Genomic DNA, 223,587 nt, shown 5'->3' with positions numbered 1-223,587 from the left:
GAATGCTATGCATTTTCGCATGATCTTTAAATAATCTGCTCGGAAAACACCGCTAAAACTAAAAAAAACGCCCAACCGCGGGGAGTGCGTTTGGGCGTTTTTAGTAAACTCAGTTAATTACTAATTAGTATTTTAAGCTAATACCAGCGAATAAACGTGGGCCATAATCATTGATTTCGCCAAGGTTGTCTTGAACGAAGAAATCTTGAGATTTAGGTGCGCTGAAAATGTTTAGCGCTTCTACTTTGACTCGGATATTGCTGTTTACTTTATAAGATGCACGAACTTCCCAAACACCTACCTCGTCAACATAGCGCAAACGAGTACCATTGCTGGTATAAGGTTGGAAGTACTCACTGCGATATTTGTAAATGACCGCTGTGTCTAAGTCACCAATTTGATAATACAATTGTCCGCTTAATACGTGTTCAGAAAAACCAGGCACTGAAGCTGGAGGGACAATGCCATCAGTTAATTGAGTGGTATTGCCATTTACGTCAGTGATAAAAGTATCGCCATATAAACTATCTTCAAATTCAAAGTCTGTATCAGCATAGTTGTAACCAATCTTCATACCAATACCATTGTCCCAACGGTATGAAAAAGAGGCTTCTAGACCATAGATATCACTTTCATTGTCCGTTGTTACCGAGTTGGTTACTGGTAATGTGACTGTATCATCGCCAATAACATAATCTTCAAGTGTTGTTTGTTGCTGAAAACCACCTTGGAACTGCTTGTAGTATAAACTAAAGGCCAAGATTGAATCTTCGTTTGGATACCATTCTAATGCTAAATCATAGTTCCAAGACATCAGTGGCTGAGTGTCTGGGTTACCAGAACCATTAACCGACAATAGCTCGTCTAATGAGGTTGCAATAGAATCATCGTCAGTTTCAAACTCTCGGCTGTACCCCATATCCCCCGGTTCAGCTCTAGACATACCGCGATAGACACCGGCACGCAATAAAATATCATCGCTGTAGTCAACAACTAAGTTAAAGCTAGGTAATACTTCAGTGTAACCACCGCCACTTTGAATGCGTTCTAGGCTACCTTCAATTTCGTTTAACTTGTATTGACCTGTTACATCGTCAATTTCTACTTCGTATGCTGATCTAAAACCAACCGAGGTGACCTCTGTATCAACAACACGCACGCCGAAGTTACCGCGAATAAATTTACCAAACATTTCAGTATCATAGTTTGCCATCACATAAGCGGCATTGGTTCGTTCTGTTACATCTATGGTGCCAGCATCTTCATATTCGACGTCTGGGTAGGCATAATCTTCACCTAAAACGTTAGCAACTGACTGAGAAAAACAGTTATTGTCATAAGTCGCCCAAGAAGAGCCCGTACCGCTTTCGATAACGTTGCCATTGCTGTCGATATGAGTAATTAGATTGCCATCAGCAACACTGCTTAAAAAATCAGTTTCCGGGAAATCGATCTGGCAATTTTGCAAAATGCCTAAAGCATCTGCTGAAGAGCTTGGCAGAGCATATTCAGTTCGAGAGCCATTACCTTGGTTACCGCCATACTGGACAAATGTCATTTCTGAAGCACGTAACCCACCTTGAATGCTAGTGATCACATCACCAGGCAAAATGTAGTCAAAATCTAACCGAGCGCCGACCACTTCATTAACACGTGAGTTTTCTCTATCCAGACGAGATCGTAAGCTATCTGTAAAATTAGAGATATCCGTTAGGTCAATATCTGTTACCGTAAAATGCGGTATGGTTTCACCCATATCCCAGCTAAAGAATGGACGGTCAGAAGTGCGGCCTCGGTTTGAGATTTGTAATTCTTCACGTTTAGTCTGCGAAAATGCTAAATCTGCGCTGATGGTTAAATCACGAGAGTATTTATGTTCAACATTGATGCCATAGCCTTTGTAATTTTCTTCTCGGCTAAACTGTTCACCAGCAGACTCTATTCTTTCGTTGCCTTCCCAATGTAAGATACCGCCAACGCTATTGGTGACTAGGGTTGGTCCAGTGATACCTGGTGTTACGCGTTTTTGTAAAAATACTAAGTCGTGCCGCGCTTCTTTCTGCACACGGTCTGAGATCTGCATATCAAGATTGATATCCCAGTCTAATGCTGGTTGATATTGAACTGCAAAAAATAAAGCATCACGCTCGTCTGATGTTTCGTTTTGACGGAAACTACGGCTGCTGCCGGTCCAAGCATATGGCGTACCAGCACTTTCGGCTTTACCCGTTGCCGGATCTATAGTTGGTTGATAGCCTTGGTTACTATCGCCACTTACTTGGTCTTCACAATCACCCGCTGAGCTACGGTAAAAACCTTCGTTCGTATTAGTGGGATCATTTAAACATGCCCATAATGACGAACCAGATGGGCTAGAGCTACGATATTCTGCTTCTGGCTGGCTGATGTCTTGGCGCTGAACACCGACTGATATACCAACAGCTTGGCCATTATCAAACTCGAACTGGTCAACATAACTGACAGTACCACGGTAACCTAAGTCACTGGATAGAGAGTTTTCAACATTACCAGCATCAGGGTTGTAGTTTAATTTTAGTTCACCTTGAACTCGCTGTTTACCAAAATCAAGCGGGCGAACAGTCTCTAGAGTGATCACACCGGCAACGCCCCCCTCAATCATTGAGGCATCTTGAGTTTTATAAATTGCGACTTTTTTAACTAATTCAGACGGGAACTGAGAAAAATTTACCGAGCGGTCACCGCTACCATTGGTCGCTTCCCGACCATTGATGTGTGTTGCGCTTAAAAAAGGACCTAGACCACGAATAGTGATTTCTGTCGCGCCACCGTTTTCACGGTGTGATGCCGCACCCGTAATAGATTCTAGCGCTTCACCAATAGATAGTGCAGGTAATTCACCAATATCATCAGAAGAAAGACCATCTACGACAGTTGTTGCTTCACGTTTAATGGCAATCTGATCTTGAATGGTTTTACGTGTACCTACAACACCGATAACTTCAACATCTTCTTGTGCTTCGGCACCTGCGTCTTGTGCTTGGGCGACAAATGAAAACGAACTAGCCATACTTGCCAATAAAGCCGTTTTAACCCATTTAGACACAGGTTTTAAAGATCTTTGATTGGTTGCCGACACAGTTGAGTCGGTGTCTTGTATTTCTCTATATCTCAATGACATATCGAGGTCCCCGTTAGTTGTTTATCTATACTTAGATTTGTGTGTGACATGTTGTTGTTATGTTACACATATATTTATCATTTAATATACTTGTATATAACCAATGGGTCAACCAGATTGTAAGTTAAATTTTTGGTTTTTTTATGTGTTTTTGTCTTATTGTTTTGTGTGGTTTTGTAAGTCGAATTGTTTTCGGGCGGGAATGATTGATTTTATGATATTTTTTGATGATTCTAGGGCTTTTATACTCCTTTTTTTGTCAGACAGGTTATGGGGCCTTTCGATAAGGCCCCAATAACATGTTTAGAAGTTTATTTAGTTGTTAGACATAGTCCAAGTTGAACCAGCACCTACATCGGATTCGTTGATGTAGTACAAACCTTTAGCGCCTGCGGCAGCCTGAGCGCCATTCGCATCGGTTTCAACTAAACCATTGTTTGCGGTTACAAGTTCTGGAACTTCTTTCCCATTATCAGCTGGATTCTGATCGATGGCACCATCGGTATCGAATGCTCCATTTCCATTTGCATTTGTTTCCAATACTTCGTTTGTATCCCAAGCGGCTTTAGCATCACCATGGTAATAACTGTCGGTAAACCCGAAGTTATTGGTAAAGCTAGAGTTGCCACGATCGACAAGATCACAATCATATTCGAACGCATGATCACTGCTGATATCTTCTGAATCAAATGCTAAACCTTGAGTGGCTGAATTTTCATTTAAGCCGTTGGCAATTAGGTTTGCGTCAAAATTGATTTTGAAAAAGTTCCAGCTAATCGCAAACAGTTCTGGTGCGAGTGCCGCGGTTAGCTCATCACAGTCGCCCACCGGCGCTTTAGAACCGATTTCAGTGCTAAATACAATTGGTTGCACAGAGTTCAGTATAGTGTTGTTAGTCACTGTTAAAGTGAAGTCACCGGCACTATCTAAAACGGCCTGGTTACCTGAGTTTGGAACACCGCCATCAGCCTGAGATAGTGGGTTTGCAGTAAATACAATACCACCCGCTTCTTTATTGCTAGAACGAATACCAGCAATGTAGTTATTACTAATAGTATGTCCAAACGGGGTTGCCAAAATACCCGCTGGTCTGTCATCAGTGTCAGCAATGTTTGTTGTGCGTATAATGATGTTGTCACTGACATTGTTAAAGCCACCATCTTCTAGTGAAATACCGCCATTAGTATCAATGATTGTATTCCCATAGATTTGTGCATTTGAAGTCTGAACACGCATCATACGACGGCCCGTGACTACTCCTTCAACTCTGTTATAGCGAATAGTAAAGTTGGCGTTATTTGCTGCATCTGTACCTGTTGTACTACCTACATTAAATAAGTGTAAACTAGAGTTACTATAGTTGGGGTTCGCATCGGTGCCTTTAAACAAATTATATTGAATAACATGATCCGAACTTGAAGAAGACATCTTAATGATAGAGCCAGCAGTTGCATGGTCTCGATCAGTAAAGGTGTTGCGTTCAACCAATGCAGCAGACCCTTTCAACATCACCCATTGAGGGTCGCTTGTATTCAAATCACTTTGATCCCCACCCATGGTGTTGTGAGAGAATACAAAGTTCGCACCTTCAGAATATATAATTGCAGACTCTTCGGTCGCACAAGTTGAACCGGCTTTAGTATCTATGTTAGCAAAAGTGATACCTTGAATTTTAGCCCCATCTGTTTCACTTGTTACATGAATACAAAGATCGCCAGTGATGGTTGGAGATTCACCTTCTAGTGCTCTTAGTGTTGCAGATTTATCTATTGTGATAGCATCTAAATCAGCATATACATTGGTATTAAGACCAACAACCTGGCCGTTAAACAAGCCATTGCTTAACGTTGTGTTTAACTCATTAACATCATTGACTATGGTGGTATAAACAACAGAGGCAAGTTCATCTGTTACAGTCGCAGTAAATCCGTCGTCGTCTGTGTAATTCACGCTTACTGAGATGATTGCGCCAGCATGGTTGGTTGGGGTAAAGGTTTTGCTGGTTTCACCCGCGATAACTTGGCCATCGGCTGACCAAGTGTAACTAACATTGGCCTCTGTTACGCCATTATCGTCTGACAGTTCAGCGGTCAGTGGAGCATCCACTAGGTAAGGTGCTGTGCCCATAATGGTCACAGTGCCAGCCGCATCCACAAGTTTGTCAGTGACCGCCACAGTTGGCGCAGAAGTGTTATCTTCATCAAAGCCGTTTTCATCTGTGTAAATCACTTGAACGCTAATGGTTTCGCCTAAATAGGTATCTTCAACGACATAGTTAGCAGATGTTTCTCCGCTAATTGCTTGATCTCCTGCAAACCACTGGTAGCTTACACTAGTTGGCACGCCATCAGCGTCAGTAATTTCAGCCGTTAGGGTATTACCTACCGTTGGTGTGCCAGTAATATCTACAGTACCTTCAGTATTTTCTCGGGTAACGGCCGCAGTGGGCGCTGATGTTGGCGACTCATCAAAACCTCTAATGTCTTGATAAGTTGCTTGCACTGTAATCACCTCGCCAAAGTGCTCTTCGGTCAATGTTAGTTCTGAAGTCACTTCACCATCAATGCTGTTACTGCCGGCAAACCATTCATAACTAATTACTGTGGTATCATCAATACCGTTGTCGTCAGCCACATTCGCAGTTAACGTATTACCAATTACCGCTTCTCCACTGATGGTGACTGTCCCATCGAAAGGCACAGCCGCAACAGCTGTGGTTGGATCACTAATATGAGATTCGTTAGTGCCACCTTCATCGGTATACATAGCCTGCGCTGTGATCTCTTTACCAATGTGATCTTCGGTTAGGGTCAATGTATTAGAGTTCGCCCCTTCAATTACTGCACCATCTGCATACCAATAATAACTTACGCTCCCTGAGATACCATCTGGGTCTTCAACTGAAACCGTTAAGGTATCTCCATCTTTCGCGGTCCCTGTTAACGCGATAGAACCTAAGGTGTTTTGATTATTATCAGTGCTAGTATCTGTATCTATTGTACAGCCAGCCATTGCAGCGGCAATCGCACATAGGGCAAATGATTTAAGTTTCATAATGATGCCTATCTCCTAGTTGAAGAACATGTTTAGTTTAAATACCTTGTTGTTACCAATTTTCCTGAATTTAATTAACATCTACTAGGTGTTTTTTAAAACAGGTTTTCTTGTAATTGTTAACCTGATTGTTATATAAGCATATAAAGAGGTCATTTTCCACCTTTATTTAGCTAAAGTTATTAAATAATGTTAATTATATGTGCTTTTTAATGGCTATTTATGTGAGGTGTTACAGAGAAAACAGCTATGATAGGATCTTCGCAAGGGAATAGGTCAGGGGATTTTTTGTTATTTTTCAACTTTATGTCAGTGACTCTGTAAGCACAGGTTGTACTGTGCTTACAGACTATAACGATTAGGATTTTGGCTTAACCGGCTCTACTTTAGGGCATAAGAACCATATACTCGCCATCACAATAAAGGCAAGACATGCACCTATTACAAATACCACTGTATAATTGCCGTCGGCTGTTAATTGAGGAACCAAATAGATTAACAAACCTGCTGCAAGCTTGGCGGCCATGCCGGCAAAACCAGATAAAGTGCCAACCGTTTTACCGCTGAAAAGATCGCTCGGCAAGGTTTGTACATTACCGATTGAAGTCTGAAAGCCGAATAAAATGGTGGCCATAATTAATACTGCCGCCACTTCGTTCGCTGGATCTGCTAATAGAAGTAAAGCGGGTAGCATAATAAGGCAGCCCAATGAAATCACAAGTTTCCGTGTTTTATTAACAGACCAACCGGCTTTTAAACGATTCTGGGCTAATAAACCTCCAAACCAAGCACCCAGCATCGCACCAACATAAGGTACCCAACCGTAAATGGCTAAACCTTTAACGTCCATTTGGTACACTTCAACTAAATAGGTGGGGATCCAAACAATAAATAGCCACCAAATAGGATCTATTGCTGCAGTCGCAATGATAACGCCCCAGCTTTGTTTGTGTGATAATAATTGTTTTGTTGTTGGCAAATATTCAGCTTGGATAGAACCGTCGGCATTTTTTACTTCGTTCTTTTGCCCAGTTAAGATGTATTGACGTTCTTCTTCAGTGATCCATGGGTGCGAACCCGGTGGTGATTTAACTACAATCAACCAAGGAATTAACCATAACAACCCGGTACAGCCAACAATGACAAAAATTGCTTGCCAACTAAAAAATAAAGCTAAATAGGCAATTAAAGGAATAGAGATGATGCCACCAATCGCTGCACCTGAGTTAAAGATACCCTGAGCCAAAGCACGTTCTCGTGTTGGGAACCACTCAGCATTTGACTTTGCTGCACCTGGCCAGTTGCCAGCTTCAGAGACCCCTAAAATCGCACGAAAAATACTAAAAGTTAAAATACCTTGTGCAAACGCATGTAGAATAGTTGCTAATGACCAAATACCAATAGATAAAACAAAACCGATCCGGGTTCCAACCCAGTCAAATATTTTACCGAATAACGCCTGACCAAATGCATAGGCAAACAAGAAGACAATACTGATAATACCGTATACTTCTTTTAATTCTGCGTCCGTTTTTTCAGGATATATTTCCTTCCCCATAAAGGGCCATAGCACGCTTAACGATTGTCTATCGATATAGTTGATCACAGTTGCGAGTGCAACAAGTGTGATAACCCACCATCTCAAATTTTTCATATTTTTTTACCTTTAGCTGATGCAATTAAATTTGGTTTAACGCGTAAATTACGGATACATCCTAACTAATCCTAAGTGTTAAGCTTAGGTTATAAACCGCTTTGTTAGAGCTTTTTAGCTATTTAGTTATATTGCTATAGAGTAAACTTTTATAGCAAAACGAGCTTCATTAAAGAATGTAACCAATAAACCCTGCATTTGTCAACTCAGTGTTTAATTTTTGTATTACATGTTTGTGGTTTTTTGGTCTGACGATTGGTTGGTCTTGATATTTAGACACCTACGGGCTAAATGTTCTTAGGAGTGGCTTGGGCCTGTCCATCAAAAATTAAGTACAGGCCCTACTAAAAACTGATTTACTTAGCCATGGGGGCTTCAGAATCTGATAACTTCAATTTAGTAAAGGTTACTTGCACATAGTCACCATTCTTTTTATCAGTTTCCCAGTCTCCAGTACCTTTACAGGCTGCGTACCATCCACCAGGGGCATCTTTAGTGCTGCATTGGTTATAGGCGCCCGCTTTGAAATAATGCCAATCACCAGTATAACCAAGTTTATGGTCAAGTGGGTCTACTTGGCCATTTGCGTCAACATTATTGGCTAAATTTATAGAGTAATTCACGGTTGGTTTACCGTCAGCTGTAAAAGTTAAATGCATGATATCTTCATGTACATTAACAGTGTAGCTAAAAGTTTCGTCTAACTTTATACCTTCAGAACCAGGATCTGCCGAGTTTTCCCAAGTGTTTCCCCACACCGGGTAGGCAATATCGGTTCGGTTTTTGTCTTCTTTAGCGAGGTTGCGTTCGTACGTCCAAAATACTGAACCTGTGTCATGGTTAGGCCATTTTTTATAGTATATTTTTAATGGTTCGTTGCCATATCCAAATCCTAATCGAGTCGCAATCAAAGCAGGATCTTTACCAGCGTGAATTTGTCCAACAACAACTGAATAAGCAGGTGGTTTGTCTGGGTGTCCAGCTCGAGTCGCGACATGGTTAACCTTTAATGTCGCTTCAAGCTTGCCACCGACAGAGCCAAATCTTCGCGCCCATGGATGTGACGCCAAAGCAAAGTTATTTTGGGGCGCTTTAGTTTTTATTCTCAAGTTGCCGCCACGTATCATTTGACGTAATTCACTGCGAGTATTAGACGAGTTTGCCGATGTTGAAGCTTTGTTTGGGGCGGCAAAAACCATATGGCCATCTTCATTTAGATAAAAATAGTTAGGGTGGGCATACTCTTGGATTTCTTTTACATCAACCTCATCAACTTTACCATCGCCGTTGTCATCTAAGGGTAAGGTAATTTTCCAGTGGCTAAGATCAAATTGAGTGCCGGGAGCAGTCGCATTTTGACTACTCATTGAATTTTCAGGTTGGGTGCTACTGCAACTCGTTAAGAATAATGCACTAACACCGATAATACCGCTTAGGGTATTTAAAGAAAATTTAATCATAGCTGATCCTGTCTATTAAATTGTTTTACATTTGTTGTACTTTTTTAAAGTATTATTGTTAATTTGTCAAATCGGTTTTTTATTTATTGTCTGTTTGGTTTTTGTCTAATTGACAGATTTTTGTATATATTTAGGCTGTTTTTAAGTTCCTCGCACATCAGCATGATCGAGGTTAACTGCTGATAAATAGAAAAATTAATGAATTTCTAAAAAAAACTCTGTAATTTTTACCATTTTTTTACCAATTAAAAACTAATTTTTGTTATTTTTTACTTTTTGTTGGCTTGTCTCTTGTATTTATTTGTGTATGACACTAAATTTAATTTGTGTCATACATTTATGATTTGTTTAACCTTATTAATTGGAGATTTACAATGCAAGATATGCAAGGTAAAACCGCTATTGTGGCGGGTGGTGGACGGGATATTGGCAAAGCGTGTGCAGTAGAATTAGCTAAACGCGGTGCGAATATAGTGCTTACATACCATTCAAGTTCAGCATCTGCTGAGCAGGCCGTCAATGAAATAGAAAACTTAGGGGTACAAGCCTTAGCTCTGCAAGCTGATTTAACACAAGCTGATCAAGTTGATGCAGTGGTTAAAAAAGCGCTAGCGACTTTTGAAAAAATTGATTGTTTAATTCACGTTTCAGGTGGTTTAATTGATAGGGTAAAAATCTCTGAAATGTCTGATGAACATTGGCATAAAGTGATGGATGTCAATTTAACCTCGTTATTTATGATGACCCGTGCTTGTATTCCCCATATGCCAAAAGGGAGTAGTATAGTGACTTTTTCATCTCTTGCTGCCCGCGATGGCGGTGGTGGTGGGGCGGTTGCTTATGCAACTTCTAAAGGGGCTATTATGACTTTTACAAGAGGTTTAGCGAAAGAGTTAGGGCCAGATATTCGTGTCAACAGTTTATGTCCTGGGATTATCAGTACTGGGTTTCACGATACTTTCACCCCAGATGATATCCGCGAAAAAGTGGCGGGCATGACGGCTTTGAAGCGGGAAGGGTCTGCAGAGGAAGTCGCCAAAGCTGCGGCATTTTTAGCCTCTGATGAATCTTCTTACATTACCGGTGCCAATATAGATATTAATGCTGGATTATATTTTTCTTAAGTTGGTAAAACGGATTAAAATGTTAACTAAAAAAGGGGAACCCTTTTTTAGTTAACGCGACCAGTAACCACATGATCAAGCGAATATAAACCGCGGGTTTTTGTTGTTTGCTTTTTAATTTGCTCCAATGCTTTTGCTTCACTGGCTTCAAACAAAGCGTTAATTAAACGCTGAAAATGTTTATGCATTGCCGTGCGTGCGGCCCCTGCATCCCGCTCTTTTAACGCATTTAAAATTTCTCTATGCTCTTCTAATCGTTTTTGATTACTTTGGCTACAGATGTCTTTATAAGCTTCGGCTACTTCAGAGTTTGTTGTGCGGATTTTCCATAAGTTTTGAATCGAGTTGAGAATCGCATTGTTTTTTGTTGCTTTAGAGATAATTAAATGAAAATCTCTATCTGCTTGTTCAACATCTTGACCCAACTCCATCTGAATCATTGTTTGATCTAATGCCGTTAATTGTTCATCGGTAATATTAAATGCTGCTAGTGCCGCAGCTTCCCCTTCAAATAAAGCTCGAGCTTGCGTTAATTCAAACGCACTAATTACAACATTGGCTTCTTTGTCTTCGGCGTTTTCTAAAACATAAACCCCTGAACCCGACTTAACTTCGACTCGACCTCTGACTTCAAGTGCAATAATTGCTTCTCGAATTGTTGGTCGGCTAACATTATATGTTTCAACAAACTCCCGCTCAGGAGGGAGTCTAGAACCAGGCGTAAATTCGCCTGAGTCGATCCTTGATTCGATTTTATCGACGATGCTCCAAAACATTCTTTTGCTTTTCATTGTGAATACTCTTTTTTGCTGATTTAACCGCTAACTGTTAATTCTACCCTGAATTATGTATTTAACAAAGTCTGTTGTAAGACAATTTAAACAGAATTTAACTGAATTTTAATTCTAGCCTAAAAAAAATAAATTGTAAGTCAGTTTTTGTATTTTGTGTTTGACATCATCTTGAGTGTTTGGTTAGACTTGAATCTAATAATGTTACAAAACATAGTGCCAAACTCGTTTTAATTAGTTTTATAAGTCTATTTGTTAACATTTATTTTATAGCAAATATACATAATGAGTGGAAAATTAATTGTTTGTCATTATTTTTTTTTGCGTATCGTCAGAGTGATTTTTTAAATCCATCCGACAATGATGTGGAGCGCTAACAAATCGAAAGTAACTAAGTTTTAGTTATTTTTAATATTTTCATTAGGGGGAAAAATGAAAATTGCAAGTTCAGTTTATCTTAAAGGTGTTTTTGCAGGGGCATGTTTGTTGGGGTGGGGACCAACAGCCTATGCTGAAATTTACCAAGTGGCCGATCAAGCTCAATACAAAAAAATAAGTGAAAATTTACAACCCGGAGATGAAGTTGTTTTAAAAAATGGTGTTTGGAAAGATTTTGAAATCGTCTTCCGTGGCCAAGGGACCAAAGATGAACCAATTGTTTTAAGACCAGAGAATAACGGCGATGTTATTTTAACCGGCCAATCTAATTTACGCTTAGCTGGTGAACATTTGTTGGTCAAAGGGTTAGTTTTTAAAGAGGGATACACGCCAACCAGCGAAGTCATTTCGTTTCGGTATAATAATAAAGAGTTAGCTTATCATAGCCGAGTCACTGAAGTTGTGATCGATAACTACTCTAACCCTGATAAGTTTGAAACGGATTATTGGGTCGCTTTGTATGGCCAACATAACCGTTTCGATCATTCTTTTTTACGTGGTAAACGTAACAGAGGAGTAACCTTGGCCGTAAGGTTAAACTCAAGTGAAAGCCAGCAAAATCATCATCAAATTGACCATAACTATTTTGGCCCACGTCCGACTTTAGGTTCTAACGGTGGTGAAACGCTTAGGGTAGGCACAAGCCATTATTCGTTAACAGATTCTTATACCCGAATTGAAAATAACTATTTTGACCGCTGTAATGGTGAAGTCGAAATTATTAGCATTAAGTCAGGTAAAAATATTATAAAAAATAACCTGTTTTTTGAGTCAACGGGCACTTTAACCCTGCGTCACGGAAACCAAAATACGGTCGAATCAAATATCTTTTTTGGTAACGGGAAAGCTCATACAGGTGGTATCCGAGTGATTAATCAAGGCCAAAAAGTTGTTAATAATTACTTAGAAGGTTTAACCGGTTTTCGGTTTGGAAGTGGTTTAACTGTGATGAATGGTGTACCTAATTCACCAATTAATAGATACCATCAAGTTAAAGATGCTCTGATCCAAAACAATACATTAATCAATGTTGAAAATATTCATTTAGCTGCAGGCGCGGATAGCGAGCGAAGTGCCGCGCCAGTTGATTCGAACTTCAGTAAAAACCTAATTGTTAATCAATCCCAAACCTCTCCGTTCGAGATTTTTGATGATATTAGTGGAATCGAGTTTGCTGATAATTTAGTGAACTTCGATACTCAAGCATTTGGTCAAGGTTTTTCGCAAACCCAATACGCCCAGCTAAAAAGGGATAATAATGGGTTGTATTATTTGCCAGGTATTGAGCAAGGTGCTCGTATTGAACGTGTATTGCAGAAATCTGAAACCGGGCCTGCTTGGTATTCTAAAAAAGATCTCTTAAAGCCGTTAAACAGTGGCAAAAGTATTTCAGTAGCATCCGGCTCTAGCTTGGCCGACGTTATTGCGAGTGCCGATTCAGGGGATACTTTAGTGTTAGCTGCTGGCGATTACACAGTGAGCCGTATTTTACAATTAGATAAAGCCATTAGCATACGCGGCGAAAAAGGTGCTGAGGTTACCTTGTACCCGCAACGCGGTACTTTGTTTGAGATCCAAAACAAAGGGTCGTTGGCTTTATACAATTTAACGATCAATGGTGCTAAAAGCCCCGATTCTACAGGCAATGTGTTAATTCGCACCAAAAAATGGGGTATGTACTACAATTATAAATTATTGATGGATCAGGTGGATGTAAGGGATCTGGACGTGAATAAAGCCTTTGATTTTTTTGCTGCTGGGGCTCGCAGCCTAGCGGATGAAATTCGCATTACCAACAGTCGATTTAGCAATATTAGTGGCGGGGTTTTATTGCTTAATAAAGAGACAGATGATTTAGGTATATATAATGCTGAATACGTCACTTTAGAGAATAACCAGTTCAGCAAAGTACAAGATGTATTATTGGATTTATACCGAGGTGGCCGTGACGAAAGTACGTTTGGACCGCACCTTAGTTTTCAACACAATAAAGTTTTTCAAGTTGCAAACGGCAAACGTAACAAAACGAATGCGAGCTTGCGTTTACATGGTGTACAGCAAAGCTTGGTTGCTGAAAACCAGTTTGTCGACAGCGCAAAAATTGTTGTTGAACACACGGTTGGTGATCCTAACACTGTCATAAAAAACAATTTGTTCAAAAATACTGCAAAACCTGAAGTCAAAGAGTTGGTTTTTGAGCAAGCACCAACTGCAATACTTAATAATAATAGGGTTGAATAGAGGGTGACTGATCACTGGCTGTGGCGCTGCCACGGCCAGCAAAATTTGAAGGCAATGAAATGAAAAAACAAATCGCCTTGATGGGCGAATGTATGCTGGAGCTGAGTCGTTTAGATGCTGACACCCTAAAGCAAAATTTTGGCGGGGATGTATTTAATACAGCCGTTTATCTGAAACGAATTTTTGCAAACACAGAAACCAGTTTATTAACTTGTGTTGGGCAGGACGCATTAAGCGAGCAGATGTTGCAAGCGTTTGCAAACGAAGGACTCAATAATAAATTAGTCAGCCGAGATCAAAAGTTAATTCCCGGCGCTTATTTAATTAATACAGACGAAGCGGGTGAGCGAACTTTTGTTTATTGGCGCTCAGCGTCTGCAGCTCGTCAAGTCATACGTTATTTAGACGAAGCAGAGCTAAAACAACTTGATGAACTGGATATGTTCTTTTTTTCAGGCATTTCTTTGGCGATTTTACCGCACAGTGATAGGTATGAGTTTTTTCATATTTTAGCTCGGCTGAAAAAAGCCGGCGTTAAAATTGTATTTGATCCAAATTATCGTGCGCGTATGTGGCGCTCGGTTGATGATGCTAAAAATGCCTTTGAACAGGCTTTTTCAGTGGCTGACATCTTATTACCAGGCATTGACGATTTTAATCAACTATATCAGCTTAATAATGCCTCTGAAATTATGGCATTTTGCAAATATTATGAGTTTTCAGAATTAATAATTAAAGATGGTGCGCGTTCTGTCACTTGCGTCAGTGGTCGTGATATCCGTGAAGTTGACGTAACGCCAGCGGACACTGTTGTTGACTCGACGGCAGCCGGTGATTCTTTTAACGGTATTTATTTAGGTGCCCGTTTAAATGGCTTAGCTATCGAGCAAGCGGTTCAGTTAGCTAGTCAGGTTGCATCTTTAGTAGTGCAATATAAAGGTGCCATAGTGCCGAAACAAATATTTAATCAAGTCAGTTCTAAATTAACTGACATAAACTAGCTCCCCATAGGACCGGTTTTCCGGTCGTGCCTAAAGCCGACAAGGATGTTGCTTTATTTATAACTGTAAATTGAATAAAGGTATAAACAGATGCATACAAGAAGACCTATTATTATCGCAAACTGGAAGCTCAATGGCGGTTTAGATTTATTATGTACGTCGGTGGCTTCTTTTATAGGTAAACACCATGAGGCTGAAATTGTCGTCTGTCCTCCGTATATCTATATTCGAGAGATGCTTAATTTTTTACGTCATTCTGAAGTTTTTATTGGTAGTCAGAATGTCAGTAAGTTTGAATCAGGGGCTTATACAGGCGAAACATCAGCACAAATGTTAAAAGAGGCAGGATGCGAGTTTTGTTTAATTGGACATTCAGAGCGACGTTCAATGTTTCGCGAAAATAACGCCAGTTGTCAAATTAAAGTGGCTCGAGCCTTAGCAAACAAATTAACGCCAGTATTATGCATTGGTGAAAATGAAGAGCAAAGAGATAATCAGGTCACCAAAGATGTATTGACTCGTCAGTTGGAAGAGTCACTTGAAGGCATAGAGTTAACTGGGGATGATATATGTATCGCTTACGAACCGGTTTGGGCAATTGGCACAGGTAATGCGGCGTCGCCAGAAATAGCACAGGAAGTTCATCAATTTATTCGACAAGAGTTGACTTGTTTGTATGGCGCAGAAACGGCACAAAAAATTCGTTTGTTATACGGTGGCAGTGTAAATAAAAATAACGCAAAAGACTTACTTAGTCAGCAAGACATTGATGGACTATTAGTTGGCGGCGCCAGTTTAGACCCAGATCACTTTTTAGCGATTTGCCAGCAAGCCACTATTCAAGCAGAAGCTCAATTAGTTTAACAACAGGTTGCAAGGAGACAGACAATGACAGAACACACAAACAAATTTCCAGCAGGTGTTTTAACTGGTGATCAAGTAAGCGAATTATTTGGTTATGCTAAACAAGAAGGCTTTGCTTTACCCGCCGTAAATGTGGTGGGGACCAACTCAGTGAACGCGACGTTAGAAGCGGCTAAAAAAGCTAATTCTCCAGTGATTATCCAGTTTTCAAATGGTGGAGCTGGCTTTTTTATTGGCAAAGGTAGCCAACTTTCTTCGATTGATGCTGCGGTTGCCGGGGCCGTTGCCGGTGCACACTATGTGCATCAGGCGGCTAAGCTGTATGGCGTGCCGGTGATCTTGCATACGGACCATGCAGCAAAAAAATTGTTGCCTTGGATCGATGGTTTGTTAGATGCGGGTGAAGCTTATTTTGAGCAAACGGGTAAACCTTTATTTAGCTCTCATATGATTGATTTATCGGAAGAGTCATTAGAAGAAAATATTGAGATATGTGCTAATTATTTAGAACGTATGAGCCGCATTGGTATGACGTTAGAAATTGAATTAGGTTGTACTGGTGGTGAAGAAGATGGGGTTGATAATACAGGTATCGATAGTGCTTCTTTATATACCCAACCTGAAGATGTTGCGTATGCCTACGAAACCTTAAATCAAATTAGTGATAAATTCACCATTGCAGCTTCGTTTGGTAATGTACATGGAGTTTATAAGCCAGGTAATGTAAAACTAACGCCTGAAATACTTAAAAACTCACAAACCTATGTTAGCCAGAAATATGATTTACCACATAATAGTCTAAACTTTGTATTTCATGGCGGATCTGGCTCGTCATTATCAGATATCCGTGATGCGATAAATTACGGTGTCATAAAAATGAATATTGATACCGACACCCAATGGGCGACTTGGGCTGGTGTGAAAGATTATTACCAAGCTAACGAAGGGTACCTGCAAGGTCAGATAGGTAACCCTGATGGCGCCGATAAGCCAAACAAAAAGTACTATGATCCAAGAGTTTGGTTGCGAAAAGCAGAAGAAAGCATGGCCGCACGTTTAGCGACCACATTTGCTGATCTCAACTGCAATAATCGTCTGGAGGGACTTGAATGAAACGCTTAATACCCACGCTAAAAGGCGATAAGGTTGAGCTCGAACTATTAATGTTAGTTCGCACTATTTTAGCTGGCTGCAAAGAGATTGCTTTTCGAGTGAGCCAAGGCGCATTAGGGGATGTTTTAGGCTCAACGTTAGATGAAAACATACAGGGTGAACAACAAAAAAAATTGGATGTAATAGCCAATCAATTATTAAAAAGTATGTTGTTATCTGACGAAAATGTTCGTTCAATTGCATCAGAAGAAGAAGACTCAGTGGTGCCAGGTGCGGCTGATGGGCGTTTTATTGTTGCATTTGATCCCCTTGATGGTTCATCCAATATTGATATTAATGGTCAAATTGGCACTATTTTTACTGTATTTGCTGCACGCCCTGAATTAGCGGCAGATGATCCTGAGCAATTTAAACAAACAGGACGCAAACAGTTAGCGGCTGGGTATGTTCTGTATGGGCCATCGACTATGTTGATGTTAAACACGGGGGGCGCCACCCGCTGTTTCACTTTAGACCGAACTCATGGTGGTTTTCTGTTGACAAATGAAGCGGTTAGTATACCAAAACAAACAGCCGAGTTTTCAATCAACATGGCCAACTCAAGGTTCTGGTTCGAACCAACCACTAAATATATTGCTGAGTTACTGCAGGGAGAGGTGGGTCCTAGAAATAAACGCTTTAATATGCGTTGGAATGCGGCCATGGTCGGTGATATTCATCGTGTTTTATCGCGTGGTGGGATCTTTTTGTATCCAAAAGATAATCGTGATGCAGATAAACCAGCCAAATTGAGACTACTTTACGAAGCAATGCCAATGGCGATGTTGATTGAGGGGGCTGGTGGCAGTGCGTATGCCGAGTCTTCCGCTATTTTAGATATAGAACCAGATTCACTTCATCAGCGGGTGCCTGTTATTATGGGGTCTGCCGACGAAGTGGCCCACGCAGTAAGCTTTTATTAATAAATTCCAACTTAGATTCGCTCAAGGATGAGTGAACTGAGTATTTTTAATTGTATTGGTTATTTATTGAGTGTCGCTCACTTAATGTGAGCGACCTTTTAGCAACCGGGTCAATGGTGGCCTGTTGGAGTTAGATATGCGGTTATTTTACTGGCTAGTAAATATTATCTTAACATACACATTTTTTTGTCAAATAGCGTTGGCTGAAACAGTCATCCATCATAATAAAATAACTTCGGCGAAAGAGTCATACCAGCTTTCATTATTGAAGTTGGCGCTTTCTTATAGTGAGACAAACTATACTTTTAGTGAATCAAAACACTTTTTAAGCCAGAACAAACTATTAAACGATTTGGCGCAGGATAAAGTGAATGTTGCTTGGGTGGGGACTTCAAGTGAATACGAACAAGAATTTTCAGCTATCCGCATACCACTATTTAAAGGTTTATTGGGTTATCGGATCTTTTTAATTAGAGAAGATAAACAAGATGAATTTGATCAGGTAAAAACACTTAACCAACTTGCTCAATTACAAGCAGGTCAGGTGACCAGTTGGACTGACGCTAAAATCCTCAGTCAAGCAGGGTTGGATGTGGTTACGACCAATAAATATCCTAATTTGTTTTATATGCTAGAGGGAGGGCGCTTTGATTATCTTCCACGGAGCGTGTATTCGCCATGGGCCGAAATGGCTTCACACCCTGAGCTACCGCTGGCAGTCGAAAAAAATCTGATGATAGTGTATACCTTACCAGCTTACTTTTTTGTAAATAAAAACAACCATAAACTAAAAGATGATATCTATTCGGGTTTATTAAATGCCATTGAAGACGGTAGTTTTGATCGCTTCTTTTATAGTCATCCGCTTATTAAAGAGGGCTTAGAACAAAGTAAAATTAGCAACCGCAAGATATTTTTTATCGAAAATCCGTTTTTACCACCATTAACACCAACCGAGGATAAACGTTTATGGTTTGATGTTGGCGCTTATGCGCAATAGCTTCATAAAATAAGTCCCCACCTAAATCACTTAGTCAGTGGCACGAACTGGTATTTGAGTAGAGTTCAGCTAAAATGAATATTGTCTTAAGTCACTTGGAGAATTTATGTCGCTGTCTCGCAGCCAAATGTTAGCCATTTTAGTTGGGCTCTTTTTTATTTATTCGTTAATTTATCCTTTTGTAAAAAAAACACCTGAGGTTAGTTTTCCTCCCCCGCCTGATTTTAAATCTTTTGCCGCTGGTAGTGAGCGTAAAAACGCTTTTTTTGATTATTTCACACCGATTGTTGCACACCTCAATTCACAACTAATGCAAAAAAAAACAATTTTGATGGACTGGTCCTCGCGTAAAACGAATTTGTCATCCACTGAGATTGAGCAGTTAAATGCTTTAGCACATGAGTTCGATATTGAAGATTTTGATCGGAAGAATCCGATGCATTGGAAGATACTTGAGCGGCGTGTTGATATAGTCCCTTTATCTTTAACCCTGGCACAGGCAGCGAACGAAAGTGCTTGGGGCACCTCACGCTTTGCTCAGAAAGCCAATAACTATTTTGGTCAATGGTGTTTCAGTAAAGGTTGTGGATTAGTGCCCAGCGCCCGCGCGCAAGGTAAGTCTCATGAAGTTGCTGCTTTTAATAGCCCTCTTGAATCAGTGTATAGCTATATGATGAATATAAATACGCACAGAGCTTATACTGACCTACGCGTATTGAGAGAAAAATTAAGAGCGCGTCAGCAGCCAGTGACAGGTGTGAGTTTAGCCGCGGGTTTGAGTCGTTATTCCGAACGGGGTGAGGCATACATCAAAGAAATTAGAGCCATGATCCGGCATAACAAACTTGAATGAAAAGGCCAGTACCGTAATACACTTTAAATTTGTTAAACTGGTTTAAGTATCATTTTATTTCGGTCGTACAATTTGTTCCGTATTTTACTTGTTTTTGTTTGGAGTTTTATTAATCTGCTGCCCGCCGCTGCTCAAGCGGCTGGTACTTTGTCTATAATTATAGATGATGTTGGCTACCGAGCAACGGATACCCGCTTGTTACGGTTACCACATCAAATTACTTTAGCCTTGTTGCCTGCAACGCCCTATGCAAAAGAAATCGCCCAGTTAGCTAAAAAACAATCGCGTGCTGTCATGTTACACCTGCCAATGCAATCTAAGTCAGGTTATAAACCAGAACCCAATACGTTAACCTTGCAAATGACTCCTTTGCAACTGCAGCAAAATGTTCGAAAAGCCTTGGCTGATATTCCCGATTCAATCGGGATTAATAATCATATGGGAAGTCTCTTAACAGAAAATAGTTTGGCTATGTTGGCGGTGATGCAAGTACTAAAAGAGAAACAACTATTATTTGTTGATAGCAAAACCAGTCATAAATCAGTTGCATATCAAATTGCTAAAGATATTGGTGTGGAGGCCTATCAAAGGCACGTATTTTTAGACAATCTAAAACAAATAGATAAAATCAGACTGCAATTAGATAAAGCCATTCAACAAGCTAAAACGGGTAAGCAGGTTATCGCAATAGGTCACCCGTATCCGCAAACACTGACCGTACTTAACCATTATTTAACTCACCCTGATAAATTGCAAGGGGTGGTATTGCGCTCTATGGCTGAACTAAAACAGCCTCTTGTTAGTCGTAATACCATCTTAGAACAAGCCTCAAAATAAGGATAATAAAATGAAACCAATACATTCCGCTTGCTTGGCTGCATTGTCGCTGGCTGGCGTTTTATTGGCTTGCGCGCCTCAGCCTAAGTTGGCGGATGAGACGCAGCCGGCGGTCACTGAGCAGAAAAATATAATTATCACAAAAAGCCCAAAAGATACTCGAGAATATAGATACCTTGAATTAGACAACAAGATGCAGGTGGTTTTAATTTCAGATACTAATAGTCAACAGTCTGTTGCCTCTTTGTCTGTCGGGGTTGGCAGTTATCAAGATCCAGAAGAACTGCCTGGCTTAGCTCATTTTTTAGAGCATATGCTTTTTTTAGGCACAGAAAAATATCCGCAGCCTTCAGGTTTTTTTAAGTTTGTTGAGGGGCATGGCGGTTTCTCGAATGCATACACAGCCAAAGACCATACTAACTATTATTTTTCTATCCAAAGTACCGAGTTTGACGCCGCGCTCGATAGGTTTAGCGATTATTTTAAAGCACCCAACTTCAACCCCGAATACCTTGAAAAAGAACGCACAGCAGTCGATAACGAGTGGACTAAAGGCCGTCAGCAAGATGGTCGGATTATGCAGCGGGTCAGAGGGTTAACGGGTAACCCAGCTCACCCACTGAGTCGTATGAGTGTCGGCAATAAACAGACATTAACTGATCTGCCATCGGGCCGCTTATTAGACCATGTAAAAAGTTTTTACGAGCAAAATTATTCAGCCAATATTATGAAGTTAGTGGTCGCCGGAAATCAATCGCTTGATGAGTTAGAAGCTTTGGCTAAAAAACACTTTTCTGCGATTAAAAATCACCAAATTGAGCGCCCACACGTAGCTGAATCAGGTTATTCATCTGAGCAGCCAGCAAGTAAAATATTTTACCAACCACAGCAGCAGATGAGACTTTTATTGTTAGAGTTTCCAATCCCAGATAATCATGCTAACTGGCAACATAAAAGTAATTCATATATCCGCAACCTGTTAACCTCCGAAGATCCGGGTACTTTGGGTGATTATTTACGGAAACAAAATTTAGCTGTCTCTAGTACGGCTTATCTAGCACCAGGTTATTATGGTCCAGACGGCTTTGCACAAATCCAAATAGAATTAACTGAACAAGGTTTAGCGCAGCAAGATAAGATCATCGCTGCGGTGTTTGCTTATATTGAGTTAATCAAAAATCATGGTATTAGTGAAAGTGCTTATCAAGAGCTTGCGGCTATTGCTCAAGATGAGTTTGCCAACCGAGATAATGCTGGGCTGATGCAGACCGCTACCCATTTTTCTTCTGCGATGTTTGATTACCCAGCGGAACACTTAAATGATGCTGGCAAGCTGTTTGCAGGTTTAGATAAACAAGAAGTTAAAAAACTATTGGCGCATATGACTATTGACAATCTAAGGCTTTGGATTGTTGATGAAAATGCAAAAGTTGAGCATGAAATTCCATATTATAAAGGACGTTATGACAAACAAGTGATTAGCGAATCCGAAAAATTACAGTGGCAGAGAATGGCACAATCAATAAAACTCCAACTACCGAGTGAAAACCCATATTTTAGCCAACAAAAAAACCTGAACATTAAAGCCGAATATTTAGTCCCAACTCAGCTTTACCACCAAAACAACATCGATGCCTGGATCACTCATAGTAAAGGATTTCAGGACAATCAAGGATGGTTTGAACTTATTTTAAATACTGGTATCGGTGACCAAGATGCTCATCTAAAAGTCCTTAGTCGCGTATTTTTAAATATGTTTAATGATCACCTGATCGCGTTAAGAGATAAAGCGGGTCGCGCTGGCATTCAAATTAATATACTGCCTTACTGGGGAGGAAGCCTGAGAATTCAGCTGCAGGGGAAAAGTGATAAACATCCTCAACTGATGCAGCGTATCTTGCAAGAACTGGCTAGTTTTGAGCCGACATCAGAGCGCTTTTTGCAAACCTTGTCAGATTATAAAGACGAGCTAAATAACTATGCTTTAAAAACACCAGCTGAGCAAGCTGGGATTTTATTAACCCAGCTTAGCTATCAGGCTTTTACTTATCCGCAACTGTTGCAGGCGAGTGACTATGTTAAACTTAATATGATCCCCGCGTTTAAACAAACACTGCTTGAGCAAAGTCACAAGATGATATTTGCCTATGGGGCTTATAATCGTGAGCATATCTTAACCATTGTTGAACAAGTAAAACAGATACAAGGTACCCAAACTAAGGCTATCGCTCGTTATAAAAACCAGCTAATGCCCATTTATGCCGATAATCTGCTTAACTTTAAAGAGAAGATCAGTCATACAGACACTGCAGTACTGGAGGCTTATATCTCGCCTACCGCTTCATTAAAAGAGGCTTTATTACTGCAAGTTCTGAATAGCCGCTTTAAAAGTGCTTTTTTTAAGCAACTAAGAACAGAGGAGCAATTGGGCTATCAAGTGGCTAGCATGGCGTTTGATTATGATGACCATCCAGTGTTTGCAATGTTAGTACAAAGCAATCATGCTACTGACAGTCAACTAGTGCAGCGCTATCAGGCGTTTGTCGCCGACTTTCAAAAACAGTTAGCAGACATGACAGAGGCTGAGTTTAATCAACTTAAACAAGGGGTACTGAGTCGTTATTTGCAGCCACCGAATAGTCTTTATCAAGAGGCGTCGCCGATCGTAAACGATTATATTGAATCAAAACTCAGTTTTGACACTCGTGAGCGAAGTATAAAACTGTTGCAAGAGATGAAACTGTCTGAGTTAAAAGTATTATATCAAGATTTAATTGTAGGGGATCAGCGCACGCGTTTATTGATCCAATTACGTGGGCAAGGGCAGTCTCAAAAATAAAGTGGCTCTACTAAATTAAAAAAACCAGCCATTTGGCTGGTTTTTTCTGAGTGTTAAATGCAATTAATTATACTTGCAAATAATCCATAATGCCTTCAGCAGCCTTACGGCCTTCATCAATCGCGGTAACCACTAAATCGGCACCACGAACCATATCACCACCGGCAAAGATTTTTTCATTGCTGGTTTGATACTTGTATTCGCTTTCAGGCGAAGCAACAACACGGTCCCATTTATCTAAGTTAACCCCATAATCGGCTAACCAAGGGGCAGGGTTTGGTTGGAAACCAAATGCAATAACCACAGCGTCACAATCAATCACATGCTCAGATCCTGGCACCTGCTCTGCACGGCGACGACCATTTGCATCCGGTTCACCCATTTGTGTTTTTACAAACTTAACGCCGGTGGCTTTGCCATTTACATCTACTTCAATGCCGATAGGCTGGCGATTGAAGATAAATTCAACACCTTCTTCACGCGCGTTCTGAACTTCACGGCGTGAGCCAGGCATATTCGCTTCGTCACGACGGTATGCACAAGTGACTTCGCTCGCACCTTGACGGATAGAAGTACGCACACAGTCCATTGCAGTATCACCACCACCTAAAACGATGACACGCTTGCCATTCATGTCAATATATTCGTCAGCAGACTTTTCCAGACCGATTAAGCGATTTGTATTGGCGATTAAAAAAGGCAGCGCATCAAACACGCCGTTGGCATCTTCATTTTCAAAACCGCCTTTCATGTACTTGTATGTACCCATGCCTAAAAATACCGCATCGTACTCATCAACCAAAGTTTGAAACTGAATGTCTTTACCCACTTCGGTATTTAAAACAAACTCAACACCCATTTCTTCAAAGATTTGACGGCGAAGTTTGATGACGTCTTTTTCTAATTTAAACGCTGGGATACCAAAGGTTAATAAACCACCGATTTCTTCGTATTTATCGAATACAACAGGCGTTACCCCATTTCTAACCAATACGTCAGCGGCAGCTAAACCGGCAGGACCAGCGCCAACAATGGCCACACGTTTGTCGGTTTTAGTGACTTTAGACATATCCGGACGCCAGCCTTGTTTAAACGCTGTGTCAGTAATATATTTTTCTACCTGACCGATAGTTACCGCACCAAACTCATCGTTTAAGGTACAAGACCCTTCACATAAACGATCTTGAGGGCATACACGGCCACACACTTCAGGCAAGCTGTTGGTTTTATGTGACAGTTCCGCAGCTTCCCAAATACGTCCTTGGTTGGCTAGCTCTAGCCATTGTGGAATATAGTTGTGGACTGGGCATTTCCATTCACAATATGGGTTACCACAGTCCAAACAACGATCTGCTTGACCTTCAACTTGCTGGTCACTCATAGGTTCGTATATTTCAACAAACTCAATTTTACGCGTATCGATCGGCTTCTTTGGCGGGTCGATACGCTCTACATCCATAAATTGATATACGTTTTTGCTCATACTTGTCTCCTTACTTAGTCTCAACTCTCAGCTCATCAGACGAACGGCTGATGTGACCAAGTAAGTTATTTACGTCATTCGCTTTTGGCTTAACCAGCTTAAACTTAGCTAAATATGCGTTGAAGTTGCTCAGGATATCCTGCGCGCGTTCACTGCCGGTTTCTTCAAAGTGTTGGTTAACTAAGCCACGTAAGTGCTCAACTAAGATTGATTTTTCTGCAAAATCAACACATTCAACCAGCTCTTTGTTTAACTTACCTTGCAAGCTATCATCTTCATCTAACAAGTAAGCAAAACCACCTGTCATACCCGCACCAAAGTTAACCCCGACAGAGCCTAAAATTACCATGATGCCGCCTGTCATATATTCACAGCCGTTATCCCCTGTGCCTTCAACAACGGCGGTGACACCTGAGTTACGAACGCCAAAACGTTCACCTGCTCGGCCCGCGGCAAATAATTTACCGCCTGTTGCACCGTATAAACAAGTATTTCCTATAATAGAGCTCTCGTGTGATTTATAGCTAACGCCTTTAGGTGGACGGACAACAACTTTACCGCCAGCCATACCTTTACCGACATAGTCGTTGGCGTCGCCAGTTAATATCAGGTTTAAACCACCTGCATTAAAGACACCAAAACTTTGGCCAATGGTACCTGTTAAGTTCACAGTGATAGGCTGCGCATGCATGCCATTGTTACCATGATTTTTAGCAATTTCACCACTTAATAAAGCACCAACAGACCGATCAGTGTTGCGTACTGAATATCGGTAAACGCCACCAGTTTTGTTAATAACGGCTTGTTTTGCGTCCTGTAACATTTGTTTATTCAGGTCGCCGTTATCAAATGGCGGGTTACGTGATTCGGTACAATAACGGGCTGTTTTTTCACCTGGCTCATTGTTGTATAAAACACCTGATAAGTCTAATTTCTGTTGCTTAACAGTTTCGCCTTCAATTAACTCTAATAAGTCAGTGCGACCCACTAAATCATTGAATTTTTTAATACCTAACGAAGCCATGATTTGACGAACTTCTTCTGCAACAAAACGGAAGTAGTTCTCGGCCATTTCAGGTAAGCCGTTAAAGTGCTCAGCACGGAGCTTTTCGTCCTGTGTTGCAACCCCAGTGGCACAGTTATTCAGGTGGCAAATACGTAAATATTTACAGCCTAATACAACCATAGGGCCAGTACCAAAACCAAAACTCTCAGCACCCAAAATAGCGGCTTTAACCACGTCTAAACCTGTTTTTAAACCACCGTCTGTTTGCAGCCTTACTTTATGTCGTAAGTTGTTTTCAATCAGAGCTTGCTGAGTTTCGGCAACCCCTAATTCCCACGGAGAACCCGCATACTTAACCGAAGTTAATGGGCTGGCTGCAGTACCACCGTCATAACCAGATACAGTAATTAAATCAGCATAGGCTTTAGCAACACCTGTTGCTATGGTCCCTACGCCAGGTTCAGATACTAATTTAACAGAGATAAGCGCGTCTGGATTGACCTGCTTTAAATCAAAAATTAGCTGCGCTAAATCTTCAATTGAATAAATATCATGATGCGGAGGTGGTGAAATCAAAGTCACCCCGGGCACAGAGAAACGCAAAGTTGCAATATACGGGTTAACTTTATCGCCGGGTAGCTGACCACCTTCACCCGGCTTAGCACCTTGAGCAACTTTGATCTGAATGATTTTAGCGTTAACTAAATAGTGAGGTGTTACCCCAAAGCGGCCAGAAGCCACCTGTTTAATATTTGAGTTACGCTCGGTGCCAAATCGTTTTGGATCTTCACCACCTTCACCAGAGTTAGAGTTACCCCCTAAGCGGTTCATCGCAATGGCTAAGGCTTCGTGAGCTTCTGGGCTTAGAGCACCAATAGACATAGCTGCTGTATCAAAACGAGGGAACAGATTTTCGGCTGCTTCTACTTCGCTGATATCAATGGCATCACCCGCTTTAATTTTAAATAAGTCACGGATACAGGCCACTGGGCGTTTATTGACTAAGTCTGCAAACACCTGATAATCTTTGTAATCGCCAGATTTCACCGCTTTTTGTAACGTGGTAACTACGTCTGGGTTATACGTATGGTATTCTTCCCCGTGAACATACTTTAACAAACCACCATGGGTGAGCTTTTTACGCGGTAACCAAGCAATGCGTTCTAAGTTTATGATGTCTTGCTGGAAGTCTTCAAAACCCGAACCTTGCAAACGACTGCTGATACCACGGAAACACATCTGCATCACTTCATCGTTGATACCAATGGCTTCAAATAATTGAGACCAACGGTAACTGGCAATAGTAGAGATACCCATTTTTGACATAATTTTAAACAGCCCTTTGCCAATCCCTTTACGATAGTTAGCTACCGCAGTTAAAGGATCTTTTTTCAGGCTGTTGTTATCAACCAGTTGCTCAATCGTTTCATATGCTAGGTATGGATATACAGCCGTTGCACCTAAACCAATTAACACGGCAAAGTGGTGTGGATCTCGTGCTGAAGCTGTTTCAATCACTAGGTTAGAGTCACAACGTAGTTCATTGTCTAATAAGGCTTGTTGTACTGCACCAACCGCCATAGCAGCTGGAATTGGTAGCTTGCCTTTTTCGATATTACGATCAGATAAAATAGTGATCACACAGTTACGTTCTTTAACCGCAGTCACCACATCTGCACATAAACTAAGCAGGGCCTCTTTTAAGCTTTTTTGCTGAGGGTCATAGTTAATATCAAACGTTTCAGATGCATAATGTTTGTTATCTAGCGCTTTTAACTGCACTAAATCTGTATACATAAGCACAGGCGAGTCAAACAATACGCGGTTAGCGTGACCTGTTGTTTCACAGAAAATATTTTGCTCACGGCCAATACAGGTTTGTAAACTCATTACATGATTTTCACGCAATGGATCGATTGGCGGGTTAGTGACCTGCGCAAACATCTGGCGGAAATAATCATACAGCGTACGGTTTTTTCGTGACAGCACAGCCATTGGGGTATCATCACCCATAGACCCGACTGCTTCTTGGCCGTTTAATGACAATACTTTAATCACTTGGTCGATTTCTTCATAGCTATAATTAAATAACTTATGATAAACGGCCAACTTGTCGTCATCCATTTCACGTTTACCAGTTAAACCTGGGTCGCATTGATCAAATGGCGTTAAATGGCGAATATGCTCATCCAACCACTTGCGATAAGGATGGCGATCTTTCAAATCTTGGTCGATTTCACTACTGCGCCACAATTGACCTGTTTTAGTATCAACTGCCAACATTTGGCCAGGACCTACACGGCCTTTTTCAATCACTTCATCCGGTGAATATTCCCAGATACCGACTTCTGAAGCCAATGTGATAAAGCGGTTGGTTGTGATCACGTAACGCGCAGGACGTAAACCGTTTCTGTCGAGATTACAAGCAACATGGCGGCCGTTGGTTAACACGATACCTGCAGGACCATCCCAAGGCTCCATGTGCATCGAGTTAAACTCGTAAAAAGCTTTCAACTCTTCAGACATGCTTGGGTCGTTTTGCCAAGCGGGTGGCACTAACACACGCATTGCACGGAATAGGTCCTGACCACCAGCTAATAAAACTTCCAACATATTATCTAATGAAGAAGAATCAGAACCTTCAGTGTTTACAAACGGAGCAGCATCTTTCATGTCTGGCAAAATCGGCGACGCAAATTTGTTTTTACGAGCCGCGGCCCATAAACGGTTTGCTTTAATGGTGTTGATTTCACCATTGTGCGCTAAAAAGCGGAACGGTTGTGCCAGTTTCCAACGAGGTAAGGTATTAGTTGAAAATCTTTGGTGGAATACACAAATAGCAGATTGCATTCGCAGATCTGCAAGATCTTCATAAAACGCAGGCAAGTCAGCCGGCATAACCAAACCTTTATAAACTGTTACTAAACCCGATAAGGTTGCAACATAAAAGTCGTCATCGTCTTTGATACGTTTTTCGATACGGCGACGGGCAATGTACAGACGGCGTTCTAAATCGACGTCTTTCCAGCCGCTTGGCGCATTACAAAATACTTGTTCGAATTGAGGTAATTGAGATGCCGCAATTTCACCTAGAGTTTCATTGTTTGTTGGCATCACACGCCAGCCTACAATGGTTAAGGTTTCACGTTCTAGCTCTTCTTCGATTACCTGACGGGCATGTGCGGCTTTTTCAGCATCTTGGCTCAAAAAGATAGTACCAACACCATAGTTGGCAGCCAGCTTCCAGTTATTTTCTTCGGCGATCGCCCTAAAGAAAGTATCTGGTTTTTGCATTAATAAACCGCAACCATCACCTGTTTTACCGTCGGCAGCAATACCACCACGGTGTTTCATTCGATCTAACGCACCAATCGCTGTGCGAACCAATTTGTGGCTCGCTTCACCATCCATATGCGCGATAAGGCCAAATCCACAGTTATCTTTTGCTTGGCTAGCGTCATATAGTTTCATTAAAACCTCCGAGGCCCACGGTCTTTCCGCTGACTATACTCAGTGCAAATAGCACTGAAAGTTTTGCGCTTAACCATGTATTTTCATTCAGTTATATATTCGACAGAACCTAATACAATAACTATTTATTGTAAAAAGATCAATCTGAGAGCGGCATGCTCTCGCCTAGGCAGCACAGCGAGTGTGCTGCGTATGTTCGCTAATTTGCAGTAAATTCCTGCTAAATGTTGCTATCTTCAGTTAAATGTACGCTTGAATGTGCGCCTTCTTATTTTAAAATTAAAACAATATTTATTGAACTTGAGTGAATAAACATTCACTCAAAGTGTATATTTATCTTACCAAGATTGATAGCCGTTCGCGATGCCTTTGCTGGCAACACTGACGGCATCATGTGCATGGAGAGATTCATAGTGGTTCACTCTAAGCCAAAAGTCGGTAAAATCTGGCACTGCATCTAACGCGTGTTTTAAACGACGTCCTGCATCTTCGCAGAACATTAGGTTTTGCCCGTTTAAGCGGGCAAATTCTTGCTCGTCTTCTCGTTTAACCGCAGCTTGGACCGGGGTTTGCAAAGCGTTTTCAATCAGGTCCACTAAATCAGCAATTGGAAACTCGGTTAATTGCCGAGCAAGTTTAACTTTTATTTGTGCTGAACTACGTTGGCTGTGAGGCGTCGCTACTATACCTTCAGTGGTTCCCAACCACTGATGCACGGCGGTCGCATCAACTTGGTCTGCTTGCATAAACTTGCTTTCAAACGCTTGTTGGATGAGTTGCCTAGCAAGTGCTGCTGAACAAGGACAAGTTGAAGAATAGGGGATTTCTAACTTCATTTCTACATCTAATGATCCGTCTTTGTAAATAGCAGCTAAAGAGACAGGGTAAGCTTTCCACCCTTGCTTGCCGCTAATTAAAGACTTTCGTCGCATGTGGTAATCAAAATCGAATTTTACAAATGCCTGATCACTTAAATCTTCATGGCTAGCCAAAAAATCAGTCAGCAATTGCTCTAAGCTGACTTTAGATAAACTGCCTTCAGTCGACAACTTGTCTAATAACAAGTACAAGCGTGACATATGAATACCTTTTGCTTCCGGCTTAATCAGGTTCACAAAAGCTTCAACCCGTGCACTGACAACACGCTCAGGTTGACCCTTGCTTTCGACTAAAACAGGGACCTCAATTTCACTCATGCCAACCCAATCTAATACACCCTCATGCTGGGCAGCGGATTGGTTGGCGACATCTGGCATAGAAGCTGGCATTCATACTCCAAGTTGATAATTGTAAAGGCTGATTAAAAAAAGGGCGCACTTTATACCACAAAAATGACTTTTTGGCTGCGGAAATTTTTGTTGTAGAGCGTGCTAAAGGCCGTGGTTGACCTATAACGCTATTTTATCACTGATTTACGACAGCAAAAACTTGTCGCTTGTATGGATATTCAATTAGAACAAAATAATTTAAAAATCCTTTCATTCTTTGTCTAATTAGTTTTAACTGCAAAGCGTGCATTTTAGCTCTGTTCGTCTGATGACGTGATCTGTTGCAACTGCGCAAAATCAGTGTCGCCTTTTAATACCTTCAATACACCATCTTGCGATAAGGTGCGCATACCATCTGTCAGACATTGTAGTTTTAACTCGGCAATAGGTGCATTTTTATAAATCAAGCTGCGCAGTGTGGGGGTCATTTTCAGCAGTTCATGAATACCTGTACGACCTTTATAGCCAGTGTGAGAGCAAACATCACAGCCAACGGCTTTGTATAAAGTGGTAGTGTCATCTAAATTGAGTTCCGCCAGATAGCGCTCACCATATTGTCGTTTAATGAAGTCGACCTCAATAGAAGAAGCTTGATAGGGCTGTTTGCATTTTTTGCACAAAGTTCGAATAAGTCGCTGAGCAAGAATGCCCAAGCAGGCATCTGAAAAATTTACTGGGTCCAAACCTAAATCTAATAATCGAGTAATGGTTTCGGGGGCAGAGTTAGTATGCAGTGTTGATAATACTAAATGACCAGTTAATGAGGCTTCAACCCCTGCATGAGCGGTTTCACGATCACGCATCTCACCAATTAAAATAATGTCGGGATCGGCGCGTAAAAAAGCGCGTAATGCCGTTTTAAAATCAAAACCGATTTTGTTATTCATTTGGACTTGTTGCAGACCTGGTTGCGTGATTTCAACAGGGTCTTCAGCCGTCCAAATTTTTTTATCGGGCGTATTTAGTTGCCCTAGTACTGCATGTAAAGTGGTTGTTTTTCCGGAACCCGTTGGTCCAACTACTAATAAGATGCCATGTGGTTTTTCAATAAGTTTGAGTAGAGTCGTGTGGTTGTTTGGAGATAAATTCAAGGCATCAAACGGCATAGCGCCACCTGAAGCTAAAATACGCATCACGACACCTTCTCCAAACACGGTTGGGATCGTTGCTACCCTGACTTCAACAATATTGCGTCCTAAACGGGTCGCAAATTTGCCATCTTGTGGGAGGCGTTTTTCGGCGATATCTAATTTAGCGATAATTTTTATCCGTGCGATAGTAGCATTATGATGCGAGGCGGGAATTTCAATAATATCTTGGCAGACACCGTCGATGCGCATTCTAACTTTTGTAGGTGCTGAGCCTTTCCCAGGATCAATATGAATATCAGAAGCATCCAATGCTTTGCCGTCAGCTAAAATTCGATTCACTAAACGTACGACAGTGGGTGCATCTTCGGTAAGGTGTTCTTCCTCGTCACGTTCAAATTCAAGTGAATCTTCGCTAATCTCGTTAACGATTTCTCCAAGTTGACCACCACTATCTGAGTTTTCGGGGCTTTCTCCTAATAAAGTTAAAATATCGTCGGGCAATGCGACACATAACTCATAGGTTGATAATCCAGTTGCGTTTTCTATCTCTAACAATAAGGTTGCGTTGGCTGGTTCGGCCATCACAACTATCGGACTCATCTCAGGGTTAGCTAAGATAATGATATGGTGCTTTTTTTTGTAAGAGTCATTCAATTGCTGATTAAGCGGATGAGGTTTTAGCGGCGTATTTGCCGTAATATGGCGTACTTGGTAATAGAGTTCAAGCGACTTACCTATGTCTTCTGGTGCTAGGTGAGCATCTTCGATTAGACGCCTAATGAGATCGACATAACTTTTGCATTGCTCTTCGTATTTATCAAGTTGAGGCTCGGTAATTAAGCGCCGGTGAACGAGATATTCAAAAGGTGTATTAGTGCCACCTAAATCGTAGCGGAATTTATGGGCAAGAAAGGTGGCAAGTTCAACCGCTTTTGCTTCATCTTCGTCGGTAAAACTCGGCGCATTTTGGCGGTTAATTAGTTGAATAACCCCTAATATTAGGTCATTGAATATAATAGGGACGACCAACATGTTGTTGGTGATAAAGTTGCTCTGACGGTCAAAACGAGCTGCAAATTTTAGTTTTGGATGGATAGCGCTTAATGCTTCAGCATCGTAAGGATCTTCGATACGTACGCTGTTCTGACTGAAAGCCACGTAACCCGCGACCGACTGCGGTCCTATTGGAACACGGATTTCTTTTATTTCTTGACCTGATTTATAGCGAGAAATGATTTCATGGCTATTTTTTTGTCGTTGATAAATGGTCAGCCGTTCACAATCAAATAATTCGAGGATCTCGGGTTCTAACTTAGGGAGTAGTTCACTAAAATGAGTCGACTGATGGATTTGATGAGCGAGCTTAGTTAGGGTTTCGTAAAAGTCTGAACTCATATTTAGTACACTCTATGTTAACTAACTGAAAATAATAATTGCTCACCTCCCTTGAAACGTTATTGGCAAAATATGCCCCTGACACACCATCTTAAAATTAAACTTAGGTGAAAAACCAGTACTTAGCGACAGATTGAATAAAATTCGATCGTTTTTGGCAATTAAACTTGCATCTGAGCTTTAACTGCGTATAATTCGCGCTCACCGTTATAAGGTAAGGCTAAACGCCTGCACTTATTAAAACAACGGGCACCCTGGTCATCCAATTTAGCAACTTGTTAGATGGATATGTCAGAGTGTAGAAACAACGAACCCGATAGGGGTTCAATATGACATCGAACTCTCCCTCACCCCGGAATAGGTGTGTGCTGGGCGGAGTTTATTTATTTTCGTTCTTTATATACTGGAGCTTGGTCAATGCCAAATCAAAGAATACGCATTCGATTAAAAGCATTTGATCATCGTCTGATTGACCAATCAACGATGGAAATTGTTGAAACAGCAAAACGAACCGGTGCTCAGGTACGTGGTCCGATCCCTTTGCCAACTCGCAAAGAGAAATTCACTGTTTTGATCTCACCTCACGTTAACAAAGATGCTCGTGATCAGTACGAGTTACGTACTCACAAGCGTATGCTTGACATTGTAGAGCCAACTGACAAAACAGTTGACGCATTGATGAGATTAGATTTGGCTGCAGGCGTTGATGTTCAAATCAGCCTTGGCTAATAAGCAATTTGAAAGTTAAGAGGTTTTAAACATGGCTATTGGTTTAGTCGGACGTAAAGTAGGTATGACCCGTATCTTCACTGAAGACGGTGCTTCATTACCTGTTACTGTCATCGAAGTTGAAGCCAACCGTGTCACTCAGGTTAAAACTGTCGATACAGACGGTTACCGTGCACTTCAGGTTACTACAGGCGCGAAGAAAGCAAGTCGCGTAAACAAACCACAAGCAGGTCACTTTGCAAAAGCAAATGTTGAAGCTGGTCGTGGCCTGTGGGAATTCCGTTTAACAGACGGCGAAGGCGAGGGCATCGAAGTTGGTTCAGAGATCAAAGTAGATATTTTCTCTGAAGTTAAAAAAGTAGACGTTACCGGTACTTCTAAAGGTAAAGGTTACGCAGGTACTATTAAGCGTTGGAATTTCAGCCGTCAGGGTGAAACTCACGGTAACTCTATCTCGCACCGTGCGCCGGGTTCTATTGGTCAAAACCAATCACCTGGTAAAGTCTTCAAAGGTAAAAAAATGAGCGGCCATATGGGTGCTGAGCGTGTTACCACGCAAAACCTTGAAGTAGTACGTGTAGACGTAGAGCGCAACTTATTATTGGTTAAAGGTGCTGTCCCAGGCGCAACCAATGGTAATGTTATCGTTAAACCAGCGGTTAAGGCTTAAGTCTAGAGGAGACAGATGATGGAATTAACATTGAAAGACGCATCTGGCGCGCTTGAAGTTTCTGAAGCGACCTTTGGACGTGAGTTTAACGAAGCTTTGGTACACCAAGTTGTTGTTGCATATGCAGCGGCAGCGCGTCAAGGTTCGCGTAAGCAAAAAACTCGTGCGGAAGTTAAAGGCAGCACTAAAAAGCCTTTCCGTCAAAAGGGTACTGGCCGTGCACGTGCAGGTACAGTAAAAAGCCCAATCTGGCGTTCTGGTGGCGTGACATTTGCTGCTCGTCCACAGGATCACAGCCAGAAAGTTAACAAAAAAATGTATCGCGGTGCAATCCGTAGCATTTTATCTGAATTAGTTCGTCAAGAGCGTTTAATCGTTGTTGAGCAATTTGCTGTTGAGTCGCCTAAGACTAAAGAGTTAGTTGCAAAATTAAATGAATTAGAGCTGAAAGACGTGTTAATCGTCGCAGACGAAGTTGATGAGAACCTGTTCTTAGCAGCTCGCAACCTGGTTAAAGTAGATGTCCGTGACACCAACGGTATCGACCCAGTTAGCTTGATTGCTTTTGAAAAAGTATTAATCACAGCTGCCGCGGTTAAGAAGCTTGAGGAGGCGTTAGCATGATCAGTCAAGAACGTTGTCTAAAAGTTATTTTAGGTCCGCATATTTCTGAAAAAGCGACTGTAACTGCTGAAACTCAAAATACTATCGTATTTAAAGTAGTTAAAGACGCAACTAAAGCAGAAGTAAAAGCTGCGGTTGAAGCTTTATTTGATGATGTCAAAGTAGAAAGCGTCCGCACTGTCAACGTTAAAGGTAAAACTAAGCGTTTTGGCGCGCGTTTCGGTCGTCGTAGCGACTGGAAAAAAGCGTATGTCACATTGGCCGAAGGCAGTGAATTAGACTTCATTGGCGGCGCTGAGTAACAGGAGGATATGATAAATGGCTATAGTTAAGTGTAAGCCTACATCTCCGGGTCGTCGCCATGTAGTTAAAGTGGTTAACCCAGAGCTGCACAAAGGTGCACCATACGCTCCTTTGCTAGAAAAAAATTCAAAGTCAGGTGGTCGTAACAACCAAGGTCGAATTACGATTCGTCATGTTGGTGGTGGTCACAAGAGTCATTACCGTGTAATTGACTTTAAACGTAACAAAGATGGTATCCCAGCTAAAGTAGAGCGTTTGGAATATGATCCAAACCGTAGTGCTAACATTGCATTAGTACTTTATGCAGACGGTGAGCGTCGTTACATTCTGGCTCCAAAAGGTATTAGCGCAGGCGCAGAAATCGCTTCAGGTGTAGATGCACCTATCAAAGCGGGTAATACATTGCCAATGCGTAATATCCCAGTAGGTACTACAGTACACGCAGTTGAACTTAAGCCGGGCAAAGGTGCACAAATTGCACGCTCTGCGGGTGCTTATGCTCAAATCGTTGCACGTGAAGGTACTTATGTAACCATTCGTTTACGTTCAGGTGAAATGCGTAAAGTATTAGCTGACTGCCGTGCAACTATCGGCGAAGTAGGTAATGCTGAACATATGTTACGTCAATTGGGTAAAGCTGGTGCTACGCGCTGGCGTGGTGTGCGACCTACCGTTCGTGGTGTTGCAATGAACCCAGTTGATCACCCACACGGTGGTGGTGAAGGTCGTACTTCGGGCGGTCGTCATCCAGTATCACCTTGGGGTACACCTACTAAAGGTTACAAAACTCGTAAAAACAAGCGTACTGATAAATACATCGTACGTCGTCGTACTAAATAATTTGTGAGGAAACACCATGCCACGTTCTCTCAAGAAAGGTCCATTTATTGACCTACACTTGTTGAAGAAGGTTGAAACAGCGGTGGAAAGCGGGAATAAAAAGCCGATTAAAACCTGGTCTCGTCGTTCAATGATCATCCCTGATATGATTGGATTGACCATCGCTGTCCATAATGGCCGTCAACACGTTCCAGTATTTGTTACTGATGAAATGATCGGTCACAAATTGGGTGAATTTGCACCAACTCGTACTTATCGCGGCCATGCTGCCGATAAAAAAGCGAAGAAGAAGTAAGGGGTAAGTTATGCAAGTTTTAGCTAAACACAAATTTGCCCGCCTTTCTCCACAGAAAGGTCGTTTGGTAGCAGACCAAGTGCGCGGATTACCAGTTGATAAAGCATTAGACATTTTATCTTTCAGCTCTAAAAAAGGTGCTGACTTGGTGAAAAAAGTTCTGATGTCTGCAATTGCAAACGCGGAACACAATGAAGGTGCAGATATCGATGAATTATCGGTAGCAAAAATCTTTGTTGATGAAGGTCCGGTCATGAAACGCATTCGACCTCGCGCGAAAGGGCGTGCAGATCGCATCATTAAGCGTACCAGCCATATCACTGTGGTGGTATCAGATAGCCAGGAGAATAAGTAATGGGTCAGAAAGTAAATCCTACCGGTATTCGCCTTGGTATCACTAAGCCATGGAGTGCTACTTGGTACGCCGGTTCTCAAGATTTTGCAGACACCTTAAAAAGCGATTTTCAGGTACGTAAATACCTGACCGAAGAACTGAAAAAAGCTTCAGTTTCTCGCATCGTGATCGAGCGTCCTGCAAAAAGTATCCGTGTGACTATTCACACTGCCCGTCCGGGTATTGTGATTGGTAAAAAAGGTGAAGATGTTGAAAAGCTGCGTTTAAAAATCGCACAAATGGCAGGCGTTCCTGCGCAAATCAACATCAGCGAAGTTCGCAAGCCTGAGTTGGATGCACAATTAGTTGCTGAAGGCATTGCCAGTCAGTTAGAGCGTCGTGTTATGTTCCGTCGTGCGATGAAGCGCGCTGTACAAAACGCAATGCGTCTAGGTGCTAAAGGTATCAAAGTTGAAGTCAGTGGCCGTTTAGGCGGTGCAGAGATCGCTCGTGCAGAGTGGTATCGTGAAGGTCGTGTACCTCTGCATACTTTACGTGCAGACATCGACTACTCTACTGCGGAAGCTGCAACAACTTACGGTATCATAGGTGTTAAAGTTTGGATCTTTAAAGGTGAAGTATTAGGTGGTTTACCACTGACTAACCAAGTTGAAGAACCAAAGAAAAACGACCGTAAGCCAAAAGGTAAAAGTCGTAAGCCGCAAGGAGATCGTTAATGTTACAGCCAAAAAGAACCAAGTTTCGCAAGCAGTTTAAGTTGCGTAACCGCGGTGTTGCTAACAGCGGTAATAAAGTAAGCTTCGGTAGCTTTGGCTTAAAAGCAACTGAGCGTGGTCGTATGACTGCGCGTCAGATTGAAGCTGCACGTCGTGCCATGACTCGTCACGTTAAGCGTCAAGGTAAAATTTGGATCCGTGTTTTCCCGGATAAACCAATTACCAAAAAGCCGCTTGAAGTTCGTATGGGTAAAGGTAAAGGTAGCGTTGAATACTGGGTTTGCCAAATCCAGCCAGGTCGTGTTTTATACGAAATGGACGGTGTACCAGAGCCATTAGCGCGAGAAGCTTTTGCATTGGCAGCTGCAAAGTTACCATTTAAAACAACCTTTGTAACTCGGACGGTGATGTAATGAACGCGAACGAATTAAAAGACAAATCAGTTGAAGAATTGAAAGCTGAGTTGCTTGAACTTTTACGTGAGCAATTTAATTTGCGCATGCAAAAAAATACAGGCCAACTTTCGCAAACTCATTTGCTGAAGCAAGTTCGTCGTAATATTGCACGTGTAAAAACTGTGTTAAATAGCAAGGCAGGTGCGTAATGAGCGAAACTAAAGTACGTACGCTTCAAGGGCGTGTTATCAGCGACAAAATGGATAAGTCTATTGTTGTAGCGATTGAGCGTTTTGTAAAACACCCAATCTACGGTAAATTTATCCGTCGCACCACTAAGATCCACGCGCACGATGAGTCAAATTCTTGCAGCATGGGTGATTTAGTGACTATTCGCGAATGTCGACCTTTGTCTAAGAAAAAATCTTGGACTTTGGTTGAAGTTGTCGAAAAAGCTTAATTCATTCAATAAGCTGTAAAATAAATTGAAATGATCGAGCCTTTTTTGGGTTCGATCATTTTTTTATCTATGAAAATAGATTAGTTGTGGTATAATGCCGCGCCCTTAAGGGCAGCCAGACCTTTATTAGGTATTTATTAGTAAAGCGGAGCACGAAATGATCCAAATGCAAACAATGCTAGACGTCGCTGATAACAGCGGGGCTCGTAGCGTTCAATGTATCAAGGTTCTGGGTGGTTCGCACCGCCGTTATGCAGGTATAGGCGACATCATTAAAATTACTGTTAAGGAAGCAAATCCTCGCGGTAAGGTTAAAAAAGGTGACGTTTACAATGCGGTGGTCGTTCGCACCAGAAAAGGCGTTCGTCGCCAAGACGGTTCTTTGATCCGTTTCGACGGCAATGCTGCCGTTCTATTGAACACTCAGCATGCGCCAATCGGTACTCGTATCTTTGGTCCAGTAACGCGTGAACTTAGAACAGAAAAGTTCATGAAAATCGTTTCTCTGGCGCCAGAAGTTTTATAAGGAGCTTATGATGGCAGCAAAGATCCGTAGTAATGATGAAGTGATCGTCATTGCAGGTAAAGACAAAGGCAAAACTGGTAAAGTTGTGCGTGTTTTAACCGGTGACGATAAAGTTGTAGTGGAAGGCATTAACATGGTTAAGAAAGCCGTTCGCCCTAATCCTCAAACTGGGGAGCAAGGTGGCTTACAAGACCAAGAAGCACCACTGCATGTATCTAACGTAGCGATTGTTAACCCGGCAACGGGCAAAGCTGATCGCGTTGGTTTTCGTGTAGAAGACGGTAAGAAAGTTCGTTTCTTTAAGTCTAACAACGAAACAATCTAAATTTTGTTTGGAGTGTAACGATGGCGAAACTGCATGATTTATACAAAGATACAGTTGTTGCTGAATTGACCAAACAGTTCGGTTACAAAAGTATCATGCAAGTCCCTCGGATAGAAAAGATTACCCTGAATATGGGTGTCGGCGAAGCGATTGCAGATAAAAAAGCTATTGAGTTCGCAGTAGGCGACTTAACTGCTATTGCTGGTCAAAAACCAGTAGTTTGTAAAGCTCGTAAGTCTGTAGCAGGCTTTAAAATCCGTGAAGGTTATCCAATTGGTTGTAAAGTAACTCTACGTGGCGAGCGTATGTGGGAATTCTTAGAACGTTTAATTTCCATTGCAATTCCACGTATCCGTGACTTCCGTGGTTTACCATCTAAATTAGATGGTCGCGGTAATTACAGCATGGGTGTACGCGAGCAAATTATCTTCCCAGAAATCGACTACGATAAAGTCGATAAAGTACGCGGTATGGATATTACTATCACTACCACTGCTGCTTCTGACGAGGAAGGTCGTGCATTGCTGGCTGCTTTTAACTTCCCGTTCAAGAAATAGGTGTAGAGTTATGGCTAAACAATCAATGAAAGCGCGTGAAGCAAAACGTGCAAAATTAGTCGACAAATACGCAGACAAACGTGCTGCGTTGAAAGCGACTATAAACGACGTAAATACTTCAGAAGAAGAGCGCTGGGAAGCTGTACTGCAGCTGCAAACCCTACCACGTGATTCAAGTCGTTCACGTCAGCGTAACCGCTGTAACGTAACTGGTCGTCCGCATGGCTACCTTCGCAAATTCGGCTTAAGCCGTATTAAATTGCGTGAAGCGTGCATGCGTGGTGAAATCCCTGGACTAAGAAAAGCAAGCTGGTAAGCGGCTACAGACTGGAGTATCGAATTATGAGCATGCAAGATCCAATCGCGGATATGTTCACCCGCATTCGTAATGGTCAGTCTGCACGTAAAGTGTCGGTGACCATGCCTTCATCAAAACTGAAAGCATCTATTGCTGAAGTTTTAAAAGCTGAAGGTTATATTGAAAATTATGCTGTGACTGGTGATGTCAAAAAAGAACTTGAAGTTACTTTAAAGTACTTCAATGGCAAAGAAGTTATAGAGTCAATTTCTCGAGTAAGCCGTCCTGGCCTGCGCATTTACAAAAAGGCAGGTGACTTGCCTAAAGTAATGGGTGGCTTGGGTGTTGCTATTGTCTCTACTTCTAAAGGCATTATGTCAGATCGTGCTGCGCGTAAAGCAGGCATGGGTGGCGAAGTCATCGGTTACGTAGCGTAAGGAGAATAAAAATGTCTCGAGTAGGTAAGTCTCCTATCGCAATTCCTGCAGGCGTTGAAGTAAAGATTGCAGGTCAGGAAGTAACAGTTAAAGGTGGTAACGGTCAACTGAGCGTTGCAATTAACCCAGCTGTTGAACTGGTACAAGAAGATAACACTTTGCGCACATTACCACGTGATGGTTTTGACGACGCTGGTGCTCAAACGGGTACTGCTCGTGCGATTATTAACAACTTAGTTGTTGGTGTTAGCAAAGGTTTTGAGCGCAAATTGCAATTAATCGGTGTTGGTTATCGTGCCGCTGCAAAAGGCAAAGTGTTAAATCTGACTTTAGGTTTTTCTCACCCAGTGAATTTTGAAGTGCCAGAAGGCATTACAATTGAAACGCCTAGCCAGACTGAAATCCTGGTAAAAGGTGCTGACAAACAACTGGTTGGTCAAGTAGCTGCGAAAATCCGCGCTTACCGTCCGCCTGAGCCTTATAAAGGTAAAGGTGTTCGTTACGCTGATGAACGCGTTCTACGTAAAGAAGCTAAGAAGAAGTAAGGTAATACGATGGATAAAAAAGCATCTCGTCTGCGTCGCGCTACGCGTGCACGCGCAAAAATCAGAGAGTTGGGTGCAAACAGATTGGTCGTTCACCGTACTCCACGCCACATCTATGCGCAATTAATTGCGTCTAATGGTGGTGAGGTACTGGCTTCTGCTTCTACAGTAGAAAAGACCATCCGTGAAAGCATCAAATACACTGGCAACGTTGAAGCTGCTAAGTTAATCGGTAAAACAATTGCAGAACGTGCAATTGAAAAAGGCATCAATAAAGTTGCTTTTGACCGTAGCGGTTTTCAATATCATGGCCGCGTTCAGGCACTTGCCGACGCTGCTCGTGAAGCTGGACTTCAATTCTAAGGGTAGTAAACAATGGCTAATAATGCAGAAGTTAAAAACAACCCAGAGTTGTCTGAAAAGTTAATCGCAGTTAACCGCGTTTCTAAAGTGGTTAAAGGTGGTCGTATCTTCAGCTTCACAGCTTTGACTGTAGTTGGTGATGGTAACGGTCGCGTTGGCTTCGGTTACGGTAAAGCACGTGAAGTTCCTGCTGCTATTCAAAAAGCAATGGAACAAGCACGTCGTAGCCTGGTGACTGTTGATCTTAAAGGTCACACTTTACAGCACCCTATTAAAGGGCGTCACTCTGGTTCTAAAGTATATATGCAGCCAGCATCTGAAGGTACAGGTATCATTGCCGGTGGTGCAATGCGTGCAGTACTGGAAGTGGCAGGCGTACAAAACGTTCTGTCAAAGTGCTACGGCTCAACTAATCCAATCAACGTAGTTCGTGCAACTATCAACGCGTTGGCTAACATGAAGTCGCCTGCAAAGGTTGCTGAAAAGCGTGGCCTGAGCGTTGAAGAAATTCTGGGGTAAACAATATGGCTGGTAAAACTGTTAAAGTGACTCAAGTCAAAAGTTCTATCGGACGTTTACCTAAGCATAAAGCAACACTGCGTGGTTTAGGTTTGCGTAAAATCAATCATACAGTTGAACTAGAAGATACCCCTTCGGTTCGCGGTATGATTAATCAAGTTTATTACATGGTTAAGGTGGAGGGTTAAAATATGTATTTAAATACACTTAGTCCTGCCCCTGGTTCAAAACCAAGCAAAAAACGTGTCGGTCGTGGTATCGGTTCTGGTTTAGGCAAAACTGGTGGCCGCGGCCACAAAGGTCAGAAATCACGTTCAGGTGGTTCTGTTAAGCCAGGGTTCGAAGGCGGTCAAATGCCAATTCAGCGTCGTCTGCCTAAGTTTGGCTTTACTTCGCGCAAGTCTCTGGTTTCAGATCAAGTTACTTTATCTGAAATTGCTAAAGTAGACGGCGACGTAGTAAGCTTGCTTTCTTTAAAAGCAGCTGGCTTGGTGAAGAAGCATATTGAAGCAGTTAAAATTGTTAAATCAGGTGCTATCAGCCGCGCTGTAACCGTTCAAGGTATCGGTGCAACTAAAGGCGCACGTGAAGCAATCGAAGCTGCCGGCGGTAAAATCGAGGAATAATTGATCCATGGCTAAACCAGGACTGGAATTTAACAGCACGCAAGGCGGTTTATCGGAACTTAAACGCAGACTCCTATTTTTATTAGGTGCTCTGGTTATTTTCCGCGCCGGTTCATATGTCCCAATTCCGGGCATTGACCCTGCTGTCCTTGCGCAGTTGTTCGAACAACAAAAAGACACTGTGCTGGCAATGTTTAACATGTTTTCAGGTGGTGCGCTTGAGCGTGCGTCTGTGCTAGCACTTGGTATTATGCCGTACATTACTGCGTCTATTATTATGCAGCTGATGACGCATATTCACCCGACTTTTCAAGAATTGAAAAAAGAAGGGGAGAGTGGGCGCAAAAAAATCAGTCAGTACACAAGGTATGGTACCCTGTTGTTAGCCATTGCCCAGTCCACGACTATAGCCAATAGCCTGCCCAATATGGTGCCAGGCTTGGTCATTAATCCAGGCTTTACTTTTTATTTCACAGCTGTTGTGAGCTTGGTTACCGGGACTATGTTCCTCATGTGGCTGGGTGAGCAGATCACTGAGCGTGGTATCGGGAACGGTATTTCAATGATTATCTTTGCGGGTATCGTTGCCGGTTTGCCAACTGCCATTGGTCAAACAGCTGAACAAGCCCGACAGGGTGAATTACCGCTTATTTTATTATTAATTATCGGTATTATTGTTTGTGCAGTGACTTATTTTGTAGTGTTTGTGGAGCGTGGCCAACGACGTATCGTTGTTAACTACGCTAAGCGCCAGCAGGGCCGTAAGGTGTTTGCTGCGCAAAGCACACATTTACCATTAAAAGTTAATATGGCGGGTGTTATTCCCCCTATATTTGCATCAAGTATCATGTTGTTTCCAAGTACCATCGCAACTTGGTTTGGCCAAAGTGACAGTGCATTTGCCGACGCAATTGCTCAAATAGCCGTTGTGCTATCACCCGGACAACCCTTGTATATGATGTTATACGCAGCAGCGATTATTTTCTTCTGCTTCTTCTATACAGCATTAGTATTTAATCCACGCGAAACAGCTGATAACCTGAAAAAATCTGGTGCGTTTATCCCAGGCATACGCCCTGGTGAACAAACCTCTAGATACATAGACAAAGTAATGACTCGCTTAACTTTGGCTGGTGCACTTTATATTACTTTTGTGTGCTTGGTTCCTGAGTTTATGATGGTATTTTGGAATGTTCAGTTCTATTTTGGCGGAACCTCTCTACTTATCATAGTTGTAGTTATTATGGACTTTATGGCACAAGTACAAACACACCTGATGTCCAGCCAGTATGAATCTGTGCTGAAGAAGGCTAACTTAAAGGGCTATGGTCGATAAACCATAGCCATTAACGGAGTCGGAAAATGAAAGTTCGTGCATCTGTTAAAACCATTTGCCGTAATTGCAAAGTTATTAAGCGAAACGGTGTTGTGCGAGTGATTTGTTCTACAGATCCTAAGCATAAACAGCGTCAAGGTTAATTATTTAGGCGAATCTCGTCTTTTTTATTGAAATCTAGTCTCGGCTTGAGTATCCTTACGGGCTTTTCGGCTGAGGCTAACTAAATTTAGGAGTGCGTATAATGGCCCGTATAGCTGGCATTAACATTCCTCTACACAAGCACACTGTGATTGGTTTAACATCAATCTACGGTGTAGGCAAAACCAGAGCAAAAGCTATTTGTGCTGCATCTGGTATTGCTGAGACAACTAAGATTAAAGACTTAGATGAATCTCAGCTGGACCTGCTTCGTGAAGAGGTTGCAAAGTTCACCGTTGAGGGTGACTTACGTCGTGAAGTATCTATGAATATCAAGCGCTTGATGGATCTCGGTTGTTTCCGAGGCTTTCGCCATCGTCGTAGCTTGCCTGTTCGCGGTCAAAGAACGAAGACTAACGCGCGTACGCGTAAAGGTCCTCGTAAACCTATTAAGAAATAAGTAGGAGAGTGAATAATGGCTAAAGCTCCAGCACGTAGCACGCGTAAGCGCGCAAAACGTCAAGTCGCAGATGGTATGGCTCATATCCATGCTTCTTTTAATAACACAATTGTAACGATTACTGACCGTCAGGGAAATGCACTTTCTTGGGCAACTTCTGGTGGTTCGGGTTTCCGCGGTTCTCGTAAGTCTACTCCATTTGCAGCCCAGGTTGCAGCTGAGCGCGCAGGCGTTGCAGCGCAAGAGTATGGTTTAAAGAATCTGGAAGTGTTTGTAAATGGTCCAGGTCCAGGCCGTGAGTCTGCGATCCGTGCATTAAATGCAACAGGATTTAAAATTACAAACATTACTGACGTCACGCCGATTCCACATAATGGCTGTCGTCCACCGAAAAAACGTCGCGTTTAATTTGTTCCTCTGATACTGGAGAAAGAAGATGGCAAGATACATGGGGCCAAAACTCAAGCTCAGTCGTCGTGAAGGAACAGATCTGTTTCTAAAAAGCGGCGTAAGAGCTATTGATTCAAAATGTAATATCGAAACTGCACCAGGTCAACACGGTGCACGTCGTGGTCGTTTATCTGACTACGGTTTACAGTTACGTGAAAAGCAAAAAGTACGTCGTATTTACGGTGTATTAGAAAAGCAATTCCGTAACTATTATAAAGAAGCTGCGCGTTTAAAAGGTAATACCGGTGAAAACTTGTTAAACCTTTTAGAAAAACGCCTAGATAACGTAGTTTACCGCATGGGTTATGCTTCAACTCGTGCAGAAGCTCGACAGTTAGTGAGCCACAAGGCTATCACTGTTAACGGTCAAGTTGTTAATATCCCTTCATTTTCTGTTAAACCAGAAGATGTTGTTGCGGTTCGCGAAAAAGCCAAAAAGCAAGCACGTATTGCAAGTGCCCTTGACTTGGCTGGTCAGCGTGAAAAGCCGACTTGGGTCGAAGTAGATGCAGAGAAAAAAGAAGGCGTATTCAAGCGTTTGCCTGAGCGTACTGATTTATCTGCAGATATTAACGAACAGCTAATTGTAGAGCTTTACTCTAAGTAAAGTTAATAAAATAGAGAGGAAACGATGCAGGGTTCTGTTACTGAGTTCCTTAAGCCGAGATTGGTCGATATCGAAAGTCTTGGTCCTTTTCGTGCAAAAGTGACCCTTGAGCCGATGGAACGCGGTTTTGGTCATACTTTAGGAAATGCGTTACGACGTATTTTATTGTCTTCTATGCCTGGTGCTGCTGTCACTGAAGTCGAAATCGACGGCGTGTTGCACGAATACAGCACCAAAGAAGGGGTACGAGAGGACGTCATTGAGATTTTATTAAATCTCAAAGGGTTAGCTGTTCGCCTCGAAGAAAAAAGCGAAGCGACATTAACCTTAACAAAAAAAGGTGCAGGCCCTGTCACTGCAGCTGATATCACTCACGATGGTGATGTTGAAATCACGAATCCGGATCACGTTATTTGCAACTTAACTGGTGATGCAGAATTAAACATGCGCATCAAAGTTGAAAAAGGACGTGGTTATATTCCGGCTTCAGCGCGTCGTTCCTCTGAAGAAGATGATCGTCCAATTGGTCGTTTATTGGTTGATGCGTCATACAGCCCAGTAGAGCGTATTGCTTATGCAGTCGAATCTGCTCGAGTTGAACAGCGTACTGACCTTGATAAATTGGTCATAGACATGGAAACAAATGGTACCCTTGAGCCAGAAGAAGCAATTCGTCGGGCGGCTACGATTTTGGCAGAACAGTTGGATGCATTCGTTGAATTACGTGATGTTTCTGAGCCAGAACGTAAAGAGGAAAAACCAGAATTTGATCCTATACTGTTAAGACCAGTTGACGATCTTGAATTAACTGTACGTTCTGCTAACTGCTTAAAAGCAGAGCAGATCCAATACATTGGTGATCTTGTTCAGCGTACTGAGGTTGAGTTGCTTAAAACACCTAACCTTGGTAAAAAATCTCTTACTGAGATTAAAGACGTATTGGCCTCACGTGGCCTGTCTTTAGGTATGAGATTAGAAAACTGGCCACCGGCCAGCATCGCTGAAAAAGACTAAACCGTTTCTACATAGATATTGGTAGAAGGAAAGCATTATGCGTCATCGTAAAAGTGGACGTCAGCTTAATCGAAACAGCAGTCATCGCAGTGCAATGTTCAGCAACATGGCCGGATCTTTAGTTCGCCATGAAGTGATTAAAACAACTTTGCCTAAAGCGAAAGAATTGCGTCGTGTTATCGAGCCGCTGATCACTTTAGCTAAAAAAGATAGCGTAGCGAACCGTCGTTTGGCGTTTGCACGTACCCGTGATAAAGAAGTTGTTGGTAAACTATTCAGCGAAATTGGTCCTCGTTACCAAGAACGCCCAGGTGGTTATACTCGTATTCTTAAATGTGGTTTCCGTGCAGGCGACAACGCGCCTATGGCTTACATCGAGCTGGTTGATCGACCAGAGGTTGAAGTCGAAGAAGAAGCTACAGAAGCAGCAGAATAAATTTTTGCTGAATAAAAAAGCGCCCCAGGGCGCTTTTTTTTTACCTGAAATACTCCCCCTCATTGTATTGCATCTTTATCCTGCTTTTTTTAATATAGCTAGCACATATAACTTATATAAAAAATCTATAACCCAACAGGCAATCTTGAGGAATGTTTTTATGCCATTCACTGCAGCTCAACTGGTCGCTGACGTTCGACTCCAAATACCCTCTATAACTTGTGCCGAGCTGGCAGAGAATAAAGCCGATTTTCTTTTAATAGACATACGTTCAGCGACCGAACTCAAGGCGGGTTATATAGAAGGTGCGCATTTCATTGACCGCGGTTTGTTAGAATTTAAAATTGCCCAGCTTGGGCAAGGTCAAACACTAACGGATAAGCTAAATTCTTTATACGAGCAACAAATTTGTTTATATTGTAAGTCAGATGGTCGTTCAGTGTTAGCCACGGAGCAAATGCAACGAATGGGTTTTAGCCGGGTATTCAGCTTAGCCGGGGGATTTGATTGTTGGCAAAAAAACAAATATCCGGTGGTTAAACATGACTGATTTTACCCCCTATAGTGCCATCTTAGGTGGATCACTAATTGGTTTGTCGGCATTACTCTTATTAATCGGTATTGGGCGTATTGCTGGTATTTCAGGTATCGTAAGTCGGCTATGGCAAAATCCAGGCCCTGATTTAAGCTGGCGTTTATACTTTATCGTCGGTTTGATTATTGGGCCCATTATCGCAGCTTTGTTCGGTGTTAAAACACCACAAATACCGCCAGGCTCGCCTTATATGCTGATCATAGCGGGCTTTTTAGTTGGTTTTGGTACAGTTTATGGGAGCGGTTGCACAAGTGGCCATGGGGTTTGTGGTTTATCTCGCCTTTCGCGTCGATCAATTGTTGCAACCCTAGTGTTTATTTTAACTGCAATGATAACGGTAGCGCTTTTTAGAGGGTAAAGATGTTTTCTAAAAAAAGCTTTTTAGCGTTATTTGCTGGCATTATCTTTGGTATAGGTTTGTCCATTTCGCAGATGACAAACCCGCAAAAAGTGAAAAACTTTTTAGATATTGGTGGGCAGTGGGATGCTAGTTTAATATTTGTGATGGGAGGCGCTCTGATAGTTAGTGGGTTTGCTTGGTATTTGGCCAAAAAAAGAGACAAACCGATTTTAACAAAACAGTTTTATTTACCGGACAATCAATCAATCGATCGTAAACTTATCATTGGCGCTATAGCTTTTGGTATTGGTTGGGGGGTGTCAGGTTTATGTCCAGGCCCTGCAATAGCATCGATTGGATTTTTATCTAGTGAACTTGCTTATTTTTTGGTTGCTATGTTGATTGGCATGGCCGTTGGCAAAAAAATTAAAGGTTAAAAAATTAAAATGAAACTATTTGTATTTGAACACTGCCCATTTTGTATTCGCGCTATGATGGTTGCAGGGTACAAAAATTTGCCCATTGATGTTGAGTTTTTACAAAATCAAGATGTAGAAGCTCGGATCAGTAAAGTTGGTGCTAATATGGTACCTATTTTGCAAAAACTTGACGGCGGTTACATGGCTGAAAGCCTAGATGTGGTTGATTATCTCGACCTAAGTGATGGTAATATAAAATTGAAACCTGGTAACCATCAAGAGGCCATTAATGATTGGCTACTACGTGTCACTAACACTAATAATTTATTAGTTATGCCGCGCTGGCTTAAAATTAAATTACCTGAATTTCCTCATCAAGCCGCAAAAGATTATTTTGAAAATAAAAAAAGCAAAATGCTTGGTGTTAGTTTTGATGAAGCATTAGCACAGAGTGAAACTCGAATTGAAGCAATGCAAAGCTATTTAGCTCAGTTAGACTTTGTTGAGCCACCAAGTAAAAGAGCCGATCAGCTAAATTATGATGATATCTTATTATTTCCTATTTTACGTAACCTAACAGTGGTAAAAGGACTCGAGTTTCCAGCACATTTAACAAACTATACAGAGCAAGTGGCAAAGCTTTGTAAAATAAAATTATTTCATTCAGTGGCTGTGTAAATGTTAGCTGCGTTTAGCCGGGGGGCATTGATTTTGCTGTTTTTAGCGCCTGTACTCTCGGCGAAGCCGTTGCCGAAAATCACACCAGAGCAAAAAGTATTGTTTATTGGCGATAGTATTACCTATGCAGGTCAATTTTTAACTTATTTTGAAACATTATTGACTTTAAAAAACAAGCAGCAATATCAGTTTTATAACTTGGCTTTACCCAGTGAAACTGCGTCTGGTTTATCTGAGGTGGGTCATGCCAATGGACGTTTTGCACGCCCAGATGTTAAAACCCGCTATCAGAAAATTTTACAACAGTTAAAACCAGACCTAGTTGTGATTTGTTACGGGATTAATGACGGCATATACCAAGCGTTTGATGAAACACGTTTCAGCGCGTACAAAAGGGGCATGCAGTGGTTAGCAGAACAAACAGAACAACATAGTATCCCTTTTATATTCATCACAGCGCCAGTCTATGACGTTAGGAAAAATGCTGCATATGCCAATGTACAGGATATTTACGCAGCTTGGTTAATGAGCAAATACTATACAGACGACTGGCCTGTTATTGATGTTTATCAAACAAGTAAACACCATTTATGGCAAAAACGACAGCAAGATGTTTCTTTTTATTTAGCAGCTGACGGCGTACATCCAACTGACTATGGCCATTGGGTGATTGCAAAAGCCTTATTTGACGCATGGCAAATAAACGAGTGGCAAAATGACGAGCGTTTTGATAAAGCGCTGGAAAACTATGCAAACGGTGAAAAAATCGCAGCGCTGATTAATAAAAAACAACACTTAATTAAAGCGACTTGGCTCACTCATATTGGTCACACGAGACCGGGAATTAAAGACGGTTTACCCCTTATCAAACTTAATCCAGCAATAAAAAAAATGACTCAACGGATAAGTCGCTTATTGGCAAACTAAAACTTAACAGCTGTAGGAATTTGTTATTTGAAAATAAAATTGTAAACAAAAAACAAATAATAGTTTAAAGATTTAGGTTGTTTTGTCATAATTATCATTGATTGTTTTATAACTGCAAAAGGTAAACTATCAGTGAATGATGCCAATCCTGTGTTATCTGTTGATAAACTGCACAAAGCCTTTAACGGCAAAACGGTTGTTAGCGGCTTAACTTTTGACCTTTATCCCGGTGAAATTCTGGCGCTCGTTGGCGAAAATGGCGCTGGCAAATCAACGAGTAAAAATATGCTGTGTGGTTTGTTGGCACCGACTGGTGGCGAGATACTTATCGAGCAGCAAAAGGTAGCTGAGGTCGATGGCGCCCTACATGGCATCTCTGCAGTGCATCAAGAGCTGAGTTTATTTAAAAGTTTAACGGTTGCACAAAACCTTTGCATTAATGATTTACCTGGCAGCAATCTAAATATAGATTGGTCAAAAGCTGAAAAAATAGCCCGAAAAGAATTAGATTTTTTAGGCGTTGCAATCGATCCACAAGCTCTAGTGGGCGATTTAGGCGCTGGTAAACAACAAATTGTCGAAATAGCCAAAGCTCTGTTGCATGCCAATAAAGTGCTGATTTTAGACGAACCCACAACCTCATTAACCAAACCCGAACGGGAAAAATTGTTTGCAGTGATGCAAAAATTAAAAGCTCGGGGCGTCGCTATGATATTCATTTCACACTTTATGGATGAAGTTTATCAAATGGCTGATAAATACTTAGTGCTTAGAGATGGTCAACAGGTGGCTGCAGGGGAACTTGCAAAAACACCAAGATCTGAATTAGAAGCGTTAATGGTTGGACGTGAAATGACACAAAGCCAGATTGAGCTGGCGCCACCACAAAACCAAGTGAGTTTAGCGGTGAGGCAGCTTACGTCATGTCACTTTAATCAAATCTCTTTAAATTTAAAAAAAGGCGAAATTATCGGCATAGGGGGGTTGATGGGCGCCGGACGCACTGAACTAGCTGAAGCCATTAGTGGTTTAAGACCTGCACAAGGAGAAATTTATATAGGTGGCAAATTTATCAAACGACCCAGTTTGGCGACTATGCTAAAACATAAACTTTGTTATGTTACAGAAGACAGACGGGGTTTAGGTTTGTTTCCTCAGCGCAGCGTTAAAGAAAACATGACCGCTGCTAACCTGAGTAACTTCGTGCAACCTTTGTTTCGCGGGATAGGTTTTAAGAATGAGCAAGCGGCTGCGCAGCAAGTGGTTGATAAAATGAATGTGGTTCTACCTGATATTAACAGCGCAGTCAGCCATTTAAGTGGCGGAAACCAACAAAAAGTTTTATTAGGGCGCTGGTTGGCTTGTCAGCCTGAGATACTGATTCTGGATGAACCGACGAAAGGCGTTGATATCGGCGCTAAGTTGGATATCCACAAAAAAATAGCCGCATTGGCTGCCTCTGGTGTTGCTGTACTTCTTGTCTCTTCAGATTTACAAGAGTTATTGGACCTAAGTCACCGCATTATCGTCATGCGTACTGGTGAACAAGTTGCTGAATTTAACCGAGATGCGTTTGACCCAACTAAAATTATCGCTGCGGCGGCCAGCTCGGCTTATGCCAAGGAGACAAGTTAAATGTCATTTAAGTTACTGTTTAAGCAAAAATGGCTGCCGATCGCGGTCGCAGCTTTATTGATGTCTATTTTTTTGAGTTTTGTGTCACCGGCTTTTTTAACCTTAACAAATTTTGAATCAGTTTTGGTGCAAGCCAGCGTAACGGCAATAATGGCAGTGGGTATGACGTTTATCATAATACTTGCAGGCATTGATATCTCAGTTGGCGCTATTTTGTTTTTTGTTTCTTCTTTATTTGCGCAGACACTAAATACGACGGGTTCTGTTGCATTGGCCTTTTCCGCCGCTGTGATATCAGGGTGTTTATTGGGTACAGTGAACGGCTTATTAATTGTGCGCTTTAAAGTAACCCCATTAATTACCACGCTAGCCACATATACCATTTATCGGGGAATGGCTTTGCATTTAACCAGCGCGCAAAATATTCCTGTGCCGCGGGAGATTGGCTGGATGGGCAATGGTAGTTTTTTATCTATTCCGGTACCTGTCTGGTGGATGCTCGTATTTACCGTTATTGGCATCTATCTACTATCTCAAACCCGTTTTGGTATTTATTGTAAAGCGATTGGCTGCTCTGCTCAGTCGGCAAAAGAATCGGCTTTGCCTATTAATCGAGTCAATATATTGGCGTATGCCATTGGTGGTTTGTGTGCTGCGGTTGCCGCACTGATCCTGATTGCCCGGGTGGGAGGCTTACAATCAGGTATCGGCATAGGATTAGAATTTACTGTGATAGCCGCAGTCATTTTAGGCGGTACAAAATTGTCAGGTGGTTCAGGGTCGGTCGCGGGTAGTGTAATAGGCGCAATCTTTTTAGTACTTATAGACAACGGTTTAAACTTGTTCAATGCCTCACCTTATATCTACGATATCGTACGTGGTTTTGTCCTGATAGTGGCCGTTTTGGTTGATCGAGTTTCGGTTATAAAAAATCAGCCAAATGCCCTTAAATTTAAAACTTCTAGTGAAGGAAACTAATATGAAAGCTTTTAAAAAACTAGTTATTTTAGCGCTATTGAGTGCATCGCTTTTAGGCCAATGGGTGATGGCCAAAGAGATACGGATTGGCTTAGCTGTTGATCAATTGTTTGAAAGTCGAGTTGCAGAAAATAATGCAATTAAAGCGGCTGCTAAAAAGCGCGGCTTTCAGATCATTGAAGTAGTTGCTGACGGTGACGCACAAACTCAAAATGCTCAGATTCAATCGTTAATCAGTCAAAGAGTTGATGCCATTTTGGTGTGTGCAGTTGATCAAAATACCATTAATGGTGCTTTAATGCGTGCGCAGCGAGCACGTATCCCTGTTATCGCTTATGATAGAAAATTACCCAATGAGAGAGTGTACCAAGCGTATGTCGGCCCAGATTCAGTGCAAGATGGTTTTTTAGCGGGCCAACATATGGTTAAACAGTTAAAAGACCATTCAGGTGAGATCCTTGTATTAGAACTGCTCGGTGCGCTAAATGATCAAAATGGCATTGACCGTAGTAAAGGTTTTCAGCAAGCTTTACAAGCGCTGCCAAACGCTAAAATAATCTCGGTGCCAACCGACTGGGATTCAGCGAAGGCATTAGCCGCGACCCAAAACGCATTTCAAGCGAACCCGTCAATCAAAGCGGTATTTGCTGCTACAGATACCCAAATCCCAAGCATAGAAACGGTTTTAATTGGTTTAGGTAAAGCGCATCCAGTTGGTCACCCTAAACATATTGTAGTCACAGGTGTTAACGGCAGTAATGATGGTTATCAGGCGACTAAAAAAGGGTTTGCAGATGGCATAGTCGTCATGAATCTCGATCAAATCGGTGAAAAAAGTATAGCCCTAGCAGAAAAGCTGATCAAAAAACAAAAAGTTGAGAAAAATCATGTGGTTGCCGGATATTTTTATCATTCAGGCAATATAGTTAAAAACAAAGATAAAATCTGGGGCGCTGGCCAGTAAGGATCATCCATTGAAAGAGGCTCTGAGTAATCAACTAAAACAAAATCCGGCCATGCCTATGCTGGCAGTATTGATGATTTTATTTTCAACACTGTCCCCCTATTTTTTTGATGCGATTAACATGGAGTCGATTGCAGCAAATAACGCGGTTATTCTGATCGCGGCTGTTGGCATGACACTGGTCTTTTTAACCGGTGGCATCGATCTTTCTATCGCCACCGTTATTAGCGTTAGTGCAGTTATGGCTGGGGTTATTATGGGGCACACAGACAATGTTTTATTGGGGGTACTGACGGCCGTTTCGGTGGGTGCTGCTTTTGGTCTGTTAAATGGCTTTTTAATTGGCTTTTTAGGCCTGAGTCCTTTCATTACCACCATGGGCACCCAACTGATTGCCCGTGGTATCGCTTTTAGCGTATCAGAGGGCATTGCAGTGCAAGGCACGCCTGAGCCAGTAATAGATTTTGGTTTTGCGTTGGTGATGGGGATCCCTAAAATTACTTTAGTGAGTTTTGCCGTATTGTTAATTGTTGGATTTTTAGTGGCATTAACCAGTTGGGGGCGATACATCATTTTATTAGGCAGCAATCCCCTAGCAGCTCGTTATTGTGGTTTAAACACCCGCTGGTTAGAGCTTAGTGTGTATTTAGCTTCGGGGATTCTTGGCGGTATTGCCGGGTTTATTAGCATAGCTAACTTAGGCAATGCGCTACCAGGAGTAGGGGATACGTTATTACTTATTATTATTGGTGCTGTGGTGTTAGGCGGTACCAGCATGAATGGCGGCGAAGGGTCGCTGACAAAAACCTTATTCGGGGTGGCAGTGTTAGCTGTTTTGACCAACGGACTGAACTTACTTGGGATCCCGTTTTACGATCAATTGATGATTCAAGGGGCGTTGATTTTTATTGGCTATAGTATTGCGATGCGCCTTAACCAGGCGAAACGTTAAATACCATCAAGGAGATGAAAAATGAAACCTTTTTTAATGATTAAGGTAAGCTTGCTGATGAGCGCCTTGTATACGGTGGCGGTGCAGGCTGAAATGAGCATCAAAAGAACTCAATTCGGTCAATATCAGGGACAGCAAGTATATCAATACCATTTGCAAAACAGCCACGGAATGCAGCTAAAAATAAGCAACTACGGGGCAACTTTGACCTCGTTAAAAGTACCGGATAAAGACGGAAAGATCGCTGAAATTACCGCTGGTTTTGATCAATTTGATAGTTATTTTAGCGATGAGTACAACAAAAATAACCCCTATTTTGGCGGCGTGGTTGGCCGCTATGCGTCATTTTTACGCGATGGACGCTACCAACAGGGCGGGCACACTTATCAACTGTCTAAAAATGCCGGTGAGCACCATTTGCATGGTGGTACTAAAGGGTTAGATAAGCGTATGTGGCAACTAAAGCGCTTTTATCAAAGCCAAGATGCGGCTGTGTTGCAGCTTGTTATTCAAAGTCCAAGCGGGCAGGAAGGTTACCCAGGAAATTTAGCGGTTGTTGTTGAATATCAGCTAACCGAACAAAATGAAATCCGTATTCGTTATTTGGCAACGACTGATAAAACGACGCCGCTATCATTAACTCATCATGCTTATTTTAATTTAAATGGCTTTGAAAACACAGTTTTAGACCATAAGGTTCAAATCGATAGTAATGCCTATTTAAAACCGGGCGCAGATAATATTTTAGATGGCACTTTAGCGAAAGTGAGCGGAACAGCAGCTGATTTTGGGCAAGCAAAATATTTAAAAGATGCTTTTAAAACATTAAAGTCAGGATTTGAGCATTATTATGTATTTGATAACCCAGAGGCTAAACTAAAAAAAGTTGCCACTATCAGCCATGCTATAAGCGGCCGTTCAATGCAGGTATATACAACAGAACCAGGCGCTTTGTTGTATACAGGGCGTTATACTTCAGATAAGTTGGCGCGTGAAGATGGTACCCAATATGGTCAATACAAAGCGATTTGTTTTGAAACCTCTAAATACCCTAATGGCCCAAATATTAAAAATTCACCACGGACTTTTTTACAACCTGGAGAAATTTATGACGAAACCACTGTGTTTGCGTTTGCTTGGTAGCGCTCGGTTAAGTCGGTAAAACAATACCGGCTAACCGTTTTGAGACGCTATGATACCAGTTATTGAAAACCAGCTGTATATCATTTAAAACGATAGTGCCAAAATGATGGTCGCGATATTTTTTACACAAAGCATAGATGTGTTGCGGATCATTCACAGGCACTCGGAAGCGGATCAGCGATGTGTGCGCCGTACCTGGCCAATAGCGCTGACTGACTGGCACCGTTAACTTAGCGCGTGAAAACTGGAAGCGCAGTGCTTGCCTTAGTTCGTCTAATGCATCATCCATGGGGAACCCTTGCAATATTATACACTGGCTTGATGCCGAAACGCCTTGAAACTGTATTTTTATTGCCGAGGATTGTGCGAGTGCGGCATAGAAGGCTTCACACAAAGTCGTAATATCAAGGTCTTCTAAACGAAAATTTTCTCGACAGGATAACAGGGTAAAAATAGTTAAATGTAGATCTTCAAGTGGCTGATAGTATTGTTTGGGCTCTAGCGCCTGGATTTCGTTTTGAAATCGGCTAATTTCGGTTAGTAAAGATGGGTTTATTTGCTGCAGATAAGCTAATGCCGTGATGCCTCTTCTAGTGTCACGCTTTTCATGCAATAAATAAGGATCTAACTCAATTTGATTGTTTTGCGAAGCCAACTTAAAAGATTGCCACATTTTATCGTATATTGTTTTTTCGGGTCTATTAGCAAGCGTTTTTTTGCTTAGGGAGTCGGCCATGTTGGGCATTTTTTAGCATTTGCAATTATGGTGTAGTGGCAAGATTAGCACAGCTCGTGCATTAACTGTAGGCTGTTGTATTTTTCTGGTTTAGTAGATTTAAACGGGTATTCTATCGAGCGGCTAGCCTTTAAAATTTGCTTTTAAGTTAACAATTATTTATAAGTATGTTTTTGTTATCGGATAAGGAAAACAAGTTGAGCAAGTTAAACTGCAAAGGGATCAGCGCAGCGCTGCTGGCCAGTGTTTTAATGATAGGCTGTTCTATATTGCCGGACGGTGCTTATATTGGGGCCAATAATGCCTATCAAGAAGGCGATTATAAATTAGCGATAAAAAAAGTGAATTCGGCATTACACAGATATAAAGGCGAATATACCAATGAAAGCCGAGCCAGTTTGTATTTGATAAAAGCGCAAAGTTTAGCGGCTCTGGGTGAAAAGCAACAAGCGCAAGCCCTTTATTATCTGATAAGCAAGGCGTATGCCCAGACAGAAGCCGGTTTTTTAGCCAGCCGACTCGTGGTGGAAAAACAGCAAAATGAATACATAGCTCAACATCAAGTTTCGTCTGCATCAGGGGATCTCGCCATGGCCATCAATGATTGTCGTTCAGGCGCTACCCAAAAAGCGCTGGAGTATTATGGCGTCACCGTTGCCAGCGTCAGCCAATCTCAACAAGATTATCAAAGCAAAATGATCGACAAAAATGAGCAATCCAGCAAGCTGCGTGTGCATGAGCAGCAATGGACAGAACAGATCGTCTCTGCCAGTGGGCATAAAATACGTTTAGAAACGCTAAAAGAACAGGTCACTGAGCAAGCCGATCAGATTAAAGTGAACTGTCAGTTAAAAGCCAAATTAATTTAACATGGTGCCTAGATGTCACAAACATGGAATGCTAAAAAGTATAGCCAAGATGCCACATTTGTTTCTCAATTAGCTTCGCCTTTATTAGCTTTGTTGGCTGCAAAAGCCAACGAACGAATTTTAGACCTAGGTTGCGGCGATGGCACGCTTGCAGTTAAATTGCAAAACCTTGGTTGTCAGTTGGTGGCTGTCGACTCGAGCCAGTCTATGGTTGAGCAAGCTTTAAATAAAGGCATTACTGCTTATTGTCAAAGCGGTGAAGCATTAAACTATCAAGCTGAATTTGACGCTGTGTTTAGTAATGCAGCGCTACACTGGATGTTGAAACCTGCGGCGGTGGTTCAAGGCGTCTATCTTGCATTAAAGCCCGGAGGGCGTTTTGTTGCTGAAATGGGTGGCAAAGGGAATATTCTGACAATTCGTCATGCAATTAATGCAGTTTTTCAACAACATCCAGAGTTTGGCGAATATCATTCACCTTGGTATTTTCCGTCTGCCGAAGAGTATAAAGAATTACTTGTGACTGCCGGATTTAAAGTGCAAAGTATTGAGTTGTTAAAGCGTCCAACGAAAATTTCGGCAGGCATTGAGCAGTGGTTAACAATTTTTGCTGCGCATGCGACCGAAGGATTAGATAATATGCAAAAGCGCCAATTCATAGAAGCAGTTGCTGCCTACTTAAAACCCTCGTTATACAGCACCCAAAACGGCTGGATAGCCGACTATGTCCGTTTGCGATTTATCGCCTACAAACCTGAGTAACTAAGGCGGTATTTAATAATCTCGCCTACACTCAAAGTGTTGCAGATAGCGAGGTGATTAAATGGGCAAACAAGAATGCCGATTCGTTTTGTGTTGTTTAGCTTTATTCAATTTTTCATGTTTGGCGAGCTCTGTATCGGCTAAACAAAATATGCCAGTAGAGTTAAGCTTTAGCAATTTGTACTTAAGTGAGGGGCGAGATAACCTTGCCGGTGATAATTTATTTAGTTTCCAGAGCGAGTGGCGCATTAATGAATTGGCGGTGCAGCCTTGGTTTGCTTGGTCGGGTCAACGCGATTATCAAGAATTTAACTTAAATCTGGTTTATCCATTGGCTAAACTGGCAGATGTTTCTGTGCAGCTAGCTTATGCATTTTTAGTTAATAAAGAAGTGAAACACGGCCATTATCAGGATCACGAAGTAAGCCTTATTTTTAGCTGGGCCGATCAAAAAGCGCTGAGTTTGCAATCAAACTGGGTATATTCAGTCGATACTCAAGGGCTATTTATTGATCTATCTAGTCAATTAGCTCTGTACGAAAACGCAAATTTTGCTTGGTCAGCTGGATTTTTAGTGGCTTTGAATGCGGATTATATTGCCGATGCTCACAATGGTTTAAACCATTGGCAGCTGTCTAACCAGTTACAATTACAATTGAGCCAAGCGCTGAGTGGTGGCTTGCAGCTGGCTTATTCTCATGCCATTGATAAAGATGCCAATCGTTATCCGGGTGATGAGACATTGGCCAACGTTAAATACGTTGGCCTAATATTAAACTACCACTTTAATTAACTGCGGGTAGCTTATTGGCTAATTCAAGCAAATCATTCACTTGATAATCGGGCGTTTGTGCCAGTGGGTAGAGCACCTTGCCTGGACGTTTAATAAACGCTGTTTGCATGCCCGCAGCTTTGGCCCCAGCAACATCCCAACCGTGTGCTGCGACCATTAAAGCCCGCTCAGGTTGAATCGATAATTGTTTAAATAACCACTGGTATGCGCGTAAGTCTGGTTTATATACTTTGGCATCTTCAACACTGTATCTGGCATCAAAATAATCTATTAAACCTGCATTTTTAAACTGGGTTTTGACGCCGTTATTTGATGAGTTAGTAAAACTGACCAACTTATATCCTTTATCGCGTAGCACCTGTAAACCAGCTTTGACATCTTGATGAGCGGGTAAATTAAGTAAGTTATTCATTATGGCGGCTTTCGCTTGTGCTTGCGCTAATGGAATTTTGTTTATTTCAGCAACCATTAACAGTGCTGCCACCCCGATTTCACCAAAATCCCGATAATCGCCAGTCGCCGTGGTCACTAGTGAGTGATGTAGCATGGTTGAAAACCATAAGGGCAATAAGTCTTCACGACCACCTAGTGCTTCCCCAATACCAGCGCGCATACTTTCTAAGTCGAGTAGGGTTTCATTCACGTCAAATACTATCACCTCAGGGGGAGTGGCGGCGATTGACATACGGATACCTCCAAGCAGGAATAATGTAACTAGAGCAGCATATAGTAGAGTTTTGAGTTTAGACATAAGCTTAAATTTAGTTGAGAGAATTTAAGCTTATGCTAAAAGCTCAGACGTATAGAGTCAAAATAAATTTGAATGATTATTCAAATTTATTTCTCTAAGTTGACGACAACACGGCCACGGATATGCCCTTTCAAAAGTGATTCAGCGGTTGCAATACAGTCGCTTAAACTTATCTCACGGCTAATACTGGTTAATTTAGCAGCATCAAAGAGTTCTGCTAATTGTTGCCAGGCTTGTTTACGTTTTGCCAGTGGCTGCATAACACTGTCTATACCGTATAAAGTAACGCCACGTAAAATAAATGGAGCGACAGAGGCTGGTAGGTCCATTCCTTGTGCCAAACCACATGCGGTAACTGCACCGCCGTAGCGTGTGGCCGCTAGCGCATTAGCCAATGTATGACTTCCCACACAATCAACCACGCCAGCCCATTGTTCTTTTTGCAAGGGTTTTGCCGCTTGTGAAAGTTCACAACGATCAATGATACGGCAGGCACCAAGGGACTGTAAATAATCACTTTCTTCTGGTCGGCCTGTAGATGCAGCGACAGAATAGCCTAACTGAGACAACAAGCTGATAGCAAAACTGCCAACACCACCATTGGCTCCGGTGACCAAAATTTCGCCATCTTGTTTTTGAATACCATGCTGTTGTAATGCCATAACAGATAACATTGCTGTATAGCCGGCGGTGCCAATAGCCATTGCTTGATGGGCGGAAAAGGGTTTTGGTAGAGGGATCACCCAAGCTGAAGACAGACTCGCTTTTTCAGCCAAGCCGCCCCAATATTTTTCTCCGATACCAAAGCCGTTTACTAATACCAAATCGCCAACTTGATAGTTAGCGTCTGAACTTTTGCTCACTCGACCGACCAAGTCGATACCCGGAACCATAGGAAAGCTTTTTACCACCGGAGCTTTGCCCGTGATGGCCAGCGCATCTTTATAATTTAACGTGCTCGCCACAACATCTACTAATAAATCGCCTTGCGCGAGTTCAGATTCGTTCAGTGCTTTGAGTTTGGCTTGCGTGCCACTAACGGCTTTTTCGATCACAATTGCGTTAAACATCGTTTTCTCCATGGCTTTAAAAGGCCAACGTTAGAGGAATTGATCGCGAATTGCAAAGACCTTATTTGTTAAATACAGGGGCTAATCGCTGTAATAAAACATTTATGCCCATAATATCAAAAGCATCTATTTTGTCATTTAACTGGTGCCCTAAATGGTCTAAATGGGAAGTGTTTTCGTTAGTTGATTGCAGTAGTATCTCACTCAGTTGTTTAATATCATTCAGGTTATTACTTCGCACCGCTTTATGATACTGGTTTTTAAGTTGTTGATAAGTTTCTAATGATAAGTGCTCAAATGCCAGTTCAGTTGCTTCTGAATCCATTTGGTTTGTTCCAATGCTATCGTTCGTCTTTTCAAACGTTAAGTACTGGCATAAAGTCGCAAACAGCTCGGCGCGTAAAATTGGTTTACGTAAAAAATGATCAAATTGGTATTTTTGAGTTTGTTCACAATCTGACTGCATCGCAGAGGCGGTTAGCGCGATGACAGGAAGATCCGGACATTCCTGTTTGATCAATTCAACAGCCTCTAAACCATCCATTACCGGCATTCTTATATCCATAATAACTAAGTCGATAGCTTGCTGTTGACAAATTTTTACCGCTTCAGCACCGTTTTCTGCTTCAACTATGGTCACGTCGCTTTTACTAAAATTATTTCTAATCAAAGCTCGATTATTGGCGATATCATCAACCGTTAAAATGGTGCAAGGAGCAAATCGTATCGTATCGGGGTCAACAGTAGCAGGATTTGTCTCTGCTTCCACTTGCACCGCAGCTATGTCTTGGTGTTTTAGCAGCACGTTAAAGCAGCTACCTTGGCCTAACTCACTGTTTAACGTAATTTCACCACCCATAGCTTCCACCAAACGTTTGGTGATAGATAAGCCTAAGCCAGTGCCGCCGAAGCGTTTGATATCCTGGCCTTCTTGCTGTTCAAAAACATTAAATATTTTTTCTTGCTGGTTTTTTGCAATCCCTATACCGGTATCTTCAACCGAAATCAATAAATCAACTTTACTCAAGTGTTCATCAATATTCAGTGCTCTGATGGAGAGGTTTATTTCGCCTTGCTCGGTAAACTTAACCGCATTGCCTATCAGGTTAAACAGAACCTGACGTAAACGCACTGCGTCTAATAAGATGGCGGTAGGGATTTGACCATCAACCGATAAATTAAAAGCAATTTTTTTCTGTTGAACCTTAAGTTGGAAGATATTTTTTATTTCTTCGAATAATTGATAGAGGTTACAAGCCTGTTTGTTAATCTCTAATTTGCCAGATTCTATTTTAGACAGGTCTAAAATGTCGTTAATTAGCGTTAACAGAGTATTTCCTGCATTTTGTATGGTGCGGATAAAGGTTTTATTTTTTGCATCGTCTATGTTGGCATCTAATAGCTCAGTAAAGCCAATAATAGCGTTCATTGGGGTGCGTATTTCATGGCTCATATTGGCCAAGAACTCAGACTTTGAACGGTTTGCTGATTCCGCCATCTCTTTGGCGGCTTTTAGTTGCTCTTCCATTGCGACCCGCTGGCTTAAATCTATTGCAATTGAGAGCAAGCAGTTTTGTTCACGGTAGTTGATGGGAAGTACAGACACCAGCATTGATTTAAGCTCACCACTGGGGGCTCTGATTTGAATGATTTCTTGATCGACACTTTGCCCACTTTTAATTTTTTTTATGATTTTGTCTCGATCGGCCGGATTGTGATAAAACTGCAAAATATTTTTTTGTTTAATTTCGACCGACGTCAATTGATATTCTGTTAATGCGGTTTGGTTTGCCATTATGATGGCACCGGAAAGATCCGTAATCAATAAACTCAATGGCACCTTATGAATTAATGCTTCTAGTTGTTCGTGGCTTTTTTTCAGTCGCTGCTCAAGCCGGAACTCTTCAGTTTGATCCCTTAAGGTTAAATTAAAGCAGGGTTTGTTATCGTATTGGATGGGGATCAAGGTAATAGAAAAACAAGCCATTTGACCCGTTAAGGTTTGCATTAACCAATCAAATCGATAACCTTGTTGCCGGTTCGCTTTTACAAAATGTTGTTTAAAACCTTCAACACCCGCTGTCGCTGCAAACAGTTGATGGATATTTTGCTGCACGATCTGACTTGAATGACGTGCCCCTAACAGCTTAATCGAAGCCTGGTTGCACGCTAATATTTGATCTTGATGAATGATCATATGGCCATCTAAAGCGCCATCAAAAAGGTTTTTAAAATTGTCTTTTTCGTTTTTTAACAGCTTTTGCGCATGCTTTTTTTGCTCAATTTCATTTTTCAACCGCATGTTCCAACTAATGATAAAACCAACAATGATCAAACAGATTAAAATGACTTGTATTGTTAATTGGTAATCATGCTTTTGAGCAAATTCTACTTGAGTCCATTTTCGAATAATATCGGACTCATGATGTTGAGACAGTGCAGGCAACAACAAGTTTAAAACGGCAAATAACTCATCAAGGTTTTTATTTACATGCCAGGTGAGTTTCATATCCAGGTCTGTTTTACCCACCACTTTGATATTGTAATAACCACCGGATGTAATCAAATAACCAGCCTTTGCAAGCGACATCACTGCCGCGTCTAGTTCGCCAGATTTGACCTTATCTAGAGCTGCTTGCGCCGATGGAGTATCTATAAAGTTTAGCTTTGGATAGTTTTTACGCAGCGCGTGGGTATAACCGTAACCTTCTATCACAGCGATGCGTTGGTTTTTTAATTCAGTTATTTTGTTTACAAACGAATGATCGTTTTGCATCAAAATGACAATCGGGTTTAGCAGGTAGGGTTTAATGGCGCGATAGTGGCGCTTTAGTCTTGCATCATCAGCATCACTAGAGATCATATCGGGTTTTTGTTGATCTGCATACGCTAAGGTTTGTAGCCAACTATCACTGGCCAAAAGTTCAAACTTTAAACCGGTTAAGTTGGCTAATATAGCTAAATAATCTGCAACTATGCCTTCAAATTCACCTGCTTCATTTATTTGCTCAAACGGAAGCCAATCTGGGTCGCCACTATAACGTATCGTATGATTTTGACTGAGCCATGTCTGTTGACTGGGGGTGAGCTGATTGATCTGGGGCTGCAGTGGATGGAGTGTGTCGCCAAGTATACGCTTTTGTATGTGCTGCTTTTCAGTTTGACTAATGGCTTCGATTGCTTCGTTTAATAATGGCCGCAGCGGTTCTTTTGAGGTACGAATAAACAAATAAAAATGCCTCAGCGGTTTATCTGCACCCTCGTCTAGCAGAGTTAAAAAAGGTAAGCTGTAGGCACCGTGAGCGTTATTTTTTGAAATTTTTTGCTCGCTTACGAACAGCTCGATCTGAGGATTATCCAATAGCCATTGCTGCGTATTTTGTTCGTTCGCTTGCAGTGTTAACTCAACCCCAGCCTTTTGTGAAATCAAATCTAGATAGGCTTTTTGCAAAGCATATAATTTTTCGGCCGGAATATTCGTAGCTATAGATGCTGCAGCTGGCAAAATCACAGCCTTCATAGATTTAGGCGCCATCGATTTATTCGCAGCAAGTGTTGCTGGGCTAACGATGAATAAGAGTAGGATGGTAAACTTAAACACCAGTTTGGGCAATCTTGATAAACTCATCTAAATGCTCATTAAAAATTTTAACTAACTGAGGATCAAAATGTTTACCAGATTGCTCATTGACAAAATCGACGGCTTCGCTGATAGGCCACGCTTTTTTATAACGCCTTTTATGGGTTAGCGCGTCAAATACATCGGCGATCGCCACAATACGGGCGTAAATGTGAATATCTTCACCGGCTAAACCCTGCGGATAACCACTGCCATCCCACTTTTCATGGTGCTGCGAGGCAATGATATTCGCTGCCGTAATATATTTGCGATCAGACATGCGCAATATTTCGCTGGCTTTAGTGGTATGGGTTTTCATTATTTCAAATTCGGCAGGGGTCAATTTACCAGGTTTATGTAATATTTCATGGGGGACCGCAATCTTACCTATATCGTGCATAGGTGCTGCATGATAAATGGTATTGGCATCATCATCCGACAAACTAGGGTGATACAGAGCCAAGAGTCGAGAATAATCAGACACTCGTTTAATGTGGCTTCCAGTTTCATCCGAGGTGGCTTCCATCAATTCCATCAGCACATAGATCATCTCTTTCTGACTTTCTTCTAACTCAGTTTCGAATCGTTTTTCTTTATGGATGAGGGCGCTTTGCAAATTGAGGTTTAAATCTTTTAATACTTTTTTAGCAGAGGAAAGTTCTAGGTGATTATTGACACGAGCGATAAGTTCTTCAGAGTGGAAAGGTTTGCTTAAATAGTCGACTGCACCTATTTTAAATGCCTTAGCGATAGAATCTATATCAACTTTAGCTGTTAAAAAAACTATTGGGATTTCTGCATATTCAGGTCTAGCTTTGAGATGCTCGCAAACCTGATAGCCATTCATTCCAGGCATCATGATATCTAATAAAATCAGGTCAAAATCGTAATCTTGACATAACAAGAGCGCTTGTTCGCCATTTAATGCATACGAAAATTGATACCCTTGCTCTTTCAACATATTCATTGCAACTTGAATGTTTTCTGCAATGTCATCCACTATCAAAATGTGGTACTGCGCCATATGTTCATTCCCTCGTTTTTTTAATTATTTATCCGCTAAAAAGCGGTAAAAACATATTTCTCCAATTGGGCATCTGCAACTTCGCTGCCATCTCTTAGTTGCCGAATACGCACCAACAAATAACCTAAATCTGGTGCTAACCAAAACTCAGTGACTCTATCACTGCCGTCATCTCGGATCCTTTGTAATTTAACCGTATTTATTTTTCCTGCAGGTACAGTGAGCTCTTCTTCTCCAACCACTTTAAACTTATAGAGTTTGTCTCGTTTTTTGTGGTCGATCAAATAATAACTCATCTCAGTTTTACCGGCAGCTAAATCCAGCTTCATTTGCAGCTGGTAGCTCACCTCATCGTACCATTGAATGTTGTTATCGACCGGCAAAAACTTTTGTTTTTCGAGATCCTTTACGCCTTCGTACATAAAAGCTAAGGTTGTACTTTTATCTGTTCCAGTGCCTTCTCGTTTAAATAAGTAACGAGCCGGCGTCACTTGATCTTTAAGCACAGTTAACTCAGATGTCTCGCGTCTGTGATCACTTAAAATTAATAATGAAAGATCAGAAAAATAGGAAAAAGTATAGCGGTTTTCACCGATTTGAGAAAGCTGACGCTTCGCCGTACCTAAGTTAAGTCGCCCTTTAGCGACTTTATATTTCGCGTTGAATGGCGTAAGCACATTATTTATTTTGACATCTGTCTGCTGCGCGATGGCAGGAGCGACTGAAAGTAACGATAAAACGACAGATGATAAAACAATTAATTTATTCAGCATATCTTATCCCGGTTGTGGGCAACTCATTATTGTCTAACCAAACTCGACCACTTTCCATTTTAAGTCGATCTTGGCAAAACCATTCTATTGCCTTAGGGTAAATGAAATGTTCCTGTTTGTGAATCCGTTGTGCTAATGTTTCTGCAGTATCTTTTTCATCAATCAGGATACTTACTTGACAGATAACTGGGCCGCCATCTAATTCTTCGGTCACAAAGTGAACACTAGCACCATGTTCTCTGTCGTTAGCGTCTAACGCTCTTTGATGAGTATTTAGACCCTGGTACTTAGGCAACAAAGATGGATGAATGTTCAATAGTTTACCTTTGTAACGGGCAACAAATTGAGCGGTTAAAATTCGCATAAAACCAGCAAGAACGATTAAATCCGGTTGATACCGATCAATCACTTCGGCGAGCGCTTGATCATATAACTGACGGTCTGGATAATCACTATGAGGGAGTGAAATCGCTGGAATCTGATGCTTTTGAGCTCGCTGTAAACCGAATGCAGTGCTTTTATTAGAAATAACTGCACAAATCCGGCCATTAATTTGGCCGGATTCAGTTGCATCAATCACTGCTTGTAAGTTGGAGCCGTTTCCAGAAATTAATACAAGAATGGATTTCTGCACGACTTAAACCATTTCTACCTGAGCTTCGTTTTCATTAGCTTCGCTTATATGACCAATCAACCAAGCTTTTTCACCACTTTGACGTAAAGACACCAAAGCTTCTTCAACATCGTCTTCATGCACAGCTAAGATCATGCCTACACCACAGTTAAAGGTGCGTAACATTTCGTGCGTTTCGACATTACCAGCGGTTTGCAGCCAATTAAATACTTCTGGCCACTGCCAGCTTTTTTGTTCGATAACAGCTTTGCTATTTGCTGGTAATACGCGTGGAATATTTTCCCAAAAACCGCCACCGGTAATATGCGTAATCGCATTTACATTAACGCTTTCTAATAACTTGAGTATTGATTGTACATAGATTCGAGTTGGCGCCATAAGGTGGGATTTAAGCGGTTGACCATCTAATGGTTGTTCTAAATCTGCATTTGAAACTTCTAAAATTTTACGAATTAACGAATAGCCGTTTGAATGTGGGCCTGATGACGCCAGGGCAATTAACCTATTACCAGGTTGTACTCGGCTACCATCAATGACTTGTGATTCTTCGACTACCCCGACACAGAAACCCGCCATGTCATAGTCTGCGCCTTCGTACATGCCCGGCATTTCTGCTGTTTCACCACCAATTAATGCACAATTAGATTGCTGGCATCCTTCACCAATGCCGCTGACAACTGAAGCAGCTACATCCACGTCTAACTTGCCGGTGGCATAATAGTCAAGGAAAAACAGAGGTTCAGCCCCCTGAACTATTAGATCATTGACACACATAGCCACCAAATCTATACCTACGGTATCGTGACAATTTAAATCAATAGCCAATCTTAATTTAGTCCCGACACCGTCTGTGCCCGAAACCAGCAGTGGTTTTTTGTATTTTTCAGGTAGTCGGCAAAGCGCACCGAAACCACCTATGTTGCCCATTACCTCTGGACGTCGGGTTTTTTTAGTGACGTCTTTAATACGTTCAACTAGTTGATTACCTGCGTCAATGTCGACACCTGCGTCTTTATAACTTAATGATTGTTTTTGCTCAGCCACTTGCTTTCCTAAATTCAAAACCTAAAGAATATCGGCATATTGTATCAAGTAAGGATCATGAATAAAAAGAATTTTACGTACAAACTTAAAAACCCTAAGTACAGGGGAGGTGAAAACGTATTACCTCAACTTGTGAAGACTAGCCTGAGCCGTTAAAATAACGCTTTTGATGAGGTCATTAATAAGTGGTATCAATATGTGTGTGCAAGAATTAGTAAAAAAGTTTAGTTGTATTTCAGTGACGGATGCAAAAAGTTTATATGGCGAAACACAGGACGCTCTGCCCTTATTAAAGATCAATCACGAATTATTCGATGCTGTTATTGCTATCCAAGGGGCTCATTTAGTCGAATTCAGCGCCAAAGGCAAAGATCCTTTATTATGGCTCAGCCCACAGGCTATTTTTAAACAAGGGAAAGCAATTCGTGGCGGCATCCCAGTTTGTTTTCCTTGGTTTGGTGATAACCAATTAAGTGAAAATACGCCAAGTCATGGTTTTGTGCGTAATCGAGACTGGCAGTTGGCAGACATTGACGTCACTGCAGAGCAAGTGAGTATAACCTTTAAGTTTACCAGTAATGAAGAAACTCAAACTTTGTACCCTTATTCTTTTGAGGCTGAGTACAAGATTCAACTAAACCATCAGATAGAGCTTGCGCTAACAGCAATCAATCTCAGTGACACTTTGATGCCAGTTAGTTTTGCTTTGCATAGTTATCACCCTGTGGCAGATATTGAAACCGTTTATATTGATGGTTTACACTACACCACCTATTTAGATAATACAGCGCAGTTAGCTGCTAAAATACAGCAAGGCCCAGTGCATTTTAGCGGTGAATTAGATCGAATTTATCTAAATGTTGCCGAGCAGCAAAGGATTCAAAGCAAAACACCTATAGTGTTACGTAGCAAGAATTGCCACTCTGCGATAGTCTGGAACCCTGGCCCAGAAAAAGCAGCTCAATTAATTGACTTAGGCGAGCAAAACTATCCTTCGTTTGTGTGTGTTGAACGTGGAAATGCATTTTCGGATAGCTGGTATTTAGCGCCAAAAGAAAAACGCCAAGCGGAGCTGTTAATAGGATATGCTGATGGTATTTAGCACATTATTTATTGATCATGATGGAACTTTGGTAGACTCTGAACCAGCGCAGCATAAAATTTGGCAACAAGTGTTAGCACCATTTTCAATTTCACTTAGTTTTGCTGATTTTAAACCTCGCATCGGTTTATCAGGTGAGTCGACGGCTACTTTTTTTGTAAATAAGTTTAACTTACCTATTAGTTCAGCCGAGCTTAGCCAACTAAAAGTGGATGCCACCTTAACTTATATTCATACTGTTGGGTTTACCTTGATGCCAGCGGTTGAGCAGTTTTTAACGAGGTTTAAAAAGTTTCAGCCAGAAGCTAAAATAGCTTTGGTATCAGGGTCAGACAGGTCCCATGTGATTGCCAGCTTGGCGCATCATCCTCAGTTACCCATTGATTTGGTTGTCGCAGGCGGGGATACCAAAAATACCAAACCTAACCCAGAACCTTACCTCAAGGCCATTTCAGATTTACAGGTTTTGGCTGAGCATGTTTTGGTGTTAGAGGATTCTGAATCTGGTATTCAGGCAGCAACTGCTGCTGGTCTTACAACTTACGCGCTTGCCCATGCATACTCGGATAAATCCTCGTTGCAAAAAGCGGATAAAATTTTTCATCATTTTGACGAATTAAATGCGCATTTTTTTGGTTAATTATACTGAACTTGATTTGTTTTTTGTCCGTAATAAAAATAACAGTTTAAAACACATTTAAGATTTATGAAAACACTGGTAATCGGCGCAAGTATCGCAGGGATCGCTGTTGCTTACAGACTATCTCAAGCGGGACATAAGGTCGTACTACTAGATAGTAAAAATTCACTTTTCACTGCCGACTCAGACGCCCATACAGCGGTGCTGGCAGCGGATGACCCAACTATGCTTGAATTGTTTCATCAATGGACAGAAAACGGATGGTCGTTCCCAGTCGAGCGGCAGCTGGTTGATAGTCAGGATGCCAAACTAGCCGAAATAGCAAAACGTCCGGTGCAGTTTGATTGGTTACAGGCAGAGCCTTGTTTTTATCACTTGTTGAAAGATGTCCGTATTTTTACTAGGCAAACGATCGAAAGCATAACAAAGCGCCGTAGTGGTCTATTTGCAAATACTGCGAGGCATACCCAGTTGGGTCCGTTTAATCGTGTGATTGATGCTCGACATGGTGGTGAAGCAACCCGTGAGATGTGGTGCCAGTTACAGTTAAATAAAAAGCCTAATATAGATATGCTCAAATCTATGGCTAAACAGATGCGGGCGAATGTGTTGATCAGCTCACCTAGCCGTCATGCTAAATATGCGTTAACAGCGCGTAAGCAAGTGCCTTTGTCGCAAAAACGTCGGCTGCAACAAGCCATCGCTTATTGGCAGTCTACGGTTGCTGGATTTTCGCAAGCGTTCGAATCTAACCGAGAATTACAACATACCCACTTTAATTGTGAAAGATTTGATCCGGATTTAGTGGAGATATGTCATAATAAAGCCGCCCACCGGCTTGACTTTCAAAACCAGTTTTTAAGTGGCCATGAGTTTGCTGAAAGTCTTTTATTAGCAAGACATTAAAGAATTTAGACGTGATATAGATTTTTTTAATAAATTTGTGTTTTGGTTACAAAGTTATCGTGATTTGGGCTTGAAACTTGATTAAACTCTACAGATAATTGATGGGGTGTTAGGCAGTTCAGCGAATTCTGGTTTGGTGTTTAAAACAGGAAGCTGTAAAAACACGTTTTATTTCGCATTTATGAGTTTTAATATGCTTTTGTTGTTCAGTAGTGCGAAAAAAATCACAAGTTTACAGGTATATTGCTACTATAAACACTGAATCGGGTAATATATACATTATTAGTAGCTAACAAGGAGCTTGCTTCACACTTGGCTACCGAGAAAGTAACAAAAGCATTTTGATCTCTGTTCAAGAAATTTGAGTACAACAGGATTAGGGCTCTTGCTTAAAAAATGACTCAATAAATATTAAGGATGTTCTCATGACTAAAATGTTCAAACTAGCAAGTCTGACAACTGCACTGATTTGTTCTACATATGCGAATGCGGAAGCACCTGTTTATGTAACAGGCGGTGCAAGTGCATTTTTCTTTGATACCGATGTGCACAATGTGGACAATGGTGCTGTTGGACCTTGGGTTGGCTTAGGCTATCAGATTGATAAAAACTGGGCTGTAGAATTAGACTATAACTGGTCTGAAACTGAAACAGATACCCCATCTCAATTTGATACAGATGTAAGTTTGTTATCATTAAACGGTTTATACCGATATGCTCCAGTTGGTCAAAACAGCTGGATCGCCAAGGCTGGCTTGGGTCAGTACACTCTTGACGCCGATACGCTGGGTGAAGAAGAAAAATTTGCATTAAAAGCTGGTGCAGGTTACGAGCATTATTTTACTTCTAATTTATCTGCTACTTTTTTCTACGAACTTGTTGCATCTTTTGATTCAACAGTTATCGAAAGTTTACCAAGCATCGGTTTAAAATATCAATTTGGCCAAACAACTTCTAAGTCAGATGACATGACTAAAGTTGATAACTCAAATGCAATGGCTGACGCTGACAAAGATGGTGTAGCTGATAGCAAAGATATGTGTAGCAACACACCAACAGGTGTTCGAGTAAATAGCCAGGGTTGTCCTTTTGACCGTGATTCTGATGGCGTTTATGATTATAAAGACGAATGCCCGATGACACCAAACGGTGTCGCTGTTGATAGCAAAGGTTGCCGTAAAGAAGAGCCAAAAACAGTTTCTGTAGAGCTTTATGTTCAGTTCGAATTAGAAAGTGCGGTTGTTAAACAAAGATTCCACGGCGACATTAAACAATTAGCTGACTTTATGAAAAAGTATCCAAACAGCAAAGTTGTTTTAGTTGGTCATGCCGATTCAACAGGTCCTGCGGACTTCAACCAACGTTTATCTGAGCAGCGTGCACAAAGTGTTGCCGATTATATGGTTAAAGAGTTCAATGTTTCTTCTTCTCGAATCACTACTCGTGGTGAAGGTGAAAGAAACCCAATTGCTGACAACTCTACTCGCGAAGGTCGTGCTAAGAACCGTCGTGTAACTACTACGTTAGAAGCACAAAGCAAATAAGCTGAGTTCAACTAAGCAGTTTTTAAAAAACCCACCTTATGGTGGGTTTTTTTTGAATCAGCCGATTTTTAAGCAATGTTTTTTACAGCTCAGCGTAATTTTTTTTCTGAATAAGCTCGATTGCATATCCATCCGGATCTTTTACAAAAGCAATCTCAGTAGTGCCACCTTTTACCGGACCTGGCTCACGGCTGATAATGCCGCCAGCACTTCGGATCTGTTCACATTGAGCATAAATATCATCAACTTCTATCGCAATATGACCGTATGCATTGCCAAGATCATATTCATTGGTATCCCAATTATAGGTCAACTCAATAACCGCTTCGTCAGCCTCTGAGCCATACCCTACAAACGCTAACGTATATTTGTATTCTGGATTGTCGTTTTGCCTTAATAGCTGCATGCCCATGACTTGAGTGTAAAACTCAATTGATTTTTCTAAATTTCCCACTCGTAACATAGTATGTAATAAACGCATTTTTTAACTCCGTATTCGTTTGTGGTTTTATTTTTTGCTTTGCATTGCTCTGAATGATTTAGGCTACATTTTGCCTGTTGCCGAGCGCGTTAACAAGGGGATGAGCGTGAGTGCTTATTCCAAGTTGAAAGCAATGTTTAAAAATATTTGTGATTATTTTAGAGGGGCAGCGAATAATTAGATAATCAAGTCGTTTGGTTATATTGTGGGAATAAACAAGTGGATAAAAAATGTATCAAGACCAATAGCTTTCATACAAGGTTTTTAATGATAATTAAGTGGGAAGGTGTCCTCTTTCAAAGAGAAAAAACTTTAGTCCTGGAGTTTTCGCGAAATGAGCAAAACTAAAAAGAGGTTATTCGCCCAAGCAATGGAGCAACATAAAGGTATCGTATTCAAAGTTGTGAATTCATACTGCCCGAATATTTATGACAGACAAGATCTTGCGCAAGAGATATTAACAACTATGTGGATTACTTTTGATAATTACGATAACACATCTAAGTTTTCAACTTGGATGTACCGAATCGCACTGAATGTAGCAATTTCTTATTATCGAAAAGACAGCAAACGAGCGGATAAAACAAGTTTGCCTGATGAACAAATTGTACAGATACCAGATCTGTCAGACGTCCACCAAAGCGAGGATATCACTCTCTTGTATCAATTTATTACACAATTAGATGAATTAAATAAAGCAATTATACTGCTCTATTTAGAAAATGAGTCTCACGAGACAATCGCCAATACTTTAGGCATTAGTACGAGTAATGTCTCAACACGTTTAAGCCGAATTAAAGAGTTATTAAAAAAACAATTCAACAAACGGGAGTCGTAAAATGAACTTAGATAATCTAAAAAATCATTGGCAACATCATCACTCTGCTTGCGGTTCTGAATTTGCAATTAATGAGGCAATTTTGTGGCAAGTTAAAATCAATAAACAAATGACACACCTTAATCAGATGAAATGGGCGCGTATTTTTGAGAGCTGTGTATTTTTGTTGATTATTTTTTTGTTAGGGCAATATATTGCTGATAATCTGAGTGTATCCGCATCTTTTATCTCTGCATCCATTCTTATTATTTTTGCGATTGTCGGGTTCGCTGGAAACATAGGGCAAATTGTCTTGATCTCAAAAGTTGATTATGCCAATCCGGTTAGCCAACTGCAAAAAGACATGTTTCGCGTTTGCTCACACAAATTACAGTTAACTAAGTTGTTATTAATGTCAGCACCATTTTATTTTGCCTATGTCTTTATTGGCTTTGATGTTCTTTTAGGGGTTGATTTATTCAAACATTTAACACTGAAAATGATTTGTTTTTATTCGTTTTTTTCAGTTTTTTTATTTTTTGTCATGGCTGTGTTGTTAACAAAATTAGATTATAAAAACATATCTGTTGTTTGGGTAAAAAACATTATTAATTTTGTTTTGGGCCCTCGATTAGTTAGTCTTGCACAGTTTGTTAATAAGATAGACTCTAACGAGCGTTAGCGTTTCGCTAAAAGTGAATGGCAGCCTGTTAAAGTTTTGACTGATATTGATGTTATTCAGTTTTATCTTTAAACTCGCATAAGTCTTCAATAATACAGGCTCCACACTTGGGTTTTCTTGCGACACAGATATAGCGGCCATGTAATATTAGCCAGTGATGTACATCAACTTTAAAAGCTTTTGGCACTACCTTTAATAATTTTTGCTCTACTTCGTTGACGTTTTTGCCCACTGCTAATTTCGTTCGGTTCGAGACTCGAAAAATATGGGTATCAACGGCAATGGTTGGCCAGCCAAAAGCTGTATTTAAAACAACATTGGCCGTTTTTCGGCCGACACCCGGTAATGCTTCAAGGGCGGCTCTATCTTCAGGGACTTGGCTTTGATGTTTATCAATTAAAATACGGCAGGTTTTAATTACATTTTCAGCTTTGCTATTAAACAAACCTATCGTTTTTATATAATTTTTTAGTCCTTCTACGCCTAGGTTGTAGATAGCTTCAGGCGTATTAGCAACCGGGTATAGTTTTCGGGTGGCTTTATTAACACTCACATCGGTCGCTTGGGCTGATAAAATAACCGCAATTAAAAGCTCAAACGGGCTGTTAAATTCTAATTCTGTAGTGGGATTTGGGTTATCATCTCTGAGCCTCGAAAGCATAGCAATGCGTTTTTCTTTGTTCACGATTGGCTCTCCAGCGTTACTCGGGCTCGCTCGATTTTTTGTGATTTCTGCTGACCCACTACTAGGTTTTCAATACGTTTGTCGTAATGATTTTTTAACGCGATGAGTAACCCCATCACAATAAACGCGCCGGGAGGTAAAATGGCGACTAAAAAGCTTTCTTCAACGTTAAATAAATTCATGGTTAGGTGAGTGGCGCCTTCACCAAATAGTAGATCTGCACCGCTAAATAAGGTTCCATTGCCTAAGATTTCTCTGATAGCGCCTAAAACAGCTAATACCATTAAAAATCCAGTGCCCATCATTAACGCATCCCAAGCGGATAAGAGTGGGTTGTTTTTAGATGCAAAGGCTTCAGCGCGACCGATGATGGCGCAGTTGGTGACAATCAAAGGGATAAATATACCGAGCGTTTGGTAGAGCTGATAAGTGTAAGCATTCATAATCAGTTGCACACAGGTCACCAAAGACGCAATGATCATAACAAATACAGGAATTCTTATCTCATTTGGGATCCAGTTGCGCACAATAGACACACTAATGTTCGATCCCAACAATACAAATAAAGTCGCTAAACCTAACCCTAACCCGTTAATCAATGTATTTGTTACCGCTAGCAGAGGACATAAACCTAACATTTGCACTAGCGCTGGGTTATTTTTCCAAATACCTTGCCAGCTTATTTCTTTAATCGGACTCATTGCTCAACTCCACAATTGGCTGCTTGAGAAAATAAATCAGGTTGCTGTTGTGCCCACAATAAAGTGTCTTTTACTGCATTGACGACGGCTCTTGGGGTGATTGTTGCGCCAGTAAAAGCATCAAACATACCACCATCTTTACGGACAGCCCATTTTTGTAAGTTATCCGGCTCTATACTTAAACCATTAAAACTTTTTATCCAGTTAGACTTTTTAACTTCAATTTTATCACCTAAACCCGGTGTTTCGTTATGCGCTGTGGTTCGCACACCAAGGATCTTAAATTGACTATCCACCGCAACCAATAAGTCAATTCGACCGCTATAGCCGTCTGGTGCAAAGGTTTCAATCGCTAGGGCAACATTCGTTTGTGCCTGGCGTGCGCGGAAAATTCGGGTCTTTTTTTGTAAATGGTTTTGCCGAACGATACAATCATTGGCGACATCGTTATCATAAAGGTTAGCGGCAATAATTTGATTAATGTTACGCACAATGGCATTTTCTTTTTCGGCCGCGATTCTATCTTTGGTTAAAATAAAGGTCCAAGCGGTTAACCCTGTGGTGACTAAAGCAAACAGGGTTAAAATAATACTGGACCGAGTTATATTCTTAATTGGCATAACTTAATTATTTTCCATAAGTTTTTGGTTGACTGTAGTAGTCTATTAATGGCACAGCCATATTGGCTAATAATACAGCAAAAGCGATACCTTCTGGATAACCACCAAAATTGCGAATTAAAAAAACAAGCACAGCCACTAGCGCACCATATATCAATCTGCCTTTTGCTGTGGTTGATGCAGAAACAGGATCAGTTAATATAAAAAATGCCGCAAACATGGTCGCACCTGAAAACAGATGTAAGATAGTTGATGCTGACCCATCTGGGCTTGCGCTGTGTAAAATAAAGCTAAACAAGGTTAGGGTAAGCAGAAAAGCCACTGGAATACGCCAGTTGATGATTTTTTGTTGCAGCAAAAACAAGCCACCTAACAAATAAGCTAGATTTACCTCAAACCAAGCGATCCCAGTCCCCTCGCTGAAGACCTTTTGATTTAAGATCTCTTGATAGGTTTGCTGGTTAGTGAGTGCTGTTTTTACGGTATCTAATGGGGTAGCCATAGTATAGCCGTCAAGGTCGACTCTTAACTGAGCTAACGAAAAACCTGTTTCGCTGTATCCGGTAAAAATAAGCATTAGCGTGTCTTGAACCGTGACTGGGTATTCAACTAAAGATAAGGGGGGTACCCATAACGTCATCGATAGTGGGAATGAAACCAGCAATACTACATAACCAACCATAGCTGGGTTAAATAAGTTTTGCCCCAAACCACCATAAATTTGTTTTGCAATAACAATTGCAAAAATTGCCCCAATCACCACAACCCACCATTGGGCCAATGGCGGCACACTAATGCCTAATAATAACCCAGTTAATAAAGCACTATTGTCTTTTAATCTGGGTAGTACTGAGCGTTGTCTCATTTTTAAACAAGCTGCTTCTGCGGCCACGGCGGCCAATATGGCTAAGCAGATTTGCACTAGGGTACCAATGCCAAAATACCAAGTTTGAACTGCAATACCTGGTAAGCAGGCAATCGCAACAAACAGCATCACGGCTGGGGTTTTTCGTCGAACATGCGTATGAGGAGAGCTGGCGATTTTAAAGTTCATTAATCGCCCCCTAATTGTTTGCGTTTTGCTTTTGCTTTTGCAATAGCAGCTTTGATTCGTTGCGATTTATCATCCTGTTGGCTCATTTGATTTGTCTCACCGGATGCTGGTTTGTCAACGGTTGGTTCCGGTGTTTTTGGGTCACTCTGCTCAATAGGCTCAACCACGTTGGCGTGCTCACCGTTGTCGACTTTTTGTGCAGCGGCTTTTTTAGCTTTGGCCCGGGCTATTGCCGCTTGAGCTTTTTCTTTGGCTGTTTTTCCAGTGTCCGATTGCTTTGTGTCTGCAGCTGATTGCATGGCTTCATTGTCAGCTTTTTGAGCAGCGGCTTTTTTAGCTTTGGCCCGGGCAATTGCCGCTTGGGCTTTTTCTTTGGCTGTTTTTTCAATGTCCGATTGATCTGTGTCTGCGGCTGATTGCATGGCTTCATTGTCAGCCTTTTGAGCAGCGGCTTTTTTAGCTTTGGCCCGGGCAATTGCCGCCTGAGCGGCACTTTTAGGTGAATTGTTTTTTGAATCTGACGCAATAGTCGATTGAGCTGGCGCTTGTTCTTTTGCTTGATCTGTACTGCGGCTCGCTTTTTGCGCTTGTGCTCGCGCTAGTGCTTGGGCAATTTTGTCTTTTGCGCTAGCGTCTTCTTGCATCGTTTGTTTGCGTTTTTCTGCCGCTAAACGCTGTTTTTCGATCCTGGCTTGTTTTTCTTCTTCTAAACGCAATTGTCGTTGGTTAAACCTTTCTTTCGCTTTTTCGGCTTTTTCATTTTCTGCGGCTTGCTGGCGGATATTCGCTTTGGCAACCCGGTAATATTGAACCAGAGGGATCTCGCTCGGACATACATAGGCACAAGCGCCGCATTCAATGCAGTCAAATAGATCAAAATGCTGCGCTTTTTCATACTCACGCGCTTTACTGTGCCAGTATAACTGCTGCGGTAACAATGAGGCAGGGCAGGCATCGGCACAATATCCACAGCGAATACACGCTTGCTCATCGGCTGGATCTGGCAATTCGTTCATCGCGGGCGCTAATAAACAATTGGTAATTTTTGAAACTGGGGTTAATGGCGAGTGAATACTAAAGCCCATCATAGGACCACCCATAATTAAGCGACCTTCTGCTGGTTGGTTATAACCAGCTTGAGTTAAAATATGTGCCACTGGTGTGCCTATGCGCACCCAATAATTACCAGCTTGAGAAATGCTTTCACCAGTGAGTGTCACGACGCGCTCGATTAAAGGTTCGCCGTGAATTACGGCTCGATAGGTGCTGTAGGCAGTGGCGACATTCTGCATCACTATACCAATATCTGCCGGAATTCCTCCGCTTGGAACTTCTTTGCCAGTTAGGACCTGAATTAATTGTTTTTCACCGCCGGTTGGATATTTTGTCGGTACTACACGAACGATAATATCCTTTTCGTCTGCACTTGCTAATTCCATTGCTTTAATGGCTTCAGGTTTATTATCTTCAATTGCAATAACAACCAGTTTGGCTTCAAGCAGGTGGTTTAAAATATTTATGCCAGCAACAATATCAGCAGCGTGTTCGCGCATCAGGGCATCATCAGCTGTGATATAAGGCTCACATTCAGCCCCATTAATGATTAATAATTCAATGGCTTCGGGCCGACTATTTTTAATATGAGTTGGAAAGCCTGCACCTCCTAATCCAGCAACACCAAGCGATTTTATTTTATCTAGGATCTGGGCTGGTGGAAGTTGCTGATAATTATCAAGCCCTTCGCGCTGGCACCATTCATCTGAGCCATCGGCTTCTATAATAATTGTTTGTTCACCCAGACCTGATGGATGCGCTAATATGTGTTCACGAATGTCTGTCACTATTCCCGAAGTTGGCGCATGTACAGGAAGTTGCATTGCCGTATCTGCACGGCTAAGCATTTGGCCTTTTTTAACTTTATCACCCACTTGAACGCAAGCTTCAGCTTGTTGACCAATATGCTGCTTTAGCGAAACATAATATTTGGAAGCTAATTCGGGTCTTTTAATTTGCCCAGTTTGTGACAATGATTTTTTTTGTGGCGGGTGCACGCCACCTGGAAAGCGCCATAGGTAACCAGATTTAATCGTTTTTATAAGACTGTCCACACTAACCCCAATCAATTTAATCTATTTGCTGCACTGGAATGGATTGCAGTTGCCAGCGCCAATTATCTGGGCGGGTTTTGACTGGTAGCATATCAATACAGTCAACAGGGCAGGGTTCAACACATAAATCACAGCCAGTACATTCATCTTCAATGACGGTATGCATGTGTCGCGCGGCCCCTAAAATGGCGTCTACAGGACAAGCCTGAATACATTTAGTGCAGCCTATGCATTCGTCTTCGCGAATATATGCGACCTTTTTTACAGGTTCGGTCTGCTCACCTTCTTCTGTGCCGGCAAGTGGTTTGGCTTCAACACCGACCAAGTCGGATAGCTTTTTTATGGTTGCATCGCCACCCGGTGGGCACTTATTGATATCATCGCCGTTGGCAATCGCTTCAGCATAAGGGCGACAGCCAGGATAACCACATTGACCACATTGAGTTTGTGGTAGAATCTCGTCAATTTGATCAACTAAGGGGTCACTTTCTACCTTAAATTTAATTTTGGCATAACCTAAGAGAGCGCCAAAAATCAGTGCAAGTACCCCAAGTACTAAAATTGAATATAAAACAATATTCACAATTTAATTAAACCTGTAAATCCTAAAAATGCTAAAGACATCAAACCTGCGGTCACCATAGCAATAGCCGAACCGGAGAAAGCTTTTGGCACATCAGCTGCCGCTAACCGCTCGCGCATTGCAGAAAATAATATTAAAACCAACGAAAACCCTGCCGCTGCTGAAAAGCCATAAACAGCCGATTGAATCAAGTTATGGTCTTCGTTTAGGTTTAAAAGCGCAACGCCCAATACTGCGCAGTTTGTCGTGATAAGGGGTAAAAATATCCCTAAAAGCCGGTACAGCGATGGGCTGGTTTTATGCACAACCATTTCGGTAAATTGCACAACCACGGCAATGACCAAAATAAACCCTATGGTTCGTAAAAATTCAAGCGAGAGTGGCTCTAACAAGTATTTATTTAATAAATAGCTTGCGACCGAAGCCAGTGTTAAAACGAATGTGGTTGCAAGTGCCATTCCGACTGCAGTTTCCACTTTACCTGACACCCCCATAAAAGGGCACAGCCCAAGAAATTTTACCAGTACAAAATTATTTACGAGTACTGTTGCGATAAACAGTAAAAAATAGTCAGTCATTGCGAGTTGTCAGCTTGATAATTGATAAATACGCCCAGAAAACAGGGCGTATTATGAGGCCTAAAGGAAGATTTAACAACTTACCATCGATATGGTTTTTTTATTGGTTTAGAGTTCGCTTGGCTTACTAATAAAATAACCTTGCGTGCCATCTACCAATAATTGCTCGAGCATATGTTTTTCTTCTTGAGTTTCAACACTTTCTGCGATGACAGACACGCCGAGCCGGTGCGCTAAATCAACAATCACACGCAAAAAGTACTGGTTGGTTTTATCATCATCGATTTTACGGCTATAACTGCCGTCAATTTTGATAAAGTCAGGTTTAATGTCGCGGAAAAACTTAAACGAGGTAAAACCCGCTCCAAAACGTTCAACTGTCACTCGAGAGCCTGCTCTGTGTAACATTTTTATAAAACGCTGCGACGCAGGCAAGTTTTGCTGCATGCCAAATTCGGCGATTTCAAAAACCAGTCGGGTCGCAATAAAAGAGTCTCTTAACAATCGCCGCTCTAACCAAATGCAAAATTTTTCATCATGTGCCGAGCGCGCGGTAATATTAATACCAAACGATTGGCTTTGCAGGTTCTTTTTATGAATGGTTTCAATTGTTGCTTCAATGATGAGCTTATCTAAATCGATGATTTTATCGATTTTTTCGGCCATAGCGACAAACGAACCTGTTGGTAGCAGATCACCTTCGAGGTTGGTAAAACGAGCCAGGATTTCTGAATACATTTTATTGCTGCGGCCAGCCGGCTGCACGGGTTGGTGGAACAGGCGCACATTTTGGTTTTCGATAACATCGTCGATAACGATTTTCCAATTTTGATTTCCGTATCTAGCGCTGACATTATTCAACACAGATTTATCATTTTGGATATGCCAGCCATTGGTATTTTTGGTTTGTGCCATACTAATGCCAGTATCAGCTAACGCCAAAATCTCAGTTAATTCTTGACCTGATTTGTAAGAGACTATCCCTGTATAGGCAATACCATTGCTCTCGATCATTTTTTGTAATTCGGTGAAGCGTGCAAATAAATTCTGTGCAAGTTTTTCTGATTCTTTGATCGTAATATTAGGCACTATGAGCGCAAAATCTGAGCCGTTTAGACGGAATAATTTAACGTTTTGATAGTTGTTACCAACACGTTCGATTGCTAAACCTACATCTTTAATATATTGGTCGCCAGCATCATAGCCTTTGACTTTATTAATATGCTGTAGTTCGGTGGCGCGACAGATTGCTAAAACGCCAAACTGACTATCCCCGTCAGTTAATGACTGCTCCATAACACGTAAAAAGCTAGCTCTGTTAGGAAGTCCAGTCAGGTTGTCTCGGGTCGCTTCTAGCTGGTAGTTTTCGGCAGAAACTTTCCACTCGCGGATAGTTTCTTTTACCTCTTCACGAATTTCATCCAGTTTGACAACTAAACGGGCAAACTCTTTTGGCAGCATTTTTTTGGCACTGTCGATTAGATCATCGTTTTCGTTTGTTTGCATCCTTAATTTAGCAACAATCCAATTGACATTTTTTAGCAGGACACGTTTTAAAACTAGCCGATCGGCGATGGTAATCAATAATGCAAAAACTAGTGCTACCAATAAAATGCTACGGACAAGTTTATCAAATAAAAGATATTCTTTTTCGCTGGCCAATACAAAGCGTATGCGAAGATCTTGTTTTGCATTTTCTACTTCATATAACTGATTCTGAGTTTTGATTGAATCTAACAGAGTGCCGGTCAGTGTGCCGTTCACTTGGGGTTTTTCAAAACCATATTGAACATCGTTATTTAAGTTCACTGATTCAACTTTTAAAGTCGCGTAATCAAAGCTATTTTTTATACTTTTAATAAATTGTTTAGAGCTAAGGTTATTATCAGCTAATAACACGGCTAAGGCGCTTTGGTGTTGGGTATTTAACGCTTCTGTATATTGTAAAAAAGCTTTAGCGCTCGCATAAATCAAAACAATAAATAAAACTAAAAATGCGATTAAGTTTTTTACTAAAAATCTTCTAAACATGCTCATAGGTGTTTTTGTGCTCCTTCAATGATACAGCTTCCAGAGTGAGTATAATATAAGCCAGATGAACAGCGGATTCGGGCATTAATACGCTTATTGTCGCAGGACTGCATAAAAAAAGCTATAGCGAGGAACTGAATGAACTCACTGGTCGATAATTAGTTTAGCACAAAAGATAAACAGGAGAATAAAAATGGAATAAAGCAGATTGCTCGGAGAGTATACCGTCTGGAAGAGGGCTTTTTATTATGTTTGGCTCCCCCTCCCCGACTCGAACGGGGGACCTGCGGATTAACAGTCCGTCGCTCTAACCAACTGAGCTAAGGGGGAACATACATAATAAACATCAAACAATCATATTGGCTCCCCCTCCCCGACTCGAACGGGGGACCTGCGGATTAACAGTCCGTCGCTCTAACCAACTGAGCTAAGGGGGAATATCATCGTCTCAACGGGGGCGCATCTTAATGATAGTCGGGCTGGCTGTCAACAAAGTTTTTTACAAAATTTAAGATATTTTTTTGATTGGCCGATTTTTGTCCATAATAAGTAGGTTTTGAAGGGTGCAGGGGACTTTTTCATGGTTTAGCTTGGCTGTTGAAGCTAGGTGATGATCATTTTTAAAAAACTGCGGTCAAAAACTAGACGCCTCCATCTGCTTTGGGATGTGATAAAAAAGTAATCAATTTCGTTGCAGGCCCGAGTTTATTTGGCTTTGCAGAGGTTATCCACTCTATCTGTGGATAAGTATGTGAATAAAGCGGAAAATCCGGCGCTAAGCCGCGTCTTTTCTATGTCAATACTGATTTTCAAAAAATCGTAATAATTTTTTATTCTCTTTTAAAATCATTTGCTTATGTTTTTTTTGCTAGATCTTGTTGGGATGGTCTGATGATCTTGGCAAATTTGCAAACAAGTAAAACTAATTGTGCATATAGTGATTCTGTCAAGCCAATTTTTTTACTTTTTTTGATTGCAAAACGAAATTTATTACGATTTGTAGTATTCGATATACTGTGTTTTTTAACATCTTTTTAATTTCTTACGATCACGGGTTTACATCCTTTTTAGAGTGTTGAGGATGATTTTTTGATCAAAGCTGCATTTATATAAAAATTTCGAGCTTGGCTCGCCCTTTACTAGTGGATAACGTAGACTAGACAAGTTTTATTAAAGCCTATCAAAGAGATTGGAAAGTGTCTGCAGACAAAAAACGAGATTTATTAAATAAACCTATCGCGGCGACGCTAAAAAGTATGACAGTGCCTATGGCAATGGGCATGATCGCGTTAATGTCGTTTAATTTAATTGATACTTTTTTTATTGGATTACTAGGAACAAATGAATTAGCTGCAATCAGTTTTACTTTTCCGGTTACTTTTACCGTTATTAGCCTGATTATTGGTCTAGGGATAGGCACGTCAGCTGTTATTGCGCGCAGTTTAGGGTCGGGGGATGAAAGTTTAGCCCGCGATCAAGCCACCACAGCACTATTTGTTTCGCTCATTTTAGTAAGTTTGCTGTCGTCACTCGGATTAATTTTTATTGAACCTATTTTTAAGCTACTGGGTAGTAATGACATCATCTTAAAACATATCAATGACTATATGTCACTGTGGTATTTCAGTTCGGTGTTTTTAGTTTTGCCTATGGTTGGCAATTCGGTGTTACGTGCTTCAGGAGATACTAAAACACCTAGTTTAATTATGGGCGCGGGTGGTGCAATTAATGCCATTTTAGACCCTATGTTTATTTTTGGCTTCGGTCCTATTCCTGCGATGGGGATTCAAGGTGCAGCTATTGCTACCTTACTGGCATGGATCTGTGGTTCTATAATCATTGTATATACCCTGAGTATCCGCCGTGGTTTAATGCACCTTTATTTGCCTGTATTCGCGCGATTCAAAAGTGCAGCGAAAAAAATCTTAACAATTGCGCTGCCAGCGGCAGGGGCTAATATGTTAACGCCATTAGCAATGGCCATATTAACGGCGATAGTGGCCAATTATGGTAAAGAAGCAGTGGCGGCATTCGGTGTTGGGCAACGCCTTGAGAGCATTGCGAGTTTGGTGGTACTGTCTTTATCCATGACGTTGCCGCCATTCATTAGCCAAAACCAGGGCGCAGGATTTTATCAAAGAGTGCGTGATGCGTATAAAATATGCTGTCGTTTTGTATTGGCCTGGCAGTTTTTTATTTATTTATGTTTAGCCGCACTTGCACCTTTGATTGCTATGGCTTTTGCGAGTGAACCAGAGGTAACCTATTTAATTAAAATGTTTTTGTGGATAGTGCCTTTAGGTTATGGTGTGCAAGGTATTGTGATCCTTACAAATTCATCTTTTAATGCATTGCATTTACCAAACCGAGCATTATTGCTTAGTTTTATTCGGTTATTTGTTTGTTATGTCCCTTGTGCTTATATTGGCGGAGAGCTGTTTGGCATTATCGGATTGTTCGCCGGTTGTGTTCTTGGTAATTTTATAATGAGCCTACTTTCATATTCGGTTTTTCAGCGTGTTAAGGAGTCGTAATGGCTACACCAAGTTTTACATTATCCTCTGATTATACTCCAGCCGGGGATCAACCGACTGCGATAAAACAACTTGTGACAGGCATTGAAGATGGTTTAGCGCATCAAACCTTATTAGGTGTGACTGGTTCAGGTAAAACTTTTACGATGGCGAATGTCATTCAGCAGTTGGGGCGACCCACCATCATAATGGCACCCAATAAAACTCTGGCAGCGCAACTATACGGTGAAATGAAAGCCTTTTTCCCGACTAACGCGGTTGAATATTTTGTTTCTTATTATGATTATTATCAACCAGAAGCTTATGTACCTTCAACCGATACTTTTATTGAAAAAGACGCTTCGATCAATGAACACATTGAGCAAATGCGTTTATCGGCAACCAAAGCTTTATTAGAACGTCCTGATGTCGTTATAGTGGCGTCGGTTTCAGCCATATATGGCTTAGGGGATCCGCAATCGTATATGCAGATGTTATTGCATTTAAAACAGGGTGATTTAGTTGATCAAAGGGATATATTACGCCGTTTGGCCGAGATGCAATATACCCGCAATGATATGGAGTTTGCTCGCGGTACTTACCGAGTTAGAGGAGATGTCATTGATATTTTTCCAGCCGACTCAGAAAAAGAAGCGATTCGTGTTGAATTATTTGATGAAGAAATTGAACGCATCAGTGAGTTTGATCCATTAACCGGAGAAATTTTTCAGCATTTAATTCGCACTACTATCTATCCTAAAACTCACTATGTCACCCCAAGAGAAAAAATACTTGAAGCAATAGAAGAAATAAAAAAAGAACTCACACAGCGCTGTCAGGATTTGCTGGCGGCTGGTAAATTAGTTGAAGAGCAGAGGTTGCGCCAGCGTACCCAGTACGATCTAGAAATGATGTTAGAGTTAGGCTACTGCTCAGGCATAGAAAATTATTCTCGTTATTTATCGGGTCGCGGGATAGGTGAGGCACCGCCAACCTTACTTGATTATCTGCCTGAGAACGGCATTATGATGATCGATGAATCACATGTCACTGTGCCGCAAATTGGGGCCATGTACAAAGGCGATAGAGCGCGCAAAGAAAACTTAGTTGAATACGGTTTTCGTTTGCCATCCGCTTTAGATAACAGACCCCTGAAGTTTAATGAATTTGAGTCTATTGCAACTCAAAGCATTTATATTTCTGCAACGCCAGGCCCATACGAATTAGACAAATCTGGATCTGATATTGCTGAGCAGGTGGTGCGTCCGACAGGTTTGTTAGATCCAGAAATTGAGGTGAGGCCGGTTGCTACTCAAGTGGATGATTTGATGTCTGAAGCACGCAAACGCATAGCCGCAGGCGAGCGAGTTTTAGCAACCACTTTGACTAAACGAATGGCAGAGGATTTAACTGACTATCTAAACGAGCACGACATTAAAGTGCGTTATCTGCATTCAGATATAGACACGGTTGAACGTATGGAAATTATTCGCGATCTTAGACTCGGCGAATTTGATGTGTTAGTTGGTATTAACTTACTCCGAGAGGGTTTAGATATGCCAGAAGTGTCTTTAGTTGCTATTTTAGATGCGGACAAAGAGGGGTTTTTACGTGCTGAACGTTCGCTGATCCAAACAATAGGTCGCGCGGCGAGGAATTTAAATGGTAAAGCGATTTTGTATGCTGATCGTGTCACTAAATCAATGCAAAAAGCAATGGACGAAACGGCGCGGCGGCGGGAAAAACAAATGGCACATAATCAGGCTTTGGGGATCACGCCACAAGCATTGAATAAAAAAATCACAGATGTAATGGACTTGGGTTACCAAGACCAGGCGGCCGACGGTAAAATTCGTCTACATAAAGTAGCAGATAAAAAGACCCGGTATAAAGTTGCGCGCAGTGAAGACATTGCAAAACAAATTCAAACATTAGAAAAACAGATGTTTGAACATGCTAAAAATCTAGAGTTTGAGCAGGCCGCTAGTTTACGTGACGAGATAAATGAACTACAACAATTAATGATACAAAGCTCATGATAGAGTTTTTTAAAAGGAGAGAAGCTGTGCTTGAAGTTATCAGTCGGTGGTATTATCGACGTTTTTCGGATCCCGATGCAGTTACCCTAGCCCTTATTTTGTGTTTTTTATTCGCTTTTGTCATTTTTTTAGGTGACATTTTGGCACCTGTGATTGTCTCTTTGGTATTAGCGTATTTATTAGAATGGCCCGTTGAAAAACTCCGTGCCATTGGCGTGCGCCGTAGTATCTCAGTGGTTGCTGTCATTATTTTATTTTTCTTTTTATCCATTACCTTGTTGATAGGTTTGATCCCTAATATTTGGCAACAATTGACTAATTTGATTACTGAAATACCAAATATTATTCAAGAAGGTCAAAATTATTTATTAACTTTACCGGAAGAATATCAAGGTGTGATCAACCCTGAACAAGTTAAAAATATCAGTGACTCTTTGCGCAACCAATTTGTGACCACAGGTAAAGGTTTAGTTAGTGCGTCATTAAATTCACTGGTAACCTTAGTCACTTTGCTTATTTATTTGGTGCTGGTACCGCTATTAGTCTTTTTTATGTTATTGGATAAAGAAAAGCTATTGGCTCAGATCTTAAGATTTTTACCCCGCAAACGAAAGTTAGCGAATCGGGTTTGGGGTGAGATGAACCAACAAATTGGCAATTATATTCAAGGTAAAGTCATCGAAATTTTAATTGTTGGTGGTGTGTCGATCGTGGCGTTTTTGCTGCTCGATTTAAGATATGCTGTGCTGCTTGGTGTCGGCGTAGGGCTTTCGGTTTTAATCCCTTATATTGGCGCTGCAGTGATCACTATTCCAGTGGCCATCGTCGCTTTGTTTCAGTGGGGGATCACGCCTGAGTTTTGGTATGTCATGATAGTCTATGGTGTTATCCAAGCGCTGGATGGTAACTTATTAGTGCCATTATTATTTTCACAAGCGGTTAATCTTCATCCCGTTTTTATCATTGTTGCTGTACTCTTTTTTGGCGGTATTTGGGGATTTTGGGGCGTCTTTTTTGCCATTCCTCTGGCGACTTTAGTTAAAGCTGTGATTAACGCATGGCCCGGCAGTGAGCGGGTTGAAAGCGAAGAGATTATAATTGAAAAATAACCTATGAGGTTTACCTAACAATACGCCTTTGCCTTTCATTCGTAGCCGCCATAAATACTTGATGGCGGCATGTTTGTTATTTTAAAACTTAGTTCTAGATTCACATTGCCGCGACTGTTCTGACTACTCTGTAATTTTTAACATCACAATATAAGCTGTTAACAGGGCGTTATTAGCGTTTCCGGGTGACGTGAATTATCTGGTATGACCAGATGCTCAGTGCTACGTTTGGCAATCTCCAGTGTTGACATTTTGTATTTACCTGTTAATTTATTTTTAATAAAACGATTTACTAAATCGTTTTGGTGTTTTTGTGTACAGTTTTGGGTTGCTAAGTATTGGGGCATAAGCGGTATACATAAATAAATGGCTATGAAGCAAATATGATGATTTGGATGGTGAATTTATGGAAGTTAAGTTGAATAACATCTGTGCTATTTTACGAAGCCAAGCTGCGGCTAAGCATTTACCTACATGTGCTTTATTCGCTCTCTTGGTAGCACCTAACATTGGCGCGCAACAAACATTAAATGATGAAGAGCTAGAAGTGATTACCGTCAGTGGTATACGTAGCGCTTTATCAAGTGCTTTACTGGAAAAACGAGACTCGGATAATTTAGTTGAAGTGATTCAAGCAGAAGATATCGGCAAGTTACCCGATCAAAATCTTGCAGAAGTTCTGGAAAATATTACAGGGGTACAGATCACTCGCTCAGCGGGTGTTGGTACAGGTGTACAGATTCGTGGGACAAATGCAAACCGAACCGAAATTAATGGGGTGTCGACAGTGAGTTCTGGGGCTGGTCGCAGTGGCATTAACTTTGAAGATGTTTCTGCGTCTATCATTGCGGGTGTCGAAGTGACCAAATCGCCGGACGCCAAAACGATTGAAGGCTCGGTTGGTGGCACCATAAACTTACGTACTATACGTCCTCTTAGGCTTACAGATACATTGGCTTCTGTACGCGTTCAGGTGGAATCTAGCAGTTTATCCACTGAAGGGGTAAAACCTAGGTTCTCTGGCAGTTATGGTGATAACTGGAAAATTGAGTACGGTAAGCTTGGGGTCGTTGTTAGCGCTAGTTATGCCGAGCAAGACGTCACTGCGTTTCGTCCGCGGGCCGACAGGGATCATGTGGTGACGAGCGACGGTGGTACATTAAATGCCCAAGCATTCGACTTTTTGGGCATTCAGTTTTTAAACCAAGATTATGATAACCACGAATACAAAACGATTAACTTAGCCGGTACACTAGAGTGGGCACCCAATGCCGATACTAAAGTCTATCTTGATGCGGTAATCAATGACCAGCAACGTAACTCGGATGGGATTTCAGTACAGGCCTCTGGCGTTAGTGACTTAATAGGTGTTTCTGTGCCGAGTGCGTTCGAGACCGTTAATTTTGGGGTTTTGGATGGGCAGGATTTAGGAACGATCAAAGCAGCAATAAAAGGGGTGATACCCGTGGAAGAGGGCGGCGCCGATCCAAATTTAAGGTTTGCCGGCGATACCAGCTCACGCGATACTAAAAGTGAAATCTTTCGATTGGGTGGAGATTGGCAAGGAGAAACCATAAAGGTAGCGCTAGAAGCTTCGTCATCAAGATCAGATTCCAGCACACCTCGAATTAACGCCACACTTAATTTTATAAACCCAAATGCGGCAATAAATGATTCGAACGAAAATGGAACGCCTTTTATTTATGATCTTACGGGAGGATCGTTAGCTTTTGGCATCGCTTTTGGATCTGCTAATGCACCAGATCAAGCCGATCTGTTACAACCAGAAAATTATCTGCTGCGCTCAGTTGCAACGTCTGGTGATATTGCTGAAAACACCGAAGATGCGTTACGAGCTGATTTTATTTATGATTTAGACTGGTCGCTATTAACCACATTAGATTTTGGCTATCGCCACAGTGTCGCTACCAGTATGACAGATCAAATCCGCTCAAACGTTAATTTGCGAAGTTACGATGATAGTCCGCGCGGTAATTTATTTTCTGAATTATTGACCCCCGGACCTGATAACTTTGGTGAGGCGGATGGACGCTCGCTGTTTGTAAAAGATTATTTGATGATTAACCCAGACATGATAGCGGCCGACCAAGCGGGAGTTTTGCGCACACTTAATGAGGCGGTCACTGAACATGGCGGGTCAATTCCGATCACGGCACCAACCTCGGAAGTCGATGCTTTTTTTGATATCGAAGAAACAACCGACGCATTTTATCTACAGGCCAACTTTTCAACTGATTATATACGCGGTAATTTCGGGGCACGGTACCTCACCACAGAAGTGGCGTCAACTGGTAATTCAACCACAACAGACGCCAATGGCAACCCAACGGTATCCAAGGTAACCACAGTGGGCGATTATGACTTTTTACTGCCACGTATCAATATCGTTGCCGACGTGACGGATGATGTTGTTGTACGCGCTGGCTGGGGCAAAGATATTCGCCGGCCAGACTTTAATGCTCTATCAACCTCTGTCACCTACAGCACCAGTCCTAATCCACCCGTACAAATCGGTAATCCAAATTTAGAGCCTGAAGAAGTCACTTCAATTGATGTGTCGGCAGAGTGGTATTTTGCCCAAGCGAGTGTTGTTAGCATAGGATATTTTCACAAAACTCGAAAAAATTTATTTGCTGCTCAATTTGAAGACCCCTATGAAGATCCGGAAACAGGCTTTCGTGATACTGAGGGGCCAGACTGTGAGCAAGGCGGTATATGGAATCCAATTGCTGATATTAATGTATTTGGTCCTGTCGGTGTTGGAGTTTGTGTCCCGTGGGCAACCACCATCAATGATACTGGAACCACTAGCCAAAAAGGCATCGAAATGGCGGTGCAATACGATTTATCGGGTTTTGAAAAAAACTTAGGTTGGGCATCGGGTTTTGGCATACTCGCCAACTACACCAAACAAGAATTTTCAGGCGGTGAAGCCGTTGACAGCGCAACGAGTCGCGCAAATGCCGTATTTGCCGCGACCACAGGTATTGATGATATTCAAGTCACTGCTTTACATGGTTTACCCGATTTGTCAGAAAATGCTTATAACTTCACTTTATATTATGAAAAGTATGGTTTATCCGCTCGGATGCGCTACACCTGGCGCGAAGCCTATCGTTCGGAAGACTTTGGGAGTACTTCGAGTTACCCGTGGGGTTTTATGGTTATTCAGGAAGACAGAGGGCAATTAAATGCCAGCATTAATTATGATCTGACAGACCAGCTGAGCATAGGTCTTGAAGGTGTTAACTTAACCGAATCTGAAGTGTCGCAATCGTGCGTAAATGGCGGTGCTTTATTGTGTTTTCAGGGGCTAACAGACCGCCGCATCACTTTGGGTGCAAGTTATAGTTGGTAATTGATATGTCACCAAAATTTGAAAATTTTAGCTGGAGTCTAAAAATGAAGTTAACCAGTTTGTTGTTGAAACCCTTTTTGTTATGCGCAATATCTTTTGCTGCAAACGCTGGCCAGCCTTATACCTTAACAGAGCACGACGTGACTGTGACTCAGGGAACAATAACCTCTGCTAAGTTAACCGATGCGGATGGGGCTTATTATAAAGCGAATATTATTATTCCAGCTCAGATCAAAGGTCATCAAATTACCGCAATTGGTGATCATGTGTTTCAGGGAGATGGGATCACCAGCATAGAGTTACCTGCTAGTTTACGTAAAATAGGCGCTTTTGCATTTCAAAATAATCGCATTCAGGTGCTTAAATTGCCAGCTAAGCTCAACTTTATTGGTGAAGGGGCGTTTGAGTTTAATAATATTACTGAAGTTTTGTTACCTGAAGGTTTAACTAGTATCAGTGCAAGTGCATTTGCAACCAATAGTATCACGAGAGTCACTTGGCCAGCCGGTCTAACGTCGGTCGGTAGTAGTGCGTTTAGAGATAATAGTTTGATGGTGGTCGAATTACCTGGTAGTGTCGAAAAAATTGGAGACTTTGCATTTCAAAACAATAGGATCACGCGCTTGAAGTTACCGGAGGGCTTAAGCAAAATTGAAAAAAGTGCATTTAATGTTAATTTTTTAATGGGTGTGGAGCTGCCGGATAGCTTAACATCGATTGAAGAAAGTGCATTTAGAGACAATCGTCTAACTCAAATAAAATTACCCGATGGCATCCAACACATAGGTGACAAAGCGTTTCTGGCAAACCGCTTACACGAAGTTGAATTACCCGCAGCGCTTACATATATTGGCAAAGAAGTATTTAAAATTAACGCAGAATTTAACGGTTTTACATTGCCGGGCAATCATACCAAAGTGCGCTGGTTAGCGAGCGATGGCACGCTTTTGCATGCAGATCAAACACTGACTAAGCAACAGAGCCACCTTAGTTTTAAGCGCTTAGGCCAATAAACCATCCGTTCATAGAGTCTGTTAATACGCCAGCCACTTGCTGAGCTGGCGTATTTTTAGCTTCATTCAGTTTTCATCTGCTGGCAGTGAAGAACCTTTGTGATAGCTAACACAGGTGCAATTAGTTATTTTCAAGATGCGCGATAACCACATCATGATGATCTTTGGTTTTAAATTTATCAAATACATGGCTAATAGTACCGTCTTGTTCCACTAAAAAACTGATTCTATGGATACCGTCATACTCTTTGCCCATAAACTTCTTTAGTCCCCAAACACCAAATGCTTCCGCGATTTTATGCTCAGGGTCAGATAATAAGGTGAAGTTTAACTCATGTTTTTGCTCAAATTTTTTTAATTTATCAGGCTGATCCGGGCTCATTCCTAGTACTTTAACGTTCAATTCAGCTAACTTTTTATCACTGTCACGTAAATTACAGGCTTGGGTCGTGCACCCTGGCGTCATGGCTTTCGGGTAAAAGTAAACCAGTGCTTTATGGCTTTTTAACACTTCTGATAGTGCCACTGTTTCGCCATTTTGGTCGAGTAATTCAAATTTTGGCGCTTTATCACCTGCTTTTAACGTATTCATCTTAACCTCGTTACTGTTTAATGTTTTTGAATTGAACTTGTGTTAAGGCATATGTTAGGTCAAATTGACCTGTCAGGGCTAGTCCTAATCATTACTAGCGATTCGTCGACAAAAATTTCATCGAATTTTAGTTAAATCATTGTCTTTCGTTGGCTGCACCTTTACCATAGAGGGCTTGATTTTATGGGGGCAATAGATGATCCGAGGAAGCTTAGTAGCATTAATTACACCGATGAATCCCGATGGTACTGTGGATTTTGATAGTCTTGACGCTTTAGTCGATTTTCACTTAGCGGCGGGTACTCATGGTATCGTAGCCGTAGGCACAACGGGCGAGTCGGCCACTTTACCAGTTGATGAACATTTAGCTGTGGTCACCCGAGTGGTTGACCGTGCAGCGGGTCGGTTAAAAGTTGTTGCGGGTAATGGTGCCAACTCAACAGCTGAAGCCATTGAACTGACTCAGGCAATGAGCCATTTAAAGCTGGATGCTTTTTTAAATGTTACGCCCTATTACAATAAACCCTCACAAAAAGGGTTAATAGCACATTTTGAAGCAATCGCTCAAAGTAGTGAAATCCCGCAGATTTTATATAATGTGCCGGGCCGCACCGCAGTTGATTTATTACCAGAAACCGTTGCTGAACTGGCTAAAAATCCTAAAATCCAAGGGATAAAAGAAGCCACTGGCAGCATTGAACGCTTGCGTCAAATTAAAGCTTTAGTGCCGGAAGATTTTAGTTTGTTAAGCGGCGATGATGCCACCTCGTTCGAGTTTTTAAAAGCAGGAGGTCACGGCGTGATCTCTGTTACCGCGAACCTGACGCCGGAAAAAAGTGCAAAAATTTGCGATTTAACGGCTCAGGGTCAATATGATGAAGCAAAAGCGATTGACGATGGTATTCAAGTTTTACATAAAGACTTGTTTGTTGAATCAAATCCTGTTCCGGTGAAGTGGGCACTATACCGCATGCAAAAAATACCTTTTTGTATTTTCCGTTTGCCATTGACTATGCCGGAACCAAATTCGCAAAAAGTAATCGAACAAGCTTTATTGGAAACAGGCTTAATAAATGATTAAAAAAATAACCACACATAGTGGCCTGCTCGTTTTAGCCACTGTGCTTTTGGCCGCATGTGCCGGGAAACCCAAACAGATTGATGGTGGATTTGAATATCAGGACTATGCACCTGCAGAGCCGATTAAAATTCCGCAGTCATTAAGTTTTGATCCAAAAATTAGTGAATACCGAATTGATCATCAAAGGCCTGTTAGTGGATCGGAAGGGCAACAATTGTCCATTTTTCCGCCGCGCTTAATTGCACCTATTGTTACCGGTAGCCATATTGATGAGCTAGACCCTAGAACCACCATTTGGTTTGAGCAAAACGAAAATATCGATAATCTGCAAGCGGCAATTTGGAATGCTGTGCGTGGTTACCTTAAAAAAAATGATGTGCCGGTCGCAAATTATAGTGAAGCAGCGGGTGCTTTAGAAAGTGGCTGGTTTAGTTACCATAAAACTTCTGGCTGGTGGTTGTGGCAAGAAAGCAACGAAGTTGAAGCTTATAAATTCAGGTTTTGGGTAAAAATGAAACCGCATGGCCGCTCAGGATCCTTAACGGTTGAGCTCATTGAACGCAAAGCATTAACGGATAACTTGGATCAGTATTTATTAGATGATGATATATCACTGGCCACGGAAACCTTAAACGGAGTCATTGGTCACTTTGATTATCGATTACGGTTAGATGCTGAAAACCGCCGGGTACAATATGTCCGTGGTATTCAGGTTCAGTTATCTGAATCAGCGCGTGGCGAGCCTGCATTTTTAATTGATGCACCATATGATCATGCTTGGATCCGTGTCATTGAAGCATTGGATTTTTACGATGTTGTGATGACAGATGTTAACAAAATCCAAGGTCGTATTTATGCACGAGTTAAAAGTGACAATAAAGGTTTTTGGTCTAACTTATTTAGCAGCAGTGAAAAAATTGGGTTAGACAAAAATACCTATGTGCTAGAGTTAATTCGCCAAGGAGATAAAACCCTTATGGTAGTGAATGACCAAACGTTAACTCCAATTAAAAAATCTCAACTGGAGCAAGCGCTGCCAAAATTAAAAGCGCGTTTAGCTGAAGATCTAGAATAAAGATTGATAAAAAGCCAGCATTTATGCTGGCTTTTTTGCCAGAAAATCATGCAAAGTTTTTACTGTTAGGAGCTATTTAATGAAAAATGTCATTTCTGATATGGATGGTGTTTTGTATCGTGGCAAAGAGCTTATTCCTGGGGCTAAAGAGTTTGTTGCCCGTTTAATTGAATCTGATACTAAATTTTTATTTTTAACTAATAACTCCGAGCAAACGCCAATTGATTTAGTCCGTCGTTTAGAAGTTTTAGGGGTTGAAGGGTTAGAAGAAAAGCACTTTATCACTTCAGCCATGGCGACTGCGCGTTTTTTACATAGCCAGAAGCCTGGTGCTAAAGTGTATGTTGTCGGTGGCGGTGGTATGGTTAGCGAACTGTATAAGTTAGGCTTTTCTATTACCGATAATGACCCTGATTATGTGGTTGTCGGCAAAACGACCTCATTTAATTACAGCATGTTAAAAACAGCCACTCGTTTAATTAATAATGGTGCACAATTTATTGGGACAAACCCAGATATTACTGATCCCAGTCCAAATGGTTTAGAACCAGCGAGTGGTGCCATTTTGGCTGCGTTAGAAATCGCCACTGGCAAAAAACCCTACGTGGTGGGTAAACCTAATCCGTTGATGATGTTAATTGCTAAAAACGAATTGGGCGTACATTCTCAAGATACGGTAATGATCGGCGACCGTATGGATACTGACATAGTGGGTGGTTTGGAAGCCGGTATGGATACCATTTTAGTTTTGTCTGGGGTGAGTTCACGAGAAACTATTGACGAATACCCGTATAACCCAACACATATTTTTAATAATGTGGGCGAAATCGAGCTCGATAAGCTTTAAAGCTGGTTGGCTTTACGAAAACGTCCCTGATAATCAAACAGCCGTTGGCGGACTTGCCAGCCGCTGTTTTTTTGTTTTCGGGCAATCACAAAATCGGGGCAGGGTAGCTGGTTATAATCCACTGGCTGGCGAATACAGCGGCCAATAAATTCTTGTTCAAAGATTTCACGGCTTTTTTTATAAGCTAAATTAAAGCGCTCATTTAGGGTTTCTCCATCTTCACCATGATAGGTTAATTTAATCTGATGTTGATTTTTTTCGCAGGTTAAACCAGCGACTCTGAGCACTTTAGCATCTTTTAATTGCAATGCTGCTTTTAGCTGTTCATCTGGGTCCACTAAAATGTACCGGCAGTGTTGGCATTTACGAGCGGCTATGTCATTTTGTTGATTGCACTCTGGGCATTGTTTGTATTTAAAGCGAAAGCTGCATTGCAGGGGGGGATCCTCATTAATTAACCCCCAACAGCGGCGCCCATAATGTTCTATCAAGTCGCCGTCAGCGTCCACTTTGCCCCAAAAGATGTTAGCAAAACCACATTCAGGGCATTCTACCTGCACCGGCTGAGTATCTTTATTGGGTTTAGGACTGCCCACTTCAGGGTAAAAAATGTCAAAATCATTGCCAGCATAATCCATGATCAGGCAATCTTTTTTACCTTCGGCCAATCGCAGTCCGCGACCAACAATTTGCTGGTACAAACTAATTGATTGGGTAGGTCTTAAAATAGCAATAAAATCAACGTGGGGGGCATCAAAACCAGTAGTTAAAACAGAAACGTTGACGATAAATTTTAGCTGTTTGTGCTTAAATGCTTCGATTTGCTGGTCTCTGACTGTATGCTCTGTGCCGCCTGTGATTAGTGCCGCGCTCATGCCGGCATTACTTAGATACCTGTATACTTCCTCGGCATGTTCAACGGTCGCTGCAAAGACCATCACGCCTTGACGTGATTGTGATAACTTAACAATCTGCCTGCATATCGCTTCGGTCACCCGTGGACATTCGCTTAACAGTTGGTTGAGTGCTTGTTTAGGATATTCACCAAATGTATTACTAGGCAAAGACGAAAAGTCGTATTGCTCGGTTGCGGCATTTACCAGTTTGGGCGCGGTCAGGTAGTTTTGTTTGATCATTGCCGCTAACGGCTGCTCAAAAATACACTTCTCAAACTGGGCCGCCTGTTCGCTGCGTGCAAAACCATAATAGTGGTAGCGGTATATCCAGCCGCTGCCGAGCCGATAGGGTGTTGCGGTTAAGCCTAAAACACGCAATTTCGGGTTGAGTGTTTTAAGTTTATTTAATACTTTTTGATATTGGCTCTTGTGCTCGCCATTTTGCACACTAATGCGGTGGCATTCGTCGATAATACACAGCGAATAACACTGGTTAAAATCTGCCAAGTTGGGCGCAACGGATTGAATACTGGCAAAAGTGACTTGGGCTTGGTTATTTTTTTGTTTTAAGCCAGCTGCATAAATGCCAGCATTATCGGAAAAATGAGCATATTTTTCAAAGTTTTGCGCGACCAGCTCTTTAACATGGGTTAAAACTAAAATACGGCCACGAGCGCGTCTGGCGAGCTCTGCAATGACTAAACTTTTACCGGCTCCAGTGGGTAATACGATAACCGCAGACGATTCACTGCTTTTAAAATGATCGATACAGGCATCAACGGCTTGCTGTTGGTAGGGGCGTAATTGATACATTAAAAGCAGGTCACCTCAATGAAGTGACCTGTTATTTGTCGAGTTAATATAATTACAGCGCTGAGATCTCGTCATATTGCTGTTTAAGTTTGTTTAAAGCTTGCTCAAACTCAGCCTGCTTGTCTTTTTCTTTTTGCAGCACAGCGGCCGGTGCATTATTGACAAATTTTTCATTTTTTAATTTGCCTGCAACACGCTGCAGATCTTTTTCATTTTTATCAATCGCTTTTTTCAGCCGTGCTAATTCAGCGTCTTTGTCAATTAAACCAGCCATTGGAATTAAAATAGCCATATCGCCAACATACGCAGTGGCGGAAGCAGGGCCTTTTTGATCGTCCGCTAACACCTTAATGTCATCCAGTTTAGCGAGCGAACGTAAAAAGCTGTCGTTTTGATCTAAGATGTTTTGATCGCTTGTGGATACATTTTTAACCAGCACAGAAAGTGGTTTATTGGGCGAGATATTCATTTCACCACGAATATTACGCACCCCTAAAATAAAGGTTTTTAACCACTCAACATCCGCAATTGCGCTTTCGTCTATTTTATCAGCTTGGAAACTAGGGAAAGGTTGTAACATGATGGTGCTTGCGTTAACGCCAGCGAGTGGGGCGACTTTTAGCCAAATTTCTTCACTGATAAACGGCATTACAGGATGCATTAAACGCAATAACGTTTCTAAAACCGTTACTAGAGTTTTTCGCGTCGCTCTTTGCTGAGCTTCGCTACCACTATTTAATACCGGTTTCGTGAGTTCTAAGTACCAGTCGCAGAACTGGTTCCAAGTAAATTCATACAGATTCTGCGCAAGTAGATCAAAGCGATACTGATCAAAATGACCACGTACACTTTGCACTGTTTGTTGCAGACGACCTAAAATCCACTTATCCGCCAGCGAATAATCAAGTTCGCCGCCGTCTTGACCACAATCTTGGCCCTCAGTATTCATTAATACATAACGGCTTGCGTTCCATAGTTTATTACAGAAATTACGGTACCCTTCTAAACGCTTCATGTCCCAGTTGATATCACGGCCGGTTGAAGCGAGTGCGGCTAAGGTGAAACGCAAGGCGTCAGTTCCATGCGCCTCGATACCGTCAGCAAACTCTTTACGGGTGCGTTTTTCAATTTTAGCGGCCAACTTAGGCTGCATCATATTACCGGTACGCTTTTCAATTAAATCGTCTAGGCTGATACCATCAATCATATCTAATGGGTCGATCACATTACCTTTTGATTTAGACATTTTATTGCCTTCATCATCTCTAATCAGGCCTGTGACGTAAACGGTTTTAAAAGGTACTTGAGGTTTGCCATTTTCATCTTTGATAAAGTGCATCGTCATCATGATCATGCGCGCAACCCAGAAGAAGATAATATCAAAACCTGTAACTAACACATCGGTCGGATGGAAAGTTTTTAAATCTTCAGTATTATCTGGCCAGCCAAGGGTCGAAAAGGTCCAAAGTGCTGACGAGAACCAAGTATCTAAAACGTCATCATCTTGTTTTAGTGCAACCGTATCATCAAGCTGATATTGCTTGCGAACTTCTGCTTCGTCCCGACCCACATAAACCTGACCTTGTTCATCGTACCAAGCTGGGATCCTGTGTCCCCACCAAAGTTGGCGGCTGATACACCAGTCTTGAATGTCTCGCATCCAGCTAAAATACATATTCTCATACTGTTTAGGCACAAACTGAATATCACCGTTTTCAACTGCTTCGGTGGCTGTTTTAGCCATTTGCTCAACACGCACATACCATTGATCAGTTAAATAAGGCTCAATGACGACACCGGAGCGATCGCCGTACGGCGTTTTATTGGTATGAGGTTCAATTTTTTCTAATAATTCAGCCGCTTCAAATTGCTCAACAATGGCTTTTCTCGCTGCAAAACGATCTAAGCCTTGTAAATCGGCTGGTATGTCTGCACTAAACTCATTGTTTGCTGTGCCGTCGGCATAATATACTTCACCCTGAGCCACAACTTCTGCGGTTGGGCTTAATACATTGACCATTGGCAGGTTGTTTCGTTTACCTACATCATAATCGTTAAAATCGTGTGCTGGTGTGATTTTTACGCAGCCGGTACCAAATTCTTGATCAACATAATCGTCTGCGATAATTGGAATACGACGATTAACAAGTGGTAAAATAATTTCTTTACCGACTAAAGCTTGATATCTCTCATCGGCAGGGTTGACGGCTACGGCCGTATCACCCAACATGGTTTCTGGTCTAGTGGTCGCAACAACCAAGTAGTTTTTGCCGTCTTTAGTCACCGCCCCATCAGCAAGCGGATATCTAAGATGCCAGATTGAGCCTTGTTTTTCTTTGTTTTCAACTTCTAAATCTGAAATGGCTGTTTGCAGTTTAGGATCCCAGTTGACTAAACGTTTACCGCGGTAGATAAGATCGTCTTGATATAAGCGTACAAAAACTTCTTTAACCGCATTGGATAAACCATCATCCATCGTAAAACGTTCGCGAGTCCAATCAAGCGAGTTGCCTAAGCGGCGCATTTGCCGAGTAATAGTACCGCCAGATTCTTCTTTCCATTGCCAAACTTTATCGATAAATTTTTCACGACCTAATTGATGCCGGTCTGGCTGGCCTTCAGCAGCTAACTTTCGCTCAACCACCATCTGAGTGGCGATACCAGCGTGGTCTGTACCCATTTGCCATAAAGCGTTATGGCCATCCATACGTTTGTAACGAGTCAAGGCATCCATGATGGTCTGTTGGAAAGCATGGCCCATATGTAGACTGCCTGTGACATTTGGTGGTGGGATCATGATGCAATACGCATCACCTTGCCCAGCAGGTTTGAAATAACCTTTTTCTTCCCAAGCTTGATATAAAGCTTGTTCTATATTTGATGGATTAAATTTAGTGTCCATAACGTCTGTGTTTACTCTGTTTCTGTAGGTGCAAACTGGGCAGGTTGAGTGGTTAACTCATACCCTGCCGCACGATAATTTTTATATCTGCTACGTGCTTTTTCTTTGCCGCTATTATCGGCAGGCACAAAGTCAAATATCTGACGGAATTGGCCTGCGAATTCAGGAACCTCATCAGTCAGGTTTATTAGTATGTGGAAGCCTTGTTGAGAGGCCTGATAACCCACTTCAACCGGCGGTCGCTTGCGACTTTTTTCGCCTTGTAATTGATGTGGGACAAACCGAGCTGGATCAAATTGCCATAACAATTCGTCTATTTGCTCAGCTTGTGTTTGCCCAGCACAATAAATGAATAGGCTTTGCCGTTTTCGGTAATACTCTGATGCTAACTGGCAAGCATATAGCTGAGCAGAAGAGGGCCCGCCTGGCGAGCCCTCTTCTGGCAATAAATAAAAAGTAACTTGAGCTGCCATTAGTTGTTATTTTGTGTTTCAGCACGTTCTATTAAATATTGGGTTAATAAAGGAACAGGCCGACCTGTCGAACCTTTATTTTTGCCCGACTGCCAAGCCGTTCCAGCAATATCTAAATGCGCCCAGTTATATTTTCGGGTAAAGCGTGATAAAAAACAGGCTGCCGTAATACTACCAGCTGGACGGCCACCGATATTGGCCATATCAGCAAACGGACTTTCTAACTGCTCTTGATAGTCGTCCCATACGGGTAACCGCCATGCGCGATCGCCTGAATGCTCAGAAGCATTCAATAGGTCATGAGCAAGTGGGTTATGTGTACTCATCAAGCCAGTTGCATGATGGCCTAAGGCAATTACACAAGCGCCAGTTAAAGTGGCGACATCAATCACAGCTTCTGGATTATATCGTTCTACATAAGTTAATGCGTCACATAAAACTAAACGCCCTTCGGCATCAGTATTTAATACTTCAACTGTTTGCCCCGACATAGTGGTTAACACATCACCCGGCCGATAAGCGCGTCCATCTGGCATATTTTCGCAGCCAGCTAACACACCCACTACGTTAATAGGTAAGTTTAGTTCAGCCAATGCATGCATAGTGCCTAATACAGACGCAGCGCCGCCCATGTCGTATTTCATTTCATCCATTGCAGCACCTGGTTTTAATGAAATGCCGCCCGTATCAAATGTTAATCCTTTGCCAACTAAAACAATCGGCGCTTGCTCATCGTGACTGCCTTTATATTCAATTAATGACATGATAGATTCGTTTTCGGAACCGCGACCCACAGCTAAATAAGAACCCATTCCGAGCTTTTCCATCTCGGCTTCGCCAATTAATTTGGTATTTATGCTGTCATATTGCTTGGCTAATTCACTTGCTTGTTCTGCTAAATAGGCCGGGTTGCAAATATTAGGTGGCATATTGGCGACATCGCGACATACTTTTTTGCCATTGGCAATTGCTAAGCCGTGTTCGATGGCTTTTTCCCCTATGCCTAACTCTCGTCTGGTCGGCACGTTAAATACCAGCTTTCTTAGTGGACGACGGGTTTCACCTTTTTTACTTTTTAATTGATTAAATTGATACAGGCTGTCATGAGTACTCTCAACCGCCATCCTAACTTTCCAGTAGGTATCACGACCTTTAACATGTAATTCAGGTAAAAAACAAACAGCTTCCATTGAGCCTGTTTCGTTTAACGTATTAATGGTGCGAGTGATAATTTGTTTATATTGGCGTTCGTCTAACTCTCTCTCTTTGCCACAGCCGACTAATAAAACACGTTCGCTTAATATATTTGGCACATGATGAAGTAATAAAACCTGACCGGATTTACCTTCTAAATCGCCGCGGCGCAGCAAGTTGCTCAGATAACCTTCACTGATTTTATCTAATTGCTCGCCAACAGCAGATAATCGGCGAGGTTCAAATACACCAATGACGATACAGGCGCTGCGTTGTTTTTCGGCAATGCCACTTTTTACACTAAATTCCATGCTCACTCCTGTTTTTAATTTAAGCGTCTCGCTGTGATTAATCATTTAGCGTCACTTAATACTCTGATTAATTGTAATTTTCGGTTACAATTTAAAAATTAGCCATAATAAAGCGAACTAAAGCTGCAAATTATGAGTCGCTGTTTTGAGAGTTTTGTTATTAAAACACCGAGTTTACTCAAATTTTGAAAAAATTGCAGCAAAATACAATAAATACGGGTATTGCCTTGATCATTTTCCGCTATATTTTCGCCGAAACTTTTAAAGCCCAGTTTGCTGTGTTTAGTGTCTTACTGGCAATTTTCTCTTCGCAAACCCTGATGCGGGTGTTAGATGATGCGATGGATGGTGCTGTGCCAACAGATTTGGTTTTAAGCATGTTGTCGCTGAGTTTGCCTTCGTTAGCTGGTTTAATACTCCCTTTAAGCCTTTTTATTGGTATTTTTTTAGCGCATGGTGAAATGTATGCCGACAGCGAAATGACGGTATTAAAAGCCTGTGGTATCAGCGAGTGGTATGTTACTCGAGTAACCTTAACCTTAGCCGTTATTATTGCGTTAATTACCGGGTTTTTTGCATTATATTGGACCCCTGCGGCGTATCAGGAGCGGGAAAATTTACGGGAAGAGATCCGGGCTAATGTAGGGATCTCCAGCTTAATCCCTGGTCAGTTTAAAGAATCCAGCAATAAAAAAGCAGTGATCTTTGTGCACGATAATGACCCTGAAAAAGATTTGCTGGATCGGGTGTTTGTGGCGCAAGTCAGTCCATCTGAGGCCAATGCTAACCGCTTTGATTTGGTATATGCCAACCAGGGTTCGGTAGCCACTATGGCAGATGGCAGTGAAAAATTATTTTTGCATAATGGTACTGTATATCAAGGTTCAACTGCGGCGCAGAACTATCAAATTACCGACTTTGAAGGCTATAGCATGATCATCAAAGAACGTACTCTAGAAGAACAAAGATTGCGGATCATGGCGGTACCCACAACAGAATTATGGGGCTCACAGGAAATTGAACGCATTGCCGAGTTACAATGGCGTATTTCGCTGCCGATTAGTGTCATCATTGTCGCTATGATCGCGGTCCCCTTGGCAAGAGTCCGGCCAAGGCAAGGAAAATATGCTAAGTTGGTGCCGGCTTTCGCAATATATCTTTGTTATTTTTTACTACTAATGGCCGGAAAATCGGCAATGGAAGACGGTAAAATCCCACCTCGTATCGGGGTTTGGTGGATACATGCCGGTGCTTTTATTTATGCGGCTTATTTGTTTACCACAGAGCGTACTATGGGCCGTCGCTTATTAAACAGTTTAAAAAGAAGACCTGCTAGAGCATGATAAAGCTGCTGGATTTATACATTGGTCGTTCGATTGCGAGCGCAACATTTTTTTCTGTCTTTACGTTAACCGCGCTAAGCGGTTTGATTCGGTTTGTGGAGCAGCTGAGATACGTAGGACGAAATGACTATGGGATGTCAGAAGCGGCCCTCTTTGTGGTTTTTTCGGTCGCCCGCGATATTGAAATTTATTTTCCAATGGGCGCTCTGTTAGGCGGCCTTTTGGGCCTTGGGGCATTGGCTTCAAACAGCGAGCTGATTGTTATGCAAGCTGCGGGTATGTCTAAGTTGCAAATCGTTAAATCAGCGATGAAAACCACCATGTTAATGGTCGCTATTGTGGTTGTGATTGGCCAATGGATCGCGCCACAATTAGAAATAAAAGCTGAAACAGTCAGAGATAATGCTTTATACGGTCAGCAAACATCGTTAAAACCGCAAGCTATGTGGCTTAAAGATGGTACTAGTTTTGTTCATGTGGCCGATGCAAATGATAGCAACGAGTTGCAAGGGGTCACTGTATACGAATTTTCGCCACAACTGCATTTATCTAAAGTGATTTATGCTGAGCTGGCCAAATATCAAAATGATCAATGGCAGATGCAAAATGTGCGTTTAACTGAGCTTGATAATTCACAAATAAAGCTGACCGAATTGGCCGAACGTAGTTGGCAAACCCCTATAAGTCCAGACAAATTAACTGTTGTAAATGCCACCCCAGAGGCTTGGTCACTGGCCGACTTAGCTGATTATTTAGATTATTTAAATAATAATGAGCAAGACGATAGCCGTTATCAATTAGCCTATTGGCGCAAACTATTTCAGCCAGTTACTGTGGCCGTGATGATGTTAGTTGCCTTGTCATTTATTTTTGGACCATTGCGTAGCACTTCAATGGGGGCACGCATTTTGTTGGGAGTTATTACAGGTTTTGGCTTTTTTATCACCAACCGAATTTTTGGCCCTGTTGTACTCGTCTTTGATATTTCTCCAATCATAGGCGCTTTAGCCCCGAGTTTAGTTTTTACTACCATTGCTATTTATTATTTGAAAAAACATTAGTATCTTGCATGGCTGGCAGCAGGAGGTCGCCGGCTTGAATATTTAATAAAAGTGATTTTTGCTCACCTGTTAAGGTTGATGTATAAGCTGAGGTTTGAGTCACTGTGAGTTTTAAATCACTGCGAATGAGCTGCTGATATGACCGCCCCTGTCTGTCAGCAAAAGTTTGCTGGTGATATAATACAAAAACATCACCAAGGCGAACGCCATTTTGTTGTCCCATGTCCATGGTGATTTCATTATTTTGTTGTCGGATCACTTGACCATAACTGGCCGCGCAGGCCATATAATTATCAATTTCTGCAATTGCTCGCTGGATCTTTTGATTCAACATCTGACCATATTCGGATACCCAAAACTGTCGGCTATAGGGATCTATTCGCTGTTCAAGTGGAAACGTCCATTGCGCCTGGTCCTGATAATTAAGCCGTTTAACATGTTGTCCCTGGATCGCATCATATAAGTTCAATTGCAAAACTAGGTAACGAGTGGGGGCAGCGCCACTAAACCAGCTGCTAAATTGATTTGGGCGCTCACCCAAAGAGATGTCTTTTATTTGTCCCCAAACTAAAAATTGACTTTGACTTTGCTCGCCTAAGCTCTGTAATTGGGCTCTATGCTGTTCACTGCGGCTTGTTTGGCTGGTTAAATTTACGGTTATTGGTAAGCTTGGTTGAACAATAAAATGTTGGCTCGACTGTTGCGCATGATCAGTAAACGACTCAGCGAGACTTTCACCTAACTGATATAAAGCACCGACTTGAGCGTGCCTAGGATGATTAATCGTAAAAGGTAAAAAAGAGAGCGTTTTACGATAATCAGAACTGATACATTGGCGCTGATCAGAAAAAATCTCCGCTTTAAGTTGCACTGAATAGCGATTGCCTTGTGTGCTTTCAGCTAAAATTTGTACTTGATTAACAATTGCAGTGCTGCGCACATGAAATTCATCGTGCGTGAGTTGGCCGTTGCTGACTTGTTGAGAGCTGCTAATCGTAGCGCCTGACTGTAGCACAGCGGTTTGCAGCGCTTCTTCAATGGCCTGCTTGCGCGCGGCTTGGACGTTGCCTTGATTAATCCAACCTGAGCCAGATGACTGGTACCAGGTGGCACAAACAAATTGGCTGTTAAAGATTAAACTTAAAAATAAAAGTATACGCATGCGAAGGTCACTATCTTGGTTAACAAAAGTCGGTTATTTGACAGATAATTTAATTAAATAATCCGTTTAAGATTGAAGCCAAAACTATGCCACTTTGACATTTTGTTTGATTGAATGCCGATCCAGCTGCCGAAAGCCATTATTTTTCAATCTTTCTGAGCGAGTTGCATAAATTGGAACTGCTTTTGCATACCTGCTAATCATCATTCATTTTGACGGCCGGGTGTCATTTAACCGACGGAACACATTATGCGTAAACAGCTTATTATAATTCAGTTAGGCTTATTTAGTTTGTTGGCTGCTTGTAGTTATACCCAAACACACAGCTATCAAACCTTAGTGGATCAGGCGTCACCACCCCCACGACAGGCACAGTTTAGTGCTGACTCAATAAAGGCTTATACCTATCGTTTGGCTGATGAGCTACTGTTGTCGCTACAAGAAACAAGCTTTAACGGCCGTTTAATGGTGGTGCCATTCGTTGATGCACAAACACTTAGTGCCGAAGACGCAGTGGGAAGGGCGCTTTCAGGTTTAAACGCTCAGTTAGAAAATAGTTTTATTTACGAGATGCAACATAGAGGGTTTAATCTGGTTGATTATAAGCTGACTGGAAAGGTAATTTTTAAAGGCCAGTCTGAGTCCATATGGAGTCGTGATCTTGGTCAATTACAGCACAGCACAGATGCAGATTATTTATTGTCAGGGACACTCACAGAACATGAACAAGGAGTCATCGTAAATGTGCGTTTGATCCGGTTAGAGAATAAATTAATTGCCGGTACAGCCAGTGGATTTATTCCACGTAACGTTTTTGTTTCACAACGACAAGTGTATTCGGGCGCGGCTGGTATTCAGCAAGGCCCAGAGCCGATTAGAATCCAGGAGATGCCATGAAATACCCTAGTTATTTAATACATTTTTGTTATGGGTTGGCAGGTATAAGCCTTGTGGGGTGTCAGCATTTATCAGTAGAGCCGGTGCAAGTACAAAAACATCACCAATGGCAAACTGAATTACCCGACCGAGATATGATTATCTCTGCAGTCGGGTATGCCCCAGTCGCAGAGCAAGTTGCAGACTCGTCAGCGGCGCGCACGATAAAAGCCATTAAAGCGTCTAAGTTAGATGCGTATCGGACGCTAAGTGAAAAAATCCATGGATTAAAAATATCCGCCGAGCAAAATATTGCCGATTTAACTTTGCAAAATGAAAACCTCAGGGCAAGTTTGCAAGGTGTGATTCAAGGCGCTAGGGTAGTTAAAACCTATCAGCTTGATGGTGTATATGTAACCGAAATGGAACTTAATTTGCGCGACATCTACCGTATTCGCGCGTTTTTACAACCAAATCAAAAATTAATCAGTGCTGATTATTATTGAGCCAAGGGGTAAACGAATGAAACCATTTTATATATCTATATTCGCAGCCTGTTTATCAGCCTCCTGCAGCAATACAGAGTCAGTTGTTGGTCAAAATAGTGAATACACAAAAAGGGGCCCGAATCAGCAACAAAACTGGCAAGCCAGCTCAGGTGAACGCATTAGTCTGCAACAAAAACAAACGCAAGATGCACAAATGCAAATGGCTGGGGTATCGGATTATGTCGCTAAAATGGCTCGGCAGATGGCCGAAAATGCAAAATATATAAGTGCGCAAACCCCGATTGCTGTGACTAGTTTTGTGCCTTTAGATTCAACGCTAGAAACAACCAGTTTGTTAGGACTACATATAGCCGAAAGCTTTTTACATCATATGCAAAGTTTGGGTTTAGAAGTGGTTGATTATAAAACAACAGGGATAATTCGAGTGACCGAAGAAGGCGATTTTGCATTTAGCCGAGATACTCACGAATTGCAATTTTCGTTTCCTATTGAATATATTCTATCAGGTACTTATGTGCCCACCAATCAGGGCATAGAAGTGAATGCCAGACTCATTAATGTAAAACACAAAAACATAGTTGCTTCGTCGCAAGCTGAGATGAAAATAAAAACAGATAATCTGTTTAAATTAAATAAGCGCCAACAGGTTACACTAAGCACACAAGCTAAATAATCGCTGTTGGAAAATTTGGCAGTTCAAAAAAGTAGGGGGCTTAACCTGGTAAGTTGTTATATGTGGGGCTGTTAAGCTTTAATGCCTTTGCCTAATGTTTGTGATTGCGCTTGCCCCAACTTATCGTAAGTCATTGCATCGTGATTTTTTAATGACAGAATCTTCTGTTTTAAGCGCTGTAAGTTACCTAAACTGGTTCGGATGACACGCTCATTAATTTGATTTTGGCTTTTAACATCAGCCAATAAAGTCTGAATTTCAGCCACCGCGTCAATAAACTCATCTTGCTGCTTTAGTGCTGCAAGTTCAGGCAGTTGTTCAATCGATTTATCTAAGCTTTCTATCTGTTGTAATAAAACCACTTTTTGTTGGTTTAATTCTTCGATTTGCTGAGGCTGGCGCAATTTAAAAGCATCTAATTCACGTGTTAGTAGTGCCATCAAATTTTTCAGGCTCTCTTTCTGGCGATTTAATAACTCTGATACTTGGGTTTGCATATAACCAAATCCTCTAATGGCTAGTTACTATAAACCAAACAATTTGCTTTCGCTTGCGATCATATTAGCAGCCAATTTTTCTGCATCGACTTTATACTCACCCGCTTCAATTGCTTTTTTAAGCCGTTCAACTTTATTTTCATCAAAACCACTGGTTGATTGTGATTTTTTATTTAAGTTGTTCAGGTTTTGTGCTGTTTGAGTCAGCGATACTGCATCCTGACGAGAGCTGTTAAGCTGTCCTGAACGCTGCGCATTTTGCGTTGCATTCTGGTTAAGTTCTTGATTCCCTTGAGCTCTCTGCTGGCTCTCTTGAGCACCAGCTTGCGCCAGATGTTTATTAAGGGTGTTAATGTTAATAGCCATAATAAATACCTAATTGTTGTCACATGCTTTTATATCGGCGGTGGCAACAAAAACTTTAGTTAAATTACAGGGAAATTCTGACCGCAGAAACAGACTCTACACGACCATGAACAATACGACTAGATGCTCGGTTACGCACTTGTACAGTTTCGCCAATGGCTGCATCATTTAGCGCGATCCCGACGGCTTTTACCGACAACCCTGCGTTACTTGCTTCTATTGTAACCAGTTCTCCGGCACATACAAAACAAATATTGCGACTTTGCAAAATTTCTCCAGCGCGGATTTGCCGTTTACTCTTACTGCCAATTAAACTGTTTATATCACTGATATAGCCATTTCGGGTCCGGTTTTTAGCGACTTCAGACAAACTGACATCGTTCATAGTGATCGTTTTTCCTGCTTCGATATAGCCATTGGCAATCACGACAGGTGTCATTATTTTGACTTGCACCGGTACATATAAAGTCCAGCCATTGTTATCATTACAGCTTATTTTGACTGTCATATTGCTGGAGTAGGGGTTTAAATTTGGAATCGCTGCGCTTAATTCGTCCTGACAGGGTTGTATTTTAATGCGGGTATCAATCTGTGCTGCTTGCGCTTTTAAGTTTTCTTCGCTTTGACTTGGGTAAACAGAAAGCGCATGGCGCTCTGCCAGATCTTGAATGTCGTCTCTGCTATAAGTGACTGCTGCGGCCAAATGAGGAAAAAGGATAAAAAAGACCCCTAACTGTTTTATTATCCGGTTCATAAGTTTCACCTTTCTGTTCTAGAATACTATGCTTAAGCGATAAAAAGAGTTATAAATGTATTGCAAGCGTCAATTTTCCGTTTGCCTAAATTTATATGAGTGGTAATAGGCAAATACTGTGCCGTAAATACGCTGGAGAAAAAAATGGCCGGAGTACTTGATTCCGTAAACCAAAGAACCCAATTGGTGGGGCAAAACCGCCTAGAATTATTATTATTTCGCCTGCAGGGGCGCCAACGCTTTGGCATTAACGTGTTTAAAGTACGAGAAGTATTGCAGTGTCCAAAACTGACCGCTTTACCCAAACGCAATCCTTTTATTAAAGGGGTTGCACATATTCGTGGGCAAACCATTTCAGTGATAGATCTAAGCTTAGCCACAGGCGGGCGGCCAATTGATGATACCAGCAATTGTTTTATAGTGATCGCAGAATACAATCGCTCAGTACAAGGATTTTTAGTCTCTTCGGTAGAACGAATCATTAATATCAATTGGGAATCTATCATGCCTCCGCCTCAAGGTGCAGGGCGGTTTAGCTATCTAACAGCGGTGACCGAGGTTGACAAAGAGCTTGTTGAAATATTGGATGTCGAAAAGATCCTTTACGAAATTTCTCCGGTTAGTACTGATGTGAGCGATAATGTGAAAGCGCAACAGCCGGATAAAAGTGTCTTTTTAAATAAAAAGATCTTGATAGCCGATGATTCATCGGTTGCCCGCAATCAGGTTAAAAAAGCACTGATGAATTTGGGTATCGAAATGGAATTGACCAAAAATGGTAGTGAAGCACTTAAACGTTTGCGTGAAATCGCAGCTGAAACGGGTAATGTCATAGATCAAGTGCCTTTATTAATATCAGATATTGAAATGCCTGAGATGGATGGTTACACCCTGACCGCTGAAATTAAAAATGATCCTAAGTTGAGAGATTTAAAGGTGATTTTACATACCTCGTTAAGTGGTGTTTTTAACCATGCAATGGTTGAAAAAGTCGGTGCAGATGATTTTATTGCTAAGTTTAACCCAGATGAGTTAGCTGCTATCACCCAAAAATGGCTAGTCGCTGAATAGAGGTATCGAGTGCTGGATAAATCGATCCGAGCGGCGGATTATGAAAAATTCTGCCGTTTTTTAGAACACCAGTGCGGCATTTTGCTTGGCGAAAACAAACAATATTTAGTTAAAAGCCGCCTGTCGCCTTTGCTTGTCACTTTTAATGCCACTAGTTTAAGCGATTTAATTAATCGGGCTATGTCGGTCCGCGAACGAGAGCTCAGGCTTGCAGTCGTCGATGCGATGACGACCAATGAAACCCTTTGGTTTAGGGATAGTTACCCGTTTAATGTACTCGGCGACACTATTTTACCTGAATTTGCGCAGCGCACGGGATCACTTAAAGTCTGGTCTGCAGCTGCGTCTTCTGGACAAGAAGCTTATTCTATCGCGATGACTGCATTAGAGCGTCAAAATCAGCTTAGACGACCAATAAATGTACGTGTATTGGGGACGGATATTTCTAATCAAATGATAGCCCAATGCAAAAAAGCCGAATACGAACCATTGGCGTTAGCGCGGGGCTTAAGTTTAGAACGCAAACAGCGTTTTTTTGAACCGGCGGAAAAACCAGGGGCGATGCGGGTAACATCAAAAGTACGCCAAATGGTCGATTTTCGCCACCTTAATTTGTTGGATTCGTACGCCCTGCTGGGCAAGTTTGATGTTATATTTTGCCGCAATGTTTTAATTTATTTTTCACCTCAGAATAAACAAAAAATTCTGAATCAATTAGCCCAATCTCTTAACCCAAATGGTTATCTGTTTTTAGGCGCATCAGAATCTATTTCTGGTTTTGATAGTCCGTTTAAAATGCAGCGTTGCAACCCTGGAATAGTATACCGACTGGCTTAATATTGCCGCTGATATAGTGGCAAAAGCTTGCCTCTATATCAGTGCCAAAAATCCAACCTTTCCTAATTCATTGAATTTGTTATAAAAAGCAAAAGTTGTTTGCTGTTTTTTATTTGGCATTCAATTTGCATTATCTTTAGCATAGAGCTGAGGAGACAAATTTATGGCGATTTCTTTAGATAGTTATATGGGCGTGCAAAGTCGCGCTATTCAACTGCGAACCGAGCGTTCAGAAATACTTGCAAGTAATATTGCAAACGCAGATACCCCGGGCTACAAAGCCAGAGATTTTGATTTTAAAACAGCGATGGCTGGGGCAAGCCGCCATTATACGAATGCACTAGAGCGGACCAGTGATAAACATATAGCCGGTCAGTCACAAATTAATGATGGTCTCTCGTACCGTGTGCCGACTCAAGCAGATACCGGTGACGGTAATACGGTTGAATTGCAAGCGGAACGTAACGAATTTTTACAAAATCAGTTACGTTATAACGCAAGCGTGCAGTTTTTAACAGACAAAATTACTGGCCTTAAAAAAGCCATTACCGGAGGGCAAGCCTAATGAGTTTATTTAATGTCTTTGATGTATCTGGTTCGGCGATGCGAGCTCAATCGGTACGTTTAAATACAACCGCCAGTAATTTATCGAATGCCAACAGTGTGAGTTCGTCGGTGGAGCAAACGTATCGCTCACGTCAGCCTGTATTTGCCGCTCAGATGAGCCGGGCTGAATCTAACTTAGAAGGTGCGTCGAGCGTGGGTGTTGAGGTAAAAGGTATTGTTGAAAGCAATAAACCGTTGAATATTGAATATAATCCAAATCATCCCATGGCGGATGAAAAAGGATATATCTATAAACCTAACGTGAATGTAATGGAGGAGATGGCAAATATGATCTCCGCCTCACGGGCTTATCAAACTAACATTCAAATTGCTGACAATGCCAAAAAAATGCTTTCAAGAACTTTACAGATTGGGCAAGGGCGCTAAGGAATAAATTATGACAAGTGTTAGCAGTAGTACCCTAAATTCTCTGTATTGGGACAAAACTGAACAGGCGAATGAAACTGAAGTTGAGCGCAATCAGATGGATCAAGAGGATTTTTTTTCCTTATTGACCACTCAGCTCGCTGCTCAAGACCCGACAAACCCAGCCAGTAATGAAGAAATGATTTCTCAAATGACTGCATTTACAACCGCTGATGGGGTAAATGCCTTGGGCGAAAAATTCGACGTACTATCAGCGCAGCTCAGTCAGTTTTTAGAAAGCACGGCCGGTAATCAAACGTCTAATAGTGCTTTACAGGCATCCTCCATGATAGGCCAACAAGTTTTAGTCGGTAGTGAAGAAGCCCCTTTGTTTAAGTTTGCAGAGGATGCATATGGCATGGCCGGTCAGCTGATGTTTGATGACAGTATGAATGATATTCGATTAGAACTAAAAGATGCATCTGGCAAAGTGGTGAATACTCTGGAGCTTGGTGCTGCCACCGAAGGCCCTGTCAGCTTTAACTGGGATGGCACAACAGCCGAGGGTGAGCAGCTGAGCGAAGGCGTGTATACCTTAACTGCGACGGGTATCAATGCCAGTAGTGGTGAACGTGAAGAGATAAGTACAGCCACATACTCTACGGTTTCAAGTGTGAGTTTTGGTGCTGGCAATAGTTTAAGTATGAATTTGGCTGGGCTAGGTGCGTTTTCAATGGACGATATTTTAGAGATCAGTTTATAAAAAGTTTTCAGGTACAACATAAGAGGTGATGTATGTCATTTAATATTGCATTAAGTGGTCTTTCGGTTTCGCAAAAAGACCTTAATACAACAGCAAATAATATTGCGAATGCGAATACAACGGGCTTTAAAGAAAGCCGAGCTGAATTTTCGGATGTTTTTTCGAACTCAGTATTTGGCGGTAGTAAAACCAAAGTGGGGGACGGTGGTTTAACTTCAGTGGTTGCACAGCAGTTTAGCCAAGGGAGTTTAAAATTTACCACCAACTCACTTGATTTAGCGATTACAGGCAATGGTTTTTTTGCCACGACGCCAGATATAGAGTCACGTGATATGACATATACTCGGGCCGGGAATTTTAAATTAAATGATGACAACTTTGTTGTCACCAACAAAAACGACTACTTGCAAGTATACCCAGTAAATTCTGATGGCAGTTCACAAGGGGTTTCTCTTTCAACGACAGTGCCTTTAAGAATTCCAGATTCAGCCGGTGTGCCAGTGCAAACTTCATCCGTCGAAATGACCTTTAACGTTGATGCTACGTCACCAGGATTAGATCCAGTTAACTTCGATCCAACCGATCAAAGCACTTATCATGCATCTTCATCTGTGACCATTTATGACTCTTTAGGTGAGAGCCATATACAAACTAATTATTATGTTAAAGATGTCAATGCAGCGCAGCAAACACCACCGATCAATCGATGGTATGTGTTTTCATCGATCGATACCGATGACAGTGGTAATCCAATCCCTGTGGATTTGAATGGCCGGGCTGTCGGGGGGAATGCCAATGGCGGGGCTCAGGTCACAGCGTCACCGCAATTAGGTGCCTATCCAGCCGGTGATGGAAATTTTGTTGGGGTGCCAATTGATTTTGATAGCCAAGGGAATGTGCAGTCTATTAATGGGTATACGCCGGGTATCGATCAAGCCCCGTATGTGCAAACACAAAATTTAGGTTCAGATATTGCAAACGGTGAAGCGGGTGTACTAACCAATGGTGCCAATGGTTCACAGCAGGTAGATATTAACTTTGATAATCCGACTCAGTTTGCGTCTGCGTTTGAAGTGACTTCGCTAGAACAAAATGGAGCGACTGTTGGTCGCTTAACCGGAGTATCAATCGGTGATGATGGTCTGGTTTCAGCCAACTACTCAAATGGCACTGTAGATTATTTAGGCCGAGTTGCACTGGTGAGTTTTGCCAATGATCAGGGGTTGCAGCAGGTGGGTAATGCAAGCTGGAAAGAAACGACAAATTCTGGTCAAGCACTTGCTGGTGAAGCAAACTCAGGCACTTTTGGAACAATTGTTTCATCGGCGCTTGAGCAATCTAATGTAGACATTACCCAAGAGCTGGTTGACTTAATTACCTCACAAAAGTCGTTCCAAGCTAACTCGCGAGCGCTGGATGTAAATTCGCAATTACAGCAAAATATTCTACAGATTAGATAATAAAATTAACCTCTTACGTACCTCCATTAAAAGAGCAGCTTAGCTGCTCTTTTTTATTGCTCTTTTTTAGCCTCTTTCTTGTTCGAAAATCATACTCTGGCACAGCTTGTGCATATTCCCTATTAATAGTTTAACCGTCAAAAAATTTACGGGGGGCGCATGGATAAGTTTTTGTATATTGCCATGAGTGGTGCTAAACAAAACTTGAACAGTGTAGCACTGCAGGCAAATAATCTGGCCAATGCTAAAACGATAGGTTTTAAAGAAGATTTGTCACAGGCCCGCAGCATGCAAGCATTTGGTGAAGGTCATCCATCGCGGGTTTTTTCGATGACTGAACGGCCAGGACAAAACATGTCAGGTGGCACTTTAGTCACCACGGGGCGAGACCTAGATATTGCGATCCAAGGGCCAGGTTGGTTGGCTGTTGAAGACAATTTAGGTCAAGAAGCCTACACCCGAGCCGGTAATTTACAAGTGACGGTTGAGGGTTTATTGACCACGGCCAGTGGTCAACCTGTGATGGGCGATGCAGGCCCCATTATATTGCCTGTGCCTGTTGATAAAATTGAAATTGGTCAGGACGGCAGTATCGTCGTGCGACCACAAGGGGCACCCGCCAATTTTTTGGAAGATGTTGATCGCATTAAATTGGTTAAGCCAGAGAGTGATTTTGAGTTAGAAAAAGGTAATGACGGCTTGTTTCGCTCTAAACAAGAAGACGCATTTGGTCAGCGGTTGGCCTATCCAGCGGCGGCCGATGTGCAAATTGTTAAAGGCGCGCTTGAATCAAGCAATGTTAACGCGGTGGGCTCTATGGTTGAAATGGTGTCTTTGCAGCGACAGTTTGAGATGCAAGTAAAGTTAATGAAACAGGCGCAAACCATAGATCAGCAATCCGATACCCTAATGCGGGTCTTTTAACTTTTAGTGGAGATAAATTATGCATTCAGCACTTTGGATTAGTAAAACAGGTTTAGATGCACAGCAAACCGACATATCCGTGATTTCAAATAACTTGGCAAATGCCAGCACGGTTGGCTTTAAAAAGAGTCGCGCGATATTTGAAGATCTTTTGTACCAAAACATCAACCAGCCTGGTGGTCGTTCATCGCAGGATACCGAGTTGCCGAATGGTTTGATGTTAGGGGCAGGCGCTAAAGTGGTGGCGACGCAAAAACAATTCACTCAAGGCAATACGCTAACGACTGAAAACTCATTAGACGTCATGATTCAAGGCAAAGGCTTTTTTGAAGTCCTGCAGCCTGATGGAAATATTGCTTATACCAGAAACGGACAATTTACGCTTGATGAAGAAGGTCAAATGGTCACGTCAGGCGCAGGTTTTTTATTACAGCCTGCGATTACAGTGCCACCTGATGCTCAGTCAATTACGATATCGCAAGATGGGGAAGTATCGGTTACCTTGCCCGGTGAAGCAGATAATGCCGTTATTGGACAGTTAACTATCTCTGATTTTATTAATCCATCGGGCTTACAGCCTGTTGGGCAAAATTTGTACACAGAAACGGCCGTCAGTGGTGCGCCCGTGCAAGGTAATCCGGGTGTGGATGGGTTAGGCACTTTAGTGCAAGGGGCGTTAGAAACTTCTAACGTAAATGTGACCGAAGAACTGGTTAATCTAATTGAGAGTCAACGCGCGTTTGAAATGAACTCAAAAGTCATTTCATCGGTTGACCAAATGTTAGGTCAGGCGGTTCAACAGCTTTAATGCATAACAGGAGACGGCTGATGAAACATATGATTTTGGCAATAGTTATGGTAACCAGTATGTTAGGTTGTGCCAGCCGACCGATGCTAGCGCCACAGCCGGATGACCCTGATTTTGCACCGGTAGAGCCAGTGCCACAACCGGTTGCTGTGGTGCCCAATGGTTCATTATTTCAAGATAATTCACCGAACAATATTTATTCAGACAGTAAAGCGCGCCGTATTGGCGACATCATTACTGTGGTTTTGCAAGAAAATACCTCAGCATCAAAACAAGCAAAAGCTGAATATGGCAAAGAAAATGAAGTCAATATGCAACCTTTTGCAGCATTGGGACGCAATGCCACCATTGGCGGCAACCCGTTGTCAGTCGGCTTAAATTCTGAAACAGAATTTAAAGGGGATTCAAAAGCCGATCAAAGTAACAGCTTGAGTGGTCAGATCTCAGTCCATGTCACTCGCATTTTGCCAAATGGCAACTTAGTGGTACGGGGAGAAAAATGGTTGACATTAAATACCGGTGATGAGTATGTGCGAGTCACAGGCACAATACGACCTGAAGATATTTTAAGTGACAATACGGTGGCGAGTAATAGAGTCGCCAACGCACGAATTCAATATTCGGGCACAGGATCTTTTGCTGATGCTAACAAACAAGGTTGGTTATCAAGGTTCTTTTATTCAACTTGGTGGCCATTTTAAGGGGTAACTTATGTTTAAATCTCTTTGTAAAATTACCTTCTGGTTAATGATTAGTAGTGGGTTGTGTACAGTACAAGCGCAGCGAATTAAAGATCTTGCGAGTATTCAAGGTATCCGGGACAACCAATTAATCGGGTATGGATTGGTTGTTGGTTTGCCAGGTACGGGTGAGCAAAGCCCTTTTACAGAACAAAGTTTTAGAACCATGTTAAATAACTTTGGTATTAGCATGGATCCCAATGTAAGCCCCAAAATTAAAAATGTTGCGGCAGTGGCAGTGAGTGCCACTTTGCCGCCGTTTACTAAACCCGGCCAAACGATAGATATTACCGTTTCTTCCATTGGCAGTGCCGCTAGCTTAAAAGGTGGCACCTTGTTGCAAACATATTTAAAAGGTGCCGATGGCAAGGTATATGCGTTGGCCCAAGGCAGTTTAGTGGTTGGTGGTTTTGGTGCACAAGGGTTGGATGGCTCTAAAGTAGTGATAAATACCCCAACTGTTGGCCGGATCCCTAATGGCGCTTTGGTTGAACGTGAAATTGCCACTTCTTTAACGCATGGCGATCATTTAACATTTAATTTACATAGATCAGACTTTACTACGGCTAAACGTATGGCTGATGTGATTAATCAATTAGTCGGCCCCAACTCAGCCACCGCCATTGATGCCACATCGGTTAAAGTGATAGCACCGCGTGACCCTGGGCAAAGAGTTTCGTATATCGCGACGCTGGAAAACTTAGAATTTGTACCCGCTGATGCACCGGCTAAAGTAATTGTTAATTCACGGACTGGTACTATAGTAATTGGTAAAGATGTGCGCTTAGCACCAAGTGCTGTCACTCACGGAGGTTTGACTGTGACCATTGCTGAAAATCAGCAAGTCTCTCAGCCAAATCCATTAGCGGGCGGCCAAACAGCCGTGACTCAGCAAAGTGTGATAGATGTGCGTCAAGATGACAGCCGTATGTTTGTTTTAGACACAGGCACTACACTTGACCAATTAGTGCGGGCGTTAAATGAAATTGGTGCTGCGCCTGGAGATCTCATGGCGATTTTAGAAGCGCTCAAAGAATCCGGTGCTTTGCAAGGCGAATTGGTTGTTATTTAACGAAGTGAGCAGGGGTAGTGCAAACCATGAATCGGTTAGAGCAAAGCAGTTTATATCATGATACTTCGGGGTTAGACCAACTAAGGCAAGCCGCGCAGCAAGATGATAAAAAAGCCTTGCGTGACGTGGCTAATCATTTTGAAGGCATTTTTATGCGCATGATGTTAAAAAGTATGCGTCAGGCCGAAGATGTATTAGCGGATGATAACAGTCCCTTCAATAGTCAAAATGTTCGTTTTTATCGTGGTATGCATGATGATCAAATGGCGAATGATTTGTCAGCCAGTGGCGCGCTTGGATTAGCCGATTTAATTGTTGAGCAGTTAGATCCTACTCAGCACCGCAGCCAGCGAATCCAAATTCAGCAAAACAATTTAGATCGCACCAGTTATTCGTTTAGCCAAGCGGCCCAAAATGCAAGCCAGAGCGCGGCCACTAGTGCGTCTGAGCAGATTAAAAAATCGCCAGAATTTACTTTCACTGGCAAACAAGATTTTGTTCGTCAATTATTGCCAGTGGCCAGTGAAGTGACCAAAAACTCGCCAATTTCGGCAGTGGCTATGGTGGCACAGGCGGCTTTAGAGACAGGTTGGGGACAAAAAATGATTAAAACGGCCAGCGGTGAAAATGCCTTAAACTTTTTTGGCATTAAAGCAGATGGCCGTTGGCAAGGAGATAAAGCCGTTGTTGGCACTTTAGAATATCGCAATGGAATAGCAAAAACCGAAAAAGCGGCTTTTAGAGCCTATCAAAGCCCGCAGGAGTCTATGCAAGATTATCTTGCATTTATTCAAAACAGCCCAAGGTATCAAAATGCGGTTGCTCAATCAGGGAATGAAACTGAGTACTTTAAAGCATTGCAACAAGCGGGTTACGCAACCGATCCTGAATATGCAAACAAAATTATTAATATTCTAAAAGATCCTGTATTTGAGCAAGCTAAGAATATGCTAAAGTTCTAAATTAAGCGGCCGATACAGTGTATAGGTATCTTAGTTTTTATTGCGTTTCGGTTATTTTTAGGCCATTAAATTATGACAGACTTGCTTAAAATTGGTAGTTCAGCTTTATTGGGAAACCAAAGCCTGCTTGCCACTACTAGTAATAACATTGCAAATGTAAATACGCCCGGGTATACCCGTCAGCGTACAGAATTTAGCAATTATGTTGAGTGGGGGGTTGGCCGCTCTGAAGTCGTGCGTATGTACAATAGTTATGCCGTCGATCAATTGCGCCGTGATACGAGTGTCAATAGTAAAAGCGAAACCTTAGCGAGCAATACCTCCAATTTAGAGAACCTGTTTTCAGATGAATCTTTAAGTTATGGTGATGATTTAAATAATGTTTTTGAACATCTAAACCAAGCCAATGATGACCCGCAAAACCTAGTGCCTAGAGATCTTTTTATTTCAGATGCCAACGCATTATTTAATAATTTAGAAAACTTAACAGAGCGTTTATTACAACAGCAAAAACATGTGAATCAAGAGATCAAAGGGCAAACATCAGAAACCAACTCATTGATATCTGGCATTTTTAATTTAAACGATAAAATTGTTGCTGATAAAAAAGCCAGCATCAATGGACAGGCATCACCCGAGTTATTAGATGAACGCAATGAACTTGTGCGTAAACTCGCCGAAAAGATGAACATAAGTGTTTTAGAAGACGATGCCGGCCATTACCAAATTAGTACAGCCAATGGCCAATCGCTTGTCACTAATGGCACTTATTATCAATTAGAAACCCGTACAGGCAACCCGGATCCAGCCGCACTAGAGTATAATTTAGTACAAGCGGATAACCCTAAAGTGGTACGTAGCTTTGATACTGATGGTCTGAGTGGAGAAATTGGTGGACTCATTTCATATCGCAGTGATACATTGAATCCAGCGATTAACTCGTTAGGCAAATTAGCGTTAACTTTTGCTGATGCAATGAATGAGCAAAATAAAAAAGGGTTGACGGCAGAAGGAGAGATAGGCCAGGATTTATTCAGTTTGCCAGTCACTAATGCCCTTGGTTATCAAGGTAATAGTAGTGCCAATCATTTGGTGCAAGCCCAAGTGGTTCCGGGTCAAGGTAGTCAAATTACCAATTTTGACTATCAAATAGAATTTACCAGCGCCAGCGAGTATACAGTACAAGCGTACGACGGCAGTGACCCGGTCGGCGGGGTGTCAGGCCCTTTTTCTTTTGGTCAAAACCCAGCAAATTTTCAAAATCCAGTGGACGGTATTCAATTTAGTTTTCAGGCGGATGGCAGCTTTGTTGAAGGGGATACCTTTATGGTGCGTCCAACTCGGTTGCAAGGAAATCCTGTAGAAACCTTAATCTCCCGGCCTGAAGATCTTGCATTGGCCGCACCGGTGGCAGTGAATCAAAATAATTCAAATCTTGGTTCGGCTCGCATTGAGTTAACTGACGTAAGTACGACAGATCCTTCGATTAGTGGTTTTGATCAAAATGGTTTAAAACAAAGTGCGCCTGCTGAGATTATTTATACTGAAAATGACACCTATCAGGTTAGAGACACCCAAGGCAACATTTTAGGCGAAGCCAGCGATGGCGAGCAAATTATGAAGCAATTACGTGATAATGGCAGTTTTCCTGTTGTTTCGCTGGGAGGGAGCTATCCTGGTTACGAAATCAGCATAAGTGGCACCCCGGAACCAGGCGATTCATTTTCGTTAACTTTCAACGAGGATGCTAGCCATGATAACTTTAATGGCTTGTTATTAGCTGATTTACAACAGCAAAATACCGTTAGAGCAGATTCAAGTGGGCAAGCTGAAGCGAATCAGACATTTTCCGAGTCTTATGCTCAACTGGTGGGTCAAGTGGGCAATCAAGCGCGTGAAGCCAATATGGCGTTTGAATCCTCGAGCACTTTATTACAGCAATCAGAACTTAGAGTCGAAGAAGCCTCTGGTGTTAACTTAGACGAGGAAGCGGCTGATCTGCTCCGTTATGAGCAAGCTTATAATGCATCTGCAAGAATTATAAGTGTTTCGCAAACCTTGTTTGACTCATTACTTGCGGCGGTAGGGTGATCTTATGCGTATTACGACTAATATGATTTACAACCGCAGTTTGGATAACATTTTAGATAGCCAAAAGCGTTTATTAAAAGCCAGTGAAACTTTAAATAGTCAAACCGACATCCATAAACCTTCGGATGATCCCACGGGTGCCAGCAAAGTGATTCGTTTTGACGAAGATCTGGCCAAAATTGAACAGTATCAGGATAACGCAATTTCTTTAAAAACTGGTTTAGTTGGACAAGAGACGGCGCTAGAAAACATGTATGGCGTGCTGAACCAAGCGAACTCCTTAGCCTTACAAGCTGGAAACGGCGGTTTAAACGATGCCGATCTAAAAGCCATTGCGGGTGAATTGGAACAGATAACGGCCAGTTTAGCCGACTTAATGAATAGCCAAGACAGTCAGGGTAACTATATTTTTTCTGGCACTAAAGCAGATACTAAACCCTTTGTGCGCAATAGCGCGGGTGATTATGTATATCAAGGCAATCAAGCAACGAATAAAATTCAAATTTCTGAAACGTTAAAAATTGAAGCTGGCATTGCCGGTGGTGGTGCTGCAATATTTGAGCGTGTCGCCAGTCGTGAAAGTGCTTCTATGTTGGCAACGTCGACAGCATCAGGCACTGTGCGAGTCGCAGATGCGGATACCTTTGACCAATTTCACCAGACAGAGTATCGTCATATTCCCCCCGCTGCGGCAGGTTCAAATAATTATTCTGTCGTGTTAACCGCAGCAGATCAATATGAAGTACGCCAAAATGACGGCACAGTATTACAGACGGGCCCCTTTACCCCGGGGGAAGGGGTCGCTTTTAATGGTTTAACGTTAGACATACAAGGTAGCCAAGGCGACAGTTTTGATTTTACTTTGGATCCGCGGGCGAGTGGCAATATTTTAAACTCGCTGACCGATCTGGTGAAAAGTTTACGTAGTAGCAGTCATACTGATGATGCATTAACAACACAAATCCAGTCGACCATGTTTTCAATTGAAAAGACACAAGAAAGCATGAGTGCCGCGCGGTCACAAATCGGTGGTCGTATTAATGTAATGGATAGCGTAAATCTATCGCAGGAAGATTTAAAAATTAATATCCAAGAAGCCAAAGCCAATGTTTCTGAAGCCGATCTAGCAAAAGCCATAACCGAGTTGCAAAAACAAGAGACTGCTTATCAGGTGTCAAATACCACTTTTGGGCGTGTCAGCGGTTTGTCTTTGTTTAACTTTATCTAAAGCCAGACGAAAAGCCTTATGTTAGAATATCCGGTAATTTGAGTTATCGGATTGATTAGATGTTAGATAAAGTTCGTGTAATTTTAGTAAATACTTCGCACACAGGCAATATTGGCTCTACGGCTAGGGCCATGAAAACAATGGGACTGTCTCAGCTTTGTTTGGTTGATCCTGTCAACCCACCTGATAGCCATGCTAGCGCATTAGCGGCGGGTGCAACTGATGTATTAGGGAATGCAAAAATTGTTTCAACACTCGATGAAGCCATCCAGGGTTGCCGCTTGGTGATAGCGGCCAGCGCGCGTAGCCGAACCCTGTCGTGGCCAGTATTGGGGCCACGTGAAGCGGGTCAGCAATTGGTCAAAGAGGCAGCGACAGGAGAGGTTGCACTAATTTTTGGCCGTGAAAATAATGGTCTGACCAACGAAGAGCTGCAAAAGGCTAATTTTCATGCGATTATTCCTGCGAATCCAGAGTATAGCTCATTGAACTTGGCAGCTGCGGTGCAAACCTTGTGTTATGAAGTGCGAATGGCTTATTTGGCAGGGCAAAGTTACCCTGAGCAAGATGAAGCGTATCCACTCACTGATGAGATGGAACGTTTTTATCACCACTTAGAGCAAACCCTCAGTCAAACAGGATTTATTGTAAAAAATCACCCAGGGCAAGTAATGCAAAAATTACGACGCCTGTTCAATCGGGCACGACCAGAAAGCCAAGAGCTCAACATTTTACGTGGCATCTTATCAACTATAGATAAGTTAAAAAAATAACAGGCATAGTTTAATGTTTGAACGTTTAAAAGAAGACATTCAGTCGGTATTTCATCGCGACCCAGCGGCACGAAATTTTATTGATGTGTTGACGAATTATCCAGGCATGCATGCAATTTGGTGGCATCGGCTGAGTCATCCTTTATATAACAAAAACTTTAAATGGTTAGCGCGGTTTGTTTCCAATTTGGCTCGCTGGTTAACCGGCATTGAAATACACCCTGGTGCTAAAATTGGTCGGCGTTTTTTTATTGATCATGGCATGGGCGTGGTGATTGGTGAAACCGCAGAAATAGGAGATGATGTTACCTTATATCACGGAGTCACCCTAGGCGGCACCAGTTGGCAAGCAGGTAAGCGTCACCCAACTTTATTAGATGGTGTTGTTGTCGGGGCAGGTGCTAAAGTTTTAGGACCTATCACGATTGCAAAAAATGCCAAAATTGGCTCCAACTCTGTTGTTGTTAAAGACGTTCCTGAAGAGGCAACTGTGGTTGGTATTCCGGGTAAAATTGTTAAACGTAAAAGCAGTGCCAGTGAAGTGTCCGCTGGAACGGATAAAAAGCGCCAAGCGATTGCTAAAAAATACGGTTTTGATGCGTATGCTGTTAGTGAAGATAATCCAGATCCTGTTGCGAGCCATATAGGTAAGATATTAGATCACCTTCACTATATGGACAGCAAGGTATTAGATATTTGTCGTGAAGTGAATCGCATGGGCGGTAGTGTTTGTGATAAAGAAATGCCGCAACTGGCTATTGATGATGAAGATGTGGTGAAAGCAGAACAAGATGCTGCCCGTCATCGTGCGGCACGTATGGAAGCTTTTGACCCACAAATTTAAGGGCTCGCTAATGCAAGTTTTATCTATTAATGTGAGTAAAAAACGGAAGATTAAACATTTAAATCGGGAAATAGAAACGGGCATCTTTAAACAACCACTAGCTGAAAATAAAGTGTTTATCGACACCTTAGGTTTAGTTGGTGATGAACAAGCCGATTTGAAAAATCATGGTGGCCCCGATAAAGCGGTTTATGCTTATGGATACCAGCACTATGATTACTGGCGACAAGTTTTGCCAAACCAGCCGTTAAACTATGGCGGCTTTGGTGAAAACCTTACGCTAGCAGAACTGGCTGAAGAGCGGGTTCAGATAGGGGATACTTTTGGTTTAGGTGAAGCTAAACTTCAAGTGACCCAGCCTAGGGTCCCTTGTTTTAAACTCGGCATCAAGTTTGATTATTTAAAAATGCCTAAACTGTTTACTCAGTCGTTAAAAACCGGAATCTATTTTCGTGTGCTCAAAGCGGGTGAAGTGAAAGTTGGTGATAAATTAGTTTTGCTCGAGCAGGCACGAGATTCAGTCACGGTTCAGGCCGTTTTTTCGGCTTATTTTATGATGCAAAAAGCGGCCGCCACGCCAGTCATTAAAAAAGCTGCTGCGCATCCAGCTTTGTCAGTTGAATGGCGCAAGCAGTTAGAAAAATACTTAGCTAGAAACTAACGGATGCTCCTGTGATTTTTCATCCGTTAAAAGTTTTAAACTTTCTTTCGCAAAACCGGCACCCACTTCTTTGTGATAGTTAAATACTGAATGTGCACCATGTTTAAGTAAAATATCTTGTTCATCTGAGTATTGACAAATCGCTGCGATCTGACCGTTATACTGACTAATTTTTAGTTGTGAAATAACATTTTTCATATCTGGCAATGAAGGCAGTGCCAGTAAAATAAGTTTAACCTTGGTTAAATCAATTTGCTCCCAAAACTCAATATCTTCAGCATCGGCTAAAGCGACATTTCGCTGCAATTCGTTTTGTTTAATGACTCTGTCAGAATCCGCGTCTAAGCCCCATACTTTATCTCCGACGGTGGATGCCAATAGATCGTAACTGCTGCTGCCAACTCGGCCCATACCGACAATCAGAATCTCGGCATCTTTGGGCAAGTTAGCCCCGGCCGAATTCAGGGTCTGGGATCGCTCAAATTTGATGATCATCGATTTATAGCGTGAGTAATAAATATGTGCATATTTAAATACTACACTACTAATGATGAATGAAATGGTGACTGCAATCGCAATTGAAACCAGCCACTCAGCTGAAAGCCAATTTTTATCAACACAGATTTTGGTCACAATAAGGCCAAATTCGCTAAAATTCATCAGCGCCATGCCAGTCAAAAAACTGGTTCTGGCTCGTAATTTAAAGCGAGTTAATACCCAGAAGAAAATTAAAAATTTAATTGGAAGCAATAAAATCAGCGCGGATGCCAACATGAGGCTATCCCAATCGGGTAATGCGGTAAAGCCGATTGATAAGAAAAACCCGATCAGAAAGAGATCTTTAAAGTTCATTAAGGCTTTGTACAGCTCGTTCGATTTCACGTGTGAACTAAGCAGCATGCCAGCGACCAGTGCCCCTAAATCACCTTTAATACCAAAGGCATAAAATAGCTCATAACCGCCAAAAGCAAAACAAAATCCAATTAGAGCTAATAACTCACCGTGGCCAGCTTGTGTTAATAAGCTGCCGAATAAGCGCTTTAATGGCCATAATAAAACTAAAAATATTGCATATGGGCTAGGGACTGTGCCAAGTGCAGCCACCAAAAAGATCACAGCGGCAAAATCTTGCAAAACTAATACGCCAATAGAAACCTTGCCATGACGGGTTTTTAGCTCACCAGTTTCTTCTAAAATTTTGGCCACACAGACAGTACTGCTAAAACTCAATGCAAAACCGACTAATGCCGACGCTTGCCAAGATAATTCGAAGATGGAAAAAGCGGTTAGGTAACCAAGCGCTAGAAAACCTCCAGTGACTAAAAAGGTAATAGCGACCATAGGTAGGGCAGAACCAGCGATCACGCTAGTATCTGTCAGGTCTTTAACCCTTACTTTTAACCCTATCGTAAAGAGCAATAAGGTGATGCCCAAATCGGCCAAGGTTTCTAGATTGTCCAGTGGTTCTAGGCCATAAGCGTGCATGGCAAAACCGGCAATCAAGTAGCCGATCATTGGAGGCAGCCCAGCTTGTTTTAGCAAAAAGCCAAACGCAAAAACGATTAATATCCAGTATAAATCCATTCAAAACTCAAAATTTACTAATTAAACTCCTCCAAGCTTAATCAATAAAAATGAATCTGTTAAGAAATGCATACAAAAAATCATAATTGTATGCATTTTATGTTTATGTGACTCACCTAATCTGGCGTCCGAATACCCTCTATCATTTGTTGGATATCTGCTTCAGGTGCACGACCTAAATAAGAGATCACAAATGCCAAGGTAAAGTTAATAAAGGCTCCAACCGCGCCAAAAGCTTCCGGAGAAATACCCAACAGCCATTCGTCTGCATTATCAGCAAATATCTCAGTGCCAGGGATAAAGAAAAAGCCTTTGAAGCAGAAGATATAGATGAGCGTGCTCAATAAACCGGCTAACATGCCGACAATGGCCCCTTGTTTATTCACACGGCGGCTGAAGATCCCCATCATCAATGCTGGAAAGATAGAGCTCGCAGCAAGACCAAAAGCGAGAGCCACCACTTGAGCGGCAAAACCAGGCGGGTTCATCCCCAAATAGCCAGCCACCACAATCGCCCCTATCATGGCTAAACGCCCGGCATTTAGTTCAGCTTTTTCAGTTATATTTGGCATAAAAGTGCCTTTCAGTAAATCATGTGAAATGGCCGAAGAAATGGCTAGTAATAAACCCGCAGCTGTCGATAAAGCCGCAGCTATGCCCCCCGCAGCAACCAACGCAATTACCCAATTGGGTAGTTTAGCAATTTCAGGGTTTGCTAAAACCATAATATCACGGTCAACTTTGACTAACTCGTTGCCCGCCCAACCATAAATTTGCGCTTTAGCCTGCATCTCTGGATTGTTTTCGTTGTAGTACTGAATTTGGCCATCATTGTTTTTGTCGTCAACCGCCAATAACCCAGTTGCTTCCCAGGTTTTAAACCAGTCTGGCCGCTGTTCATAATCTAAGGCGGCTGGTGGCAACTGAGAGGTACTGGTCGAACTTATTGAGGTATTTTGCTCAGTTTGCACTGGCTGCATTGTTTTCAAAAGATTAAACATAGACATACCACCGACTGCTGGGGCTGTCGTATATAAAATAGCAATGAATACCAATGCCCAACCGGCGCTGCTCCTTGCTGCTTTAACGTTAGGCACGGTAAAAAAGCGGATAATGACGTGCGGTAAACCAGCCGTACCTATCATTAACGATAGGGTCAGCAAAAATAAATTTATCGTTGAACCTTTATGTTCAGTAAATTGCGCAAATCCAAGATCTGCTAATGTTGCATCCAGTTTATCTAATAAATAAACTGTTTCACCTGACGTAGTTTGCAGTTCGGCCCCTAAACCTAACTGAGGTAAGGCAACACCAGTCAATTGCATTGAAATAAATACCGCAGGCACCGTATAAGCAAAAATTAAAATTACATATTGGGCAATCTGAGTGTAAGTGATGCCTTTCATGCCACCTAACACGGCATAAACAAAAACGATACACATGCCAATTAACACGCCCATTTCAAAATCCACTTCTAAAAAACGACTAAAAGCGACTCCAACGCCTTTCATTTGGCCGATCACATAGGTTACTGACGCAATAATTAAACAGATAACAGCGACAATACGAGCGGTACGTGAATAAAAACGATCGCCGATAAATTCAGGCACAGTGAACTTACCAAATTTACGCAAATAAGGGGCAAGTAGCAGAGCGAGCAGTACGTAACCACCAGTCCAACCCATTAAATAAGCTGAGGCGTCATAACCAATAAAAGCGATTAAACCTGCCATCGAAATGAACGATGCTGCAGACATCCAATCGGCCGCCGTTGCCATACCATTTGCAAATGGGTGGATGCCTTTACCAGCAACATAAAATTCACCCGTGCTGGTTGCGCGGGTAAGTATTGCAATTGCAATATAGACTAAAAATGTAGCCCCTACGACCAAATAAATGAGGGTTTGTAATTCCATTTTATTGTGCCTCGCGCTTGTTTTTTAGACTGTATTTGTCGTCTAACTTATTCATGCAATATGCGTAGATAAAAATCAATGCCACAAAACAATAAATAGAACCTTGTTGGGCAAACCAAAAGCCCAGCTTATAACCACCGATTTGCCATTGATTTAAAAAGTCGAACAATAAAATGCCGCAACCAAAAGACACCGCAAACCAAAAGAATAAACAAATTGCCAGAATTTTTAGGTTAGCTCGCCAATAAGCGGCTGAAAGGGAGTGATTGTTTGCAGCCATTTACACCTCACATGATTTTATTATGTTAGGTGTAATTTAGCCTTAAATGTTGTAATAGTGCAAATTAAATTTTAAATTGTGTTTCATATATGTTGCGTTAGACGTTTTATTGCTAACGAAGCTGCAAAAAAACCAAAAGTCCCTGTGACCACCACACCAGCGCCAAACCCAGTTGCACAATCCAAACCACTGCCGCCTTGCATTTCTGGTTTAGCTAAACATGTGCCACCATCGTTGGTAGGGTACTTTAGTTGCTCTAACGAGTAGACAGCATCTATTGAAAATTTGCGTTTGGGATTACGAGAAAATCCATACTCACGTCTGAGTGTATTACGAACCTTAGCCAAGAGGGGATCCTGGATTGTTTTAGCCAAATCACCGATCTGAATTTGACTGGGATCAAGCTGGCCACCGGCACCACCAACGGTCACCATTTTAATTTTATTTCGTTTACAGTGCGCTATCATAGCTGCTTTACAGGCGACACTGTCAGTCGCATCTATCACATAATCAAATTCGGTCGTGATGTATTCGCGAACTGTTTCTGCAGTCACAAAATCTTCAATTGCAAAAATTTGGCAGTCGGCATTAATTAACTGAATTCGAGTCGCCATCGCAGCACATTTACTTTGCCCATAACTGCCGCTAACTGCGTGAATTTGACGGTTTGTATTAGAGACACAAATATCGTCTAAATCAAATAAGCTAATTTTTCCAATAGCACTGCGGGCCAGTGCTTCGGCTGCCCAACTGCCGACCCCGCCTAAACCAACCACAGCGACATGCGACTCGGCTAATGTTTTTAGACCAGGTTCGCCGTAAAGTCTGGCTGTACCGCCAAATTTATTTGAAAAATTATCTGCCCGCATACGACCTCTGACTTGAGTTTATAAAGCCGTCCATTATACATTAGTTTTTAAATAATCAGGTACTTTACCGGAAAGGAATTATTATGCAGTTAGATTTTTCTAAATTATCGTCACCGCAAGCTTATTTTGCGATGACTCAAATGATAGTACCGCGGCCGATAGCTTGGGTATTAAGTGAACATGAAACCGGGGGGTACAATTTAGCACCCTATTCTTTTTTTAATGCCATCTGCTCTGCACCGCCGTTATTAATGTATTCCGCTGGCAAGCGAAAGAGTGGTGAAAAAAAAGATTCAGTGGCAAATGTTGAGCGAACTCAAAAAGCTGTAATTCATATTGCCTCTGCAGACCTGGTCCAGCAAGTGCAAGACTCAGCTCAGCCGATCCCGCCAGATCAATCTGAAGTTGATTTATGCAAACTTGAGCTCACTGACTTTGACGGTTTTAGCTTGCCTCGGGTAGCCGCGTGCCCAGTGGCATTTGCCTGTGAGCTTTATAAATTGGATACGATTGGAGAGCAGCCACAAACACTTGTGTATATGCAAATAATACAGGCTTATATAAATGACAAGCTGATGTATAAAGACGATAAACAAAGAAATAAAGTGAATAGCCTAGCGTTGAACCCATTAGCTCGATTGGGGGCCGGTGAATTTGCCAGTTTAGGCGAAATTATTATGCCAGAAGTTTGAATGCAATCGCTGCTCAGACTACAATGCCGCGAAAAACAGTTAGCAGGTAAAATTTTATGATTAAAGTAGGTATTTTTGGCGCGAATGGCCGTATGGGCCGAGTGCTAATTGAAGCAACACAGCAAAATGAGCAAACAGAGCTTGGCCAAGCTTTGGTTCGCCAAGGTAGTCCTTTTGCTGGGATCGACTGCGGTGAAATTGCCGGTATAGGTCAGTTAGGGCTCACCGCCACTGAGCAAACCAACGCAGCAGCTGAAGCAGACGTATATATTGATTTTACATTACCGGCCGCCAGTATCGAAAATTTAAACTGGTGTGTTGAGAACAATAAAGCAATTGTAATAGGTACCACGGGTTTTGATAAAGCGCAACTCGCTTTAATCGATCAAGCGGCAACTAAAATTCCGGTTGTTTTTGCTGCCAATATGAGTGTCGGGGTGAATTTATTATTTAAACTATTGCAAACCGCCGCAAAAGTGATGGGTGAGCATTCTGACATTGAAATTTGGGAGGCACACCATAGGTTTAAAAAAGATGCCCCATCAGGCACTGCATTGGCGCTTGGTCAAGTAATAGCGGATACATTAGGGCGAGACCTGGATAAACATGCTGTTTATGCTCGTGAAGGGATCACCGGAGAGCGTAGTAAAGATGAAATTGGCTTTGCAACAGTGCGGGCCGGTGACATAGTGGGAGAGCATACAGTGATGTTTGCTGACATTGGAGAACGCATCGAAATAACGCACAAAGCGTCAAGCCGCTTAACCTTTGCGAAAGGCGCAGTAAGAGCGGCAGATTGGCTTGTTAATAAACCAGTTGGTTTGTATAACATGCAAGATGTTTTAGCCTTGGCTGATTAAACAAAACATTGATTTTTACCTGTTTTGTTTGTTTTTTGGCGTTAACGGCGTATTTTTCAATGTTTTTTAAAATCGTCTGGTCATTTGAGAATAAATCGTATAAAATAGGCAAGATTTACGCGCAGCGATTTAAGATCGCATTTCAAGATTTCTGAGAACGGGTGGCTGTTATTAATAGCTCCCGTTTTTTAATGTTCAGGAGGTCGTTTTGGCTGAAACTGCCTTGTTAGTACTTGAAGATGGTACTGTGTTTAAAGGCACTTCTATTGGTGCTGAAGGTATGTCTGTAGGGGAAGTTGTTTTTAATACTTCGATGACGGGTTATCAGGAAATTCTAACTGATCCCTCATATGCCGGACAGATTGTCACATTAACTTATCCACATATTGGTAATACTGGAACGAATAGCGAAGACGAAGAGTCGAGTGAAATTTGGGCAAAAGGCCTAATTATTCGTGATTATCCACTATTAGCCTCTAACTTCCGCAATCAGGCTAGTTTGTCTGATTACCTTAAGTCTCGTAATGTTTGTGCAATTGCTGATATTGATACTCGTCGATTAACGCGTATCTTACGCGAAAAAGGTGCCCAAAACGGCACTATTTTAGTTGGCGATGATGCAGAAAAAGCATTGCAAGCAGCAAAAGACTTTCCTGGTTTAAAAGGATTAGACTTAGCCAAAGAAGCTTCAGCAAAAGAAACTTACCAATGGACGGAAGGCACTTGGCAGTTAGGTAAAGGGCATAAGAATGCGAATGCTGACACATTTAAAGTGGTTGCTTATGATTTTGGTGTTAAACGTAATATTTTACGTATGTTAGCTGATCGTGGCTGTCAACTAACCGTAGTGCCGGCTCAAACGCCTGCGAGCGAAGTGTTAGCGATGCAGCCTGATGGGATCTTTTTATCTAATGGTCCGGGTGATCCTGAACCATGTGATTATGCAATTACTGCCATCAAAGAAATTTTAACGACGGATATTCCAGTATTCGGCATTTGTTTAGGCCATCAGTTATTGGCATTAGCCAGTGGTGCAAAAACAGAAAAAATGAAGTTTGGTCACCATGGTGCCAACCACCCAGTGCAAGATTTAGAGTCGGGTGTGGTGATGATCACCAGTCAAAACCATGGTTTTGCGGTGGACGAAAAAACCTTGCCGGACAACCTAAAAGCGACTCATAAGTCGTTGTTTGATGGCTCATTGCAAGGTATTCACCGAACGGATAAACCGGCCTTTAGTTTCCAGGGACACCCTGAAGCGAGCCCGGGCCCTCATGAAGCGGCAGACTTGTTCGATCATTTTATCGAGCTAATGCAAGCTGCCAAGTCAAACTAAATTTAGCCAGACAGAGAATTATCCGATGCCAAAACGTACAGATTTAAAAAGTATATTAATTTTAGGTGCTGGCCCGATCGTTATCGGCCAAGCCTGTGAGTTTGACTATTCTGGTACACAAGCCTGTAAAGCTCTGCGTGAGGAAGGCTACCGTGTGATCTTGGTAAACTCTAACCCAGCAACCATAATGACAGATCCTGAAATGGCGGATGCAACTTATATCGAGCCAATTCATTGGGAAGTTGTTGCCAAAATTATCGAAGAAGAGCGCCCAGACGCTGTTTTGCCAACTATGGGTGGGCAAACCGCATTGAACTGTGCACTGGATTTAGATAAACATGGTGTGTTAGACAAATTTGGTTGTGAGCTTATTGGGGCAACAGCAGACGCCATCGATAAAGCTGAAGATAGAGACAGATTTGACAAAGCAATGAAAGCGATTGGGTTAGAAACGCCCCGCGCTGAAATTGCTCACAGTATGGATGAAGCACTTGACGTTCTAACTAGAATTGGGTTTCCATGCATTATCCGTCCTTCATTCACCATGGGTGGCTCAGGTGGTGGTATTGCTTACAATATCGAAGAGTTTGAAGAAATCTGTACCCGCGGGTTAGATTTATCTCCAACCAATGAGCTGTTGATTGATGAGTCATTGATCGGTTGGAAAGAATATGAAATGGAAGTTGTTCGTGATAAAAACGACAACTGTATCATTGTTTGTGCAATCGAAAACTTTGACCCTATGGGGGTTCATACCGGTGACTCTATTACCGTTGCCCCTGCTCAAACACTGACAGACAAAGAATATCAAATCATGCGAAATGCCTCGATGGCAGTACTGCGTGAGATAGGTGTTGAAACTGGTGGTTCAAACGTTCAGTTTGGTATCAACCCAGCGGATGGACGTATGGTGATTATCGAGATGAATCCTAGGGTTTCTCGTTCATCGGCATTAGCGTCAAAAGCGACGGGTTTTCCAATTGCTAAAATCGCAGCTAAACTTGCGGTCGGTTATACCTTAGATGAGTTAGATAATGACATAACCGGAGGCAAAACGCCGGCATCATTCGAACCGTCAATAGATTATGTTGTGACTAAGGTTCCAAGATTTAACTTTGAAAAGTTTGCTGGTGCCAATAATCGTTTAACGACTCAAATGAAGTCTGTTGGCGAAGTCATGGCGATAGGTCGTAACCAGCAAGAATCATTACAAAAAGCATTACGTGGCTTAGAAACTGGCGTAAATGGCTTAGACCCAATCGTTGATTGGTCGGATTCTGATGCAGAAGCACACTTGCGTCACGAATTAAAAGAGCCAGGCGCAGAGCGTATTTGGTATATCGCAGACGCTTTTAGAGCCGGTTGGACTGTCGATGAAGTATTTGCCATTACGAAAGTTGATCCTTGGTTCCTAGTACAGATTGAAGATTTAGTGTTAGCCGAAAAAGATGTTGCTGAAAAAGGCATGTCTGGGTTAACTAAAGAATTTTTATATAGCCTTAAACGCAAAGGTTTTGCCGACAGTCGGATTGCCGATTTAATTGGTGTGGCTGAAGCAGAAGTGCGTAAAAAACGCCAACAGTTTGAAATCTTCCCTGTGTATAAGAGAGTGGATACCTGTGCCGCAGAATTTTCGACGTCAACGGCATATATGTATTCAAGCTATGATGAAGAGTGCGAAGCCCAAACCACTGACAAAGATAAAATTATCGTTTTAGGTGGTGGTCCGAACCGTATTGGTCAAGGCATCGAATTTGATTATTGCTGTGTGCATGCAGCCATGGCACTGCGCGAAGACGGTTATGAAACCATCATGGTTAACTGTAACCCAGAAACGGTTTCAACTGATTATGACACCTCAGACCGTTTATACTTTGAGCCTGTCACCTTAGAAGACGTTTTAGAAATTGTTCGTATCGAAAAACCAAAAGGGGTCATCGTTCAGTACGGCGGGCAGACACCTTTAAAATTGGCTCGAGAATTAGAAGCAAACGGGGTGCCTGTTATCGGGACATCGCCAGATGCGATTGACCGTGCAGAAGATCGTGAGCGTTTCCAACAAGCTATTGAACGTTTGGGGTTAAAACAGCCCGCTAATGCGACAGTGAAAACCATGCAAGAAGCGCTTGAAAAAGCGAGTGATATTGGCTTTCCTTTGGTTGTGCGCCCTTCTTATGTTTTGGGTGGCCGTGCAATGGAAATTGTTTATGATTTAAATGACTTAAAACGTTATTTAAATGAAGCCGTGAAAGTTTCTAACGATTCTCCTGTTTTATTAGACCACTTCTTAGATGACGCGGTAGAAGTTGATATTGATGCTATCTGTGACGGTGAGCAAGTTGTAATTGGCGGCATTATGGAACATATTGAGCAAGCTGGTGTTCACTCGGGTGATTCAGCCTGTTCATTGCCGCCATACACTTTAAGTCCCGAAATCCAAGATGGTTTGCGGGATCAGGTGAGCAAATTGGCTTTTGAATTAGGTGTGGTTGGTTTGATGAATGCCCAGTTTGCTGTCAAAGATAACGAAATTTATCTGATTGAAGTCAACCCTAGGGCTGCTAGGACAGTTCCATTTGTTTCTAAAGCAACCGGCATCCCTTTAGCTAAAGTGGCTGCGCGCGTTATGGTTGGTCAGAGCTTACAGGCACAAAACTTCACAAAAGAAGTGATCCCACCTTATTATTCGGTTAAAGAAGTTGTTATTCCGTTTAATAAATTCCCAGGTGTGGATCCTATCTTAGGCCCTGAAATGCGCTCAACCGGTGAAGTGATGGGAATTGGTGATAACTTTGCAGATGCCTTTGCTAAAGCACGTTTAGGCGCTGGTGATTCAGTGCCTAAAGCGGGTCGAGTATTATTATCTGTTCGCGAAAGTGATAAAAAGCGAGTGGTTGAGCTTGCCCAGCAGTTGGTTAAGATCGGTTATAAAATTGATGCAACCAAAGGCACAGCCGTGTTATTAGCGGGAGCTGGTATTGACGCACGTATCGTCAATAAAGTCTCTGAAGGCCGGCCGCACATCGTTGATCGTATTAAAAACGGTGAGTACGACTATATTATAAATACTACCGAAGGGCGTCAGGCTATTGCTGACTCAGTGCCAATTCGTCGTGGAGCATTACGTTATAAAGTAAACTATACGACCACACTGAACGCCGCGTTTGCTACTTGTATGTCTCATGCAGCAGATGACAGAAATACGGTTAATTCAGTGCAGTCTTTGCATAAAAGGGTGCAAGTATGAATCAAATACCAATGACAGTGAAAGGTGCAGAAGCCTTAAGAAAAGAACTTGAGCATTTAAAATCTGTCAAACGGCCGCAAATTATTGCGGCCATTGCTGATGCACGTGAGCACGGTGATTTAAAGGAAAACGCTGAGTACCATGCCGCGCGTGAACAGCAGGGCTTTTGTGAAGGTCGCATTCAAGAAATTGAAGGCAAACTGTCAAATGCACAAATTATTGATGTTACTAAAATGCCAAATAACGGACGAGTTATTTTTGGCGCAACAGTGACTATTGAAAATTTGGATACTGAAGAACAAGTGACTTATCGTATCGTTGGTGATGATGAAGCAGATATCAAGCAAAACTTAATATCTGTGAATTCGCCAATCGCCAGAGCTATGATAGGTAAAGAAGTCGACGATGCATTCGTTCTACGAACCCCAGGCGGCGAAGTAGATTACGAAATATGTGACGTTGAATATAAGTAAAAACAAAAGCCGACATTTTGTCGGCTTTTTTTATTTTTTAGGTAATTGAATTTTATTTTCTTCACTTGGCCTAAAAATAATTAACGTATGACCGATAGTTTGGACCTGAAAGGCTTGAGTTTGACGCACAATTGCGTCTATGATTGCTTTTTTCAAATCACGTTCATCAGTTGGAATTTTAACTTTGATAAGTTCGTGGTGGGTCAGGGCCGAATCAATTTCAGCAAGTACGCCTTCAGTTAACCCATTAGCGCCCAGTTGAACAACTGGCTTTAATGGATGTGCTTTGGCTTTTAAAAATTGTTTTTGTTTAGTTGAGATACTCATAAATTCAGTTTTTAACTTCTATGGCTTGATTTTGCGACATTTTACCGCCATCTAAGGCGTATTACTAATTAAACCCGTTTATAATGGTACAGAAAAAAAAATCAGCTAGTAGTAAACGCTGGCTTAAAGAACATTTTGACGATCCTTACGTGCAAAAAGCGCAAAAACTTGGGCTACGCTCGCGAGCGGTTTTTAAAATTGAAGAAATTGATAATAAAGATAAATTATTGCGTCCAGCGATGACAGTGGTTGATTTGGGCGCAGCGCCAGGCGGCTGGTCTCAATACGCAGTGGAAAAAGTTGGCCAAAAAGGTGACGTGATCGCTTGCGATATTCTAGAAATGGATTCAATTGCAGGGGTCGACTTTTTACAAGGCGATTTTCGCGAAGAGGCTGTTCTGAATGCATTACTTGATCGTATTGGAGGTAAATGCGTAGATATTGTAATGTCTGATATGGCGCCCAATATGAGTGGTAATGAAACCGTTGATCAGGCGCGTTCAATGTACTTGGTTGAATTGGCATTAGATATGTGTCATCAAGTTTTGAAGAAAAATGGTAAATTTGTGGTCAAAGTATTTCAAGGGGCTGGATTTGATGAGTTTTTAAAAGCTACCCGAAGTGCCTTCAGCCAAGTTAAAATTCGAAAACCAGACTCGTCAAGAGGACGTTCGCGCGAAGTGTATTTTGTTGCGTCTGGGTACAAATATTAAGTCGACAAAGAGGTTAGTGTCTTGAGTGATATGGCTAAAAATCTGATTTTATGGGTCGTCATAGCTGTTGTTCTGATGACAGTATTCCAAAGTTTTTCACCCGGTGGTGGTGCACAAAGCAAACTGGAGTACAGTACTTTTGTGAAAGAAGTTGATCAAGGAATGGTCAAATCGGTTAAAATTGATCCACAATCTGGTGTCATTAAAGGAACCAAAAAGTCGGGTGAATCCTTTGAAACCGTATTTCCAATGCGGGATGATAAAATTTTAGACGAATTATTAAATAAAAATGTTAAAGTCGAAGGGATAGAGCCTGAAGAGCCTAGCCTGCTTGGGACTATATTTATCTCTTGGTTCCCAATGATCTTACTGATCGCAGTGTGGATCTTTTTCATGCGCCAAATGCAAGGCGGTGGTGGAAAAGGTGCCATGTCGTTTGGTAAAAGCAAAGCCCGTTTAATGAGTGAAGACCAAATTAAAACCACTTTTGCCGATGTTGCAGGTTGCGATGAAGCAAAAGAGGATGTGGTAGAACTCGTTGACTATCTAAAAGATCCGAGCAAGTTTCAAAAACTGGGTGGTAAAATACCAAAAGGTGTTCTTATGGTTGGACCACCAGGTACAGGTAAAACTTTGTTAGCCAAAGCAATTGCAGGTGAAGCCAAAGTCCCATTTTTTACTATCTCAGGTTCCGACTTTGTTGAAATGTTTGTTGGTGTGGGTGCATCACGCGTTCGTGATATGTTTGAGCAAGCTAAAAAGTCAGCGCCTTGCATTATTTTTATCGATGAAATCGATGCTGTTGGTCGTCAGCGGGGTGCCGGATTAGGTGGTGGCCATGATGAACGAGAGCAAACACTGAACCAAATGTTAGTCGAAATGGACGGCTTTGAAGGCAATGAAGGTATTATTGTTATAGCTGCAACGAACCGACCTGATGTATTAGATCCGGCGTTATTACGCCCTGGTCGTTTTGACCGTCAAGTAGTTGTTGGTTTACCAGATGTTCGTGGTCGAGAGCAAATTTTAAAAGTGCATATGCGTAAAGTGCCAATTGGTGACGACGTTGATGCCTCTATCATTGCTCGTGGAACCCCCGGTTTTTCGGGTGCCGATTTGGCTAACTTAGTGAACGAAGCCGCCCTGTTTGCTGCGCGTCAAAACCGCCGATTAGTTTCGATGGAAGAGTTTGACAAAGCGAAAGACAAAATCATGATGGGGGCCGAACGCAAATCTATGGTGATGAGTGAGCCAGAAAAAGAAATGACGGCTTACCACGAAGCGGGACACGCGATTGTTGGTCGTTTAGTACCAGAACATGATCCTGTTTATAAAGTGAGTATCATCCCACGTGGCCGAGCGTTAGGTGTGACCATGTATCTACCTGAACAGGATAGAGTCAGTCATAGTAAGCAGCATTTAGAAAGTATGATAGCCAGTTTATATGGTGGTCGTTTAGCTGAAAAAATTATTTATGGCATGGACAAAGTAACTACAGGCGCTTCAAACGATATCGAACGTGCGACTGAAATTGCGCGCAAAATGGTAACTCAATGGGGTTTATCAGAAACCCTGGGTCCTATTTTGTATGCCGATGAAGAAGGTGAAGTTTTCATGGGCCGTAGTTCTGCCAAGTCTAAAAGCATGTCAGATGAAACGGCGAAAGCCATTGATGCCGAAGTTAAAGGGTTATTGGATCGCAACTATCAGCTGGCCGAAAAAATGTTAATGGATAACATTGACATTTTACATTCGATGAAAGACGCGCTGATGAAATACGAAACCATTGATGCTAAACAAATTGATGATTTAATGGCGCGACAACCGGTTCGTCCGCCAGCGGATTGGGATAAAAAAGATGATAAACCGTCAACGGGTTCTGGTACCCCGCATAATTTATCCAAAACGTCCGATGATCAAACATCTGAGTCAACAGAAAGCAGCGGTGTTGATACCAGTAAACAAGATCCAGAAACAAAACATTAAATCACTAAGCCCCGTTTAGCGGGGCTTTTTTATAATAATGAAAATAACAAACCTACTGAATCAAAAAAAACGCCCGTTATTGATGGGCATTTTAAACGTAACCCCAGACAGCTTCAGTGATGGCGGCCGTTACAACCATATCCACAGTGCTTTAAAACAAGCTGAACAAATGATAACTGACGGGGCCGATATTTTAGATATTGGTGGTGAGTCTACTCGGCCTGGTGCCACATTTGTGCCTGTTAAAGAAGAGTTAGCCAGAGTTTTGCCTATTTTAAAAGCAGTTAAACAAAACTTTTCTGTGCCTGTTTCAATCGACACCTATAAAGCTGAAGTCATGCGCGCTGTGATCGCAGAAGGGGCTGATCTGATTAATGACGTGAAAGCATTAACTGAACCGGACGCATTAGCTGCGGTCGCAAACACCAATGTTGATCTTTGTTTAATGCATATGCGTGGAACGCCGCAAACCATGCAAAAAAATACCCAGTATGAACAAGGTGTATTGGTTGAGGTGAAGAATTTTTTTAAGCAGAGAATAATAGCCTGTCAGCAAGCGGGTATTGCCAGAGAACGCTTACTCTTAGACCCGGGGTTTGGTTTCGGTAAAAGCCAAACAGATAATTTTAAAATGCTGGCAGAATTTGCCAGTTTTAAAGAATTTGAGTTGCCTTTATTAGCAGGTATTTCACGAAAATCTATGCTCAATGCAGTGGCACCGGCAGAGCCAGCTCAAAGAGTTTATTCAAGTATATGTGCCGCCACGATAGCCATGCTTCAAGGCGCACAAATTATCAGAGTGCATGATGTTGCAGCGAGTGCAGATGCTATTGCCGTTACGGTTGCAACGCTCAAGGAGAAAAATTGATGAAAAAGCAATATTTTGGTACGGATGGTATTCGAGGAGAAGTAGGCAATGGGGTTATCAATCCTGAATTTGTCTTAAAGTTAGGTTGGGCCGTTGGCCGAGTGTTATCACAGCAAGGTACACATAAAGTGTTAATTGGTAAAGATACTCGTATTTCTGGTTATATGCTCGAATCAGCTTTAGAGTCGGGTTTATCGGCTGCTGGGGTCGATATTGGTTTATTAGGACCTATGCCGACACCCGCTATCGCCTATTTAAGCCGCACCTTTAGGGCAGACGCCGGCATAGTGATCAGTGCATCACATAACCCCTATCAAGATAATGGCATTAAGTTTTTTTCTAAAGACGGCACTAAGCTAGATGATGATTTAGAGTTGGCGATTGAAGCTCAGCTGGATAAACCTATGACAACAGTGCCGAGCAATGAGTTGGGCAAAGCAAAACGAATTGAAGATGCCGCGGGTCGTTATATTGAATTTTGTAAAAGCCGTTACCCGTCAGATATGTCATTAAAGGGCATGAAAATTGTTGTTGATTGTGCCAATGGTGCGACTTATCACATTGCCCCTAATGTATTACGTGAACTTGGGGCAGACGTGGTAGAGATTGGTAGCAAACCCGATGGTGTAAATATTAATTTAAACTGTGGGGCTACGGCTTTAGGTGCATTGCAAGAAAAAGTGCAAGAAGTGGGCGCCGATGTGGGGTTTGCGCTTGATGGTGATGGTGACCGATTAATGATGGTTGACCATAAAGGTAATGTCGTAGATGGCGATCAATTAGTTTTCATTATTGCTCGAGACGCGCTACGCAGCGGTCAGATGCATGGCGGCGTTGTAGGGACTGTGATGAGTAATCTAGGCATGGAGATTGGTGTTAAACGTTTAGGTATCCCATTTGCGCGATCTAAAGTGGGTGATAGATATGTGCTTGAATTGCTGCAACAAAATGGTTGGTTTATCGGCGGTGAAAGTTCAGGTCATATTTTAAACTTAAATATGACCTCAACCGGTGATGGAATTATTTCGGGTTTACAAGTTTTAAAGGCGATGCAAAGCTCTGAAATGTCACTCTATGAACTGTCGTTGGGGATGGATAAATATCCTCAAAAACTAATCAATGTGCGCTATCAACCGGGACAAGATCCATTAGCCGATGTTAAGGTCAAAGCCGCCGTTGCAGCTGCCGAAGCTGAAATGCAGGATACCGGCCGTGTACTAATGCGTAAGTCAGGAACTGAACCTGTGATCCGGGTCATGGTTGAAGGCCAAGCGGAATCCCAAGTGAATAAATTAGCTGAGCAAATTGCTGAAACGGTTAAAGAATCTGTAAAATAATTGAATTTTTGCTTGTATCCTGAAAGCAGGGTAGTTACAATCCTGCCCGCTTTCTGATGGAGTACTAGATGAAACGTAAGCCTATTGTTGCAGCAAATTGGAAAATGAACGGTAACCGGGCACTGGTAGACAAAGTATTAGAAAGCATCCGAATCACGGGCGTTGATAAAAACGTTCAGGTTATGTTAGCCCCTCCAGCGACTTTATTAAGTTACCTTGCTGAACAGGTCAAAGACCTTAAGCTTGATGTAGCCGTCGCCGCTCAAAACGTAAATGAAATGGAAAAGGGTGCGCTAACCGGTGAAATTTCGGTTGCTCAGGTCAAAGAAGCCGGAGCACAATGGGTGATTTGCGGTCACTCGGAACGTCGTTCTATTTTTGCTGAGCGCTCAAAAAAAACCGCAGAAAAGTTTGTGAAAGTACATCAGGCAGGATTAACACCTGTTTTATGTGTTGGAGAGTCAGTTAAAGAGTATAAAAACGGCAAAACGTTTTCTCGTTTAACTTCTCAAATAGAAGCTGTTTTCCATCGTGGTGGTGAAGCAGCGCTTAAAAATAGTGTGATTGCATACGAACCAGTATGGGCTGTTGGAACTGGTAAAGCCGCCAGACCCGAACAAGCTGAAGAAATTTTATTATTTATTCGCAATCTGGTAAGTAGTATTTGCCCAGAGGTTGCAGCAAGTATACGCATTATTTATGGCGGTAGTATTACTCCGAATAATGCAGCAGATTTATTTTCTCAATCAAATATTGACGGTGGTTTGATTGGTGGTGCGGGATTAGAACCCGAAAAGTTTATTAAAATATGTCAAATGGCATAGGTGGATTAAATGTTTGAAGTTTTATTGGTTGCATATATTATTGTTTCTGTCGCGTTGATTGGATTTATTCTAATTCAGCAAGGCAAAGGCGCAGATATGGGTGCTTCATTTGGCTCAGGCTCTTCTGGTACTGTATTTGGCTCGTCAGGTGCCGGTAATTTTTTAACAAAAACCACGTCTATATTAGCGACTATATTTTTTGTTTTATGTTTGTTTTTAGGTAGTATGTCGGCCCGTCAAAATAGTGCTGAAGATGAGTGGACTGAATTAGAGACTAATACCAGCGAACAGAAAGCCGTTATTAATGAAGAAATTCCTAGCTCGGAACAACCAGCTCAGGATATTCCAGAATAATCATTCTTTAGCCGTGGTGGTGGAATTGGTAGACACGCCATCTTGAGGGGGTGGTGAGCTAAGCTCGTGCGGGTTCAAGTCCCGCCCACGGCACCAACTTTAAACAAGTGTTAGAAGGTTTGAATTTATCGTTTCAGATCACTATAATGCTTGCCATTAACGCGGGGTGGAGCAGTCTGGTAGCTCGTCGGGCTCATAACCCGAAGGTCGTTGGTTCAAATCCAGCCCCCGCAACCAACCGGTTTATATAGTTAGAAAAAGCCCCGGTCATCAATCGGGGCTTTTTATTTTGTATTACAGAAAAGGCAGAGGTCAGTTTGTCTAAACGAGATTTACAGCTAGAAAGCATAATAGAAGATGCCGTTGCAGCCACAGGGTTTGATCTTTGGGGTGTTGAACTCATTAGAGCAGGCAAACACTCTACGTTGCGCGTTTATATTGACTCAGAAAATGGCGTAAATGTTGATGATTGTGCGTTAGTCAGCCGACAGGTTGGGGCCGTCTTGGATGTGGAAGACCCTATCACGGGTGAATACAATTTAGAAGTATCCTCTCCCGGCATGGACCGTATCTTATTTAAAGAATCCCAATATGAAGCTCACATTGGGGCAATACTTAATGTAAAAACCCGGATGCCAGTTGACGGTCGACGAAAGTTTAAAGGATCTTTGTCTGGTTTAGAAGGGGGAGCAATTGTGCTCCAGGTAGACAGAGATGAGTACATCATTCCGATAAAAAATATTGATAAGGCACAGGTCGTTCCACAATTTTAGGGACCAGACAAGCGAGGCTGAATAATGAACAAAGAGATCTTGTTAGTAGCGGAAGCGGTTTCCAACGAAAAAGCGGTTCCTCGTGAAAAAATATTTCAAGCGTTGGAGTCGGCGATTGCGATTGCAACTAAGAAAAAATATGAAGGCGAAATTGATGTTCGAGTGAGCATAGATCGCAAAACGGGTGATTTTATTACTTTTAGACGATGGAAGATCGTTGAAGATAGTGGTGAAGGTTTAGAACATCCATTTTCAGAAATCGGTTTAGAAGCAGCTCAATACGAAAACCCAGAACTTGGTTTAGGCGATTTTGTAGAAGAAGAGATCGAGTCTATTCAGTTTGACCGTATAACAACACAAACGGCAAAACAAGTCATAGTGCAGAAAGTACGTGAAGCTGAACGCGCTCAGATCATTGAAGAGTATGAAGATAAGCTGGGTGAGTTAGTCACTGGCGTCGTTAAAAAATCAAGCCGTGAAGGCATTATCATTGATTTAGGGAATAACGCAGAAGCCATAGTGCGTCGTGATGAATTATTACCGCGTGAAACATTCCGTCCAGGTGACAGAATTAGAGCTTTATTATACGAAATCAAACCAGAAGCACGTGGCCCTCAGCTATTTATGAGCCGCACACATCCAGATATGCTTATCGAGTTGTTTCGAGTAGAAGTACCAGAAATTGGTGAAGAGATGCTGGAAATACGCTCCGCGGCACGTGATCCGGGTTCGCGTGCCAAAATTTCGGTTAAGACGAATGATAAACGTTTAGACCCAGTCGGTGCTTGTGTAGGTATGCGTGGTTCGCGTGTGCAAGCAGTTTCTGGAGAGTTAGATGGCGAGCGTATTGATATCGTATTGTTTGATGACAATCCGGCTCAATATGTCATCAATGCAATGGCACCCGCCGATGTTGCATCTATTATTGTTGATGAAGACAGTAAAACAATGGACATCGCGGTTGAAGCCGATAATCTTGCACAAGCAATTGGCCGTAGCGGTCAAAACGTGCGTTTAGCCAGCCAGTTAACGGGCTGGGAACTAAACGTGATGACAGTAGAAGATATGAATAAGAAGCATCAGGCAGAAAACGATAAGCTGATGACTTTATTTACAGAAGGTCTTGATATAGATGAAGACTTTGCAACCACACTTGTCGAAGAAGGCTTTTCAAGCCTAGAAGAAGTCGCTTACGTTCCAGTGAATGAATTACTGGAAATCGACGGATTTGATGAGGACATAGTAGAAGAGCTTCGTACTCGAGCTAAAGCGGCTTTAACGACCATGGCGCTAGCGAATGAAGAGTCTCTGGATAATTCTGAGCCGGCAGAAGATTTATTAAATCTGCCTGGTTTAGAACGTCACCTGGCCTATGTATTAGCCAGCAAGGGGATTTGCACGCTCGAAGATTTAGCTGAACAGGGCGTTGATGATTTATCTGACATTGAAGGTCTGGATGAAAAGAGCGCAGGTCAACTTATAATGCAAGCCCGCAACATATGTTGGTTCGGTGGCGAAAACGAAGCTGAATAAAACGGCGGAGGTAGAACTGAATGTCAGATGTATCCATTGATAAACTCGCAGAGAGTGTCAATACAACGGTTGATAAACTTATCAAGCAATTTGCTCAGGCCGGTATTAGCAAAACGCATGGAAGTCAGGTCACAGAAGATGAAAAAACTAAGTTGTTAAACTTTTTAAGTAAACAGCATGGTTCTAAAGACTCTACAACACAGCCTAGTCGAATGACTTTGCAGCGCAAGAAAAAGAGCACTTTAAATGTAGGCTCAGGCAGCAAAGGAAAAGCGGTTCAGGTTGAAGTGCGTAAAAAACGTACTTATGTTAAAGCCAGTGAGCTGGAGCAAAACAAAGCAGAAGAGCAAGCTAAACGTGAAGCTGAAGAACAAGCCCAGCGTGAAGCAGAAGAGCAGGCTAAACGTGAAGCTGAAGAAAAAGCTAAACGTGAAGCTGAAGAGCGAGCTAAACGTGAAGCTGAAGAAAAAGCTAAACGCGAAGCTGAAGAAAAAGCTAAACGTGAAGCGCAAGCTAAACAAACAGCACCTTCTTCGGCCTCGACAGGTAAAGCTGCTACAGCAGATAAAGCTAAACCTGAAGCCAAAAAAGCAAAACATGTAGAAACTGAAGAAGAAAGAATTTTGCGCGAGAAAAAAGAAGCAGAAGAACAGCGAAAAGCTGAACAAGAAGCAAAACGTATCGCTGAAGAAGCAAAACGTTTGGCTGAAGAAAACGCTGAGCGTTGGGCTGCTGAAGAAGCTCGCCGTAAAGAAGAAGAGAAAAAAGAAGTACATAGCCACTCTTCTCGTTACGCTCAAGAAGCTGAGGCTGAAGCGGATCGCCGTGAAGAAAAAGGTTCACGACGTCGTAAGAAGAAAACCTCTAAAAAAGATGAAGAAGCACAGGCGCAGGCGAGCAGTCGTGCACCTAAAGGTAAGCGCAAGAAAATTTTCACACCTAAGAGCATGCAACATGGTTTCCAAAAACCAGTTACACCAACTCAGCATGAAGTGAAAATTGGTGAAACTATTACCGTTGCCGAATTAGCATCAAAAATGGCGATAAAAGCGACCGAAGTCATCAAAGCTATGATGAAAATGGGTGCTATGGTTACGATCAACCAAGTGATCGACCAAGAAACCGCACTCTTAGTGGTCGAAGAAATGGGCCACAAAGGGGTGGCTGTTTCTGAAAATGCGATGGAAGAAGATTTGTTGGCTAACCGAGGTGAGCAGTCTGGAATTAAACGTCGTCCGCCGGTGGTTACTGTAATGGGGCACGTTGACCATGGTAAAACGTCATTATTAGATTATATTCGTCGAGCTAAAGTAGCGTCTGGTGAAGCTGGTGGTATTACCCAGCATATAGGTGCTTATCATGTAGAAACCGAACAAGGCATGGTTAGCTTCTTAGATACTCCAGGCCACGCAGCTTTTACTTCAATGCGTGCACGTGGTGCTAAAGCAACTGATATTGTTGTTCTTGTAGTTGCGGCCGATGATGGTGTTATGCCACAAACTGTTGAGGCGATTCAACACGCCAAAGCAGCAGAAGTGCCTTTGGTTGTCGCAGTCAACAAGATCGATAAAGAAGAAGCTGATCCAGATAGAGTCAAAAATGAACTTTCTCAGCATGACGTTATCCCAGAAGATTGGGGCGGTGATGTGCAGTTTTGTCATGTTTCGGCTAAATCAGGTCAGGGTATCGACGATTTATTAGAAGCTATCTTGTTACAGTCCGAAATTTTAGATTTAGATACTGTTCATGAAGGGTTAGCTTCAGGTGTTGTTATCGAATCCAAGTTAGATAAAGGACGTGGTCCAGTTGCAAGTATCTTGGTGCAATCCGGTAAACTGAAAAAAGGTGATATCATCTTATGTGGTTTAGAGTACGGTCGTATTCGAGCAATGAAAGATGAAAACGGTCAAGATATCGAAGAAGCAGGTCCTTCGATCCCTGTTGAGATTTTAGGTTTATCTGGTGTGCCGTCAGCCGGTGACGAAGCGACCGCAGTTCAGGATGAGCGCAAAGCACGTGAAGTATCGCTCAAACGTCAAGGTAAATTCCGAGAAGTTAAATTAGCACGCCAGCAAAAAGCTAAATTAGAAAACATGTTTTCTAATATGGAAGAAGGCGATGTTAAAGAGCTTAATATTGTTGTCAAATCTGACGTACAAGGCTCGTTGGAAGCGATTTCTGACTCATTATTAAAACTATCTAACGATGAAGTTAAAGTTAAGATTGTTGGTAGTGGCGTTGGTGGTATCACCGAAACGGATGCCAGCTTAGCGGCAGCGTCTTCTGCGATTATTCTCGGTTTTAACGTGCGTGCTGATGCGACCGCCCGTAAGACCATTGAAAATGAGAGTATTGAACTTAGATATTATAGTGTTATCTATGATTTGATTGATGAAGTTAAGCGCGCTATGAGCGGTATGCTTGACCCTGAATTCAAACAAGAAATCATTGGCTTGGCAGAAGTCCGTGATGTCTTTAAGTCGCCAAAAATTGGTGCCATTGCAGGTTGTATGGTAACCGAGGGTACAGTTAAACGGAATAATCCTATCCGTGTATTACGTGATAACATAGTTATCTACGAAGGTGAATTAGAGTCGTTACGTCGCTTTAAAGACGACGTTGCTGAAGTCCGCAATGGCACTGAGTGTGGTATTGGGGTTAAAAACTATAACGATGTTAAAGTTGGCGACGTAATCGAAGTATTTGAAGTGGTTGAAGTAAAACGTCAGCTTTAATCTCTAGAGTTATAAATTGAAATTTAAAAGGGGCATTCAAGCCCCTTTTTTGTCAGGTAAATATATATGTCAAAAGAATTTTCGCGAGCAGAACGAGTTGCTCAACAGATTCAAAAAGAAGTTGCTCTAATTATTCAGCGAGAGCTGAAAGATCCACGCATTGGCATGGTTACAATTTCTGAAGTTGAAGTTTCGCGTGATTTGTCGTTTGCTAAAGTTTTTGTTTCTGCACTTTTGCAGGACGAAGATAAAGCAGCTGAAAGCGTTAAACAACTAAATAAATTGGCGCCTATGGTGCGTTCTTTGCTCGCCAAACAAATGCGTAAAATGCGGATAGTACCTAATCTTAAATTCGTTTTGGATAACAGTTTAAGTGAGGGCATTCGAATGTCAGAGTTGGTCGATAAAGTGATCGCTGAAGATAATAAAAAGGCCGCAGGAAATAAAAACGATGACAGCGAAGACTAAACCTGTTTATCGCCCACTCAATGGAATTTTTTTATTAGACAAAGGACTTGGTGCTAGCTCAAATAGGGTATTGCAGCGGGTAAGGTATTTATTCGAAGCAAAAAAAGCAGGTCACACAGGTGCGTTAGATCCGCTTGCTTCTGGTTTATTGCCAATTTGTTTTGGTGAAGCGACAAAATTTAGCCAGTTTTTTTTAGACGCGGATAAAACGTATCAGGTCACAGCACGTTTAGGGCAGAGAACCGATACATCTGACGCAGAAGGAGAATTGGTTAGTGAAAAGCCGGTCACTCAATCAAACGCTGAAGTGATAGATGCGCTAATGTCTTTTGTTGGTCGGCAAAAACAAATGCCATCAATATTTTCGGCGTTAAAATATCAGGGCAAACCTCTTTATTATTATGCACGAAAAGGCATAGAGGTGCCGCGTCCAGTGCGTGATATCCAAGTATACTCAATTGAGATAGACACGCTGGAATTGCCAGATGTCAGTTTTACTATCCGAGTATCTAAAGGGACTTATATCAGAACCATAGTGGATGACTTGGGTGAAATGTTGGGCTGTGGTGCGCACGTCCACCGCTTAAGACGGAGTCAAGTCGCTGGTTTTGAGGATATGCCTATGTATCCGATTGAAGCAATTGAAAGCTTGTCGATGGCTGAAAAAGAAGTGCTGTTATTACCAATTGATGCTGGGTTATCACATATAAACAAATGTTTATTATCTCCGGAGCAGGCCACTAAATTCAGGCAAGGTCAAAGGATCCGTGTTATGGATACTGCTAGTGGTTTATATCGTATCTATTCAGAGCAGCAATTGCTTGGTATTGCTGAACTGAATGAGCAGGGTGTGTTACATCCTAAGCGGTTACTCAACACCAGTGATTTAGGTTAACTTGACTTATTTTTGCATCAGGTTATAATCCGCGCTCACTTTTATTAGGCAAGCTGGATTAGTGATCGGTTTGCCCGAATTTGGAGATTATTATGTCACTAACAAACGCAGAAAAAGCACAAATTGTTGCAGATTACGCAGTTAAAGAAGGCGATACAGGTTCACCTGAAGTTCAGGTTGCTTTATTAACGCATCGTATTAATAAATTACAAGGCCACTTTTCTGACCATAAAAAAGATCACCATTCACGTCGTGGTCTGATCCGTATGGTTAACTCTCGTCGTAGCCTGTTAGATTATCTTAAGCGTAAAGATTCAGAGCGCTATGCTTCTTTGATCAGCCGTTTAGGTTTACGTCGCTAAGCATCAAATTTTTTCGTAAAAGGGCCGATAGGCCCTTTTTTTTTGCCTTTATTTGCTCTATCTGTACTTATTTGCTGAATAGTTACGTATAATCGACGACGAAATTGAAAAAATACTGAATTAAGTAAGAACAAAGGAAAATTATTGTGACACCTATTACTAAATCATTTGACTTTGGTCAGCACAAAGTTACGCTGGAAACTGGCGTAATTGCTCGTCAGGCCAGCGCCGCTGTTATGGCAAGTATGGACGACACCAGTGTTCTGGTGAGCGTAGTTGCCAAAAATGATGAAGATCCAAGCAGAGACTTTTTTCCTCTGACTGTTAACTATATTGAAAAAACTTATGCTGCCGGTAAAATCCCAGGCGGCTTTTTTAAGCGCGAAGCAAAACCTTCAGAAGGTGAAACTCTAACGGCACGTTTAATTGACCGTCCGATCCGTCCTCTGTTCCCAAAAGACTACACTAACGAAGTCCAAGTTGTTATTACTGTTATGTCGGCAAACCCTGAAATTGCCCCTGACATTATTTCAATGATAGGTGTATCTGCTGCACTATCTATTGCTGGTATCCCATTCCAGGGGCCAATTGGGGCTGCACGTGTTGGTTATAAAAATGGCCAGTATATGCTCAACCCGTTAACCAGTGAAATGGCAGAGTCTGAGTTAGATTTAGTGGTGGCTGGTACTCAAAATGCGGTATTAATGGTTGAATCAGAAGCACAGATTTTATCTGAAGATACTATGTTGGGTGCTGTTGTTTATGGTCATGAACAAATGCAATCAGTGATCAGTAGCATTAATGAGTTTGTGGCTGACGTGAACCCAGCGGTTTCAACTTGGAAAGCACCAGAAAAAGACGTAGCGTTAGAAGAAAAAGTCGCCGCGTTAGCGACTGAAGGTTTTACAAACGCTTATCAAATTGCAGATAAAGTAGCGCGTAAAGATGCGGTTACCGACGTTAAAGAAAAAGTGTTGGCTCAGTTAGTTGCCGAAAATGAAGAAATTGATCAACAGTTGGTTAGTGAAATCTTAGGCTCGGTTGAGAAAAAAGTGGTTCGTTCACGTATCATTGCCGGTGAGCCGCGAATTGATGGCCGTGACCCTAGCATGGTGCGTGCACTAGACGTTCGCACGGGTATTTTACCTCGCACGCACGGCTCTGCGTTATTTACTCGTGGTGAAACTCAAGCAATTGTCGTGGCGACTTTAGGCACAGAGCGTGATGCACAAACCATTGATGATTTAACTGGCGATAAAACGGATAGATTTTTATTCCATTACAACTTCCCTCCATACTGTGTTGGTGAAACTGGCATGGTAGGGGCACCAAAGCGTCGTGAAATTGGTCACGGTCGTTTAGCTAAACGTGGTGTTGCCGCAGTGATGCCTTCGTTAGCTGAATTCCCATATACAGTGCGTGTGGTATCTGAAATCACTGAATCTAATGGTTCAAGCTCGATGGCTTCTGTGTGCGGTTCTTCATTAGCATTGATGGATGCAGGTGTGCCAATTAAAGCCTCTGTTGCTGGTATCGCTATGGGTCTTGTAAAAGAAGGCGACAACTTTGTTGTATTATCAGATATCTTAGGTGACGAAGACCATTTAGGTGATATGGACTTTAAAGTAGCGGGCACTACAACAGGTATTACCGCATTACAAATGGACATCAAAATTGAAGGTATCACGCAAGAGATCATGCAGATCGCGTTAAACCAAGCTAAAGCGGCTCGTTTACACATTCTTGATGTGATGGATGATGCGATTGGTGGTCACAGAGAAGAAGTGTCTGAATTTGCGCCTCGTATTTATACCATTAAGATCAATCAAGATAAAATTCGTGATGTTATCGGTAAAGGTGGTGCAACTATCCGTCAATTAACCGAAGAAACTGAAACCACGATTGAAATTGAAGACGATGGTACTGTTAAAATTGCTGCAACAGGTAAAGATAAAGCCGATGCAGCAATTGCGCGCATTAAAGCATTAACGGCTGAAGTAGAAGTGGGTGCGGTATACCCTGGTAAAGTGACTCGAATCGTTGACTTTGGTGCTTTTGTTGAAATTTTACCTGGCAAAGAAGGTCTGGTGCATATTTCACAAATTGCTGAAGAGCGTGTAAACAACGTTTCTGATTATTTAAAAGAAGGCCAGCAAGCCGATGTTAAAGTACTTGAAATAGACCGCCAAGGTCGAGTTCGTTTAAGTATGAAAGCACTGCTTGAGAAAAAAGAAAAGCCTGTTGAAGAATCTTAATTTTTTTTAAGTGACGTTTTAAATGTAAAAAGAGAGGTTTATCCTCTCTTTTTTGTTTTAATACCCCCTGCAATCTGGCACACTCAAGGTAACATATAACAGGAGTTTTCTTTTTATCTATGTCTGTGTATTTTATCCGTATTGCCGTTCTAGTCACATGTTGTTTTGCAGCAGGTTGTGCTACTCAAAATAATACCCAGGTGCCGCTTGGCAGCGAATTATTGACTTACCACGATAGTGGCAAAAAGCAGCTAGCCATTAAAAGGATCTCGGATCTGTTAACGCGTAGCGAACTTAAAAACGAGCAAAAAGCCGAATTGCATTATCACAAAGCTGCTTTGTTAGATGAATTAGGATTAACGCATCTGGCTTATTTTGATTTAATGCAAGCCGTAGAGTTAAAACCTGATTATGCCAATGCATATAATATGTTAGGCATTTATTTTTTACGTCAAGAAGAATTTGGTCGAGCCTATGAGGCATTTGATTCAGTTTTAGAGTTAAAACCAGAACATCAATTTGCCTATTTAAACAGAGCTATTGCTTTATATTATGGGGAGCGTGCTGGGTTAGCGATTAAAGATTTTGAGACCTTTTATCAGCAAGATCAGACAGACCCCTATCGTATGCTTTGGTGGTATTTTGCCGAGATGAAAACATCACCCGAAGAAGCTCTGCCAAGATTAAAACAAAGGTTAGCAAAAGCAGAAAAAAATAGCTGGGGGCGGATGGTCGCGAGCATATATACTGGCGAAAAAACAGTGGTGGATATATTGCAGGCTGCACGTATTAAGGATCCAGCAATCTACCGTGAGCGTTTATGCGAAGCATATTTTTATATTGCTAAATGGTATCAACTACAAGGCAAACAAGCCTTAGCGGCCCATTATTTTGTGCAAGCAATTAATACTCATGTTTATTTATTTGTTGAGTTTAGATATGCCGCCAACGAGCTCAACCGCATGCATTTATGGCCAAAAGAAGATCTCTTAGCCGCTACAGCAAAGGATTAATTTTTACCTTAATCCTGGTGACTGGCTGGCTTTTTTATCATAAATGGCAGTATCAAAGTGCCCTAGAAAAACTCATTGCTAATGCATATAGTCACCAGAGATTAGTCATTAACCAGCCTTTAGTGCAACAAATGCGTCGCTATAAAAAGGCTTGGTTGGTAGATTTAAACCAGCAGATAGACTGGCACAAAGTGTCTAAAGTTGAAGCACCTCAAGAGGTGTTAGTGGTTTTTGCAAAGCAGAAGGTGACTATCGCCAACATTGCTTTAGTTGAGCGCTTTATACAGCAGAAAAAATTCAAGCAAGCCTCATTATGGTTAGCACAATTACCGCAAGATAGTTTTAGTCGGTTAGTTTTTCAGGCTCAAATTTATCAACAATCTGGGCAAATTCAACAAGCCAATGCAAGCTATCAGGCTGCGCTCGCACTCGCGCAATCCGAGCCAAACAGTGCAAATGATATTTACTACACGAGCCTGGTAGAGTTTTTTGTGAATACAGGATCAACGCCGCCTGCAATCTTAAGGCAAGTTTTTCAATTACCGCTCTCTGGCTCGGCAAATACCATAAAAAGGGTCTATCAAGCGCACTATATATCTGATCAAAAAACATTCAATCAAATACTTAACAACATTGAAGCCAGTTGCGAGCTGCCTGTTATTATTATCGCGAATACGTATCGCCGCATTATAAAGTTACAGCAAACATTTGTGGCCGCTCATGATCACCCAATGTTTAAAAAAATGTGTCTCGCACACTTTTTTTGGCTGCCTGATCCTTTATTAAAAGACAGATTAAAAAATGCCGATCCTAAATTTTATTGGATAACTGAAAAAAACATCAGTCGCGCCTATGCTCGCCAGCAAAAAATAATATTGTCACCTGATAGCGATAAGAATGTTTTGCAACATGAAATGGCCCATTGGCTGGGCTTTGAAGACGAATATCGCTTACGGTCGGCTTTAAGCCAGCAGCGCTGCGCATTAAAAGAAGGGCAGTGGTTGAAGGTGATGGGACACAATATTATTTTAATTAATAAGTTCTATCGAAGTCATAATAAAGCCCATTTGATCGATGAATTAATTAAAAAGGTTCCGTGGATAGAGCAGATCGAGTCGTTGCAACCTTGGCTGAAAGAGGATGAGTCTGGTTTTTATTTATCACCCGGCTCATTGAATTCACCTGGTTTTTTTATTGCAGAGACGTGCCAAAATCATACCGATTTAGTCACATTAAAACCTTTGCAGAATAAAACTTTTATGCTGAATCATGAGTTTAAGATACCTGTGTTCTATACTCAGTTAGCTGGAAATGAGAAGTAAGTAGTTCGGTTTGGATTCCAGAACTTTTTATTTTGAATTAAAGGAGCGCTTACAATGACTTATTTGATAAAACCCGTTTATTATAAAATATTTTTACTCATTTTAGCTTGTTCGTTGAATGCATTTTTGCCATCTGCAATGGCGGCCGAAAAGGCCCTCGATAATCCGCAAATAGAGCAACAGGAAAAGCTAAACTTAAAACAAGCGACAGTGAAAGAACTCAGTAAAATCAAAGGTATAGGTAAACGGCGAGCTGAGGCCATTCTGCAGTATGTTAAAGCCCACCCTGAAATGACTTCTGTTGATGAATTAAAGGCAATCAAAGGTGTCGGGAAACAAACTTTAGCTCGAATTAAAGATAAATTTGTTATCAAATGATCTTTAGGCATTGAAGTCGGGTAGATTAAGAGTAAAATGGAAGCTAATTGAGACTTATGGCACAGACGCCAAATTTTTGTCTTGAAAAAAGAACTAATCTGTTTTTTAATCTGCCTGACTGATTTATTTATTTCCGACTTAATACAAGGAAGCTGAAATATGAAACTAACATTCAAACACACAGCCGCAATGATTTCTGTGGCACTTACAGCGGGATTATCTGGTTGTAACTTTATCGGTGACAGTGATCCAGTTTTTACTGAGCCTGCTGCTAAGGTACAAGCATCTGGTCAAGCAACTAAGTATCCACTTGAAGGCGCTAACGTATATGCATGTATTGTTAAGTCAGGTTGTACAACCGCGTCTGAAAATACAATTACTGCATCAAATGGGTTTTTAGGTCAAAGCATCACAGAAGGCCCAGATGGTTCTTTTGAAATTGAGCTTAACTCAGAAGCGCAAGGCAAAAATGTTGTTTTCCGTATTCTGGCCAATGCAAGTACAGTAGTACCAGACGGCCAATGTGATACCAGTGATGGTGATTGTGGTCAGGATTTAACTGGTTTAGAGCTAAAAACGATTGCTCATGTAGAGCCTGTGTCTGAAGGTGAAGTGCCTACTTTATCTGGTGTTCAAGCAACGGTTTTATCAACATTAGCCGTTGATATTTTAGAAGCCGATGAATCATTTGATGAAGATACCAGCACAGCTGATTTAGAAACTAAAGCTAAAGCCGCAAGTAAAGGTGTTGCTAAAATGTTAGGTGTAGACGCTAACTTAAACGCCAGCACTGAAAACTTCTTCAAGTTAGCATTGCCAGCAGCAACTTCTAGCAATTTATCTGGCGCAAATGAAAATGTTAAAAACCTATCTATGGTTAACGCATCATTTGCTAAGCTAACAACTACTAATTCTGCAACCATGGGTGCCGCGATTAAAGAAGTGGCAACAACGATTAAAAACGCTGTTTCTAACCCTTCAAGCGTTGATACAACAACTGTTGCTACGATTAAACAATTAGCTACTGTTGTTAAAAATGAAACAACAGCCAATGCTTCAACAACAGGTGTAACAGCACCTACCACTAAAGAACCTGATGATGTGACTGAAGATTCTATTGAAGAAATTGCTGAAGAAACACAAGATGAAGTAACTGGTGGTGGTAACGGTGGTACTGGCGGTACTGGTGGTACTGGCGGTAGCACTGGTGGTAGCAACGGCTAATCATCAAAGTTAACTATTAAAATAAAAAATCCGGTTTTAAACCGGATTTTTTTTATCATTTTTATCTATTGTTAGAGGCTTAGACTAAGCCGATTATCGGCCATTTAATGATGAAGTTTGCTGATTGGCCCAAACCACCGCCTGTTGATAATAATCTGGGATCCTGTTTGACGGCAATTTAAGTTTATCAATGAGTTGTTCTGTGACTATCCAATTGGCTTGTTCGTAACTCTCTATTAATCTTAGATAATCGGCAAGGCGACCTTCTTGCGTGGTTAATGCGTGTTTGATTTCATCCGACAATGGCAGTTTTTCCATCAAACTTTCGATTGGTTGATCTAATAATGCATCTATCACAGACATCATGCCCGTTAAAAACGCAACTGATGGTGCGTGGACTGAATGATCTTCAGTCGCGAGCGATTCACAAAATTTAGCCCGGGTAATAGATAAGTTTAATAATTCGGTTGGTTTATCATCATTAATTTGTGCGGTAAATAATAAAGCCAAAAACCTTTTGATTTCTTGCTCACCCAATACCACAAGCGCCTGTTTAATTGAGTCGATTTGGGCGCGTCGTTTAAACATAGCTGAGTTCGCGTATCGTAACAATTTAAATGAGAGGCTAAAGTCACGCTGAAAGATATCACAGACTTTTTTCAGGTTTAACTCAGGTTCCGAGGCTAATACTAAAAGTTCAGTCAAGCTTAATGTTGAGGGGGCCAGCGCTTTCTTTTTGACCATTTCAGGTTCACTAAAGAAGTAACCTTGAAAATAATCGAAGTCTAATTTTTTGGCTGATTGAAACTCTTCGTAGGTTTCGATCTTTTCAGCTAATAATTTAATTGGATAGTTTCGCGCAATCTCAATGATATGTTCGATTTGTTCCTTACTGCTTGTTTTAAAACAAATTTTTATAATGTTAATGTATGGGAAAAAATGCAACCATGAGGCCGTGTGCACATAATCATCTAATGCAATTTGATAGCCTGCTTGATGTAACTTTTTAACAGCTGTTAACAGTGACTTAGTGGGGCGGGCCGTTTCTAATAATTCAATAATGACTTGTTCTTTTGGTACAAGGGTCGGAACTTCTTTAATAACGAGTTCGTCACTAAAATTGATAAGTGCAGGATGATTTTGGGTTAGCTCTTCCAATCCTAAGTTAAATTGGGTTGTTTCAATTAGTTTTGACGTTGCGACATCACCATCAATGTTAGGAAAAACGTTTTTTAAACTGTCTCTAAATAAAAGCTCGTAGCCGAACACATTTTTATTGCGGTCAAATATCGGTTGTCTAGCCGCGTATGAATACATCTAAAATACCCAAGTCCTAGTTATCATTATTAATTTTTAGTGAGTTAATAAATGAAAGCACTAAATAACGCAAATATCAATAAAAATGCGCTGGTCAGCTAATATATGTACCTTTACAATGAGAGTATAAATAGACTTGTAACTGGCGAAGGGGAAGTTAGTGAACAATTCTGAGCAACCGCTTGCACTCGCGTTAGGCAGTGGTGCCGCGCGTGGTTGGGCGTTGATAGGTATATTACAAGCGTTAGATGAAAAAAATATCAAACCAGATATTATTGCGGGTTGCTCAATAGGTGCGCTAGTCGGAGCCGCTTATTGTACTGAGCAACTGGCTGATTTGCATGATTGGGTATTAACCTTGGATACATGGAGTGTAATGCGTTTGTTAGATTGGGGAGTAGGCAGTGGCGGTGTGGTTGCTGGCAGTCGCTTATATCGTCAATTGGAAGCTCAGTTCGGCGACAAAAAAATTACTGAATGCCAAACCCGATTTGCTGCAGTCGCAACCGAGCTTCATAGTGGGCGCGAGTTTATTTTTCAAGATGGCAGTGTACTGGATGCTATCAGAGCTTCCTGCGCCATACCAGGTTTGCTTGCGCCTCAATATATCCAAAACAAATGGATGATAGATGGTGCCGTTGTCAATCCAGTACCAGTGTCAGTTTGTCGTATGATGGGTGCTGCGCGTGTGATTGCAATCGATTTAAATGCCCAGCAGCTAATTCCTAACATTAGCCGGGCACAACAAAAAAGAGCTCAGTCGCCGGAACCGCCGGTCGGAGAGACCTCTGAAAGTCAGCTACAAGGTATTATAGGTAGTGGTAAACAATGGTTTGAGCAAATGAAAGCAAAATTTCCGCGCTCTGAAAATCAAAATCCCGGGATGCTTGCGGTTGCAGCCAGTGCAATTGATATTATGCAAAATCGAATCACCCGCAGTCGGTTGGCTGCTGATCCACCTGATATTCTCATTCAACCCGATGTGGCTGATATTGGCATTCTTGAGTTTAATCGAGCGGCCGAAGGCATAGAAAGAGGGCATCAGGCTGTGGCTAAGGTTGCACATTTATTAGATGGGTACGCCAAATAAAATGGATGAACTGATTATTTGCAGTCATTGTGACCTATTGTTAAAACGACCTGCGTTAAACCACCAAGAAATAGCTCGCTGCCCGCGTTGTCAGTCGGTTTTAAGAGATAGGCCAAAATCAAGTTTGCCATACAGTTTGTCATTTTCGGTGGCTTGCTTGTTTTTAATGGCATGCGCCCTCTATTTTCCGATATTAGCGATAGAAAAAGCAGGCACCAGCCATATAATGTATCTTTTTCAAGCCAGTTGGGGTTTTTTAGAACACGGCTACCCACTCTTATTTACCATTGTTTCGAGCGTTCTTTTTGTAGTACCTGTTTTAATTTTATTGATTTTAATTTATTTGTTATTTCCTATGCTGATATTAAAGCGAGTTTGGCCAGCCAGCTTATTGTTATCTAAGGTATTATTTCAGCTAAAAGCTTGGAGTATGATAGATGTTTTTTTAATCGCCACGCTTGCCAGTTTAACTAAATTAACCTCTATAGCTAATATTGAGTTTGGATTAGGGTTATGGGCTTATTTGTTGTTTGCCATATTTTTGGCCGCTGCGTTGGCTAATTTGAATTCAGCGCGGTTTTGGGATTATTTGGAAAAAGTACAATGCCATTGCAAAATAAAACAGCAGCATCACAAGGTTTAGTGATGTGCACCTTGTGTGAAAAGGTCAATCAGGTGCAGCTAAACAAATGTCAGCGCTGCGGTAGTCATTTATATCAGCGAAAACCTTTCGCGATACAAAAAACAGTCGCTTGGTTAATCACTGCTATTTTGTTTTATTTTCCGGCAAACTTATTTCCAGTGATGGAAACATCCAGTTTTGGACACTCTACTTACAGCACTATTGTTGGCGGTGTAATTGATTTATGGAAACATGGTGCATACATTATTGCAACTGTGATATTTTTGGCTAGTGTAGTGATTCCAATAGGAAAAATATTAGTGCTCGCTTGGTTATGTATTTCATTGCGACTTAAACATCAATCACACTTTAAACAACGTACTTTTTTATATACTGTTACTCATTGGATTGGTCGCTGGTCTATGGTGGATGTATTTGTTGTTGCGATTTTAGTTGCTTTGTTACAGTTAGGCGGTTTAATGACGGTTTATCCTGGATTTGGCACCTTGTCATTCGCTTTAGTCGTGATAACAACAATGTTGGCAGCAGAATCATTTGATCCTAGATTGATCTGGGATAAACAAAGTTAATTTGGATACTTCATGCAAAATGCCCAAATAGAAAAGCGCAATAAACTCTCATCGGTTTGGGTGATCCCCGTGATCGCTTTGCTGGTGAGTGTTTGGTTAATCACTCAGCATTATTTAAATCGTGGCAGCGAAATAGAAATCCGGTTTGCTAGTGCAGAAGGTGTAGAAGCTGGCAAAACACTGATAAAAACCTTGAATGTGGAGGTGGGCGTTGTGACCCGGGTTGAGATCAATGACGACCTCTCAACAGTCACAGTTTACGCTCGCATCAAACCCGAAGCGTCGGATTTATTGCGTCAAGACTCAAAATTCTGGGTTGTTAAACCCCGTATCGGATCAAAAGGTGTTTCGGGATTAACAACCATTTTGTCGGGTGCTTATATTGAATTAGAACCAGGCTCTGATTATCCTGGCAAATCAAGTTTTATTGGTTTAGATAATCCGCCGTTAAGTCGAAATAATAAAGAAGGGCTTTCTTTGTACCTACTTAGCGACAAACCTTATTCGCTGAGTGAAGGCGATCCTGTTTTTTATAAAGGGTTTGAAGTGGGCCGAATTAGCCAAATGAAAGTATTAAACTCAAAACATATTCGTAGCAATATTTTTATCGATTCGCCGTATGACCAGCTGATCAGTCGTAATACTCGCTTTTTTAATGCCAGTGGGGTGAATATGCGCCTCAATTCTCAAGGGTTAGATGTTTTAACTGAGTCTTTAGAAACCACTTTGACGGGCGGTGTCTCATTTGAGTTACCTGAGAGTATGCCGGTTGGTGAACCAGTCGAAGACGGTGCAGAATTTAAACTTTATGCAAATCGACTAGAGGCTGAAAAACACCCTTACGAATATTCAGTTGATTATTTGTTATTATTTGACCGCTCAGTTCGCGGCTTAAATATTGGTGAGTTTGTCGAATATCGTGGGATAAAAGTGGGTACAGTTATTGATATTGGTTTTAAATATTTACCTGAAAATAGGTTTGCTCAGCAAGCGCCGCCTAAAGTTCCAGTATTGATAAGGCTTGATCCAGGCAGGTTATTAGATGATGATTCGAAAGCAGGGCAAAAAAAGCTCAAATCTGTGTTAAATCAACATATAGATAACGGCTTACGTGCTGCGCTAAAAACAGGTAGCCTGGTCACTGGCCAAGCGTATATTCAACTTGATTTTTATCAAGATAAAAGCACCAACAAGCTTATCAAAACGGTGGGTGAGTATCCAAGTATACCAACGCGACACGACGATTTGGATAGTATGCTAACGGACATGAGTCACATTGTTGCTCGGGTTAATCAGTTACCTATCGACCAGACAGTGGAAAAGCTAAACCGTTTGTTAACTAGTGCTGCTGAAACGAGTGAACAAAGCCAACAGGTGATCCGTCAAATTGAGCAGCTTGTTAACAGCCTAACGGGGTTATTAAAGGATCCAAACACTAAAGCTTTGCCGAGCAAGCTGATATCTTTGACTGAGCGATTAGAAAGGATCATGGATAGCATTAGTGATCCCAAAGAGGGATTAACAACTGATATCAAAAAAGTGATGAAAAAATTAATCAGCACGTTAAACAGCTTGCAAAAAGTGGCGGATACCGTTGAAAGCCAACCAGATGCACTTATATTTGGCGCACCTAAACCACAAGACGTGCAACCAGGAGCTGCTAAGTGAAATTAACAAAGGTTTTTATTTTATCCATTAGCCTATTTTTGGCTGCTTGTGCGAGTAAACAAGAAATTAGCTATTACATGTTACCATTAAGCAAACAATCTGTGCCTGGACGCTATTTAGACGTGACTGTGAAGTTACCAGATTATTTGCAACAGGATAGTTTAGTGGTCGTAGGTCAAAACAACCAAGTACACTTTGCTCACTTTCACCGATGGGCAGAGCCCTTGCAAAAAGCAATTTCTTTTCAAGTGGGTTATGAGCTTGCTCAAGCCATCAAATTGAAAAATTGTCAAACGGAATGCGGCACGAGTGTTACCATTGAAATAATACGTTTTCACGGGTCCGAATCTGGCAACATAGTTTTTAAAGGGCTATGGTCTATTAATGGTGAAAAAGTAAAAGCATTTAATTTTAATCGTTTGCAAGATTCACCTGGCTATGGCAGTTTAGTGGTTGGTATGGATAAATTGATCAGCCAGTTAGTTGCTGAGATTGCTGTAGACTGGCCTCAAGCTAATGCGCTGTAATTTTCGAACATTTTGTGTTCTATATAAGGATGATGAAAGATTGGAATGAACCTAAAGTTTTCCTTTGGCTTGATCCTCGGCCTAATATTTTTAACAAGTTTGTTGTTCCCTGTAGCAGCAAATCCAAGCATCTCACAGCCAGATGAGGTGAGCTTGCGTGCAGCTGTAATCGTCGGTGTGTTACGTTATACCCAGTTAAACTTAGAAGAATATCGGCAGAATATCCAAATCTGTGGTTGGCATAACCCCATCAGTGGAGGCAAGCTCAAAGCGGTTGCCCCTAATTTGACCGTAGGTAATCGTAATCTTATCTACATCGCGCTGCAATCTGATGCCGAGTTGCAAGCGAGACACTGTGATGTCGTGGTGATTGGAGAGGGCGATAGTGAGACGACCAATATCCTAAAAAGCAATTCAATACCTGCATTAACCATTTGTGATGGTTGTCAAACAGGTATCGAAAATTCAGTGCTTGAGCTCATTCGAATAAAAAATAAAATTCGTTTTAACGTTAACCTTGAGCTGGCCGAAAAAGTTAATATAAAGTTCAGTTCTTCGTTATTAGAACTGGCGAATAAAATTAAAGGACGTTAATAATGCAGTCTAAGCAGTCCTTAAAGAGTGTGATTATTCGTAGACTTTTAGCAATATTTATTTTTGCTTTGCTGATAGTAGCTGTGGTTTTAATTCATGTAGAACGTGATTTGTCGCGCACCAAGTTAAAAGATGACTTAACCGTTGTCAGTGCCATCCTGGCCAATCGCAGCAAAGCCGCTTTAGTTTTTAATGATGTAGAGGCCGCTGCAACTAACTTAGCCGTTGCAAGATACCATCAAAGCATACTGCAAATCTGTTTGTTTTCCGGCGATGAGTATTTTTTTGCTGAATACCGAGCACCAAATACCCGTTTAAACTGTCCCAAAAAAACACCAGAAATTAACAGTTTACAGGCCAATCATTCAGATTTATTGGTGTTAAAAACGCCGTTAAATGAAGACGGTTTAAATGTTGGTAGTTTAGTACTTTATTCTAATTTAGATTATGTGCGCAATACCCAACAACATGTTTTAGTGATTTTGGTGTTTGTGGTCATTATCTGCTTATTTGCCGTTTATCTCATTGCACATCATGTGATTGAGCGTATTTTGCATCCTTTAGCTCATTTGCATGCCGCCGCAGTTAAATTCACCGAAAATGTATTTTCGCTTGACCGCGCGGAAAAAATCAAAAATGACGAAGTAGGTGAATTGGTTGATGTATTTAACAATATGTTAGATAACTTAGCCGACGAACATAAGTTATTGCACCTTTCTGAACAAAGGTTTCGTACCTTGTCTGAACAAGCGCCGATAGGGATCTTTTTAAAAGATGAACAAGGCCAATATTTATATGCCAATAAGTCATGGCAGCAAATGACAGGTATGCAATTGCCTATCAATCAAGTGCAACTAGATCAATGTATTGAGCCATTAGCGTTAGAAAGTTCTACCGAGTCAGTGTTGTTAAAAGGGGATTCAAACGGCCAGCAAAATGTTTATTTTGCTGATGAATATGAATTTAAAACCCCGTTTGGGCAGCGTAAGTGCTTTTTAGAAAAAATCTCACCTATTACAATCAGTGATGGCGGTTTAGATGGTTATATAGGGACGCTACTGGACGTTACCGAGTTACGGCAGGCGCGTTTATCGCTAGAACATTTAGCTTATTCTGATCCGCTGACTGATTTGGTCAATCTAAGGTATTTTAAAGAGCAATTACAAAAGTCGATTAAACAAGCAGAGCGGCAATCAGAATCATTAGCCGTGGTTATTATGGATTTAGATAACTTTAAAAGGGTCAATGATACTCGTGGGCACGAGGCGGGGGACGAGTTGCTTGGGGTGATTGCAAAAAAATTAAATAAGGTGACCCAGAATACGGATTTGGTCTGCCGTATGGGCGGTGACGAGTTTATTTTTATGCTAAAAGATGTCGCCGACACTCAGTCTATGTGCTGGCGTATACAAGCGATGACTAACGCGTTAGCTACCTCATTGAAAACACTGACCTTACCTGAAATGACTGCTTCTTTGGGCGTTGCGGTATATCCAGATAATGGCACAGATGTTAGTGAATTACTGCGCAATGCAGACATCGCCATGTACAAAGCAAAAGAAAAAGGTCGCAATCAAACGGTGTATTTTAGCCAGGAGTTTGATGATCAGATCAGACAAAAAGTTCGCCTTGAACATAAGTTAAGACAAGCGATAGCTAACGATAAATTACAAGTTTATTTACAACCTCAGTATAGCAGTATCACTGATGGTTTTTCTGCAGCTGAAGCTCTAGTTCGTTGGTTTGATGATGAAGATGGATTTATTCCGCCCGATAAGTTTATCGGTATTGCCGAAGAAAGTGGTTTGATTGATGCACTGGGAATGGCTGTGCTAAAAGGGGTGGCCAATTATTGGAACGAATACGAAGCGCAGCTACAAGCCATTGGTATTCAGCGTATTGCAGTCAACTTGTCGGCTCGGCAGATATACAGCGGCCGATTGTTAGACCAAGTACTCAGTATTATCAAACATTATGGTGTGTCGCCTGAGCGGATAGAATTTGAAATGACAGAATCTGTGATGATGGAGAATACCGATCAAGCGATTGAGATTTTGAAAACATTTAAAGACGCTGGATTTTGTTTATCACTCGATGATTTTGGCACTGGTTATTCATCTTTAGCGTATCTCAAACGTTTCCCGATTGACTGTGTCAAAATTGATAGAAGTTTTATTCAGGATATACCTCACGACCATCAGGATATGGAAATATCGGCAGCAATTATTGCTATGGGGCAAAAATTAGGGCTCGCTGTACTTGCAGAAGGGGTTGAAAACCAAGCTCAAAAAACGTTTTTAGAAGAGCAAGGCTGTCATCTGATGCAAGGTTATTATTTTTCACGCCCCTTAGATATCAAAAGCTTACTGAAATTGTGATCGGGTTAGGTTTGTCTGCGCTAAATGTTGGGAATCAACTAATATCCGGTTTACAATAGTCGGCTTCGAGGTTAAAAAGGTTTATCATGATTTTGCAACAGACAACTAAAGTCGGTCACTTGAGCGGTATTCAACGGTTGCTGGAAGCCGGGTTACTTGGTTTTGCTGCCGTTGCAATTTTTACCTTACTGGCGTTAATCAGCTTCGACCCTATGGATCCCGGTTGGAGTCAAACCGGACAACACCAAGATATCCAAAACATGGCAGGTTCTGCTGGGGCTTGGTTATCGGACATTTTATTATTCTTTTTTGGCGCTATTGCATATGTTGTTCCATTCACACTTATATATGCCGGCTGGTTGATTTTTCGCCATCAAATGAGCTTTTTTACAACGGATTTTTTAGCACTTGGATTACGATTAATTGGTTTGATCTTGCTGGTGACGTCCACGACAAGTTTAGCCAGCATGAACTTTAATGATTATTTTGTTTATTCGGCTGGTGGCTTTTTAGGTGATGTTATTAGTTATGCCATGTTACCTTATTTTAATTTTATTGGTACCACGCTGGTTTTATTAAGTTTTTTCTGCACTGGCGTGACTTTGTTTTTTGGCCTTTCGTGGCTGTATTTAATTGATAAAACAGGCGAATACCTAATTAAATCCTGCTGTTACATTTATCAAAAAATAGCATCAGTATTTAAGCGATCTGAAACCACCGAAGGGAAAAATTCAAACTCTCCTAATGAAATAACTGAATCAAGTGTACAGGATGAGCAACAGGCACCAAAACAATTATCTGGCAGATCCACAGCGCAACGGACTGAAAAGGAATTAGAAGTAGATAAAAGCCGCCCTGAAAAAACAACAGAGAGCAAATCTCACGATGCAGCGTCTAGTTTGAAAATGCTGTTTGCAAAAAAAGAGCCGATGAACGAACAACCTGCAGTGCAACCGCCAGGTATGGCTGCTGAAGATAAAAAAGAACCAGTTATAAACGAAGCAGCCCTGAACGATATTCCTGAACTAGATGACGACGGAATGCAGTCACAATTGCCGTTGTCGTCATCTCCATCACCGGCCGCTAAAACAAACGCGGCAGAAAGTGATGAAAAAACATCGGCAGCCCACTCAGAGCCTGAAGTCCCTAAAAAGGCCGCCATGAGAATGTCTGACAAGCAGACTTCATATGCTGAATTTATGCAAAATGTTGAGCAAGAACAAGCAGCCGAGCAAGCTAAAAAAGAACAAGCACAACTGACGCCACTGCCGTCTTTTGATTTGCTAGACAGGGCAGATAAAAAAGAAAACCCTATCACTCAAGAAGAAATGGACTCGGTAGCTCGTTTAGTTGAGTCTAAACTCGCCGATTTTGGGGTTGATGCACGAGTGGTTGGCATGTATCCAGGTCCTGTGATCACGCGATTAGAATTAGACTTAGCACCGGGTGTTAAAGTGTCAAAGATAACCAATTTATCAAAAGATATTGCCCGTTCTTTATCTGCGATGAGTGTGCGCGTGGTTGAAGTAATTCCCGGAAAGTCTTATGTAGGTCTAGAGCTGCCAAACAAGCATAGAGAGGTTGTAAGTTTAAGCGAAGTCATTTCTGGCCCCTCATTTGCTGACGGTAAATCCCCGCTGACGATGGTATTAGGGCAAGACATAGCCGGTGAACCAGTTGTTGTTGATTTAGCAAAAATGCCGCATTTATTGGTGGCAGGGACAACAGGTTCAGGTAAGTCGGTTGGTGTAAACGTGATGATTCTAAGCCTATTATATAAGTCGACGCCCGATGAAGTTCGTCTCATTATGATAGATCCTAAAATGCTCGAACTTTCTGTTTACGAGGGGATCCCGCACTTATTATGTGAAGTTGTCACCGACATGAAAGAGGCCTCTAATGCCCTGCGCTGGTGTGTTGGAGAGATGGAGCGGCGTTACAAACTGATGTCGGCAATGGGGGTGCGGAATGTTAAAGGTTTTAATGCAAAAATTGATGAAGCTAGAGCGAAAGGGCAGCCTTACCAAGATCCACTTTGGAAACCTGGTGATAGTATGGATGAAGAAGCGCCTGAATTAGAAAAGCTACCGAGTATCGTCGTCGTCATCGACGAATTTGCCGACATGATGATGATAGTGGGTAAAAAAGTAGAAGAATTGATTGCTCGGATTGCGCAAAAAGCACGTGCTGCAGGTATCCATTTGATCTTAGCGACGCAGCGTCCTTCGGTTGATGTGATCACAGGTTTGATTAAAGCCAATATACCCACGCGTATCGCCTTTCAAGTTTCGTCAAAAATTGACTCACGTACTATTTTAGACCAACAAGGCGCGGAGACTCTATTGGGGATGGGCGATATGTTATATCTACCGGCAGGTAAAGGTGTGCCGACTAGGGTTCATGGTGCTTTTGTTGATGATCATGAAGTACATGCTGTTGTCGCCGACTGGAAAGCGAGAGGCACTCCTGTTTATATTGACGAGATACTAAATGGTGACGCGTCAGAAGATGTACTCTTGCCGGGGGAACAAGCAGAAATCGCGGCCGATGAAGAAGCAGATCCGATTTATGATGAAGCTGTGGCTTTTGTCACCGAAACACGCAAAGTGTCAGTTTCAAGTGTCCAGCGTAAATTTCGTATTGGTTATAACCGTGCGGCTAGAATTGTGGAACAAATGGAAGCGTCGGGCGTCGTATCTACTGCAGCACATAATGGTTCGCGTGAAGTGTTAGCGGCAGCCCCGCCGCGTGATGATTAAACTATTTAGTGGAAATTTAAATGAAATTTATTGTTGTTTTATTCAGTCTTTTGTTTGTTTTGCCTGTCGCAGCGCAAAATTCACAACAAGACTCATCAGCTTCTTCCGCACAGGCAGTCTCCGAACAGCTGGCTAATAAGCTTGCTGCCCTGCAAGGATTCAGCGCAACTTTTAGTCAGCAGGTGGTCGATAGCGAAAACTCTGTTGTTCAGCAAGGCAGTGGTCAATTAGATATAGTTCAACCAAACAAATTTCGTTGGCATCTTGAACAGCCAGATGAAAGTTTATTGCTGTCCGACGGCCGATATGTTTGGTTTTATGACCCTTTTGTTGAGCAGGCAAGCGTTTATGATTATGACTATATGTTAAGTGCTAACCCTATTTTATTGTTGTTACAGCCAGCCAGTCAGGCTTGGCAGAATTACCAAGTAAAAAAAATGAGTGATGAGCGGTTTAAAATTATCAGCCAAGATCAGCAAAGTCAGATTGCTTGGTTAGAGATTCAATTTGCAGGACAGCAACTGGCTGAGTTGGTTTTGCAAGATAGGCAAATGCAAACGAGTCATTATACGTTCAGCAACTTTGAATTACGGCAAACAAATCAATATCAACCAGGTTATTTTTCATTTGACTTACCGGATGGAGTAGAGCTGGACGATCAGCGCCAATAACCATGTTGTTTGCCTCTATTAACCAACCGTTGGCCGCCCGCATGCGGCCAAAAAACCTCACCCAGTTTATTGGCCAGCAACATTTGCTTGCGCCTGGAAAGCCTCTATATAAAGCGGTTCAAAGTGGTCGCATTCATTCTTTAATCTTATGGGGACCGCCAGGCACAGGAAAAACGACTTTAGCGGAAGTGATAGCGTTTCATGCAGATGCAATTGTCGAGCGTTTATCAGCGGTAAATAGTGGCGTGAAAGACATTCGCCAAGCGATCGAAAATGCGCAAGCGAATGCATCGGCGAAAGGGCAGCGAACGCTATTATTTGTTGATGAAGTGCATCGATTTAACAAATCTCAGCAAGATGCATTTTTGCCATATATTGAAGATGGTACTGTGATCTTTATTGGGGCGACTACAGAAAATCCTGGTTTTGAACTCAATCGAGCTTTGTTATCTAGAGCTCGTGTTTATCTTCTCAAAAAACACTCAGACGCTGATTTAAAAAGTTTATTACAAGCGGTGCGTGACAGAGTGGAAGATAGCTGTGAAAGTAGCCGTTTATTATTAACCGATAGCCAACAACAGCAGCTGATTTACCTGGCCAGCGGTGATGGCCGGCAGTTATTAAATTTGGTTGAGCAGTTAACGGATTTGGCCGAAGAAAACCAGCAAGGGCAGCTACAGGTCTCGGATGAGGACCTTCAAACCATAGCGGCGCACCGCGTCGCTAGCGGGGATAAAGGTGGTGACCAATTTTATGATCTGATATCCGCATTTCATAAATCAGTGCGGGGTTCTGATCCGGATGCTGCATTGTACTGGTACGCTCGTATGTTGGTAATGGGGGTTGAACCTTTATATGTCGCGCGGCGTTTATTAGCAATTGCATCAGAAGATATTGGCAATGCCGATCCTAGAGCGATGCAAATTGCGCTCAACGCATGGGATTGTTTTCATCGGGTCGGGCCGGCTGAAGGTGAACGTGCCATCGCCCAAGCCACTGTTTATCTTGCTTGTGCTGCAAAAAGTAACTCAGTTTATACCGCGTTTAAAGCCGCTTTAAAATGCGCCACACAGACCCACGATTTGGACGTGCCTAATCATCTGCGTAACGCACCAACAAAAATTAATAAAGCACTTGGTCATGGCGCAGAATACAGATATGCTCATAATGAAACGAACGCATTTGCTGCTGGCGAATGTTATTTTCCGAGTGCGCTAAAAGAAACCAAATTTTATCACCCACAAAGGCGTGGACTAGAGCAAAAAATAGCCGATAAGCTGGCTTATCTAGAGCGCCTTAATCAAGAGAGTGATAAACAAAGATATGATGACTAACTTTGGTATTTACCTATTTATTGCTATGGGTGGCGCGCTAGGCGCTTGTTTACGTTTTTTTTTGTCTCAGCAGGCGCTAATCTGGTTTGGTAAAAGTTTTCCTTTTGGTACACTTCTGGTTAATGTTTTGGGCTCAGCATTAATTGGCTTTTTATATACCCTAATTAGCCAGGGATATATACAGGCAACTCCATGGCGAACATTTCTCGGTATTGGATTTTTGGGTGCATTGACTACTTTTTCCACTTTTTCAATGGACACTGTGTTGCTGATTCAGCAAGAAGCCTGGCTAAAAGCCTTTTTAAATATTGCATTAAACCTGCTGATTTGCTTAATAGCCGTTTGGTTGGGTAGTAAATTGGCGAGTATAAAAATAACTTAGATGGGAACCTCATGTTAGACGCAAAATTGTTACGAAACGACTTACTACAAGTGGCTGAACGATTACATCAACGCGGTTATCAGTTAGATATTGCGCAAGTTGAAAAGTTAGAAGAAAGCCGCAAAGCTCTACAAGTAAAAACAGAGCAGCTGCAAAACGAGCGTAACGCACGCTCAAAATCCATTGGTAAAGCAAAAGCTGCTGGTGAAGATATTGCGCCTTTATTAGCTGAAGTTGGCCAGCTGGGCAAAGACCTAGATCAAGCCAAAGCCGATTTAGCAGAGGTGATGGAGCAGTGGGATTCGCTAGTGATGAGCATTCCAAACCTACCAGATGCCAGTGTTCCTGTTGGCAAAGACGAAGCTGATAATTTAGAAATCAGGCAGTGGGGTACACCTGCCAACTACGATTTTGATGTTAAAGATCATGTTGATTTAGGCGAAGCACTAGCCAAAGGTTTAGACTTTGAAGCTGGGGTAAAACTGTCTGGTGCACGCTTTACTGTCATGCGTGGTCAGGTGGCAAAACTGCACCGTGCATTAACTCAATTTATGTTAGATCTGCACACTAACGAGCATGGGTACCAGGAGATGTACGTACCTTATTTGGTTAATGCAGATAGCTTATATGGGACCGGCCAATTGCCTAAGTTTGGCGAAGATTTATTTCATACACAACCGTTAACCGCTGATGGCCAGGGTTTGTCTTTAATCCCAACGGCAGAAGTTCCACTCACTAATTTAGCGCGTGGTGAAATTTTTGATGAAGCCGACTTGCCTATTAAACTGACCGCACATACGCCTTGTTTTAGATCTGAAGCGGGTTCATCGGGACGTGATACACGGGGTTTAATTCGTCAGCACCAGTTTGAAAAAGTTGAACTTGTCCAGTTAGTTAAAGCCGAAGATTCAATGCAGGCACTGGAGGAATTGACACAGCATGCAGAAACTGTGTTACAAAAACTAGAGTTACCATACCGAGTCATGCAATTGTGCACTGGCGATATGGGCTTTGGCGCCGCTAAAACATTCGATTTAGAGGTTTGGTTGCCGGCACAAAATTGTTATCGCGAAATTTCATCTTGTTCAAATATGTTAGATTTTCAAGCACGTCGCATGCAAGCGAGGATGAGGCGCAAAGGAGCTAAAAAACCTGAGTTATTGCATACCCTAAACGGCTCTGGTTTAGCGGTTGGTCGTACTTTAGTAGCAATTTTAGAAAACTATCAACAAGCCGATGGCAGTATAAAAGTGCCACAAGTATTGCAAAGTTATATGGGTGGTGTGAGCGAGCTAAAACCTGCTTAAATACACTTAGCAGGTTTTGGTAAGCCGGCAATGAGGGTCGCTTGTTTAGCTGGCCCTTTAGGAAATAGTTTATACAAATATTTACTATTTCCTTTGTCTGGCCCTAGGCTTTTCGCCATGGCTTTAACGAGTACCCGTATAGCCGGACTGGTTTTATACTCTAAATAAAAATTTCTTACAAAATGCACCACTTCCCAGTGCGCCTCAGTCATTTCGATGTTGATGCGAGTGGCGAGCGCTTGCGCTAATTCCGGCTCCCAGTCTTGGTAATTTTTTAAGTAGCCGTGACCATCCAGTGGATAGCTGACGTTATTTACAATAATACTAGACATAATTAAAGTTGAATAATGGCATGATTAAGTTGCAGTTTAACATATTCAGCGGTGCTCAGTAGGGTGACATTAGCAGCAAGCAAATCGAGCAAACCACGGCCTTTAATCTCGTCAGCGAGCGCGTACCAAGCGATATTTTGCTTTGTTACTGGCAGTTGTGTTAATAAATAACAGGCATCATTTAAAAGTATGACGTTTGTCACAGGCGCCGTATTAAGCATTACAAGCTGGTTGCGATCTGGTATGCGGCTCAGTTGAATATACATATTAATCACAGTTAAAAAGTAAGTTGAACAGAAAATTTAGCTAATGTTGGTAACCAATCTGGTGCCGAAATAAGTTTAACATTAATCGCCAACTCACTTTGGGTTAAATTGAAGCTCGCTAGATCTTCGGCTAATACATACACCTCTTCGATGTCGTAGAGATCTAATGCTTTAAAACCTTGTGGGTAATTTTTTTCGTTTATGCTATCGCCATCAACATCAGACAGAAGCTGGAGAACACCTTGGCCACTAAAAAATATAGCCACTTTTTCTTCAAAGGTTGCTAAAACTAACGCGAGTTCGAGCGCTTCTTGGCCTTTTGTTTGACTAAACGGGGCACTGTTAATAATGATTGCATGGCTATTAGACGACATTAGTATTGAATGACCTTGTTTGCATTTGCTTGCAGCTCTACATATTCGGCTAAACCCCCAATTTGGAAACCAGGCGCTAAATTGTTGCCGAGTTTACCATGATAGTTCGCCTCATCTGCGTTTAAAACACCTCTTCTCTGTGCAGCGGCAGAGCATAAAATTAAGGGAATTTTATATTCTTGACTAAAGGTTTGCCAATGTTGCGTTACATCAAATTCATCTGCCGGTGGTGTCCGTAGTTGGTTTGCAGCTAATACACCATCACCATAAAAAAACACAGCGAGTAAGTTGCATTCATTAGCCGAGTGGGCAAACATTTTGGCTTGTTTATATGCGGTTTTGCCCATGTATGAGTCGGGTGAGCTGGTCACAAATAAAATAATATTTTGCATAAGGGGTGATGCCTATAAACAAAAAAGCCATGCTGAGCATGGCTTTTAAAGTCATTAAAAGCTGGATTAATCATCGCCACCGGCAAATGCCATTAGCAAGTTTAATAAACTAACGAATATGTTATAGATAGACACATATAAAGTAACAGTGGCTAAAATATAGTTAGTTTCACCGCCGCGCACGATTTCGCTGGTTTGCATCAAAATGGCGCCTGAAGAAAACAGGATAAACATAGCGCTAATGGCTAAACCCACAGCGGGTATCTGTAAAAAGGCGTTTGCTATCATAGCAACAATTAATACGACAAAACCAGCCATCATCATGCCACCTAAAAACGACATATCTTTTTTGGTGGTTAATACGTATGCTGATAGTGCAAAAAAGGTCAGTGCAGTCCCGCCCAATGCCATTACTATCAGGTCACTCGCACCAGCCGCTACGACATAAGACAGCATCGGGCCTAAGGTGTAACCCATAAAACCGGTAAAGGCAAAAACACTCACCAAACCCATCGCAGAGTTGGCCGTTTTATGAACTAAAAACATCAAACCATACGCACCAATTAAAAACACTGCCCAGTGAGGGCTAGGCAGATTCATTGAACCTGTAATGCCGGCAACAAGTGCGCTAAAGGCCAGCGTCATTGCCAATAAAGAATAGGTGTTTCGTAACACCTTATTTGTTTGCAGAGCAGAACTCTCGCCACGCTCTACATAAACTGTTTTATTTTCCATTGTTCACCTCTGTTAAGTCATGCTAACTAGTTGTTGGATTTAATTAATAATCTTTGGTTCCATTTATATTATCCAATATTGTGCTTATATGCATTAATTTCAAGCCGCTTAACAACGCAAAAATTTCAAAACAGGTTAAATATTAAACTTTTTGCTGTTATTTTATGCAAACAGTAAAAAAAACAAAAAAATATCGTTTTTCTGCTTTACAAGCAAGACAATAGCCCTTAATATGCGCGCCGTTCCCAAGGGAACTGTTCAACAAAGCGGTGAGGTGGCTGAGTGGTTGAAAGCACTGGTCTTGAAAACCAGCGTACGTTAATAGCGTACCCAGGGTTCAAATCCCTGCCTCACCGCCACTTTATTTGCCTTCAGTTAATCTTTTCTATCAATAGTTCTTACATCATTCATTTTTCTACGCGAAAAATTTAAAAATTGATATCCTCTTCAAAAAATTAATGCTTACAGCAATCTTTTTACTGCAAAAACGCGTATAACATTTCCGAACACCCAATTTTTTCAATTGAAAAGGAGAACGATGATGAAACATCAAAAATTAACGGGTTTAGTCAGTGCTTTAATATTAGCTGTTACTTTAGGGGCCTGCTCTGAAGCAGATAGAGACGAAGCGAAAGACACTGCAGAGGAGTGGTCAGACAGTGTAAAAGATAAAGCCGAAGAAATGGGCGATAAAGTGAAAGACGCCTCAAATGATGCAATGAATAAAGTTGAAGACTGGTGTGAAGACGCCAAAGAAAAAGCAGATGCAAAAGATAAAGATTGTTAATTTGATCTGATTCAATAAAAAAGCCGACGCTTGCGTCGGCTTTTGAGTATTTAAACCATATTCAGTTAATTGCTCATCCTAAAACTTCTTTAATTAGTGTACTTTTCTAATTTGTTATACAAAGTTTTTACGCTTATACCAAGCTGCTGTGCTGCTTCGGTTTTGTTTCCATTATTATCATGCATGGCTTGCAGAATAGCGACTTTTTCGATTTCTTCTAAAGACATACCACTAGGCAATATCTCATCAGAATGATCTTTATTATGCGTATCAGTTTCAAAGGTTAAATGTTCTTTATCTATTAGCGTTTCGGCCAATATAAAAGCACGTTCTATTGAATGACGCAGTTCTCGCACGTTACCTGGCCAGTGATAGTCAGCTATTTTTTGTAACGCAGCTTCACTGATTGATTTAAAAATTTGTTCTTCATTGCAGCGGTAGGCTAAAAAATGTTTTGCGAGTTTACAAATATCCTTGCCGCGAGCCCGAAGCGGCGGAACCTGTATTGGGAATTGAGCTAAGCGAAAATATAAATCCTCACGAAATATCCCTTCTTCAATGGCTTTCATTGGATCTCTATTCGTCGCGGCTAAAATTCTCACTTTGGCATGTTTTACCACTTGGCTCCCGACTTGGCGATATTCACCACTTTCCAACACTCGAAGGAGCTTTACTTGCTGCTCAAGTGGCATCTCGGTCACTTCATCTAAAAATAATGTGCCGCCTTCCGCTTGCTCAAAGATCCCCTTGTGGTCTCTATGTGCGCCGGTAAAAGCCCCTTTAATATGGCCGAATAGTTCACTGTCAATCAACTCGGGACTCAAGGCGCCACAATTGATGGCGATAAAAGGCTGAAGGTTACGTTTACTTTGACTATGAATGGTTTGCGCAACCAGTTCTTTACCAGAGCCACTTTCTCCCTGTATAAGCACATTGCTGTTACTGCCAGCCACACGTCTGATCGTTCGGTATAACTTTCGCATTATCATCGATGAACCAGTTAACAAGCCAAATTGGTCAATGTCGCTGGTTGGAATATTGTTTACAACATCTTTTTTATGAGTTAACTCAAAAAAATAATCCTGCAATACTTCTTCAATCTGCTTAATATCAATGGGTGTTCTAAAATGATAACCAGCGCCTTGCCGCATCATTTCATCCAACGGCTGATTTGGTAAGCCAGAGCTGATAAATATAAAATCTCGGTAAAAGTGTAAATTCGAGTTTTGTAATCCTTCAAGCTCAGCCTGCGTATCGGGTGTTACTTCGAACAAACACAGTTCAATCTCAGAACTCAATAATTGCTGCTTTATATCATTGTTTTCTGTCACCTGAACCACTTGATAATCCAGTGCGCGTGCAATAGCGACCGCTTGGGTTTGCAAAGCTTTGTCTTGCGCTACGATTAAGATACTTGGAACAGCCATGTTTTAGGGTCTCATCTAATAAAGAATAACAGTTGGTGTGATCTATGCATCTGCCTTTGTGAAGATTTGATTGGCAGCTGCGCTCCTAATATTGTCCTGCCATACTTTTAGAGAATGACTGGACGATAAGTTCACTTTTAAATTTATATATTGTCACTTTTGTTTGGTTATTCGCAAAATTGACGTTTTTTACAGCTTAAAAAATTGTGGAGATGTATGATTTCAGATCAATATATTGTGCCTAATATCACATTAAATCAAGAAAAATTAGTGATTTGCGAAATTTCCTGCATTTCTCTGGAGGCTATGCATTTTTACGCGTCGGTGCAAGATAAATTTGCCCAATACCGTCAGCTAAATGCATTAAATCGGATCTATCGGAGGTACCAAAACATAGCAGGTTATTGCAGTCAGTATGTCAAAGATGCCGAGCGAAAACACTTTTCGATTAAAGGCGAACTTTGTAAAAATTACTCTGACAATCTGGCAATAATTACAAATTACTTAGATAAGGGGCAAACATCGGAGGCTTTGACAGCGATTATTAAAAATGAAAAATATGCATTATTTGCGCTTAAAAAAAAGTTGCAAAAAATATCAAGTAATTTAAATCGTCGTGGTTTGTCAGATCAATTAGCTTGGTTACAGATGGATTTGGATCAGTCCATCAGTGAATTAAGAGCGCATTAATAACACGTTATAAAAGGATACTCGTATGTCGTGGATTTCGATTTATTATTATATTATTGCCATTGTGTTATTGGTTGTTGCTGTATGTTTTGCTAATAATTCTTTGATTGTTTTTCTCGCTGGTTGGTTCGGCTTTAACTTTTTGGCGGTTGCTATCGCTTATACAGCAAATCGACCACAAATTTTTAGGAAAAAACAAAGTGGGCGAATCCCGACACTGATACGCTGGCTGTTCTTGCCATTTTTATTGTGTATTCGTTTTTATAATTTCATTGAACGCTATTATGACCCTGTGCCCGCATTGCAAGAGATTGAACCGAATTTATATTTAGCGCGGCGTTTGTTACCGTCTGATAGCGAAATGTTACGGGCAAAAAATATTAATGCGGTATTAGATGTGACCGCAGAGTTCAATGCGTTAGATATTGCACTGATTGATGAAGATCCCGACGCAGCGATTGATTATTTAAACCTGCCTGTTCTCGATCATTCAACACCTGATCGTAGCCAGTTAAAACAAGGGTTGAACTGGTTACATGCTCACCAAAGTTCAAAAAATGCGGTTGTGGTTCATTGTGCTTTAGGACGCGGGCGCTCAGTATTTATGGTAGCTGCATATTTAATGGCACTACACCCAGATTGGTCGCTGGAAAAAACCATGGACAAAATTAGCGGCATTCGTTCGACTGCTAGATTAAACCGAAGCCAAACAAAACGTTTGCTCAGGTATAAAAAGAAAGGTTTGTTAAAGCTCTCTGACCGTGCTTGTTTAATTGTAAATCCGGTGTCCGGTGGGGGAAAGTGGGCGCAAAATGAAGCTGAGATTTACGCTGCGCTGCGACCCTATTTCTTTTTAGATGTTCGTCAAACCAGTAAGGAGGTCAGCGGAAAAGTTTTGGCGGAACGAGCACTTAAAGAAGACTTTGATGTCATTATTGCGTGTGGTGGAGATGGTACGGTTACCGAAGTGGCTAGTGTATTAGTCAATAGGGAAGTTGAAATGGGCATTATTCCACTGGGTACCACTAACGCCTTAACTCATTCTTTGTGGGGCCTCACGTCTAAAATCACGCCAATTGAAACGGCATGTGAATATATCATTCAGCGAGAATGTCGCAAGATTGACACCGCTAAGTGTAATCATGATTTGATTTTGTTATTAATGGGGTTTGGTTTTCAACGTACTATGATTGAAGAAGCCAGCCGCGAAAAGAAAAACGAATTGGGTCAGTTGGCATATATTGCGGGTTTATGGACCGCAGTATCAAACAATGAAAAAGTCACCTTGTATGTTAAATTTGATGACGAAGAAGAGCAGCAGATGGATGTATCCAGTTTTGTTGTGGCCAACTCTGCCCCTTTTACTAGCTTATTAGCTTTGGGTAATGGCGAACCTAACTATACCGATGGGGAATTAGACATTACTTGGGTGCCTTGGGATAGTGATGCTAAACAGCCTTATTTTAGTATGATTGAAATGGCTTTTAACGGTGCTCTACAAAAAAATCTTGCGGGTCAAGTTAAACATAAACAGGCCAAGCGTATTCAGATCCGTGCAGATGGTGAGTGTAATTATGAAATAGATGGTGAAATTTTTGATGATGCTAAGCTGGATATTCAGATTCAGCCAGCTTCGCTCAAGTTATTACTACCTCATCAGCAATAAAGGTTTTCAAAAAAGCTCATTAAGATAATTTCGGCAGACTTACTGTCGATTTTATCTTTACTTAGATTCCGATATCCCCCGACCTCAAAAAGATATGCTTTTGCATCGACGGTCGTTAATCGTTCATCCCAAGTTTCGACCGGGTAACCAAATCGACCGTGTAAACGGTTTGCAAACTTACGCGCTCTTTGAGTGATCTCTTGCTCAGTTCCATCCATATTTAATGGCAGACCTACGATTAATAAATCAGGTTGCCATTCATTCAAGCGCTGTTCTAACATCTGCCAGTCGGGGATGCCGTCCTGCATTTTAAGTGCGTTGAGCGAGCGAGTTGAATAAGATAGCTCCTGACCAATAGCGACACCGGTACTTTTCAACCCAAAATCGAAGGCCATGATCGTGCGTTGACCAATTGGAGTGGCCGTCTTTTTATTAGGCATGGCCGGACTCCCCACTGATTTGCCATGCTGCAAAACCTAACGCTTCGGTTGCTGTCTGCCATTTTAAATGAATCGGGGTATTAAATACAAAATCGGCTGTGGCGGGTAGGGTGATCCAAGAGTTTTCTATAATTTCTTTTTCTAACTGGCCGGCGTCCCAGCCAGCGTATCCTAAACAGATTAGGTATTGTTCTGGCGCTGACGGGGTGCCAAATGATTCTAAAATGTCTTTTGATGTTGTTACCATTAACTCGTCAGATAGTTTCATTGAGCTTTTCCAACAGTCCTGCGGGGTATGTAAGACGAAACCGCGTTCGTTATTTACAGGGCCGCCTAAAAACACCGGTGTATCAGGATTTATCTGTTTATCTTCAGTGGAGATTTTAACTTGTTCGAGCAACTCGGGCAGCTTCATATCGATAGCTTGATTGATCACTATGCCCATTGCACCTTTTTCATTATGCTCGCAAACATAAGTGACAGTGCGTTCAAAATAACCATCTTTTAACGATGGCATGGCGATTAACAAGTGATTTTGAAAATATTCCATGGACCTCTCATCAAAAATAAAGAAACAAAACGAACTGAATTTATTCCGTCAGTGGACGAACATCTTTCAAGTTTAACAGACTTACTGAACGACTGATATCAAAGAAAGCACGAATGTAATTCTGTTGCAACATGCGGGTTTTTACTGCGGCATACAGCTTACTGTATAAACCTTGTTCACCTAACTTGCAGGTTGCAATTAGACCTTGTTGCTGATATTCCAATACTGCCCATGCCGGTAGTGCGGCCACACCCAAATCCGCGGTGACCATTTGTAAAATCATTAGTGTTTGGTCTACTTTTTTAACCAACCCGGGTTGGCAATTTGCCGGTAATAAAAAATGTTTATAAATATCTAGCCTATGCTCAGCAACTGGATAGGTTAATAATGTTTGATTGCTCAAATCTGAAGGTTGAATACTTTTTTGTTTTGCCAGTTTATGTTCAGGTGAGCAAACCAATAACATTTCAAAGTCAAATAAAGGTTCAAAATGAATTAAATCAGAGGGGTAACGATCGGATGTGATCACAAGATCTAAATCACCTTCGGTTAAACCTGGCATAGCATCAAACATATAATCACTGTTAAAGTCGAGTTCTACCATAGGCCAGTTTTTGTGAAAGTTTCTAATTGCCGGCATCAACCATTGAAAACAACTATGGCATTCTATGGCCAGCCGTAACTGGCCTTGTGTAGTGCGCTGCATATCTAAGATTCGGGCTTCTGTTTCTTGAATCTGGGGAAGTATGGATTCGGCTAGGGCAAGCACTAGCTCACCTTCCGCGGTAAATTTTAACGGGTTTGTTTTTCTGACATACAATGGCTGGCCTATCCTTTGTTCAAGTTCTTTCAGCTGATGTGACAGTGCCGAAGTTGTGGTGTGAAGCCATTGAGCTGTTTTGGTTAAGCTACCGGTCTGTGCTAGAGCCCGCATGGTTTTAAGGTGTTTTATTTCTAACATGAAAAAACTTCAACTAAGTAATAGCCAAGATGTGATTTGTTCATTTTATAGCTTTCTTTCGGTAGGCACAAAATTTAATGAAAGCGCCATAGATAAACTCAATAGATAAGATGGATAATTTAAGAATGACAAAGTTAATCTCGGTTTGTAAGCGCGCTAAGCACTGATATTGAGCGAAACTTGGGTTTATGGCATAATATTTGCTCAAAGCCTTAATAGTTATTTAAGTCTTTAAACGGGTCGCGGTAACATTTAAAGTAAAAGGGAGGGCAACCTATGACAGTTTTTTATATCGTCTGCGCTGGGGTTGCCGCAGGAATGATTGCAGCTTTGTTATATTGGCGATTTTACAACAATCAAAAGCATCTTCGTTTACGCGGACTTAAACAAATTCACCAAGTTAAACAACTCACAGAACAGATGCAAAAGCATCGCGGTTTGTCTGCCGCTATGCTGAATGGTCACCATAATAGTGCAAGCCAACAAGCTGAATTGGCGCAAACCATCAACCGAACGTTAGAAAAAATTGATGACATGCATGTTTATGAACGCTGGCAATCGATAAGCGATCATTGGGCCCGGTTATCTGGCAATATTCCAGTGCTGACACCCGCAAATAGTTTTAAGCAACATTCTCAACTGATCGGAAGTTTATTATTTTTGATTGAGGAGATAGCTACAGCTTCACATTTAGCCAGTAAGCAGTTTGCTAACTTTAAAGAGCTTGATTGGTACTGGCGCGAGATTCTGCTGTTAGAGGAATCTGTTGGCCAGGCAAGGGCGCTTGGAACTGGTGTTGCGACCCTTAAGGTTTGTGCTAGGGTTGAACATATTCAATTAAGTTATTTGCGTAATTCGATCACTCAAGTGGCTGAAAAAGCGTTTGCTGAGCTTATTCAAAATGAAAAACGTCAGCCAGTGCCAGACGAGCGAACGGCTTTGATGCAAGCTTGCGTAAAACAAACCCGCTATTTGTGTGCAGTGATTGAGCATGAGTTAGTAAACAAAAAAAATATAGAAATTGATGCTGAGCAATATTTTAAGCTAGCGAGCGACTGCATGAACTCGTTTGATTTAATTTTTAGCCAGAAGTTACAAGAAATCGAAGCATATTTAAATCAGTAACCTTTTTAATCATCTATAAGGGACCTAGTTATGAGTCAACCGAGTCATCCATTTAAAGTCATCTGTTTCGATCTGGGCGGTGTGTTAATTGATATTTCAGGTGCTGAGAGTTTTTTAAAAGATATCCATTATCAAGGTAAGTTAGCTGATTTTTGGTATGAATGGTTACTTTGCCCAGCCGTTAAACAGTTTGAGTCTGGACAGATTGATGCGCAGGCTTTTGTTGAGGGGGTGGTTGCTTATTTCAAACTCTCAGTCAGTGCCGCGGCCTTTAAAGCTTCATATACAACTTGGGTTAGAGGTAGCTTAGAGGGTGCTGAAGCCTTGTTAGATGAACTCAAGGGAGGTTATCAAATTGCTTGTTTAAGCAATACGAATACTTTGCACTGGCCGGATGTAGAAGCGACTGGTTTATTAAGCAGAATCGACCATGTATTTACCTCATTTGAGCTCGGTGCAGTTAAACCTGATTTAGCGATTTATCAAAAGATGCTTAAACAGCTCAATGTTCCAGCCCACCAAGTTTATTTTATAGATGACAACCAAATAAATGTTGATGCCGCGCGTGAAGCAGGCTTACATGCTCATAAAGCGGTTGGTATAGAAGCTGTGCGAGCAGTATTGGCTTTTGATGAAGTCATATAAAAGAGTTATTAGTTCAGCTCATTAAATTTAGCGTCACCGCCTGAGTAATACCAAACGCCTTGATCGCGCTTAAAGTTTGATAGTTCGTGTAGTTGAATAAGTTGCTGGCCTTGTTTGATTAACGCCATAAACTCAACTTGACCTGAATTTTGTTTAGCCCGAGGTGCATTTAAAATACGCAAAGAAATAAATTCACTTTGGGCAGCAAATGCTCGGCTCTGTTCGGCTTCATCAGGTGCGCTGTGAGCCAGTTTTTGTGAAAGCAATACAAAGGATATATTCCCTTTAGCATAAGCGCAGTAGCGGGCTCTCATTAGCTGCTCTGGACATTTGGCGGCTTTAATATCGGCATGTACCAGACCACAACAGTTGGAATAAGTTTGCTGGCTGCCACACGGGCAAGCGAATTCTTTAACCATGATAGACCTCAAAGATATTTTGTTGCATATTGATCATAAAAGTATCTAATGGTTTTTGATGGCTAACGGCCGTCGCCAAGTCTGTTGTCACCATGATTTGATTAATTTCACCAACCATTAAGTTATCTTCCCCCGCAGCCGCTTGCTGCACAGCAAAGCATCCTAACTTACTGGCTAAAATGCGGTCAAACGCGACGGGGCGGCCCCCTCGTTGGATATGACCTAGCGTACAGGGGCGGCATTCTAACCCAATTTGTTCAGTCAAGGTAGTGGCTAAATCGGTGACCCCGCCTGGCCATAAATTTTCGGCGATGACTATGATCATACTGCATTGGCCTTCTATCTGGCGGACCGTTTCAACATGGGCAATGATGCTCTCTAGTTCAGCGTGTGGATCTGTCACCAATTCGGGAGTTAACGCTTGTTCGGAGGCACTGGCAAGCGCACAAGAAAGTGCAATAAAACCCGCATTTCGGCCCATAACTTCTACTAAAAAGATACGTTCAAACGCTTCGGCTGTATCCCTTAATTTATCGATTGCATCAACCGCTGTGTCTATTGCCGTCTGATAGCCGATGGTATAATCACTGCCAAATAAATCGTTGTCAATTGTGCCAGGGATCCCGATGACCTGCCCAAACCAAATTTTTTTCAGTTCGTATAAACCACTTAAAGAACCGTTGCCGCCTATGACAATTAAACAATCAATATTAAGCGCTTGTAAATTATTAGCCGCTTTAAGTAAATTTTCCGGTTGATTAAACTCAACGCAGCGCGCGCTTTTTAACAGGGTTCCGCCAATGGCAATAATCCCTTTTGTATTATGGTTATTTAGGCGAATATAGTCGCTCTTTAATAAGCCATTATAACCATGTAAAAAACCAATTAGATGTATATTAAGGCTGGCAGCAGTCAGATAAATGGCTCTGATGCAGGCATTCATGCCTGGCGCGTCGCCACCACTAGTTAGGACCGCGAATGTTTTGTTTGCCATAGAGCCTCCCAGTGCAGCTATTGCAATTATTTTTGCGCATACTCCTCAAGAATCTGAACACACCAGGCTTCAATGCGCTGTTGACTTAACTCATATTGTTTTTCATCATCTAAACTCAAACCGACAAAATGACTAGAATCTTCAGTTAACGCTTTAGATGCGTTAAATTGGTACCCTTGGTTGGGCCAAAAACCGATAACGTCAGCATGGTTTGCCACAATAACGTCAAATAACATGCCCATCGCATCCTGAAACCAATCTCCGTAGTCTTCTTGATCGCCTTGCCCATATAGCGCGACTGTTTTGCCGCTGAAATCCAGTTGCTCAACATCGGCCCATTGTGATTCCCAATCTTCTTGTAATTCACCAAAATCCCAAGTCGAAATACCAAAAATAATTAAATCATACTGTAAGCAGTCGGCCAGCGAGTGGTCACGAATATTAAAAACATCTACTAAATCGGCACCTAAAAAGTTTTGAATTTTTTCTGCCGTCATTTCAGTGTAGCAGGTTGTCGAACCGTAAAATAAACCTATCTTCATTTAGTTTAGTCAAAATTTGGATTGAATTAGGCTATAGTATCAAATTGCAGGAATAACCCAAACAATAGGTGGAGTATGCGGCCAATTGCGCAGGCAGTGATTAACACTCAAGTGGGTAAAATTGCCATTATAAACAACGCGAACACTTTGTTAAAAATTGATTTATATGCACAGAGCACCCCGTATCAGATTGACGGCTCAAATGCGTTAACCGAAGCGGTTTGTGAGCAATTGTTAGATTATTTTGAACATCGCTTGTTGACGTTTAAAATACCGATAGCTGAACAAGGAACAGCCTTCCAGCAGCGGGTCTGGAAAGTCATGAGTCAAATTCCTTATGGTGAAAGTCTAACTTATGGTCAGCTTGCAAAACAAATTGGTTCTAGTGCCAGGGCGGTTGGTGGCGCGTGCCGACGAAATCCGCTACCCATTATTCGTCCTTGCCACCGGGTGGTCGCTGCCACTGGGATTGGAGGATATAGCGGCCAATGGTGGGATGGACATAAAGTAGATATAAAAAAGTGGTTGTTAACACATGAAACATATTAGCCCGTATGTGCAAGACTTTATCCAATATCTGTGGCTTGAAAAAGGCCTTAGCGAAAATACGCGACAAGCCTATTTGTTAGACTTACAGCAGTTTGAAGCTTTTTGCCAGCGCAAAGGAATTCAACTGCGACAGGTAGATGGGATACATGTTGGAGATTATTTACAACATCTGACCGAACAAGCATTGAACAAACGTAGCATTGCACGCAAGTTATCCTCACTTAAAAAATTCTATCAATATTTATTGTTAGAAGGGCTGACCGAACAAGATCCCTGTGCCCATATAGATTCACCTAAATTGTCTAAAAGTTTGCCAAAAACCCTTTCCGAACAAGACGTAGAGTTTCTGTTAGCAGAGCCTGATGCAAATGACCCACTTGAACTAAGAGACAAAACCATGTTTGAGTTACTCTATGCTTGTGGGTTACGCGTTACTGAGTTAGTTAGTTTAACGTTACAGCAAATTAGTTTAAATCAAGGTGTGGTAAGAGTAACGGGTAAAGGAAATAAAGATAGAATTGTGCCGCTTGGCGAACATGCATTAGAGTATTTAACTCTATATTTAAAAACCGCGCGTATGTCACTTTGTCAAAGCACTTGCGATGCTTTATTTCCCAGTCAACGTGGGCGCTTTATGACACGGCAAACTTTTTGGCATAGAATCAAATTTTATGCCCAACGGGCAGGAATTCAAGTACACCTTTCGCCGCATACGTTACGCCATGCATTTGCCACACATTTGTTAAATCACGGCGCAGATTTAAGAGTTGTGCAATCTTTACTTGGGCATAGTGATTTATCGACCACCCAGATTTATACTCATGTTGCTAAACAAAGATTGCAACAGTTACATCAGAAGGAGCATCCTCGCGCTCATTTAAAGTAAGTGATCCTAAGGCTAGGATGTGCGTAAAAATAAGCAAATTCAAAATAATCGGGAGAAAAAGATAATGACTCGTATTGATATCGGAATTAATGAGGAAAACAGAGTAGAAGTTGCTGAAGGGTTAAAACGTTTATTAGCGGACTCTTACACCTTATATCTTCAAACACACAACTTTCACTGGAACGTGACAGGCCCGCAGTTCCGTGAATTACATTTAATGTTTGAAGAGCATTATACTGAGTTAGCTGAAGCTGTAGATGATATTGCCGAGCGTATTAGAACACTCGGCGTTTATGCGCCAGGGACTTATAAAGAGTTTGCTCAACTGAGCTCAGTTAAAGAGGTCGATGGGATCCCAGCTGCAGCAGAAATGGTTGATTTATTAACCCAAGGTCATGAGCAGGTCGTCAAAACTTCGCGTGAAGTGTTAAAGTTGGCGCAAGAAGCGGACGATGAATCGACCGCAGCACTGGTCGGTGATCGTATGAGTATTCATGAAAAAACAGCTTGGATGTTACGGGCTATTCGCCAGTAGTCACATAGTTTATTTGAATAAGGCGTATCTTTACGCCTTATTCGTCTTCAATTTGCCTATCCTGGCGTTTTTTCCAATTATTTTTTACTGATGAGCGCCAAAGCCAGTTCATGCCAAAATAGCCAATGGTTGCAAATGTAATGGAGCTAATCAAACAGCCAGTCAGTAACGCAGGCCCAATACTCGCCATACTTTGTGAAAGCCATTGCCAGCTTAATTGAAAATTAAATGACTGCATTTCCTGATCTAACACCCAACTCCCTAACATGTAACAACCAAAAAAGATCGGTGGGATAGTAAAAGGGTTTGTGATCCAAACAAGGCCAACAGATAAGGGGAGATTGACTCTAAATAAAATTGCGCCACCGGCAGATAACCACATTTGAAACGGCACCGGCATAAAAGCATTAAACAAACCGAGTGCAAAAGCACCTGCTACCGACTTGCGATTTAGGTGCCATAAATTAGGATCATGTAATAGGTTGCCGAATATCTTAAGTGACTTTTGTTTTTTGATCGTATGGTGGTCAGGTAAATACCTGCGAATAAATTTTTTCGGCATATTTAAACGGTATCAAAAGTTAAAGGTTAATCGCCATGCACGCCATCTTAATTGCGTTTATTGGTGCGAATATAATGGCAAACTATGCGCCTATTATACTCACATTGAATGAAATAATAGTGACAAGTCTGCTCTTTGCTGGCGCAATTATACTTAGATATTATTGGATTGCATCCCTGATATCTGGCTTTTGCATCGTTAGTATTACAGTTCATTCAATGGGGTTGCTGCCTCCAGCCACGGTTAGCAATCCGCAAACTTTGTTGATTGAAGGTCAGGTTGCGCAAATACCTCAGCAAACAGAGGTTTTACAACGATTTAATTTCACCTTGAATTGTGCCTCATACCAGCAAGATCTTAAACAATCCTGTAGTGCAGATCGTTTAGTTAAGCTTAAAAGAATAAGACTTAGCTGGTATCAAAATAAACAGCAAGTGGCTGACGGCCAGACGTATCGATTTATCGTAAAATTAAAACCCGTAAATGGTTTAGCGAATGAAGCTGGTTTTGATTATCAAAAATGGCTATATAGCGAAGGCATTCAAGCAACCGGTTATGTTAAAACCGGAATTTTATTGAACCCAGAAGTTAGTTGGCGTGCCGAGATATTTTCGCAATTGAGTCAGGCACTTGAACCATATCAGACTAAACCTCTTATGTTGGCATTAAGCATGGGCTACAGAGGGCACATTGACTCATCAACTTGGAGTAAGTTAGAGCGCACAGGGACAGCTCATTTGTTGGCGATTTCTGGATTGCATATAGGTTTGGTGTTTATCGGTAGTGGTATATGCCTGATGCTGATTCTACGACTCCTTTTTTTACCTATTTATTGGGCAAAGGGTCTAGCTTTAGCATTTGCGTTGATGATAACTTGGGGGTTTACTTCGCTGACTGGGTTTTCGTTGTCAGCAATGAGAGCAGCAACTTTTATCACTATCTTCTGTTGCCTGTCTTTTATGCAATGGCGATTACCTTGGTCGGTTCGATTTTTACTGGCGACTGGCGTCATTTTAATTTTATTTCCTCTCAGTCCTCTGAGTATTAGCTTTTGGTTATCTTTTGGTGCAGCGGCGGCTGTGATATTGAGTATTTGGTTGTTAAATCATTCTGGTTTGTTCAAACCGAAACGACCTTGGATAACATTTCTGTTATTACAGAGTTTTTTACTGCTTTTATTAATGCCAATGCAGGCTATTTTGTTTCAGCATGTCGCCGTATTTGGCTGGTTTGCCAACATAGTCGCAATACCTTTAGTTTCTTTTATTTTGTTACCCGATTTGATAGTGAGTTGCCTGGCGCTTTTTTGGCAGCTAGAAGTTGCTAAAGATGGCTTTTATATACTTGATTTAGGTCTTTCCGGATTACTGCAGTTTTTATCCTATTTATCTGAACCTGAATGGGCATACTGGCCCATATCTGACTCGGGTTGGTTATCTTGTTTGCTGGTTTTGGCGATTGGTATTGCATTATTATTGCCGGTTAGGCTGTACTTAAAAATTGTTTTGGTGACGTTAAACAGTCTGGTTTTCATGTTGCCGTCTGAACCCGACTGGCAACTAGACGTGATTGATGTTGGGCAGGGATTAGCCGTAATGATTTCAAAACAAGATCAAGCTGTGGTTTATGATACGGGAGATGCCTTTTCTTCAGGCTTTAATTTATTTGAAGCCGCGGTTGAACCGGTTTTATTACGGCGTAATTTATCCTTAAAAGGGGTGATAATTAGCCATCCAGATAAAGATCATGCAGGGGGTGTGGCATATATTAATAAATATTATCGCAACGTTCCGATTTTGCAAAACAACGCTTGCCTGCAGCTTAATGCTTTAAATTGGCTAAACTTAAATTGGCAAAGTTGGCGGGTTCAGCCCCACACTAAAACCAATAAAAATGATGCTTCCTGCGTGGTTAAAGTAAGTGGTGCTGGCCATAGTGTATTATTAACTGGGGATATTGAACGTGCTGCCGAGCAGCAATTACTTGACCAAGTGGCTCAGCAATTAGATGCAGAAATTTTAATCGTACCGCACCATGGCAGCCGCACTTCGTCTAGTATTGAATTTATTAACAAGGTAAATGCTCAGGTTGCGGTGGTCAGCAGTGGTATATTTAACCGCTTTAATCACCCCGATACTGACGTAATATTGAGGTATCAGCAAGCAGGGTATCAAGTTTATAACACGGCTTGGCATGGGCAGATAAATGTACGCTTTGTTAAACAAGAAAAAATGCAGATCAGGTCAGAGTTCGAGCAGGCACTTCGGCCTTGGTTCAGAAACCGTATTAAAGGTGATCTTTCGCAGCAGAGGTTATAGAATAGCGCAAATTTTCGAAAAAACTGTTTTATGAATCAAACACAACAAACACAGCAAACGCAAAAAACCTTCAGACGTTTATTATCGTATGTCAAAAATTATCGCGTCGGATTTATCATGGCGGTTGTTGGCATGTTGATATATTCTTCAATCGATGCATTTTTCTTCTCACAAATCCAAACGTTTATCGATGAAGGTCTGACCGGAAAAAATTATCAGCTGTTGTTTACCATGGGCGTTGCAATACCGTTTGTTTTTTTAGCACGAGGTATCGCAAACTTTTTGGCGACCTATAGTTTAAGTTGGGTTGGTAATCATATTGTTGCTGAATTACGTCAGCAGATTTTTGATCATTTAATGAAAGTGCCCGTTACCTTTCATGATCAAAATGCGACCGGCGAACTTCTGGCAAAAATCACTTATGATACAGAGCAGGTCCAGCAAGCGTCCAGTAAAGCGTTAATGACACTAGTTAGGGAAGGGGCTTTTGTTATTGGTTTGTTGGTTGTAATGTTTTATTTAAGTTGGCAGTTATCCCTGATTTTTATGTTAATCGGGCCTTTAGTTGGGCTGATTGTCAGCCATGTCAGCCGACGTTTTCGCATGGTTAGCCGTCGAATACAACAAGCGATGGGTAACGTCACCTCAGTTTCAGAGCAAATGTTAAATGGCCATAAAGTTGTTGTGATGAGTGGTGCGCAAAAAAAAGAAGCTGATAAATTTGCTGAGATCAATAAACAAACGCGCCAACAACAAATGAAGTTAGTGAGCACCAGAGCTATTAGTGTTTCTGCCATTCAAATTATTGCTTCCCTGGCACTTGCATCTGTATTGATAATCGCCAGTAATCCAGAATTTTTAAATAGTTTAACGACAGGAACCTTTACGACTGTACTTACCTGTATGATGACTTTATTGCGACCACTTAAACAACTCACCACCATAAACGCTGATTTTCAGCGTGGTATCGCAGCTTGCACCAGTGTATTTGAGTTGTTGGATCAAGACAGAGAAAAAGATCATGGCAGGATTCAAGTACAAAGAGTAAAGGGACATATAGAACTGAAAGATGTCACTTTTAGTTATGGTGGCAAGGATGAAGCGGCATTAAAAGCCGTTAATTTGACCATCCCTGCGGGGCAAACAATTGCATTAGTTGGAAAATCAGGCAGTGGTAAATCAACCATTACCAGTTTGCTTACACGTTTTTATGAATACGATTCTGGCCATATACGCATTGATGATATCGAGATTAAAGATTATCAACTTCAGTCGTTGCGAAATCAATTTGCGATGGTTTCGCAGCATGTAATTCTGTTTAACGATAGCGTTGCCAACAACATTGCTTACGGGTTAGAAAAACAAGTCACGCGTGAGCAAATTGAAGCGGCTGCCGAAGCTGCTTATGTGACGGATTTTACCGCTAATCTGCCGCAAGGTTTAGATACAGTCATTGGTGAAAACGGCATGAACCTAAGTGGGGGGCAGCGACAAAGAGTAACTATCGCACGTGCCATCTTACGTGACGCGCCAATTTTAATCTTAGATGAAGCTACATCCGCACTGGACACAGAATCTGAGCGACGCATCCAGCAAGCGATCGAAAAACTCAGCATTAATCGCACCGTGATAGTGATAGCGCACCGGCTGTCAACGATAGAAAATGCTGATTGTATTGTAGTGATGAACGATGGAGAGGTAGTTGAGAGTGGCAGTCATACTGATTTATTAAATCGACAGGGTGCATATCATCAGATATATCAGATGCAATTTTCAGGCGCTTCATGAACTGGTTAGAACGAGGTTGGTATGGCGAACATAAAGGGAGTTATTTATTCGCACCGCTAGCACTGATATTTTATTTGGTTAGCGCAGTTCGTCGGGGGTGTTATCGCTGGGGGATCTTTAAGTCTGAGCCGGTGGGCCGCCCCGTGATCATTGTTGGCAACATTAGTGTTGGTGGTACTGGAAAAACGCCGTTTGTTGTATGGTTAATTGATTATTTACGAGCGCAAGGACTCAATCCAGGGGTGATTTCGCGCGGTTATGGCAGCCAGATTAAAAATGGCAGCTATCTAATTAAATCGTCCGATAGCGCGGCGAAAGTGGGTGATGAAACGCGTTTAATTGCTGATCGCAGTCAAGCACCCGTGTGTGTTGGTCCTGATCGAATAAAAAGCGCTCAGACGTTAATTCATACTTGTGGTTGTGACATTTTAATCAGTGATGATGGTTTGCAACATTATCGTTTGTCTCGAGATTTAGAGATAGTGCTTATTGACGGACAGCGACAACTTGGCAATGCTTGTTTATTGCCAGTTGGCCCGCTACGTGAAGGCGCCTGGCGGTTAAAGACGGCTGATTTAGTGATTCAAAATGGGCAGTCGCAAGCCTCTGTTTATACTAACGATAGTTTTGCCATTAAAGCAGGGCCACCGAAAAATTTACGAGCTGATCGAAATGTAAAGTTTGACACCAGCCAAGCCTGCATCGCCATTTGTGGTATTGGCAATCCTCAGAGATTTTTCACCACGCTAAAAAAAGAAAATATCCAAGTACTTGAAAGTCACACCTTTGTTGACCATCATAACTTTAAAGCAACTGATTTTAGTGAGTTTTCGGATCAGCAGATAATCATGACCGAAAAAGATGCGGTTAAGTGTACCCCTTTCGCGCAAGCAAACTGGTGGTACTTGCCAATCAACATTGAACCAGATGCTGCATTTATTGCAAAATTAGAGACTAAAATCCAAACTATTCGGAACCAATATGGCATTTGATAAAAAATTGCTTGAAATAATAGCTTGTCCTATTTGTAAAAGCCCGCTGGTCTATCAAAATGAACAGCAAGAACTATGGTGCCGCGCTGATCGTTTAGCGTATCCTATTCGTAACCATATTCCTGTGTTATTAGAACCAGAAGCCCGTAAGTTGACTTTAGAAGAGGTTGAGTCATGAGTTTTAGCATAGTGATCCCAGCCCGATATGCATCGAGCCGTTTCCCCGGTAAACCCCTGGCCGATTTGGGCGGTAAAACCATGCTACAACGTGTGTATAAACAATGTAAAAAAAGCAAAGCTAAACGTGTCATTATTGCGACTGACGATGAGCGTATTCAAACGGCAGCTGAGTCTTTTGGTGCAGATGTTGTTATGACCTCACCTGAGCACGACTCAGGTACTTCGCGGATCGCCGAGGTCATTCAGCTCTGTGGTTTAAAAGATGATGAGATACTCGTCAATGTTCAAGGCGATGAGCCTTTTATTCCTACAACGATTATCGATCAAGTTGCGGCCAACATGTCGTTATACACAGAAGCGGACATGGCGACCTTGGCTGTGCCTGTGACTGAACAGGCAGAAATTTTTAACCCAAATGCAGTTAAAGTTTTAACCGACAAACACGGGTATGCACTGTATTTCAGTCGTGCGGCAATACCTTATGATAGAGATAATTTTGCGCAAAACCAGCATGAAAATATGGCTACAGGTTTATATTTAAGGCATATAGGAATTTATGCCTATCGTTCAAAGTTTGTTAAACAGTATCTAAATTGGGAAAAAAGCCCGCTAGAAGAAATTGAAAAATTAGAACAACTCAGGGTGTTATGGCATGGAGAAAAAATTCATGTGGGTATTGCATTAGAAACCCCTCAGGCTGGTATAGATACGCCAGAAGATATGCAAAATGCACTCGAATATTTAAAAGCAAAAAAGAAAAAAAAGCCGTCGGAGCCTAAATCATGACAGACAAAACAGAGATTGAAGCAGCTGTATTTCGCCGTTTATTAGATCACCTAGACAATCACAAAGAGGTTCAAAACATCGAATTAATGAACTTAGCTGACTTTTGTCGCAACTGTTTAGCTAAATGGTATGTTAGCGAAGCACAAGCACGCGGCGAAGACATTGATTATGAGGGGGCCCGTGAGATCGTTTATAAAATGCCATATAGCGAGTGGAAAGCGAACCATCAAAAGCCTGCAACTGAAGCACAAATGGCTATCTTCAATCAAAAAGCTGCCGCTAAAAAAGCTGCTCAATGACGCAAGGTATGAATACGGTCAACCGATATTCAACATTAATGCTGAAAGGACTGGCTGTGGTTGTATTGCTAAGCGCTTGTGTCAGTGTACCACCGCAGTCCCAAGAAGCGAATGTAGGTCGGGTAGAGCATGGCAAAGCTTCGTATTATGCCATGAAATATCAGTTTCAAACCACGGCCAGTGGTGAACCTTTAAATCAGTTTGCTCATACAGCCGCACATCCAAATTTACCCTTTGGTACTAAATTGAAAGTGACCAATGTAAAAAACGGGAAAAGCATTTTAGTCAAAGTGAATGATAGAGGGCCCTTTATCAAAGGGCGTATTATTGATTTAACCCGTTCGGCTTTTGCAGCCATTGCAGATATCGATTTAGGGGTCATCCAAGTTAAGATAGAAGTTGTTCGCTAGCCATCAAACAGGTTATTTTGAATAGGGTAAAAAGGTCAATATCAGTTCACTTAGCCACTTAAATGGCTTGTAAGTCGTTGTATAACTACAAATAAAAAAGGATGAAGTTTTCACTTCATCCTTTTTTTGTTTATCGTTAAAGGTTATAAAAATTTATACCGTTTTTAATAAACCATCAATAATGCCATTAAATGTTGGGCTAGGACGCATTACAGGCTCAGCTTTGCTGTCATCTGGCTTGTAGTATCCGCCAATTTCTTGTTTTGAACCCTGTACGTCGATGAGCTCTTTAACAATTACGTCTTCAGCAGCGGCCAGTTTTTCAGCAACTGGAGCAAATAAAGCGCTAAGTTGTGTGCTTTCATTTTGTGCCGCTAATTCTTGTGCCCAATAAAGTGCTAAATAGAAGTGACTACCACGGTTATCTAAACCACCTAACTTACGTGAAGGCGAGCGGTTGTTATCTAATAATTGCCCAGTCGCTTTATCTAACGCTTGACCTAATACTTTCGCTTGACCATTGTCATAAACATTTGCTAAATGTTCAAACGAGGCGGCTAATGCTAAAAACTCACCTAAAGAATCCCAACGTAAGTAGTTTTGTTCAACTAGCTGCTCAACATGTTTTGGAGCCGAACCACCTGCACCTGTTTCAAACAAACCACCTCCATTCATCAGTGGAACTATTGATAACATCTTAGCGCTGGTACCCAATTCTAAAATTGGGAATAAATCCGTTAAATAGTCACGTAATACGTTACCGGTAACAGAGATAGTATCTTTACCTTCTTTGATGCGTTCTAATGAAAATTGTGTTGCATCAACTGGCGATAAAATACGAATGTCTAAACCCGATGTATCGTGCTCAGGTAAATAAGCTTCAACCTTTTTAATTAATTGAGCATCGTGAGCACGGTTTTTATCTAACCAAAATACCGCAGGGGTATCGCTTAAACGAGCGCGATTGACGGCTAATTTAACCCAGTCACGAATCGGCGCATCTTTAACCTGACACATGCGCCAAATATCACCTTCTTCAACTTTTTGGCTCATTAAGATATTGCCATCTTGATCGACCACTTGAACCATACCGGCAAATGGGATCTCAAAGGTTTTATCGTGCGAACCGTATTCTTCTGCTTTTTGTGCCATCAGACCAACATTGGGCACGCTACCCATGGTAGACGGGTCAAACGCACCATGTTTTTTACAAAAATCGATAACGGTTTGGTAAACACCAGCATAAGAGCGATCTGGAATACACATTTTAGCATCGTGTAATTGACCATCCGAACCCCACATTTTGCCCGAAGAGCGGATTGCAGCAGGCATAGAAGCATCAATGATAATGTCGCTAGGTACGTGCAGGTTAGTAATGCCTTTGTCTGAGTTAACCATAGCCATCGACGGGCGGGCTTCATAACAAGCTTGAATGTCTGCTTTTATCTGTGTTTGTGCTTCTTCAGGTAAGCTGGCAATACGGCTTTCCACATCACCAAAACCATTGTTTAAGTTAATACCAAGTTCAGCAAATTTATCGGCATATTTTTCTAAAACAGGTTTGTAAAATTCTTCTACAGCATGACCAAAGATAATAGGATCTGATACCTTCATCATGGTGGCTTTCATATGCAAAGAGAATAAAACGTCTTTAGCTTTCGCATCATCAATTTCTTTTGCTAAAAAGTCTTTTAACGCTTTTTTGCTCATTACCGCCGAATCAATGATCTCACCTTCTAACACAGGCACAGATTTTTTCAGCATGGTCATCTCGCCATTTGAAGCCGTCAGTTCAATTTTTACTGACCCTTCTTTTTCGATAGTGACAGACTGTTCGCTACCATAAAAATCGCCTTCTGACATGCTTGCCACATGAGATTTAGAAGTACTTTCCCAAGCGCCCATGCTATGTGGGTTTTTACGTGCGTAGTTCTTAACAGAAGCAGGCGCGCGGCGATCAGAATTACCTTCACGCAATACAGGGTTTACAGCACTACCTTTAACACTGTCATAACGATTTTTGATATCCGCTTGTTTATCATCAGCAGGTTCATCTGGGTAATCAGGTAAGGTATAACCCTTAGCTTGTAACTCTTTAATGGCTGCTTTTAACTGCGGGATAGAGGCGCTAATATTAGGTAATTTAATAATATTCGCTTCTGGTGTTTTGGCCAGTTCACCTAATTCTTTCAGATCATCAGCGTGGTATTGCTCTTCTTTTAGATAATCTGGGAATTGTGATAAAATTCGTGCCGCTAAAGAGATATCACGAGTCTCTACTTTAACGCCTGCGGTTTTGGCATAAGCTTTGATAACCGGAAGCAAAGAATAAGTTGCTAGCGCGGGTGCTTCATCGGTAATAGTATAGATGATTTTTGAACTATCAGTTGTCATCATTATATCCTTAATTTGAATAAGTAATGCGTTTTTAAAGCAATCATTGCAGCACGGCAAACTGATCCATGTTATGTTTGCATGATTCTAGCAATCCTGATGATTACTACAAGGCTAATTTTAGTGCACCGACTGGGTGAATTTATTACGAACACTAAAATTAATCTGCAAGCCGCATAAAATATGGCGCAGATATCTATATATGCAAAACAAATATTGGAAATAAATGAAACCTCGTAAGCCATTTTCAGGGGCCAATAGAGCTAAAACAACTCGGGTTAAACGGGCTGAACCTGCGCAACCTAGACTATTTTTGTTTAACAAACCTTATGACGTTTTAACTCAGTTTACCGATGATCAAAACCGTGCCACGCTGAAAGACTATCTAAAAATACCTAATATCTATCCAGCGGGGCGGTTAGATAAAGATTCTGAAGGCCTCTTAATGCTCACTGATAGCGGTCAGTTACAGCATTTTTTAAGCAGCCCCAAAACGAAACAAGAAAAAGTGTATTGGGTGCAAGTGGAAGGGCAGCCATCACAACAACAATTAGTTGCTTTGCGACAAGGAATTGAACTAAAAGATGGAATGACAAAACCGGCTAAGGTTAAAACGCTAGCTGAGCCTGATCTTTGGCCGCGCAATCCACCGGTGAGAGCGCGCAAAACTGTGCCAGATAGCTGGTTAGAAATTCGCATAACGGAGGGGAAAAACCGCCAAGTAAGACGAATGACCGCAGCTGTCGGGCTGCCAACCCTTAGATTAATTCGAGTTCAGCAAGCCGGTTTTGAGCTTTCTGAACTAGCGCCCGGAGAATGGCGCGAAGTGCCTTGGGCTGACGTTAAACAAGTGTTAGCCGGCGTGAATAAAAAGAGGAGATGATAATGTTTAAACCCAACACTACGGTTGCCTGTATTGTGCGCTGTCAGGATAAGTTTTTAATTGTTGAAGAAATCGATGATGGACAACGGGTTTTTAATCAGCCTGCAGGCCACCTGGAAGCAGATGAAACCTTGATTGATGCAGCAAAACGTGAGTTATATGAAGAAACCGGCCTAAGCTTAGAACCACAAAAGTTGGTCGGCATTTACCATAGCGAAATCAAAGAAAAAAACATTCAGTATTTGCGTTTTTGTTATGCCATAGAGTTAGGGGAGCAAGACTTTCCTGAAACTTTTCCACAAGACAGTGATATTATTGCCGCCAGATGGATGACTTGGGCAGAAATCGAGCAAAAAACCAGTCAAATGCGCAGCTTTATGGTTCAACATTGCATTAAAGAGTATTTGGCGGGTAAATCTTATCCATTAGATGCAGTACAGAGTTATTTATAGCTGGGCGAATGAATGTTAATATAGCGCCCCTTTTTAGCAGCGAGAAGCAAATCAATGTCGAGCAATAGTGATAAAAAAGTCATCGTAGGAATGTCTGGTGGTGTCGACTCTTCGGTATCTGCCTATTTATTAATAGAGCAGGGTTATCAGGTCGAAGGTTTATTTATGAAAAACTGGGAAGAAGACGATACTGACGAATATTGCGCAGCTGCTGAAGATTTAAAAGATGCTCAAGCGGTAGCAGACAAGTTAGGCATTGAACTGCATACCGTTAATTTTGCGGCCGAATACTGGGACAATGTATTTGAGTATTTTCTGGCTGAATACAAAGCTGGGCGCACCCCAAATCCAGATATAATGTGCAATAAAGAAATTAAGTTTAAAGCCTTTTTAGAATTTGCCGCTGAAGCGTTAGGTGCTGACTACATTGCCACTGGCCACTATGTGCAGCGACAATTGACCAATGGCCATTGGCAAATGTTACGAGGCTTGGATAACAATAAAGATCAAAGTTATTTTTTATATACATTGGCTGAGCAGCATATAGCGCAAACGTTATTCCCTGTTGGTGGTTTAGAAAAACCACAAGTGCGTAAAATTGCTGAAGAACAAGGTCTAGTCACCGCCAATAAAAAAGACTCTACCGGTATTTGTTTTATTGGTGAGCGCAAGTTTAAAGACTTTTTACAGCAATATTTACCAGCTCAGCCTGGCAAAATAGAGACAGTAGATGGCGAAGTAATAGGTGAACACCAGGGGTTAATGTATCACACCCTAGGTCAGCGCAAAGGGCTAGGGATTGGCGGTTTAAAAGATGCGGGTGAAGCCCCTTGGTACACGGTTGATAAAGATCTTGAACGGAACGTTTTAATTGTTGCTCAAGGCAGTGACCACCCAAGATTATTCTCAACTGCTATGTTGGTTAAACAGTGCCATTGGGTGGATAGAGTTGGGCCTGCAGATGGCTTTGTTTGCACTGTGAAAACACGTTATCGACAAGCGGACATTGGTTGTACTTTGCAAAAATTAGATGAAGATACCTTTAAAGTGGTGTTTGATGAACCTGTTGCAGCGGTTACACCGGGTCAGTCAGCTGTTTTTTACCATGGCCAGATTTGCCTTGGCGGCGCTATCATAGATCAATTGGAAGCAAAATAATGGCGCAGGTGACTTTAGAACAAACGTTAGCACTGGCCGGTGTTTGCCAGGCGTGCCATTATGTGCAAACTGTGGCTCGAAAAGGCCAGCTTGATAGCCAATACTTACAAGTAAGTTTAAGCAGTGTCTTGCAAGTTAATCCGGAATCAGTTGAAGCCGTATATGATGGCAATCACAACCTTGAAAATGGCTTAAAGTTGCTAGTCGCCCAACTGTCTGCACAAGGGCAAAGCAAAGATACAGAGCTGACGCGTTACGTATTAAGCGTATTAACACTGGAGCGTAAGCTCAATAAACACCCAAAGGCATTAAACCAGCTGGCACAACAAATTGAGCAAATAGAACAAAAACTAGTTCACTATGAGCTTACTCATGATTTTGTTATCGAAGCTTTTGCCGATGCTTATAAAACTATTATTAGCCCGCTTGGGCCACGGATACAAGTATTAGGTAACCCCAATTTATTGCAGCAAAAAATGGTGCAAAGCCGAGTCCGAGCTTTGTTAATGGCTGCTATTCGCTCGGCTGTATTATGGCGACAGCTGGGTGGTAAAAGACGCAATATTATATTTCAAAGACAAAAATACCTGCAATTTGCAATGCAGGCGGGTAAACAAATTTAAACTTTATTTAGACAGGAGACAGGCATGGAATTGTCCAGCTTAAGTGCTGTTTCACCGGTTGACGGGCGATATGGCAGTAAAACATCAGAATTACGCACTATTTTTAGTGAGTTTGGGTTAATTAAATATCGTGTAACCGTGGAAGTTCGCTGGTTACAAACAATGTCTAAAATCAGTGACATAAAAGAAGTGCCAGAGTTTTCTGACGAAGCAAATACTGTTTTAGATGAAATCGTTTCTTATTTTAGCGAAGCAGATGCGGCGCGAGTCAAAGAAATCGAACGCACTACTAACCATGATGTAAAAGCGGTTGAGTACTTTTTAAAAGAAAAAGTGGCTAGCGTACCTGAACTTGAAGCGGTTACTGAGTTTTTACATTTTGCTTGTACTTCTGAAGACATTAACAACTTATCGCATGGCTTAATGTTAACCGAAGCGCGTGAAGAAGTGGTCCTGCCATATTTAGATAAAATTTTAGCTGAGCTTAAGCGCATGGCTAAAGAATACCGAGATGTTTGCATGATGGCACGCACCCATGGTCAGCCAGCGTCCCCAACCACAATGGGCAAAGAAATGGCTAACGTGTACAAACGTTTAGAACGCCAACGCCAGCAAATTGCGCAAGTTGAAATATTAGGTAAATTTAATGGTGCTGTGGGTAACTATAATGCGCATTTGTCTGCTTATCCAGAGTCAGACTGGCATCACATTAGCGAACACTTTGTAACTTCATTAGGATTAACTTGGAATCCTTATACTACTCAGATAGAGCCACACGATTATATTGCTGAATTGTTTGATGCAATTGCTCGTGCCAACACCATTTTGATCGACTTTGATCGTGATATTTGGGCCTATATTGCTTTGGGTCACTTTAAACAAAAAACGGTGGCCGGTGAAATTGGTTCATCAACCATGCCACATAAAGTAAATCCGATTGATTTTGAAAATTCAGAAGGTAACTTAGGTATTGCCAACGCGATTTTTGATCACCTAGCGCAAAAACTACCCATCTCACGTTGGCAGCGTGATTTAACTGATTCAACCGTATTACGCAACTTAGGTGTGGGTGTTGCCCATTCGATTATTAGCTACCAAGCCACTTTAAAAGGTATTAGCAAGTTAGAAGTTAACGAACAGAGCTTACTGGATGAGTTGGATAAAAATTGGGAGTTATTAGCTGAGCCTATTCAAACCGTTATGCGTCGTTACGGAATTGAAAAACCATACGAAAAATTAAAAGAATTAACCCGTGGTAAGCGCGTTGATCAAACCGCAATGGCTGAGTTTATTGAAAAGTTAGATATCCCGGCCGCTGAAAAGTCTCGTCTAAAAACACTATCGCCAGCCACTTATATTGGTGATGCAAAAAAATTGGTTGATTTACTTTAACCCATAGAGCCGGGTTGCCAGATCCGGCTTTTTTACTTTCCTACCTTATAAACACTGTCAGCCTCAATAGTTTTTAACACAGCCGTTAAATTTTGTTGCGGGTTTATTGAAGTTTATTTGTCTTATTTGAAACAAGTTTATTCGCTTATCAATATCAACTTAGGATGGCACTACAGCTAAGGTGATCTCGCTCAATATTGATAAGTTGTCAACTCACAAAGGACAAGGTAACAATGTCGTGTAAAGTCAACAATGAAAATAAGTTATGCTGCACACCCGTTTCACAATCGCGGCGTCATTTTTTAATTGCCGCAGGTGGACTCACCTTAGCCGGCTGTACAGGTCAACTTTGGTCTTTCAATAAAAGCGCGGGTGAAAACTATGCAAAAGCCATTACAGCACATGATTCTTTGCGTGGTTACTGGCGCTTTGATGGTGATTACAAAGATGCCTTGAGTGGCCGAGCAGCGACAAAAATTGGTAACCCAAAACTTGTAGAGGGCATTGCCAACGGTCAAGCGTTGGCGTTGGACCCAGCCAGTTATTTACAAGAGACTGAAGCTGAACATTTACGTGATCGTGCCGCGACTTTGGCATTCTTTTTTAAAGTCGACCGCTTGCCCGAAAATGGTGATGACCCTGTATTGATGGCGCAAACCAGTAAAGATGATGTGCGCTATATTATCGGCGTTAAAAACGATATGTCGGCACTCTTATATCGAAATACGCACGATAAAATTGTGACTAGAATTGATTTGCCAACGGGTAAAGCCATAGAAGTAGGGCGCTGGTATCACTTTGCCATCACCAGTTTTGATTTGGATATCCGAGTTTATGTGGATGGGTTTGAATGTAGCTTAGTGGGTGGGGCACTTGAGTTTACCCGTCGCGGGCCGAAAAAATCGACTATGTACTTTGGTCAAGCACCAGATAATGACTGGGGATCAACCGCCATCAAGCTAGATGAAGTCGCTTGTTTTGGCAAAGGTTTAACGCAAGCTGAAATTCAAAAAGATTTAAAACAAGCCGGCTGGCAAGACAAGCTCGCTGCCACAGGTGTGCTAGTTGAGCAGGTTAAAAAGCGGCAAAACGCGATACGAGATGCTAAAACCCGAGCCTATTTAGAAAGTAGTGAACTCACTGAACGCGGCCAAACCCGCAGGTATACGGGCGAACATTTGCAGGCCATAAATTTCACTGTCGGTGGTATAGGTGCCGGTGGCATACAATTTAATGGTAAAGGTCAGCCGGGTATTTGGCAGATAGCGACCAACTTTGAAGAAATTTTTCACGAAGATTGTTTTTTAGCCATTAGAACTCAAACAAATGACGAACCCGCTGTAGTGAAAGCTTTGCAAACCGAAGCGGCGGCTGATTTTTCACCCGTTTCGTCAATTGCGTTTGAAGGCGAATATCCGTTCGCAAACTACTTTTATAATGATGCACAGCTACCAGTCACGGTTAAAACTGAAATATTTAACCCATTTATTCCAATGGATTTAAAAAACTCAGCGTTACCTTGTGCCATATATACAACCACAGTCACAAATACATCGACGGCGCTTGTTTCAGTGGATCTGCTGGCCGCACAAAAAAACATCTTGGGTTATGATAAAAAAGGCCAGGCTTATGGCGGCAATCACAACAAAGTCATCTCTGCTGATGGCGCTACGCTGGTTTATATGCAGCAAAATGGTCAACAGGCTGGAATGGTCTTAGCCGCTTATCACAATAACTCAACTGCCATCGCCAACTGGCAAGATAGCCAAAGTTTACATAGTGCCTTTTTCCAATCAGGCCAATTGGACGGTGAAACCCAAACTCAGCCTTCCCCTCAGGGCAAAACTCAGCGGGCGGCTGTGGCAAGTGCGTTGACGCTAGCGCCGGGCGAAACCCAATCGGTTACTTTTGTTTTGTCTTGGTATTTTACCGATACAAAACATGCTGGTAGCCAAAAGTGGCAAGAACGCTATGGCCAAATGTATAACAATTGGTGGCCTGATGCGCTGGCCGTTAACGCTTATGTGCAAAAAAATCTCGCTGATTTAACGGCCCGAACACGTAAATTCCACGATACTTTGTATGCCTCTAACTTACCGGTATGGTTATTAGATCGTTTGTCATCACAAACCGCCGTACTGCGTAGCCAAACCTGTTTCTGGTCAAAAGATGGTTATTTTGGGGCGTGGGAAGGCACTAAATCAGATGACGGCTGTTGCCCAGGTAATTGCACGCACGTTTGGCATTATGCCCAACTACATGCCCGCTTATTGCCAGAGCTGGGGCGCAAAATGCGCGAACAAGATTATGACTTTCAAACAGAGTCTGGCGTTTTACGATATCGTCATACTAGTAAACATAAAGAAGCCGCTGATGGCTTTTTTGGCACTATTTTAAATACATACCGAGAGTATCAATGTTCAGTTGATGATAGCTGGTTAAAAAGCCTTTGGCCTAAAGTAAAAAAATCTATGAATGCGGCGATTGAGCATTGGGATCCCAACCGCGATGGTTATATGCAAAATCGGCAGCACAACACCTTAGATGGTGCCATTATGGGGTGCTCGTCATGGATTGGCAGTTTATATTTATCTGCGTTAGAAGCCGCTGCTCGGATGGCAGATGTTATGCAAGAAAATGATCTCGCTAAAGAATATCGCCGCATCAGGACGTCAGGGAAACAATTGCAAAACGAACGTTTATGGAACGGTGAATATTATATTCAAGAAGCTGGCCAAGAAAGGGTACAAGATTATTTAGATGGGTGCCATATCGACCAAGTATTAGGTGAATGGTGGGCTGATCAAATCAATATCGATCGAAATTATCCTAAAGAACGCACTGAAAAAGCGATGCAATCATTGCTTAGATATAACTTTTTAGCAGATTTTTATGGTCAGTCGCTTAAACCTCGCCAGTATTGCGAAATTAGTGATGGCGGAACCAAGATGATCACTTGGCCTAAAAATCCTCAGCCGATCCCTGGTATGAAATACGGTGACGAAGTCATGACAGGTTTTGAATACGGTGCCGGTGCTAGCATGATTCAAAACGGCATGTTGCGCGAAGGGTTAATGCTAATCAAAGTCATTGCCGATCGCTACGACGGCCGTTTACGAACCGAAGGGGTGACTGATATGGAAACCGGCCCACGAGGAACCTCAGGTAATCCGTTCGGGGATGATGAGTGTGGCAAGTACTATGGTCGCTCGCTAAGTGTTTGGTCTGCATTATTAGCCCTACAAGGTTTTATTTATGATGGGCCTGCCGGTTTATTAGGGTTTAAACCTCGCATTCATGTGGCTAATCATAAAAGCTTTTTTAGTGGCGCTGAAGGTTATGGTTTGTACAGCCAACAACAGACGGCTACTGGCATGAAGAGCCAAATTGAAATTGCCGAGGGGCAGATAAATGTCGCCCAATTGATTTTAACCGCTAGCAACCCAGTTAACTCAGTCCAAGCGAAATTAAACGGGCGTGAGATTATTTTAAGCCATCAGCAAATCAATGACGAATTACAACTGAAGTTTGCTAAGCCGATAGATTTGCAAGCAGGGCAGACTTTAGACGTTGAAATAATAAAGGCGTCTGCGTAAAACATGGCCACCCTAAAAAAAATAGGATTTTAAAAAATGAAAAAAACATATCTTGCGTTAAGTGCGGTCTGCGTGCTGTTCACATCGGCTTGCCAACAAAACAACAGCAATAGTGAAAGTGCCCAAAAAACAATAACCAGCACTGAGCCACCCAATGTGATAGTGATTTTGGCGGATGATTTAGGGTATGGCGACCTAGGTGTATATGGTGCAACTAAAGTTAAAACACCCAATATAGATAAGTTGGCTCAGCAGGGCCGTATGTTCACTGATGCACATTCGGTTTCGGCGGTTTGCAGTCCATCCCGTTATGCGTTTTTAACGGGCGAATATCCGTATAAAGCACATATTAAAACCCAAAATCATAATGGGGCTTGGGGGCCGATTTCCCCTGTTTCTAAAATGATCATCAAACCAGAGCAGCAAACCTTAGCCGATGTATTTAAACAAAAAGGATATAAAACAGCGGCTATAGGTAAATGGCATTTAGGTTTTAAATCAGAAAAAAACGACTGGTCAATGCCATTAACGCCAGGCCCAAGAGACCTAGGTTTTGATTATTATTATGGTATACCCTTGGTTAACAGCGGTCCGCCTTATGTGCATGTAGAAAACGAAATGGTGGTAGGGCATGACCCAGATGATCCGCTCATTTATTTAGGTCATCCAGGCTCGCCTTTATACGATAAATACAAACCAACCGAAACTCGAACTTTTCCACCTGAAGCCTCTAATAAAGTAGCAAACCGCTTCGCGGGTGGTAAAAAAGCCCATGCTTTGTTTGATGACGAGCAGTTGGGTGTTCAATACACACATAAAGCATTGCAGTGGATTGAAAGCAACAAACATCAGCCATTTTTTTTATATTTTGCCACGACGCAAATCCACCATCCATTTACCCCAGCGCCACGGTTTAAAGGCACCAGTGAAATTGGTTTATATGGAGACTTTATTCATGAACTCGACTGGATGGTCGGAGAAATTGTTGAATATTTAGAAAAAAATAACCTAGCTGACAACACCCTGATAGTGTTTGCCAGTGACAATGGCGGCATGCTGAATTTAGGTGCGCGCAATGCGTATCAGGCAGGCCACAAAATAAACGGTGATTTACTTGGTTTTAAATTTGGTGCATGGGAAGGAGGTCACCGAATACCTATGATCACCTATTGGCCTAACAAAATAAAACCGGGTCAAGTGTCTAATCAATTGGTTTCGTTAATGGATATGTATAGCAGCTTTGCCCATTTAACTGGGCAAACTGAGTTGATCCCATCGGATAGCGACAGCATTAACGCCTTGCCTGCTTTGTTAGGAACGAGTGATGAACCGGTTCGCGAAGAATTATTAATTGCACCGCGTCAGCCTAAAAACTTAGCCGTTAGAGACGGCAAGTGGGTGTATATTCCAGCTCAAGGCAGTGGTGGATTTAGCGGATCTAAACCGCATCATCATGCTTGGGGTGGGCCTGCCGCAGTTAACTTTATTGGCGGGAAAAACTCTGATATGGCCAACGGCAAGTTATTGCCAGATGCGCCAGCAGAGCAGCTATATGATTTAGTCAAAGATCCATACCAAACCACTAACATAGCAGGAAAGCACCCTGAAATTGTTGCACAAATGAAACAAAAGCTGAATGAGCTCTATCAGCCGGAGCAAAATTGAGGATACTTAAATTATGACCATCAATAAAGATAAAACCAACATGCACAGTGCTTTTACTGGTTTAGCGCAAGGAATAAATCGACGTGATTTTTTAAAAGCCAGCTCTATTACTGCAGCCATGATGATGGCGAGCCGGGTAGAAGCTATGGCCGGGCCTTTTTTAGCGGAAGATTTTAATAAAGTCATACCAGCCGATAAAAAGTTAACCAGCAGTTGGATAGACAGTCTGTATCAAAGAGGCAAGCCACTCACCGTTGATGCTAAATCGGTTAATTATGTGGGCATGCCAATTAATGGTTTAGGTACAGGGCAGGTGTATTTAAGTGCAGACGGGCAGCTCTGGTATTGGAACTTAACGGCAAAAAAAGGAAATAAAAACAACCCCAAAGGCGCAGCCTACTTAGAACCTTATGCTGTGCCAACCGATCTGGAAGAAGGGTTTGCGCTTGAGGTCAATGACAAAGTGCACCCTTTATCAGCGCAAGGTTTTTCCCAGGTTCAATTTACTAACCAATACCCGATGGGAAAAGTCAATTATAGTGATAACAACTGCCCAATTGATGTTGAGTTACAGGCTTATACACCCTTTGTGCCGCTTAACCGGGACGACTCTAGCTATCCAGTTGTGATCATGCGTTATAACTTAACTAACCGGAGTGATACCACTCAAACGGCTTCTGTTGCTGGTTGGATAAAAAACGACAAAAACGCCAAGACAGAAGATAAAATAAACCGCTTGCAATCATTTTCTGAGATGACCAGCGTTGAGTGTTTATCGACTAAAAGCGATAGCAATTCAATTGCGTTAGCTTTAGTGGGGGAACCATCGGCTGATTTTGTTAATTTAAATAAAACCAGTGCCGGTATTGACGGGATTTTTAAGTCAAGTGCTCAAGAAACCCAAAAGTCGATTCAACAGGCTGGAACCAAACCTTTGTATGCAGCGCTAGGTAAACAAATAAGTCTTAAACCAGGTGAGCAAAAAACGGTCATCTTTGCGGTAGCTTGGCGAGTGCCTAAGTTACGTTACGGAACCAGATTTGGGCATGGTGATAAAGCGACAGCGCCGGGTGAATATCATTACGCAACAGTGTTCGGTAGTGCAGCCATGGCTGCAAATCAAGTTGCCAAAAAAGAGTCAAAGCTATTTAGCCTTAGCCAAAATTGGGTTGATACCTGGTATGACTCAAGTTTGCCTTATTGGTTGTTAGAGCGTAGTTTTATTCCGATTGATTGTATGCAAACGCAAACCGCGCAAAGAATTTATCCAGAAGGTGAAAGCACAGATATTTACAACCTCGAAGAAGGGGTTAGATGTTGTCCAGGCAATTGCACCCACGTTTGGAACTATGCGCAAGGATTAGCGCGTATTTTTCCGCAAATTGAGCGTGAATGTCGAGACCGTATCGAATACGGAAAAGGTTTTAATGAAGACAATGGCATGGTGTATTTTCGGTATACCATGCGAGATGGTGCTAAAGGTAAAGATGATGCACTAGATGGTACCTGCGGCACTATCATTCGGGTATTACGCGAAAGTCAGATGACGACGGATTACCGCTTTTTGCAAAGCATCTGGCCGCGAGTCAAACTGTCGATGGATTTTGTCATTAAAGAGTGGGATCCTGATGAAGACGGTATTTTAGCGGGTGCGCAGCATAATACCTTGGATGAGCCTTGGCATGGCAGAGTACCTTGGTTAATTAATGTTTATCATGCTGCGTTGCGGGCGGCCGCTAAAATGGCAGAGCAAATGAATGAACCTCAAGTTGCGCAGCGTTACCAGCAGATTATTGCTAAAGGTGTGCCAGCCATGGTGAGTCAGTTGTGGCGAGAAGACTTCGGTTATTTTGTTCATATTCCACCAGATGATGAAACAAAAATGCATGGCTCGACTAATGGTTGCCACATTGATCAGGTACTCGGGGAAAGTTGGTTGCACGAAGTAGGTTTGCCGCCAATATTGCCAAATGATAAAACCAAACAGGCGCTTGAGTCCCTATATAAATATAACTTTTCGCCTGATGTTGGTGCGTTCCGCGATATCATGAAAGAAGGCCGCTGGTACGCCGCACCCGGTGAAGCTGGGCTTGTGATGTGTAGCTTTCCAAATGGTAAAGTTGAACCTAAAAGCGGCAATAAAAATTATGCAGGCTATTTAAATGAATGCATGACAGGTTTTGAATGGCAAGTTGCAGCCCATATGCTTAGACTTGGCATGGTTGAGCAAGGTTTGACGATTGGTAAAGCCATCTATGATAGATATGCACCTGAGCGTCGTAATCCTTATAATGAAGTTGAATGTAGCGATCACTACTCGCGTGCAATGGCCAGCTATAGTGCCTTTTTAGCTGTTTGTGGTTATCAGTATGATGGACCAGAAGCATCGTTAACCCTGAAACCTATTTTGCAACCAGAAAACTTTAAAGCCGCCTTTACCACGGCCGAAGGTTGGGGGCAGTTTAGACAAAGCGCAAATACTAAACAGCAAACCGTTGAAATAGAGCTTAGATATGGGCAACTTGAACTCCGCCATCTGCGCTTAGGTCAGCTTAAGCAGTTGGATGCTAAAGGGGCCAAGGTGAGTATCAATGGGCGTCAATTTTCAGCCAATATGAAAGCCAGCGATGGTTTTTACGAGTTAAAATTTGATCAACCGCTGACAGTGAATAATGGTCAAACCTTGTTGGTAGAGCTCGCTTAATAACGCTTAAATTAAAAAGGGCAGTTGTTAAAAAACGCTGCCCTTTAGCATTATGATTGAGCGCTCATCTTTTTTAGATAGGTGTTGTGATCAGGGTAGTTTAAACTGCAACGGCGAATAAAGTCTGAGATTTTATCCTGATCTATCTGTTCAATATTGACATCAATTGGCCGTAGCTGTTGATCTTGACGATAGTAACCAGATCCAGCCAGCAAACAATGCCAAGAGCTTGAGCTATAAGCATCAGTGATCCTCAATCTTGTTAAGGTAGCGGCTAAATCTTCGCCTCGATGCCAGTCATTTAATATTTGGTTTTGTATCTCACTGGCCGGCACTCGACGAGCATCTTGCCAGTATGAACTGTTTTGATAAGAGTTTGTTAGGTAATGCATACTGACGTAATCTAAAATATTATCAAATTGGCGGTTAACCTTGTGGTTTAACTCATCTTGGTATTTATTACTATAACCTCCCTGCTGATAAAGCGTGATAAACTGATCAATCATGTACTGCACTAAATGCAAAGCAGTGGCCTCAAGTGGTTCGATAAACCCTTGTGACAAACCAATTGCAATACAATTGTGCTGCCAATGTTTATTCAAGCGGCCGACACGCATTTTTAAATGACGTGCAGGAATCTCGGCGTTTTTATCTAAACCTAAGTGTTGTTTTAGTTCAGCTTCTGCTTGTTCAGCTGTGATGTGTGCAGAGCTATACACATAGCCGTTGCCGTAGCGATTTGTGAGTGGGATCTGCCAAGCCCAACCGCTTGATAAGGCATAACTTTGAGTGGCTGAAGGAATCGCTTTGTCAATCTCTGTTGGTAGCTCTGTTGGTAGCGCCACCGCCGCATCATTTAACAAGCGGTGTTGATACGAAATAAATTTAACCTGATAATTTTGCTGCATCAACAAAGAGCGAAAGCCGGTACAATCACAAAAAAAGTCAGCTTGAACCCTTCTGCCATCGGCTAAATGCAGCGACTCTATGTCCCCATCGTTTTTTAGTTTTACCGAATCCACAGTGCCTGTTAAGTGTTGAACTCCGGCAGATATGGCTTTTTCTTTTAAAAATTGAGCAAGCCGAGCAGCATCAAAATGGTAAGCATAATCCAGTTTGAACGGGAAATTCTCTGTGGCTTTGGGTGCTTTGCATTGGCAAGAGAGTGATTGAGCCAAAAAATATTTATCTGGATGCGCCTCAACATCATAAAAATGGCGTTTCAAACGCGTTTGATATTCAAATTGGCTAGCATGCTCAAAATCAACGAGCGAATAAAACGGATGAAAATATTGCTCAGAACCTCGCACGGATGACCAATTTAAAAAGCGAATACCCGTTTTAAAAGTCGCATTGCACGCTGTCATCCATTCGTTTTCTGCAATATCAAGTGCACTAAAAAATTTAGCTAAGTAGGGCGTTGACCCCTCGCCAACCCCTATGGTTTCAATTTGTGAGGACTCTAATAAACTCACCGTAAAGCCCGCACTTTTTAATTTACGGTTTAATAAACTGGCGGCCATCCAGCCAGCTGTTCCACCGCCGACCACTAAAATATGTTTATCTTTGTTCATTTAGCTGCCCGTTTAAAATATCTTGAATAGTTTGCCTGTTATTGCCGAAGTTTTTGCTGCACTGACTAAAAAACTCGTTTGCTTGACGGCTATTTTGTTCGGCTTCGCTAGGGCTTTTTTTGAGCCTGGCTGGCATAGGAAAAAAACCATTGCCAGCTAATAATGCGTACCAAGCTGCGAGTGGATATATATGGTAATTGTTGTTGTGATAGGTTTCTGGAAACTTGTTGTTTTGTTGCCACGCCATAATCATACGTTCGGCGACTGGTGAAAGTGAAACTTGTTTTGCTAAATGCCAATAGTTGTTATCTTGTCGATCGCATAACAGGTAATGTAGGGCGTTAAAATCAGCAATCTCTTGGGCGAGGTAAGCGGCATATAGGTTGATTTTACGGCGCTTTCTCAATATTTGTTCAGGCGTTAGTTGAGGCATTTGGAATAACTCATAAAAGCGACTGATTAAAAGGCTTTCTATTGTTAAATCAGCATCGTCCAACGGCACATTGGCACAATATGCGGGGCCGAGCGCTATCAGCTTATCCTGCCAGCAGTTTGTCAGCCGTTTATTGTTAAGGTCCGTTACATTAGTGATCTGAGCATCGCTAGGGACATATTGTCGGAGCTCTTTTTCGGCTGTTTCAACTGAGCATGCCTGCTGGTTAAAATAAAAACTGATGTTTTGGTTATCAAAGCTGGCTGCCTGTTTGAGCACGCCATTGGGTTTTGCGGTCACTTGGGTAACCGGCCGTAAATCATTTGAGGCAGCCAAACTAATGCTTATTTTTCTGGTATTGATAGGGCTGTTGGGTTCGTTTAACGATTCTTGCTGGGCAAGCAAGTTATGCGTTTGCCGGCAATCAAAAATCAGATCGGCGGCATCGATTAGGGCTTGTTTGGGGTGTACTGATTGTTGTGTTTGCAGATGGATATTGTCGTCTTTTAATCGTTCACGAAAGTAATCTACTGCAGGCTTTTGTGCAAACTGATATCCAAAATCAACTGGAAATGGAAAATTTTCAGGTTCAACTGGGGCTAGGTTATTCGCCGCTAAATAGCCACTTAAAAAAAAGTTATCAGGTTGTGTTTTACTATCAAAGTTTTGTTTGCGCCAATTAATATTGTCGATAAATTGATTGGCGTAAAATTTATCAGTTGCCGAGATGGCAGGTAATAAATACCGCTGATAATCTGGCCGACTATTCCAATCAACAAATTCAGTGCCTAGATTAAAGTTAGCTTGGCTGGCGGTTATCCACTGGCTGCTGGTTATTTGTGATTGTGTTAACCACTGTGAAAAATGTTTATTAGTGGTATAAATTGGATTAGCGGGTGTGCTTGTTTGTTCCTGCTCTATTATAGTTAACTTAATTTGCCGGAGTTTGGCAAAGGAAATGGCTGCCATCCAACCACTGATGTGTTCATCAAGCAATAACAATATGTGTGTTTGCAAAAAACCTCCGCATCAAGTTATTTTTTTCACTTTAGCATAGTCTTGCCTCTGCCTCATCAGCAGAGGCAAAGGCAAGCCGATTAGAGTGACTTCAGGGTTTATTCACTGCAGTTTTCGATACACTTGAATCTAATATTGTCATAATAAATATCCAGTGTCGTAACGCCGCTGAGTATTTCATGAATGAGCATGATATTGTCTTGCAACAGTTTACCGTCATCGTCTACGTTGTTGACTAAGCCATTGTTTGTTTGCACCTCGCTAAAGTCAGGCTCGTCAAATTCAACATGATAAGTGGCCCAAGCATCAGAGGTGACCTCTGTAACGGCAGCCGTTGGGTACTGTTGCGCCCAAGGGGTTTGCAGTAAAATCACAGGCCGGTGTTTAACCGGTGTACCCTCTACCGCATTGTTTACTTTCATGTCCCAACTCATGCGGAACTTTCGGTTTTTGCTGCCGTCTGCAAAATTGGCAGGCCGAATTTTTTTAAATTCAGCAGCCGAGATTGATATGCCCCCTGTGGTATTTTTAGCACCATGCGGGGTCACACCTGTTAAATGGAGCCCCTTATCACCGTCTTTTTTGGCGGCATCAGTCACAACAATTTTTGACGGTGACGCTGTGCCATCCGCGGTTGGACTTTGCCACTTTTTCTCCCATGGCAAGACTGCTCCAGATTCAAAACCTGCATTATCCGCTAATATACTCGTGCTTGGCACTGGGTTTATGGTGAGCGCAGAAATACGGTTATCTGTGTTGGTTGTCACTGTGATGGTGGCAGGCCCTTGGGCTCTGTCTACAACTGTGACTAAACCTTGTTCGCTGACAGTAACCGCCGCTGGGTTTGAAGACGCCCAAGTGACACTTCTATCTATGTCAATGGCCGGATCATCTGGTATGACACGCACAGACAGTTGTAAGTTCTCATCTGCTTCAAGGTTATAATTGCCTGACGTTACCATACCAGAAATTTGCAGTTCGGTTCGCACTGGCCCTGTTGGCAAACGAGGCACTATCACATCGATAGTTTTCATGATAGTGTCTTTATTGGCACCACCAGCTAAACGAGCAGTGATTTGAGTGACGCCATCCACAGTGTCACTTTCGGCGGCGACCCCTAAAATGGTTGCTTGTAAACTTTCGTTCACGGCTGTGTTCGGATCATCTTCGGTGAACATTACTTTAGCAACGGAAGGATCAGCTGATTCCCAGATGAGCGCTGGATAGGAAGCGTAATTTGGCATTACTTCAGCATTGACAGCAATTGGGTAATAGTCGTTAGCAGACGGATCTGAGCTACTTTGCGGCGCAGAGATACTATCACCTTCTAACACGTTGATTTCGGTGACTGGGTCTTCGACGCCTGTGACCCGAACGATGATTTTACGTCGCAAATAGTCATCTGTGATGTCAAAATCGCCATCATTGTAGCCATTGTCCAGATCATAAATGTAATGATATTCGCGGGTTTCACCAACCGCCAACTGATCTGTCCATGTGAAAGGCTGTATCAACAATTTGCTACCTTCTTGCAAGATACCAGCTTCTTGGCGATCCAGGACTTGATAACCTTGTTCACCGTATTGACGGATTGTTCTAATATAGGGAGGTCGGTAGCCACCATATTCACCACCATACGTACCATCAAAAGGTACGTCTTCCATTTTTGGGGTGACGCCATCTTCTTCAAATTGCGGAACATCATTGACAACACTTTGTCGTTGATCGTGCACCCAATCGCCGTCTTCATCAATAATAAGCGTAACATCCAAGGCGTAAATTTGAGTGCCGGCCGGGTTATCAACGTTTTGAGTTAAATCGATTCGGGTAATAGGATCATTTTCGTTAAATTCAACAATAAACTCAGGCTCGCTAGTGCTCATTTGAGCAATATTATTGTCATAGCTATTGTCTATGTCATCACCACTACAGGCAGTTAAACTGGCTGCAATAATTGTGCTTAATAAAGAGTGTTTAAAACAACTCATAGGGCTTTCTCCAAAACTTATTCTGTTTAGTCATATTTCTATTAATTGGCATTGTCTACATTCTGGTCCTAGAAATTGACTCGTATACCTAAACGGAATTGACGACCGGTTTTGTAATTTTGCACTGTGCGGCTTTTATCAACACTGCTATCGTCCATGGGGTTGCCTTCGTTATAAACATCGGGCACTAACATATCTTGAAGCGCTTGAGATTGCTCAATTTGCTCCATAGTTGCAGGGGTCGTTTGAGTGACGGTTGAGCCATCAGGCAGTGTATCTACAATGTTTGAAACAGTTATCACATCGCCGTTAATATCTAAATAATGGCCGTCTTCATTTTGGATTTTTTCACCAAAGTCATACTCCCGACTGGTAAAAAACAGACGGTTTTCTTCATCTGTTAAATTCAACGCATTAAAACTTATACTGATTTGGTTATTAACTTTATAGTTAAATGCAAAATCTAATTGAGATTTTTCGTCTAACCAAAGATCAGCTTGTGCTAAACGTCGATTTAGTTTTATCCCTGTATATCTATGTGTTAAACGCATAGAGTGACCTTTTTTCTGCCAATACAAGGATGTATTTGCCGAGTGTTTAGGGGTGTTCACCTGTGGCGCCGCTGGCAAAGTACGTCCAGAGAGCTCTAAAAAGACAGGGCCTTGTTCGGTTTTTGCGTATGTGTAGTTAAAATCTGCCCCTAAACCATCAAAAGGTGCGGGTAAAAAGTCGTAAGTCTGGCGATAGGCAAACTCAATACCTTCAGATTTTTGATCTTCACCATTGACCCTAAAGGTTGCTATGACTTCGTTACACTGAATTTTCATAGCACTGGCAAGCTGGCCAGTATTGTATCTGTCTGGCATACAGGCGTAGCCGCCTTCATCTTCAATAGCGACACCTGGTTTGTACGCATCATTTTTGGCAATTAAAATATCTTCGATATTAAGTTCAGTTAAGTCGGTTTTATCGCGAATATCGGCCCAATAGAATGAATCTCTTACTTCGAGTGGGAAGTCGGTCATATCTTTTCTAAAGTAGGCTAAAGACAATTGACCCTCTTTGTTAAAGTACCATTCAATGGATAAATCTAGGTTTTTAGATTGCAATGGTTTTAATTGAGGATTAGGTGCATCCATATTTGACTGTTTAAGTCCCCAGACATTTTCGCTGATTCTAAAACCTGGACGTAACCAATCGAATGCTGGTCTTGACATGGTTTTTGATACCGCAAAACGACCGATTAAATCTCGGGTTAATTGGTAATTTAAATTTAAGCTGGGTAACCAGATATCACTTTCTCCAGTTCCAGCACTATCAAATTCGCGGCGGAACAATGCAGGATCCAACGCTGTGGTAATATCTCCGTGACGGTAGTTCCACCACCAACTACGGTCTCGGCTGGCTTGGTTGTATGGAATGTAGTTAGGGTTATCTACGGTTTCAGCCGGGCTTTGCTGGCCAATTTCGCGCTCATAACATGGGTATTGATTTGGCACGGAATCGCCTGGGCCGTATACCTGACCAGTGCGAATATCTGTAACTGAGGTGCCATCTGGCACGACCCCAGTTCCGTCAATACGCATTGTTTGTATTGCCGCGTTATTTCTGACCGATGGACAAGGTGGGTTAGAAGGATCAAACAAACCATTGTTAACCAGTTTTAAAGGGTCGAACAAGCGGTCGTCATTGCGGAAAACAACGGCAGATTTACCTTTTTTGGCTTCTATTTCTGTGTGAACAAAACGAACCCCTAAATCACCGGTTAAACGGCCATCAAAATATTCAAAGTTAAGCTTGCCATAAAATGAATAGTTGTCTTGAATCGTTTGACGGCTCTGAGTCGCATCATTGTCTAATTCATATTTTTCTAAAGCGAAGGCTTTTTGGAAAGCTGTGCGGGCATTAATTAATGGCCAACCGTTTTCGATAAAACCTAAACTATATTTAGGATCTTTTGCGACTAAACCGTCTAACCAATCGTCGCCGTATTCCCAGCTTTGGTCTGGATCTAAAATCTCATTGGTTGTGTACGCTGAAAAGTTAGTACTAGTGACTTCTTTGCCTGTTAGCGGATCAAAAATGGTTGGACTATGGTCGGTAATATTCGCGTTGTTTCGATATACATCTTTGTCACGCTGAGAAATTTTATAACCCCATTCCACTTTAGTCACACCAAGATAATCTACGTCCCAATCAAAATCTAAAAACAAGCTCTTGTTCACATCTTTGGTATAACCATCGGCTAAGCGGACACCGCCTAAATGTTGCGCGTACGGATTTTCAGGAATAAAAGTCGTATGGGCTCGGCCTTGTTGGTTTCCACCCGGTGTTTGAGTTAATTCTCCATCACCCACGACCATTTGGCACATACCTGAAGTGCAATCAATGCCGGTTGGATAAAGTGTGTCAACTGGAATATCGTCTATTTCGTTCCCATGCAATATAAACCAAGTTGCTGAACTGACACTTGAGTTATCTACAATATCGAAGTTAGAGCTTGAGTAACCAAGTTTAGCTTCGACTTTTAAATTGTCAGTGATCCAGGTATCAAAGCGCAGAGTGGCGACTTTGTTTTTAGTTTCGTCTTGTTGCTGTTGACGGTTTATAGTGCCTCGGGTTTTTCTGTTAAGCGCCTTTATCATGGTGCGATTATCAGTGTTAAATACCCACCAGTCTTCTTGAGGGTCTGGAACCAAGGGGTAATATATGGTATTACCATTGTTATCCAATATAGGATTATTGGGCCCATATTGTAAGATATCTGGAGTCCAGTCTGGGTCGTTGATTTGTGCCGGATCGGTAATACCTGCCACCGTTAAATTGGGATCTGTGTCCATGTCTGGCATTTGAATGCCAACATTATGATCGTCACGAATTACTTGCTGGAACGAATAACTTAAATCAAGCTGGATATTGGTTTCGTCGTTTGGTAACCATTGAAAACCTGTGGTTGCGGTAAATCTGTCTCTTTGATTTTGACCCAAACTATAGTTTAAATTTCGCAGGGTGAAGTAGGGGTCGCCACCGTATAAAAGTTCGCCATTTTGATCTCGAGCGACAGGGATCTCTTGTGCTTCTGGGCCATTTTCACCATCAATAATGGTATATCTTTTAGGGATCGTTTTGAGCAAATAAGGGTCGTTAATGTTACCTCGTACTTCATCTCGGCGAATCGCCTGTGTTTCGTCTGCGAGCGTGACTATAATGCCAAAGGTATCGTCAAAGAATTTTTTAGAAAAAGATCCGCTAAGTTTGTGGTCGTATTTATCAGCAAAGTCATTATAACGACCTTGATAGGTTACATTCATGCGGTCATTTTTAAGGCTTAATGGTTTTGCTGTTCTTAGCACCACATTTGCGCCCAGCGACCCTTCATCATGGTCGGCACTTGACGTTTTATACACACTAATTTGTGATAAAATGTCTGCCGAAAACGTACTTAAATCGACTGTATTATTGGTATCTGAACTGGTTAACGTAACGCCGTTTAACGAGATATTAGTAAAATCTGATTGCGCACCTCGGATAGTAACACTGGTGCCTTCACCGTCTTCGGTGTTGATAGATACACCTGTCACCCGTGAAAGGGCATCGGCGATATTTTGGTCTGTCGTTTTACCAATATCTTCAGCAAAAATTGAATCAACCACGGTAGAAGCGTTTCTTTTTTCGTTGATTGATTTGAGAATACTGCCTCGGTATCCCTGTACCTCAATGACTTCTGTATCGTCAGTGTTTTCTTCTGCTGCGCTGGCTAACATGCTTGTACTGCTTCCCAGCACCGCTATCGTTAAGGCGCTGAGTTGGAAACTCTGTTTTTTGTTCGGCATTTGAACGCCTCCTCAAAAAGTTTGTGTTTTGTCTGTGTAATAGTTAACGCGTAAGTTGATGCTGCTTTATTATTTTGGCTTCCATCGAGTCTTTTTTTGTTAATTAAGTTGTTAATTCTTGGTTAACAAAAATAAGCGTGTTTTAATATATAGACTATTGTTAACAGTGTGCAAGTGTTTTTTTTGATTATTTTTTATTGGTGATTGCACATTGTTGACATTGTGTAATTTTATAAGTTACATGAGTTTTAAACTTAAAACTTTATTTTAAACATGCACTTGTGATTTTTTGGGGATGGTTGAATAATACTCTAAAAGCTTGTTTTAATTTTTATTTGAAGTGTCTGATTTATATTTGGTTTTTTAAGATCACTTTGTTTTGACTTGTTATTTTATTGGTTTTTGTTAACAAGTTGCTGGCTAAACGAATCAGGTAGAACTCGCAGGTTATAGTCATTTGAGCTAAAAAATGACGCTGAGACTGATCACTTTACCCATCTTCACCATCTGATAATAAAGATCTTAATAGATAGGGAGAAGAGGGTAGCAATCCAACTTTTAAGCCAAATGGTTTAAATACCTAGTTGAGAATGTCTGTATTGTCGCGACCCCAATCATTCGCTATACCTGAGCGTGTTTTTTTGAGACATCGACCAGTCTTGCGAACACATCCTGTTTGAGTCCTAGTATACTTATACGTAAACTTTTTAACGCTTGGCCTTGTATTAGCTCTCCAAGCAATAAGTGTTTGATGATTCTGTTTGTTCTTAAACGAGCTGCCGTATCTTGTACGGACTCTTTATTTCTTGGCTTATTCATCGTAGCCCCCATTTAGTGAGCTTGTATGAATATGTTAAAACTGGGCGTTTCCCACATCCTTTTGATTTAGGGGTTAGAAATGTTGCTTGGGTGGAGGTTGAAGTAGAAGACTGGATACAGCAGCGCATAGCGAAGCGGCGTGATGCAACTTATGCTTGGGAATTGCCAATGAAATATAAAAGCATAGCTACCCACATGCGCCATATAAAGCGCAATCCGGTTAGGTTTATGTTTGCTTAAAGGCCAGTTGATTTTTGATTAGCTAAACCAAACTTATAGTTACAGCTTAAACACTGACAATTATCGGGAATATTTTCATCAATCACTTCACCAAGCTTTTCACCAATTTTATAACCGACCAAGCCGCCGGCTAGCCCTCCTAAAATGGCACCAGTTGTTATGCCAAATGGCTAGGAAAACGCATCAACTTTAATCACAATTTGCGCACCGTACGAAGCCGACTTCAAACTGGCCCAAAAACCGGAAGCCATACCAATCCCACCCGCAATACGCTTACCATAGTTTAATTGCACCACATTTTTTGACTGACATTTCGGACATTGAATTATGTTTATTACCTCTTAAATTTAAAGTTTATCGGATTGTTAGCGAATGGGTAATGTAGGTGTGGGTTTAGTTCGAAATTATTTGGTGTCATCGAGCAAACTACTGCTAAACACATGACATATTTTTTTAAGCCTTCTATGATAAATCAAGCTTATTCCTTACATTAGGTAAAAATAATTATTTCATGTAAGATGATTTACAAATGAATAAAAATAAGCAATTCGACAGTGCATACACTTTTTACATGGCTTGGTAATCGCGATATTGAAAGCATGGAGCAAGAGCAAAACGCGGCTATTGTTTCACTCGCGACAAAATCTAAAGTTCCATTCGATAAAATCGTTATTCTTTCTAACAAAGATGAAGCTAAGTGGGATTCGTTTGAACGCTTTTTGAAAAAGCGTATGGCCATGATAAGACGCCCTTCAAATGATATTAAAATTCACATGGCAAAGATCCTAAATCCAATTGACTACCAATCTATTTCAGTTGAAACGGAAAAATGGATAACTAAATTATCTGAAGAATCTGACATTCTATCGATCAATCTAACGTCCGGCACGCCCGCAATGACAACCCTTTCTGTACTGCATGGTAAAGGAAAGTCCAATACACGCTTTGTGCAATCGTCTCCGAAAAACGTTATTGAAGAAGTCGAAATACCACTGGATTTCGGTAAAGAATACGTAAAGTCTGCCTCAAAGAACATTGCTCATACAGCGACTTCATTACCTAAAATACAAAAAGCATTTTTTGAATTAACGGCTGAATCTAAAGCAATGCGCGAGGTGGTTGAAAAGGCAAAAAGAATAGCAGCGTCCGAAGTTCCAGCACTTATCTTAGGTGAAACAGGTACTGGTAAAGAGCTAATGGCAAATGCTATCCACAAAGGTAGCCTTAGAGCAAATAAGCCTATTAGAGTTGTAAACTGTGGTGCGCTTGCTGAAAATCTAGTTGATTCAACACTGTTTGGTCATAAAAAAGGGGCGTTTACTGGCGCAGATAAAGATTATGCTGGTCTATTTGAGCAAGCCAATGGCGGTACTTTATTTTTAGATGAAGTGGGTGAATTAAAACCTGATATACAAGTTAAGCTTCTAAGGGCATTACAACAAGGTGAAATTACCAGACTTGGTGATACAAAAACCATTAATGTCGATGTGCGCGTTATCGCGGCTACCCACCAAGATTTGACCACCTTGATTGAACAAGGGGATTTTCGAGAAGATCTGTTTTATCGATTAGCGGTGGGCATTATCAATATGCCACCACTTAGAGATCGACTTGAAGATATTCCAGCTATAGTTGAACAACTGACAGAAAAAATTAATGATTCAGGTTCAAAACACCCAGACTATATAAGTAAAAAAGTTTCCGAAAATGGAATTAAATTTATTTTATCGCAATCATGGCTAGGCAATATTCGTGAATTGTGGAGCACATTAAATAGGGCTTTTCTCTGGACAGATACAAGATTGGTAGGTGAAAAGGAATTGTCTGAAGCGATCATAAATAGAAGACTTGATGAGAAAAAAAAGGATGTTAGGCTGTCTTATAATGATAAAGTGGATATAATTCAACTAACTGAAAATTATCAAAAAAAATATGTTGAAGCAGCATTAAAGGCAAGCGGAAATGTTAAAAAACACGCTACCCAAATGTTGGGCTTAAAAGACCATCAAACGCTAACAAATTGGATGAAGCGATTGGGAATTGAAAATGATAAAGCAGATAATCAACAATAATTTCAAATTTGGCACTGTGCTTGCCATATAGGAAGCGACACAAGGAATAACTAGGAATGAAGCAATCAATGAATTTTGAACATATCCAAACCAAATGGCCTGAATTACATCAGCTTGCTGCATTTGCAGAAGACTATGTGGTCAGTGACCCACAAAGTGCTTTAGTAAAGTTGCGCTGTTTTGCTGAAAAAGTGGTTGGATATTTGTACAAGGAGCTTCGCCTACCTGTATTCCCCAACTCTAACATCTATGACAAGTTAACCTCAGACGACTTCACAAGTGTCGTACCTAGCTTAATTACTGACAAACTTCATGCGATCCGTAAAAGCGGTAACCAAGCTGCGCATGAAGGCAAAGTCGATCAACAGCAAGCTATCTGGATATTAAAAGAAAGTTACTTTGTCGCTAGTTACCTCTATATGGCTTATGCGGGAGGCAAGCAAGAAGATTGTCCTGAGTTTACGATCCCAGAACAAACAAAACCTATTGATCAATCTGGGGCAGAGTTTGTTAAAAAGAACACACAACTTGAAAAACAGCTAGCTGAAAACGAAGCACGGTTAAAGAAAGCATTAGAGGAACTGGAAGCTTCCGAGAAAGCGCAAAGGTTAGCGCAAATTGAAGCATCCAAGCTTAAACAAGCAATTGACTCTGAAAAAGTCAGCCAAGTGCAATCGCTGAATAAGAACATCACATCAAGCTTTAAGTTTGACGAGGATGAAACTCGCGCCCGAATTATTGATATGGATTTACGTGCAGCGGGCTGGAATGTATCACTGGACGAATCTAGCACCGATGAAGTGGGCAAAGAAGTAGATTTGCCACATCAGCCAACGAATAGTGGAAACGGAAGAGCTGATTACGTTCTGTGGGATGATGATGGTAAGCCATTGGCAGTTATTGAAGCAAAGCGTACTCGTGAATCAGTTGAAAAAGGCCGCGAGCAAGCCAAAATCTATGCTGATGCACTGGAAAAAGAATTTGGTCAACGCCCTGTAATATTCTATTCAAATGGCTACGACATTCGTATCTTAGATGATGCTCAAGGATATAACAGCCGCAAGCTTTATGGTTATTATTCAAAAGACTCGCTGCAATACCTTGTTAAGCAGCGAACTTTGAAAAAAGATCTCAACCAAACGCCTATTGATACCGATGTAGCTGGTCGGCTATACCAAATGGAAACCATATCGCGAGTCTGTGAGCGTTTCACCAACAAACACCGTAAATCTCTTATCGTACAAGCAACAGGTACGGGTAAAACCCGTGTATCAATTGCTTTAGCCAAACGGCTACTCGATGCAGGCTGGGCAAAACGTGTTTTATTCCTATGTGACCGAAAGGAGCTTCGTAAACAAGCGGGTAATGCCTTTAACGAATTTACCAAAGAGCCGCTTTATGTGGTTGGAAAAAGTAAAAAAGAAGCAGCAAGCAGTGCTCGTGTTTTTATTGCAACCTATCCGGGCATGATGCGTATATTCCAAAAGTATGATGTTGGCTATTTTGATCTTATTATTGCCGATGAATCACATCGTTCTATTTACAATGTTTACGGCGACATATTCAAATACTTTGATGCATTAGAAGTTGGCTTAACTGCAACCCCAGTTGAAATGGTGTCTCGTTCTACCTGTCAGTTATTTGGTTGCGATTTTAAAATGCCGACGGCGAATTACCCGCTAGAGCAAGCGATAGAAGACGGTAACTTAGTACCCTACAAAATCGTAAGCTTTACCACTAAATTCCTGCGCGAAGGGATCAGTAAAAATAATCTCACCGACGAGCAGATCGCGGAACTAGAAGAGCAAGGCATTGACCCTAACGAGTTAGACTTCGACGCCAAACAAATCGATGAAGCGGTAAAAAACAAAGATACCAACCGTGTGATACTGCGTAACCTGATGGAAAAAGGTTTACGTGATGTTGATGGTCAATTGCCGGGTAAAACAATTGTATTTGCGCGGAATATTGCTCACGCCGAACTTATGGCAAACCTATTTGCAGAAATGTATCCGCAGTTGGGGAATAACTTTTGCCGAGTTATTCACTCGAAATATGAACGTGCTGAAGAGCTTATTGACGATTTTAAATCGACAGATGAAAACAGCATTCGCATAGCCGTCTCGGTTGATATGCTCGACACAGGTATTGATGTGCCTGAATGTGTAAATCTCGTATTTGCTAAGCCAATTAAATCGAAAGTGAAGTTCTGGCAAATGATTGGGCGTGGCACGCGCTTGTGTAAAGATCTCTATGCTGGTGTAGAGAGCGGCGCAGGCAAAGACAAAAGCCACTTCTTGATTTTCGATCACTGGGAAAACTTCGAATACTTCGATATGGACCCAGAAGAAGAGGACGTTAAACAGTCAAAATCGCTGACTCAAAAGCTATTTGAATCACGCTTGTTATTGGCTGAAACCGCACTTAAAAAAGCCGATGTTGCAACGTTTGATGAAGTGATAAAACTCATTCATCAAGATGTGTGGTCACTTGATATGAATACCATCGCGGTGCGTGACAATTGGCAGGTAGTTGAAGCATGCAAAGACGAAAAATACCTCAACCAGTTTGCCCCAGAAACTAAAGCAAGTCTCTATGAACATATTGCACCTCTGATGCAATGGCGCAATATTATGGGCCAGTCAGAAGCCTATAAATTTGATAATGAAATCGGCATTATCCAAACTTTGCTATACACCGACCCAAGCCAAATCGACTTAGCTAGGCAAGCATTAATGGTGAAGATAGAAAAACTACAAATGCACTTAAATGAGGTGCGTGCTAAGGCAAGTTTTATTGCAGATATTCAAAAAGAGGAATACTGGCAGAACCTAACAGCATCAATAGACGGTTTTGAAACACTGGAAACCAGTCGCAAGGCATTGCGTAGCGTTATTCATTTAAGAGAAAAAGGTATAAAACAGCCTTCACAAGAAGTTATCTTAGACATAAGAGAAAATGAAGCTGACTATCAGGTTACAGAGCGCCCCACCAAGATAGTGTCGATTGACTATCAAATATTCCGCCAAGAGGTGGAAAAAACCTTAGCACCACTATTTGAAACCGATAGCGTATTACAAAAAATCCGTGCCGGTAGCCCAGTTACCGAAGATGATATCGCTCGCTTAAATGCTTTGGTTCACATTCAAAACCCGAATGTAGACTTAAATACCTTAAAAGAATTTTATCCAGATTCAACGGCAAGCTTAGATAAAATTCTACGCACTATTGTTGGTATGGACAAAGACGTAATAGAACAGCGTTTTACACAATTTGTACAGCAAACCCATACCCATATGAATGCGAAACAACAGCGTTTTATTGGTTTATTAAAAAATCACTTAGTGCGATATGGTGTTATCAAAATTGATCAGCTGTACGATGCACCCTTTACCCAAGTACATGACATGGGATTAGACGGCGTATTTAGTGAAGCGCAAGCCGATGTGATTGAACAGTTTATTAAACAGTTTGATGTGGAGTTGGGTAATAAAAAACAAACGGTAGCTAAAGAAGTGAGCATGTAAATGGCTAATCAAGTAGAAGTGTTTCAAAATGACGATGGCAGCTTACAACTTGCAGTTACCTTGCAAGATGAGTCAGTTTGGTTAACTCAGGCTGATATGGTAGCCCTATTTGATAAAAATAAAAGAACCATTTCAGAGCATATCCGTAATATTTTTAAAGACAATGAGTTGGTTGAAAGTGAAGTTGTCCGGAAATTCCGGATAACTGCTTCCGACGGCAAAACTTATCAAACTAATCATTATAACCTTGATGTAATCATCTCTGTCGGTTACCGAGTAAAGTCTCAACAAGGTGTAAAGTTTCGCCAATGGGCAACAAAAACGCTTAAGCAACACTTGCTCAAAGGTTACACATTAAACCAGGATCGTTTAAGCCAAAACGCCAAGGAGCTTGAAAAAGCGTTGTTACTTGTAAAACGTGCGTCTGCTTTACCGCAAAACAGTGAATTTGGTGTAGGGCTAGTTGATATTATTGCCAGTTATACCCAAACGTTTTTATGGTTACAGCGATACGACGAAGGCCTGTTAGAAACACCCCAAGGCCAGCAAGGTGGCGAGTTAACGCCACTTGCCGATGCTAAAACGGCCATTGCTGAACTTAAAAAAAATCTTATCAATAAAGGAGAAGCCACGCCTTTGTTTGCACAGGA

206 protein-coding genes and 5 tRNA genes (1 of these 211 only partly in view) are annotated in these 223,587 nt (G+C 41.7%); 150 read left to right on the top strand and 61 right to left on the bottom strand.

Annotated elements, in window-relative coordinates:
• Positions 1 to 124: 124 nt before the first annotated feature.
• The 4 genes from C727_RS0114800 to C727_RS0114785 form a co-directional block, all read right to left on the bottom strand.
• Positions 125 to 3,049, bottom strand: coding sequence for a TonB-dependent receptor (locus C727_RS0114800; protein ID WP_420196323.1), 2,925 nt, complete (start codon positions 3,047 to 3,049; stop codon positions 125 to 127).
• A gap of 426 nt (positions 3,050 to 3,475) precedes the next feature.
• On the bottom strand, positions 3,476 to 6,214 hold the full coding sequence (locus C727_RS0114795) for a hypothetical protein (RefSeq protein WP_017446427.1): 2,739 nt from the start codon (positions 6,212 to 6,214) through the stop codon (positions 3,476 to 3,478).
• A gap of 358 nt (positions 6,215 to 6,572) precedes the next feature.
• The gene (locus tag C727_RS0114790; protein ID WP_017446426.1) at positions 6,573 to 7,868 is read right to left on the bottom strand and encodes an MFS transporter; all 1,296 of its coding nucleotides are present in this window, start codon (positions 7,866 to 7,868) and stop codon (positions 6,573 to 6,575) included.
• Positions 7,869 to 8,224: 356 nt separating this feature from the next.
• On the bottom strand, positions 8,225 to 9,328 hold the full coding sequence (locus tag C727_RS0114785) for a polysaccharide lyase family 7 protein (RefSeq protein ID WP_017446425.1): 1,104 nt from the start codon (positions 9,326 to 9,328) through the stop codon (positions 8,225 to 8,227).
• Between the two features lie 374 nt (positions 9,329 to 9,702).
• On the opposite strand from C727_RS0114785, the gene C727_RS0114780 reads away from it, so the two are divergent.
• Positions 9,703 to 10,452 carry an SDR family NAD(P)-dependent oxidoreductase gene (locus C727_RS0114780; protein ID WP_017446424.1) on the top strand — a complete coding sequence of 250 codons (750 nt, stop codon included), beginning with the start codon at positions 9,703 to 9,705 and terminating at the stop codon, positions 10,450 to 10,452.
• A gap of 47 nt (positions 10,453 to 10,499) precedes the next feature.
• Here the strand turns inward: C727_RS0114780 and C727_RS0114775 are convergent, their stop codons facing one another.
• Entirely contained in the window at positions 10,500 to 11,243 is a 744-nt protein-coding gene (locus tag C727_RS0114775; RefSeq protein WP_017446423.1) for a FadR/GntR family transcriptional regulator, read from the bottom strand.
• Positions 11,244 to 11,675: 432 nt separating this feature from the next.
• On the opposite strand from C727_RS0114775, the gene C727_RS0114770 reads away from it, so the two are divergent.
• From C727_RS0114770 to C727_RS0114730, 9 genes are all read left to right on the top strand, one after another.
• The gene (locus C727_RS0114770) at positions 11,676 to 13,922 is read left to right on the top strand and encodes a polysaccharide lyase 6 family protein (protein ID WP_017446422.1); all 2,247 of its coding nucleotides are present in this window, start codon (positions 11,676 to 11,678) and stop codon (positions 13,920 to 13,922) included.
• 59 nt (positions 13,923 to 13,981) lie between these two features.
• Positions 13,982 to 14,923 (top strand): sugar kinase, encoded by a 942-nt coding sequence (locus C727_RS0114765; protein ID WP_026052745.1) that lies wholly within the window; start codon positions 13,982 to 13,984, stop codon positions 14,921 to 14,923.
• 90 nt (positions 14,924 to 15,013) lie between these two features.
• Entirely contained in the window at positions 15,014 to 15,787 is a 774-nt protein-coding gene (gene tpiA, locus C727_RS0114760) for a triose-phosphate isomerase (RefSeq protein WP_017446420.1), read from the top strand.
• A 24-nt stretch (positions 15,788 to 15,811) separates the two neighbouring features.
• A complete protein-coding gene (fbaA, locus tag C727_RS0114755) occupies positions 15,812 to 16,900 on the top strand; it encodes a class II fructose-bisphosphate aldolase (RefSeq protein ID WP_017446419.1) in 1,089 nt (362 codons plus the stop codon).
• The gene (locus C727_RS0114750; RefSeq protein ID WP_017446418.1) at positions 16,897 to 17,862 is read left to right on the top strand and encodes a class 1 fructose-bisphosphatase; all 966 of its coding nucleotides are present in this window, start codon (positions 16,897 to 16,899) and stop codon (positions 17,860 to 17,862) included. Before fbaA ends, C727_RS0114750 begins: the two co-directional genes overlap by 4 nt.
• A 136-nt stretch (positions 17,863 to 17,998) precedes the next feature.
• Positions 17,999 to 18,862, top strand: coding sequence for a type 2 periplasmic-binding domain-containing protein (locus tag C727_RS0114745; RefSeq protein WP_017446417.1), 864 nt, complete (start codon positions 17,999 to 18,001; stop codon positions 18,860 to 18,862).
• A 106-nt stretch (positions 18,863 to 18,968) separates the two neighbouring features.
• Positions 18,969 to 19,715: a glucosaminidase domain-containing protein gene (locus C727_RS0114740; RefSeq protein WP_017446416.1), complete on the top strand. Its 747-nt coding sequence runs from the start codon at positions 18,969 to 18,971 to the stop codon at positions 19,713 to 19,715.
• 72 nt (positions 19,716 to 19,787) lie between these two features.
• Entirely contained in the window at positions 19,788 to 20,552 is a 765-nt protein-coding gene (locus C727_RS0114735; RefSeq protein WP_017446415.1) for a divergent polysaccharide deacetylase family protein, read from the top strand.
• 10 nt (positions 20,553 to 20,562) lie between these two features.
• The gene (locus C727_RS0114730) at positions 20,563 to 23,391 is read left to right on the top strand and encodes an insulinase family protein (RefSeq protein WP_017446414.1); all 2,829 of its coding nucleotides are present in this window, start codon (positions 20,563 to 20,565) and stop codon (positions 23,389 to 23,391) included.
• A 67-nt stretch (positions 23,392 to 23,458) separates the two neighbouring features.
• Here C727_RS0114730 and C727_RS0114725 read toward each other — a convergent pair whose 3' ends face one another.
• The 4 genes from C727_RS0114725 to C727_RS0114710 form a co-directional block, all read right to left on the bottom strand.
• Positions 23,459 to 24,874 (bottom strand): FAD-dependent oxidoreductase, encoded by a 1,416-nt coding sequence (locus C727_RS0114725; RefSeq protein WP_017446413.1) that lies wholly within the window; start codon positions 24,872 to 24,874, stop codon positions 23,459 to 23,461.
• 10 nt (positions 24,875 to 24,884) lie between these two features.
• Positions 24,885 to 29,351, bottom strand: a complete 4,467-nt coding sequence (gene gltB, locus C727_RS0114720; RefSeq protein WP_017446412.1) for a glutamate synthase large subunit — start codon at positions 29,349 to 29,351, stop codon at positions 24,885 to 24,887.
• 338 nt (positions 29,352 to 29,689) lie between these two features.
• Entirely contained in the window at positions 29,690 to 30,619 is a 930-nt protein-coding gene (folE2, locus tag C727_RS0114715) for a GTP cyclohydrolase FolE2 (protein WP_017446411.1), read from the bottom strand.
• A 251-nt stretch (positions 30,620 to 30,870) separates the two neighbouring features.
• Positions 30,871 to 33,105, bottom strand: a complete 2,235-nt coding sequence (locus C727_RS0114710) for a GspE/PulE family protein (protein ID WP_017446410.1) — start codon at positions 33,103 to 33,105, stop codon at positions 30,871 to 30,873.
• A 417-nt stretch (positions 33,106 to 33,522) separates the two neighbouring features.
• Here C727_RS0114710 and rpsJ point away from each other — a divergent pair, with 417 nt between their 5' ends.
• From rpsJ to C727_RS0114520, 38 genes are all read left to right on the top strand, one after another.
• Entirely contained in the window at positions 33,523 to 33,834 is a 312-nt protein-coding gene (rpsJ, locus tag C727_RS0114705; RefSeq protein ID WP_017446409.1) for a 30S ribosomal protein S10, read from the top strand.
• 31 nt (positions 33,835 to 33,865) lie between these two features.
• Positions 33,866 to 34,504 (top strand): 50S ribosomal protein L3, encoded by a 639-nt coding sequence (gene rplC, locus C727_RS0114700; RefSeq protein WP_017446408.1) that lies wholly within the window; start codon positions 33,866 to 33,868, stop codon positions 34,502 to 34,504.
• Between the two features lie 18 nt (positions 34,505 to 34,522).
• The gene (gene rplD / locus C727_RS0114695; RefSeq protein WP_017446407.1) at positions 34,523 to 35,128 is read left to right on the top strand and encodes a 50S ribosomal protein L4; all 606 of its coding nucleotides are present in this window, start codon (positions 34,523 to 34,525) and stop codon (positions 35,126 to 35,128) included.
• A complete protein-coding gene (rplW, locus tag C727_RS0114690; RefSeq protein ID WP_017446406.1) occupies positions 35,125 to 35,430 on the top strand; it encodes a 50S ribosomal protein L23 in 306 nt (101 codons plus the stop codon). The genes rplD and rplW overlap by 4 nt, the downstream gene beginning before the upstream one ends.
• 16 nt (positions 35,431 to 35,446) lie before the next feature.
• Positions 35,447 to 36,271, top strand: a complete 825-nt coding sequence (rplB, locus tag C727_RS0114685; protein ID WP_017446405.1) for a 50S ribosomal protein L2 — start codon at positions 35,447 to 35,449, stop codon at positions 36,269 to 36,271.
• 16 nt (positions 36,272 to 36,287) lie between these two features.
• On the top strand, positions 36,288 to 36,566 hold the full coding sequence (rpsS, locus tag C727_RS0114680; RefSeq protein WP_016955071.1) for a 30S ribosomal protein S19: 279 nt from the start codon (positions 36,288 to 36,290) through the stop codon (positions 36,564 to 36,566).
• Between the two features lie 10 nt (positions 36,567 to 36,576).
• Complete coding sequence (rplV, locus tag C727_RS0114675; protein WP_017446404.1) at positions 36,577 to 36,921, top strand: 50S ribosomal protein L22; 345 nt, start codon at positions 36,577 to 36,579, stop codon at positions 36,919 to 36,921.
• Positions 36,921 to 37,637, top strand: coding sequence for a 30S ribosomal protein S3 (rpsC, locus tag C727_RS0114670; RefSeq protein ID WP_017446403.1), 717 nt, complete (start codon positions 36,921 to 36,923; stop codon positions 37,635 to 37,637). Before rplV ends, rpsC begins: the two co-directional genes overlap by 1 nt.
• On the top strand, positions 37,637 to 38,050 hold the full coding sequence (gene rplP / locus C727_RS0114665) for a 50S ribosomal protein L16 (RefSeq protein WP_017446402.1): 414 nt from the start codon (positions 37,637 to 37,639) through the stop codon (positions 38,048 to 38,050). Before rpsC ends, rplP begins: the two co-directional genes overlap by 1 nt.
• Positions 38,050 to 38,241 carry a 50S ribosomal protein L29 gene (gene rpmC, locus C727_RS0114660; protein ID WP_017446401.1) on the top strand — a complete coding sequence of 64 codons (192 nt, stop codon included), beginning with the start codon at positions 38,050 to 38,052 and terminating at the stop codon, positions 38,239 to 38,241. The genes rplP and rpmC overlap by 1 nt, the downstream gene beginning before the upstream one ends.
• On the top strand, positions 38,241 to 38,492 hold the full coding sequence (gene rpsQ, locus C727_RS0114655) for a 30S ribosomal protein S17 (protein ID WP_017446400.1): 252 nt from the start codon (positions 38,241 to 38,243) through the stop codon (positions 38,490 to 38,492). The genes rpmC and rpsQ overlap by 1 nt, the downstream gene beginning before the upstream one ends.
• A 157-nt stretch (positions 38,493 to 38,649) precedes the next feature.
• Entirely contained in the window at positions 38,650 to 39,018 is a 369-nt protein-coding gene (rplN, locus tag C727_RS0114650) for a 50S ribosomal protein L14 (protein WP_017446399.1), read from the top strand.
• 10 nt (positions 39,019 to 39,028) lie between these two features.
• The gene (gene rplX / locus C727_RS0114645; RefSeq protein WP_017446398.1) at positions 39,029 to 39,343 is read left to right on the top strand and encodes a 50S ribosomal protein L24; all 315 of its coding nucleotides are present in this window, start codon (positions 39,029 to 39,031) and stop codon (positions 39,341 to 39,343) included.
• A gap of 20 nt (positions 39,344 to 39,363) precedes the next feature.
• A complete protein-coding gene (gene rplE, locus C727_RS0114640) occupies positions 39,364 to 39,900 on the top strand; it encodes a 50S ribosomal protein L5 (protein WP_017446397.1) in 537 nt (178 codons plus the stop codon).
• A gap of 10 nt (positions 39,901 to 39,910) precedes the next feature.
• Complete coding sequence (gene rpsN / locus C727_RS0114635) at positions 39,911 to 40,216, top strand: 30S ribosomal protein S14 (protein WP_017446396.1); 306 nt, start codon at positions 39,911 to 39,913, stop codon at positions 40,214 to 40,216.
• A 26-nt stretch (positions 40,217 to 40,242) separates the two neighbouring features.
• Positions 40,243 to 40,635, top strand: a complete 393-nt coding sequence (rpsH, locus tag C727_RS0114630) for a 30S ribosomal protein S8 (protein WP_017446395.1) — start codon at positions 40,243 to 40,245, stop codon at positions 40,633 to 40,635.
• Positions 40,636 to 40,646: 11 nt separating this feature from the next.
• Positions 40,647 to 41,180 (top strand): 50S ribosomal protein L6, encoded by a 534-nt coding sequence (gene rplF, locus C727_RS0114625; protein WP_017446394.1) that lies wholly within the window; start codon positions 40,647 to 40,649, stop codon positions 41,178 to 41,180.
• 9 nt (positions 41,181 to 41,189) lie between these two features.
• Positions 41,190 to 41,543 carry a 50S ribosomal protein L18 gene (rplR, locus tag C727_RS0114620; protein ID WP_017446393.1) on the top strand — a complete coding sequence of 118 codons (354 nt, stop codon included), beginning with the start codon at positions 41,190 to 41,192 and terminating at the stop codon, positions 41,541 to 41,543.
• 12 nt (positions 41,544 to 41,555) lie between these two features.
• Positions 41,556 to 42,062, top strand: a complete 507-nt coding sequence (gene rpsE, locus C727_RS0114615) for a 30S ribosomal protein S5 (RefSeq protein WP_017446392.1) — start codon at positions 41,556 to 41,558, stop codon at positions 42,060 to 42,062.
• A gap of 5 nt (positions 42,063 to 42,067) precedes the next feature.
• Complete coding sequence (gene rpmD / locus C727_RS0114610; RefSeq protein WP_017446391.1) at positions 42,068 to 42,250, top strand: 50S ribosomal protein L30; 183 nt, start codon at positions 42,068 to 42,070, stop codon at positions 42,248 to 42,250.
• A 3-nt stretch (positions 42,251 to 42,253) separates the two neighbouring features.
• Positions 42,254 to 42,688 carry a 50S ribosomal protein L15 gene (gene rplO, locus C727_RS0114605; RefSeq protein WP_017446390.1) on the top strand — a complete coding sequence of 145 codons (435 nt, stop codon included), beginning with the start codon at positions 42,254 to 42,256 and terminating at the stop codon, positions 42,686 to 42,688.
• 7 nt (positions 42,689 to 42,695) lie between these two features.
• Positions 42,696 to 44,024, top strand: a complete 1,329-nt coding sequence (secY, locus tag C727_RS0114600; protein ID WP_017446389.1) for a preprotein translocase subunit SecY — start codon at positions 42,696 to 42,698, stop codon at positions 44,022 to 44,024.
• Between the two features lie 26 nt (positions 44,025 to 44,050).
• Positions 44,051 to 44,167, top strand: coding sequence for a 50S ribosomal protein L36 (rpmJ, locus tag C727_RS0114595; protein WP_017446388.1), 117 nt, complete (start codon positions 44,051 to 44,053; stop codon positions 44,165 to 44,167).
• Positions 44,168 to 44,268: 101 nt separating this feature from the next.
• The gene (gene rpsM, locus C727_RS0114590) at positions 44,269 to 44,625 is read left to right on the top strand and encodes a 30S ribosomal protein S13 (protein WP_017446387.1); all 357 of its coding nucleotides are present in this window, start codon (positions 44,269 to 44,271) and stop codon (positions 44,623 to 44,625) included.
• Positions 44,626 to 44,640: 15 nt separating this feature from the next.
• Positions 44,641 to 45,033 (top strand): 30S ribosomal protein S11, encoded by a 393-nt coding sequence (gene rpsK / locus C727_RS0114585; protein ID WP_017446386.1) that lies wholly within the window; start codon positions 44,641 to 44,643, stop codon positions 45,031 to 45,033.
• 28 nt (positions 45,034 to 45,061) lie between these two features.
• The gene (rpsD, locus tag C727_RS0114580; protein ID WP_026052743.1) at positions 45,062 to 45,682 is read left to right on the top strand and encodes a 30S ribosomal protein S4; all 621 of its coding nucleotides are present in this window, start codon (positions 45,062 to 45,064) and stop codon (positions 45,680 to 45,682) included.
• A 24-nt stretch (positions 45,683 to 45,706) separates the two neighbouring features.
• Complete coding sequence (locus C727_RS0114575) at positions 45,707 to 46,696, top strand: DNA-directed RNA polymerase subunit alpha (protein WP_017446384.1); 990 nt, start codon at positions 45,707 to 45,709, stop codon at positions 46,694 to 46,696.
• A 37-nt stretch (positions 46,697 to 46,733) separates the two neighbouring features.
• Positions 46,734 to 47,132 carry a 50S ribosomal protein L17 gene (gene rplQ / locus C727_RS0114570; RefSeq protein WP_017446383.1) on the top strand — a complete coding sequence of 133 codons (399 nt, stop codon included), beginning with the start codon at positions 46,734 to 46,736 and terminating at the stop codon, positions 47,130 to 47,132.
• A gap of 160 nt (positions 47,133 to 47,292) precedes the next feature.
• The gene (locus tag C727_RS0114565; RefSeq protein WP_026052742.1) at positions 47,293 to 47,682 is read left to right on the top strand and encodes a rhodanese-like domain-containing protein; all 390 of its coding nucleotides are present in this window, start codon (positions 47,293 to 47,295) and stop codon (positions 47,680 to 47,682) included.
• On the top strand, positions 47,675 to 48,085 hold the full coding sequence (locus C727_RS0114560) for a YeeE/YedE family protein (protein WP_017446381.1): 411 nt from the start codon (positions 47,675 to 47,677) through the stop codon (positions 48,083 to 48,085). Before C727_RS0114565 ends, C727_RS0114560 begins: the two co-directional genes overlap by 8 nt.
• 2 nt (positions 48,086 to 48,087) lie before the next feature.
• Entirely contained in the window at positions 48,088 to 48,504 is a 417-nt protein-coding gene (locus C727_RS0114555; RefSeq protein ID WP_017446380.1) for a DUF6691 family protein, read from the top strand.
• Positions 48,505 to 48,513: 9 nt separating this feature from the next.
• On the top strand, positions 48,514 to 49,164 hold the full coding sequence (gene grxB, locus C727_RS0114550) for a glutaredoxin 2 (RefSeq protein ID WP_017446379.1): 651 nt from the start codon (positions 48,514 to 48,516) through the stop codon (positions 49,162 to 49,164).
• Complete coding sequence (locus tag C727_RS0114545; RefSeq protein WP_017446378.1) at positions 49,165 to 50,091, top strand: SGNH/GDSL hydrolase family protein; 927 nt, start codon at positions 49,165 to 49,167, stop codon at positions 50,089 to 50,091. It abuts the gene before it with no gap.
• A gap of 132 nt (positions 50,092 to 50,223) precedes the next feature.
• A complete protein-coding gene (locus C727_RS0114540; RefSeq protein WP_017446377.1) occupies positions 50,224 to 51,726 on the top strand; it encodes a sugar ABC transporter ATP-binding protein in 1,503 nt (500 codons plus the stop codon).
• Positions 51,727 to 52,704 carry an ABC transporter permease gene (locus tag C727_RS18635; protein WP_017446376.1) on the top strand — a complete coding sequence of 326 codons (978 nt, stop codon included), beginning with the start codon at positions 51,727 to 51,729 and terminating at the stop codon, positions 52,702 to 52,704.
• 1 nt (position 52,705) lies between these two features.
• Positions 52,706 to 53,668 carry a sugar ABC transporter substrate-binding protein gene (locus tag C727_RS0114530; protein ID WP_017446375.1) on the top strand — a complete coding sequence of 321 codons (963 nt, stop codon included), beginning with the start codon at positions 52,706 to 52,708 and terminating at the stop codon, positions 53,666 to 53,668.
• Between the two features lie 10 nt (positions 53,669 to 53,678).
• On the top strand, positions 53,679 to 54,620 hold the full coding sequence (locus tag C727_RS0114525; RefSeq protein WP_017446374.1) for an ABC transporter permease: 942 nt from the start codon (positions 53,679 to 53,681) through the stop codon (positions 54,618 to 54,620).
• Positions 54,621 to 54,641: 21 nt separating this feature from the next.
• On the top strand, positions 54,642 to 55,763 hold the full coding sequence (locus C727_RS0114520) for an aldose epimerase family protein (RefSeq protein ID WP_017446373.1): 1,122 nt from the start codon (positions 54,642 to 54,644) through the stop codon (positions 55,761 to 55,763).
• Between the two features lie 7 nt (positions 55,764 to 55,770).
• On the opposite strand, the gene C727_RS0114515 is transcribed toward C727_RS0114520, so the two are convergent.
• Positions 55,771 to 56,499 carry an AKAP7-like phosphoesterase domain-containing protein gene (locus tag C727_RS0114515; RefSeq protein ID WP_155949270.1) on the bottom strand — a complete coding sequence of 243 codons (729 nt, stop codon included), beginning with the start codon at positions 56,497 to 56,499 and terminating at the stop codon, positions 55,771 to 55,773.
• Positions 56,500 to 56,696: 197 nt separating this feature from the next.
• Here C727_RS0114515 and C727_RS0114510 point away from each other — a divergent pair, with 197 nt between their 5' ends.
• The 3 genes from C727_RS0114510 to C727_RS0114500 all read left to right on the top strand — a co-directional run bounded on the left by C727_RS0114510 (position 56,697) and on the right by C727_RS0114500 (position 58,923).
• Positions 56,697 to 57,368 carry a hypothetical protein gene (locus C727_RS0114510; protein ID WP_017446371.1) on the top strand — a complete coding sequence of 224 codons (672 nt, stop codon included), beginning with the start codon at positions 56,697 to 56,699 and terminating at the stop codon, positions 57,366 to 57,368.
• 12 nt (positions 57,369 to 57,380) lie between these two features.
• The gene (locus C727_RS0114505) at positions 57,381 to 58,130 is read left to right on the top strand and encodes a class I SAM-dependent methyltransferase (protein ID WP_017446370.1); all 750 of its coding nucleotides are present in this window, start codon (positions 57,381 to 57,383) and stop codon (positions 58,128 to 58,130) included.
• A 61-nt stretch (positions 58,131 to 58,191) separates the two neighbouring features.
• A complete protein-coding gene (locus C727_RS0114500) occupies positions 58,192 to 58,923 on the top strand; it encodes a hypothetical protein (RefSeq protein ID WP_017446369.1) in 732 nt (243 codons plus the stop codon).
• On the opposite strand, the gene C727_RS0114495 is transcribed toward C727_RS0114500, so the two are convergent.
• From C727_RS0114495 to purM, 7 genes are all read right to left on the bottom strand, one after another.
• Positions 58,916 to 59,608, bottom strand: a complete 693-nt coding sequence (locus C727_RS0114495) for a haloacid dehalogenase type II (RefSeq protein ID WP_017446368.1) — start codon at positions 59,606 to 59,608, stop codon at positions 58,916 to 58,918. The genes C727_RS0114500 and C727_RS0114495 overlap by 8 nt on opposite strands.
• A 152-nt stretch (positions 59,609 to 59,760) precedes the next feature.
• On the bottom strand, positions 59,761 to 60,744 hold the full coding sequence (gene acuI, locus C727_RS0114490) for an acrylyl-CoA reductase (NADPH) (protein ID WP_017446367.1): 984 nt from the start codon (positions 60,742 to 60,744) through the stop codon (positions 59,761 to 59,763).
• Between the two features lie 61 nt (positions 60,745 to 60,805).
• On the bottom strand, positions 60,806 to 64,372 hold the full coding sequence (locus C727_RS19155) for an ATP-binding protein (protein WP_051008749.1): 3,567 nt from the start codon (positions 64,370 to 64,372) through the stop codon (positions 60,806 to 60,808).
• The gene (locus C727_RS0114480) at positions 64,338 to 65,387 is read right to left on the bottom strand and encodes an HD domain-containing phosphohydrolase (RefSeq protein ID WP_017446365.1); all 1,050 of its coding nucleotides are present in this window, start codon (positions 65,385 to 65,387) and stop codon (positions 64,338 to 64,340) included. Before C727_RS0114480 ends, C727_RS19155 begins: the two co-directional genes overlap by 35 nt.
• A 35-nt stretch (positions 65,388 to 65,422) precedes the next feature.
• The gene (locus C727_RS0114475; RefSeq protein ID WP_017446364.1) at positions 65,423 to 66,160 is read right to left on the bottom strand and encodes a DUF3108 domain-containing protein; all 738 of its coding nucleotides are present in this window, start codon (positions 66,158 to 66,160) and stop codon (positions 65,423 to 65,425) included.
• Positions 66,150 to 66,794 carry a phosphoribosylglycinamide formyltransferase gene (gene purN, locus C727_RS0114470; RefSeq protein WP_017446363.1) on the bottom strand — a complete coding sequence of 215 codons (645 nt, stop codon included), beginning with the start codon at positions 66,792 to 66,794 and terminating at the stop codon, positions 66,150 to 66,152. The genes C727_RS0114475 and purN overlap by 11 nt, the downstream gene beginning before the upstream one ends.
• A 3-nt stretch (positions 66,795 to 66,797) precedes the next feature.
• Positions 66,798 to 67,838, bottom strand: a complete 1,041-nt coding sequence (gene purM, locus C727_RS0114465; protein WP_017446362.1) for a phosphoribosylformylglycinamidine cyclo-ligase — start codon at positions 67,836 to 67,838, stop codon at positions 66,798 to 66,800.
• Positions 67,839 to 68,034: 196 nt separating this feature from the next.
• Between purM and C727_RS0114460 the strand changes: the two genes are divergently transcribed.
• From C727_RS0114460 to C727_RS0114445, 4 genes are all read left to right on the top strand, one after another.
• Positions 68,035 to 68,940 carry a D-hexose-6-phosphate mutarotase gene (locus C727_RS0114460; protein WP_017446361.1) on the top strand — a complete coding sequence of 302 codons (906 nt, stop codon included), beginning with the start codon at positions 68,035 to 68,037 and terminating at the stop codon, positions 68,938 to 68,940.
• A complete protein-coding gene (locus tag C727_RS0114455; RefSeq protein ID WP_017446360.1) occupies positions 68,930 to 69,580 on the top strand; it encodes an HAD family hydrolase in 651 nt (216 codons plus the stop codon). Before C727_RS0114460 ends, C727_RS0114455 begins: the two co-directional genes overlap by 11 nt.
• 66 nt (positions 69,581 to 69,646) lie before the next feature.
• The gene (locus C727_RS0114450) at positions 69,647 to 70,486 is read left to right on the top strand and encodes an FAD-dependent oxidoreductase (protein ID WP_017446359.1); all 840 of its coding nucleotides are present in this window, start codon (positions 69,647 to 69,649) and stop codon (positions 70,484 to 70,486) included.
• A 425-nt stretch (positions 70,487 to 70,911) separates the two neighbouring features.
• A complete protein-coding gene (locus C727_RS0114445) occupies positions 70,912 to 72,030 on the top strand; it encodes an OmpA family protein (RefSeq protein WP_017446358.1) in 1,119 nt (372 codons plus the stop codon).
• Between the two features lie 82 nt (positions 72,031 to 72,112).
• On the opposite strand, the gene gloA is transcribed toward C727_RS0114445, so the two are convergent.
• A complete protein-coding gene (gene gloA, locus C727_RS0114440; protein WP_017446357.1) occupies positions 72,113 to 72,511 on the bottom strand; it encodes a lactoylglutathione lyase in 399 nt (132 codons plus the stop codon).
• A 334-nt stretch (positions 72,512 to 72,845) separates the two neighbouring features.
• Between gloA and C727_RS0114435 the strand changes: the two genes are divergently transcribed.
• Both C727_RS0114435 and C727_RS0114430 read left to right on the top strand, forming a co-directional pair.
• Positions 72,846 to 73,349 carry an RNA polymerase sigma factor gene (locus tag C727_RS0114435; RefSeq protein ID WP_017446356.1) on the top strand — a complete coding sequence of 168 codons (504 nt, stop codon included), beginning with the start codon at positions 72,846 to 72,848 and terminating at the stop codon, positions 73,347 to 73,349.
• Between the two features lies 1 nt (position 73,350).
• Positions 73,351 to 74,010, top strand: coding sequence for a hypothetical protein (locus C727_RS0114430; protein WP_017446355.1), 660 nt, complete (start codon positions 73,351 to 73,353; stop codon positions 74,008 to 74,010).
• 52 nt (positions 74,011 to 74,062) lie between these two features.
• Here the strand turns inward: C727_RS0114430 and nth are convergent, their stop codons facing one another.
• From nth to C727_RS0114380, 10 genes are all read right to left on the bottom strand, one after another.
• A complete protein-coding gene (gene nth, locus C727_RS0114425) occupies positions 74,063 to 74,695 on the bottom strand; it encodes an endonuclease III (RefSeq protein WP_017446354.1) in 633 nt (210 codons plus the stop codon).
• Positions 74,692 to 75,396, bottom strand: coding sequence for an electron transport complex subunit E (locus tag C727_RS0114420; protein ID WP_017446353.1), 705 nt, complete (start codon positions 75,394 to 75,396; stop codon positions 74,692 to 74,694). Before C727_RS0114420 ends, nth begins: the two co-directional genes overlap by 4 nt.
• Positions 75,393 to 76,016, bottom strand: a complete 624-nt coding sequence (rsxG, locus tag C727_RS0114415; protein ID WP_017446352.1) for an electron transport complex subunit RsxG — start codon at positions 76,014 to 76,016, stop codon at positions 75,393 to 75,395. Before rsxG ends, C727_RS0114420 begins: the two co-directional genes overlap by 4 nt.
• Positions 76,017 to 76,023: 7 nt before the next feature.
• Entirely contained in the window at positions 76,024 to 77,070 is a 1,047-nt protein-coding gene (gene rsxD, locus C727_RS0114410; protein WP_017446351.1) for an electron transport complex subunit RsxD, read from the bottom strand.
• Positions 77,070 to 79,178: an electron transport complex subunit RsxC gene (gene rsxC / locus C727_RS18625; protein ID WP_017446350.1), complete on the bottom strand. Its 2,109-nt coding sequence runs from the start codon at positions 79,176 to 79,178 to the stop codon at positions 77,070 to 77,072. Before rsxC ends, rsxD begins: the two co-directional genes overlap by 1 nt.
• 16 nt (positions 79,179 to 79,194) lie before the next feature.
• Entirely contained in the window at positions 79,195 to 79,761 is a 567-nt protein-coding gene (rsxB, locus tag C727_RS0114400; RefSeq protein ID WP_017446349.1) for an electron transport complex subunit RsxB, read from the bottom strand.
• Positions 79,758 to 80,339 carry an electron transport complex subunit RsxA gene (gene rsxA, locus C727_RS0114395; RefSeq protein WP_017446348.1) on the bottom strand — a complete coding sequence of 194 codons (582 nt, stop codon included), beginning with the start codon at positions 80,337 to 80,339 and terminating at the stop codon, positions 79,758 to 79,760. Before rsxA ends, rsxB begins: the two co-directional genes overlap by 4 nt.
• Before the next feature lie 108 nt (positions 80,340 to 80,447).
• Complete coding sequence (locus C727_RS0114390; protein WP_017446347.1) at positions 80,448 to 82,376, bottom strand: EAL domain-containing protein; 1,929 nt, start codon at positions 82,374 to 82,376, stop codon at positions 80,448 to 80,450.
• A gap of 247 nt (positions 82,377 to 82,623) precedes the next feature.
• Positions 82,624 to 82,700 (bottom strand) — tRNA-Asn (locus C727_RS0114385).
• 30 nt (positions 82,701 to 82,730) lie between these two features.
• Positions 82,731 to 82,807, bottom strand: a tRNA-Asn gene (locus C727_RS0114380).
• Positions 82,808 to 83,626: 819 nt separating this feature from the next.
• Here C727_RS0114380 and C727_RS0114375 point away from each other — a divergent pair.
• The 5 genes from C727_RS0114375 to C727_RS18620 all read left to right on the top strand — a co-directional run bounded on the left by C727_RS0114375 (position 83,627) and on the right by C727_RS18620 (position 92,423).
• A complete protein-coding gene (locus C727_RS0114375; protein WP_237742351.1) occupies positions 83,627 to 84,904 on the top strand; it encodes an MATE family efflux transporter in 1,278 nt (425 codons plus the stop codon).
• Positions 84,904 to 86,922, top strand: a complete 2,019-nt coding sequence (gene uvrB, locus C727_RS0114370; RefSeq protein ID WP_017446345.1) for an excinuclease ABC subunit UvrB — start codon at positions 84,904 to 84,906, stop codon at positions 86,920 to 86,922. Before C727_RS0114375 ends, uvrB begins: the two co-directional genes overlap by 1 nt.
• Before the next feature lie 26 nt (positions 86,923 to 86,948).
• Complete coding sequence (locus C727_RS0114365) at positions 86,949 to 88,031, top strand: AI-2E family transporter (protein WP_017446344.1); 1,083 nt, start codon at positions 86,949 to 86,951, stop codon at positions 88,029 to 88,031.
• A 406-nt stretch (positions 88,032 to 88,437) separates the two neighbouring features.
• On the top strand, positions 88,438 to 91,410 hold the full coding sequence (locus C727_RS0114355; protein WP_017446342.1) for a TonB-dependent receptor: 2,973 nt from the start codon (positions 88,438 to 88,440) through the stop codon (positions 91,408 to 91,410).
• A gap of 44 nt (positions 91,411 to 91,454) precedes the next feature.
• Complete coding sequence (locus C727_RS18620) at positions 91,455 to 92,423, top strand: leucine-rich repeat domain-containing protein (protein ID WP_155949269.1); 969 nt, start codon at positions 91,455 to 91,457, stop codon at positions 92,421 to 92,423.
• Positions 92,424 to 92,544: 121 nt separating this feature from the next.
• On the opposite strand, the gene bcp is transcribed toward C727_RS18620, so the two are convergent.
• A complete protein-coding gene (gene bcp / locus C727_RS0114345) occupies positions 92,545 to 93,015 on the bottom strand; it encodes a thioredoxin-dependent thiol peroxidase (RefSeq protein WP_017446340.1) in 471 nt (156 codons plus the stop codon).
• Between the two features lie 196 nt (positions 93,016 to 93,211).
• Here bcp and dapA point away from each other — a divergent pair, with 196 nt between their 5' ends.
• The 3 genes from dapA (at position 93,212) to C727_RS0114330 (ending at position 96,018) form a co-directional block, all read left to right on the top strand.
• On the top strand, positions 93,212 to 94,096 hold the full coding sequence (dapA, locus tag C727_RS0114340; protein WP_017446339.1) for a 4-hydroxy-tetrahydrodipicolinate synthase: 885 nt from the start codon (positions 93,212 to 93,214) through the stop codon (positions 94,094 to 94,096).
• Positions 94,089 to 95,171 (top strand): outer membrane protein assembly factor BamC, encoded by a 1,083-nt coding sequence (gene bamC / locus C727_RS0114335; protein WP_017446338.1) that lies wholly within the window; start codon positions 94,089 to 94,091, stop codon positions 95,169 to 95,171. The genes dapA and bamC overlap by 8 nt, the downstream gene beginning before the upstream one ends.
• A 79-nt stretch (positions 95,172 to 95,250) precedes the next feature.
• Entirely contained in the window at positions 95,251 to 96,018 is a 768-nt protein-coding gene (locus tag C727_RS0114330; protein ID WP_017446337.1) for an HAD-IIA family hydrolase, read from the top strand.
• Here the strand turns inward: C727_RS0114330 and radD are convergent.
• From radD to pepA, 4 genes are read right to left on the bottom strand one after another with little or no spacing between them, the layout of a single operon-like run.
• On the bottom strand, positions 96,015 to 97,727 hold the full coding sequence (radD, locus tag C727_RS0114325) for a DNA repair helicase RadD (protein ID WP_017446336.1): 1,713 nt from the start codon (positions 97,725 to 97,727) through the stop codon (positions 96,015 to 96,017). The two genes, C727_RS0114330 and radD, sit on opposite strands and share 4 nt — an antisense overlap.
• Positions 97,728 to 97,779: 52 nt before the next feature.
• A complete protein-coding gene (locus tag C727_RS0114320; protein WP_017446335.1) occupies positions 97,780 to 100,629 on the bottom strand; it encodes a valine--tRNA ligase in 2,850 nt (949 codons plus the stop codon).
• An 11-nt stretch (positions 100,630 to 100,640) separates the two neighbouring features.
• A complete protein-coding gene (locus tag C727_RS0114315; protein ID WP_017446334.1) occupies positions 100,641 to 101,102 on the bottom strand; it encodes a DNA polymerase III subunit chi in 462 nt (153 codons plus the stop codon).
• The gene (gene pepA / locus C727_RS0114310) at positions 101,102 to 102,607 is read right to left on the bottom strand and encodes a leucyl aminopeptidase (RefSeq protein ID WP_017446333.1); all 1,506 of its coding nucleotides are present in this window, start codon (positions 102,605 to 102,607) and stop codon (positions 101,102 to 101,104) included. Before pepA ends, C727_RS0114315 begins: the two co-directional genes overlap by 1 nt.
• Before the next feature lie 185 nt (positions 102,608 to 102,792).
• On the opposite strand from pepA, the gene lptF reads away from it, so the two are divergent.
• Together lptF and lptG are read left to right on the top strand one after the other, a co-directional pair.
• Positions 102,793 to 103,950, top strand: a complete 1,158-nt coding sequence (lptF, locus tag C727_RS0114305; protein ID WP_017446332.1) for an LPS export ABC transporter permease LptF — start codon at positions 102,793 to 102,795, stop codon at positions 103,948 to 103,950.
• On the top strand, positions 103,947 to 105,011 hold the full coding sequence (gene lptG, locus C727_RS0114300) for an LPS export ABC transporter permease LptG (protein WP_017446331.1): 1,065 nt from the start codon (positions 103,947 to 103,949) through the stop codon (positions 105,009 to 105,011). The genes lptF and lptG overlap by 4 nt, the downstream gene beginning before the upstream one ends.
• Here the strand turns inward: lptG and C727_RS0114295 are convergent.
• Positions 104,986 to 106,173, bottom strand: coding sequence for a flagellar assembly protein T N-terminal domain-containing protein (locus tag C727_RS0114295; protein WP_017446330.1), 1,188 nt, complete (start codon positions 106,171 to 106,173; stop codon positions 104,986 to 104,988). The two genes, lptG and C727_RS0114295, sit on opposite strands and share 26 nt — an antisense overlap.
• A gap of 249 nt (positions 106,174 to 106,422) precedes the next feature.
• Here C727_RS0114295 and C727_RS0114290 point away from each other — a divergent pair, with 249 nt between their 5' ends.
• The 3 genes from C727_RS0114290 to C727_RS19150 are packed head-to-tail and all read left to right on the top strand — an operon-like array spanning position 106,423 to position 108,231.
• Complete coding sequence (locus C727_RS0114290) at positions 106,423 to 107,070, top strand: FlgO family outer membrane protein (RefSeq protein WP_017446329.1); 648 nt, start codon at positions 106,423 to 106,425, stop codon at positions 107,068 to 107,070.
• Complete coding sequence (locus tag C727_RS0114285; protein ID WP_017446328.1) at positions 107,067 to 107,555, top strand: LPP20 family lipoprotein; 489 nt, start codon at positions 107,067 to 107,069, stop codon at positions 107,553 to 107,555. The genes C727_RS0114290 and C727_RS0114285 overlap by 4 nt, the downstream gene beginning before the upstream one ends.
• Positions 107,556 to 107,571: 16 nt before the next feature.
• Positions 107,572 to 108,231 (top strand): FlgO family outer membrane protein, encoded by a 660-nt coding sequence (locus C727_RS19150; protein ID WP_017446327.1) that lies wholly within the window; start codon positions 107,572 to 107,574, stop codon positions 108,229 to 108,231.
• A gap of 71 nt (positions 108,232 to 108,302) precedes the next feature.
• Here C727_RS19150 and flgN read toward each other — a convergent pair whose 3' ends face one another.
• The 3 genes from flgN to flgA form a co-directional block, all read right to left on the bottom strand.
• Positions 108,303 to 108,728, bottom strand: coding sequence for a flagellar export chaperone FlgN (gene flgN / locus C727_RS0114275; protein ID WP_017446326.1), 426 nt, complete (start codon positions 108,726 to 108,728; stop codon positions 108,303 to 108,305).
• Positions 108,729 to 108,755: 27 nt separating this feature from the next.
• Entirely contained in the window at positions 108,756 to 109,094 is a 339-nt protein-coding gene (gene flgM, locus C727_RS0114270) for a flagellar biosynthesis anti-sigma factor FlgM (protein WP_017446325.1), read from the bottom strand.
• A 64-nt stretch (positions 109,095 to 109,158) separates the two neighbouring features.
• Complete coding sequence (flgA, locus tag C727_RS0114265) at positions 109,159 to 109,848, bottom strand: flagellar basal body P-ring formation chaperone FlgA (RefSeq protein ID WP_017446324.1); 690 nt, start codon at positions 109,846 to 109,848, stop codon at positions 109,159 to 109,161.
• Between the two features lie 144 nt (positions 109,849 to 109,992).
• Between flgA and C727_RS0114260 the strand changes: the two genes are divergently transcribed.
• The 16 genes from C727_RS0114260 to C727_RS0114185 all read left to right on the top strand — a co-directional run bounded on the left by C727_RS0114260 (position 109,993) and on the right by C727_RS0114185 (position 125,054).
• Positions 109,993 to 110,919: a chemotaxis protein CheV gene (locus C727_RS0114260; protein WP_017446323.1), complete on the top strand. Its 927-nt coding sequence runs from the start codon at positions 109,993 to 109,995 to the stop codon at positions 110,917 to 110,919.
• 9 nt (positions 110,920 to 110,928) lie between these two features.
• Positions 110,929 to 111,756, top strand: a complete 828-nt coding sequence (locus C727_RS0114255; RefSeq protein WP_017446322.1) for a CheR family methyltransferase — start codon at positions 110,929 to 110,931, stop codon at positions 111,754 to 111,756.
• 163 nt (positions 111,757 to 111,919) lie between these two features.
• Positions 111,920 to 112,321 (top strand): flagellar basal body rod protein FlgB, encoded by a 402-nt coding sequence (gene flgB, locus C727_RS0114250; RefSeq protein WP_017446321.1) that lies wholly within the window; start codon positions 111,920 to 111,922, stop codon positions 112,319 to 112,321.
• Complete coding sequence (flgC, locus tag C727_RS0114245) at positions 112,321 to 112,749, top strand: flagellar basal body rod protein FlgC (protein ID WP_017446320.1); 429 nt, start codon at positions 112,321 to 112,323, stop codon at positions 112,747 to 112,749. The genes flgB and flgC overlap by 1 nt, the downstream gene beginning before the upstream one ends.
• A 10-nt stretch (positions 112,750 to 112,759) precedes the next feature.
• Entirely contained in the window at positions 112,760 to 113,491 is a 732-nt protein-coding gene (locus C727_RS0114240; RefSeq protein WP_017446319.1) for a flagellar hook assembly protein FlgD, read from the top strand.
• A 32-nt stretch (positions 113,492 to 113,523) separates the two neighbouring features.
• Positions 113,524 to 114,951, top strand: coding sequence for a flagellar hook protein FlgE (flgE, locus tag C727_RS0114235; protein ID WP_017446318.1), 1,428 nt, complete (start codon positions 113,524 to 113,526; stop codon positions 114,949 to 114,951).
• Between the two features lie 159 nt (positions 114,952 to 115,110).
• Positions 115,111 to 115,875 carry a flagellar basal body rod protein FlgF gene (locus tag C727_RS0114230; protein ID WP_017446317.1) on the top strand — a complete coding sequence of 255 codons (765 nt, stop codon included), beginning with the start codon at positions 115,111 to 115,113 and terminating at the stop codon, positions 115,873 to 115,875.
• Positions 115,876 to 115,894: 19 nt separating this feature from the next.
• On the top strand, positions 115,895 to 116,683 hold the full coding sequence (gene flgG, locus C727_RS0114225; RefSeq protein WP_017446316.1) for a flagellar basal-body rod protein FlgG: 789 nt from the start codon (positions 115,895 to 115,897) through the stop codon (positions 116,681 to 116,683).
• 20 nt (positions 116,684 to 116,703) lie between these two features.
• The gene (flgH, locus tag C727_RS0114220) at positions 116,704 to 117,384 is read left to right on the top strand and encodes a flagellar basal body L-ring protein FlgH (protein ID WP_017446315.1); all 681 of its coding nucleotides are present in this window, start codon (positions 116,704 to 116,706) and stop codon (positions 117,382 to 117,384) included.
• Positions 117,385 to 117,430: 46 nt separating this feature from the next.
• Complete coding sequence (locus C727_RS0114215; RefSeq protein WP_051008759.1) at positions 117,431 to 118,495, top strand: flagellar basal body P-ring protein FlgI; 1,065 nt, start codon at positions 117,431 to 117,433, stop codon at positions 118,493 to 118,495.
• Positions 118,496 to 118,521: 26 nt separating this feature from the next.
• Positions 118,522 to 119,457, top strand: coding sequence for a flagellar assembly peptidoglycan hydrolase FlgJ (flgJ, locus tag C727_RS0114210; protein ID WP_017446313.1), 936 nt, complete (start codon positions 118,522 to 118,524; stop codon positions 119,455 to 119,457).
• 72 nt (positions 119,458 to 119,529) lie between these two features.
• Positions 119,530 to 121,548, top strand: a complete 2,019-nt coding sequence (gene flgK / locus C727_RS0114205; protein WP_017446312.1) for a flagellar hook-associated protein FlgK — start codon at positions 119,530 to 119,532, stop codon at positions 121,546 to 121,548.
• Positions 121,549 to 121,552: 4 nt separating this feature from the next.
• A complete protein-coding gene (gene flgL, locus C727_RS0114200) occupies positions 121,553 to 122,776 on the top strand; it encodes a flagellar hook-associated protein FlgL (protein WP_017446311.1) in 1,224 nt (407 codons plus the stop codon).
• Between the two features lie 59 nt (positions 122,777 to 122,835).
• Positions 122,836 to 123,549, top strand: a complete 714-nt coding sequence (gene trmJ / locus C727_RS0114195) for a tRNA (cytosine(32)/uridine(32)-2'-O)-methyltransferase TrmJ (RefSeq protein ID WP_017446310.1) — start codon at positions 122,836 to 122,838, stop codon at positions 123,547 to 123,549.
• A 13-nt stretch (positions 123,550 to 123,562) separates the two neighbouring features.
• Positions 123,563 to 124,393 carry a serine O-acetyltransferase gene (gene cysE, locus C727_RS0114190; RefSeq protein WP_017446309.1) on the top strand — a complete coding sequence of 277 codons (831 nt, stop codon included), beginning with the start codon at positions 123,563 to 123,565 and terminating at the stop codon, positions 124,391 to 124,393.
• Between the two features lie 10 nt (positions 124,394 to 124,403).
• The gene (locus C727_RS0114185) at positions 124,404 to 125,054 is read left to right on the top strand and encodes an MOSC domain-containing protein (RefSeq protein ID WP_017446308.1); all 651 of its coding nucleotides are present in this window, start codon (positions 124,404 to 124,406) and stop codon (positions 125,052 to 125,054) included.
• Here the strand turns inward: C727_RS0114185 and C727_RS0114180 are convergent.
• The 4 genes from C727_RS0114180 to tcdA form a co-directional block, all read right to left on the bottom strand.
• Positions 125,040 to 126,638 (bottom strand): cation:proton antiporter domain-containing protein, encoded by a 1,599-nt coding sequence (locus tag C727_RS0114180; protein ID WP_017446307.1) that lies wholly within the window; start codon positions 126,636 to 126,638, stop codon positions 125,040 to 125,042. The genes C727_RS0114185 and C727_RS0114180 overlap by 15 nt on opposite strands.
• Positions 126,639 to 126,754: 116 nt before the next feature.
• The gene (locus tag C727_RS0114175) at positions 126,755 to 128,554 is read right to left on the bottom strand and encodes a sodium:solute symporter family protein (RefSeq protein ID WP_017446306.1); all 1,800 of its coding nucleotides are present in this window, start codon (positions 128,552 to 128,554) and stop codon (positions 126,755 to 126,757) included.
• Position 128,555: 1 nt separating this feature from the next.
• The gene (locus C727_RS0114170; protein WP_017446305.1) at positions 128,556 to 128,834 is read right to left on the bottom strand and encodes a DUF4212 domain-containing protein; all 279 of its coding nucleotides are present in this window, start codon (positions 128,832 to 128,834) and stop codon (positions 128,556 to 128,558) included.
• A gap of 83 nt (positions 128,835 to 128,917) precedes the next feature.
• Entirely contained in the window at positions 128,918 to 129,703 is a 786-nt protein-coding gene (tcdA, locus tag C727_RS0114165) for a tRNA cyclic N6-threonylcarbamoyladenosine(37) synthase TcdA (protein WP_017446304.1), read from the bottom strand.
• Between the two features lie 83 nt (positions 129,704 to 129,786).
• On the opposite strand from tcdA, the gene C727_RS0114160 reads away from it, so the two are divergent.
• The 5 genes from C727_RS0114160 to greA all read left to right on the top strand — a co-directional run bounded on the left by C727_RS0114160 (position 129,787) and on the right by greA (position 136,311).
• Positions 129,787 to 130,395, top strand: a complete 609-nt coding sequence (locus C727_RS0114160) for a flavin reductase family protein (protein WP_017446303.1) — start codon at positions 129,787 to 129,789, stop codon at positions 130,393 to 130,395.
• Between the two features lie 56 nt (positions 130,396 to 130,451).
• Entirely contained in the window at positions 130,452 to 131,255 is an 804-nt protein-coding gene (gene dapB, locus C727_RS0114155; protein ID WP_017446302.1) for a 4-hydroxy-tetrahydrodipicolinate reductase, read from the top strand.
• Between the two features lie 208 nt (positions 131,256 to 131,463).
• Entirely contained in the window at positions 131,464 to 132,591 is a 1,128-nt protein-coding gene (carA, locus tag C727_RS0114150) for a glutamine-hydrolyzing carbamoyl-phosphate synthase small subunit (RefSeq protein WP_017446301.1), read from the top strand.
• A gap of 25 nt (positions 132,592 to 132,616) precedes the next feature.
• Complete coding sequence (gene carB / locus C727_RS0114145; RefSeq protein ID WP_017446300.1) at positions 132,617 to 135,838, top strand: carbamoyl-phosphate synthase large subunit; 3,222 nt, start codon at positions 132,617 to 132,619, stop codon at positions 135,836 to 135,838.
• Complete coding sequence (greA, locus tag C727_RS0114140; RefSeq protein WP_017446299.1) at positions 135,835 to 136,311, top strand: transcription elongation factor GreA; 477 nt, start codon at positions 135,835 to 135,837, stop codon at positions 136,309 to 136,311. The genes carB and greA overlap by 4 nt, the downstream gene beginning before the upstream one ends.
• Before the next feature lie 30 nt (positions 136,312 to 136,341).
• Here greA and yhbY read toward each other — a convergent pair whose 3' ends face one another.
• Complete coding sequence (gene yhbY / locus C727_RS0114135; RefSeq protein WP_017446298.1) at positions 136,342 to 136,638, bottom strand: ribosome assembly RNA-binding protein YhbY; 297 nt, start codon at positions 136,636 to 136,638, stop codon at positions 136,342 to 136,344.
• Between the two features lie 83 nt (positions 136,639 to 136,721).
• Between yhbY and rlmE the strand changes: the two genes are divergently transcribed.
• The 19 genes from rlmE to C727_RS0114040 all read left to right on the top strand — a co-directional run bounded on the left by rlmE (position 136,722) and on the right by C727_RS0114040 (position 155,678).
• Positions 136,722 to 137,351: a 23S rRNA (uridine(2552)-2'-O)-methyltransferase RlmE gene (gene rlmE, locus C727_RS0114130; RefSeq protein ID WP_017446297.1), complete on the top strand. Its 630-nt coding sequence runs from the start codon at positions 136,722 to 136,724 to the stop codon at positions 137,349 to 137,351.
• Positions 137,352 to 137,372: 21 nt separating this feature from the next.
• Positions 137,373 to 139,337, top strand: a complete 1,965-nt coding sequence (gene ftsH / locus C727_RS0114125) for an ATP-dependent zinc metalloprotease FtsH (protein ID WP_017446296.1) — start codon at positions 137,373 to 137,375, stop codon at positions 139,335 to 139,337.
• A 37-nt stretch (positions 139,338 to 139,374) separates the two neighbouring features.
• Positions 139,375 to 140,205 carry a dihydropteroate synthase gene (folP, locus tag C727_RS0114120; protein WP_017446295.1) on the top strand — a complete coding sequence of 277 codons (831 nt, stop codon included), beginning with the start codon at positions 139,375 to 139,377 and terminating at the stop codon, positions 140,203 to 140,205.
• Positions 140,202 to 141,542 (top strand): phosphoglucosamine mutase, encoded by a 1,341-nt coding sequence (gene glmM, locus C727_RS0114115; protein ID WP_026052735.1) that lies wholly within the window; start codon positions 140,202 to 140,204, stop codon positions 141,540 to 141,542. Before folP ends, glmM begins: the two co-directional genes overlap by 4 nt.
• Positions 141,543 to 141,610: 68 nt before the next feature.
• Positions 141,611 to 142,366, top strand: a complete 756-nt coding sequence (gene tpiA / locus C727_RS0114110) for a triose-phosphate isomerase (protein WP_017446293.1) — start codon at positions 141,611 to 141,613, stop codon at positions 142,364 to 142,366.
• Positions 142,367 to 142,375: 9 nt separating this feature from the next.
• Positions 142,376 to 142,720: a preprotein translocase subunit SecG gene (gene secG, locus C727_RS0114105; protein ID WP_017446292.1), complete on the top strand. Its 345-nt coding sequence runs from the start codon at positions 142,376 to 142,378 to the stop codon at positions 142,718 to 142,720.
• A gap of 10 nt (positions 142,721 to 142,730) precedes the next feature.
• Positions 142,731 to 142,816: transfer RNA gene (locus C727_RS0114100), tRNA-Leu, on the top strand.
• A gap of 64 nt (positions 142,817 to 142,880) precedes the next feature.
• A tRNA-Met gene (locus C727_RS0114095) sits at positions 142,881 to 142,957 on the top strand.
• Between the two features lie 80 nt (positions 142,958 to 143,037).
• Positions 143,038 to 143,493, top strand: coding sequence for a ribosome maturation factor RimP (rimP, locus tag C727_RS0114090; RefSeq protein WP_017446291.1), 456 nt, complete (start codon positions 143,038 to 143,040; stop codon positions 143,491 to 143,493).
• Positions 143,494 to 143,517: 24 nt separating this feature from the next.
• A complete protein-coding gene (gene nusA / locus C727_RS0114085) occupies positions 143,518 to 145,026 on the top strand; it encodes a transcription termination factor NusA (RefSeq protein WP_017446290.1) in 1,509 nt (502 codons plus the stop codon).
• 20 nt (positions 145,027 to 145,046) lie between these two features.
• The gene (gene infB / locus C727_RS0114080; protein ID WP_017446289.1) at positions 145,047 to 147,761 is read left to right on the top strand and encodes a translation initiation factor IF-2; all 2,715 of its coding nucleotides are present in this window, start codon (positions 145,047 to 145,049) and stop codon (positions 147,759 to 147,761) included.
• Positions 147,762 to 147,827: 66 nt separating this feature from the next.
• Positions 147,828 to 148,229, top strand: a complete 402-nt coding sequence (rbfA, locus tag C727_RS0114075; protein WP_017446288.1) for a 30S ribosome-binding factor RbfA — start codon at positions 147,828 to 147,830, stop codon at positions 148,227 to 148,229.
• The gene (gene truB / locus C727_RS0114070; RefSeq protein WP_017446287.1) at positions 148,213 to 149,124 is read left to right on the top strand and encodes a tRNA pseudouridine(55) synthase TruB; all 912 of its coding nucleotides are present in this window, start codon (positions 148,213 to 148,215) and stop codon (positions 149,122 to 149,124) included. Before rbfA ends, truB begins: the two co-directional genes overlap by 17 nt.
• A 92-nt stretch (positions 149,125 to 149,216) precedes the next feature.
• Positions 149,217 to 149,486, top strand: a complete 270-nt coding sequence (rpsO, locus tag C727_RS0114065; RefSeq protein ID WP_017446286.1) for a 30S ribosomal protein S15 — start codon at positions 149,217 to 149,219, stop codon at positions 149,484 to 149,486.
• 146 nt (positions 149,487 to 149,632) lie between these two features.
• Complete coding sequence (gene pnp / locus C727_RS0114060; RefSeq protein WP_017446285.1) at positions 149,633 to 151,741, top strand: polyribonucleotide nucleotidyltransferase; 2,109 nt, start codon at positions 149,633 to 149,635, stop codon at positions 151,739 to 151,741.
• A 119-nt stretch (positions 151,742 to 151,860) separates the two neighbouring features.
• Complete coding sequence (nlpI, locus tag C727_RS0114055; protein WP_017446284.1) at positions 151,861 to 152,754, top strand: lipoprotein NlpI; 894 nt, start codon at positions 151,861 to 151,863, stop codon at positions 152,752 to 152,754.
• Positions 152,712 to 154,076 carry a YfgM family protein gene (locus tag C727_RS0114050; RefSeq protein WP_155949267.1) on the top strand — a complete coding sequence of 455 codons (1,365 nt, stop codon included), beginning with the start codon at positions 152,712 to 152,714 and terminating at the stop codon, positions 154,074 to 154,076. The genes nlpI and C727_RS0114050 overlap by 43 nt, the downstream gene beginning before the upstream one ends.
• Positions 154,077 to 154,130: 54 nt before the next feature.
• Positions 154,131 to 154,454, top strand: coding sequence for a ComEA family DNA-binding protein (locus C727_RS19145; RefSeq protein WP_017446282.1), 324 nt, complete (start codon positions 154,131 to 154,133; stop codon positions 154,452 to 154,454).
• 159 nt (positions 154,455 to 154,613) lie between these two features.
• Positions 154,614 to 155,678: a hypothetical protein gene (locus C727_RS0114040; protein ID WP_017446281.1), complete on the top strand. Its 1,065-nt coding sequence runs from the start codon at positions 154,614 to 154,616 to the stop codon at positions 155,676 to 155,678.
• Between the two features lie 93 nt (positions 155,679 to 155,771).
• Here C727_RS0114040 and C727_RS0114035 read toward each other — a convergent pair whose 3' ends face one another.
• Positions 155,772 to 156,995: an EAL and HDOD domain-containing protein gene (locus C727_RS0114035; RefSeq protein WP_017446280.1), complete on the bottom strand. Its 1,224-nt coding sequence runs from the start codon at positions 156,993 to 156,995 to the stop codon at positions 155,772 to 155,774.
• 160 nt (positions 156,996 to 157,155) lie between these two features.
• Here C727_RS0114035 and rssA point away from each other — a divergent pair, with 160 nt between their 5' ends.
• From rssA to serS, 12 genes are all read left to right on the top strand, one after another.
• On the top strand, positions 157,156 to 158,085 hold the full coding sequence (gene rssA / locus C727_RS0114030; protein WP_017446279.1) for a patatin-like phospholipase RssA: 930 nt from the start codon (positions 157,156 to 157,158) through the stop codon (positions 158,083 to 158,085).
• A 1-nt stretch (position 158,086) separates the two neighbouring features.
• Positions 158,087 to 158,728 carry a paraquat-inducible protein A gene (locus tag C727_RS0114025; RefSeq protein WP_162131403.1) on the top strand — a complete coding sequence of 214 codons (642 nt, stop codon included), beginning with the start codon at positions 158,087 to 158,089 and terminating at the stop codon, positions 158,726 to 158,728.
• The gene (locus tag C727_RS0114020; RefSeq protein WP_017446277.1) at positions 158,689 to 159,297 is read left to right on the top strand and encodes a paraquat-inducible protein A; all 609 of its coding nucleotides are present in this window, start codon (positions 158,689 to 158,691) and stop codon (positions 159,295 to 159,297) included. Before C727_RS0114025 ends, C727_RS0114020 begins: the two co-directional genes overlap by 40 nt.
• A 12-nt stretch (positions 159,298 to 159,309) precedes the next feature.
• Positions 159,310 to 160,965 (top strand): intermembrane transport protein PqiB, encoded by a 1,656-nt coding sequence (pqiB, locus tag C727_RS0114015; RefSeq protein WP_017446276.1) that lies wholly within the window; start codon positions 159,310 to 159,312, stop codon positions 160,963 to 160,965.
• Positions 160,962 to 161,492 carry a PqiC family protein gene (locus C727_RS0114010; RefSeq protein ID WP_017446275.1) on the top strand — a complete coding sequence of 177 codons (531 nt, stop codon included), beginning with the start codon at positions 160,962 to 160,964 and terminating at the stop codon, positions 161,490 to 161,492. The genes pqiB and C727_RS0114010 overlap by 4 nt, the downstream gene beginning before the upstream one ends.
• Before the next feature lie 45 nt (positions 161,493 to 161,537).
• Positions 161,538 to 162,086 (top strand): YfiR family protein, encoded by a 549-nt coding sequence (locus C727_RS19140; protein WP_017446274.1) that lies wholly within the window; start codon positions 161,538 to 161,540, stop codon positions 162,084 to 162,086.
• Between the two features lie 2 nt (positions 162,087 to 162,088).
• On the top strand, positions 162,089 to 164,464 hold the full coding sequence (locus tag C727_RS0114000; protein ID WP_017446273.1) for an EAL domain-containing protein: 2,376 nt from the start codon (positions 162,089 to 162,091) through the stop codon (positions 164,462 to 164,464).
• Positions 164,465 to 164,550: 86 nt separating this feature from the next.
• A complete protein-coding gene (locus tag C727_RS0113995; RefSeq protein WP_017446272.1) occupies positions 164,551 to 167,223 on the top strand; it encodes a DNA translocase FtsK in 2,673 nt (890 codons plus the stop codon).
• Between the two features lie 20 nt (positions 167,224 to 167,243).
• Positions 167,244 to 167,894, top strand: a complete 651-nt coding sequence (gene lolA / locus C727_RS0113990; RefSeq protein ID WP_017446271.1) for an outer membrane lipoprotein periplasmic chaperone LolA — start codon at positions 167,244 to 167,246, stop codon at positions 167,892 to 167,894.
• Between the two features lie 2 nt (positions 167,895 to 167,896).
• Complete coding sequence (locus C727_RS0113985) at positions 167,897 to 169,228, top strand: replication-associated recombination protein A (RefSeq protein WP_017446270.1); 1,332 nt, start codon at positions 167,897 to 167,899, stop codon at positions 169,226 to 169,228.
• Positions 169,218 to 169,610, top strand: a complete 393-nt coding sequence (gene crcB / locus C727_RS0113980; RefSeq protein ID WP_017446269.1) for a fluoride efflux transporter CrcB — start codon at positions 169,218 to 169,220, stop codon at positions 169,608 to 169,610. The genes C727_RS0113985 and crcB overlap by 11 nt, the downstream gene beginning before the upstream one ends.
• Positions 169,611 to 169,621: 11 nt before the next feature.
• Complete coding sequence (gene serS, locus C727_RS0113975; RefSeq protein ID WP_017446268.1) at positions 169,622 to 170,917, top strand: serine--tRNA ligase; 1,296 nt, start codon at positions 169,622 to 169,624, stop codon at positions 170,915 to 170,917.
• Here the strand turns inward: serS and C727_RS0113970 are convergent.
• The 5 genes from C727_RS0113970 to C727_RS0113950 all read right to left on the bottom strand — a co-directional run bounded on the left by C727_RS0113970 (position 170,914) and on the right by C727_RS0113950 (position 173,016).
• Positions 170,914 to 171,252 (bottom strand): TusE/DsrC/DsvC family sulfur relay protein, encoded by a 339-nt coding sequence (locus C727_RS0113970; RefSeq protein WP_026052733.1) that lies wholly within the window; start codon positions 171,250 to 171,252, stop codon positions 170,914 to 170,916. The two genes, serS and C727_RS0113970, sit on opposite strands and share 4 nt — an antisense overlap.
• Entirely contained in the window at positions 171,252 to 171,515 is a 264-nt protein-coding gene (locus tag C727_RS0113965) for a DsrH/TusB family sulfur metabolism protein (RefSeq protein WP_017446266.1), read from the bottom strand. Before C727_RS0113965 ends, C727_RS0113970 begins: the two co-directional genes overlap by 1 nt.
• An 11-nt stretch (positions 171,516 to 171,526) precedes the next feature.
• Positions 171,527 to 171,889 carry a sulfurtransferase complex subunit TusC gene (gene tusC / locus C727_RS0113960; protein WP_017446265.1) on the bottom strand — a complete coding sequence of 121 codons (363 nt, stop codon included), beginning with the start codon at positions 171,887 to 171,889 and terminating at the stop codon, positions 171,527 to 171,529.
• Positions 171,889 to 172,281, bottom strand: a complete 393-nt coding sequence (tusD, locus tag C727_RS0113955; protein WP_017446264.1) for a sulfurtransferase complex subunit TusD — start codon at positions 172,279 to 172,281, stop codon at positions 171,889 to 171,891. The genes tusC and tusD overlap by 1 nt, the downstream gene beginning before the upstream one ends.
• A gap of 66 nt (positions 172,282 to 172,347) precedes the next feature.
• On the bottom strand, positions 172,348 to 173,016 hold the full coding sequence (locus tag C727_RS0113950) for a Bax inhibitor-1/YccA family protein (RefSeq protein ID WP_017446263.1): 669 nt from the start codon (positions 173,014 to 173,016) through the stop codon (positions 172,348 to 172,350).
• A gap of 268 nt (positions 173,017 to 173,284) precedes the next feature.
• On the opposite strand from C727_RS0113950, the gene C727_RS0113945 reads away from it, so the two are divergent.
• Positions 173,285 to 173,375, top strand: a tRNA-Ser gene (locus C727_RS0113945).
• A gap of 179 nt (positions 173,376 to 173,554) precedes the next feature.
• Entirely contained in the window at positions 173,555 to 173,803 is a 249-nt protein-coding gene (locus tag C727_RS0113940) for a hypothetical protein (RefSeq protein ID WP_040459332.1), read from the top strand.
• 89 nt (positions 173,804 to 173,892) lie between these two features.
• Here C727_RS0113940 and C727_RS0113935 read toward each other — a convergent pair whose 3' ends face one another.
• Complete coding sequence (locus tag C727_RS0113935) at positions 173,893 to 175,230, bottom strand: sigma-54 interaction domain-containing protein (protein ID WP_017446261.1); 1,338 nt, start codon at positions 175,228 to 175,230, stop codon at positions 173,893 to 173,895.
• A 216-nt stretch (positions 175,231 to 175,446) separates the two neighbouring features.
• Here C727_RS0113935 and C727_RS0113930 point away from each other — a divergent pair, with 216 nt between their 5' ends.
• Positions 175,447 to 175,920, top strand: coding sequence for a hypothetical protein (locus C727_RS0113930; RefSeq protein WP_017446260.1), 474 nt, complete (start codon positions 175,447 to 175,449; stop codon positions 175,918 to 175,920).
• Between the two features lie 25 nt (positions 175,921 to 175,945).
• Positions 175,946 to 177,586, top strand: coding sequence for a diacylglycerol kinase family protein (locus C727_RS0113925; protein ID WP_017446259.1), 1,641 nt, complete (start codon positions 175,946 to 175,948; stop codon positions 177,584 to 177,586).
• Here the strand turns inward: C727_RS0113925 and ruvX are convergent.
• The 3 genes from ruvX to C727_RS0113910 are packed head-to-tail and all read right to left on the bottom strand — an operon-like array spanning position 177,577 to position 179,537.
• Entirely contained in the window at positions 177,577 to 178,026 is a 450-nt protein-coding gene (ruvX, locus tag C727_RS0113920; RefSeq protein ID WP_017446258.1) for a Holliday junction resolvase RuvX, read from the bottom strand. The two genes, C727_RS0113925 and ruvX, sit on opposite strands and share 10 nt — an antisense overlap.
• Positions 178,019 to 178,576: a YqgE/AlgH family protein gene (locus C727_RS0113915; protein ID WP_017446257.1), complete on the bottom strand. Its 558-nt coding sequence runs from the start codon at positions 178,574 to 178,576 to the stop codon at positions 178,019 to 178,021. The genes ruvX and C727_RS0113915 overlap by 8 nt, the downstream gene beginning before the upstream one ends.
• Before the next feature lie 40 nt (positions 178,577 to 178,616).
• A complete protein-coding gene (locus C727_RS0113910; RefSeq protein ID WP_017446256.1) occupies positions 178,617 to 179,537 on the bottom strand; it encodes a LysR substrate-binding domain-containing protein in 921 nt (306 codons plus the stop codon).
• A gap of 276 nt (positions 179,538 to 179,813) precedes the next feature.
• On the opposite strand from C727_RS0113910, the gene C727_RS0113905 reads away from it, so the two are divergent.
• Together C727_RS0113905 and C727_RS0113900 are read left to right on the top strand one after the other, a co-directional pair.
• Positions 179,814 to 180,662 carry a nitrate- and nitrite sensing domain-containing protein gene (locus C727_RS0113905; protein ID WP_017446255.1) on the top strand — a complete coding sequence of 283 codons (849 nt, stop codon included), beginning with the start codon at positions 179,814 to 179,816 and terminating at the stop codon, positions 180,660 to 180,662.
• Positions 180,663 to 180,692: 30 nt separating this feature from the next.
• A complete protein-coding gene (locus C727_RS0113900; protein WP_017446254.1) occupies positions 180,693 to 181,307 on the top strand; it encodes an HAD family hydrolase in 615 nt (204 codons plus the stop codon).
• An 8-nt stretch (positions 181,308 to 181,315) separates the two neighbouring features.
• Here C727_RS0113900 and C727_RS18600 read toward each other — a convergent pair whose 3' ends face one another.
• Genes C727_RS18600 through fldB form a run of 3 tightly spaced genes read right to left on the bottom strand, consistent with a single transcriptional unit; the run spans position 181,316 to position 183,262 of the window.
• The gene (locus C727_RS18600; RefSeq protein ID WP_017446253.1) at positions 181,316 to 181,726 is read right to left on the bottom strand and encodes a YchJ family protein; all 411 of its coding nucleotides are present in this window, start codon (positions 181,724 to 181,726) and stop codon (positions 181,316 to 181,318) included.
• Positions 181,719 to 182,720, bottom strand: coding sequence for a 6-phosphofructokinase (locus tag C727_RS0113890; RefSeq protein WP_017446252.1), 1,002 nt, complete (start codon positions 182,718 to 182,720; stop codon positions 181,719 to 181,721). Before C727_RS0113890 ends, C727_RS18600 begins: the two co-directional genes overlap by 8 nt.
• Positions 182,721 to 182,746: 26 nt before the next feature.
• Positions 182,747 to 183,262 (bottom strand): flavodoxin FldB, encoded by a 516-nt coding sequence (gene fldB, locus C727_RS0113885; protein ID WP_026052731.1) that lies wholly within the window; start codon positions 183,260 to 183,262, stop codon positions 182,747 to 182,749.
• 75 nt (positions 183,263 to 183,337) lie between these two features.
• Here fldB and C727_RS0113880 point away from each other — a divergent pair, with 75 nt between their 5' ends.
• The 3 genes from C727_RS0113880 to C727_RS0113870 all read left to right on the top strand — a co-directional run bounded on the left by C727_RS0113880 (position 183,338) and on the right by C727_RS0113870 (position 185,232).
• Positions 183,338 to 183,811 (top strand): methylated-DNA--[protein]-cysteine S-methyltransferase, encoded by a 474-nt coding sequence (locus C727_RS0113880; RefSeq protein WP_017446250.1) that lies wholly within the window; start codon positions 183,338 to 183,340, stop codon positions 183,809 to 183,811.
• Positions 183,798 to 184,697: a site-specific tyrosine recombinase XerD gene (gene xerD, locus C727_RS0113875; RefSeq protein ID WP_017446249.1), complete on the top strand. Its 900-nt coding sequence runs from the start codon at positions 183,798 to 183,800 to the stop codon at positions 184,695 to 184,697. Before C727_RS0113880 ends, xerD begins: the two co-directional genes overlap by 14 nt.
• Positions 184,698 to 184,761: 64 nt before the next feature.
• Positions 184,762 to 185,232 (top strand): Dps family protein, encoded by a 471-nt coding sequence (locus C727_RS0113870; RefSeq protein WP_026052730.1) that lies wholly within the window; start codon positions 184,762 to 184,764, stop codon positions 185,230 to 185,232.
• 37 nt (positions 185,233 to 185,269) lie between these two features.
• On the opposite strand, the gene C727_RS0113865 is transcribed toward C727_RS0113870, so the two are convergent.
• On the bottom strand, positions 185,270 to 185,794 hold the full coding sequence (locus C727_RS0113865; RefSeq protein ID WP_017446247.1) for a DUF2062 domain-containing protein: 525 nt from the start codon (positions 185,792 to 185,794) through the stop codon (positions 185,270 to 185,272).
• A 35-nt stretch (positions 185,795 to 185,829) separates the two neighbouring features.
• Here C727_RS0113865 and C727_RS0113860 point away from each other — a divergent pair, with 35 nt between their 5' ends.
• The 7 genes from C727_RS0113860 to C727_RS0113830 are packed head-to-tail and all read left to right on the top strand — an operon-like array spanning position 185,830 to position 192,567.
• Positions 185,830 to 188,112, top strand: a complete 2,283-nt coding sequence (locus C727_RS0113860; RefSeq protein WP_017446246.1) for a DNA internalization-related competence protein ComEC/Rec2 — start codon at positions 185,830 to 185,832, stop codon at positions 188,110 to 188,112.
• Positions 188,113 to 188,142: 30 nt separating this feature from the next.
• Positions 188,143 to 189,900: a lipid A export permease/ATP-binding protein MsbA gene (msbA, locus tag C727_RS0113855; protein ID WP_017446245.1), complete on the top strand. Its 1,758-nt coding sequence runs from the start codon at positions 188,143 to 188,145 to the stop codon at positions 189,898 to 189,900.
• Positions 189,897 to 190,892, top strand: coding sequence for a tetraacyldisaccharide 4'-kinase (gene lpxK, locus C727_RS0113850; RefSeq protein WP_017446244.1), 996 nt, complete (start codon positions 189,897 to 189,899; stop codon positions 190,890 to 190,892). The genes msbA and lpxK overlap by 4 nt, the downstream gene beginning before the upstream one ends.
• Positions 190,882 to 191,070, top strand: coding sequence for a Trm112 family protein (locus C727_RS0113845; RefSeq protein WP_017446243.1), 189 nt, complete (start codon positions 190,882 to 190,884; stop codon positions 191,068 to 191,070). The genes lpxK and C727_RS0113845 overlap by 11 nt, the downstream gene beginning before the upstream one ends.
• Positions 191,067 to 191,858 carry a 3-deoxy-manno-octulosonate cytidylyltransferase gene (kdsB, locus tag C727_RS0113840; protein ID WP_017446242.1) on the top strand — a complete coding sequence of 264 codons (792 nt, stop codon included), beginning with the start codon at positions 191,067 to 191,069 and terminating at the stop codon, positions 191,856 to 191,858. The genes C727_RS0113845 and kdsB overlap by 4 nt, the downstream gene beginning before the upstream one ends.
• Positions 191,855 to 192,157: a DUF1244 domain-containing protein gene (locus tag C727_RS0113835; RefSeq protein ID WP_017446241.1), complete on the top strand. Its 303-nt coding sequence runs from the start codon at positions 191,855 to 191,857 to the stop codon at positions 192,155 to 192,157. The genes kdsB and C727_RS0113835 overlap by 4 nt, the downstream gene beginning before the upstream one ends.
• Positions 192,154 to 192,567, top strand: a complete 414-nt coding sequence (locus C727_RS0113830; protein ID WP_017446240.1) for a septal ring lytic transglycosylase RlpA family protein — start codon at positions 192,154 to 192,156, stop codon at positions 192,565 to 192,567. Before C727_RS0113835 ends, C727_RS0113830 begins: the two co-directional genes overlap by 4 nt.
• A gap of 153 nt (positions 192,568 to 192,720) precedes the next feature.
• Here C727_RS0113830 and C727_RS0113825 read toward each other — a convergent pair whose 3' ends face one another.
• Complete coding sequence (locus C727_RS0113825) at positions 192,721 to 194,961, bottom strand: NADP-dependent isocitrate dehydrogenase (RefSeq protein WP_017446239.1); 2,241 nt, start codon at positions 194,959 to 194,961, stop codon at positions 192,721 to 192,723.
• 226 nt (positions 194,962 to 195,187) lie between these two features.
• Here C727_RS0113825 and C727_RS0113820 point away from each other — a divergent pair, with 226 nt between their 5' ends.
• The 8 genes from C727_RS0113820 to C727_RS19135 all read left to right on the top strand — a co-directional run bounded on the left by C727_RS0113820 (position 195,188) and on the right by C727_RS19135 (position 207,434).
• The gene (locus C727_RS0113820; RefSeq protein WP_017446238.1) at positions 195,188 to 195,844 is read left to right on the top strand and encodes a pseudouridine synthase; all 657 of its coding nucleotides are present in this window, start codon (positions 195,188 to 195,190) and stop codon (positions 195,842 to 195,844) included.
• A gap of 2 nt (positions 195,845 to 195,846) precedes the next feature.
• On the top strand, positions 195,847 to 196,296 hold the full coding sequence (locus C727_RS0113815; RefSeq protein ID WP_017446237.1) for an NUDIX hydrolase: 450 nt from the start codon (positions 195,847 to 195,849) through the stop codon (positions 196,294 to 196,296).
• 54 nt (positions 196,297 to 196,350) lie between these two features.
• The gene (gene mnmA / locus C727_RS0113810; RefSeq protein ID WP_017446236.1) at positions 196,351 to 197,454 is read left to right on the top strand and encodes a tRNA 2-thiouridine(34) synthase MnmA; all 1,104 of its coding nucleotides are present in this window, start codon (positions 196,351 to 196,353) and stop codon (positions 197,452 to 197,454) included.
• Positions 197,454 to 198,077 (top strand): high frequency lysogenization protein HflD, encoded by a 624-nt coding sequence (gene hflD / locus C727_RS0113805; protein WP_017446235.1) that lies wholly within the window; start codon positions 197,454 to 197,456, stop codon positions 198,075 to 198,077. Before mnmA ends, hflD begins: the two co-directional genes overlap by 1 nt.
• 24 nt (positions 198,078 to 198,101) lie before the next feature.
• Positions 198,102 to 199,469, top strand: a complete 1,368-nt coding sequence (gene purB, locus C727_RS0113800) for an adenylosuccinate lyase (protein WP_017446234.1) — start codon at positions 198,102 to 198,104, stop codon at positions 199,467 to 199,469.
• Positions 199,470 to 199,702: 233 nt separating this feature from the next.
• Positions 199,703 to 203,065, top strand: coding sequence for a GH116 family glycosyl-hydrolase (locus tag C727_RS0113795; RefSeq protein WP_017446233.1), 3,363 nt, complete (start codon positions 199,703 to 199,705; stop codon positions 203,063 to 203,065).
• A 36-nt stretch (positions 203,066 to 203,101) separates the two neighbouring features.
• Positions 203,102 to 204,730, top strand: a complete 1,629-nt coding sequence (locus C727_RS0113790; protein WP_017446232.1) for a sulfatase family protein — start codon at positions 203,102 to 203,104, stop codon at positions 204,728 to 204,730.
• A gap of 13 nt (positions 204,731 to 204,743) precedes the next feature.
• Positions 204,744 to 207,434, top strand: a complete 2,691-nt coding sequence (locus C727_RS19135; RefSeq protein WP_017446231.1) for a GH116 family glycosyl hydrolase — start codon at positions 204,744 to 204,746, stop codon at positions 207,432 to 207,434.
• Positions 207,435 to 207,484: 50 nt separating this feature from the next.
• On the opposite strand, the gene C727_RS0113780 is transcribed toward C727_RS19135, so the two are convergent.
• From C727_RS0113780 to C727_RS0113765, 4 genes are all read right to left on the bottom strand, one after another.
• Positions 207,485 to 209,008 (bottom strand): tryptophan halogenase family protein, encoded by a 1,524-nt coding sequence (locus C727_RS0113780; protein WP_017446230.1) that lies wholly within the window; start codon positions 209,006 to 209,008, stop codon positions 207,485 to 207,487.
• Positions 208,995 to 210,458 (bottom strand): tryptophan 7-halogenase, encoded by a 1,464-nt coding sequence (locus C727_RS0113775; RefSeq protein ID WP_017446229.1) that lies wholly within the window; start codon positions 210,456 to 210,458, stop codon positions 208,995 to 208,997. The genes C727_RS0113780 and C727_RS0113775 overlap by 14 nt, the downstream gene beginning before the upstream one ends.
• Positions 210,459 to 210,556: 98 nt before the next feature.
• A complete protein-coding gene (locus tag C727_RS0113770; protein WP_017446228.1) occupies positions 210,557 to 212,446 on the bottom strand; it encodes an Ig-like domain-containing protein in 1,890 nt (629 codons plus the stop codon).
• Positions 212,447 to 212,514: 68 nt separating this feature from the next.
• Positions 212,515 to 216,279 carry a TonB-dependent receptor gene (locus tag C727_RS0113765; protein ID WP_017446227.1) on the bottom strand — a complete coding sequence of 1,255 codons (3,765 nt, stop codon included), beginning with the start codon at positions 216,277 to 216,279 and terminating at the stop codon, positions 212,515 to 212,517.
• Positions 216,280 to 217,113: 834 nt separating this feature from the next.
• Here C727_RS0113765 and C727_RS19130 point away from each other — a divergent pair.
• From C727_RS19130 to C727_RS19690, 4 genes are all read left to right on the top strand, one after another.
• Positions 217,114 to 217,338, top strand: a complete 225-nt coding sequence (locus C727_RS19130) for a helix-turn-helix transcriptional regulator (RefSeq protein WP_017446225.1) — start codon at positions 217,114 to 217,116, stop codon at positions 217,336 to 217,338.
• A gap of 554 nt (positions 217,339 to 217,892) precedes the next feature.
• Positions 217,893 to 219,410 carry a sigma-54 interaction domain-containing protein gene (locus C727_RS0113740; protein WP_017446222.1) on the top strand — a complete coding sequence of 506 codons (1,518 nt, stop codon included), beginning with the start codon at positions 217,893 to 217,895 and terminating at the stop codon, positions 219,408 to 219,410.
• Positions 219,411 to 219,466: 56 nt separating this feature from the next.
• Entirely contained in the window at positions 219,467 to 222,937 is a 3,471-nt protein-coding gene (locus tag C727_RS0113735) for a DEAD/DEAH box helicase family protein (RefSeq protein WP_017446221.1), read from the top strand.
• On the top strand, positions 222,938 to 223,587 hold the 5' portion of the coding sequence (locus tag C727_RS19690; RefSeq protein WP_017446220.1) for a virulence RhuM family protein/type II toxin-antitoxin system death-on-curing family toxin. It continues 325 nt past the right edge of the window; the window shows 650 of its 975 coding nt (coding positions 1–650); its start codon is at positions 222,938 to 222,940; the stop codon falls past the right edge of the window.

This window comes from Gayadomonas joobiniege G7 (assembly GCF_000300815.1).
Lineage (GTDB): Bacteria > Pseudomonadota > Gammaproteobacteria > Enterobacterales > Alteromonadaceae > Catenovulum > Catenovulum joobiniege.
Note: the sequence above shows the minus strand (reverse complement) of the source record. Positions and strands in the feature narration are given on the sequence as shown.

Bases quoted from the DNA above. Each gene is read 5' to 3' on its own strand.
- C727_RS0114460 (WP_017446361.1), top strand. From the start codon at position 68,035: ATGTGTGTGCAAGAATTAGTAAAAAAGTTTAGTTGTATTTCAGTGACG.
- C727_RS0114450 (WP_017446359.1), top strand. From the start codon at position 69,647: ATGAAAACACTGGTAATCGGCGCAAGTATCGCAGGGATCGCTGTTGCT.
- C727_RS0114500 (WP_017446369.1), top strand. From the start codon at position 58,192: ATGGGCAAACAAGAATGCCGATTCGTTTTGTGTTGTTTAGCTTTATTC.
- lptG (WP_017446331.1), top strand. From the start codon at position 103,947: ATGATAAAGCTGCTGGATTTATACATTGGTCGTTCGATTGCGAGCGCA.
- C727_RS0113915 (WP_017446257.1), bottom strand. From the start codon at position 178,576: ATGGAATATTTTCAAAATCACTTGTTAATCGCCATGCCATCGTTAAAA.
- C727_RS0114725 (WP_017446413.1), bottom strand. From the start codon at position 24,874: ATGAGCAAAAACGTATATCAATTTATGGATGTAGAGCGTATCGACCCG.
- grxB (WP_017446379.1), top strand. From the start codon at position 48,514: ATGAAACTATTTGTATTTGAACACTGCCCATTTTGTATTCGCGCTATG.
- C727_RS0114480 (WP_017446365.1), bottom strand. From the start codon at position 65,387: ATGGCGCAGTACCACATTTTGATAGTGGATGACATTGCAGAAAACATT.
- rsxA (WP_017446348.1), bottom strand. From the start codon at position 80,339: ATGACTGACTATTTTTTACTGTTTATCGCAACAGTACTCGTAAATAAT.
- C727_RS0113765 (WP_017446227.1), bottom strand. From the start codon at position 216,279: ATGCCGAACAAAAAACAGAGTTTCCAACTCAGCGCCTTAACGATAGCG.
- C727_RS0113790 (WP_017446232.1), top strand. From the start codon at position 203,102: ATGAAAAAAACATATCTTGCGTTAAGTGCGGTCTGCGTGCTGTTCACA.
- C727_RS0114445 (WP_017446358.1), top strand. From the start codon at position 70,912: ATGACTAAAATGTTCAAACTAGCAAGTCTGACAACTGCACTGATTTGT.
- C727_RS0113770 (WP_017446228.1), bottom strand. From the start codon at position 212,446: ATGAGTTGTTTTAAACACTCTTTATTAAGCACAATTATTGCAGCCAGT.
- C727_RS0114710 (WP_017446410.1), bottom strand. From the start codon at position 33,105: ATGAGTTCAGACTTTTACGAAACCCTAACTAAGCTCGCTCATCAAATC.
- C727_RS0114295 (WP_017446330.1), bottom strand. From the start codon at position 106,173: ATGCGTATACTTTTATTTTTAAGTTTAATCTTTAACAGCCAATTTGTT.
- lolA (WP_017446271.1), top strand. From the start codon at position 167,244: ATGAAATTTATTGTTGTTTTATTCAGTCTTTTGTTTGTTTTGCCTGTC.
- C727_RS0113845 (WP_017446243.1), top strand. From the start codon at position 190,882: ATGGCATTTGATAAAAAATTGCTTGAAATAATAGCTTGTCCTATTTGT.
- infB (WP_017446289.1), top strand. From the start codon at position 145,047: ATGTCAGATGTATCCATTGATAAACTCGCAGAGAGTGTCAATACAACG.
- carB (WP_017446300.1), top strand. From the start codon at position 132,617: ATGCCAAAACGTACAGATTTAAAAAGTATATTAATTTTAGGTGCTGGC.
- C727_RS0114800 (WP_420196323.1), bottom strand. From the start codon at position 3,049: ATGGCTAGTTCGTTTTCATTTGTCGCCCAAGCACAAGACGCAGGTGCC.
- tusD (WP_017446264.1), bottom strand. From the start codon at position 172,281: ATGCAAAATATTATTTTATTTGTGACCAGCTCACCCGACTCATACATG.
- flgE (WP_017446318.1), top strand. From the start codon at position 113,524: ATGTCATTTAATATTGCATTAAGTGGTCTTTCGGTTTCGCAAAAAGAC.
- C727_RS18620 (WP_155949269.1), top strand. From the start codon at position 91,455: ATGAAGTTAACCAGTTTGTTGTTGAAACCCTTTTTGTTATGCGCAATA.
- C727_RS0114160 (WP_017446303.1), top strand. From the start codon at position 129,787: ATGCAGTTAGATTTTTCTAAATTATCGTCACCGCAAGCTTATTTTGCG.
- C727_RS0113880 (WP_017446250.1), top strand. From the start codon at position 183,338: ATGCGGCCAATTGCGCAGGCAGTGATTAACACTCAAGTGGGTAAAATT.
- C727_RS0114320 (WP_017446335.1), bottom strand. From the start codon at position 100,629: ATGGACACTAAATTTAATCCATCAAATATAGAACAAGCTTTATATCAA.
- rplD (WP_017446407.1), top strand. From the start codon at position 34,523: ATGGAATTAACATTGAAAGACGCATCTGGCGCGCTTGAAGTTTCTGAA.
- C727_RS0114745 (WP_017446417.1), top strand. From the start codon at position 17,999: ATGCGGTTATTTTACTGGCTAGTAAATATTATCTTAACATACACATTT.
- flgM (WP_017446325.1), bottom strand. From the start codon at position 109,094: ATGGCTATTAACATTAACACCCTTAATAAACATCTGGCGCAAGCTGGT.
- C727_RS0114780 (WP_017446424.1), top strand. From the start codon at position 9,703: ATGCAAGATATGCAAGGTAAAACCGCTATTGTGGCGGGTGGTGGACGG.
- C727_RS0114765 (WP_026052745.1), top strand. From the start codon at position 13,982: ATGAAAAAACAAATCGCCTTGATGGGCGAATGTATGCTGGAGCTGAGT.
- mnmA (WP_017446236.1), top strand. From the start codon at position 196,351: ATGTCGAGCAATAGTGATAAAAAAGTCATCGTAGGAATGTCTGGTGGT.
- flgH (WP_017446315.1), top strand. From the start codon at position 116,704: ATGAAACATATGATTTTGGCAATAGTTATGGTAACCAGTATGTTAGGT.
- rpsC (WP_017446403.1), top strand. From the start codon at position 36,921: ATGGGTCAGAAAGTAAATCCTACCGGTATTCGCCTTGGTATCACTAAG.
- cysE (WP_017446309.1), top strand. From the start codon at position 123,563: ATGTTTGAACGTTTAAAAGAAGACATTCAGTCGGTATTTCATCGCGAC.
- rplQ (WP_017446383.1), top strand. From the start codon at position 46,734: ATGCGTCATCGTAAAAGTGGACGTCAGCTTAATCGAAACAGCAGTCAT.
- rsxG (WP_017446352.1), bottom strand. From the start codon at position 76,016: ATGCCAATTAAGAATATAACTCGGTCCAGTATTATTTTAACCCTGTTT.
- C727_RS0114790 (WP_017446426.1), bottom strand. From the start codon at position 7,868: ATGAAAAATTTGAGATGGTGGGTTATCACACTTGTTGCACTCGCAACT.
- C727_RS0114180 (WP_017446307.1), bottom strand. From the start codon at position 126,638: ATGGATTTATACTGGATATTAATCGTTTTTGCGTTTGGCTTTTTGCTA.
- C727_RS0114505 (WP_017446370.1), top strand. From the start codon at position 57,381: ATGTCACAAACATGGAATGCTAAAAAGTATAGCCAAGATGCCACATTT.
- rpsE (WP_017446392.1), top strand. From the start codon at position 41,556: ATGGCTAATAATGCAGAAGTTAAAAACAACCCAGAGTTGTCTGAAAAG.
- lpxK (WP_017446244.1), top strand. From the start codon at position 189,897: ATGAACTGGTTAGAACGAGGTTGGTATGGCGAACATAAAGGGAGTTAT.
- C727_RS0114025 (WP_162131403.1), top strand. From the start codon at position 158,087: ATGGATGAACTGATTATTTGCAGTCATTGTGACCTATTGTTAAAACGA.
- C727_RS0114170 (WP_017446305.1), bottom strand. From the start codon at position 128,834: ATGGCTGCAAACAATCACTCCCTTTCAGCCGCTTATTGGCGAGCTAAC.
- dapA (WP_017446339.1), top strand. From the start codon at position 93,212: ATGATCCGAGGAAGCTTAGTAGCATTAATTACACCGATGAATCCCGAT.
- rpmD (WP_017446391.1), top strand. From the start codon at position 42,068: ATGGCTGGTAAAACTGTTAAAGTGACTCAAGTCAAAAGTTCTATCGGA.
- folE2 (WP_017446411.1), bottom strand. From the start codon at position 30,619: ATGCCAGCTTCTATGCCAGATGTCGCCAACCAATCCGCTGCCCAGCAT.
- C727_RS0113835 (WP_017446241.1), top strand. From the start codon at position 191,855: ATGACAGACAAAACAGAGATTGAAGCAGCTGTATTTCGCCGTTTATTA.
- serS (WP_017446268.1), top strand. From the start codon at position 169,622: ATGTTAGACGCAAAATTGTTACGAAACGACTTACTACAAGTGGCTGAA.
- rpmC (WP_017446401.1), top strand. From the start codon at position 38,050: ATGAACGCGAACGAATTAAAAGACAAATCAGTTGAAGAATTGAAAGCT.
- C727_RS0114260 (WP_017446323.1), top strand. From the start codon at position 109,993: ATGGCCGGAGTACTTGATTCCGTAAACCAAAGAACCCAATTGGTGGGG.
- C727_RS0114545 (WP_017446378.1), top strand. From the start codon at position 49,165: ATGTTAGCTGCGTTTAGCCGGGGGGCATTGATTTTGCTGTTTTTAGCG.
- rplV (WP_017446404.1), top strand. From the start codon at position 36,577: ATGCAAGTTTTAGCTAAACACAAATTTGCCCGCCTTTCTCCACAGAAA.
- C727_RS0114285 (WP_017446328.1), top strand. From the start codon at position 107,067: ATGAAATACCCTAGTTATTTAATACATTTTTGTTATGGGTTGGCAGGT.
- crcB (WP_017446269.1), top strand. From the start codon at position 169,218: ATGATGACTAACTTTGGTATTTACCTATTTATTGCTATGGGTGGCGCG.
- rpsJ (WP_017446409.1), top strand. From the start codon at position 33,523: ATGCCAAATCAAAGAATACGCATTCGATTAAAAGCATTTGATCATCGT.
- rplW (WP_017446406.1), top strand. From the start codon at position 35,125: ATGATCAGTCAAGAACGTTGTCTAAAAGTTATTTTAGGTCCGCATATT.
- C727_RS0113820 (WP_017446238.1), top strand. From the start codon at position 195,188: ATGAAACCTCGTAAGCCATTTTCAGGGGCCAATAGAGCTAAAACAACT.
- C727_RS0114355 (WP_017446342.1), top strand. From the start codon at position 88,438: ATGGAAGTTAAGTTGAATAACATCTGTGCTATTTTACGAAGCCAAGCT.
- gltB (WP_017446412.1), bottom strand. From the start codon at position 29,351: ATGAAACTATATGACGCTAGCCAAGCAAAAGATAACTGTGGATTTGGC.
- C727_RS0114390 (WP_017446347.1), bottom strand. From the start codon at position 82,376: ATGAGCATGTTTAGAAGATTTTTAGTAAAAAACTTAATCGCATTTTTA.
- rpsM (WP_017446387.1), top strand. From the start codon at position 44,269: ATGGCCCGTATAGCTGGCATTAACATTCCTCTACACAAGCACACTGTG.
- rpsD (WP_026052743.1), top strand. From the start codon at position 45,062: ATGGCAAGATACATGGGGCCAAAACTCAAGCTCAGTCGTCGTGAAGGA.
- C727_RS0114020 (WP_017446277.1), top strand. From the start codon at position 158,689: ATGCCATTGCAAAATAAAACAGCAGCATCACAAGGTTTAGTGATGTGC.
- C727_RS0114175 (WP_017446306.1), bottom strand. From the start codon at position 128,554: ATGGAATTACAAACCCTCATTTATTTGGTCGTAGGGGCTACATTTTTA.
- yhbY (WP_017446298.1), bottom strand. From the start codon at position 136,638: ATGAGTATCTCAACTAAACAAAAACAATTTTTAAAAGCCAAAGCACAT.
- rplR (WP_017446393.1), top strand. From the start codon at position 41,190: ATGGATAAAAAAGCATCTCGTCTGCGTCGCGCTACGCGTGCACGCGCA.
- uvrB (WP_017446345.1), top strand. From the start codon at position 84,904: ATGGCTACACCAAGTTTTACATTATCCTCTGATTATACTCCAGCCGGG.
- C727_RS19140 (WP_017446274.1), top strand. From the start codon at position 161,538: ATGAACCTAAAGTTTTCCTTTGGCTTGATCCTCGGCCTAATATTTTTA.
- rplF (WP_017446394.1), top strand. From the start codon at position 40,647: ATGTCTCGAGTAGGTAAGTCTCCTATCGCAATTCCTGCAGGCGTTGAA.
- C727_RS0113865 (WP_017446247.1), bottom strand. From the start codon at position 185,794: ATGCCGAAAAAATTTATTCGCAGGTATTTACCTGACCACCATACGATC.
- flgJ (WP_017446313.1), top strand. From the start codon at position 118,522: ATGAATCGGTTAGAGCAAAGCAGTTTATATCATGATACTTCGGGGTTA.
- rplX (WP_017446398.1), top strand. From the start codon at position 39,029: ATGGCAGCAAAGATCCGTAGTAATGATGAAGTGATCGTCATTGCAGGT.
- C727_RS0113860 (WP_017446246.1), top strand. From the start codon at position 185,830: ATGCACGCCATCTTAATTGCGTTTATTGGTGCGAATATAATGGCAAAC.
- fbaA (WP_017446419.1), top strand. From the start codon at position 15,812: ATGACAGAACACACAAACAAATTTCCAGCAGGTGTTTTAACTGGTGAT.
- C727_RS0114515 (WP_155949270.1), bottom strand. From the start codon at position 56,499: ATGGCCGACTCCCTAAGCAAAAAAACGCTTGCTAATAGACCCGAAAAA.
- C727_RS0113940 (WP_040459332.1), top strand. From the start codon at position 173,555: ATGATGAAACATCAAAAATTAACGGGTTTAGTCAGTGCTTTAATATTA.
- C727_RS0114455 (WP_017446360.1), top strand. From the start codon at position 68,930: ATGGTATTTAGCACATTATTTATTGATCATGATGGAACTTTGGTAGAC.
- C727_RS0114775 (WP_017446423.1), bottom strand. From the start codon at position 11,243: ATGAAAAGCAAAAGAATGTTTTGGAGCATCGTCGATAAAATCGAATCA.
- C727_RS0114330 (WP_017446337.1), top strand. From the start codon at position 95,251: ATGAAAAATGTCATTTCTGATATGGATGGTGTTTTGTATCGTGGCAAA.
- rplC (WP_017446408.1), top strand. From the start codon at position 33,866: ATGGCTATTGGTTTAGTCGGACGTAAAGTAGGTATGACCCGTATCTTC.
- tpiA (WP_017446420.1), top strand. From the start codon at position 15,014: ATGCATACAAGAAGACCTATTATTATCGCAAACTGGAAGCTCAATGGC.
- C727_RS0114290 (WP_017446329.1), top strand. From the start codon at position 106,423: ATGCGTAAACAGCTTATTATAATTCAGTTAGGCTTATTTAGTTTGTTG.
- C727_RS0113965 (WP_017446266.1), bottom strand. From the start codon at position 171,515: ATGTATATTCAACTGAGCCGCATACCAGATCGCAACCAGCTTGTAATG.
- C727_RS0114050 (WP_155949267.1), top strand. From the start codon at position 152,712: ATGGCCAAAAGAAGATCTCTTAGCCGCTACAGCAAAGGATTAATTTTT.
- C727_RS0114565 (WP_026052742.1), top strand. From the start codon at position 47,293: ATGCCATTCACTGCAGCTCAACTGGTCGCTGACGTTCGACTCCAAATA.
- C727_RS0114430 (WP_017446355.1), top strand. From the start codon at position 73,351: ATGAACTTAGATAATCTAAAAAATCATTGGCAACATCATCACTCTGCT.
- tusC (WP_017446265.1), bottom strand. From the start codon at position 171,889: ATGTCGTCTAATAGCCATGCAATCATTATTAACAGTGCCCCGTTTAGT.
- C727_RS0113830 (WP_017446240.1), top strand. From the start codon at position 192,154: ATGACGCAAGGTATGAATACGGTCAACCGATATTCAACATTAATGCTG.
- secG (WP_017446292.1), top strand. From the start codon at position 142,376: ATGTTTGAAGTTTTATTGGTTGCATATATTATTGTTTCTGTCGCGTTG.
- C727_RS0114475 (WP_017446364.1), bottom strand. From the start codon at position 66,160: ATGCTGAATAAATTAATTGTTTTATCATCTGTCGTTTTATCGTTACTT.
- C727_RS0114740 (WP_017446416.1), top strand. From the start codon at position 18,969: ATGTCGCTGTCTCGCAGCCAAATGTTAGCCATTTTAGTTGGGCTCTTT.
- C727_RS0113890 (WP_017446252.1), bottom strand. From the start codon at position 182,720: ATGGCAAACAAAACATTCGCGGTCCTAACTAGTGGTGGCGACGCGCCA.
- C727_RS19155 (WP_051008749.1), bottom strand. From the start codon at position 64,372: ATGAGTTTATCAAGATTGCCCAAACTGGTGTTTAAGTTTACCATCCTA.
- C727_RS18635 (WP_017446376.1), top strand. From the start codon at position 51,727: ATGTCATTTAAGTTACTGTTTAAGCAAAAATGGCTGCCGATCGCGGTC.
- C727_RS0114035 (WP_017446280.1), bottom strand. From the start codon at position 156,995: ATGTATTCATACGCGGCTAGACAACCGATATTTGACCGCAATAAAAAT.
- tpiA (WP_017446293.1), top strand. From the start codon at position 141,611: ATGAAACGTAAGCCTATTGTTGCAGCAAATTGGAAAATGAACGGTAAC.
- folP (WP_017446295.1), top strand. From the start codon at position 139,375: ATGAAAATAACAAACCTACTGAATCAAAAAAAACGCCCGTTATTGATG.
- C727_RS0114185 (WP_017446308.1), top strand. From the start codon at position 124,404: ATGCAAGTTTTATCTATTAATGTGAGTAAAAAACGGAAGATTAAACAT.
- C727_RS0113780 (WP_017446230.1), bottom strand. From the start codon at position 209,008: ATGAACAAAGATAAACATATTTTAGTGGTCGGCGGTGGAACAGCTGGC.
- C727_RS19135 (WP_017446231.1), top strand. From the start codon at position 204,744: ATGACCATCAATAAAGATAAAACCAACATGCACAGTGCTTTTACTGGT.
- C727_RS0114520 (WP_017446373.1), top strand. From the start codon at position 54,642: ATGAAACCTTTTTTAATGATTAAGGTAAGCTTGCTGATGAGCGCCTTG.
- C727_RS0114040 (WP_017446281.1), top strand. From the start codon at position 154,614: ATGAAACTAACATTCAAACACACAGCCGCAATGATTTCTGTGGCACTT.
- trmJ (WP_017446310.1), top strand. From the start codon at position 122,836: ATGTTAGATAAAGTTCGTGTAATTTTAGTAAATACTTCGCACACAGGC.
- C727_RS0113950 (WP_017446263.1), bottom strand. From the start codon at position 173,016: ATGGAAAATAAAACAGTTTATGTAGAGCGTGGCGAGAGTTCTGCTCTG.
- C727_RS0114530 (WP_017446375.1), top strand. From the start codon at position 52,706: ATGAAAGCTTTTAAAAAACTAGTTATTTTAGCGCTATTGAGTGCATCG.
- flgL (WP_017446311.1), top strand. From the start codon at position 121,553: ATGCGTATTACGACTAATATGATTTACAACCGCAGTTTGGATAACATT.
- bcp (WP_017446340.1), bottom strand. From the start codon at position 93,015: ATGAATACGTTAAAAGCAGGTGATAAAGCGCCAAAATTTGAATTACTC.
- nlpI (WP_017446284.1), top strand. From the start codon at position 151,861: ATGTCTGTGTATTTTATCCGTATTGCCGTTCTAGTCACATGTTGTTTT.
- C727_RS0114495 (WP_017446368.1), bottom strand. From the start codon at position 59,608: ATGTCAATCGCCGCCACTCCCCCTGAGGTGATAGTATTTGACGTGAAT.
- rplN (WP_017446399.1), top strand. From the start codon at position 38,650: ATGATCCAAATGCAAACAATGCTAGACGTCGCTGATAACAGCGGGGCT.
- C727_RS0114785 (WP_017446425.1), bottom strand. From the start codon at position 9,328: ATGATTAAATTTTCTTTAAATACCCTAAGCGGTATTATCGGTGTTAGT.
- rpsK (WP_017446386.1), top strand. From the start codon at position 44,641: ATGGCTAAAGCTCCAGCACGTAGCACGCGTAAGCGCGCAAAACGTCAA.
- C727_RS0114375 (WP_237742351.1), top strand. From the start codon at position 83,627: ATGACAGTGCCTATGGCAATGGGCATGATCGCGTTAATGTCGTTTAAT.
- xerD (WP_017446249.1), top strand. From the start codon at position 183,798: ATGAAACATATTAGCCCGTATGTGCAAGACTTTATCCAATATCTGTGG.
- rpmJ (WP_017446388.1), top strand. From the start codon at position 44,051: ATGAAAGTTCGTGCATCTGTTAAAACCATTTGCCGTAATTGCAAAGTT.
- rpsN (WP_017446396.1), top strand. From the start codon at position 39,911: ATGGCTAAACAATCAATGAAAGCGCGTGAAGCAAAACGTGCAAAATTA.
- C727_RS0113985 (WP_017446270.1), top strand. From the start codon at position 167,897: ATGTTGTTTGCCTCTATTAACCAACCGTTGGCCGCCCGCATGCGGCCA.
- kdsB (WP_017446242.1), top strand. From the start codon at position 191,067: ATGAGTTTTAGCATAGTGATCCCAGCCCGATATGCATCGAGCCGTTTC.
- greA (WP_017446299.1), top strand. From the start codon at position 135,835: ATGAATCAAATACCAATGACAGTGAAAGGTGCAGAAGCCTTAAGAAAA.
- C727_RS0113930 (WP_017446260.1), top strand. From the start codon at position 175,447: ATGATTTCAGATCAATATATTGTGCCTAATATCACATTAAATCAAGAA.
- C727_RS0113925 (WP_017446259.1), top strand. From the start codon at position 175,946: ATGTCGTGGATTTCGATTTATTATTATATTATTGCCATTGTGTTATTG.
- radD (WP_017446336.1), bottom strand. From the start codon at position 97,727: ATGTATCAATTACGCCCCTACCAACAGCAAGCCGTTGATGCCTGTATC.
- C727_RS0114795 (WP_017446427.1), bottom strand. From the start codon at position 6,214: ATGAAACTTAAATCATTTGCCCTATGTGCGATTGCCGCTGCAATGGCT.
- C727_RS0114555 (WP_017446380.1), top strand. From the start codon at position 48,088: ATGTTTTCTAAAAAAAGCTTTTTAGCGTTATTTGCTGGCATTATCTTT.
- dapB (WP_017446302.1), top strand. From the start codon at position 130,452: ATGATTAAAGTAGGTATTTTTGGCGCGAATGGCCGTATGGGCCGAGTG.
- tcdA (WP_017446304.1), bottom strand. From the start codon at position 129,703: ATGCGGGCAGATAATTTTTCAAATAAATTTGGCGGTACAGCCAGACTT.
- C727_RS0113870 (WP_026052730.1), top strand. From the start codon at position 184,762: ATGACTCGTATTGATATCGGAATTAATGAGGAAAACAGAGTAGAAGTT.
- C727_RS0114000 (WP_017446273.1), top strand. From the start codon at position 162,089: ATGCAGTCTAAGCAGTCCTTAAAGAGTGTGATTATTCGTAGACTTTTA.
- ruvX (WP_017446258.1), bottom strand. From the start codon at position 178,026: ATGCCTAATAAAAAGACGGCCACTCCAATTGGTCAACGCACGATCATG.
- flgN (WP_017446326.1), bottom strand. From the start codon at position 108,728: ATGCAAACCCAAGTATCAGAGTTATTAAATCGCCAGAAAGAGAGCCTG.
- rsxD (WP_017446351.1), bottom strand. From the start codon at position 77,070: ATGAACTTTAAAATCGCCAGCTCTCCTCATACGCATGTTCGACGAAAA.
- C727_RS0114750 (WP_017446418.1), top strand. From the start codon at position 16,897: ATGAAACGCTTAATACCCACGCTAAAAGGCGATAAGGTTGAGCTCGAA.
- rpsS (WP_016955071.1), top strand. From the start codon at position 36,288: ATGCCACGTTCTCTCAAGAAAGGTCCATTTATTGACCTACACTTGTTG.
- C727_RS0114240 (WP_017446319.1), top strand. From the start codon at position 112,760: ATGACAAGTGTTAGCAGTAGTACCCTAAATTCTCTGTATTGGGACAAA.
- gloA (WP_017446357.1), bottom strand. From the start codon at position 72,511: ATGCGTTTATTACATACTATGTTACGAGTGGGAAATTTAGAAAAATCA.
- rpsH (WP_017446395.1), top strand. From the start codon at position 40,243: ATGAGCATGCAAGATCCAATCGCGGATATGTTCACCCGCATTCGTAAT.
- C727_RS19150 (WP_017446327.1), top strand. From the start codon at position 107,572: ATGAAACCATTTTATATATCTATATTCGCAGCCTGTTTATCAGCCTCC.
- C727_RS0114420 (WP_017446353.1), bottom strand. From the start codon at position 75,396: ATGAGTCCGATTAAAGAAATAAGCTGGCAAGGTATTTGGAAAAATAAC.
- pqiB (WP_017446276.1), top strand. From the start codon at position 159,310: ATGCAAAATGCCCAAATAGAAAAGCGCAATAAACTCTCATCGGTTTGG.
- C727_RS0113910 (WP_017446256.1), bottom strand. From the start codon at position 179,537: ATGTTAGAAATAAAACACCTTAAAACCATGCGGGCTCTAGCACAGACC.
- msbA (WP_017446245.1), top strand. From the start codon at position 188,143: ATGAATCAAACACAACAAACACAGCAAACGCAAAAAACCTTCAGACGT.
- flgG (WP_017446316.1), top strand. From the start codon at position 115,895: ATGCATTCAGCACTTTGGATTAGTAAAACAGGTTTAGATGCACAGCAA.
- rplO (WP_017446390.1), top strand. From the start codon at position 42,254: ATGTATTTAAATACACTTAGTCCTGCCCCTGGTTCAAAACCAAGCAAA.
- C727_RS19145 (WP_017446282.1), top strand. From the start codon at position 154,131: ATGACTTATTTGATAAAACCCGTTTATTATAAAATATTTTTACTCATT.
- C727_RS0114315 (WP_017446334.1), bottom strand. From the start codon at position 101,102: ATGGCAGCTCAAGTTACTTTTTATTTATTGCCAGAAGAGGGCTCGCCA.
- C727_RS0114770 (WP_017446422.1), top strand. From the start codon at position 11,676: ATGAAAATTGCAAGTTCAGTTTATCTTAAAGGTGTTTTTGCAGGGGCA.
- C727_RS0113995 (WP_017446272.1), top strand. From the start codon at position 164,551: ATGATTTTGCAACAGACAACTAAAGTCGGTCACTTGAGCGGTATTCAA.
- C727_RS0113905 (WP_017446255.1), top strand. From the start codon at position 179,814: ATGACAGTTTTTTATATCGTCTGCGCTGGGGTTGCCGCAGGAATGATT.
- C727_RS0113935 (WP_017446261.1), bottom strand. From the start codon at position 175,230: ATGGCTGTTCCAAGTATCTTAATCGTAGCGCAAGACAAAGCTTTGCAA.
- rlmE (WP_017446297.1), top strand. From the start codon at position 136,722: ATGGTACAGAAAAAAAAATCAGCTAGTAGTAAACGCTGGCTTAAAGAA.
- rplB (WP_017446405.1), top strand. From the start codon at position 35,447: ATGGCTATAGTTAAGTGTAAGCCTACATCTCCGGGTCGTCGCCATGTA.
- flgC (WP_017446320.1), top strand. From the start codon at position 112,321: ATGAGTTTATTTAATGTCTTTGATGTATCTGGTTCGGCGATGCGAGCT.
- rpsQ (WP_017446400.1), top strand. From the start codon at position 38,241: ATGAGCGAAACTAAAGTACGTACGCTTCAAGGGCGTGTTATCAGCGAC.
- C727_RS0114215 (WP_051008759.1), top strand. From the start codon at position 117,431: ATGATTAGTAGTGGGTTGTGTACAGTACAAGCGCAGCGAATTAAAGAT.
- rplE (WP_017446397.1), top strand. From the start codon at position 39,364: ATGGCGAAACTGCATGATTTATACAAAGATACAGTTGTTGCTGAATTG.
- flgA (WP_017446324.1), bottom strand. From the start codon at position 109,848: ATGAACCGGATAATAAAACAGTTAGGGGTCTTTTTTATCCTTTTTCCT.
- rbfA (WP_017446288.1), top strand. From the start codon at position 147,828: ATGTCAAAAGAATTTTCGCGAGCAGAACGAGTTGCTCAACAGATTCAA.
- C727_RS0113735 (WP_017446221.1), top strand. From the start codon at position 219,467: ATGAAGCAATCAATGAATTTTGAACATATCCAAACCAAATGGCCTGAA.
- rpsO (WP_017446286.1), top strand. From the start codon at position 149,217: ATGTCACTAACAAACGCAGAAAAAGCACAAATTGTTGCAGATTACGCA.
- truB (WP_017446287.1), top strand. From the start codon at position 148,213: ATGACAGCGAAGACTAAACCTGTTTATCGCCCACTCAATGGAATTTTT.
- C727_RS18600 (WP_017446253.1), bottom strand. From the start codon at position 181,726: ATGGTTAAAGAATTCGCTTGCCCGTGTGGCAGCCAGCAAACTTATTCC.
- rplP (WP_017446402.1), top strand. From the start codon at position 37,637: ATGTTACAGCCAAAAAGAACCAAGTTTCGCAAGCAGTTTAAGTTGCGT.
- purB (WP_017446234.1), top strand. From the start codon at position 198,102: ATGGAATTGTCCAGCTTAAGTGCTGTTTCACCGGTTGACGGGCGATAT.
- C727_RS0113825 (WP_017446239.1), bottom strand. From the start codon at position 194,961: ATGACAACTGATAGTTCAAAAATCATCTATACTATTACCGATGAAGCA.
- pepA (WP_017446333.1), bottom strand. From the start codon at position 102,607: ATGGAATTTAGTGTAAAAAGTGGCATTGCCGAAAAACAACGCAGCGCC.
- C727_RS0114575 (WP_017446384.1), top strand. From the start codon at position 45,707: ATGCAGGGTTCTGTTACTGAGTTCCTTAAGCCGAGATTGGTCGATATC.
- nusA (WP_017446290.1), top strand. From the start codon at position 143,518: ATGAACAAAGAGATCTTGTTAGTAGCGGAAGCGGTTTCCAACGAAAAA.
- C727_RS0114435 (WP_017446356.1), top strand. From the start codon at position 72,846: ATGAGCAAAACTAAAAAGAGGTTATTCGCCCAAGCAATGGAGCAACAT.
- acuI (WP_017446367.1), bottom strand. From the start codon at position 60,744: ATGTTTAACGCAATTGTGATCGAAAAAGCCGTTAGTGGCACGCAAGCC.
- C727_RS0113795 (WP_017446233.1), top strand. From the start codon at position 199,703: ATGTCGTGTAAAGTCAACAATGAAAATAAGTTATGCTGCACACCCGTT.
- C727_RS0113815 (WP_017446237.1), top strand. From the start codon at position 195,847: ATGTTTAAACCCAACACTACGGTTGCCTGTATTGTGCGCTGTCAGGAT.
- C727_RS0114560 (WP_017446381.1), top strand. From the start codon at position 47,675: ATGACTGATTTTACCCCCTATAGTGCCATCTTAGGTGGATCACTAATT.
- C727_RS0114730 (WP_017446414.1), top strand. From the start codon at position 20,563: ATGAAACCAATACATTCCGCTTGCTTGGCTGCATTGTCGCTGGCTGGC.
- fldB (WP_026052731.1), bottom strand. From the start codon at position 183,262: ATGAAGATAGGTTTATTTTACGGTTCGACAACCTGCTACACTGAAATG.
- secY (WP_017446389.1), top strand. From the start codon at position 42,696: ATGGCTAAACCAGGACTGGAATTTAACAGCACGCAAGGCGGTTTATCG.
- flgB (WP_017446321.1), top strand. From the start codon at position 111,920: ATGGCGATTTCTTTAGATAGTTATATGGGCGTGCAAAGTCGCGCTATT.
- hflD (WP_017446235.1), top strand. From the start codon at position 197,454: ATGGCGCAGGTGACTTTAGAACAAACGTTAGCACTGGCCGGTGTTTGC.
- bamC (WP_017446338.1), top strand. From the start codon at position 94,089: ATGATTAAAAAAATAACCACACATAGTGGCCTGCTCGTTTTAGCCACT.
- flgK (WP_017446312.1), top strand. From the start codon at position 119,530: ATGACAGACTTGCTTAAAATTGGTAGTTCAGCTTTATTGGGAAACCAA.
- C727_RS0114230 (WP_017446317.1), top strand. From the start codon at position 115,111: ATGGATAAGTTTTTGTATATTGCCATGAGTGGTGCTAAACAAAACTTG.
- C727_RS0113900 (WP_017446254.1), top strand. From the start codon at position 180,693: ATGAGTCAACCGAGTCATCCATTTAAAGTCATCTGTTTCGATCTGGGC.